239 protein-coding genes, 1 tRNA gene and 1 pseudogene (1 of these 241 only partly in view) are annotated in these 215256 nt (G+C 62.3%); 125 read left to right on the top strand and 116 right to left on the bottom strand.

The genetic code is table 11. The features are described 5' to 3' along the window. Both CWE17_RS01185 and CWE17_RS01180 read right to left on the bottom strand, forming a co-directional pair. Positions 1 to 740, bottom strand: the 5' portion of a protein-coding gene (locus tag CWE17_RS01185) for an orange carotenoid-binding protein (RefSeq protein ID WP_131454534.1). The gene continues 217 nt to the left of window position 1, outside the view; the window shows 740 of its 957 coding nt (coding positions 1–740); it begins with the start codon at positions 738 to 740; the stop codon falls past the left edge of the window. 131 nt (positions 741 to 871) lie between these two features. Continuing rightward, positions 872 to 2572 carry a protein adenylyltransferase SelO family protein gene (locus tag CWE17_RS01180; RefSeq protein WP_131454533.1) on the bottom strand — a complete coding sequence of 567 codons (1701 nt, stop codon included), beginning with the start codon at positions 2570 to 2572 and terminating at the stop codon, positions 872 to 874. 65 nt (positions 2573 to 2637) lie between these two features. On the opposite strand from CWE17_RS01180, the gene CWE17_RS01175 reads away from it, so the two are divergent. Next, on the top strand, positions 2638 to 2904 hold the full coding sequence (locus tag CWE17_RS01175) for a hypothetical protein (protein WP_130129669.1): 267 nt from the start codon (positions 2638 to 2640) through the stop codon (positions 2902 to 2904). Positions 2905 to 2911: 7 nt separating this feature from the next. On the opposite strand, the gene CWE17_RS01170 is transcribed toward CWE17_RS01175, so the two are convergent. Then, positions 2912 to 4672, bottom strand: a complete 1761-nt coding sequence (locus tag CWE17_RS01170; protein WP_131454532.1) for a carboxylesterase family protein — start codon at positions 4670 to 4672, stop codon at positions 2912 to 2914. A 400-nt stretch (positions 4673 to 5072) separates the two neighbouring features. On the opposite strand from CWE17_RS01170, the gene CWE17_RS01165 reads away from it, so the two are divergent. Genes CWE17_RS01165 through CWE17_RS01155 form a run of 4 tightly spaced genes read left to right on the top strand, consistent with a single transcriptional unit; the run spans position 5073 to position 8555 of the window. After that, positions 5073 to 5744 carry a L,D-transpeptidase gene (locus CWE17_RS01165; protein WP_131454531.1) on the top strand — a complete coding sequence of 224 codons (672 nt, stop codon included), beginning with the start codon at positions 5073 to 5075 and terminating at the stop codon, positions 5742 to 5744. Between the two features lie 59 nt (positions 5745 to 5803). Then, entirely contained in the window at positions 5804 to 5968 is a 165-nt protein-coding gene (locus tag CWE17_RS12165) for a hypothetical protein (protein ID WP_164498727.1), read from the top strand. After that, positions 5968 to 7590: an FAD-dependent oxidoreductase gene (locus CWE17_RS01160; protein ID WP_131454530.1), complete on the top strand. Its 1623-nt coding sequence runs from the start codon at positions 5968 to 5970 to the stop codon at positions 7588 to 7590. The genes CWE17_RS12165 and CWE17_RS01160 overlap by 1 nt, the downstream gene beginning before the upstream one ends. Then, positions 7587 to 8555, top strand: coding sequence for an SDR family NAD(P)-dependent oxidoreductase (locus tag CWE17_RS01155; RefSeq protein ID WP_131454529.1), 969 nt, complete (start codon positions 7587 to 7589; stop codon positions 8553 to 8555). Before CWE17_RS01160 ends, CWE17_RS01155 begins: the two co-directional genes overlap by 4 nt. 169 nt (positions 8556 to 8724) lie before the next feature. Here CWE17_RS01155 and CWE17_RS01150 read toward each other — a convergent pair whose 3' ends face one another. Further along, positions 8725 to 9315 carry a hypothetical protein gene (locus CWE17_RS01150; protein WP_131454528.1) on the bottom strand — a complete coding sequence of 197 codons (591 nt, stop codon included), beginning with the start codon at positions 9313 to 9315 and terminating at the stop codon, positions 8725 to 8727. Between the two features lie 101 nt (positions 9316 to 9416). Between CWE17_RS01150 and CWE17_RS01145 the strand changes: the two genes are divergently transcribed. The 4 genes from CWE17_RS01145 to CWE17_RS01130 all read left to right on the top strand — a co-directional run bounded on the left by CWE17_RS01145 (position 9417) and on the right by CWE17_RS01130 (position 11921). After that, on the top strand, positions 9417 to 9830 hold the full coding sequence (locus tag CWE17_RS01145) for a lysozyme inhibitor LprI family protein (RefSeq protein WP_161971402.1): 414 nt from the start codon (positions 9417 to 9419) through the stop codon (positions 9828 to 9830). A 25-nt stretch (positions 9831 to 9855) separates the two neighbouring features. Continuing rightward, positions 9856 to 10839 carry a DMT family transporter gene (locus CWE17_RS01140; RefSeq protein WP_131454526.1) on the top strand — a complete coding sequence of 328 codons (984 nt, stop codon included), beginning with the start codon at positions 9856 to 9858 and terminating at the stop codon, positions 10837 to 10839. Between the two features lie 116 nt (positions 10840 to 10955). Then, positions 10956 to 11363 (top strand): glycine zipper 2TM domain-containing protein, encoded by a 408-nt coding sequence (locus tag CWE17_RS01135; protein ID WP_131454525.1) that lies wholly within the window; start codon positions 10956 to 10958, stop codon positions 11361 to 11363. Positions 11364 to 11477: 114 nt separating this feature from the next. After that, positions 11478 to 11921: a hypothetical protein gene (locus CWE17_RS01130; RefSeq protein WP_131454524.1), complete on the top strand. Its 444-nt coding sequence runs from the start codon at positions 11478 to 11480 to the stop codon at positions 11919 to 11921. Positions 11922 to 11940: 19 nt separating this feature from the next. Here CWE17_RS01130 and CWE17_RS01125 read toward each other — a convergent pair whose 3' ends face one another. Further along, positions 11941 to 12297 (bottom strand): hypothetical protein, encoded by a 357-nt coding sequence (locus CWE17_RS01125; RefSeq protein ID WP_240789184.1) that lies wholly within the window; start codon positions 12295 to 12297, stop codon positions 11941 to 11943. Between the two features lie 55 nt (positions 12298 to 12352). Between CWE17_RS01125 and CWE17_RS01120 the strand changes: the two genes are divergently transcribed. Beyond that, entirely contained in the window at positions 12353 to 12724 is a 372-nt protein-coding gene (locus CWE17_RS01120) for a hypothetical protein (protein WP_131454523.1), read from the top strand. A gap of 6 nt (positions 12725 to 12730) precedes the next feature. Here the strand turns inward: CWE17_RS01120 and CWE17_RS01115 are convergent, their stop codons facing one another. Together CWE17_RS01115 and CWE17_RS01110 are read right to left on the bottom strand one after the other, a co-directional pair. Continuing rightward, positions 12731 to 12964, bottom strand: a complete 234-nt coding sequence (locus tag CWE17_RS01115; RefSeq protein WP_240789183.1) for a hypothetical protein — start codon at positions 12962 to 12964, stop codon at positions 12731 to 12733. Between the two features lie 13 nt (positions 12965 to 12977). Then, positions 12978 to 13301, bottom strand: coding sequence for a lysozyme inhibitor LprI family protein (locus CWE17_RS01110; protein WP_131454801.1), 324 nt, complete (start codon positions 13299 to 13301; stop codon positions 12978 to 12980). 123 nt (positions 13302 to 13424) lie between these two features. Between CWE17_RS01110 and CWE17_RS01105 the strand changes: the two genes are divergently transcribed. The 8 genes from CWE17_RS01105 (at position 13425) to CWE17_RS01075 (ending at position 15929) form a co-directional block, all read left to right on the top strand. Beyond that, positions 13425 to 13658, top strand: a complete 234-nt coding sequence (locus CWE17_RS01105; protein ID WP_131454521.1) for a hypothetical protein — start codon at positions 13425 to 13427, stop codon at positions 13656 to 13658. A 61-nt stretch (positions 13659 to 13719) separates the two neighbouring features. After that, a complete protein-coding gene (locus tag CWE17_RS01100; protein WP_131454520.1) occupies positions 13720 to 14127 on the top strand; it encodes a DoxX family protein in 408 nt (135 codons plus the stop codon). Positions 14128 to 14158: 31 nt separating this feature from the next. Further along, complete coding sequence (locus tag CWE17_RS01095; RefSeq protein WP_131454519.1) at positions 14159 to 14365, top strand: YqaE/Pmp3 family membrane protein; 207 nt, start codon at positions 14159 to 14161, stop codon at positions 14363 to 14365. A gap of 99 nt (positions 14366 to 14464) precedes the next feature. Further along, on the top strand, positions 14465 to 14779 hold the full coding sequence (locus CWE17_RS01090; RefSeq protein WP_131454518.1) for a DUF3303 domain-containing protein: 315 nt from the start codon (positions 14465 to 14467) through the stop codon (positions 14777 to 14779). Positions 14780 to 14844: 65 nt separating this feature from the next. Further along, positions 14845 to 15021, top strand: coding sequence for a hypothetical protein (locus tag CWE17_RS12160; RefSeq protein WP_164498726.1), 177 nt, complete (start codon positions 14845 to 14847; stop codon positions 15019 to 15021). 84 nt (positions 15022 to 15105) lie between these two features. After that, positions 15106 to 15330 carry a response regulator transcription factor gene (locus CWE17_RS01085; RefSeq protein ID WP_240789182.1) on the top strand — a complete coding sequence of 75 codons (225 nt, stop codon included), beginning with the start codon at positions 15106 to 15108 and terminating at the stop codon, positions 15328 to 15330. Between the two features lie 42 nt (positions 15331 to 15372). Continuing rightward, a complete protein-coding gene (locus CWE17_RS01080) occupies positions 15373 to 15588 on the top strand; it encodes a Nif11-like leader peptide family natural product precursor (protein WP_131454516.1) in 216 nt (71 codons plus the stop codon). 113 nt (positions 15589 to 15701) lie between these two features. Beyond that, the gene (locus tag CWE17_RS01075; RefSeq protein ID WP_131454515.1) at positions 15702 to 15929 is read left to right on the top strand and encodes a hypothetical protein; all 228 of its coding nucleotides are present in this window, start codon (positions 15702 to 15704) and stop codon (positions 15927 to 15929) included. Here CWE17_RS01075 and CWE17_RS01070 read toward each other — a convergent pair. The 4 genes from CWE17_RS01070 to CWE17_RS01055 form a co-directional block, all read right to left on the bottom strand. Beyond that, the gene (locus CWE17_RS01070) at positions 15919 to 16398 is read right to left on the bottom strand and encodes a thermonuclease family protein (RefSeq protein WP_131454514.1); all 480 of its coding nucleotides are present in this window, start codon (positions 16396 to 16398) and stop codon (positions 15919 to 15921) included. The genes CWE17_RS01075 and CWE17_RS01070 overlap by 11 nt on opposite strands. Further along, positions 16398 to 16643 (bottom strand): hypothetical protein, encoded by a 246-nt coding sequence (locus CWE17_RS01065; RefSeq protein WP_131454513.1) that lies wholly within the window; start codon positions 16641 to 16643, stop codon positions 16398 to 16400. Before CWE17_RS01065 ends, CWE17_RS01070 begins: the two co-directional genes overlap by 1 nt. A gap of 405 nt (positions 16644 to 17048) precedes the next feature. Then, positions 17049 to 17834 (bottom strand): sterol desaturase family protein, encoded by a 786-nt coding sequence (locus CWE17_RS01060; RefSeq protein WP_240789181.1) that lies wholly within the window; start codon positions 17832 to 17834, stop codon positions 17049 to 17051. A 421-nt stretch (positions 17835 to 18255) separates the two neighbouring features. Beyond that, on the bottom strand, positions 18256 to 18777 hold the full coding sequence (locus tag CWE17_RS01055; protein WP_206338337.1) for a GNAT family N-acetyltransferase: 522 nt from the start codon (positions 18775 to 18777) through the stop codon (positions 18256 to 18258). 100 nt (positions 18778 to 18877) lie between these two features. Here CWE17_RS01055 and CWE17_RS01050 point away from each other — a divergent pair, with 100 nt between their 5' ends. Beyond that, on the top strand, positions 18878 to 19162 hold the full coding sequence (locus CWE17_RS01050; protein WP_131454512.1) for a DUF427 domain-containing protein: 285 nt from the start codon (positions 18878 to 18880) through the stop codon (positions 19160 to 19162). A 21-nt stretch (positions 19163 to 19183) separates the two neighbouring features. Here CWE17_RS01050 and CWE17_RS01045 read toward each other — a convergent pair whose 3' ends face one another. From CWE17_RS01045 to CWE17_RS01030, 4 genes are all read right to left on the bottom strand, one after another. Continuing rightward, positions 19184 to 19372: a hypothetical protein gene (locus CWE17_RS01045; RefSeq protein WP_131454511.1), complete on the bottom strand. Its 189-nt coding sequence runs from the start codon at positions 19370 to 19372 to the stop codon at positions 19184 to 19186. A gap of 79 nt (positions 19373 to 19451) precedes the next feature. Next, positions 19452 to 19685 (bottom strand): hypothetical protein, encoded by a 234-nt coding sequence (locus CWE17_RS01040; protein ID WP_131454510.1) that lies wholly within the window; start codon positions 19683 to 19685, stop codon positions 19452 to 19454. A gap of 246 nt (positions 19686 to 19931) precedes the next feature. Continuing rightward, entirely contained in the window at positions 19932 to 20222 is a 291-nt protein-coding gene (locus CWE17_RS01035; RefSeq protein WP_131454509.1) for a hypothetical protein, read from the bottom strand. 129 nt (positions 20223 to 20351) lie between these two features. Further along, the gene (locus CWE17_RS01030; protein ID WP_131454508.1) at positions 20352 to 20603 is read right to left on the bottom strand and encodes a hypothetical protein; all 252 of its coding nucleotides are present in this window, start codon (positions 20601 to 20603) and stop codon (positions 20352 to 20354) included. A gap of 44 nt (positions 20604 to 20647) precedes the next feature. On the opposite strand from CWE17_RS01030, the gene CWE17_RS01025 reads away from it, so the two are divergent. Further along, positions 20648 to 20830, top strand: a complete 183-nt coding sequence (locus CWE17_RS01025) for a hypothetical protein (protein WP_131454507.1) — start codon at positions 20648 to 20650, stop codon at positions 20828 to 20830. A 65-nt stretch (positions 20831 to 20895) separates the two neighbouring features. Further along, positions 20896 to 21234, top strand: coding sequence for a phenylpyruvate tautomerase MIF-related protein (locus tag CWE17_RS01020; RefSeq protein WP_131454506.1), 339 nt, complete (start codon positions 20896 to 20898; stop codon positions 21232 to 21234). A gap of 29 nt (positions 21235 to 21263) precedes the next feature. On the opposite strand, the gene CWE17_RS01015 is transcribed toward CWE17_RS01020, so the two are convergent. Genes CWE17_RS01015 through CWE17_RS01005 form a run of 3 tightly spaced genes read right to left on the bottom strand, consistent with a single transcriptional unit; the run spans position 21264 to position 22536 of the window. Further along, on the bottom strand, positions 21264 to 21980 hold the full coding sequence (locus CWE17_RS01015) for a DUF924 family protein (RefSeq protein WP_131454505.1): 717 nt from the start codon (positions 21978 to 21980) through the stop codon (positions 21264 to 21266). Beyond that, entirely contained in the window at positions 21977 to 22303 is a 327-nt protein-coding gene (locus CWE17_RS01010) for a hypothetical protein (protein WP_131454504.1), read from the bottom strand. The genes CWE17_RS01015 and CWE17_RS01010 overlap by 4 nt, the downstream gene beginning before the upstream one ends. Then, the gene (locus CWE17_RS01005) at positions 22303 to 22536 is read right to left on the bottom strand and encodes a hypothetical protein (RefSeq protein ID WP_131454798.1); all 234 of its coding nucleotides are present in this window, start codon (positions 22534 to 22536) and stop codon (positions 22303 to 22305) included. Before CWE17_RS01005 ends, CWE17_RS01010 begins: the two co-directional genes overlap by 1 nt. 112 nt (positions 22537 to 22648) lie before the next feature. On the opposite strand from CWE17_RS01005, the gene CWE17_RS01000 reads away from it, so the two are divergent. Further along, positions 22649 to 22969, top strand: a complete 321-nt coding sequence (locus tag CWE17_RS01000; RefSeq protein WP_131454797.1) for a hypothetical protein — start codon at positions 22649 to 22651, stop codon at positions 22967 to 22969. A gap of 59 nt (positions 22970 to 23028) precedes the next feature. Next, a complete protein-coding gene (locus tag CWE17_RS00995; protein WP_131454503.1) occupies positions 23029 to 23286 on the top strand; it encodes a hypothetical protein in 258 nt (85 codons plus the stop codon). Here CWE17_RS00995 and CWE17_RS00990 read toward each other — a convergent pair whose 3' ends face one another. Beyond that, positions 23287 to 24522 (bottom strand): glycosyltransferase family 2 protein, encoded by a 1236-nt coding sequence (locus tag CWE17_RS00990; RefSeq protein WP_131454502.1) that lies wholly within the window; start codon positions 24520 to 24522, stop codon positions 23287 to 23289. Between the two features lie 156 nt (positions 24523 to 24678). Between CWE17_RS00990 and CWE17_RS00985 the strand changes: the two genes are divergently transcribed. Both CWE17_RS00985 and CWE17_RS00980 read left to right on the top strand, forming a co-directional pair. Next, positions 24679 to 24870, top strand: coding sequence for a hypothetical protein (locus tag CWE17_RS00985; protein WP_131454501.1), 192 nt, complete (start codon positions 24679 to 24681; stop codon positions 24868 to 24870). Positions 24871 to 25236: 366 nt separating this feature from the next. After that, positions 25237 to 25707, top strand: a complete 471-nt coding sequence (locus tag CWE17_RS00980; protein ID WP_131454500.1) for a hypothetical protein — start codon at positions 25237 to 25239, stop codon at positions 25705 to 25707. Positions 25708 to 25721: 14 nt separating this feature from the next. Here the strand turns inward: CWE17_RS00980 and CWE17_RS12155 are convergent, their stop codons facing one another. Further along, positions 25722 to 25877 carry a hypothetical protein gene (locus CWE17_RS12155; protein WP_164498725.1) on the bottom strand — a complete coding sequence of 52 codons (156 nt, stop codon included), beginning with the start codon at positions 25875 to 25877 and terminating at the stop codon, positions 25722 to 25724. Between the two features lie 88 nt (positions 25878 to 25965). Between CWE17_RS12155 and CWE17_RS00975 the strand changes: the two genes are divergently transcribed. Together CWE17_RS00975 and CWE17_RS00970 are read left to right on the top strand one after the other, a co-directional pair. Next, complete coding sequence (locus CWE17_RS00975; protein WP_131454499.1) at positions 25966 to 26553, top strand: inorganic diphosphatase; 588 nt, start codon at positions 25966 to 25968, stop codon at positions 26551 to 26553. Between the two features lie 124 nt (positions 26554 to 26677). Then, complete coding sequence (locus tag CWE17_RS00970; protein ID WP_131454498.1) at positions 26678 to 27217, top strand: L,D-transpeptidase; 540 nt, start codon at positions 26678 to 26680, stop codon at positions 27215 to 27217. 3 nt (positions 27218 to 27220) lie between these two features. Here the strand turns inward: CWE17_RS00970 and CWE17_RS00965 are convergent, their stop codons facing one another. Further along, positions 27221 to 27853 (bottom strand): MarC family protein, encoded by a 633-nt coding sequence (locus CWE17_RS00965; protein ID WP_131454497.1) that lies wholly within the window; start codon positions 27851 to 27853, stop codon positions 27221 to 27223. A gap of 4 nt (positions 27854 to 27857) precedes the next feature. Continuing rightward, on the bottom strand, positions 27858 to 28811 hold the full coding sequence (hemC, locus tag CWE17_RS00960; RefSeq protein ID WP_131454496.1) for a hydroxymethylbilane synthase: 954 nt from the start codon (positions 28809 to 28811) through the stop codon (positions 27858 to 27860). 123 nt (positions 28812 to 28934) lie between these two features. Here hemC and CWE17_RS00955 point away from each other — a divergent pair, with 123 nt between their 5' ends. Continuing rightward, positions 28935 to 29429 carry a DUF6561 domain-containing protein gene (locus CWE17_RS00955; RefSeq protein WP_131454495.1) on the top strand — a complete coding sequence of 165 codons (495 nt, stop codon included), beginning with the start codon at positions 28935 to 28937 and terminating at the stop codon, positions 29427 to 29429. Positions 29430 to 29461: 32 nt separating this feature from the next. On the opposite strand, the gene rpoD is transcribed toward CWE17_RS00955, so the two are convergent. Next, complete coding sequence (gene rpoD, locus CWE17_RS00950; protein ID WP_131454494.1) at positions 29462 to 30832, bottom strand: RNA polymerase sigma factor RpoD; 1371 nt, start codon at positions 30830 to 30832, stop codon at positions 29462 to 29464. A 356-nt stretch (positions 30833 to 31188) separates the two neighbouring features. Between rpoD and priA the strand changes: the two genes are divergently transcribed. After that, positions 31189 to 33411, top strand: a complete 2223-nt coding sequence (gene priA, locus CWE17_RS00945) for a primosomal protein N' (RefSeq protein WP_131454796.1) — start codon at positions 31189 to 31191, stop codon at positions 33409 to 33411. Between the two features lies 1 nt (position 33412). Here priA and CWE17_RS00940 read toward each other — a convergent pair whose 3' ends face one another. From CWE17_RS00940 to CWE17_RS00930, 3 genes are read right to left on the bottom strand one after another with little or no spacing between them, the layout of a single operon-like run. Then, the gene (locus CWE17_RS00940; RefSeq protein ID WP_131454493.1) at positions 33413 to 34510 is read right to left on the bottom strand and encodes a DUF3153 domain-containing protein; all 1098 of its coding nucleotides are present in this window, start codon (positions 34508 to 34510) and stop codon (positions 33413 to 33415) included. A 3-nt stretch (positions 34511 to 34513) separates the two neighbouring features. Further along, positions 34514 to 35377 carry an acetylglutamate kinase gene (gene argB / locus CWE17_RS00935; RefSeq protein WP_131454492.1) on the bottom strand — a complete coding sequence of 288 codons (864 nt, stop codon included), beginning with the start codon at positions 35375 to 35377 and terminating at the stop codon, positions 34514 to 34516. A gap of 9 nt (positions 35378 to 35386) precedes the next feature. Next, entirely contained in the window at positions 35387 to 35941 is a 555-nt protein-coding gene (locus tag CWE17_RS00930; protein WP_131454491.1) for a DUF2854 domain-containing protein, read from the bottom strand. A 91-nt stretch (positions 35942 to 36032) separates the two neighbouring features. Here CWE17_RS00930 and CWE17_RS00925 point away from each other — a divergent pair, with 91 nt between their 5' ends. Further along, the gene (locus CWE17_RS00925; protein WP_131454490.1) at positions 36033 to 36245 is read left to right on the top strand and encodes a hypothetical protein; all 213 of its coding nucleotides are present in this window, start codon (positions 36033 to 36035) and stop codon (positions 36243 to 36245) included. Positions 36246 to 36354: 109 nt separating this feature from the next. On the opposite strand, the gene CWE17_RS00920 is transcribed toward CWE17_RS00925, so the two are convergent. Then, on the bottom strand, positions 36355 to 36825 hold the full coding sequence (locus tag CWE17_RS00920) for a single-stranded DNA-binding protein (RefSeq protein ID WP_131454489.1): 471 nt from the start codon (positions 36823 to 36825) through the stop codon (positions 36355 to 36357). 34 nt (positions 36826 to 36859) lie between these two features. Between CWE17_RS00920 and CWE17_RS00915 the strand changes: the two genes are divergently transcribed. Then, positions 36860 to 37639 (top strand): precorrin-6A/cobalt-precorrin-6A reductase, encoded by a 780-nt coding sequence (locus tag CWE17_RS00915; RefSeq protein ID WP_131454488.1) that lies wholly within the window; start codon positions 36860 to 36862, stop codon positions 37637 to 37639. Next, positions 37633 to 37941 carry a divalent-cation tolerance protein CutA gene (gene cutA / locus CWE17_RS00910; RefSeq protein WP_131454487.1) on the top strand — a complete coding sequence of 103 codons (309 nt, stop codon included), beginning with the start codon at positions 37633 to 37635 and terminating at the stop codon, positions 37939 to 37941. Before CWE17_RS00915 ends, cutA begins: the two co-directional genes overlap by 7 nt. Here the strand turns inward: cutA and CWE17_RS00905 are convergent. The 4 genes from CWE17_RS00905 to CWE17_RS00890 all read right to left on the bottom strand — a co-directional run bounded on the left by CWE17_RS00905 (position 37934) and on the right by CWE17_RS00890 (position 42724). Beyond that, positions 37934 to 38947, bottom strand: coding sequence for an adenosine kinase (locus tag CWE17_RS00905; protein ID WP_131454486.1), 1014 nt, complete (start codon positions 38945 to 38947; stop codon positions 37934 to 37936). The genes cutA and CWE17_RS00905 overlap by 8 nt on opposite strands. 51 nt (positions 38948 to 38998) lie before the next feature. Continuing rightward, on the bottom strand, positions 38999 to 40318 hold the full coding sequence (locus tag CWE17_RS00900; protein WP_206338336.1) for an adenylosuccinate synthase: 1320 nt from the start codon (positions 40316 to 40318) through the stop codon (positions 38999 to 39001). A 135-nt stretch (positions 40319 to 40453) separates the two neighbouring features. Then, complete coding sequence (gene psb27 / locus CWE17_RS00895) at positions 40454 to 40891, bottom strand: photosystem II protein Psb27 (RefSeq protein ID WP_131454484.1); 438 nt, start codon at positions 40889 to 40891, stop codon at positions 40454 to 40456. A gap of 15 nt (positions 40892 to 40906) precedes the next feature. After that, the gene (locus CWE17_RS00890) at positions 40907 to 42724 is read right to left on the bottom strand and encodes a proline--tRNA ligase (protein WP_131454483.1); all 1818 of its coding nucleotides are present in this window, start codon (positions 42722 to 42724) and stop codon (positions 40907 to 40909) included. A 146-nt stretch (positions 42725 to 42870) separates the two neighbouring features. Here CWE17_RS00890 and CWE17_RS00885 point away from each other — a divergent pair, with 146 nt between their 5' ends. The 4 genes from CWE17_RS00885 to CWE17_RS00870 all read left to right on the top strand — a co-directional run bounded on the left by CWE17_RS00885 (position 42871) and on the right by CWE17_RS00870 (position 45020). Further along, the gene (locus CWE17_RS00885) at positions 42871 to 43335 is read left to right on the top strand and encodes a resolvase (protein ID WP_131454482.1); all 465 of its coding nucleotides are present in this window, start codon (positions 42871 to 42873) and stop codon (positions 43333 to 43335) included. A 336-nt stretch (positions 43336 to 43671) separates the two neighbouring features. After that, positions 43672 to 44184 carry an inorganic diphosphatase gene (locus CWE17_RS00880; protein WP_131454481.1) on the top strand — a complete coding sequence of 171 codons (513 nt, stop codon included), beginning with the start codon at positions 43672 to 43674 and terminating at the stop codon, positions 44182 to 44184. Positions 44185 to 44294: 110 nt separating this feature from the next. Then, positions 44295 to 44654, top strand: a complete 360-nt coding sequence (locus CWE17_RS00875) for a 2Fe-2S iron-sulfur cluster-binding protein (protein ID WP_131454480.1) — start codon at positions 44295 to 44297, stop codon at positions 44652 to 44654. Positions 44655 to 44660: 6 nt separating this feature from the next. Then, positions 44661 to 45020: an arsenate reductase family protein gene (locus tag CWE17_RS00870; RefSeq protein WP_131454479.1), complete on the top strand. Its 360-nt coding sequence runs from the start codon at positions 44661 to 44663 to the stop codon at positions 45018 to 45020. Here CWE17_RS00870 and CWE17_RS00865 read toward each other — a convergent pair. Next, positions 44983 to 46488 (bottom strand): hypothetical protein, encoded by a 1506-nt coding sequence (locus CWE17_RS00865; RefSeq protein WP_131454478.1) that lies wholly within the window; start codon positions 46486 to 46488, stop codon positions 44983 to 44985. The genes CWE17_RS00870 and CWE17_RS00865 overlap by 38 nt on opposite strands. Before the next feature lie 80 nt (positions 46489 to 46568). Here CWE17_RS00865 and lepB point away from each other — a divergent pair, with 80 nt between their 5' ends. Next, positions 46569 to 47282 (top strand): signal peptidase I, encoded by a 714-nt coding sequence (gene lepB / locus CWE17_RS00860; protein WP_240789211.1) that lies wholly within the window; start codon positions 46569 to 46571, stop codon positions 47280 to 47282. Here lepB and CWE17_RS00855 read toward each other — a convergent pair. Together CWE17_RS00855 and CWE17_RS00850 are read right to left on the bottom strand one after the other, a co-directional pair. Continuing rightward, a complete protein-coding gene (locus CWE17_RS00855) occupies positions 47254 to 48531 on the bottom strand; it encodes a dihydroorotase (protein WP_131454476.1) in 1278 nt (425 codons plus the stop codon). The two genes, lepB and CWE17_RS00855, sit on opposite strands and share 29 nt — an antisense overlap. Before the next feature lie 4 nt (positions 48532 to 48535). Next, on the bottom strand, positions 48536 to 49864 hold the full coding sequence (locus tag CWE17_RS00850; RefSeq protein ID WP_131454475.1) for a 2-carboxy-D-arabinitol-1-phosphatase: 1329 nt from the start codon (positions 49862 to 49864) through the stop codon (positions 48536 to 48538). 70 nt (positions 49865 to 49934) lie between these two features. On the opposite strand from CWE17_RS00850, the gene CWE17_RS00845 reads away from it, so the two are divergent. The 6 genes from CWE17_RS00845 to CWE17_RS00820 all read left to right on the top strand — a co-directional run bounded on the left by CWE17_RS00845 (position 49935) and on the right by CWE17_RS00820 (position 56831). Further along, complete coding sequence (locus tag CWE17_RS00845; protein WP_131454474.1) at positions 49935 to 51305, top strand: CPBP family intramembrane glutamic endopeptidase; 1371 nt, start codon at positions 49935 to 49937, stop codon at positions 51303 to 51305. A gap of 85 nt (positions 51306 to 51390) precedes the next feature. Next, complete coding sequence (locus CWE17_RS00840; protein WP_131454473.1) at positions 51391 to 51843, top strand: hypothetical protein; 453 nt, start codon at positions 51391 to 51393, stop codon at positions 51841 to 51843. 16 nt (positions 51844 to 51859) lie between these two features. Further along, positions 51860 to 53644, top strand: coding sequence for a penicillin-binding protein 2 (locus tag CWE17_RS00835; protein ID WP_240789180.1), 1785 nt, complete (start codon positions 51860 to 51862; stop codon positions 53642 to 53644). A gap of 64 nt (positions 53645 to 53708) precedes the next feature. Beyond that, positions 53709 to 54881: a transaldolase gene (locus CWE17_RS00830; protein WP_131454471.1), complete on the top strand. Its 1173-nt coding sequence runs from the start codon at positions 53709 to 53711 to the stop codon at positions 54879 to 54881. A 1-nt stretch (position 54882) separates the two neighbouring features. Next, positions 54883 to 55269, top strand: coding sequence for a Crp/Fnr family transcriptional regulator (locus CWE17_RS00825; protein ID WP_131454470.1), 387 nt, complete (start codon positions 54883 to 54885; stop codon positions 55267 to 55269). A gap of 62 nt (positions 55270 to 55331) precedes the next feature. Then, positions 55332 to 56831, top strand: a complete 1500-nt coding sequence (locus CWE17_RS00820; protein ID WP_131454469.1) for an FAD-binding domain-containing protein — start codon at positions 55332 to 55334, stop codon at positions 56829 to 56831. Here the strand turns inward: CWE17_RS00820 and CWE17_RS00815 are convergent. From CWE17_RS00815 to pyrH, 3 genes are read right to left on the bottom strand one after another with little or no spacing between them, the layout of a single operon-like run. Further along, a complete protein-coding gene (locus tag CWE17_RS00815; RefSeq protein ID WP_131454468.1) occupies positions 56828 to 57976 on the bottom strand; it encodes an NAD(P)/FAD-dependent oxidoreductase in 1149 nt (382 codons plus the stop codon). The two genes, CWE17_RS00820 and CWE17_RS00815, sit on opposite strands and share 4 nt — an antisense overlap. Positions 57977 to 57986: 10 nt before the next feature. After that, entirely contained in the window at positions 57987 to 58535 is a 549-nt protein-coding gene (gene frr, locus CWE17_RS00810; protein WP_131454467.1) for a ribosome recycling factor, read from the bottom strand. An 8-nt stretch (positions 58536 to 58543) separates the two neighbouring features. Next, a complete protein-coding gene (pyrH, locus tag CWE17_RS00805; protein WP_131454466.1) occupies positions 58544 to 59251 on the bottom strand; it encodes a UMP kinase in 708 nt (235 codons plus the stop codon). Between the two features lie 133 nt (positions 59252 to 59384). On the opposite strand from pyrH, the gene CWE17_RS00800 reads away from it, so the two are divergent. Beyond that, positions 59385 to 59570, top strand: a complete 186-nt coding sequence (locus CWE17_RS00800; protein WP_131454795.1) for a hypothetical protein — start codon at positions 59385 to 59387, stop codon at positions 59568 to 59570. Positions 59571 to 59578: 8 nt separating this feature from the next. On the opposite strand, the gene cobO is transcribed toward CWE17_RS00800, so the two are convergent. Genes cobO through CWE17_RS00785 form a run of 3 tightly spaced genes read right to left on the bottom strand, consistent with a single transcriptional unit; the run spans position 59579 to position 62151 of the window. Beyond that, positions 59579 to 60262: a cob(I)yrinic acid a,c-diamide adenosyltransferase gene (cobO, locus tag CWE17_RS00795; RefSeq protein ID WP_131454465.1), complete on the bottom strand. Its 684-nt coding sequence runs from the start codon at positions 60260 to 60262 to the stop codon at positions 59579 to 59581. Then, positions 60259 to 60927: a class I SAM-dependent methyltransferase gene (locus tag CWE17_RS00790; protein ID WP_131454464.1), complete on the bottom strand. Its 669-nt coding sequence runs from the start codon at positions 60925 to 60927 to the stop codon at positions 60259 to 60261. Before CWE17_RS00790 ends, cobO begins: the two co-directional genes overlap by 4 nt. Positions 60928 to 60936: 9 nt before the next feature. Continuing rightward, a complete protein-coding gene (locus CWE17_RS00785; protein WP_131454463.1) occupies positions 60937 to 62151 on the bottom strand; it encodes a site-specific integrase in 1215 nt (404 codons plus the stop codon). A gap of 93 nt (positions 62152 to 62244) precedes the next feature. On the opposite strand from CWE17_RS00785, the gene hemH reads away from it, so the two are divergent. Genes hemH through CWE17_RS00755 form a run of 6 tightly spaced genes read left to right on the top strand, consistent with a single transcriptional unit; the run spans position 62245 to position 68950 of the window. Then, the gene (hemH, locus tag CWE17_RS00780; protein ID WP_131454794.1) at positions 62245 to 63420 is read left to right on the top strand and encodes a ferrochelatase; all 1176 of its coding nucleotides are present in this window, start codon (positions 62245 to 62247) and stop codon (positions 63418 to 63420) included. Positions 63421 to 63475: 55 nt separating this feature from the next. After that, complete coding sequence (gene ilvB / locus CWE17_RS00775) at positions 63476 to 65329, top strand: biosynthetic-type acetolactate synthase large subunit (protein WP_131454462.1); 1854 nt, start codon at positions 63476 to 63478, stop codon at positions 65327 to 65329. Then, a complete protein-coding gene (locus CWE17_RS00770; RefSeq protein ID WP_131454461.1) occupies positions 65329 to 65718 on the top strand; it encodes a nuclease in 390 nt (129 codons plus the stop codon). Before ilvB ends, CWE17_RS00770 begins: the two co-directional genes overlap by 1 nt. Position 65719: 1 nt before the next feature. Next, complete coding sequence (locus tag CWE17_RS00765; protein WP_131454793.1) at positions 65720 to 65956, top strand: GIVxVP protein; 237 nt, start codon at positions 65720 to 65722, stop codon at positions 65954 to 65956. A gap of 32 nt (positions 65957 to 65988) precedes the next feature. Further along, a complete protein-coding gene (locus CWE17_RS00760; protein WP_240789179.1) occupies positions 65989 to 67248 on the top strand; it encodes an ABC transporter substrate-binding protein in 1260 nt (419 codons plus the stop codon). Between the two features lie 28 nt (positions 67249 to 67276). After that, positions 67277 to 68950 (top strand): NAD(P)/FAD-dependent oxidoreductase, encoded by a 1674-nt coding sequence (locus CWE17_RS00755; protein WP_131454460.1) that lies wholly within the window; start codon positions 67277 to 67279, stop codon positions 68948 to 68950. On the opposite strand, the gene pgeF is transcribed toward CWE17_RS00755, so the two are convergent. Genes pgeF through CWE17_RS00740 form a run of 3 tightly spaced genes read right to left on the bottom strand, consistent with a single transcriptional unit; the run spans position 68935 to position 71932 of the window. Continuing rightward, positions 68935 to 69726, bottom strand: a complete 792-nt coding sequence (gene pgeF, locus CWE17_RS00750; RefSeq protein ID WP_131454459.1) for a peptidoglycan editing factor PgeF — start codon at positions 69724 to 69726, stop codon at positions 68935 to 68937. The genes CWE17_RS00755 and pgeF overlap by 16 nt on opposite strands. Further along, on the bottom strand, positions 69723 to 70637 hold the full coding sequence (locus CWE17_RS00745) for a Tab2/Atab2 family RNA-binding protein (protein WP_131454458.1): 915 nt from the start codon (positions 70635 to 70637) through the stop codon (positions 69723 to 69725). Before CWE17_RS00745 ends, pgeF begins: the two co-directional genes overlap by 4 nt. Beyond that, positions 70634 to 71932, bottom strand: a complete 1299-nt coding sequence (locus tag CWE17_RS00740; protein WP_131454457.1) for a S1 RNA-binding domain-containing protein — start codon at positions 71930 to 71932, stop codon at positions 70634 to 70636. The genes CWE17_RS00745 and CWE17_RS00740 overlap by 4 nt, the downstream gene beginning before the upstream one ends. 69 nt (positions 71933 to 72001) lie before the next feature. On the opposite strand from CWE17_RS00740, the gene CWE17_RS00735 reads away from it, so the two are divergent. The 6 genes from CWE17_RS00735 (at position 72002) to folE (ending at position 77372) form a co-directional block, all read left to right on the top strand. After that, a complete protein-coding gene (locus CWE17_RS00735) occupies positions 72002 to 72823 on the top strand; it encodes a creatininase family protein (protein ID WP_131454456.1) in 822 nt (273 codons plus the stop codon). 74 nt (positions 72824 to 72897) lie between these two features. Then, positions 72898 to 73629, top strand: a complete 732-nt coding sequence (locus CWE17_RS00730) for an aldehyde oxygenase (deformylating) (protein WP_131454455.1) — start codon at positions 72898 to 72900, stop codon at positions 73627 to 73629. Positions 73630 to 73831: 202 nt separating this feature from the next. Next, positions 73832 to 74872 carry a long-chain acyl-[acyl-carrier-protein] reductase gene (locus tag CWE17_RS00725; protein WP_131454454.1) on the top strand — a complete coding sequence of 347 codons (1041 nt, stop codon included), beginning with the start codon at positions 73832 to 73834 and terminating at the stop codon, positions 74870 to 74872. 20 nt (positions 74873 to 74892) lie between these two features. Further along, a complete protein-coding gene (locus tag CWE17_RS00720) occupies positions 74893 to 75882 on the top strand; it encodes an acetyl-CoA carboxylase carboxyltransferase subunit alpha (RefSeq protein ID WP_131454453.1) in 990 nt (329 codons plus the stop codon). 24 nt (positions 75883 to 75906) lie between these two features. After that, the gene (locus CWE17_RS00715) at positions 75907 to 76614 is read left to right on the top strand and encodes an SDR family oxidoreductase (protein ID WP_131454452.1); all 708 of its coding nucleotides are present in this window, start codon (positions 75907 to 75909) and stop codon (positions 76612 to 76614) included. 11 nt (positions 76615 to 76625) lie between these two features. Then, positions 76626 to 77372, top strand: coding sequence for a GTP cyclohydrolase I (folE, locus tag CWE17_RS00710; protein ID WP_131454451.1), 747 nt, complete (start codon positions 76626 to 76628; stop codon positions 77370 to 77372). 12 nt (positions 77373 to 77384) lie between these two features. On the opposite strand, the gene CWE17_RS00705 is transcribed toward folE, so the two are convergent. Further along, complete coding sequence (locus tag CWE17_RS00705; protein ID WP_131454450.1) at positions 77385 to 77897, bottom strand: hypothetical protein; 513 nt, start codon at positions 77895 to 77897, stop codon at positions 77385 to 77387. Positions 77898 to 77923: 26 nt separating this feature from the next. Beyond that, the gene (locus CWE17_RS00700; protein WP_131454449.1) at positions 77924 to 78598 is read right to left on the bottom strand and encodes a phosphoribosylanthranilate isomerase; all 675 of its coding nucleotides are present in this window, start codon (positions 78596 to 78598) and stop codon (positions 77924 to 77926) included. Between the two features lie 79 nt (positions 78599 to 78677). On the opposite strand from CWE17_RS00700, the gene CWE17_RS00695 reads away from it, so the two are divergent. Beyond that, positions 78678 to 79967, top strand: a complete 1290-nt coding sequence (locus tag CWE17_RS00695; protein ID WP_131454791.1) for a site-2 protease family protein — start codon at positions 78678 to 78680, stop codon at positions 79965 to 79967. Here CWE17_RS00695 and CWE17_RS00690 read toward each other — a convergent pair. Then, a complete protein-coding gene (locus CWE17_RS00690; RefSeq protein ID WP_240789178.1) occupies positions 79952 to 80713 on the bottom strand; it encodes a lipoate--protein ligase family protein in 762 nt (253 codons plus the stop codon). The two genes, CWE17_RS00695 and CWE17_RS00690, sit on opposite strands and share 16 nt — an antisense overlap. 34 nt (positions 80714 to 80747) lie before the next feature. On the opposite strand from CWE17_RS00690, the gene CWE17_RS00685 reads away from it, so the two are divergent. Next, entirely contained in the window at positions 80748 to 81521 is a 774-nt protein-coding gene (locus tag CWE17_RS00685; RefSeq protein WP_131454447.1) for a sulfite exporter TauE/SafE family protein, read from the top strand. On the opposite strand, the gene CWE17_RS00680 is transcribed toward CWE17_RS00685, so the two are convergent. After that, complete coding sequence (locus CWE17_RS00680; protein ID WP_131454446.1) at positions 81512 to 81982, bottom strand: CRR6 family NdhI maturation factor; 471 nt, start codon at positions 81980 to 81982, stop codon at positions 81512 to 81514. The genes CWE17_RS00685 and CWE17_RS00680 overlap by 10 nt on opposite strands. A gap of 81 nt (positions 81983 to 82063) precedes the next feature. Between CWE17_RS00680 and psaM the strand changes: the two genes are divergently transcribed. The 3 genes from psaM (at position 82064) to CWE17_RS00665 (ending at position 83726) form a co-directional block, all read left to right on the top strand. Continuing rightward, complete coding sequence (gene psaM, locus CWE17_RS00675) at positions 82064 to 82168, top strand: photosystem I reaction center subunit XII (RefSeq protein ID WP_007101959.1); 105 nt, start codon at positions 82064 to 82066, stop codon at positions 82166 to 82168. 153 nt (positions 82169 to 82321) lie between these two features. After that, positions 82322 to 82624 (top strand): hypothetical protein, encoded by a 303-nt coding sequence (locus CWE17_RS00670; protein WP_131454790.1) that lies wholly within the window; start codon positions 82322 to 82324, stop codon positions 82622 to 82624. Between the two features lie 91 nt (positions 82625 to 82715). Beyond that, positions 82716 to 83726 (top strand): protochlorophyllide reductase, encoded by a 1011-nt coding sequence (locus CWE17_RS00665; RefSeq protein WP_131454445.1) that lies wholly within the window; start codon positions 82716 to 82718, stop codon positions 83724 to 83726. A 2-nt stretch (positions 83727 to 83728) separates the two neighbouring features. On the opposite strand, the gene bchL is transcribed toward CWE17_RS00665, so the two are convergent. The 3 genes from bchL to CWE17_RS00650 all read right to left on the bottom strand — a co-directional run bounded on the left by bchL (position 83729) and on the right by CWE17_RS00650 (position 87641). Beyond that, the gene (bchL, locus tag CWE17_RS00660) at positions 83729 to 84619 is read right to left on the bottom strand and encodes a ferredoxin:protochlorophyllide reductase (ATP-dependent) iron-sulfur ATP-binding protein (RefSeq protein ID WP_131454444.1); all 891 of its coding nucleotides are present in this window, start codon (positions 84617 to 84619) and stop codon (positions 83729 to 83731) included. A gap of 169 nt (positions 84620 to 84788) precedes the next feature. Next, on the bottom strand, positions 84789 to 86393 hold the full coding sequence (locus CWE17_RS00655) for a ferredoxin:protochlorophyllide reductase (ATP-dependent) subunit B (RefSeq protein WP_131454443.1): 1605 nt from the start codon (positions 86391 to 86393) through the stop codon (positions 84789 to 84791). Between the two features lie 3 nt (positions 86394 to 86396). After that, the gene (locus CWE17_RS00650; protein WP_131454442.1) at positions 86397 to 87641 is read right to left on the bottom strand and encodes a ferredoxin:protochlorophyllide reductase (ATP-dependent) subunit N; all 1245 of its coding nucleotides are present in this window, start codon (positions 87639 to 87641) and stop codon (positions 86397 to 86399) included. A gap of 141 nt (positions 87642 to 87782) precedes the next feature. Between CWE17_RS00650 and CWE17_RS00645 the strand changes: the two genes are divergently transcribed. Further along, positions 87783 to 88262: a hypothetical protein gene (locus CWE17_RS00645; RefSeq protein ID WP_131454441.1), complete on the top strand. Its 480-nt coding sequence runs from the start codon at positions 87783 to 87785 to the stop codon at positions 88260 to 88262. A 2-nt stretch (positions 88263 to 88264) separates the two neighbouring features. Here the strand turns inward: CWE17_RS00645 and CWE17_RS00640 are convergent, their stop codons facing one another. After that, a complete protein-coding gene (locus CWE17_RS00640) occupies positions 88265 to 88633 on the bottom strand; it encodes a hypothetical protein (protein ID WP_131454440.1) in 369 nt (122 codons plus the stop codon). Positions 88634 to 88730: 97 nt separating this feature from the next. On the opposite strand from CWE17_RS00640, the gene CWE17_RS00635 reads away from it, so the two are divergent. Next, the gene (locus CWE17_RS00635) at positions 88731 to 89516 is read left to right on the top strand and encodes a BMC domain-containing protein (RefSeq protein WP_131454439.1); all 786 of its coding nucleotides are present in this window, start codon (positions 88731 to 88733) and stop codon (positions 89514 to 89516) included. 3 nt (positions 89517 to 89519) lie between these two features. Here the strand turns inward: CWE17_RS00635 and CWE17_RS00630 are convergent, their stop codons facing one another. Beyond that, positions 89520 to 90107, bottom strand: coding sequence for a non-canonical purine NTP pyrophosphatase (locus CWE17_RS00630; protein WP_240789176.1), 588 nt, complete (start codon positions 90105 to 90107; stop codon positions 89520 to 89522). Between the two features lie 342 nt (positions 90108 to 90449). Here CWE17_RS00630 and CWE17_RS00625 point away from each other — a divergent pair, with 342 nt between their 5' ends. The 13 genes from CWE17_RS00625 to cbbX all read left to right on the top strand — a co-directional run bounded on the left by CWE17_RS00625 (position 90450) and on the right by cbbX (position 104077). Next, positions 90450 to 90761 (top strand): BMC domain-containing protein, encoded by a 312-nt coding sequence (locus CWE17_RS00625; RefSeq protein WP_006169870.1) that lies wholly within the window; start codon positions 90450 to 90452, stop codon positions 90759 to 90761. Between the two features lie 69 nt (positions 90762 to 90830). Continuing rightward, the gene (locus CWE17_RS00620; protein ID WP_131454437.1) at positions 90831 to 92246 is read left to right on the top strand and encodes a form I ribulose bisphosphate carboxylase large subunit; all 1416 of its coding nucleotides are present in this window, start codon (positions 90831 to 90833) and stop codon (positions 92244 to 92246) included. A 106-nt stretch (positions 92247 to 92352) separates the two neighbouring features. Continuing rightward, on the top strand, positions 92353 to 92694 hold the full coding sequence (locus CWE17_RS00615; protein WP_006043651.1) for a ribulose bisphosphate carboxylase small subunit: 342 nt from the start codon (positions 92353 to 92355) through the stop codon (positions 92692 to 92694). 115 nt (positions 92695 to 92809) lie between these two features. Continuing rightward, complete coding sequence (locus tag CWE17_RS00610; RefSeq protein ID WP_131454436.1) at positions 92810 to 95197, top strand: CsoS2 family carboxysome shell protein; 2388 nt, start codon at positions 92810 to 92812, stop codon at positions 95195 to 95197. A 7-nt stretch (positions 95198 to 95204) separates the two neighbouring features. After that, positions 95205 to 96995: a carboxysome shell carbonic anhydrase gene (locus CWE17_RS00605; protein ID WP_131454435.1), complete on the top strand. Its 1791-nt coding sequence runs from the start codon at positions 95205 to 95207 to the stop codon at positions 96993 to 96995. A 2-nt stretch (positions 96996 to 96997) separates the two neighbouring features. Further along, positions 96998 to 97324, top strand: coding sequence for a carboxysome peptide A (locus CWE17_RS00600; RefSeq protein WP_131454434.1), 327 nt, complete (start codon positions 96998 to 97000; stop codon positions 97322 to 97324). Then, positions 97324 to 97575 (top strand): carboxysome peptide B, encoded by a 252-nt coding sequence (locus CWE17_RS00595; protein WP_131454433.1) that lies wholly within the window; start codon positions 97324 to 97326, stop codon positions 97573 to 97575. Before CWE17_RS00600 ends, CWE17_RS00595 begins: the two co-directional genes overlap by 1 nt. A gap of 44 nt (positions 97576 to 97619) precedes the next feature. Continuing rightward, a complete protein-coding gene (locus CWE17_RS12460) occupies positions 97620 to 98303 on the top strand; it encodes a BMC domain-containing protein (protein ID WP_153188448.1) in 684 nt (227 codons plus the stop codon). An 83-nt stretch (positions 98304 to 98386) separates the two neighbouring features. Next, a complete protein-coding gene (locus tag CWE17_RS00585; RefSeq protein WP_131454432.1) occupies positions 98387 to 100231 on the top strand; it encodes an NAD(P)H-quinone oxidoreductase subunit F in 1845 nt (614 codons plus the stop codon). A 10-nt stretch (positions 100232 to 100241) separates the two neighbouring features. Continuing rightward, positions 100242 to 101747 (top strand): NADH-quinone oxidoreductase subunit M, encoded by a 1506-nt coding sequence (locus CWE17_RS00580; protein ID WP_131454431.1) that lies wholly within the window; start codon positions 100242 to 100244, stop codon positions 101745 to 101747. After that, a complete protein-coding gene (locus tag CWE17_RS00575) occupies positions 101747 to 102868 on the top strand; it encodes a CO2 hydration protein (RefSeq protein ID WP_131454430.1) in 1122 nt (373 codons plus the stop codon). The genes CWE17_RS00580 and CWE17_RS00575 overlap by 1 nt, the downstream gene beginning before the upstream one ends. A gap of 26 nt (positions 102869 to 102894) precedes the next feature. Further along, the gene (locus CWE17_RS00570) at positions 102895 to 103179 is read left to right on the top strand and encodes a 4a-hydroxytetrahydrobiopterin dehydratase (protein WP_131454429.1); all 285 of its coding nucleotides are present in this window, start codon (positions 102895 to 102897) and stop codon (positions 103177 to 103179) included. Further along, positions 103163 to 104077 carry a CbbX protein gene (gene cbbX, locus CWE17_RS00565; protein ID WP_131454428.1) on the top strand — a complete coding sequence of 305 codons (915 nt, stop codon included), beginning with the start codon at positions 103163 to 103165 and terminating at the stop codon, positions 104075 to 104077. Before CWE17_RS00570 ends, cbbX begins: the two co-directional genes overlap by 17 nt. Positions 104078 to 104087: 10 nt before the next feature. On the opposite strand, the gene CWE17_RS00560 is transcribed toward cbbX, so the two are convergent. Together CWE17_RS00560 and CWE17_RS00555 are read right to left on the bottom strand one after the other, a co-directional pair. Further along, positions 104088 to 104312 (bottom strand): DUF3136 domain-containing protein, encoded by a 225-nt coding sequence (locus CWE17_RS00560; protein ID WP_131454427.1) that lies wholly within the window; start codon positions 104310 to 104312, stop codon positions 104088 to 104090. Positions 104313 to 104394: 82 nt separating this feature from the next. Next, positions 104395 to 104796: a Rid family detoxifying hydrolase gene (locus CWE17_RS00555; protein WP_131454426.1), complete on the bottom strand. Its 402-nt coding sequence runs from the start codon at positions 104794 to 104796 to the stop codon at positions 104395 to 104397. A 43-nt stretch (positions 104797 to 104839) separates the two neighbouring features. Between CWE17_RS00555 and CWE17_RS00550 the strand changes: the two genes are divergently transcribed. Beyond that, complete coding sequence (locus CWE17_RS00550) at positions 104840 to 105928, top strand: ABC transporter ATP-binding protein (RefSeq protein WP_131454425.1); 1089 nt, start codon at positions 104840 to 104842, stop codon at positions 105926 to 105928. Between the two features lie 25 nt (positions 105929 to 105953). On the opposite strand, the gene gloB is transcribed toward CWE17_RS00550, so the two are convergent. Next, complete coding sequence (gene gloB, locus CWE17_RS00545) at positions 105954 to 106712, bottom strand: hydroxyacylglutathione hydrolase (protein WP_131454424.1); 759 nt, start codon at positions 106710 to 106712, stop codon at positions 105954 to 105956. A gap of 29 nt (positions 106713 to 106741) precedes the next feature. Here gloB and hisG point away from each other — a divergent pair, with 29 nt between their 5' ends. Both hisG and CWE17_RS00535 read left to right on the top strand, forming a co-directional pair. After that, on the top strand, positions 106742 to 107392 hold the full coding sequence (gene hisG / locus CWE17_RS00540; RefSeq protein WP_131454423.1) for an ATP phosphoribosyltransferase: 651 nt from the start codon (positions 106742 to 106744) through the stop codon (positions 107390 to 107392). Further along, positions 107392 to 109212 (top strand): ABC transporter ATP-binding protein, encoded by a 1821-nt coding sequence (locus CWE17_RS00535; protein WP_131454422.1) that lies wholly within the window; start codon positions 107392 to 107394, stop codon positions 109210 to 109212. Before hisG ends, CWE17_RS00535 begins: the two co-directional genes overlap by 1 nt. Here the strand turns inward: CWE17_RS00535 and CWE17_RS00530 are convergent. Then, positions 109164 to 109946: an alpha/beta fold hydrolase gene (locus tag CWE17_RS00530; protein ID WP_131454421.1), complete on the bottom strand. Its 783-nt coding sequence runs from the start codon at positions 109944 to 109946 to the stop codon at positions 109164 to 109166. The two genes, CWE17_RS00535 and CWE17_RS00530, sit on opposite strands and share 49 nt — an antisense overlap. A 59-nt stretch (positions 109947 to 110005) precedes the next feature. Between CWE17_RS00530 and CWE17_RS00525 the strand changes: the two genes are divergently transcribed. Next, positions 110006 to 110527, top strand: a complete 522-nt coding sequence (locus CWE17_RS00525) for a GNAT family N-acetyltransferase (protein WP_236629657.1) — start codon at positions 110006 to 110008, stop codon at positions 110525 to 110527. Here the strand turns inward: CWE17_RS00525 and CWE17_RS00520 are convergent. Genes CWE17_RS00520 through CWE17_RS00510 form a run of 3 tightly spaced genes read right to left on the bottom strand, consistent with a single transcriptional unit; the run spans position 110497 to position 113068 of the window. Beyond that, on the bottom strand, positions 110497 to 111282 hold the full coding sequence (locus tag CWE17_RS00520) for a TIGR04283 family arsenosugar biosynthesis glycosyltransferase (RefSeq protein WP_370318256.1): 786 nt from the start codon (positions 111280 to 111282) through the stop codon (positions 110497 to 110499). The two genes, CWE17_RS00525 and CWE17_RS00520, sit on opposite strands and share 31 nt — an antisense overlap. Further along, positions 111258 to 111917: a TIGR04282 family arsenosugar biosynthesis glycosyltransferase gene (locus tag CWE17_RS00515; protein WP_131454420.1), complete on the bottom strand. Its 660-nt coding sequence runs from the start codon at positions 111915 to 111917 to the stop codon at positions 111258 to 111260. The genes CWE17_RS00520 and CWE17_RS00515 overlap by 25 nt, the downstream gene beginning before the upstream one ends. Beyond that, positions 111914 to 113068: a trypsin-like peptidase domain-containing protein gene (locus CWE17_RS00510; RefSeq protein WP_131454419.1), complete on the bottom strand. Its 1155-nt coding sequence runs from the start codon at positions 113066 to 113068 to the stop codon at positions 111914 to 111916. The genes CWE17_RS00515 and CWE17_RS00510 overlap by 4 nt, the downstream gene beginning before the upstream one ends. Before the next feature lie 90 nt (positions 113069 to 113158). Between CWE17_RS00510 and dnaA the strand changes: the two genes are divergently transcribed. Next, positions 113159 to 114574 carry a chromosomal replication initiator protein DnaA gene (gene dnaA / locus CWE17_RS00505; RefSeq protein ID WP_131454418.1) on the top strand — a complete coding sequence of 472 codons (1416 nt, stop codon included), beginning with the start codon at positions 113159 to 113161 and terminating at the stop codon, positions 114572 to 114574. A gap of 5 nt (positions 114575 to 114579) precedes the next feature. Here dnaA and trxB read toward each other — a convergent pair whose 3' ends face one another. From trxB to CWE17_RS00490, 3 genes are all read right to left on the bottom strand, one after another. Then, a complete protein-coding gene (trxB, locus tag CWE17_RS00500; protein WP_131454417.1) occupies positions 114580 to 115971 on the bottom strand; it encodes a thioredoxin-disulfide reductase in 1392 nt (463 codons plus the stop codon). 117 nt (positions 115972 to 116088) lie between these two features. After that, a complete protein-coding gene (locus CWE17_RS00495; RefSeq protein ID WP_131454416.1) occupies positions 116089 to 116331 on the bottom strand; it encodes a hypothetical protein in 243 nt (80 codons plus the stop codon). A 96-nt stretch (positions 116332 to 116427) separates the two neighbouring features. Then, positions 116428 to 117936 carry a DEAD/DEAH box helicase gene (locus CWE17_RS00490; RefSeq protein ID WP_131454415.1) on the bottom strand — a complete coding sequence of 503 codons (1509 nt, stop codon included), beginning with the start codon at positions 117934 to 117936 and terminating at the stop codon, positions 116428 to 116430. 45 nt (positions 117937 to 117981) lie between these two features. On the opposite strand from CWE17_RS00490, the gene CWE17_RS12105 reads away from it, so the two are divergent. Then, positions 117982 to 118173, top strand: coding sequence for a hypothetical protein (locus CWE17_RS12105; protein ID WP_131454414.1), 192 nt, complete (start codon positions 117982 to 117984; stop codon positions 118171 to 118173). Between the two features lie 8 nt (positions 118174 to 118181). Here CWE17_RS12105 and CWE17_RS00480 read toward each other — a convergent pair whose 3' ends face one another. Next, a complete protein-coding gene (locus tag CWE17_RS00480; RefSeq protein WP_131454413.1) occupies positions 118182 to 118760 on the bottom strand; it encodes an EF-1 guanine nucleotide exchange domain-containing protein in 579 nt (192 codons plus the stop codon). 122 nt (positions 118761 to 118882) lie between these two features. On the opposite strand from CWE17_RS00480, the gene CWE17_RS00475 reads away from it, so the two are divergent. From CWE17_RS00475 to CWE17_RS00460, 4 genes are read left to right on the top strand one after another with little or no spacing between them, the layout of a single operon-like run. Next, entirely contained in the window at positions 118883 to 120022 is a 1140-nt protein-coding gene (locus CWE17_RS00475) for a Re/Si-specific NAD(P)(+) transhydrogenase subunit alpha (protein WP_131454412.1), read from the top strand. Further along, the gene (locus tag CWE17_RS00470) at positions 120022 to 120327 is read left to right on the top strand and encodes an NAD(P) transhydrogenase subunit alpha (RefSeq protein ID WP_131454411.1); all 306 of its coding nucleotides are present in this window, start codon (positions 120022 to 120024) and stop codon (positions 120325 to 120327) included. The genes CWE17_RS00475 and CWE17_RS00470 overlap by 1 nt, the downstream gene beginning before the upstream one ends. Then, on the top strand, positions 120327 to 121748 hold the full coding sequence (locus CWE17_RS00465) for an NAD(P)(+) transhydrogenase (Re/Si-specific) subunit beta (protein ID WP_131454410.1): 1422 nt from the start codon (positions 120327 to 120329) through the stop codon (positions 121746 to 121748). Before CWE17_RS00470 ends, CWE17_RS00465 begins: the two co-directional genes overlap by 1 nt. Continuing rightward, positions 121745 to 122824, top strand: a complete 1080-nt coding sequence (locus tag CWE17_RS00460; protein ID WP_131454409.1) for a YheT family hydrolase — start codon at positions 121745 to 121747, stop codon at positions 122822 to 122824. The genes CWE17_RS00465 and CWE17_RS00460 overlap by 4 nt, the downstream gene beginning before the upstream one ends. A 28-nt stretch (positions 122825 to 122852) precedes the next feature. Here CWE17_RS00460 and CWE17_RS00455 read toward each other — a convergent pair whose 3' ends face one another. Continuing rightward, the gene (locus CWE17_RS00455; protein WP_131454408.1) at positions 122853 to 123230 is read right to left on the bottom strand and encodes a ferredoxin; all 378 of its coding nucleotides are present in this window, start codon (positions 123228 to 123230) and stop codon (positions 122853 to 122855) included. Then, positions 123227 to 124480, bottom strand: coding sequence for a 1-deoxy-D-xylulose-5-phosphate reductoisomerase (locus CWE17_RS00450; RefSeq protein ID WP_131454407.1), 1254 nt, complete (start codon positions 124478 to 124480; stop codon positions 123227 to 123229). The genes CWE17_RS00455 and CWE17_RS00450 overlap by 4 nt, the downstream gene beginning before the upstream one ends. 77 nt (positions 124481 to 124557) lie before the next feature. Here CWE17_RS00450 and CWE17_RS00445 point away from each other — a divergent pair, with 77 nt between their 5' ends. Beyond that, the gene (locus CWE17_RS00445) at positions 124558 to 125898 is read left to right on the top strand and encodes a sodium-dependent transporter (protein ID WP_131454786.1); all 1341 of its coding nucleotides are present in this window, start codon (positions 124558 to 124560) and stop codon (positions 125896 to 125898) included. A gap of 3 nt (positions 125899 to 125901) precedes the next feature. Here CWE17_RS00445 and CWE17_RS00440 read toward each other — a convergent pair whose 3' ends face one another. Continuing rightward, on the bottom strand, positions 125902 to 126315 hold the full coding sequence (locus CWE17_RS00440; protein WP_131454785.1) for a DUF2721 domain-containing protein: 414 nt from the start codon (positions 126313 to 126315) through the stop codon (positions 125902 to 125904). A gap of 45 nt (positions 126316 to 126360) precedes the next feature. Here CWE17_RS00440 and CWE17_RS00435 point away from each other — a divergent pair, with 45 nt between their 5' ends. Then, positions 126361 to 126600: a hypothetical protein gene (locus CWE17_RS00435; protein WP_131454784.1), complete on the top strand. Its 240-nt coding sequence runs from the start codon at positions 126361 to 126363 to the stop codon at positions 126598 to 126600. Between the two features lie 6 nt (positions 126601 to 126606). Here the strand turns inward: CWE17_RS00435 and cysS are convergent, their stop codons facing one another. From cysS to CWE17_RS00420, 3 genes are read right to left on the bottom strand one after another with little or no spacing between them, the layout of a single operon-like run. Then, positions 126607 to 128118, bottom strand: coding sequence for a cysteine--tRNA ligase (cysS, locus tag CWE17_RS00430; RefSeq protein WP_131454406.1), 1512 nt, complete (start codon positions 128116 to 128118; stop codon positions 126607 to 126609). A 42-nt stretch (positions 128119 to 128160) separates the two neighbouring features. Further along, positions 128161 to 131187 (bottom strand): DNA polymerase I, encoded by a 3027-nt coding sequence (gene polA, locus CWE17_RS00425; protein WP_131454405.1) that lies wholly within the window; start codon positions 131185 to 131187, stop codon positions 128161 to 128163. A gap of 39 nt (positions 131188 to 131226) precedes the next feature. After that, positions 131227 to 132402 (bottom strand): efflux RND transporter periplasmic adaptor subunit, encoded by a 1176-nt coding sequence (locus CWE17_RS00420; protein WP_131454404.1) that lies wholly within the window; start codon positions 132400 to 132402, stop codon positions 131227 to 131229. Between the two features lie 128 nt (positions 132403 to 132530). Between CWE17_RS00420 and ychF the strand changes: the two genes are divergently transcribed. Continuing rightward, positions 132531 to 133622 carry a redox-regulated ATPase YchF gene (gene ychF, locus CWE17_RS00415; RefSeq protein ID WP_131454403.1) on the top strand — a complete coding sequence of 364 codons (1092 nt, stop codon included), beginning with the start codon at positions 132531 to 132533 and terminating at the stop codon, positions 133620 to 133622. 37 nt (positions 133623 to 133659) lie between these two features. Here the strand turns inward: ychF and CWE17_RS00410 are convergent, their stop codons facing one another. After that, positions 133660 to 134025 (bottom strand): hypothetical protein, encoded by a 366-nt coding sequence (locus CWE17_RS00410; RefSeq protein WP_206338335.1) that lies wholly within the window; start codon positions 134023 to 134025, stop codon positions 133660 to 133662. 62 nt (positions 134026 to 134087) lie between these two features. Between CWE17_RS00410 and CWE17_RS00405 the strand changes: the two genes are divergently transcribed. Then, positions 134088 to 134372 carry a SemiSWEET family sugar transporter gene (locus tag CWE17_RS00405; RefSeq protein WP_131454402.1) on the top strand — a complete coding sequence of 95 codons (285 nt, stop codon included), beginning with the start codon at positions 134088 to 134090 and terminating at the stop codon, positions 134370 to 134372. Here CWE17_RS00405 and CWE17_RS00400 read toward each other — a convergent pair. Together CWE17_RS00400 and CWE17_RS00395 are read right to left on the bottom strand one after the other, a co-directional pair. Then, the gene (locus CWE17_RS00400; protein ID WP_370318255.1) at positions 134366 to 135004 is read right to left on the bottom strand and encodes a Coq4 family protein; all 639 of its coding nucleotides are present in this window, start codon (positions 135002 to 135004) and stop codon (positions 134366 to 134368) included. The genes CWE17_RS00405 and CWE17_RS00400 overlap by 7 nt on opposite strands. Then, positions 134949 to 136208, bottom strand: coding sequence for an MFS transporter (locus tag CWE17_RS00395; protein ID WP_240789210.1), 1260 nt, complete (start codon positions 136206 to 136208; stop codon positions 134949 to 134951). Before CWE17_RS00395 ends, CWE17_RS00400 begins: the two co-directional genes overlap by 56 nt. A gap of 140 nt (positions 136209 to 136348) precedes the next feature. On the opposite strand from CWE17_RS00395, the gene CWE17_RS00390 reads away from it, so the two are divergent. Next, on the top strand, positions 136349 to 137950 hold the full coding sequence (locus CWE17_RS00390) for an alpha/beta hydrolase (RefSeq protein ID WP_255417756.1): 1602 nt from the start codon (positions 136349 to 136351) through the stop codon (positions 137948 to 137950). Here the strand turns inward: CWE17_RS00390 and CWE17_RS00385 are convergent. The 14 genes from CWE17_RS00385 to CWE17_RS00320 form a co-directional block, all read right to left on the bottom strand. Further along, positions 137944 to 138963, bottom strand: a complete 1020-nt coding sequence (locus CWE17_RS00385) for an ABC transporter permease (RefSeq protein ID WP_131454401.1) — start codon at positions 138961 to 138963, stop codon at positions 137944 to 137946. The genes CWE17_RS00390 and CWE17_RS00385 overlap by 7 nt on opposite strands. Further along, positions 138963 to 140534 (bottom strand): ABC transporter substrate-binding protein, encoded by a 1572-nt coding sequence (locus CWE17_RS00380; RefSeq protein ID WP_131454400.1) that lies wholly within the window; start codon positions 140532 to 140534, stop codon positions 138963 to 138965. Before CWE17_RS00380 ends, CWE17_RS00385 begins: the two co-directional genes overlap by 1 nt. A 63-nt stretch (positions 140535 to 140597) precedes the next feature. After that, a complete protein-coding gene (locus tag CWE17_RS00375; RefSeq protein WP_370318253.1) occupies positions 140598 to 140804 on the bottom strand; it encodes a hypothetical protein in 207 nt (68 codons plus the stop codon). A 176-nt stretch (positions 140805 to 140980) separates the two neighbouring features. Then, the gene (locus CWE17_RS00370) at positions 140981 to 142315 is read right to left on the bottom strand and encodes a homoserine dehydrogenase (protein ID WP_131454398.1); all 1335 of its coding nucleotides are present in this window, start codon (positions 142313 to 142315) and stop codon (positions 140981 to 140983) included. A 36-nt stretch (positions 142316 to 142351) separates the two neighbouring features. Continuing rightward, positions 142352 to 142813: a SufE family protein gene (locus tag CWE17_RS00365; protein ID WP_131454397.1), complete on the bottom strand. Its 462-nt coding sequence runs from the start codon at positions 142811 to 142813 to the stop codon at positions 142352 to 142354. 3 nt (positions 142814 to 142816) lie between these two features. Next, positions 142817 to 143293 (bottom strand): hypothetical protein, encoded by a 477-nt coding sequence (locus CWE17_RS00360; RefSeq protein ID WP_240789175.1) that lies wholly within the window; start codon positions 143291 to 143293, stop codon positions 142817 to 142819. Between the two features lie 59 nt (positions 143294 to 143352). After that, positions 143353 to 143559 carry a hypothetical protein gene (locus CWE17_RS00355; protein ID WP_131454396.1) on the bottom strand — a complete coding sequence of 69 codons (207 nt, stop codon included), beginning with the start codon at positions 143557 to 143559 and terminating at the stop codon, positions 143353 to 143355. A 68-nt stretch (positions 143560 to 143627) separates the two neighbouring features. Then, complete coding sequence (locus tag CWE17_RS00350; protein ID WP_131454395.1) at positions 143628 to 144221, bottom strand: 5-formyltetrahydrofolate cyclo-ligase; 594 nt, start codon at positions 144219 to 144221, stop codon at positions 143628 to 143630. Positions 144222 to 144285: 64 nt separating this feature from the next. Further along, on the bottom strand, positions 144286 to 144768 hold the full coding sequence (gene ruvC / locus CWE17_RS00345) for a crossover junction endodeoxyribonuclease RuvC (RefSeq protein WP_131454394.1): 483 nt from the start codon (positions 144766 to 144768) through the stop codon (positions 144286 to 144288). A gap of 20 nt (positions 144769 to 144788) precedes the next feature. Beyond that, on the bottom strand, positions 144789 to 145877 hold the full coding sequence (gene bchI / locus CWE17_RS00340; RefSeq protein ID WP_131454393.1) for a magnesium chelatase ATPase subunit I: 1089 nt from the start codon (positions 145875 to 145877) through the stop codon (positions 144789 to 144791). Continuing rightward, positions 145874 to 147304: a DUF3370 domain-containing protein gene (locus CWE17_RS00335; protein WP_240789174.1), complete on the bottom strand. Its 1431-nt coding sequence runs from the start codon at positions 147302 to 147304 to the stop codon at positions 145874 to 145876. Before CWE17_RS00335 ends, bchI begins: the two co-directional genes overlap by 4 nt. Before the next feature lie 14 nt (positions 147305 to 147318). Continuing rightward, on the bottom strand, positions 147319 to 148497 hold the full coding sequence (locus CWE17_RS00330) for a serine hydrolase (protein WP_206338333.1): 1179 nt from the start codon (positions 148495 to 148497) through the stop codon (positions 147319 to 147321). Positions 148498 to 148523: 26 nt separating this feature from the next. Then, positions 148524 to 149270: an RNA methyltransferase gene (locus tag CWE17_RS00325; protein ID WP_131454391.1), complete on the bottom strand. Its 747-nt coding sequence runs from the start codon at positions 149268 to 149270 to the stop codon at positions 148524 to 148526. Next, entirely contained in the window at positions 149267 to 149656 is a 390-nt protein-coding gene (locus CWE17_RS00320; RefSeq protein ID WP_131454390.1) for a cytochrome c, read from the bottom strand. The genes CWE17_RS00325 and CWE17_RS00320 overlap by 4 nt, the downstream gene beginning before the upstream one ends. Before the next feature lie 56 nt (positions 149657 to 149712). Between CWE17_RS00320 and petG the strand changes: the two genes are divergently transcribed. Beyond that, positions 149713 to 149826, top strand: coding sequence for a cytochrome b6-f complex subunit V (gene petG / locus CWE17_RS12320; RefSeq protein WP_015110794.1), 114 nt, complete (start codon positions 149713 to 149715; stop codon positions 149824 to 149826). Positions 149827 to 149839: 13 nt separating this feature from the next. On the opposite strand, the pseudogene rsmD reads toward petG, so the two are convergent. From rsmD to CWE17_RS00290, 5 genes and pseudogenes are all read right to left on the bottom strand, one after another. Next, positions 149840 to 150421: pseudogene (gene rsmD, locus CWE17_RS00310) on the bottom strand (16S rRNA (guanine(966)-N(2))-methyltransferase RsmD); the annotation flags it as partial. Then, entirely contained in the window at positions 150388 to 150996 is a 609-nt protein-coding gene (gene hisH / locus CWE17_RS00305) for an imidazole glycerol phosphate synthase subunit HisH (RefSeq protein ID WP_370318252.1), read from the bottom strand. The gene hisH and the pseudogene rsmD, both read right to left, overlap by 34 nt. Before the next feature lie 43 nt (positions 150997 to 151039). Continuing rightward, positions 151040 to 151363 carry a thioredoxin gene (gene trxA, locus CWE17_RS00300; protein WP_131454387.1) on the bottom strand — a complete coding sequence of 108 codons (324 nt, stop codon included), beginning with the start codon at positions 151361 to 151363 and terminating at the stop codon, positions 151040 to 151042. 237 nt (positions 151364 to 151600) lie between these two features. Next, entirely contained in the window at positions 151601 to 152764 is a 1164-nt protein-coding gene (locus CWE17_RS00295; protein WP_131454778.1) for a GuaB3 family IMP dehydrogenase-related protein, read from the bottom strand. A 49-nt stretch (positions 152765 to 152813) separates the two neighbouring features. Beyond that, positions 152814 to 153440, bottom strand: coding sequence for a CAAD domain-containing protein (locus CWE17_RS00290; protein ID WP_131454386.1), 627 nt, complete (start codon positions 153438 to 153440; stop codon positions 152814 to 152816). 142 nt (positions 153441 to 153582) lie between these two features. On the opposite strand from CWE17_RS00290, the gene gyrA reads away from it, so the two are divergent. After that, positions 153583 to 156213, top strand: a complete 2631-nt coding sequence (gyrA, locus tag CWE17_RS00285) for a DNA gyrase subunit A (protein WP_131454385.1) — start codon at positions 153583 to 153585, stop codon at positions 156211 to 156213. Between the two features lie 2 nt (positions 156214 to 156215). Next, the gene (crtL, locus tag CWE17_RS00280; RefSeq protein ID WP_131454384.1) at positions 156216 to 157469 is read left to right on the top strand and encodes a lycopene beta cyclase; all 1254 of its coding nucleotides are present in this window, start codon (positions 156216 to 156218) and stop codon (positions 157467 to 157469) included. Here crtL and CWE17_RS00275 read toward each other — a convergent pair. Next, positions 157436 to 159004, bottom strand: coding sequence for a glycoside hydrolase family 57 protein (locus CWE17_RS00275; protein WP_131454383.1), 1569 nt, complete (start codon positions 159002 to 159004; stop codon positions 157436 to 157438). The two genes, crtL and CWE17_RS00275, sit on opposite strands and share 34 nt — an antisense overlap. A gap of 125 nt (positions 159005 to 159129) precedes the next feature. Between CWE17_RS00275 and CWE17_RS00270 the strand changes: the two genes are divergently transcribed. Together CWE17_RS00270 and CWE17_RS00265 are read left to right on the top strand one after the other, a co-directional pair. Then, on the top strand, positions 159130 to 160752 hold the full coding sequence (locus CWE17_RS00270) for a 2-isopropylmalate synthase (RefSeq protein ID WP_131454382.1): 1623 nt from the start codon (positions 159130 to 159132) through the stop codon (positions 160750 to 160752). Positions 160753 to 160755: 3 nt separating this feature from the next. Continuing rightward, positions 160756 to 161592 carry a carbohydrate ABC transporter permease gene (locus CWE17_RS00265; protein ID WP_131454381.1) on the top strand — a complete coding sequence of 279 codons (837 nt, stop codon included), beginning with the start codon at positions 160756 to 160758 and terminating at the stop codon, positions 161590 to 161592. 10 nt (positions 161593 to 161602) lie between these two features. Here CWE17_RS00265 and CWE17_RS00260 read toward each other — a convergent pair whose 3' ends face one another. From CWE17_RS00260 to CWE17_RS00250, 3 genes are read right to left on the bottom strand one after another with little or no spacing between them, the layout of a single operon-like run. Further along, positions 161603 to 161983: a signal protein gene (locus CWE17_RS00260; protein ID WP_131454380.1), complete on the bottom strand. Its 381-nt coding sequence runs from the start codon at positions 161981 to 161983 to the stop codon at positions 161603 to 161605. Next, complete coding sequence (locus CWE17_RS00255) at positions 161980 to 163548, bottom strand: Na/Pi cotransporter family protein (protein WP_131454379.1); 1569 nt, start codon at positions 163546 to 163548, stop codon at positions 161980 to 161982. Before CWE17_RS00255 ends, CWE17_RS00260 begins: the two co-directional genes overlap by 4 nt. Positions 163549 to 163591: 43 nt before the next feature. Next, complete coding sequence (locus CWE17_RS00250; protein ID WP_131454777.1) at positions 163592 to 164032, bottom strand: hypothetical protein; 441 nt, start codon at positions 164030 to 164032, stop codon at positions 163592 to 163594. A gap of 120 nt (positions 164033 to 164152) precedes the next feature. Between CWE17_RS00250 and CWE17_RS00245 the strand changes: the two genes are divergently transcribed. The 3 genes from CWE17_RS00245 (at position 164153) to CWE17_RS00240 (ending at position 165035) form a co-directional block, all read left to right on the top strand. Beyond that, positions 164153 to 164398: a Nif11-like leader peptide family natural product precursor gene (locus tag CWE17_RS00245; protein ID WP_131454378.1), complete on the top strand. Its 246-nt coding sequence runs from the start codon at positions 164153 to 164155 to the stop codon at positions 164396 to 164398. Between the two features lie 116 nt (positions 164399 to 164514). Continuing rightward, the gene (locus tag CWE17_RS12050; protein ID WP_161971401.1) at positions 164515 to 164676 is read left to right on the top strand and encodes a hypothetical protein; all 162 of its coding nucleotides are present in this window, start codon (positions 164515 to 164517) and stop codon (positions 164674 to 164676) included. A 77-nt stretch (positions 164677 to 164753) separates the two neighbouring features. Then, positions 164754 to 165035 carry a 2Fe-2S iron-sulfur cluster-binding protein gene (locus CWE17_RS00240; protein ID WP_131454377.1) on the top strand — a complete coding sequence of 94 codons (282 nt, stop codon included), beginning with the start codon at positions 164754 to 164756 and terminating at the stop codon, positions 165033 to 165035. Between the two features lies 1 nt (position 165036). Here CWE17_RS00240 and CWE17_RS00235 read toward each other — a convergent pair whose 3' ends face one another. After that, positions 165037 to 165243: a hypothetical protein gene (locus CWE17_RS00235; protein WP_131454376.1), complete on the bottom strand. Its 207-nt coding sequence runs from the start codon at positions 165241 to 165243 to the stop codon at positions 165037 to 165039. 201 nt (positions 165244 to 165444) lie between these two features. Continuing rightward, positions 165445 to 165876 carry a hypothetical protein gene (locus CWE17_RS00230; protein ID WP_131454375.1) on the bottom strand — a complete coding sequence of 144 codons (432 nt, stop codon included), beginning with the start codon at positions 165874 to 165876 and terminating at the stop codon, positions 165445 to 165447. A 90-nt stretch (positions 165877 to 165966) separates the two neighbouring features. Here CWE17_RS00230 and CWE17_RS00225 point away from each other — a divergent pair, with 90 nt between their 5' ends. The 6 genes from CWE17_RS00225 (at position 165967) to CWE17_RS00200 (ending at position 168670) form a co-directional block, all read left to right on the top strand. Further along, complete coding sequence (locus tag CWE17_RS00225) at positions 165967 to 166209, top strand: hypothetical protein (RefSeq protein WP_131454374.1); 243 nt, start codon at positions 165967 to 165969, stop codon at positions 166207 to 166209. A 19-nt stretch (positions 166210 to 166228) separates the two neighbouring features. Then, a complete protein-coding gene (locus CWE17_RS00220) occupies positions 166229 to 166540 on the top strand; it encodes an MTH1187 family thiamine-binding protein (RefSeq protein WP_131454373.1) in 312 nt (103 codons plus the stop codon). Positions 166541 to 166619: 79 nt separating this feature from the next. Further along, positions 166620 to 167108, top strand: a complete 489-nt coding sequence (locus tag CWE17_RS00215) for a hypothetical protein (RefSeq protein WP_370318251.1) — start codon at positions 166620 to 166622, stop codon at positions 167106 to 167108. 31 nt (positions 167109 to 167139) lie between these two features. Beyond that, positions 167140 to 167538 (top strand): hypothetical protein, encoded by a 399-nt coding sequence (locus CWE17_RS00210; RefSeq protein ID WP_240789173.1) that lies wholly within the window; start codon positions 167140 to 167142, stop codon positions 167536 to 167538. A gap of 44 nt (positions 167539 to 167582) precedes the next feature. Next, positions 167583 to 168014 (top strand): hypothetical protein, encoded by a 432-nt coding sequence (locus CWE17_RS00205; protein WP_131454372.1) that lies wholly within the window; start codon positions 167583 to 167585, stop codon positions 168012 to 168014. A 44-nt stretch (positions 168015 to 168058) separates the two neighbouring features. Next, a complete protein-coding gene (locus CWE17_RS00200) occupies positions 168059 to 168670 on the top strand; it encodes an RluA family pseudouridine synthase (RefSeq protein WP_131454371.1) in 612 nt (203 codons plus the stop codon). Here CWE17_RS00200 and CWE17_RS00195 read toward each other — a convergent pair. Continuing rightward, the gene (locus CWE17_RS00195; RefSeq protein WP_206338332.1) at positions 168658 to 170775 is read right to left on the bottom strand and encodes an HDIG domain-containing metalloprotein; all 2118 of its coding nucleotides are present in this window, start codon (positions 170773 to 170775) and stop codon (positions 168658 to 168660) included. The two genes, CWE17_RS00200 and CWE17_RS00195, sit on opposite strands and share 13 nt — an antisense overlap. Before the next feature lie 57 nt (positions 170776 to 170832). On the opposite strand from CWE17_RS00195, the gene folD reads away from it, so the two are divergent. From folD to CWE17_RS00175, 4 genes are all read left to right on the top strand, one after another. Beyond that, entirely contained in the window at positions 170833 to 171741 is a 909-nt protein-coding gene (gene folD / locus CWE17_RS00190) for a bifunctional methylenetetrahydrofolate dehydrogenase/methenyltetrahydrofolate cyclohydrolase FolD (protein WP_131454370.1), read from the top strand. A gap of 107 nt (positions 171742 to 171848) precedes the next feature. Further along, positions 171849 to 172802 (top strand): geranylgeranyl diphosphate synthase CrtE, encoded by a 954-nt coding sequence (gene crtE, locus CWE17_RS00185; RefSeq protein WP_131454369.1) that lies wholly within the window; start codon positions 171849 to 171851, stop codon positions 172800 to 172802. Further along, positions 172799 to 173311, top strand: a complete 513-nt coding sequence (locus tag CWE17_RS00180) for a divergent PAP2 family protein (protein ID WP_131454368.1) — start codon at positions 172799 to 172801, stop codon at positions 173309 to 173311. Before crtE ends, CWE17_RS00180 begins: the two co-directional genes overlap by 4 nt. Continuing rightward, positions 173308 to 174798: an AAA family ATPase gene (locus CWE17_RS00175; protein WP_131454367.1), complete on the top strand. Its 1491-nt coding sequence runs from the start codon at positions 173308 to 173310 to the stop codon at positions 174796 to 174798. Before CWE17_RS00180 ends, CWE17_RS00175 begins: the two co-directional genes overlap by 4 nt. Here the strand turns inward: CWE17_RS00175 and CWE17_RS00170 are convergent. From CWE17_RS00170 to CWE17_RS00140, 7 genes are all read right to left on the bottom strand, one after another. Then, a complete protein-coding gene (locus CWE17_RS00170; protein WP_131454366.1) occupies positions 174785 to 175471 on the bottom strand; it encodes a GAP family protein in 687 nt (228 codons plus the stop codon). The two genes, CWE17_RS00175 and CWE17_RS00170, sit on opposite strands and share 14 nt — an antisense overlap. Continuing rightward, positions 175471 to 176064, bottom strand: a complete 594-nt coding sequence (locus tag CWE17_RS00165; RefSeq protein ID WP_131454365.1) for a histidine phosphatase family protein — start codon at positions 176062 to 176064, stop codon at positions 175471 to 175473. The genes CWE17_RS00170 and CWE17_RS00165 overlap by 1 nt, the downstream gene beginning before the upstream one ends. Next, positions 176061 to 176312 (bottom strand): acylphosphatase, encoded by a 252-nt coding sequence (locus CWE17_RS00160; protein WP_240789172.1) that lies wholly within the window; start codon positions 176310 to 176312, stop codon positions 176061 to 176063. The genes CWE17_RS00165 and CWE17_RS00160 overlap by 4 nt, the downstream gene beginning before the upstream one ends. A 47-nt stretch (positions 176313 to 176359) precedes the next feature. Continuing rightward, entirely contained in the window at positions 176360 to 177739 is a 1380-nt protein-coding gene (locus CWE17_RS00155) for a cobyrinate a,c-diamide synthase (RefSeq protein ID WP_131454363.1), read from the bottom strand. Between the two features lie 16 nt (positions 177740 to 177755). Further along, complete coding sequence (locus tag CWE17_RS00150) at positions 177756 to 179039, bottom strand: glucose-6-phosphate dehydrogenase assembly protein OpcA (protein WP_131454362.1); 1284 nt, start codon at positions 179037 to 179039, stop codon at positions 177756 to 177758. A gap of 39 nt (positions 179040 to 179078) precedes the next feature. After that, positions 179079 to 180602 (bottom strand): glucose-6-phosphate dehydrogenase, encoded by a 1524-nt coding sequence (gene zwf / locus CWE17_RS00145; RefSeq protein ID WP_131454361.1) that lies wholly within the window; start codon positions 180600 to 180602, stop codon positions 179079 to 179081. 111 nt (positions 180603 to 180713) lie between these two features. Continuing rightward, positions 180714 to 181874, bottom strand: coding sequence for a phycobilisome linker polypeptide (locus CWE17_RS00140; RefSeq protein WP_131454360.1), 1161 nt, complete (start codon positions 181872 to 181874; stop codon positions 180714 to 180716). A 217-nt stretch (positions 181875 to 182091) separates the two neighbouring features. On the opposite strand from CWE17_RS00140, the gene CWE17_RS00135 reads away from it, so the two are divergent. Then, on the top strand, positions 182092 to 182595 hold the full coding sequence (locus CWE17_RS00135) for an SRPBCC family protein (RefSeq protein WP_131454775.1): 504 nt from the start codon (positions 182092 to 182094) through the stop codon (positions 182593 to 182595). A gap of 161 nt (positions 182596 to 182756) precedes the next feature. Here CWE17_RS00135 and CWE17_RS00130 read toward each other — a convergent pair. Both CWE17_RS00130 and CWE17_RS00125 read right to left on the bottom strand, forming a co-directional pair. Then, positions 182757 to 182829, bottom strand: a tRNA-Glu gene (locus CWE17_RS00130). Between the two features lie 42 nt (positions 182830 to 182871). Further along, entirely contained in the window at positions 182872 to 184023 is a 1152-nt protein-coding gene (locus CWE17_RS00125) for a histidine kinase (protein WP_131454359.1), read from the bottom strand. A 106-nt stretch (positions 184024 to 184129) separates the two neighbouring features. Between CWE17_RS00125 and CWE17_RS00120 the strand changes: the two genes are divergently transcribed. From CWE17_RS00120 to pepN, 3 genes are all read left to right on the top strand, one after another. Next, positions 184130 to 184702, top strand: a complete 573-nt coding sequence (locus tag CWE17_RS00120; RefSeq protein ID WP_131454358.1) for a hypothetical protein — start codon at positions 184130 to 184132, stop codon at positions 184700 to 184702. A gap of 80 nt (positions 184703 to 184782) precedes the next feature. Then, positions 184783 to 185247 (top strand): cAMP phosphodiesterase, encoded by a 465-nt coding sequence (locus tag CWE17_RS00115; protein WP_131454357.1) that lies wholly within the window; start codon positions 184783 to 184785, stop codon positions 185245 to 185247. Positions 185248 to 185389: 142 nt separating this feature from the next. Continuing rightward, complete coding sequence (gene pepN / locus CWE17_RS00110) at positions 185390 to 188017, top strand: aminopeptidase N (RefSeq protein WP_131454356.1); 2628 nt, start codon at positions 185390 to 185392, stop codon at positions 188015 to 188017. A gap of 10 nt (positions 188018 to 188027) precedes the next feature. On the opposite strand, the gene CWE17_RS00105 is transcribed toward pepN, so the two are convergent. After that, the gene (locus CWE17_RS00105) at positions 188028 to 189122 is read right to left on the bottom strand and encodes a glycoside hydrolase family 10 protein (protein WP_240789207.1); all 1095 of its coding nucleotides are present in this window, start codon (positions 189120 to 189122) and stop codon (positions 188028 to 188030) included. Between the two features lie 214 nt (positions 189123 to 189336). Next, positions 189337 to 190332 (bottom strand): ribose-phosphate pyrophosphokinase, encoded by a 996-nt coding sequence (locus CWE17_RS00100; RefSeq protein WP_131454354.1) that lies wholly within the window; start codon positions 190330 to 190332, stop codon positions 189337 to 189339. Between the two features lie 95 nt (positions 190333 to 190427). Between CWE17_RS00100 and CWE17_RS00095 the strand changes: the two genes are divergently transcribed. Beyond that, positions 190428 to 190925: a hypothetical protein gene (locus CWE17_RS00095; RefSeq protein ID WP_131454353.1), complete on the top strand. Its 498-nt coding sequence runs from the start codon at positions 190428 to 190430 to the stop codon at positions 190923 to 190925. 2 nt (positions 190926 to 190927) lie between these two features. On the opposite strand, the gene CWE17_RS00090 is transcribed toward CWE17_RS00095, so the two are convergent. Beyond that, positions 190928 to 191893, bottom strand: a complete 966-nt coding sequence (locus CWE17_RS00090; protein WP_131454352.1) for an LCP family protein — start codon at positions 191891 to 191893, stop codon at positions 190928 to 190930. Positions 191894 to 192022: 129 nt separating this feature from the next. On the opposite strand from CWE17_RS00090, the gene CWE17_RS00085 reads away from it, so the two are divergent. Both CWE17_RS00085 and malQ read left to right on the top strand, forming a co-directional pair. After that, positions 192023 to 193183 carry a Coenzyme F420 hydrogenase/dehydrogenase, beta subunit C-terminal domain gene (locus CWE17_RS00085; RefSeq protein ID WP_206338342.1) on the top strand — a complete coding sequence of 387 codons (1161 nt, stop codon included), beginning with the start codon at positions 192023 to 192025 and terminating at the stop codon, positions 193181 to 193183. Between the two features lie 8 nt (positions 193184 to 193191). Continuing rightward, a complete protein-coding gene (gene malQ, locus CWE17_RS00080; protein WP_131454350.1) occupies positions 193192 to 194682 on the top strand; it encodes a 4-alpha-glucanotransferase in 1491 nt (496 codons plus the stop codon). On the opposite strand, the gene CWE17_RS00075 is transcribed toward malQ, so the two are convergent. From CWE17_RS00075 to CWE17_RS00060, 4 genes are read right to left on the bottom strand one after another with little or no spacing between them, the layout of a single operon-like run. Next, complete coding sequence (locus tag CWE17_RS00075; protein ID WP_131454349.1) at positions 194646 to 195530, bottom strand: helix-turn-helix domain-containing protein; 885 nt, start codon at positions 195528 to 195530, stop codon at positions 194646 to 194648. The genes malQ and CWE17_RS00075 overlap by 37 nt on opposite strands. Further along, positions 195530 to 196282 (bottom strand): pseudouridine synthase, encoded by a 753-nt coding sequence (locus tag CWE17_RS00070; RefSeq protein ID WP_131454348.1) that lies wholly within the window; start codon positions 196280 to 196282, stop codon positions 195530 to 195532. Before CWE17_RS00070 ends, CWE17_RS00075 begins: the two co-directional genes overlap by 1 nt. After that, positions 196279 to 197424 (bottom strand): cell wall metabolism sensor histidine kinase WalK, encoded by a 1146-nt coding sequence (locus CWE17_RS00065; RefSeq protein WP_131454347.1) that lies wholly within the window; start codon positions 197422 to 197424, stop codon positions 196279 to 196281. The genes CWE17_RS00070 and CWE17_RS00065 overlap by 4 nt, the downstream gene beginning before the upstream one ends. A 9-nt stretch (positions 197425 to 197433) precedes the next feature. Next, a complete protein-coding gene (locus tag CWE17_RS00060; RefSeq protein ID WP_131454346.1) occupies positions 197434 to 198159 on the bottom strand; it encodes a response regulator transcription factor in 726 nt (241 codons plus the stop codon). Between the two features lie 114 nt (positions 198160 to 198273). On the opposite strand from CWE17_RS00060, the gene CWE17_RS00055 reads away from it, so the two are divergent. From CWE17_RS00055 to CWE17_RS00015, 9 genes are all read left to right on the top strand, one after another. After that, entirely contained in the window at positions 198274 to 199239 is a 966-nt protein-coding gene (locus CWE17_RS00055; protein WP_131454345.1) for an RpoD/SigA family RNA polymerase sigma factor, read from the top strand. Between the two features lie 20 nt (positions 199240 to 199259). Next, entirely contained in the window at positions 199260 to 199958 is a 699-nt protein-coding gene (locus CWE17_RS00050; RefSeq protein ID WP_131454344.1) for a peptidylprolyl isomerase, read from the top strand. A 144-nt stretch (positions 199959 to 200102) separates the two neighbouring features. Continuing rightward, positions 200103 to 203039, top strand: coding sequence for a peptidase domain-containing ABC transporter (locus CWE17_RS00045; RefSeq protein WP_370318250.1), 2937 nt, complete (start codon positions 200103 to 200105; stop codon positions 203037 to 203039). Between the two features lie 3 nt (positions 203040 to 203042). Beyond that, complete coding sequence (locus CWE17_RS00040; protein WP_131454342.1) at positions 203043 to 204191, top strand: HlyD family efflux transporter periplasmic adaptor subunit; 1149 nt, start codon at positions 203043 to 203045, stop codon at positions 204189 to 204191. Between the two features lie 35 nt (positions 204192 to 204226). After that, a complete protein-coding gene (locus CWE17_RS00035; RefSeq protein WP_131454341.1) occupies positions 204227 to 204532 on the top strand; it encodes a hypothetical protein in 306 nt (101 codons plus the stop codon). Between the two features lie 43 nt (positions 204533 to 204575). Beyond that, positions 204576 to 205889, top strand: a complete 1314-nt coding sequence (locus tag CWE17_RS00030) for a MotA/TolQ/ExbB proton channel family protein (RefSeq protein ID WP_131454340.1) — start codon at positions 204576 to 204578, stop codon at positions 205887 to 205889. Then, positions 205865 to 206359 (top strand): hypothetical protein, encoded by a 495-nt coding sequence (locus CWE17_RS00025; protein WP_131454339.1) that lies wholly within the window; start codon positions 205865 to 205867, stop codon positions 206357 to 206359. Before CWE17_RS00030 ends, CWE17_RS00025 begins: the two co-directional genes overlap by 25 nt. Further along, on the top strand, positions 206356 to 207030 hold the full coding sequence (locus tag CWE17_RS00020; protein WP_131454338.1) for a hypothetical protein: 675 nt from the start codon (positions 206356 to 206358) through the stop codon (positions 207028 to 207030). The genes CWE17_RS00025 and CWE17_RS00020 overlap by 4 nt, the downstream gene beginning before the upstream one ends. Then, the gene (locus CWE17_RS00015; RefSeq protein WP_131454337.1) at positions 207027 to 207506 is read left to right on the top strand and encodes a hypothetical protein; all 480 of its coding nucleotides are present in this window, start codon (positions 207027 to 207029) and stop codon (positions 207504 to 207506) included. Before CWE17_RS00020 ends, CWE17_RS00015 begins: the two co-directional genes overlap by 4 nt. Here CWE17_RS00015 and CWE17_RS00010 read toward each other — a convergent pair. Together CWE17_RS00010 and CWE17_RS00005 are read right to left on the bottom strand one after the other, a co-directional pair. Beyond that, entirely contained in the window at positions 207476 to 211495 is a 4020-nt protein-coding gene (locus tag CWE17_RS00010) for a cadherin-like domain-containing protein (RefSeq protein ID WP_131454336.1), read from the bottom strand. The genes CWE17_RS00015 and CWE17_RS00010 overlap by 31 nt on opposite strands. An 18-nt stretch (positions 211496 to 211513) precedes the next feature. Continuing rightward, positions 211514 to 215256 (bottom strand): tandem-95 repeat protein (locus CWE17_RS00005; protein ID WP_131454335.1); only part of this gene is annotated, 3743 nt, incomplete at its 5' end.

Genomic DNA, 215256 nt, shown 5'->3' with positions numbered 1-215256 from the left:
TTCTGGCAATCACGCTTGAAGAAGCGAAGAATTGCTTCACGGCCAATAATCGGCTTTTGAAAGGGAGGTTGCAGGGCCGCGTCATCCAGAAAAAGATCGATCAGTTGATCGAAGTCATTAGCGTTCAGGAGCTGCATGTAGCTCAGGACGGTTTGGTTGAGCACTCCAGGAATCAGAATGCTCTCGCGTTGTTCAAGCGGGGTCGGGGCAACAATGGGTTCGGCGATCACGTTGTCGTCATCAATGTTTGGGTCGAATCCCATGTCAACAACGAAGTTGCGAAGCAGGGTGATCTGCTGACCTTGCTCAACGCTCTTAACGGCCTCAAGAACCGAGGATGCATTGGCTGAAAGCTTGTATCCGGTTGGGATCGGTGCAACTTTGCCCTGACGCATTAATTCACCCAGTTCATACCAGAATCCGAGTTTGACGTTCACAGACCAGTAGGCGTAGCGCGTTGAGATTGGTGCATGCACTTTCGCAGCCAGATCGCACATCACCTTGGTTTGCTCCTCATGACTCATGGCAAGGATTTCATTGAGGGTGGGCTTGGCTAACTCCATCCGTGCGGCGCCAGGTGCTGCCACGGTGATGGTTTGACCCATTTCCAGATAGGCAAACCAGATCAATGCCAGTTGGTCTTCAGGGCTGAGCAACCTGAAGCGTGCTGTGATCGCTGGAACGGCATCAGCCGTGCGGGTTTCTGGGAAAATCTGACGTGCTTTGTCGAGAGTGAACATCAGCCACAGACAGCTCATTTCAAGCTATGGCGATCCCTGCGTGGCTGTGCTTTTGACCGTTGACTCGCAGCTGAATTGCAGCGTGAGCCTTTGCCTTTCTTGAGCAATTGCTGTGATCGAAGGCTGTCTGATTACGACGAACAGCTGTAGTGGGAGAGGCCGCCGGTATTGAACAAGTCCCGGGGCCTGAGGCGGTCGTAGCGGGCAGCACGTTCTGCTGAGAGATCCTCGTAGGGAGTGCTGAACACCTCCTGCAGCTCCTGGATCAGGCTGTGGTCTCCCTGTTCCGCTTGCTCGTAGGCAGGGGCGATCAACCACTCGCGCCAGGTGACGGCGGGATTCACGCGACGCATCGCGGCCGACGTTGCCTCCAGGGTGCTGTTGGCATGGAGTTGTGTGCGCCACTGCTGCAGCCAGCTCTCCCACTGCTGATCGAGCTCACTGGAGCTCGGCACATAGAAGCTGGGGTGCAGATCGGAGGCCTGCTCAGGAATGGCAGACAGCAGCCGGAAACTGCGGGTGTAGTCAGCTCGGGAGGCCATCAGCAGCTGCAGCAGCTTGCTCACCAGCTCTTCGTCGTAGATGGCGAGACCGAGCTTGCGGGCCCACATCGCTTCGAGTTCCTGCTGCATCACGGCGGCGAAGCCTTCGTGGATCGCATCGAGCTCCGTCAGGGCTTCACGGTTGCCTTCGAGCAGCGGCCGCAGGGATCGCCAGAACATCCCGTAATTCACTTCGGCCGCCGCAGGTTGGTTGAAGAAGGAGAAGTGCTCACCCCCTCCGGTCCAGGGTTGGAAGCGCGGATCGAACAGTTCGCAGAAGCCGAAGGGGCCGTAGTCGAGGGTGTAGCCCCCGGCGGCGCAGTTGTCGCTGTTGAAGTTCCCTTGGCAGTAGCCGACGCGCATCCAGTCGGCGACCAGTCGCGTGAGCCTGGCCCGGAAGTGTCGGGCCAGCTCCAGCAGTTGCTCTGAGAACGGCAGCGCTGGATCGATCTCGGCCCGGTAGTTGCGCTCGATCAGGTGCTCCACGATCAACTGCAGTTCGGCCATGGCCTCGGGGTGGGCCTGGCTGCGGGCGCGGCGGGCGAACAGCTCGAGCTGCCCCACGCGCAGGAAGGACGGTGCCACCCGGGTGCTGATCGCTGCGGGGTTGTCGACCATCACATCCGGCTCGAAGGAGCGTGACTGGGGGCTGTACCAGGGCCGGCGCACGGTTTCGGCGCGCGACATGTAAAGGGTGAGCGAGCGGGAGCTGGGCACACCGAGGGCGTGCATGAACTCCTGGGCCAGGAACTCACGCACACTGGAGCGCAGCACCGCACGGCCGTCGGCGCCGCGGCAGTAGGGGGTGGGGCCGCCACCCTTGAGCTGCATCTCCCAGCGCCGGTCTACGTAGACGCCCTCCACGATCGACAGGGCCCTGCCATCGCCGTAGCCGTTGCCGGTGCCGAAAGGACACTGCTGGATGTATTCAGTGCCGTAGATCGAGAGGGCATAGCCCGTCGCCCAGCCCCAGGGACGCATCGCTCCTGTGGCCACTGAGGCATCCCCGGAAAACAGTCGGCGGAACCGAGCGTCGTGCGCCAAGGCATCGCTGAGTCCTAGCTCGGCGAAGAGCCCCTGGCTGTGGGCCACGTACTCGGGTTCAGGAAGGGGGGTGGGCGTGACCGGTACGTAATGGCCTGAACGTACCTGGCGAGGCCGGTGATCGTTGCCGTCGCTGGTGGCCTCGGGATCCGGACGTAGGGCCTCCAGCAGCGAGTAATCCACCCGCTCGGCGAATTGGCTGAAGTCGGTGATCACCTCGGCGCTGCTCTCGTCTCGCGTTGGCATGGGCCCGACTTCCGTGTTGGTCGATGCTATGGAGTGAGACTGAGACCAGTTGTTTCCTCTTGGCGATGTCAAAAGCACGCGACATGATCAATGCCCATCTGATGCCGGTGCTGGGGATCATCGCCACGGCCAGTGCGGTGTCGATTGCCGTGTCTCTGCGCCCGATTGCGGAACAGTCGGCTCGCTGGAACACCTGTTATCTCGACAGCATCCGTTGGTATCAGGCCAATAAGCCCGACTGGACCGTGCAGGACCAGGAGGTGTTTGCCTCCAACTTCTGCAACGGCGGAATCCCCGTCAAGCCTGGCCCTGGATTCCAGAAGGCGCCTTGAGGGCTGTTCAGGGAAGGAATGGTTCCCAGAAGGCGTAACGGGCTGGAGGCATCAGTGGCCCTTGCCCCACCGGGTCGTTCCAGATCACAACGTTTCCCGAAGGCTTGCCGTTGAACTGGGGATGCCCCCATCCCTGGAGGGGATCCTTGGCAAACCCGGCCCAGGCTGTGGTCATGGCATCGGCCAGCTTCCACTCCGCTGGGGTCGGGCCTGGGTCTTTGACCGGCACCGTGGCTCCGAGGGCGTTCTTCTCCACGAAGGTCGACCAAACGAAAGGAATCTCATCGGTATGGCAGACCATGTCTGAGTTCACGCTGCAGCGCAGCAGGCCGTTGAAGTCGAAGTTGGCCTGATACACGAAGTGGTATCCGTAGCTCGGCACACCAGCAGTCGCTTGCTGCTTGAAGGCCCGGCCTGCAGCTCTGAGGTTGGCGGCGGCCACGAAATAGTCGGTCTGCAGTCGGGCCAGGGCAATGCTGGCTGGGGTGAGTCCGCCACCGGGGCGGGGGGTGTAGTTGGAGGGGGAATAGAGGCGTTGGCCCTGTTCGCTGTAGCGGAGGATCTGCTCAGCCTGAGCAGGACTGAAGGCTTTGTTGAGGAGTTGCCGGTAGTCCTCTGGGGTCAGGGTATTGGGGCCAGCCAGGAAGAAGGCGCCCTCATCACGGTTCACCCCGAAGACGTAAGGCCTGGGGGTAACCCCTTGGCTGTAGCCGAGATCCGGTTGATCCAGCACCGGCTCCACCTGGACGATCGGCGTCCAGGCCACCATTCCGGTGCTCAGGACCTCGGTGACCAGGCCGGGCATACCTCCTGCGGGGAGCGTCAGCAGTTCTGCCTGGGCGATCGCTTCTGTGCTGAGACTGCGTAGCCAGGGCCCATCGGCGGCGCAGTTCTCATTGGCATAACTGCGGCAGAGCAACTCCACGAAGCGGCTGCCGGTGGTGGCGGCCGTCTGGGCGGAGTTGTACTGCATGCCCATGATGTTCGATTCCATCACTGCGGCCCTGAACAGCTCATTGCTGGAGGGAATGGAGAACAGATGCAGGCCCACCGACATGGCGCCGGCACTCTCTCCGAACAGGGTGATCTGCTCTGGGTTTCCGCCGAATGCGGCAATGTTCTGTTTCACCCAGCGCATGGCCAGCTGCTGGTCCTGGATGCCGAAGTTGCCTTGGATGCCGGCATCGTTCTCGGTGTAACGCAGGAAGCCGAGGGGGCCGAGGCGATAGTTGGTGGTCACCACAATCACGCCTTTGTTAGCCAGCGCGGTGCCATTGAGTTCCACTGGGCTCTGGGAGGCCAGAAAGCCGCCGCCCGGGATGTACACCATCACCGGCAGCGGCTCAGAGCTGGCATTGCTCGGTTTGTAGATGTTGAGCGTGAGGCAGTCTTCCGAGCCTGAAAAACCCTTGAGGGCAGCGGAGGGCTGGATACAAGCCTCACCGAAGCGGGTGGCCTGGAAGGTGCTGCCGCCCAGGTTTGCTTTGGCGACTGGCGCGGTCCAGCGCCGTTCGCCGGTCGGCGGTTCCGCAAAGGGAATCCCCAGGTAGGCATGGGCGCTCTGGCCCTGGGGATTGCTGATCAGGCGACCGCAGAGGCGACCGCGATCCGCGGGGAGCGTCACAGTGGCGACGGAGGGGTCGCAGACGTTGGAGGGGTTTGCGCTGTTCTGCGCCTTCGGGTCGGGCTGACCGGTGCAGGCCGCCAAAATGGTGGCCAACAGCCCCCCGCTCAGCAGTGTGTAGAGAGGACGAACTGCGGTTGGCATCGCGCCGGTTTGGACCACTCCAACATTGTGTGGTCGTTACGGCTGATGTGGGGGCTTCCCCAGAGGGACGGCTGGGATCTATGACTGTGGGTAGGAAAGCTCCTCACAGGGCTTTTCTCCTCACACCCTCCGAGAGGCTGCCGAAAGGGGCCTCTTTTTTGTGGGTCGCGGTTGACGCTGTGGGCAGATAAAACAAAACCCCGCCGAAGGCAGGGGTTCCGAAAACGCTTCAGGAGTGTGACCTTGTTTCCACCTTGAAGCGTTTTTTCTCCTCACGACGGAATACTACCCGGATGAACTGGCACAGTGCCAGTTGTCTTTGGACCAGAACGTCAGCTGCCACAGGGGGTGGTCGGGCTGAGCCTGGCCAGCATGGGTCCATTCAGGTTGTTGCTTCGGGATGGGTCGCCGTATTCCCTTTGCGCTGTTTGCTCTCGCTCTGCTGCTGGTGGGCTGCGGCGGGCGGGATGGTGCAAAGCCAGGCGGTGGCTCGGGCAGCGCTGAACGGCTGGACGGACCGATCCGGATTGCGATCGATCTGAACGATCCGGCCCAAAGCAAAGGCACGTTGGTGCGTGGCAAGCAGCCCACCAGTTTTCAAGTGGGCTACGGCCGTTATGGCGTCACCTGTGCCGGCACCCGATTCGAGGAGGGCTACACACCGCTGGGGCGCTTCAAGGTGAATGCGATTCTGAGCCAGGACCAGTTCGTGATGGCCCCGCAACTCATCAAGCAATCGGGCAAGAGCGAAGCCGAGCTCAAGACGATGCTGTTCAACAACATGAGCGCGATCGACTTCAGTGGCGATGGCGAAGTGGGGGAATACGGCATCGGTTACATCAGCCTGGAGCCGATCGACAGCGTGAAGCAGCCGTTTCGATTCAACGAGTACGACGGCAAATTCCGCTGGTACAGCTTTGCGATCCACGGCAGCAACAACGAGGCGCGTGTCGGCGAGAAGGTCACCGGCGGCTGCCTGAATGTGAAGGAGCCGATCCTCAAAACCCTGCTCCAAACCGTGAAGTTGGGGGATGAAGTGGTTGTGACGGCCAACGGCCCCTGCACACCCTGAGCACGCCGCCTTCGGGCCGCCGCACGGATCTGCCTAGCCTCAAGCACCGTCTGGTTCAGATGACCATTCCCTTCGGCGAGCCCGAACCGAGTGATCGGCTGCTCAACCGATCGGTGGCGTCCACCCGGCTGAAAGCCTGGCTGAACACGCGTTTGCGTCAGCTGGCCTCGGCGCAGCGCATTCAGGATGCGCGGGCTCTGCGCAGGGAGTTTTCGCTCGAGTGATGGCCATGACGGAACAATCCAGGCCTTCCCACGTGGTGGTAATCGGCGCAGGCTGGGCTGGCTGGGGAGCGGCCAAGGCCCTCGGCGAAGCCGGAGTGCGTGTGACCCTGCTGGATGGGATGGCGGATCCCACCGGCAGCACGCCGCTCACCACCGTCACCGGTAAGCCGTTTGAAGCCGGCAACCGTGGCTTCTGGAGGGACTACCCCAACATCAATGCCCTCACCGCCGAGCTCGGCCTCAGCGATGTGTTCACCGAATTCACCACCAGTGCCTTCTGGTCGCCCGATGGTCTGGAGGCCACGGCGCCGGTGTTCGGGGATGCGCCCCAGTGGCCGAGTCCTTTGGGACAGGTGGCAGCAACGCTCACCAACTTCAAGCGCCTGCCGATCGCCGATCGGTTGAGCATCGCCGGTCTGCTGATCGCCATGCTGGATCTGCAGCGCAGCGAGCAGGTGTTCCGGCGCTACGACGCGATCAGCGCCCAGGCCCTGTTCGAGAAGCTGGGCATCAGCGAGCGCATGATCCACGACTTCCTGCGGCCGATCCTGCTGGTGGGACTGTTCAAGCCGCCCGAAGAGCTCTCGGCGGCGGTGACGATGGAGCTGCTCTACTACTACGCCCTCGCGCATCAGGATTCATTTGATGTGCGTTGGATCAAGAGCAAGAGCATTGCCGAACAGTTGATGGCCCCCCTGGCCCGAAGGCTCGTAGAGCACCACGGCCTGAGGGTGCTGGGGGGCACGCTGGCCACGGGATTGAACCTCACGCCCGATGGATCGGCGGTTGCTTCGGTGGCAACCCGTGCGGTTGAAACGGGTGAGCAGGGGCTGATTGAAGCGGTGGATGCGGTGGTTCTGGCCGTGGGCGCCAAGGGGATGGGCGCGTTGATGACGGCCTCGCCGGCCTGTGCTGCTGCCGTTCCGGAGCTGGTCGAGGCCGGCAGGCTTGGTGCCATTGATGTGGTGTCGGTGCGTCTGTGGCTCGATGCCTATGTGGAGGTTGCCGATCCCGCCAATGTGTTCTCCCGTTTTGAGGCGTTGCGGGGAGCCGGTGGCACCTTCTTCATGCTCGATCAGCTGCAGAAGGGGGAGGAAGCAGCCCTGTGGGGCGGGGAGCAACCCCAGGGATCGGTGATTGCCAGCGACTTCTACAACGCTTCGGCCATCGCGGCCCTCAGCGATCAGGAGATCGTGGCGTTGTTGATGCGGGAGCTGTTGCCGGTGGCCAATCCCGCCTTTCACACCGCCACGGTGCTGGAGGCGGAGGTGCGGCGCTATCCGGCGTCGGTGTCGCTGTTTGCACCGGGGAGCTTCAAGCAGCGGCCGCCCCTGGAAACGGCGCTGCCATCGATCGTGTGCGCCGGCGACTGGGTGCGGATGGGCAGCCGCGAGCATGGCGCCAAGGGGCTGTGTCAGGAGCGGGCCTATGTGTGCGGTCTGGAAGCCGCCAATTCCCTGATTCGCCGTCGGGTCGTCACCACTCCCACCGCTTCGGCCAGGGAACACCCCGTGCGTCCGATCCGCGCTGATGAACCGCAGGTGCTGATCGGTCGCGCCTTGAATGCTCTGGTGATGAATCCGGCGGAAGCTCTGGGTCTGCGCTGGCCGTGGTTGCCATGAAACGACTTCTGATCACGGGCGGCAGTTCGGGCATCGGCCTGGAAGCGGCTCGGCGTCTTGCGCGCAGCGGCCATCAGCTCACTCTGTTCTGTCGCACGGCCGAGCGAGCCGAGCAGACGGAGCAGCAGCTGCTTGCTGCCGGAGCGACGTCCAGTCAGCTCGCCTGCATCGCCGTTGATCTGGCGGATCTGGCCAGGGTGGACAGGGCCTGTCGACAACTGCTGGATCAGGGCCAACCCCTGGATGGCCTGGTGCTGAATGCCGGCCAGCAACGCACAGGCGCGGCGGCACCGCTGTTCACACCCCAGGGGATTGAAATCACCTTCGCTGTGAATCAGCTGGCCCACCAGTTGATCGCCACTCGGCTGCTGCCGCTGTTGCAAGCGGGGACGCAGCCAAGGCTGGTGATCACGGCTTCGGAGGTGCACAACCCCGCCAGCGGCGGAGGGCGTGTGGGCCAACCGGCTGACCTGGGGGATCTGGCGGGGCTTCGGGCTGGTGCCGGCTTCGTGATGCTCGATGGCAGTGATCGCTTCGATGGCGACAAGGCCTACAAAGACAGCAAGCTCTGCAATGTGCTGCTGGGGCGTGAGCTCGATCGGCAATTGGAGGGCTCCATGCCGGTGATCAGCTGGAGCCCTGGGTTGGTGATTCCCCGCAGCAGCGAAGGCTTCTTCCGCTTCAACCGCCAGAACAACCCTCTGGGGATGGCGTTGTTTGCGCTGGTGGCACGGGATCTGCTGCGTCTCACCGAATCGGTGCCGACGGCCGGTCGGTTGCTGGCTGATCTGGCCACCGATGCTGCCTTTTCGAGCCCTGGCTTCAGCTACTGGAGCAACCAACTGGTGCGCCCTGGCATGCATCGCTTTGAGGCCACGGCCACGAGTGCGGCGGGCGCCGATCACGAGCTGGCGGCTGCCTTATGGCGCCTGTCAGAGGCTTTGATTCACAGTGCGCTCGCTTGATCCCCGCGGCCTGAATCAGCGAACGCCGATGCCATGGGATCGGGCCCAGGCGTAGCCGAGAAACGCCACCACGTTGAACCCGATCACAAAGGCCCAGAGGCGCCAGGGTTGTTGAGGCTTGTCCATCAGGGCGGAAGGAGTTGCTTGCTTGGAGTTTGAAGCAGGCGCCTCAGGGGGCGCTCACCTCGATCTTGTTGCCGTAGCCACCGATCTCCTCCAGCTGGAAGGAGTGATGGCCGCTCATCGCCCAGCGGGTGCCGGTGCTGTCGACCATCTCCTGCCGATCAGTTGTGGCAGGCCCCACCGGGGTGAGGGTGTAGATGGGTTGGTCGGCATGGGAGAACTCAAGGCGGAAGCCGCCCTTCGCCGTAGGTGTGGTCTTACAGGTGGAGGCGACTGTGTTGAGCCAGCACTGGAGGGGGTAGGCCTTGGAGACCTTGGGGGCTGTTTTCGGAGCCGGCTTGCCGCCCTGATAAATGCTGAGGGTGTAGTCCCCTTCCCTGGTCAACCGGATCCGCTCGATTGAATTGTCGCGCTGGAAGGTCTTGCCCTGCTCAGCTGCCGGGAACAGAAACGACCAGCGTGTGGAGGTGACCTGCACCGTCCCCTGGGATTGCCGGAACTCGCAGTCGAACTCTTCCGCCGGAATGGTGTGGTCGTGCCGGGAGAGAACGCAGAAGGATTTCACGATCTCGGCCTTGGCTGGAACCACCAGGGAGCCGGCGATCAGAGCTGATGTGAGACAAATGCTGCGGAGCATCGGGCCCAGTGCAGGGGGAGATGGCCCAGTCATAGGTGCCGCAGCTGCTATCAGGCAGAACTCAGCCAAGATGGTGGCCAGTTGGAACAAAGGGTTCGATCGTGCGCGCCTCACTGTCTCTGCTGCTCGCCTCTGCCGTCGTGCCCCTGCTGCCGCTGCCGGCTCCAGCGGCGGAGGTGTGCAGCTCATCTCAAAGCACGGTGGCTGAAACCGGTTGTGTGATCGCCGCGCTGAAAACGATGGACCAAACCCTGGAGAAGGCCCTCGCCCGGGTGGCCAAGGAAGCCAAAGAGGTGCCCAGTGAGGTGTTTCAGACGCTTTGGCGCGACAACCTGACCGGGTTCTACAAAACCAGTGCCGATCCAAAAGCACAGGCCTCTGCCTTCCGGGCTGAACGCCGCAAGATTTGCGCCTATGCCAAGTCGATGGCGTTCCAGGGCACGGGCTATGGCATTTTCACCACGCGCTGCGAGTTGGCGCTGACCCAGACCCTTCTGGATCAGCTGAAGCCTTGAGCACCAGCCGACCCGGCTTCCACTTGTGAGCGGAATTCAGGTGAAGGGGAAGGATCGCTTCCAGCAGCTTTCTGGCCCTCTGAGCCTTGGGCTGTTTGTTCTGTTGAGGGGAAGCGACAGCACCCTCCTCAAGTGGCTTCAGCTCCGCGGCGCCTCGATCGCCATGGACGAGGGCATCGAAGTGATCAGCTTCTGCAATGTGTTCTTCTTCTCCACCTTGGTGAGTGGCGTGGGTCTGGTGCTGCTGGATCGCCGCACCAGTTGTGAACGATTCAAGCTGCTCACTGTTCAGGAGAAGCAGCTGCTTGCCTGGCAGACAGTGCTCGGTTTTTTTCTTGCCCCTGTGGCGTACTACCTCGCGCTTGAGTCGCTGGGTGTAGTGCAGCAGACCCTGGTGTTCTCACTCACGGTGCCGGCGAGTGCACTTCTGGCCTCCTGGTCGTTGGGGGAACGCCTGCCGCGAACGTTTCCTCTCAGCGTGGGGCTGATCATGGTTGGTTTGCTGGTGGCTGCTGCAGCCGGTGGCTCAGCGACGTTCGAGGGTGGAGGGTTGTCTCTGTCTGGAGTCGCTTGGGCCTTGGTGGGTGTGGTGGCTTTCGCCTTCAGCGGGCTTTCGGCACGCAGGATTCAGCAGCACGGCTTACCTCCAGGGCTCTCGGTGGGCCTTTGCAGCCTGGTGGCCTCCATCGCGTTTGCTGTGATTGCTCTGGCGCTGTATGGACCCAGCCATTTCATGGATCTCAGCCGATGGTGGGTGCTGGGAGTGATCGGTGGTTATGCCTGCCTGATCACCCTGGGGAGTCAGTGGACGCTTGCGCGCGCTTACGGATCGCTGGGCGTGGTGACGGTCACGTTCTGGGCCACCCTCACGCTGGTGGTGTCTTTGATTGCCGCGCACTGGGTGTTGGCCGAACCACTCGGCTGGCCGCAAGGGCTGGCGGCAGCGCTGATCTTGATTGCTGTTTTGATTCAGCAGGTGTCTGGCCGTCGGCGGATCGGCGCTGGATAGATCCGGTCAGATTCTTCTTCAGGTTCAGTCACCCTTCCGCCGTCGGCTCGGAGTTGGCTGGTGGTAGGTCAACAGGCATCGCGTCTGTCTGACCGCCTCACACACACTCAAGCGTCATGACCTTTTTCGCGTTTCAGCACCGTTGGCTGCGGCCAGTGGCTGTCTGCTGCCTTGGCGTTTCCGCAACCATCAGCGCCCTGCTCCCCCCGATGGCCGAGGCGCGCCCCTGGTGGAGGAGCCATGCAGGCCAAAGCAACGGCCCTAGCTACAGCAATGGCTATGGCAATGGCTATGGAACACCAGTGAACAACGGTTATCAGGCCTACGGCACGCCATCACTCACACCGGAGCAACAGGTGCAGCGCTGCAATCTCGGTCGCCTGATCGGTGGGCTCGGTGGTGGTGCTGCGGCCTACGCCATGTCTCGGGATGACGGCCGCTCCTGGGCGATTCCCCTCGGGGCACTGCTCGGCTCCCAGGTGGGTTGCAACACTGCGGCAGGACGCGGGCCGCTGCCCTGGTGAGCTGGGGGCAGCCCATGCAGTTGCGGTTGCGCTGATGCACGAAGCGGAAGCCATCCTGTCCGCCCGGTTGGCTCCGCTCTCTGACAATGTGGTGTCGATTGCAAGGCTGTCTCAGTGTCGAATTGCATCACGCTTGGCGAAGTTTCTGCTCTCGCAAAGGATTGGTTTTGTGGAGTCGCATCCGATGAATGCGCAAGCAGTATCGCCAGGCTTTTCTTGTATCCCGATGCGCGAATTCATGCGCCTGATGGACAAGCTTTCTCTCTCGAGGAGCACCGTTTACTGCATCAACAATGGATCGACGAATCGCATCAGCTCGGTGATTTCGCTCTCACTACCCTGTGCGAGGACCCCTGCCGTATTCATGCATCGGGCACGGTGTATTGGCAGGCCCGCTATCGCGAAAGCCCTGCTTCTGGCTCGGGTGTGATTAAGGCTGTGGTTGGGGAGGATTGGGTGATTGAGAGGAGAGCGGATGGCACACTTTGTTTTGTCTTGTATTGGACGAAGTTTTTTCATCCATTACCTGACTCGGCGTCCATCCGTCTCGATCAGTGATCCTGCGCTCTTCAATCCCTCACTCCAGGACCCTGGCCGGCCCGGTGCACACCCAGGTGCGGCTGATGCCTTTCGCTGCGAGGAAGGGGGCGTCGTAAAAGCTGGGGCGACCTTGTGGGTTGTCGCTGTTCTGAATCCGCCACTGCTCGCGCTCGCAGCTCACGGTCACGGTGAGGCTGCCGCCCCCCTGCTTGTTGATCCGCAGCAAGCGCACCCCGTCGTAGAGGCCTAGGGGCTTGGCACCAAGCTGTTTGAGCAGGATTGCTAAGGCCTGCTGGGGCTCAGCGGCCATGGCCTTACCGGCACTGCTCGCCGTGATGGCGTTGACCCCGCCGACGAGGAGTGCTGAACCCATCACCAGTGCAATGCGGATCATGTAGTGCGTAACGCTGTGGCAGTCCATCATCATCCGTTGAGCCACTTCATCGCCCATGCGTTGTTCGTTTCTTTCTGGGCTCGCATCGATGCTGCTGCCGTTGCTGAGTGCAGCGGCTTCGGCAGCGCCGATCCCGGTGGTGCCGATTCAATTCGCAAGGGGATCCAGTTGCGGCACTTACGCGGGAGCAGCGCCGGTTGAGCTGACGCTGCAACTGGCTGGCGCGCAGGACTGGAGGATTGACCCACGCCTTGATCCACGGCCCGATGCGGTTCCTTTGCAGGTGATGGTGATCTATCCGGGCGAGGAGGCCGATGGCATGGCCGAACCCGCGGGCTATCGGCGGATCAGAACGCCCCGTGCCGGCCTGTACCGCTACAGGGTGCTCAACGGTGATGCTGTGGATGTGCGCTTTTGCGTGTTCTGAGTTGCTTCAACGCAGCAGCAGCCACATGGCCAGGGCTCCCAGACCCACCCCTTTGCCGAACTGCGCCCAGGTCAACCCGTAGGTATCCAGCCCGAAGGTGCGCATCATCCAATTGAGCACTTCCTTGTGCTTGCGAATCACGAATGCGCTATCGGCCGTATTCAGCTGTTGAACACGTTTGAGCTTCAGTTCTGCCAGCTTGGCCATGGGCGTGCTTTCTTTGCAGGTCTGCTGGATCAATGCCCGGGCTGTCTCACGGAGAAGCTCTACGTATGAACTCCTTGAGCAAGGCGCGATTGAGGCGGTCATCGCATCCGACAACCATCTGCGGATAGATCGTGCCGTCCTTGTAGGGGGCGTAGGCATAGCTGCAGAGCGCCTTGGTGGCCTCGTGCCACTGCTCCATCAATCGCTTGCCCACCTTCTGGCGCAACTGGGTGTCCGACTGCTCCCATGACTTTTCAGCGCAGTAGCGCATCTGCGGAGTGGTTGCGCCGGGGCACTGGATCCGCGCTGGTTGGGCGGCGGCTGGTTGGGGAACGAGTGCCAGGGCGCCAATGATCAACAGCTGTCTCATCTGTTCCGGTGCCTTCGCTCCTGTGGGCCAACTCTGGCTGCCCTGATCCTGCTCGGCATCCCCATCCCCCATTCGGGGGATGGCCCCCACGACCCTTGGCGGTCGTTGGTTAGAAGAGCGCCCATGACCCAGTTCGAGCGCAATCAGATCCGCGCCAAGCTCCACCGTCTGGAGCTGGATGAGCGCTTCATTGAGCGCTACCTCGCCAAGCTCGATCGCAACGGTGAGTGTTATGCGATCGCCTGCCGCACGATCGATCGCTGGGAGAAGCCGGATCCCTCCGCCACCGTGCTGCAGGCACTGATCTGTGGCTTGCTTGCCGCTGCCGCTGGCGCCTGGCTGGCCCTGGTGGCTTAAGCCGCCTCGGCCTTTAAGGTTTCATCCGATACAGATCCCGCCTGAGCGGCCTGCCTGCGCCATGAAAGCTTCCAAGGTTGTCGACTTCCTCGGCCGTGTGCTGATGGCCGCCGTGTTTGCAAATGCTCTACCCGGCAAGCTCACCGATTTCGCCGGCACCGCTGGCTTCATCGCCTCTAAGGGCATTCCTGCTCCCCTGGCTGCTTTCCTGCTGGTGTGCGCGATCGCTGTGCTGATTGTGGGGGCGATTCTGCTGGTGTTTGGTGAAACCACCGTGCTCGGTGCCTCCTTGCTGCTGGTGTTCTTGGTGCCCACCACGCTGATCTTTCACACCTTCCCCATCGATCAGGGCTTTGTCATGAACCTGGCTCTGATCGGCGGGTTGATCCTCGCGATCACCCGCGGCAACGCCGGCGCCGCCCCCAGCTTCAGCAATCTGCGCGCCAGATCGGAACAGTGGCGCGGTTGATGGCTATCAATGGGTTGCCTGCTGCAATCCCATGACTGTCGGCGACATTGTTCGCATCATCATTGCTTTCATCCTTCCGCCCCTGGCGGTGGCGACTCAGGTGGGGCTCACCGGTGCGTTCTGGCTCAATCTGATTTTCTGGTTGCTCAGTTTCGGGGGGCTGGGGCTTCCTCTGCTGGCGATCATGTGGCCTGTGGCTGTGATTCACGCGATCTACATCTGCGTGACCCGCAAGTGAGATCGGCGTCTCGCGCTGGGATCTGTGAGTCGTGTTCTGAGATACGTGTGAGGTTTGCGGTGCCGCCTAGGTTCCAGCGGCAGGTCCTTCCGTAGATCCATGCAGCTCTATTTCGTGATCGGCACGATCCCCGATATCGACAGCCAGCTCGATGTTTACAGGGAATTCATCAACTACTTCGAAGCAGGGTGCCTCAACGATTGTTTCGAGGGTTTTGAGCTGATTCAGCGGGCTCACCTCCCTGGCCAGGGCCAGGTGGTGGCTTTGATGAAGGCCCGTGGCACGGAGGAGCTCTTCCGCCATCTCGCCCCCTGGCGAGCCCAGTTCGGCGTCGAGATGGAAATCACTCCGGCGATCAGTGATGCCGAGGTGGTGGCCAGTCACAAAGTGCTGTTCGCATCGATGGACGACTGAATCAGTCTCCGGCTTGCAAGCCAGGGTTTCAATGGCCCTGGTGGCAACCCTGAGGTTCCAGGTCGATGGCGCTCCTTCCCCGCTGGCACTACATGACCGACCAGAGCAAGGCTCTGGTGAAGCGCACCGCCGTGAGCCTGCTCGTGTTGCTCATCGCGGCCACCCTGCTGCGGGGGCTGCTGCCCTGGGTGCTTCTGGCTGTGATCGTGTGGTTTGTGTGGAGCTGGCTGAGCCGTCGTTGAGCTTGCGTCTCGGCCTGTGTCGTGATGCTGTTGCCCAGATCTCACGAAGCAGGCAGGCTCAACTTGAGCACGCTGGTTCTCCGGATGGACCTGCCGCCCTTGGTGGAGGAGCTCAGCGCCAGGGAGCTGGAGGTGGCTGCTGCCGTGGCCCGCGGGCTCTCCAACAAAGAGATCGGTGATCTGTATGGCATCTCGCCGGAAACGGTGAAAACCCATGTGAGCAACGCCTCCGACAAGCTCGGCGCCAGCGATCGCACCCAGCTGGCGGTGCTGGCCCTCCTCTACGGCCTGATTGATCCGTTGGGGTGATGATGATCAGCTGCAGCCGCAGCTGACGCTGCCTTTTGTGCAATGGCTCTCGATCAGTTGAAGGCGTTCCTTGTGCGCATGCAAGACGATGCGCAGATCAAGCAGACCGTGCTGGCCGCCTCCACCGCTGACGATGTCGCCAAGATCGCTGCCGGGCTTGGTTATGAGTTCTCCGGTGATGAACTGCTGCGCTTCTCCGGCCAGAAGGTGGGCCGGGTCACCGTCTCCAAGCAGGAAACCCCCGGCGAATACAACTGAGTCCCCTGCGGAGGGTTGACGCTTCTGGAATCGTCACATCAGGGCGTGCTCTCTGATACAGCGCCGATCGTCGGCCGGGCCAAAGCTGATCGTCTCTCTTGGCGCCACCGCGCATGTCAGCTCCGCGCCGCTACAGGCTGATTGATGCCGCCCTGCAGCCCCATCCCCACTTCGATGATGAATATGCCTCGCTGCCGGAGGCCCTGGATGCAGCGATTCACTGGAGCCTGTTGCTCGCCTTTGATCCGATCCAGTCATCCATCGGCGTTGAGGTGAGCACCGATTCCGGCGGCTGGCGCACGCTTCAGCTGCCCTCCAGCGCCAAAGCTCTCACTCTCTAGTCCGGAAGATCCAGGGGCGGGTGATGCCCTGCTGGCTCCAGATCCCCAGTCGTTGGCGTTGGGCCTGCCGCTCTGCCTCCAGATAGGCCTTGCGATCACAACGCTTCAGGTAGCGGTGGAAAACAAATGCCTGGCCCTGTTGAACCATCGCCAGATTGATGTTGCGCCCTTCAGAGCTGAACAGTTCCGCCACGCTGCGGCCATAGCGATCCTTCGTTTGCACCCGGACGCTGAGCTCGCTGCCCACGGGGACGAGTCGCACCAGTGCTGCTTTGGATCGCGCGCCGTAGGGAGCCTGGGCCCGTTCCGGTGCATCGATGCACGCCAGGCGAAGGGTGAGTGTGCGGCCGGCTTCGCTCACGCGCAGCGTGTCTCCATCGCCGATCGACAGCACACGCGCCCTCTGGATCACGATCGGAGTGGTGGCCAGAACCACAGCCAGCACCTCAGTCAGCACTGGGGTTGCCATCACCCACTGATGCGTCTGGCATCAATGATCCGCGCCAGCTCGAGCATGTAGCCCGCTGTGCACCAGCGGCCATAGTTGCGAGCCCGGTTTTCCAGGTCGGAGCGGATCTCAGCGGTTTCCGCCATCAGCAGATCCAGCTCACCCTGCGGGAGCTCGTAGAGCTCCTGAAGTTCCACCTCCCGATCGAGTAGGTGACTCCGGAACCACTTCTGTGTTGTGTCCTGGGGTGGGGTGTCGCGTGGCATGCCTGCATTGCCTTGATGGGCAAAGGCCGCCCCCTCCGTTGGGAAGGGACGGCCTTGTTCGCGTTCTGTGCGAAGCGACTGGCTGTTGGCGCCTGGGGCCAGGGGATCCAGAGGTGGGGTTGATGAAGCTCCGGGGCACCTACTCCGTGGAACACGGTTGGGGCGGTGCAATGGAGTGTCGATCGACGTGGCGCACAGTCGTTGCCTGCCGAAGGACCAACCTCACGGATGGGTGGAAACTGTTGGAGCAGGGGCCGGAAAGTCAGGCTGCTTCTCGGTTTTGCTCCGGTGGAGTGTCGGCCGTCATGGGCTCCTCCGATCTCGATGCACACAGTGTTGGTGTTCCCGGCGACCAGGGCAATCGGTGTTAAGGCGCATTGCCTCCAGGGGCGGAAGCGCCGAAAGTCAGAACGGCGTGCCCATGGAGCGCCCAGCCATCGCCCGGATCTTGCTGCGGTAGCGCCGGTCCTGGGTGTTCATCAGGTGATCCCACAGCGTGAAGTAGAGGCCGTAATGCCTGTTCTGATGTTTGTGGTGGATCGAATGGTGCGCTGGTCCAATGATCCAGGCGCCCAGCCAGTGATGCGGAAACCGCCGCGGCAGCACCTCAGGGCTCAGGTGATTCACCATGGCCCAGGCGGTCATGGTGGTGAGCACGGCCAGAACAGTGGCGAGATGGAGCGGCACCAGCACCACCACGATCACCAGCAGCAGGGAATGCACGAGCGATTCGATCGGGTCCAGCGCAAAGGAGGTCCAGGGCGATGGCTGCTTGGAGCGATGGTGGCCTCGATGCGTCCACCCATACAGCGTCGGCTGATGAAAGAGTCGATGCACGAAATAGAACACCGTGTCCTGCACAAGCAGAACAATCAGATAGCTGATCGGGATGTAGAGCCAGCCATGCTCCCCTGGATCCAGATAAATCCTGGTCAGGCCCATGGCATGGAGTTTGATCGCACCTGCCAGGACAACAGCAAAAACGGCTGTGGAGAGAATGCCCAGCCTTGTATCTCCTTTGACATCAGTATTCAGCGGTGGACTCGGTTGGCGTAGAGGCCAGCGAAGCAGAGCTGCTGCAAGGAGAGTGCGAAGATTGATCGTTGCAAATAAGGCGGCGGTGTCGATCCACAAAGACTTGCCAAAGGCATCGCTCAACTGCAGAACAAAATTGACGCCGCCAGGCTGCATGATACTTCGCGATCAGTTGCCTGAAAGGTAGATATTGACTTGGTTTGATTGATGCTCAGCGGGCTTTTGCCCCGTCTTTGCGGCAGAGCAGCAGCGCCTCAGCGCTGCCCCAACAGTTCATCCCAGCTGATCAGTTGACCGTTGCTGATGCGCTGTTGGGTTTGCTGTCGTTTCTGACGGGGACCGCTTGATGGGCGGCTCGCGGATTCATGCGCAGGCAACGGCTTAGGGCCGCGCCTGGGAGCGGTGTGTTGTTTCATCGTGGTTCACCTGTTAGGCGGTATCTGGATCGCGCTGAATGGAATGAATATTCAGGCTCACTTGGCGTACGAGCGTCTTTAGGTGCTCGTTTCACATCTCCACCATCGCACAGATCCAATCGGCCCGGGTTCGGTCAGGTTGTTCGGTTGCACGCCAGCACTCACCAAAGCTCCGGATTGTTCAGGGCGCCTTCGATGCGTGAACCGCTCCGCACGCCCTTCAGCACACCAGGCGTCAGCGCACGGGCAAACCAGCAGTCACCATGCTCCGTGGGTTGGGGGGTGCTCACCTGGTGGGGTGTGGAAAAGCGCCGGGCGTAGTGCAGGGGATTGCCCAGCACGAACATCGCATCGGCTTCCAGGGCCTCTTCCGCTCGGTTCATCAATTCGCTCGCGAGCCCCTGGCGCTGCCAAGCGGGGAGCACGGCCAGCGGTGCCATCACAAACGTCTTGAGCTGGGGCGCTGCAATCAGTGTGAGCGGGGTGTAGCAGGCATGGGCCACCACGGCCCCGTCCCGTTCCAGTGTGAAGCTGGGGCGTCCTTCTTGGATCAACGTCTCCGCCAGGTCGGCAATGCTGCGCGCTTCGTCGGGGCCATAGAGCGGTTCCCGGGAGAACGCCTCAAGGTGAAGAGTGCGTATCTCCTCGATCAAAGCTCGATCCGACGATGACCGGGAGTCCAAGGGTCTGACGTCTTTCGACCTTGTCTAGCGATGGCTCCCGTGCGGCGGCCATCCGTGCTCCAGCCCTACGCTGCACCGGCTGCCATGGAGCGACTTTTTGATGAAGGCGATCTTCAACGGAACCGTGATCGCCGAGAGCGATGACATCGTCATGGTTGATGGGAACCCCTATTTCCCCCGCTCCTCCATGCGTGAGGAGTACTTCCGGGAATCCAGTCTCACAACGGTCTGTGGCTGGAAAGGAACCGCCCGCTACTGGGATGTGGTGGTCGGAGACCAATCGGTCGCCAATGTTGTTTGGGCCTACGACACCCCCAAGCCCGACGCCGAATCGATCCGTGAGCGGTTCGCGTTTTATCGCGGCAAAGGGGTGGAGGTCAGCTGACGCGACCGTTCCTGGAGGCCTTCACTTGCCCTCCGGTAACGGGCAGGGCATCAGAGGCAGGGTCTCGCCTTTGGGGTGGAGCCACTCCTCGAATTCCTGGTGAACCGCCTCAGCATCAGCCAGTCGATCGCGGCTGGTGAGCACCCTGCTGCGTTGTCGGCTGTAATCCACAGCGCCTTCGATCAGTTCGATCGCCTGTTCGGTGGTCATGGGGATAAGGCATTTGCCAGCCATGCTTGGTCCCTTGCACCAGTCCGGTCGTCGCGATGGCGACAGTGCGGCTCGTTTTTCAGCGTTCCAGCACCGCCGAGTGCAACTGGCTGAGCAGGCGGGCGGCCAGACCCCTTGAAATGCGGCGTGCCACCAACAATTGGCAGATCCAATCAAATAACGGAGGGTTGCTGGGGTTCTGCAGCAGGTGATCGCGAAGGTCCAGCAGTGCCTCCTGGTGCCGACACCCCCGCAGAGCATCGATCAGGGTGTCTTCCGGGGCCCTGGTGCTTGGCGCGGCGGTGATTGTCATGGAAGCGTTCAGACGCTGTTTCGTTCTGGCACCGATGAGCGGTCTGTTGCAACAACCGCTCGAGATCGCAGTCTTTCTGCTGCTGAACAGCCTTCCTGCTGCTGAACAGTCTTCCTCCCCAAGCATTGCCCTTCACATCTGCAGCACCAGCCAAGCCAGGCCGCAACCCACCACCAGGGAGATCACGCCAACGATGGCCTTCCAGAAGCGGGGATCACTGGGTTGGAAGACCATCGGTTGGGTGATTCAGCACAGCTCCAGTTTCAGATAAGCGTCGTCCAGTTCTCGCATCTCTTCGAGGTTTTCGTGGAACCAGCAGCCATACATCAGATGGATGATCCGGCCGGTGTCCATGTCGCGATCGGCGACTTCCTGCCAGAGCCGGTGGGCCAGCTCCTGATCCGCGAGCACAAACTGCGCTTCCACCAACCCCTGCACCATCTGGAAGTACGACTGACGGTCATTGCGAAGCCGGCATTCCTCGCTGCCAGTTGCTGCCGGCATCGAAGCCGGTGATTTCAGCTGGGTGCGCGTCATCGACAACCTCCTTGCTGCGATCAAGCTCATCAACACTGTTGATCGCGGCGCGATCCGCGGCAATCAGTATTCATGCGCACTCTTTGGTGCTGGCTGACTTGGCGCTGTCTGATTGGGAGCGGCCTGAACTCAGGGGATCAGGTTCATGCCAAGGAAACCGCGGCCCAGGCCGGAGCGTTTGTCCTGCAGAAAGGTGACCGCCAGTTCGAAATCCATCAGCCCGGCGGCTTCGATCGTCTCCAGGGGTAATTGCCCCTGGCTGCGCTGGGCGTAATTGCTGTAGATCTCCTCTTTACGAGCTGAGAGAAAACTCACCAGCTCGCGCAGGATGAAGTCTCTCCATTCGTCTTTGTCCTGCTGACGCACCTCAGGAGCAGTCATCGCGATGATTCAGGCCTGATCGGCACCCTAGAGACAACGCACCGATGCTCACCGCTCTCGATACGCCCACCATCAGTCTCCTGTTGTTTGGTGCTTGTTTCGCGGCCCTGCAGGTGTGGTGGATCGCCTCCCTGTTGCAGCGCAACCGTCGCCGCCGTGCGGGTGAGCCGATGAGCAGCCGTGAGTTCCGCGCTGAGTTGGAGCGCATCTTCCGGCGAGAGGCCTGAAGCTTCCAGCCTGAAGCTTCCAGCCTGAATCGTGGCAGCATCTCCCCCATCGCTGCTCCCCTGTCATGCCTTTGATCAACGTGCGCACTTCGTTGCCTGCCGTCAAAGACGGCTCGGCGCTGTTGCAGGAGCTGTCGACGGCGCTGGCCGAGCAGACCGGCAAGCCGGAGGCTTATGTGATGACCCTGCTGGAGACCGGCGTGCCCATGACCTTCGCCGGTAGCGCTGACCCCTGTGCCTATGTGGAGGTCAAGTCGATCGGTGCCCTGCGGCCGCCGGCGATGACCGCCGCATTTTGTGAGCTCATCCAGAGCCGCACGGGTATTCCCGCCAATCGCATCTACATCGGCTTTGACGATGTGCAAGCCAGCTGCTGGGGCTGGAATGGTTCAACCTTCGGTTGAATTCCGATGCCTGTGTTCAACGCCTGTCCTCAACGTTTGCGTTGACGGCGGTTGGCCTTGCGGGTGCCGCCGTAGCGGTAGCCGGGCTGTCGGCTGATTGGTTCCCAGCATTCAGGGCAGGTGAGTCGCCACTCAGGCCGTGCATCGCTGCGCACGCGGTAGTGGAGGGGGCCTGCCTTGCCGCAGCAGTCGCACTGGGGCAAGTGACGCGTCAGCAGATAGCTCTCCTCATCTGCCGTGGAGAGTCGCCCCAGGGCTGCATTGCGATGGGGGTACCGGCCGAAACGCAGGAGAAGCTCCCTGTTCTTTCGCGCCACGGCGGCAGTTGCAGGATCGCTGAAGCGCTCGAGCAACGGAATCCCCTCCTCCAGGTCAGCGAGGGTTTCGCTGTGCAGAAAGGGCATCAACCAGAACTGTCGTCGCGGGCGGGATGCTTCGTCTGACAACCAGCCGCAGGTCAGCGCCTGACGGCTCAAGGCCAGGGCCGCTGCATCGCCACTGAAGGCCTCGGGCTGATCCCGATACAGCTGTCGACTGAACTGATCCAACAGCAGCACCAAGGCAAGCCCGCTGTCCGGCTCCTCTCCCCATGCCGTCAGTTGGCCGGCAAGGGCCTCCATGGTCAGGGGGCCAAAGCGGCTGCGAACCTCCCCATCAAAGGCATCGCTTTGTTGGAACCACTGACGGGGCCGGCAGTCTTCAAACCAGAACCGAAGCACAGCGGCAGCGGCCTGCTGGTTGTTCACCCCTGGTTGCGACGCACCCGCTTCACGGCCAGCCCCGCTTCAGTCGCCGTGATCGCTGCGAGCAGCACCAGGCCGATCAGGCCCACAAGCTGGTTCTGAGCCTCAGCACTGGCCTCAGCGTTTTGGCCCAGAACGGCTCCGGCAATGAACCAAGTGCTGGCCAGGATCGAGGTGATCCAATAGGCCTTCCAGCGTCGTTGGTAGAGATAGCCGGCTCCAAGGCCAGGAATCACGTTGAGCAGAGCGGCCACCCAACCGGAGGAGGCGGCCAGGATCTGTTCGCGGCTTGGAGAGGCTGTTGCCTGGTTGGAGGAGTCGTTCATCACTTGCTGCGAGTTGCGGCGTAGGCCACGGCGCCACCGGCGATCAGGGTGAGCAGGCCCGTGCTCAGCAGAAATCCGGTGAGCATGAACAGGCCGAGCAGGGAGCCGAGCAGTGACATCTTCACGCGCAGCAGTTTCGACTTGATCAGAAGCACGAGCAGCAGCATCACCGTGGCCTTCAGGCCGGCGATCTTCGCTGCACTGATCGGACAAAACGGACTGAAGGGGAGCATTGCTGGAAAGGCCACACTGTCACTCTGTCGCGCCCTTGAGCACGCTGTGGATTGCTCCCTGCTGAATCGCTGCTGTTGCGCCGTGTTGACGCTTGCGCTCACCCTGCTACTGATGCTGGCGATTCCGAGCCCGGTGTCCGCCGACTGGATCTGCGAGGGCGATCGGCTCAGTGTTGAGACGATTGATCTGGGCCGGGAGGCCATGGGGGCTCTGGCCGACTCGATTCCCAACACGGCTGCGGGCACCTTGCCTGGTGATGGCGTTCTCATTCATTGGCGGGGCGTCACCCTGCAGCTACCCCGCACCAACAACGCCGGTGCCCCCAGTTACACCGATGGTCGCTGGTGGTGGAGGGCCGAGGACCCCGATCATCCTGAGTTCCGCCAGCGGCGTGGTGGGGTTGAGACCTACCGCTGCGAACCCTGGGCCTGAGCTCCGGTTCGGATCGACCAGAAGACCCGTTAGGCTCCGCCTGTCTCATGGTTGGACCCATGCTCCGCAGTCTGTTTGGCGTGCTGATGGCCGCGGTGCTTTGGGTGCAGGTGCCCCAGTGGAGCAACGACTGGTCCCATTGCGCTGTGGATGTGCCGGATGCCGATTGCCACTGGTATGTGGTCGCGCCTGACAACACGTTTGGTGAGGGGTTCGACTGGGCCACGGCGCCTTGGTTCGACGTCAACGGTCTCCATGACATCGCCCAGCTCCAGCACACCGTGGATGCGATCCAGGCTCAAGCGATCCAGCCCTGATCATGAGCTGAGGGATCGCCCCTTCCAGGTCCACCCCTGACCGGTGAGGCTGCGCCAGACCGATGTCGGTGCCAAGCCGGCCACGATCAGACCGCCGGCGCCCATCAGCCACCAATGCTTCAGCGGTAGGGCGAATCTCTTCAGGCTCCAGAGCCTCAACCCCAGCTGCAGGCCGATACCCACCAGGCCCACAACGGTGATGGCCTGCCAACAGGTCTGTAGAGGGCCAGCCGGCAGGAGTCGATCCATCACCAGGGCGCCCGGAACCACCAGCCAGGGCGTGCTGAACATCAGCAGAACCACACCGCCGGCACTGAGGGCTTTGAGGATGCTTCCATCGAGGCCAAGAAACCAGTTTTTGCTCCACCCCTCCCAGAGGGCGCTGAAGCTGGAATACATGTGCAGCTCCACGGCATCAAGCCCCAGGCGGTAACGCAGCCGATAGCCCCCATGCTTGATGCGGCGGGCGAGTGCCAGGTCTTCCACCACTTCTGCGGCAAGGGCACGGTGGCCTCCGATCGCCTCATAGGCCTCCCGTCGGAAGAGCATGAAGGGCCCGGCGGCAAAGGCCACGCTGGAGTCGGGTTCATTGGTTTCTTGAATCGGAAACCCCAGGCCCAGCAGGCTGGCCATGATGGGCTGGACCATCCACTCCGCCAGGCAGCTGCAGACCAGGCGGGGCGCAAGGCTGAACAAATCCGCCTCCTCTCTGATCGCCTGATGCAGGGCGCGGCGGATGGCGTCAGGGGCTAGGCGCACATCGGCATCGATGAACAGCACCCAGCCACTGGAGACCTCATGCATCGCCTGGCTGCAGGCCCAGTTCTTGCCCACCCAGCGCTCGCCTTCTGGCCGCGGGCCCGCTGCGATCACCTGGCCTTCAGGGTTTTCGCCCGAGCTCTTGCACTCGAGTTGGCTCATTTCTGCCCTGGCGATCGCCAGGGTTGCATCGCTCGACTCATCATCCACGACCAGAACCTTCCACTGTTGGCAGGGAGACGCGCTGGTCAGCACAGTTCTCAGGCAGGCTTCAATGTTGGCGGCTTCGTTGAAAGCCGGAATCACCACTGTGAGGCTGGTGTCGATCGGATCGCCGCCGTAATCCGTGGATTCGGCATCCAGTTCCGGTGCCGTTGCAAAAGTGCGCTGCAGGCCAATCAGTAACGTCACCAGCCCCAGTGCGGCGGCCGAGGCCGAGATCAAAAAGAATGCGGTGATCAGCCAGCTGGCGTCCATTGCTGAGGCGTCAAACCTCAAGAATCCTGCTGCATCGTCCTTTGCCTAGCTGCTTGCTTCTGATTTCCTAACCTTGGGTTAGCAGCAGTCCAAGACCAGGTGTTGGCGGTTGTGCTCATGATTGAGCAATGATGAAGTTGCACATGAGGCATGGCCATGCGTTGTCTTTCCACGCTCGACCCCTACACGGTTCGCTACAAAAACTTTGACGGCCATAAATTGGAAACCTGCTTTTATGCCAGTGATGCCTTTGAGGCTCGTTTGCTGGCGATTGAGTTCAACGCATATATCCGCAACCGTCCCCAATGCATTGATGCCGTGATCCGCGAAGTGCGGCGTTCTGCTTGATCATTGATGCGCTGCATGAATTCCTTGGTGCATGAGTGCATGTGCATCATTGTGCATTTCTTTGGGCCGTTATGGTGATGGTTTCAATCAGTCTGAATGCCTCGGCTCACGCTGACTCTTGATGATCGGCAGCACAAAGCCCTCAGGCTTTTAGCACTGCAGAGAGATCGAACAATGCTCTCCTTGATCAAGGATGCACTTGGGGAATATCTCGAGCGAGAGGGAGGCTTTGAATTGAGAATTCGCTCTTCTGCCGATGGTGGTGATTTGAACTCAGCACCAACTGATTCCGCCAGCGACTGATTCCGCCCCAGACGCCTGGAGATTCGCCAGCATGGTGCAGTCGACTGCGCGCTGCATCGCTCCATGCCTTGGCGTTCCCTGGTGGTGCTGTCCATCCTTTTGAGCGTGTCCTCGTTGCCGCCCGGTCCGGCAGCTGAAGCCAGCGGTTACACACTGGTGTTTCAACGCTCCAAGGGGGCTCTCCCCTCAGGGCATCGACGCTGGCTTCTGCAGGTGCGTCGGGCAGGTCAGACCCTGGCGAGTTGGACAGCGGTGAGTGGCACTCGCCAGGCTCAGACATCCGACCGGCGTTGGTCTCCCGGCAATGGAGCACCTCTCCCGGTGGGCACCTACAACGTGGGGCAGCCTGAGCGTTGGGAAGGCTCCTGGTGGATTGACCTCAACCCTCGCTTCTCCACGACCCGCAGCGCCCTTGGGATTCACACTTGCCTGCCGGGAAGTGGTTGTATCTGCCTGCCAAGTCGGGCCGATACAGAGGCTGTGGCTCGCTGGATCAACAAGACTGGGCTCAGCCGGCTGCAAGTGCTGAACTGAAATCCGAGTGGGGTTCAGACCAGGCGCACGCTGCCCGTTTCCACCAGGCGCAACAGGGTGGTCTTGAGCTTCTGCTCCTGTTCGTCAAGGTTCTGCTGCAGCAGAACGGCCCTGTATTCGTCTGTGCTGATCCTGTTGTGGAGTCGCGCGGCGAGATACATCTCGACCATGGAAGCAGCTTTGATCGCCCGACGACCCTAGGGGGAGGACGATGCGATCTGTGGTTCGTAGGATGCGCCGCGCCGATCCTCCCTGCCCATGGCCAACCTTGACCAGGCCCCGAGCCGCAGCATGCCCAACCTGCTGCATGTGCTGCCGGCCTTCGCCGATGAGGCGGAGCTCCGCCTGAACACGATCGTGGAGCTCAACTCCAACACGATCAACAAGTATGAGCTGATCACTGAGACCGGTCATCTGAAGCTGGACCGTGTCGGCTACTCCTCCCTGGCCTACCCCTTCGCCTACGGCTGCATTCCCCGTACCTGGGACGAGGACGGCGATCCCCTCGATATTGAGATCGTCAACGTGACCGAGCCTCTGATCCCTGGATCCGTGGTGGAAGCTCGCATCATCGGCATCATGACCTTTGATGATGGCGGTGAGGTGGACGACAAGGTGATCGCCGTGCTGGCCGATGACAAGCGCATGGATCACATCAAGAGCTTCGAGGATCTCGGCGAGCACTGGAAGAAGGAAACCACCTACTACTGGGAGCATTACAAGGATCTCAAGAAGCCTGGCACCTGCAGGGTTAATGGCTTTTTCGGTACCGAGAAGGCCGTGGAGATCATCAAGAGCTGCGAGGCTCGTTACATGGCCGAGATCGATCCCAAGTTGGTCGACTGAGCCTGAAGCGTTCCGTGGCGCTGTTGAGGGCGGGGGAGACCCCGCCTTTTTTATTGGCTTCGCGGAAGGGCTGCTTTTTCTCTGAGCGATGTTTACGTTGAGACCAAAGGGTCTCAACGATTCAATGTCTACCCGCTCTGTGCCTCTTCCTCGACCGGTCGTGCTCGGTGCCCTGCTGGGGCTGGCCCTTCCGGTGTGCTCGGCTGCTGCCGCGGTCGCAGCGCCCCAGCTCGGGCCTGGCCCCCTCGCCGTGTTGCCGGCAGCTCCCACCACCCGGATTGAGCTGGATCTGCGGACGCGGCGCATCAGCGTGATCCGCAACGGTGAGCGCCTCGGCCCCTGGCCCGTGGCGATTGGTGACCCGAAAACGCCAACGCCGGCTGGGGTCTTCCAGGTGGAAAACAAGCGGGTCAATCCCCAGTATCAGAGCACCAAGTCAGGCAAGGTGAATCCCGTCACTGGACCTGCCAGCCCCCTCGGCCACCGCTGGATCGGTTTTCTCCAACATGGCCCGAATCAGTTCGGAATCCATGGCACCCCCTGGCCCCATTGGGTGAAGATCCGCGCCGCGGTCTCCAATGGCTGCGTTCGCATGCTCAACGCTCACGTGCAGCAGCTCTATGACCTGGTCGATGTTGGAACGCCGGTGGTGATCACGCGCTGAGCATCAACTGCTCACGCCATGCTGAAGAAGCACCGGGAAGCCGGAGCTCAGGCCGCTGAACAGCATCTGCACGGCGATCGCCGTAAGCAGCAGACCCATGATCTTGGTGAGCACCTGCAGCGCTGAACTGCTGATCTTTGAAGACAGCATCTCGCCGGCGTCGAAGATCAAATACACCACCACGGTGAGCAGCAGCACCACCAGGCTTAGGCCCAGCTTGCCGCCCATGCTCGCGGCCGCAGGGTCAGCGATCACCACGGTGAGGGTGCCAGGGCCCGCCAGCAGAGGGATGCCCAAGGGCACGATTCCCTTGACGGCGGAGTCTTGGTCGCGTTCCACCGAGGCGGGGTCGTGGTGCACTTTGGATGGCTCGGACCGCAGCATTGAGAGGCCGATCAGCACAACGATCAGGCCGCCGGCTACCTGAAAGGCCGGTCTGCTGATTCCAAAAAAGCCCAGCAGGTCATTCCCCAGCCAGGTGGCCAGCAGTAGGGCGATCAGGAAGGTGACGGCACTGCTGCGTGCAATGGCCCGGTCTTTGCGCTTATTCCCATCCGTGAAGGACAGGTAGATCGGCAGGTTGCCGATCGGATTGGAGATGGTGAAAATTCCGACCGCTGTGTGCAGCAGAGACATCAAGTCAGGCTTCGGGACGCACCGAAGCAAAAATCTCTTTCAGGATCTCTCCTGCGCCGCGGGATTTCAAGTCGTCGGCAAGACCTTTGCCAATGTCCTCGGCGCTGCTCACCGCTCCGCGACGCTCATCACGGATCAGGCGTAGGCCATCAAGGCTGGCCACCATGCCGGTGAGGATCAGCTCGTCACCCTCGATGCAGGTGTTCACGCCAATCGGCACCTGACAGCCGCCTTCGAGTTCACGCAGAAAAGCTCGCTCCGCCAGACAGCGGGAGGCGGTTGGACCGTGTTCCAGCACCTTGATCAGCTCCAGCACCTCCGGCTTGCCTTCCACGCATTCGATCCCAAGGGCGCCTTGGCCAACGGCATGAAGGGAGATGGCGCTGGGGATGATCTGGTGAATGCGATCCCCGAAGCCGAGCCGGCTGAGGCCAGCTGCAGCAAGGATGAGGCAGTCGTAGTCGCCGGCATCCAGTTTTTCCAGACGGGTGATCACGTTGCCGCGCACATCCTTGAACTCAAGGTGCGGGTAGTGATGGCGCAGTTGAGCCAGGCGGCGAAGGGAGCTGGTGCCCACCACGGATCCCTCCGGCAAGGTCTCCAGCTTGTAGTCGGCATTTTTGGCGTTCACCACCAAGGCGTCGGCGGGATCCTCCCGTTCAGTGATGCAGCCCAGCATCAGGCCTTCCGGCAGGTTGGTGGGTAGATCCTTGAGTGAGTGCACGGCGATCTCGGCGCGCCCCACCAGCATCTGAGCTTCTAGCTCCTTCGTGAACAGACCCTTGTCGCCAATCTTGGCCAGGGCGACATCCAGGATCTTGTCGCCCTGGGTGGCCATGGCTTCCACGGAGATCGCCAGACCAGGGTGGGCTTTCTCAAGCTCCGCCTTCACCCAATTGGTCTGCACCATGGCCAGCTGGCTGCGGCGGGAGGCGATGCGCAGGTGCTCGAGGGCCATGGATAAAGGATTGCAGCCGCTAAGACTACGCAGTCGGCCCTCCATTTAGGCCGCTGTTTGACAACGCATGAAGCACCAGTGGCCAGCGGCAGCTTTACGATTCGAGACAGTTGATCCGCTGTAATGCCGGGACCCGTGGTCAACGGAGTGCGTCATGACGCTGGCTCCACCGAGCCTGGAGCTCCAGCAGCACGTTCCTCGGCAGTCCCATCAGGTGCCGGGGAAGCCCAGGCCTTCCTTCCGGTGCTGGCGGAGGGAACGATCCGATTGCTCCTGCTCACCAGTGGTCAGCTGGTGATGGCCCGCCTTCGCCAGACCAGCGACGGTGATGGTGAGAGGGCCTACCAGCTCCTGAGGCCCCTGCTGGTGGAGGCGAAGACCGCAGCCAATGGCACCCAGGCCGGTTGCGGTTGGGTTCTCGCACCGTTTCTCGATGGCCTCACGGCTCAGAAGAATCTGGTGTTGTTCAAGGGAGCGATCGCGTCGATTCTTGAGCCTGAGCCTCGTTTGATTCAGGCCTACACCATCCGCACCAACCAGGAGTGCCCTCCGGCCGAGACCCCAGTGGAGCGGCTCAAGCGTGCTTTTCAGGAATTCACAGAGAGCATCGAGGGCTGAAGCGTCGCCGCAGCCCCCGACGCGTTGCTCGCTTACTTGATGTATTCCTTGAGCACGCCGTTGCGGTTGGGGTGGCGCAGTTTGCGCAGGGCCTTGGCTTCGATCTGGCGGATGCGTTCCCGGGTGACATCGAAGATCTGTCCGATCTCCTCAAGGGTCTTCATGCGACCGTCATCGAGGCCATAGCGAAGACGCAGAACATCTCGCTCCCGTGGGCTGAGGGTGGCCAGCACACCCTCCAGGTCTTCCCGGAGCAGGTTCTTGGCCACATCCTGTTCGGGGTTCTCAATGTCGGCTTCGATGAAGTCGCCCAGACGGGAATCCTCCTCCTTGCCGATTGGGGTTTCCAGAGAGATCGGAAGCTGAGCACTCTTGGCGATGAAGCGCAGTTTCTCGATCGTCATCTCCATGGATTCAGCAATCTCTTCTTCGGTCGGCTTGCGACCGAATTCCTGGCTGAGCACCTTGGTGGTTTTCTTGATGCGTGAGATGGTCTCGTAGAGGTGCACCGGAAGCCGGATGGTGCGGCTCTGGTCGGCGATGGCGCGGGTGATCGCCTGACGAATCCACCAGGTGGCGTAGGTGGAGAACTTGTAGCCCTTCTCGTGATCGAATTTTTCAGCGGCCCGGATCAAACCCAGGCTTCCCTCCTGAATCAGGTCCTGGAAGCTGAGGCCCCGGTTCATGTATTTCTTGGCAATCGACACCACCAAGCGCAGGTTGGACTGCACCATCTTTTCTTTGGCCCGTCGGCCAAGCATCAGCCGGCGGCGGAACTTGATCAGCGGCATCTCCACCAGGGCTGCCCATTCCTTGGTGTCAGGCAGGCGACCGTTGTCACTCTCAAATTGAGCTGCCAGCTCCTCAAGCAGCAACAGGTCGGCAATTTTCCGGGCCAGCTCGATTTCCTCATCCGGACGGAGCAGGCGGATGCGGCCGATCTCCTGGAGGTAAACCCGGATTGAGTCTTCGGTGTAGACCCCTTTGGGGCCAATCTTGATGCTGGCCAAGGCCTTGGCCTTGGCATCTTTTGCGGCGGATGCCTCGGCTGCATCACTGCCGGCCTTGGCATCAGCCTTGGCTGAAGGGGCAGCGCCGGCCGCGGCCAGGAGTGCATCAGCAGCGGCATCGAGATTGTTGCCTGCGGCGGCAGCCGCAGATTTGCTGCTGCTGCTTTTCGCCTTGGTTGTGGACTTGGCCGCCGTGCTCTTCGCAGCAGTGCTCTTGGCCTTGGTCGCCGTGCTCTTCGCAGCAGTGCTCTTGGCCTTGGTTGTCGCCTTGGCCGCGGGTTTCACGTCCTTCGCCTTGCCGCTGGCGTTAGCCAGCATCACGATGGCGGGCTTCTTTTCGGCAGCGGCTTTTGCCGATTTGGCCGCAGCAGTTTTGGTCGCAGCAGGGCTCATGGCAGATGGGGAATCGAGGCGGACTACAGGAACGTCACAACATGAGTGTGGACGCGACACACTCACTGACAGCGATCTGTTTCAGTGCGCGCCGGTCTTTGCGTGACAGGTGCGAAGCTGAACAGAAATCGACAAGGTGATAACAGGATCGGGACCAAGGCAGGGCTGTCAGGGGCTTTCGCAGACCGGTCGGCCGTAGTGGAGGAGAACTCCTGGCTCGAGCTTCGTGTCTTCCCTCTGGACGGAACTCTGCACGGTTCCGACGACAGCTTATTGCTGTCCAACCTCCCTATCTTAAGAAAAACCTGTAGCCCCTGCAACCCCTACCCTGCAGGCCGCACCTGCTGGCCGTGCTGATGGTGGAGGTGGTGGATGTCTGGCTCGAGGCGGGGCGTGATGGTCGCTCGTTCACCTACGCCGACTCCCTTGGGCTAGGGGTTGCGCCTGGTGATCTGGTGCGTGTTCCCCTTCGCGGTCGCTCGATGCAGGGGCTGGTGATTGCCCGCCGTCTTGCAACCTCGACCGATGCCGATCTCGGCGAGTCCCTTCAGGCGGTGCAAGCGCTGCTTCAGCCCGCTGCCGTCGATCCCGCCTGGAGGGATTGGTTGGATGCGATGGCGATCCGTTGTCACACCAGCCCCTTCCGCATGCTGAAGGCGGCTCTGCCTCCGGGCTGGCTTGGCCAGCGGGTCCAGCCCTCCTCGGCGGGGCGTCGGATCTGGTGGGTGGAGGCGCTGCCCCTGTCTGACGTGGGCTTACCCCCTCGCCAGGCTGCACTGCATGCGTTGCTGCTCGAGAGGGGTGGCGAATGGCAGCGTCAGCTGCAGCAGGAAGGTTTTGGCTCCCAGCTCATGCAGGCCTTGGAGCGGCGCGGAGCTGCCCGTCGCGAGCTGCGCCTGGCTCCAGCTGTCACCGCTGCCGCGACACCGCCGGCTGCTCCATTGGATCCCGAGTTGCCCCAAGTTCTCACTGAGGAACAGCAGCGGGTGCTTGAAGCCTTTGCTCCGCAGCCCGCCGGTGGCGGCATGCTCCTGTGGGGGATCACCGGTTCCGGCAAGACCGAGGTGTATCTCCAGCTGGTGGCCCGCGAGCTCGCAGCTGGTCGCCATGCCCTGGTCCTCACGCCGGAGATCGGTCTGATTCCTCAACTGGTGGATCGCTGTCGCCGCCGTTTTGGCTCGTCGGTTCTGGAGTATCACAGCGGCTGCAGCGATCGGGAACGCGTCAGCGCCTGGCGTCGCACTCTCGACACCGCCACGCCTCTCGTGGTGGTGGGGACTCGTTCGGCCGTGTTCCTGCCCCTGGATCCTCTGGGCCTGATCGTGCTTGATGAGGAGCACGACAGCTCCTACAAGCAGGAGTCCCCCATGCCCTGCTATCACGCCCGTGACCTGGCCCTCGAGCGGGTGCGTCGACTGGGGGGACGGGTGTTGCTCGGTAGCGCCACCCCCTCCCTCGAAACCTGGATTCAGCTGGAACCCCGGGGACCGCTGGCCCTGGCCCGTCTCAGCCGGCGGATCTCCAGTCAGCCACTCCCGCCGGTGCATGTCATTGATATGCGTCAGGAACTGCAGGATGGCCATCGACGCCTCCTCAGCCGCCCACTGATGGATCGACTGGCGCTCTTGCCGGAGCGTGGAGAGCAGGCGGTGGTCTTGGTGCCTCGACGCGGCTACAGCAGTTTTCTCAGCTGCCGCAGCTGTGGTGAGGTGGTGCAATGTCCCCACTGTGATGTGGCGCTGACCGTCCATGGCCAGCGCCCAGGTCGCCAGTGGCTGCGCTGCCACTGGTGTGACCATCGCGCTGAGATCACCAGTGCCTGCGGTCACTGCGGCTCCCTGGCGTTTAAGCCTTTCGGGGCTGGAACCCAGAGGGTTCTTGAACGCCTCTCTGAGGAACTCGAGGGCTTGAGGCTGTTGCGTTTCGACCGTGACACCACCGGGGGGCGTGACGGTCATCGGCGCCTGTTGGAGCGTTTTGCAGCCGGCGAGGCGGATGTGCTGGTTGGCACGCAGATGCTTGCCAAGGGAATGGATCTGCCTCGCGTGACCCTGGCGGCCGTTCTGGCTGCCGATGGCTTGCTCCACCGGCCTGATCTGCGCGCCGGTGAGCAGGCGCTCCAGCTGCTCCTTCAGCTCGCCGGTCGGGCCGGGCGTGGGGAGCGACCCGGCCAGGTGTTGGTGCAGACCTACACGCCTGATCATCCCGTGATCCGACATCTCGTGGATGGACGCTATGAGCGTTTTCTTGAGGAAGAGGAAGTCGTACGCCGTGAGGCGGCCCTGGTGCCTTTCAGTCGGGCCTGTCTGCTGCGCCTCTCGGGTGTGTCGGCGTCGGCCACGGCCACGGCTGCCAGCGTGCTCGCCGAGCGGCTTCGACCCCTGTGTCAGGCCTCGGGTTGGCTGTTACTGGGACCAGCCCCAGCTCCCGTGGCCCGGGTGGCCGGACGCAGCCGCTGGCAGTTGCTCCTGCACGGTCCTTCCGGAACTGATCTGCCTCTGCCACCGGGATCGGCCCTTTGGGATGCCTTGCCTAGGGATGTGGCCCTTGCTGTTGATCCCGATCCCCTGCAGCTCTGAATCAGGACGGCAGCTCCGGGTAACCAAAGCCCAGATTCAGGCGCAGACGCTGGAGCAGCAGGGTCACCCCAAGCAGCACCACCACGACGAGGGCGCCGAGACCCAGCCGGCTCCAGCGCCAGATCCGCAGTGTCAGCCGGTTCACCTGACCTGCTTCAAGGGGCCAGAGCAGTGCGCCGTCGCCGATGGTGGGCTTCTGTGGGCTGCCCTGGCTGTGGCGGCCCGCTGCTGGTGGCGTCAGCCGTACGCGCAGTTCGGGCAGCGGCAGCCCCTTCAGCGCTTGTAGATCCAGGCTCAGTTCCAGCCGTTGCTGCACCCCGATCAACCAGTTGCGCTCCTTGAGCTCCAGCTGAGGCGCAGGCAGATCAAGGCCCGCCGCGGCGGCGGCGGCCGCCGCCGTGTTCTGCAGCAGCCGTTGCGCTTCGTCGCTGCGAAGCACGGGGGCCTGGAAGTGTTGTGAACCGCCCCGGGGCTGGGAGGCCGACCAGCGGGGGCTCAGTGCTTCCAGGCTTCGAGCGAAGCGGCCCTGCCAGGGAAGCGGCTGACTGCTGCCGCTGTCGATCGTCCATCCCAGCTGCACTCGGTCTGGACCGGGCAGACCGATGTCCGCCGTCAGGCGTCCGCATCCACTGAGCAGCACGGTCAGCCCGATGAACACCAGCAGCACCACGACAGCGAATCCAGGCGCGGCGGCTGTGGTGGGGCCGGTCGGCGGTGGCGGCGGCGGTGGTGGCCCCTGATTGCGGCGGCGACGGATGGGGCGGGGTCGTTCCCCCATCTGCGGCGCCATGTCGAGGGTTGGCAGTTGCATCGACCACCGCGCCGGCCGCTGCAGGCTTGGTGCCTCGAGCACCTCCAACAACTGTTTGGCACGGGTGCGCACCTCGTTGTCACGGCAGCGAGTCAGCAGGCGACAGGTGCTCAGTGCTTTCTCCTCCTGCCCCTGCCCCATCCAGGCCGTCACCATCAGCATCCGGATCTGGGCCCCGGCCGGATCCGTGATCGGGCAATCGGCCACCAGCGGCTCCAGCAGCTGCAGGCACAGGCCATAGTCCCCCCGTTCAAGGGCGGTTTCCGCCGGTGCTACGGGCGTGCTCATCGATCAACCGCGACCCAGCACCATCGTGCCGATTCCGGCATCGGTGAACACCTCCAGCAAGAGGGCATGGGGCACGCGTCCATCAAGGATGTGTGCTGCTGCAACCCCCTGGGCGAGGGCACGGATGCAGCACTCGGTTTTCGGTGTCATGCCTCCAGCCACGACGCCTTCGCTGATCAACTGTCTTGCCTCCGAGAGCCGCAGTTGGCGGATGAGGGAGTCGGGGTCGTCACGATCCCTGAGGATCCCTGGGGTGTCGGTGAGCAGGATCAGCTTCTCGGCTTCCAGTGCTGCGGCTAGCTCACCGGCGACAGTGTCGGCATTGATGTTGTGAGCACGGCCATCAGCGGTGGCGGCCACACTCGAGATCACCGGCACGTAGCCCTTCTCAAGCAGTGGTTCGAGCACATCGGGGTTGACCCGGGCCACATCTCCGACCAGTCCATGGCTGCCATTCCCCCAAGGGCGCGCTTCAACAAGCATTCCATCGCTGCCGCTGAGGCCAACGGCCCTGGCGCCAAGCCGGTTGAGGCCGTTGACGATCTGTTTGTTGACCCGTCCCACCAGCACCATCTCGACCACATCCATCGTGGCCGGATCCGTCACCCGCAGGCCGTCACGGAACTCAGCGGGAATCTCGAGACGTTTCAACCAGGTGTTGATCTCTGGCCCGCCGCCATGCACCACCACCGGCTGCACACCCACGCTGGTGAGCAGGGCGATATCCCGGAACACCGCTTCTTGCAATGCGGCATGGGCCATGGCAGCTCCGCCATACTTCACCACGATCCGCCGACCGGCGAAACGCTGGATGTAGGGAAGGGCTTCGCTGAGAACCGAAACCCTCAGGGCGTCGTCAGTGGCCATCGCGTCAGTTCACTGCTCTCCATGCTCGCCTGCCGCCGGCAGCAGGGTTAGGTCGATCCGATCACTCCCCAGAGGTGCGATCTTTGCTTGAAGGCCTTTGGCGAAAAAGCGTCCCAGACGTTCTTCCCGCTCCTGCCAGCGCTCCAGTGGCACGGCTCCAAGGGTGAAACGAAGTCTGAGGCCATAACCGCCATCACTGGCTAATTCCTCGATCTCCAGCAGCTGGGGCGGGGTGTCTTCATCCCAGAGTTTGAGGGCTTCCAGCGAAGATTCCAGATGGGCTTTCTGCCCGTAGCGCCAGCGGGTCACATCGCCGAGCAGCTTGCCCAGTTCCGGAGCGGCGGCTTCACGCTCTTGCCGAAAGGTGGTGGCTGGAATCACCCGGCGGGCTGGGGGCAGTTGGGATGACTTGAGTGCCAAGCCCCCCAGCAGGATCGGAATCCCGTAGAAGATTGTCGGCAGGCTGAGGTTGGCGTTCCCGCTGCCATAGGCGATGGCACCCACCACGGTGAGCACACCGCCAGCCACGGTGATCAGGTTGCCGGGAGAGATCAGGTTGGTCATCGGTGCACTCTGATGCAAAGGCCTGCCCTGGCGTGGCGCAGCCGGGCCCGGGGGCACGGAGAATGGGATGGTCATCGGCGGTTATGCCCCCATGGAGAGCTCCCCCCAACAGGACCCGGGCACGTCTGCTGATCTGGCCACCCTGATCGCCAAGCTCGACCAGGACAGGGCCTGGCTGCTCGAGCAGATCGATCGTGGACGCTGGGCCGAGCTGAGGCTTGATCTGGCGGCCTTGGAGCGGGAGCTGGGCCAGTTGCTGGTGAAGGCGGCGGAGCGTCTGGAGACGGATGGCGGCAGGTCCTGAGCGCTCACCTCACCGCCGGCTTCATGGCATTGGCTGTTCGGATAGGCCTCGCTGTTCCGGACAGACCGGCTGTTCAGAAAGATCGGGCTGTTCAGAAAGGTCTGGCTGTTTAGAAGGGAATGTCGTCGGTGTCAGGCACGAGCGGTGCGCTGTTCCAGGTGGCGGCTGCCTCCTGGGGTTGCGCTGGAGTTGGGGGTACCTGTTTGGGAGCAGGCGTCACAGGGCCGCTCGAGGCGGGGGCAGCCGAGCGGGGCGCTTGCTGCGCTGTGGTGGCTCCGGAGCCCACGGGATGGAGACGAGCAAGCGTGAATTCCGCACGCTTCTCCTTGGTGCCGTCCTGGCGGGCCACGGTGTTCATCCGCAGGCGCCCTTCAATCATCAGGCGCTGTCCTGGCTGAACTCGGTTCTGAAGGTCCTGGGCGAGGTTGCCCCAGCCCACCACCTTGATCTGGCCGGCCGGATCATCTGGACGCAGGCCGTCGAAACGCACCTCCATTTCCGCGATCGGGGTCTGGTTGTCCTGGGTGTAGCGAAGGGTGGGGGCCTCCAGCACCTCCACTTCGAGCACACAGTGGTTCATCGCCGTCCGACGCGTTGATGGAGTCGCCATCCTGATGCACGAACCGCGCAACCGCCAGGGCCATGTGTGGCTGCTTGCCGGCACCGGCGAAGGCCCTCTGATCGCCCGCACCCTGCTGGCCAAAGGCTGGCAGGTCAGCGTGAGTGTCGTCTCCTCCTCTGCTGCAACCGTTTACGACGGCCTGCCGCTGCGTCACCTCTGGATCGGTGCCCTGACCGGACCGCAGGCGATCCGGGGACTCTTCGAGCGCGAAGGGATTGATCGGGTTGTGGATGCCACCCATCCCTTTGCCACGCGGATTACGGCCCAGCTGCTGGAGGCCTGCGGCGGCGAGGGGCCAACGTTGTTTCGCTTCGAACGACCGATCGAGCCCCTTGCCGGTGCACGGCTGATCGAGGGCGTTGATGCACTCACAAGCTCCGCGGGAGGGCGTCGGATCCTTCTGGCTCTGGGTGCTCGGCACCTGCCGGCGGTCGTGGCAGCCCTCAAGCCCGGCGGGCATCACCTCCATGCCCGCGTGCTGCCCAGTCCTCTCGCCCTTCGCCAGGCCCTGGCGGCCGGACTTCATGCCCAGCGTCTGGCGGTGCACCGTCCGCAGCAGGAAGGGGATGGCGCCTCCCTGGAGGCAGCGCTCTGTCGCCACTGGGCGATCACGGATGTGCTCTGCCGACAGTCTGGGGGGATCACGGAGCGTGCCTGGCACCGGGTGACCCAGCAACAGGGGCTTCAGCTGTGGCTGCTGCGTCGCCCCCCTCTGCCGGAACAACTTGAAACCGTGCATAGCGTGGATCAGCTGCTCGATCGCCTGTGCTGAAGCTTGTTCTCACCACCGAAGCCGATGCCGCAAAAGCGGATGCGCTGGCCCAGGCCTTGGTGGAGCGGCGTCTGGCCGCTTGCGTCAGTCAGCATCCAATCCGCTCGTGCTACCGCTGGAACGGGGTGATCGAGCACAGCGAGGAAGTGCAGCTGCTGATCAAAACGACCGAGGCCGCTTGGCCGCAACTCCAGCCCGTGCTGTGTGAGCTGCACAGTTATGACACCCCCGAATTGCTCCACTGGACGGTGGAGGCCAGTGATGGGTATGGGGGGTGGGTGGTAGCGGAGCTGCTCAGCTGAGGTGCTGCCGCACGAGCTCGGGCAGGGATGCCTGGGAGCGGGGGCCGAGCTGGGTGACCACCTGACCGGCGCAAACAGACCCGATTCGGCCGCAGCTCTCAAGGTCGAGCCCCTGGGTGTAGCCGTGGAGGAATCCGCCGGCATAGAGGTCGCCTGCTCCAGTGGTGTCGACCAGGGTGCCCAGGCGATAAGCAGGAATGTCCCAACGCTGATCGCCGCTGAGCACGACGGAGCCCTGTTCACTGCGGGTCAGGGCCGCCACCTGGCAGCACCCCTTCACCTGTTCAAGGGCGCTCTCGAAACTGTCGGTGCCGTACAGCGAGGTGATTTCACTTTCGTTGGCGAACAGCACATCCACATGGCCATTCACGAGCTCAAGAAAGCTGTCGCGGTGACGATCCACGCAGAAGCCGTCGGAGAGGGAGAGGGCGACTTGTCCGCCGCTGTCCCGACAGGCTTCCGCTGCTGCGATGAAGGCGCGCTTGGCTGCTGGGCTGTCCCAGAGGTAGCCCTCCAGGTAGAGCACCTTGGCGTCACGGACCATGGAGAGATCCAGGTCTTCGGGTTCCAGTTGCACGGAAGCACCCAGGTAGGTGCACATCGTGCGCTGGGCATCGGGCGTCACCAGAATCAGACATCGGGCCGTGCTGGGGCCGTTGGTCGCTGCTGGGGTGTCAAAGCGGGTTCCGACAGCTCGGATGTCGTGGCTGAAGATTTCACCGAGCTGGTCATTGCGCACGCGACCGATGAATCCGGCCCGGCTTCCCAGTTGAGCGAGACCCGCCAGGGTGTTGGCGGCAGATCCACCGGAGGTCTCGAGGCCGGCGCCACTGGCCTGGTAGAGGATCTGAGCCTGCTCTTCATCCACGAGGGCCATCGCCCCCTTGGTGAGGCCATGGCTTTCCAGGAATGCATCGCCGGTCTGGACCAGCACATCCACAATCGCGTTGCCGATGCCCACCACATCCAGGGAAGCGGCGGAGTTGCTGAATCGGGATGAGGTCATTGGGTGATGGCGAACGCGTTACGCCGCAGTATCACCCTTCGCCGGATCGACTTAGGCGCTGAGCAGGGCCCGTTTGGGCCCATGGATTGGGTCTTCCACCACGATCGTCTGATCCCGACTGGCGCCGAGCGACACGATCGCGATCGGCACTTCCATCAGGTCGGCCAGGAAGCGCAAATAGGCCATCGCCTTCTCTGGCAGATCGTCCAGGCGCCGGCAGTCGGCGGTGGAACACTGCCAGCCCTGCAGGCTTTCAAAAATCGGCTTGCAACGGGAGAACTCCTCGGCGCAGCTAGGGAAGTAATCGATGCGCTCTCCATCCAGTTCGTAGGCCACACACACCTGGATCTCATCGAGCTCATCGAGCACGTCCAGCTTGGTGACGGCCAGACAGTCCAGACCGTTCACTTCAACGGCATAGCGGCCGATCACGCCGTCAAACCAGCCGCAGCGGCGACGACGGCCCGTGGTGGTGCCGAACTCGCCGCCACGCTCGGTCAGCTGGTCGTTGAGACTGCCACTCAGCTCTGTTGGGAATGGCCCTTCGCCAACACGGGTGGTGTAGGCCTTGGCCACGCCGATCACCCTGTCGATCAAGGTCGGGCCGACGCCGGCACCGATGCAGGCCCCGCCGGAGACCGGATTGGAGGAGGTGACGTAGGGGTAAGTGCCGTGGTCGAGATCCAGCAGTGTTCCCTGGGCCCCTTCGAACAGGATGTTTTTGCGGTTGCGGGCGGCGCTGTGAATCGCCCGGGTGCAGTCGACCACATGGGGAGCCAGACGCTGCCCATAGGCCAGGTATTCCTGGATCACTTCGTCGCCATCGACGGGGTCCATCCCGTAGATGGTTTCGAGCAGTTGGTTTTTCTCCCTGAGGGGCCCTTCGAGTCGGTCGCGGAGGCGCTGCTCGTCGAGCAGGTCAATCACCCGGATCCCGCTGCGTTGGGATTTGTCGGCGTAGGTGGGGCCGATGCCGCGTCCGGTGGTGCCAATCCTGCGATCACCACGCTGCTTCTCCATCGCCAGATCCAGCAGGCGGTGGTAGGGCATGGTCACGTGGGCGGTGGAGGCCAGCTGGAGGCCGGAGATGTCGATCCCGTTCTCGATGAGCATGTCGAGCTCCCCGAGCATCACCTTGGGGTCAACGACCGTTCCCGAACCGATCAAGCAGATGGTGTCGGGATAAAGGATTCCAGAAGGGATCAGGTGAAGCTTGAGCACCCGACCGTCCACGACGATCGTGTGGCCAGCGTTGACGCCGCCCTGATAACGGACGACAACATCGGCGGAGCGGCTCAGGAGATCGGTGATCTTTCCTTTTCCCTCGTCACCCCACTGAGCACCGATGACGACAACGTTGGCCAAAGACACTGCGGCCCGAAGCCGCCAATCTGCACAATCCGGCAGTTTCGCACTTCACCCTTCCTTACGTCAAAAATGCCCCTGAGTGCGTGACAGTTTCAGTTCGGATCAGCGCGATGTTGCATGCGGGCAGCTGAGCTTTCCTCAGCTGCCGCGCACAGCCGAACGCTCGGCCTTGGTCAGTTCTTTGCCGACCCGTTCCTTCAGGCTCTCGGGCAGTGGGCGGTTGGCGTAGGTGTTGTAGTGACCGGCCAGGGAATTCAGAGCGGTCTGCATCGTGGTGAAGGAGGCCAGGCCATTCACTTGGGGGCGTGGGCGGTACCGGGACATGTAGTCATTGATCAGACTCCGCGCTGCCAGTTCTGCATCAGGACGCTCGGCATCGTCCTGGCTCAGGGCGATCGTGGCCTGCAGGGTGTGTGCAACGGCCACCGTGTCCTCCACGTAATCCCCGGTCAGGCCGGACGCTGAAGCCCCGGAGCAGGCGGTCAGCAGCAGGGTGACGCTGAGGCAGGCCACCACGGTCCAGGCCATCGCCACCTTCAGCAGCTGTTGGGTGAGGCGATGCAGGGCGGAGAGCATGGAGGCGGATCCGATTCAGGCGACTGTACGAGTTGTGCCCCGAACCGTCAGCCCAGAGCGGATCGCGCTGATCACTTTCTCGAGGGCTTCTCCCTGGGGCAGCACCGCCGTGCTTCGGTTTTGGCGCTCCACGAGCTCAACCCGCCCATCGGCAGCATCGCGACCGACCACGAGGCGCCAGGGGATGCCGATCAGATCGGCATCCTTGAATTTCACCCCGGCCCGTTCGTTGCGGTCATCGAGCAGCGCATCGATGCCGGCCTCCAGGAGTTGGCTGTAGAGCTGCTCGCCGAGTTGGCGTTGCGTGTCGTCCTGCATGCTCGCCACCACCACGATCACTTGGAAGGGGGCGATGGCCAGGGGCCAGCAGATGCCCCCCTCGTCGTGGTGCTGCTCGACGGCGGCCTGCGCGAGGCGCGAGACGCCGATGCCGTAGCAGCCCATCCAGAAGGGTTCTTGCCCGCCATCCGCATTGGTGAAGGTGGCTTCCATGGCGGAGGAGTACTTGCGCCCCAACTGGAAGATGTGACCCACTTCGATGCCGCGCCGCTCGATCAGTTGCTGCGAAGGGTCCGAGAAACAGCGATCCCCTGCTCGGGCATTGCGCAGGTCCACTTGGATTGGTGCCGTCCCAAGATCGGCCCAGCTCCAGCCCCAGCGATGCCGGTCCGGCTCATTGGCGCCGCAGACGAAACGGTCCAGCTCAAGGGCTGTGGGGTCGGCGAAGCGAAGGAAGGAGTGAGCCCATGATTTGGCGCCCTGAAGGATCCCGTCCTCCAGATCCGGACCGAGAGCACCGAACGGCCAGGCCTGCAGCCCCTGGCTGCCGATCTGCTCCGGGCTCACGGGATTGAGATCCAGGACTCCTTCACCAAGGTGGGCCGCCAGGGCGTTGGTCAGCTTCACCTCATTGAGCTCCTGGTCACCACGAAGGCTGACCAGGAGCGGACGCATGGCCCCGGATTCCATCCGGGCAACCAGGGCAAGCACCTTGACCACCTGGCTCGGCTCAAGAGCCTGGTTTTGGCAGAGCGCCTCAATCGTGTGCTGGCCGGGTGTGTCGATCACACGACGCTCACCCGCTGGCAGGGCAACGGCATCGGGAGGAATCGAGACCGCCTTCTCAAGATTGGCGGCGTAGTTACCCGATTCGCTCATCAGGATCAGGTCTTCACCCGCTTCAGCCGTGACCATGAACTCCTGAGATGCGGCGCCGCCGATGGCGCCGCTGTCGGCATCCACGGCAACGGCTTGCAGGCCGCAGCGTTCGAAGATGCGCCGGTAGGCCCCATCCATGGCCTCGTAGCAGCTGCGCAGATCGGCTTCGTCTGCATGAAAGGAATAGGCATCTTTCATGATGAATTCACGCCCGCGCATCAAGCCGAAACGGGGTCGAATCTCATCCCTGAATTTGCTTTGAATTTGGTAAAGCGTGACTGGCAACTGCCGATAGGAGCGGAGCAGGTCTCCCGCGAGGGCGGTGACCACTTCTTCGTGGGTCGGCCCTAGGCCAAGACGGCGCCCCTGACGGTCCTCGAGGTTGAACATGATGCCCTCGCCGGCGGTGTAGCCCTGCCAGCGACCGCTGCGCTCCCAGAGCTCGGAGGGCTGGAGCTGCGGCAGCAGGGTCTCCAGTGCTCCGGTGGCGTCCATTTCCTCGCGCACGATGGAGCTGATCCTGCGCAGCACCCTCCACATCAGGGGCATGTAGGCATAGATGCCGGATCCGACCCGCCGGATGTAACCGCCTCGCAGGAGCAATTGATGCGAGGCGATCTCAGCGTCAGCGGGAACATCCCGCAGCGTCACCAGCATCAGGCAGGAGACGCGCATGGGAGGGGATGACGAGAAAGCGGGAAATTACCACCGCTTCAGTTAAGGGTCGATCGGCGAAGTGGCCCTGATCGAAGGAGGAATGGGTGACACTTGAGTCTCAACTGCTAACGTCCCTGAGACTTCAGTCGCCATCAGGCTTTCCCATGCTTTCTCGGTCGATCGACCCTGCTTCCGCTGCTGGCGGAGTCTCCGTCGAGACGACTGCAGATGTGGATGCGGTGATGGCCCGTTCCGACGCGCTCGTCGGTATCGAAGACGTTCAGAAATCCCTCAACAGATCCCGCGCGTCGGTGTATCGCTACACCAACACCGATCCCAGGAATCTCAACCCTCCGTTTAATCCCCGCAAGCTCAATCCCGAGTACCGCAGCGACCAAAAAGATCCCCTCCTCTTCCACCCCAACGAGGTGGCTCGCTTCGCTAAGGACGTCCTTCGCATCAAGGAGGTCACCGTTGAAGTGCTCAACTCGCCTTCAACCGCTACACAGCAATGTCTGGGGGCGATTCTCGAGGAGTTGCGTCTGATTCGTTCCCATCTCGAGGGCTTGCAGGACGCTCCTTCTGATCTTTCCGCTCGCCGTGAGCGTCAAGACCGCAGCGCCGCCTGATCGATCACCAGTCCTGCAGTCTGCTGGAGTCGATGCCATGATGAATTGGCTAGCCCTGCGTTGTTTGTGATGGAGGGCGGCTCTCCCGGATGAGAGATCGAGCCCCCCATGGTGCTCCTCCTCATTGGGATGTCCCCGATCACCCCTGCATGGACCCCGAACCTCCTCACGGTTCCCAACCCGACTCTTCCCCTCACGACGGCCTCGACCTTTCTGGACCGGTCCTCGTTCTTGCTGGTTTTGCCCTCGCAATCGTCAGTCTCGGTGTTCCGATGATTGCAGTGATTACGGACCGGCCCCTCAGAGGTGCTCTGCCCTCCACCGCTCAGGAGCGCAATGGATCTGCGATCCCTTCCCCCTTCTCCATCACCCGGGTTGGTGAACCTGGTGGTGGAGATTCCGGCGGGCAGCCGCAACAAATACGAGTATTTCGCTGACGCGGGAATCATGGCCCTGGATCGGGTGCTGCACTCCTCGGTGCGCTACCCGTTCGACTACGGATTCATTCCCAACACCCTGGCCGAAGACGGGTCTCCCCTCGATGCGATGGTGATCATGGAGGAGCCCACCTTTGCGGGTTGCCTGATCTGTGCCCGGCCGATCGGCGTGCTCGATATGCACGACACAGGCCATTACGACGGCAAGATCCTCTGCGTCCCCGTGGCTGACCCCCGTCAGCGAGGCATCACCAGCATCCGTCAGATCGCTGCGAACCAGTTGGAGGATGTGGCTGAATTTTTCCGGATTTACAAGAATCTCGAAGGCCGGGTGACCTCCATCGGTGGCTGGCGTGATGCCGATGCGGTCGCCCCGCTGCTGGAGACTTGTATCCGAGCCACCCAGGTCTGATCGGCGCGCGGTCCCTTCCTTGGTGACGTTCCGGGAACGTTCCGTTGCAGAGGCGCGGGTTGGTGCCGGGATGCTTGTAAGTTGGTGCGCGCCCAGCATGTGAACGACCCGTGCCCACCATCCGTTTCGAGCAGGAAGGCCAGCAGGTCGGTTGCATTGAAGGGGCCAATCTTCGAAAGGCCGCTCTCGACGCCGGCATCAACCCCTACAAGGGTTTGAACAACCTCAACAACTGCGGCGGTGTCGGCCAGTGCGGCACCTGTGTGGTGGAGGTTGTCGAGGGTGCCCAGAACCTCTCTCCCCGCTCTGATGTCGAGGAGGTCTATCTGGCCGACCGTCCAGCGAACTACCGCCTGAGCTGCCGCACCAGCGTCAACGGTGACGTCACCGTCCGTACCAGGCCCAGCGATGGGGTGGGTAAGGGTTCCAACAGCCTGCTCGGCGCCGTCAAGAACCTCCTCGGACGCTGATTCTCTGTGGCTGGCTTGCGGATCTGGAGCTACTCCAAATGTTCCACCTGTCGCAAAGCCCTGGCTTGGCTTGATCAGCGGGGTATTCCCTACGAGTGCGTCGACATCACCGTCAACCCACCCGAACGCGACAGGTTGGTCCGAGCTTTCCAGCACTTCGGTCGCCTTCAGCCGCTGTTTAACACCAGTGGTCAGAGCTACAGGGCCCTGGGAGCTGCCGCTGTTAAAGCCATGACGACTGAGCAGGCTCTTGATGCTCTGGCCGCAGACGGAAAGCTGATTAAGCGTCCCTTCCTTGAGAGCGAGGACGGCGCTTTCCTCGTTGGTTTCAACGAGGCCGTTTGGAACGAGACGTTTCAGGGTTGAAGCTGAGACCATCCAGTTCGGTGATCAGCTCATCAACGCCACCCTGGTCGCGGAGTTGCACAACACTGTTGCGCTTGAACTCTTCCAGGAACGAAGCCACCAGTTCCTGGCTGCGTTCCAGAACCGGACCTTGTTCCAGTGTGCGGGCCAGTTCCTCCCAGAAGCGATCGAGGGCCTTGATGGTTAGCTCCTCCATCTGTGCGTCTTTGCGGCCCAGGCGCTGACCGGTCTGCCGGGACAGATCCAGAAAGGCATCCACCATCCCTGCTGCGAGTTGGCGGCTGATCCCGCTCTCTGCTTGCTGTACGGCAGCCAGCTCACGCAGCGGAGAGGGCACCATCACATCATTCATGCTGCGCTGCAAGGCATGGCCGAATAGGGCGATCAGCTGTGGGCGCATGCCAGGTCCGACCTGGGTGAGCATCAGGGGGGCCCAGAGCCGCACCAGTTCCGCAAGCTCTCGTTCGCCGTTCTCTTCCACGGACTGGTGACTACAGAGTCCTCGGATCCGCTGAGGCAGCCGTGGTGATCGGATCAGTCCCTGGAGAGCATCGAGGATTCGCAGGGTGAGGACTTCAAACAGTTCCAGGGCCAGCACGGCGACCACCGCACGGCTCACCGCTGTCCGCAGGGGCTCCAGCTGGATGAGGCCGCTGCTCGAGAGCCTCTCGGTCACCGGAACAATCCGCAGCAGGCGCCAGAAGGGCAGAAGCAAAGGCAGGTCAATCCAGCGTCTTAGCAACGCATCTCTCCAGTGGATCGCTGGATAGCGCCGTTTGAGCCTCACCGCACGGATGAGGATGTCGAGCAGGAACAGCACCTGAAAAGGGGTGTCGATCCTCCAGGCGTGATCGATCGGCTGGCCGTTCTCGTCAATTCCCCGCCAATAATTGGTTGCGGCTAGGGGAAGGACGCGGGTGTTCCAGAAGGCACGCTCTTTCTCCCAGTCGCTCTGCTTGAGATAGGGATCGCTCAGCAGTCGTGCGGCGGCTTGTTTCGCTGAATCGAGGCCAGCGCGAGCCCTCAGATGGTTTTTCAGCTTCTCGAGCGTTCCTGCATTGCCCGATCCGATGAATGGGTTCTCATCGATCAGCTGGCTGTTGCGGACCACCATCTCAAGGCGCAGCTGTCGAGCCGCCGCGCTTTGGATCCCCTGCGACTCGGCAACCCGCTCCAACTGGCGGAACTGGGAGATGAAGGCCTGCGTGTCTCGGTGGGGTTCGATGCCCTTCACCCGGTCATAGGCCGGAGTGATGTCAGGCAGCCAGGGCAGGGGTAGGGCCAGGTTCACCGATGGCAGGGGGTACAGGGTCCGCTGTTGCCAGAAGGTGCGCAGTGGCACATAGGTCACGTCGAAGACCACCCAGGCCAAGTTGGCGGTGGCCACCAGTGCGATCAGTCGGTCCCAGCGCAGCCAGAAGCGGCCGGTGGCTGTGGGTTGCAACGCTTGCCAGCGGGGACGGACCATAGACCTGAATGCCTGAATTCAGCCTAGAAGCCGGCACCGGTCGCGCCTATCCTTCCGAATCAAACGAGACTTGCAGCGCCTTGGCTGACGAGCAGAGGGATCCAGAGCTTCAGGCGCAGCCCGATGCCCAGTCGGAGGCCAAGAAGAGCAACATTCATCCCTTCTGGGATTTCTGGGGGCCGGTGCTGTTCACCGTCGCTCTCTATCTAGGCATCAGGCACTACGTGGCCGAAGCCCGCTTCATTCCCTCGGGCTCCATGTTGCCAGGGCTCCAGATTCAGGATCGGCTCTTGGTGGAGAAGCTCACCTACCGCCGCCGATCCCCCCGTCGTGGCGAGATCGTCGTGTTCCACTCGCCCTATGCCTTCGACCCTGTCCTCAAGTCCAACGCCTCTCCATCCGGCCTGCGTTGCGCCCTGGCCAACCTGCCTCTCGTCGGCTTGATTCCCGGGGTCGGCGATGTGGCCTGTGACGCCTACATCAAGCGAGTGGTTGCCGTGGCAGGTGATCAGGTGGTGGTGAACCCCCGCGGGCAAGTGAGCGTCAATGGTGAAGCGGTACCAGAGCCCTATGTGAGCAATGACTGCCCGCTGGACGAGCAGGGAATGAGCCGTTGCCGCACCCTCAATGTGACCGTGCCGAAGGGGCATGTGCTTGTGCTTGGGGATAACCGCCGCAACAGCTGGGATGGCCGCTATTGGCCCGGTGGCCCTTTTCTGCCTGAAAAGGAGATCCTCGGGCGAGCGGTCTGGAGGTTCTGGCCCCTCAATCGCACCGGTTCCCTGGGCTCCTGAGGCCTGAGCTGGTCACCCGACCCTGAAGCATCAAACCCTGCCAGGGCTGATTGGCAGCTCGGGGTTGATCAGGGTCTCGGCGATCCATGCGCCAGCTGTGCTCCGGATCAAACAGGAGCCAGCGTCTGCTGCCAGCTTCCAGGCGCTCCTCCGGCTGGCCAAGAAGGCGTGAGGGGCCAAAACTCAGCACCTCCCAGAGCTGACGGATCGTCCAGCCCCGCTCCAGCACCAGGGTTTGCCAGAGCGCAGGCAGCACCAGCTGATGACCGGCCAGGCCTCGTTTTCGCTGGTCCGGTGGGAGCAGGCAGTCCTCCTCGTCGATCGGCACCGCATGCACCGCCACGGCCTGAATGACGCCGGCCCCTAGGGCTTGGATCAGGGCCTCCCGGTCCTCCGGGGCACCGAGGGATGGGGTCACGCTCCAGCCCATCTCCGTGGGGCTCAGCCGGCTGTGGTCGCTGACCAGATGCCACCAGCAAACACTCGCTTGCGGGCGGACGCTCGCAGCTGCAAGCTGGCTGACGCCCGCGGCGGTGGAGAGATTCATGAGCCGAAGCCGCCGCTGTGGAAACTGGCGCTGAAGGTCCAGCAGCTGTCCGAGCGGCAGCGTTTCGCTGGCGACAGGGTCGGGCGTCCATCCGGCTCGCAGGGTGGCGACCCCCTCTCGCACCAGGCCATCACCCTGGATGCCGGGATCGCGGGGTGCCAACAGGACTGGCGCCTCACCCATTTCACCAAGCACGAGTGCCCGCTGCAGCAGTGCGATCGGCGGGCAGGCATCGTCTTCGGCCAGGCCGCATGCACCCTGATCCAGCAGGTCGCCGTGGGCTGAGAGCTGCTCTCCACGGCCCTCGATGCTGAAGCCACCCCACAGGTGCACTCGCACATCGCTGTCCTCCTCGGCAAATCCATGCAGGCGCTCCACCCGGTCGCGCCACGAGTTGGCTCTGGGCAGCAGCGCCACCTGGCCGTAGCCCGCTCGCGCGGTGGCATGGAGCAGGCTAAGGAGCGTCTCGGCCGGTCCTGAGAAGGGGCGATCCAGCACCGAATGGGGGTCCACAAGGCAGGGGGCCAGGATCTGTCTCGGCCTTGGATCGGGCGCCACCCCGAGCGTGGAAGCCTGTTCCCGAGCCTCGTCATCGAAGGCCACGAGAACGCCGTCCTGGATCAGTGCGGCGCCACCATCATTGGGCTCCCGGTCACAACTGATCAGGAGCCGGACGGGATCCAGCAACAGGGTCTGGCGCATCAGCTCAGAGGGCTCCGGCGGCGGTGCGATCGAGAACGCCTCCCAGGTGGGAGGTGAGATTGAGGCAGGTCACCACTGCAGGCTGGCCCGGATCGACCGGCATGTCGACCACGGTCACACCACCGTTGCCCTGTTTCACCGCCCAAATGTCCCCGGGGCTGAGGCCGAGCAGCTGGCAGAGAATGGTCTTATTGACCGCGTCATGGGCAACCACAAGGGCGGTCTCCTCAGGCTCGAGGCTGTCGGCGATGGTGGACCAGGTTTTGACAGAGCGATCCCAAACGTCTTGGATTGTTTCCCCCTCCGGCATCTGAACCGTTTCCGGTGTGCGCTTCCACTCCTCGAGAAGGGCACCCCACTCCGCCTGGATTTCGGCTTCCAGCTTGCCCTCCCAGAGACCATGGCCGATCTCCACCAGGCCGCGGGTCACGGTGAGGGGTACACCTGGGTGGGAGCGCAGGATGCCCTCTGCGGTCTGACGGGGTCTGGACATGGAACTGCTGTAGGCCCGCTGCAGAGAGACGTCAGCAAGGAAGGCCCTGGCGGCCTCCGCCTGGGCGTGACCGTTCTGGTTGAGGGGGATGTCGATCTGTCCCTGGAAGCGACCTTCACGGTTCCAATTGGTTTCTCCGTGGCGAACCAGGACGAGGCGGGCGCCCTTGCCCTTCGCCGGCAGGGCCTGGCCGAGGTGGGAGGTGTTGTTCAGGCATTCGATCTGCACCTGATGGCCATCGGCCTTTGGCGTGAGGTTGAACACCGACAGGGAGGCATTGTCGATCTGAAGGCGTCGGAATCCCCGCTCCGGTTCCCCCAGGAGCACCAGGATCAGGCAGCGCAGGATGGCGTTGTGCCCCACCACGAGAACGGTTTCGTTCCCATCCACCGGGTGCTTCTCGAGCAGTCGGGTCAGGAAGTGGCGGGCCTGCTCCATTAATTCGGGCACAGGCCGGTAGCGACTGCCGTCCTTGCGGGTGAGTTCCAGTGTTTCTGGGTGCAGGCGCCACGCGCTGTAGGCCTCTGGATCTCTGGCAGCCCGCTCATCGGCCGTGAGACCACTCCAGGGCTCCAGGTCCACCTCCAGCAATCCCTCATCCAGCACAGGTTGGAGATCACCGCCCTTCGCGGCGAGCAGGCCTGCGGTGGTGGCTGCCGCTCGTTGGAGCGGGGAGCTGTAGACCGCATCGATCGGCACCTCCTTGAGGGCTTCGCCGGTCCGCCTCGCCTGCGCTTCTCCCTCGTTGGTGAGCTTGGACAGATCATCCCGTCCCTGGATCCGGCGTTCCACGTTGAAGCTGCTCAGGCCATGGCGAACGAGGAGAAGTCGCAGAGACACCGGATCAGGGGCGAAGGCGCGGCCATCGTATGGGCGGCCGGTGAGAATCAGTGCTAGTCGCCGCCGGCCGTTGACCACGCCCCCGCTCGGACGCACCACTCCCGTCAAGGGATTTCTGGCCGTTCTCTCTCTGCTTTTGGCAGTGACCGTGTGGGTGGTGGGCCTGTTGGATAGTCTCGGCCGCCCCTCAGTGGCGCCGGCCCTGTCCCTCCAGCAGCAGGAGATGGCTTTGCTGGCCGGATCCGCCTTGCCGGATCCCCTGCGCTCCCTCTTGGTCGGCACCGATCCGGCGGCCACCCTTCGGGATGCTCTACGTGAGATCCCTCTCGATCGACTGGACGATCGGCAGCGTCTTTTGCTGGCTTCCCTTGAGGGTGACTCAGACAAACGGCGACTTGTGCTGGCACCACCGCTCGGCAGTCCTGACCTGCAACCACTGCAGCGAGCTCTGGTGGATGACACCCAGTCCGCACAGTTGTCGGTGTCGGAGCGAGAACTGCTTGCGGACCCCAAGGCCGATCCACTCCTGCGGGAGTTGAGTTGTCTGGCGCTTGGTGGCACCACCGTTGATTGCCGGCAGCAGGCCATCGCCAGGGCCGTCGCCCGTCGTCTGGTCCTAGCGGAATTGCTGCCCTTGCTCGCTCTGGTGCTTGGTGCCGGCCTGCTGCTGCGTCATCTGTGGCTGCTCTGGCGGGGGGGGCTCAACCCTTGGCCAGCGCTCACGGCTCCGCCCCTGACGCTCGTTGACATGGTGCTCCTGGTGGCGGGTGGTTTCGTCGTGCTCGGGGAGGTGCTTCTGCCCCTGGTGGTGAGTCCGGTGACGGCGGCGCTGTCCCGGGGGTTGGCTCCTCCCCTCAGCCAGGCGGTGTCGGTGCTGTTTGGTTATGCCGCCCTGGCCCTGCCTCCTTTGTTGATCATCCGCCAGCAGCTCAAGGGTGTGGACCCGGCCACGAGGCCTGAGGGTGGTTGGCTGCAGTGGCGGCTTCGTCCTGCGGGGACGTCCCTGATCCAGGGGGGACGGGCCTGGCTCATGGTGATGCCACCGGTGGTGTTCACGGGTTGGCTGATGGGGCGTCTTCTCGGCGATCAGGGGGGCAGCAATCCCCTGCTCGAACTTGTGCTGCGCAGCCAGGATCCCCTTGCACTGATCTTGCTGGCCACCACGGCCATCGTGCTGGCTCCGCTGTTTGAGGAGACCGTCTTCCGGGGGGTGCTGCTGCCGGTGCTTGTGCGTTATCTCGGCCGCGGCTGGGGTGTGTTTCTCAGCGGTCTTGTTTTTGCAGTTGCGCATCTGAGCATCGGGGAGTTGCCCCCATTGCTCGTGCTTGGTCTGGGGTTGGCGTTGCTGCGTCTCAGCAGCGGTCGTCTGTTGCCCTGTGTGGTCATGCACGCCTTCTGGAACGGCGCCACTTTCCTCAATCTGATCCTGTTGGGTGGCTAGCCCAAATGCCCTGTGATGATCCGGTGTCTGCCGCTTGCAGCAGCCTGTCTCAGGTGTTTCACTGGCGCATTGGTTGGCAGCTGCCGTGACCGCCGTTCCCCAGCCCAGAGACATTGCCCATGAGCGCAGTCGCGCTAACGCGGCTTTTGAGCTGATTCAGGGCTCTATGTCAGCCCAGAGGGTGGCCCGGCGTTCCCCCTTGCTAGCCAGTTGTCATCGTGCAGCCGACGGGGGCTTGCTGGGCGTGTTCCTGGCTGTGGTCGTGCTGAGTGGCCTCACCCTTCATTGGCAGCACCGCTGGACCATGGCGTTCCGCCAGCTGGAGGTCACCCGCTCCCTGTCCCATCGCCTCACGGAATCCACGGCGATGCTCGAGCGACATCTCCTCGAAAAGGCGCGACTTCCCCGCACCTTGGTTCCCACCAAGGCATCGGATCTTGTCTATCTAGAGCGGCCCGCTGCTGCGAGTCAGCCACCGCTGAATCATCTGGCGATGATCGGTGCCTGGATGGACAGGCCCATCCATCAGGGGTACTGAGCTGATGCCGAGGGCGATGGCTGAGAGGACGCGCAGGCCGGCGCGTCCCCGCCAGCGGGTGATTCACCTTGAACCGGTTCCCGCAGGTCGGATGCGCATTGTCTATGCGTTGCTCTGCCTGGGATTGATCGGTCTGGCCGGGCGGATGGCCTGGTTGCAGGTGGTGCAGTCACGGGACCTTGAGGCTCGGGCGCGTTCCTTGCAGACCCAGCGCACCGATCCGCTCGGAACCCGGCGCCCAATCGTCGATCGTTCCGGTCGTCTTGTCGCTCTTGATGAGGAGCGCTTTCGCCTTTGGGCTCATCCCCGCTATTTCAATTTCCCCGGTGATGCCCCCCAGCGGGTGCGCCCGCCCCTTGAGGTGGCCCGTCGCCTCTCCGGCCTTCTGGCGGTGCCGATGGCTGAACTCGTGAAGCGAATCGGTGATCGTCCCTCGGGGATTCGTCTCGCCGAGGGCATTGATCCTGAAACCGCATCCGAGATCCGGCGGCTTGGCATTAGTGGCCTTGATCTTGAGGCCTACCCCTATCGCGTTTATCCGCAGGGTGACCTTTTCGCCAATGTGGTGGGCTTTCTCAATCTGGAGCGGGTTCCACAGGCTGGTCTGGAGCAGAGCCGGGATGAAGACCTGCGCCGTCATGAGCAGTCCCGAAGCCTGAGGCGCGGTGCTGACGGCACGCCCCTGCCCGACAGCCTCAGCCCCGGGGTCTTCTTTGGAGATGATCTGCGCTTGCAGCTCACCCTCGATGCTCGACTGCAGGAGCTGGCTGCCAAGGCACTGACGGCTCAGATCAAGAAATGGAAGGCCCGCAAGGGTGTTGCGATCGTGATGGATGTGCGCAACGGCGAGCTGCTTGCCCTTGCCTCCACCCCCACCTACAACCCCAACCGCTACTGGTCCTTCCCTGCGGCACGGTTCCGGGAATGGTCTGTGCAGGATCTCTACGAACCTGGTTCCACTTTCAAGCCCATCAATCTTGCGATCGCCCTTCAGGAGGGGGTGATCCAAGCCAACGGTCGAGTGAATGACACCGGTCAGCTTCAGATCGGTGGGTGGCCGATCTTCAACCATGACCGCCAGGGCAATGGCGTGATTGATTTCCCCACCGTGCTTCAGGTGTCGAGCAATGTCGGCATGGTGGAGGCCATGCGCAATCTCAAACCGTCCGTTTATTGGGATTGGCTTTACCGACTCGGCATCGAGAACCGTCCGGATACGGATCTCCCTGGTGCCCAGGCTGGCCAGTTGAAAGCGAAGGAGCTCTTCACAACCCAGCCGATTGAGCCTGCTACAGCCGCATTCGGCCAAGGATTCGCTCTCACGCCGTTGAAGCTCACTCAGCTCCATGCCCTGCTCGCCAATGGTGGTCGGCTGGTCAGTCCCCACATCACGCGTGGTCTTCGCGCCGGTGATGCCCTCGCCAGCTCGGGGCGTTCGTCTGGTCAGCAGTTGCTCCGACCGGAGGTCACCCGCACCGTGATGGCCTGGATGGAGTCGGTGGTGGATAAGGGCAGCGGCAAGGGAGCCAAAACCCCCGGCTACCGGATCGGAGGCAAAACCGGGACGGCTCAAAAAGCCCACAACGGTGTGTATATCCCTGGGGCTCGGATCTGCAGCTTCGTGGCCACCCTTCCCGTCAACGATCCCCGCTTCGTGGTGGTGGTGGTGGTGGATGAACCTCAGGGAGACAACGCCTATGGATCCACCGTTGCCGTGCCTGTGGCCAAGCAGATCATTGATGGCTTGCTGGTGTTGGAACAGATTCCGCCCCAGGTCGCGGTCAACGCAGCACCCGGGTAGCGCAGAGGGCTGTCAGTTCGAAAACCGCCGCTACGTTACGGGCATTGAGCCTGTTCTTTGCCCCATGGCTTCACTTCTCGAGCAGCTGTCCGCCATGACCGTTGTCGTGGCCGACACCGGTGATCTCGAGGCGATCCGTCGCTTCACCCCTCGGGATGCCACCACCAATCCGTCCCTGATCCTGGCAGCGGCGCAGATTCCCGCTTACCAGAGCCTCATTGATGAGGCCTTGCGCTGCTCACGCAAGCTGATTGGCGAGAACGCACCCGTGGAGGACGTGGTGCATGAGGCCCTCGATGAGATCAGCGTGATCTTCGGTAAGGAGATCCTCAAGATCGTGCCCGGCCGGGTGTCGACTGAGGTTGATGCTCGCCTCAGCTTCGATACTGAGGCCACCATTGCCAAGGGTCGCAAGCTGATTCGGCTCTACAACGATGCTGGGATCAGCAATGATCGCGTCCTGATCAAAATCGCCTCCACCTGGGAGGGGATTAAGGCCGCAGAAGTGCTGGAAAAAGAGGGCATTCATTGCAATCTCACCCTGCTGTTCGGTTTCGGTCAGGCCGTGGCCTGTGCCGAGGCAGGTGTCACCCTGATCTCCCCCTTTGTCGGGCGCATTCTCGACTGGTACAAGGCCGATACCGGTCGCGACTTCTATCCCGGTCCTGAGGATCCGGGCGTGCTGTCGGTGACGCGAATTTTTAACTACTTCAAGACCTACGGCTACAAAACCGAAGTCATGGGTGCGAGCTTCCGCAACATCGATGAGATTGTCGAATTGGCTGGTTGCGATCTGCTCACCATCTCACCCAAGCTTCTTGATCAGCTGCGTGAGAGTGATGCCTTACTCACCCGCAAGCTTGATGGCTCCAATCCGGTGAGCAGCGAAGAGCAGATCCATGTGGATCGTGATCGCTTTGATGAACTGATGCGTGCCGATCGCATGGCGACTGACAAGCTCGGTGAGGGCATCAAGGGCTTCAGCAAGGCCATCGAGACCCTCGAGCAGCAGCTGGCTCATCGTCTGGCCGAGCTGGAGGGGGGAGCGGCATTCCGTCATGCCGTTCAGGAGATCTTCATGCTCAATGACATGAATGGCGACGGTTCGATCACTCGTGACGAGTGGCTCGGTAGTGATGCTGTTTTCGATGCCCTCGATCAGGACCATGACGGTCGCCTCACTCCCGAGGACGTGCGTCAGGGCTTCGGGGCCGCACTCACCCTGGCCACGGCCTGAGATGAACGCTCTCGATACGATGCGAGCCCTTGCCGCCAAGGGTGAATCTCGCAGCTGCAACGCCGGGGATGTGATCTTTGCGGCCGGTGATTCGGGCACATCAATGTTTGGTGTGCTCGAGGGATCGGTCCGGCTGAATTGGCACACCGATGCCGGCAAGGAGGGCTACGAGCTGATCGAAGTGGGCCATGTGTTCGGTGCTGGTGCTCTCGTGATGAGCGACCATCGACGGCTCGGCACCGCCATCGCCGTGACGCCCTGTCGGCTTCTTGAGATGAATCGGGAGAAGTTCCTGTTCGCTGTGCAAGAGGCTCCGATGTTTGCGATCGAGTTGCTCGCTTCCGTCGATGAACGGCTGCGTGATCTCAAGCTCAAGGGCCAGGCCTGAGGGTGGGAAGCCGCTGAACAGAGCGCTCTGTTCCTAGGGTCATTTCCGGTGCTTTAAGGCTGATGCCGGATCACGACCGGCCCCTCCAGCTGGTCTGGTTCAAGCGTGATCTCCGCACGGTTGATCACTGGCCCCTGTTTGAGGCTTTGCAGCAGGGGCCAGTGCTTCCCCTCTACATCGTTGAGCCTGAGTTTTGGCGTCAGCCCGATGCTTCCGCCAGGCAGTGGGCCTTTTGCGCTGAAGCGCTTGCAGATCTGCGCCAGAGACTCGAGCAGCTCGGGCAACCGCTTGTGGTGCGTGTGGGGGATGCGATCTCTGTGCTTGAGCGGGCTCGGCAGCGCTTGGGTATTGCGGCTCTCTGGAGCCATGAGGAAACAGGCCATGCGCTGAGCTACGCCCGCGATCGGCGGGTGGCGGCCTGGGCTCGGGAGCATGGCATCCCCTGGAGGGAGATTCCCCAGTTCGGGGTGATCAGGGGGTTGCGACGGCGGCAGGGGTGGGCACAGCACTGGGAGACACGGATGAGGGCCGAGCTCGCTCCTGAGCCGCAGTCTCTGCTCCGGCTCGATGGCCTGGCTCCTGGAGCGATCCCCACATCCGCCGATCTGCAGCTGCGCTCCGATCCCTGTCCCCATCGTCAGATCGGCGGGCGTCGTGAAGGACAACAGACCCTGGACACCTTCCTGCGTCGTCGTGTGAACCGCTACGCCGGTGGCATCTCCAGCCCGCTCACCGCGTTCGAGGTCTGTTCCAGGCTTTCGCCCTATCTCACCTGGGGCTGTCTGTCCCTGCGGGAAGTGGTCCAGGCCAGTGCGCCGATTCAGGGACGCGGTGGAAGTCAGTTCCGCTCCCGCCTGCACTGGCATTGTCATTTCATCCAGAAGCTCGAAAGCGAGCCTGCGATCGAATTCCAAGACTTCCACCCCTTCATGCGCGGCATCCGTCCGTCGCACCCCGAGCGCTTGCAGGCCTGGGCGGAGGGGCGCACCGGTCTGCCGTTCGTGGATGCCTGCATGCGTGCGCTGATCGCCCATGGCTGGCTCAACTTCCGGATGCGGGCGATGTTGATGTCAGTGGCGAGTTACCACCTCTGGCTTCCGTGGCGAGAGAGCGGTCTGCACCTGGCCCGGTTGTTCGTGGACTACGAGCCTGGGATCCATTGGAGTCAGTGCCAGATGCAGTCGGGCAGCACCTCAATCAACACGATTCGCATCTACAACCCGATCAAGCAGGGGCTCGACCATGACCCGCACGGGGTCTTCATCCGTCGCTGGTGTCCAGAGCTGGCAGCAGTTCCTGATGTGGTGCTGCACGAACCCTGGCGGGGTAACCCTGACCATCCACGGCCGATCGTCGATCCAATGGTTGCGGCCCGGGAAGCGCGCGATCGCATCTGGGAGATTCGGCGCGCCTCCGGTTTCGATCAGCTTGCTGATGCAATCCAGGAGCGCCATGGATCGCGGCGTGCGGGGCTTCGGCCCTTGGGCAAACGTCGATCACGCCGGACCCTGGAGGGGGCAGGCGCTCAGCAGCTGACCCTGGATCTGGGGGCAGAGATTTAACCGCGCTGCAGCATCAGACGGCGGATCACCCGTTGGGCAATGTCGCCGTAGCCCATCTCCCCGGAGAGAATCTGGGCGATGCGCTGGGGAGCGGTTGGCCGCTTGATTCCCAGCTGGTAGCCCACCTTCGGGAAGCGGTAGAAGACCTGAGCAATCCGGCGACCCCAGGCCATGGAGTCTCCCCAGCGTCGCCGCATGCCGGCGCTGTAGCCGCTGAGATCGCGGTTCTCGCCTCGGAGCCAACCATCCAGATGGGTCGCCGCTTCACACCCGCTCATCAGCGCGGGCCGCAACCCCTCCGCCAGGAAGGGATCACAGAGAGAGGCCGCATCACCTACCGCCAGGATGGCCTCGCCGTGGAGGCGCTGATGGCCATTCCAGACCCGCAAGGAAGCCTGTTGGCGTAGCCCCGCATCCGCAGCGAAACCCAGATCCGGAAGCAGTTGCTTCAGGATCGCCTCGCTGTCGGTGTCCTGACGACCGATGAAGGTGCCGACCCCCACATTGACCCCATCACCGATCGGAAAAGCCCAGGCGAAGCCGTGGTGCACCAGGCCGAATTCGAACCGGGCCGAACCGGGTTGCAGCGCTCCGCGACCCTGAAGGCGCACAGAGGTGGTGCGTGCTGTGTGAAGGCTGGAGGGGCCCAGGCCGAAACGCGCCGGCCAGGGGGAGTTCGAACCATCGGCAATCACCACGGCTCGGCCGACACATTCCTGGCCGTCGTCACTGCGGACCAGCCAACGCTCATTCTTCCGCTCCAGCTCCTTCACTGACCAGCCCTGCAGAAGTTCAGCCCCCTGCGCTTGGGCCTGCTCCAGGAGAAGCTGATCGAGTCGTTCGCGGCGCACAATCCAGAACGGTGCCGAGCCAGGAAGGTTCGCTACCACAGGATCCTCCAGGCACCAACTGAAATCGACCCTGTTGATCACCTCCTCCACCGCCGGGGTGAGTGGGAAGGGGAACCATTGCTGCACGGACGCCGCCATGCCCCCGCCACAGGGTTTGACCCTGGGCGAGGGATCCCGTTCAAGAACGACCACCCGGTGTCCCGCGCTTGCCAGGTGGAAGGCCGCAGCACCGCCGGCTGCACCACCCCCCACGATCAGCACATCGGCATCGCTACGCCATGCAGAACCGGTCACAGGTGTCTGCTCACACCTTCAGGATGTCGGCTTCCTTCGTGGCGAGGTGCTTCTCGATCTCGGAGATGTAGCGGTCGGTGAGCTTCTGGATACCGTCCTGCTCGTCACGGCTCTGATCCTCCGAGAACTCACCCTCCTTTTCCAGCTTCTTCACCTTGTCGATGCCATCGCGGCGGATGTTGCGAAGGGCCACCTTCCCCTCCTCCGCATATTTGGAGGCCAGCTTGCAGAACTCCTTGCGCCGTTCTTCGGTGAGGGGCGGCACGTTGATGCGGATGATCTTGCCGTCGTTGTTGGGGGTGAAGCCCAGTTCGCTCATGGCGATCGCCTTCTCAATCGCGCCAAGGGCACCGATGTCGAAGGGTTGGATCTGGATTGTCTGGGAGTCGGGGGTGGAGAGGGTTGCCAGCGACTTCAGGGGGGTGTCGGCGCCGTAGTACTCGACGCTGATGCGGTCGAGCAGGGAGGGGTTGGCCCGCCCGGTGCGGATCGTGTTGAACATGCGCTGGGTGGATTCCACCGACTTCTGCATGCTGGCTTCGATCTCGTTCTGAGTCATGACGTTCTCTAGTTGCTGATGCGGGATCCGATCGGTTCACCGGCTACGGCCCTGCCGATGTTGCCGGGTTCAAACAGATTGAAGACCACAATCGGAATGTTGTTGTCTTTGCACAGGGCGATGGCGGTGCTGTCCATCACAGCCAGTTCCCCACTAAGGACCTGTTGAAAGGTGAGACTGTCGTAGCGCACGGCATCGCTGTGCTTCTCCGGATCCTTGTCGTAGACCCCGTCCACTTTGGTGGCCTTGAAGACAACGTCGGCGCTGATCTCTGCAGCCCGCAGGGCAGCGGTGGTGTCCGTGGTGAAAAAGGGGTTGCCGCAGCCGGCGCCGAACACCACGACGCGACCTTTCTCCAGATGCCGGATCGCCTTGCGGCGGATGTAAGGCTCGGCGACTTCCTGCATGCCGATAGCGGTTTGCACTCGGGTCGGAACACCGGCGCGTTCCAGGCCGTCCTGGAGTGTGATCGCGTTCATCACCGTGGCCAACATGCCGACGTAATCGGCAGTGGCTCGATCCATCCCAGCAGCTGAACCCTTGAGACCCCGAAAGATGTTGCCTCCGCCGACAACGATCGCCAGCTGGGTGCCACTGGCAACGACCCGTGCCACGTCCTCGGCGATCGATTGAACGATGGCGGGATCAATTCCATACCCCTGATCACCCATCAGCGCTTCGCCGCTGAGCTTGAGAAGGGCACGCGCGTAGGCCATGCATCCACCAGATCTTGCTGACAGTAGCAACAGCCACTCAACGTTTCTTTCCGTGGGGACTTCGCAACTGAAGTGGCCAGGGGCTGGTGCATCGCCCCTGGAATCGCTTCCATGGAGCAGTGTTGAGCAGTGCATGGCGGCGGAGCAGGAACCTCGCAGCGGTGTGATGGCCCGTCTCACCCTTTCCGCGCTCGATCGGGCCAGTCGCGATCCGGCCTGCTGGCGAGACCCAATCGTCCATCGGGCCTTGCTCGTGAGTGGTTTGTCTGTGCTCACCACCGCCTCCAGCCTTCTGGAGGCCGACCTCAACCGCTCCTGAACCTGGCGTCAGTATTCGATCCCTGCCTGGGCCTTGACGCCTTGTTCGCGGAATGGATGGCGCACCAGAGTCATTTCCGTTACGAGATCAGCCCTTTCAATGAGTCCTTGGGGTGCACCTCGGCCCGTCAGAGCTACATGGGTGAGGGTCGGTCTGGCATCCACGCCGGCCAGCACGTCCTCAAGGTCTAGGTAACCCAGTTTCAGGGCCACATTCACCTCATCGAGAATCACCAGCTGGTGCTCTTCGCTGCGCAGGTAGTCGAGTGACTGTCGCCAGGCTCCCTGCACCAGCTGCCGATCCCGTTCACGATCCTGGGTTTCCCAGGTGAATCCCTCCCCGAGGGCGTGCCAATTCAGGGCATCACCAAAGGTCTGTAGGGCTCGTGCTTCCCCAGGCTCCCAGCCACCCTTGATGAACTGCACAATGGCGACCCGATGGCCATGGCCGAGGGTGCGCAGAGCCAGGCCAAGGGCGGCTGTGGTCTTGCCTTTGCCATGACCTGTGAACACCATGACCAGACCCTTTTCAAGGGAGCGTTCCTGCACGCGTTGCTGTTGCACTTCCTGCCGTCGACGCATGCGCGCCTGGTAGGCCTCCGCATCGCGTTCAGGGGCGAGATCGCCCCCCATGCCGAGCTCTTCTGCGGATTGATCGAGCGTGTTGCCCTCGTTGGTGGCTCCAGAAGTCATGCCATCGCGTCCTGGTCTGTGAGCAGCATGGCTGCAGGATCGCGTTGCGCCACGATCCGTTGCAGCGCGTCGCCTGCGAGCGACTGCCAATCCACGCTTCGATAGCCGATTGTTGTCAGTTGGCGGGGTAAATCGTCCTCCAGGAGCGCCAGGGCCGTTTCGGTTTCAAACAGGGCGCAGAACAGCCTCTGGGGCAAGCGCAGCCATGGACCTGCCGCATGCAGGTCAACGATCACGATCCAGCCCCCCGGCTTCAGCAGCCGAAGGCTGCTGCGCAGGACCCTCTCCCGTTCCTGGCGACTGAATTCATGCAGCGCCAGGCTGATTTGGATGGCGTCGAAACTGGCCTCCGGCAGTGGCGGGTCTTCGGCAAGGCCTTCGACCCGCTTTAAGGCTGGGTGTCGCTGGGCCGCCAGTGCTAAGGCCCTGGGTGAAACGTCGAGCCCCGTCACCTGAAAGCCGGAGGCCAGCCAGGGGGAGGCCGCTTCACCACTCCCGCAGCAGAGGTCCAGCACGGTGGCCTCCTGGGGCAACCGCGGCTGCAGTGCTTCCAACCCAAGGGCACGCAGCCGAGGAACGCCTCCCGTCGCCAGCGCTGAAATCGCGGTAACACTGTCGTAGATCCAGCGGTGGCGGTAGGCGAGCTGACGTAGGGGTGAGGCCATGGATTCCAATCAGGCTCTGTGGCGCGCCAGGGCTGCATCCACCGCCTGCTGCTGGTCACGGCGGGTGATCCAGTGGTGGTAGGTGCGGGTGTGAATCGCCACGGAGTGGCCCATCATTCTTGCGGCGACTGTGTCGGGTAGGCCGATGTGAATGGTCCGAACCGCCCAGGCATGGCGCAGGTCATAGGGGGTGAAGGGCAGTTCGTAGCGCCGGAACTGTTCCGCCACTCGGCGTCCTACCTGTTGAAGGGTGGTGCGGCGTAGATCGGTGCAGACAGCTGGCAGTAGAGAGTCATCGCTGCCGAGGGGCTCCAGCCCGAAGCGCTCGACCCACTCAGGATGGAAGGGCCAGGCCTGATGTTCTCCCGTTTTGCTGGTGGGCAGCACGCGGATCACACGATCACCTCCTGGGGCGAGGGCTGAGAGATCGCAGAAAAACACCTCGTGATTGCGCAGGCCATAGGTGGCCATCAAGCCGAACACCAGTCGCCATCGGGGGTTGGGAATCTGCAGGCAGGTTTCGAGAATCTCCCCGTCAGTCGGCAGGCTGCGGAAGCGGGCCCGGTGCAGTCCGTAGCCACCGGCCTCTTCGCGCCAGTTCTGGGGGAGTGTGATGGCGCAGTGACGCGCTAGGGCGGCGAGGGCCGTGGCGCATTGCTGTCTGCTGCGGCTGCCCTCCTCGTAGCTCTCAAGGGTGGCCTTCAGCAATTCGGCACCCAGCGGTAACGGCCTGCTCTCCGCCAGCATCTGGAGCCGGCGCAGGTATGGGCGGTAGGCGGCCGTCCAGGTGCTGCGGCTGCCGGCAGCTGCCCGTCGTCGGATCGGATCGCGGAAAAAGGCGTCCTTAAAGCTGTTCAGTTGTCTGTTGAGTGATTGGCTGTTCAGCGATTGGCTGTCGAGCGATTGGCTGTTCAGCGAGTTCTGGTCTGAGCGTGCGTCGGGAGTTGCGGATTGGCGGGCAGGGCTTTGCCACTGGTCCCAGCGGAACTGGCTACGCCTCAGCTGCAGATCCACCATCTGCAGCAATCGTTCAGCCTCCTGCAGGTTCTCCTCAGCCGCGGAAAGTCCAAGGCTCAGCCGTTGCACCCGCAGCGTTGCTGAGTCCTTGCGGCAGGGCAGGGGACCGCGGAGATTCAGGCGTTGCCCCCGCTGTTCGATCCGCAGGCGGATGCCATGCGCCGCCAGGTCAGCGTTGATTGTTGTCAGTGCGCTGCTCAGATCCATCCGGTCCGGGTGACGCCTCCAGGCTTGGCTTTGATGCCACGTTGGCGTTGATGGGGGTTACGCTCAAGCCCCTTCTTGCCCCGCACATCCTCCATGGCCCGGGTCGGTGTCCTTCTTCTCAACCTCGGGGGACCCGAACGAATTCAGGATGTCGGTCCCTTCCTTTACAACCTGTTCGCCGATCCGGAGATCATCCGCTTGCCGATCCCGGCATTGCAGAAGCCTCTGGCCTGGTTGATCAGCACCCTCCGCAGCGGCAAGTCCCAGGAGGCCTATCGCTCGATTGGTGGCGGCTCTCCCCTGAGACGGATCACCGAGCAGCAGGCCCGTGAACTCCAGAGCGTGCTGCGTCAGCGGGGGATCGAAGCCACCACCTACGTAGCCATGCGCTACTGGCATCCGTTTACGGAATCCGCTGTGGCCGACCTCAAGGCCGATGGCATTGAGCAAGTGGTGGTGCTTCCCCTCTACCCCCATTTTTCGATCAGCACCAGCGGCTCCAGCTTCAGGGAGTTGCAACGGCTGCGTCAGCAGGATCCAGCCTTTCAGACCTTGCCGATCCGTTGCATTCGCAGTTGGTACGACCATCCCGGCTACGTGCGTGCGATGGCGGAATTGATCGCTGGTCAGGTGCGCGCCTCTGATTGTCCCGAGGCCGCCCATGTGTTCTTCAGCGCCCATGGTGTGCCGAAGAGCTACGTGGAGGAAGCGGGCGATCCCTATCAACGGGAGATCGAGGCCTGCACGGATTTGATCATGGCCGAGCTTGGCGCGATCCTCGGCTGGTCCAATCCCCATACCCTCGCCTACCAGAGCCGGGTTGGCCCCGTTGAGTGGCTCAAGCCCTACACCGAGGAGGCCCTTGAAGAGCTCGGCCATGCCGGTACCAGGGATCTGGTGGTGGTGCCCATCAGTTTCGTCAGTGAACACATCGAAACCCTCGAGGAGATCGATATCGAATACAGAGAGCTGGCGACGGAGGCCGGGGTGGTGAATTTCCGCCGTGTGCCTGCGCTCGATACCTACGCGCCTTTCATCGATGGATTGGCCGATCTGGTCTCCACCAGCCTTGAAGGGCCCGAGATCAACCTCGATCAGGCGGCAGAGCTGCCTACCAAGGTCAAGCTCTATCCGCAGGAGAAGTGGGAGTGGGGTTGGAACAACAGTTCAGAGGTCTGGAACGGCCGTCTCGCAATGATCGGTTTCTCGGCTTTCTTGCTGGAGTTGATCACCGGTCAAGGCCCTTTGCATGCCCTCGGCCTGCTCTGAAGCAGCCTTTCGCCCGGGCCCTTAATCTTGAGGGCTAGACCCGTGTGATGACGCAGTGACCCTGACCTCCGCTCCCTCGGTCTCCAGTGCGTCCGATGCAGCCGGCAGTCGCCGGGTCACCGGGGCAGAGGCCCTGATGGATGCCCTGCATCGCCATGGCGTTGACACAATTTTCGGTTACCCCGGCGGAGCGATCCTGCCGATTTACGACGCCTTGCATGTGGCGGAAAGCCAAGGCTGGGTGAAGCACATCCTTGTGCGTCATGAGCAGGCGGGCACCCATGCCGCCGATGCCTATGCCCGTGCCACCGGCAAGGTCGGGGTGTGTTTCGGAACCTCTGGGCCTGGCGCTACCAACCTGGTGACCGGCATTGCTACCGCCCAGATGGACTCGGTGCCGATGGTGGTGATCACTGGTCAGGTGCCCCGCGCGGCGATCGGCACAGACGCCTTCCAGGAAACAGATATTTTCGGGATCACCCTTCCGATCGTGAAGCACTCCTGGGTGGTGCGTGATCCCGCGGATCTCGGTTCGATCGTTGCTCAAGCGTTTCTGATCGCTGCCAGCGGCAGGCCCGGTCCCGTGTTGATTGACATCCCTAAGGACGTCGGCCAGGAGGAGTTTGATTACGTGCCCGTTGAGCCTGGCAGTGTGATTCCTGCCGGTTTCCGTCAGCCCGCTCCTCCTGAAGAGGCAGCGGTGGAAGCGGCGCTTGCCCTGATCGAGGAGGCCCGTCGGCCCCTTCTCTACGTCGGAGGTGGTGCGATCTCAGCCGGAGCTCACGCCAGTCTGCGGATGCTTGCCGAACGTTTTCAGCTGCCTGTCACCACCACGTTGATGGGCAAAGGGGCCTTTGACGAGAACCATCCCCTCTCGGTGGGCATGCTGGGCATGCACGGCACGGCCTATGCCAATTTCGCTGTGACGGAATGCGATCTGTTGATTGCCGTAGGCGCCCGGTTTGATGACCGTGTCACGGGCAAACTCGACACCTTCGCGCCCCGGGCGCGAGTTGTGCATTTCGAGATTGATCCTGCTGAGGTGGGCAAGAACCGCCCCGCCGATGTGGCCGTGCTCGGTGACCTTGGCCTGAGCCTCTCGCGTTTGGTGGATCTGAGCCTTCAGCGTCATGAGGAGCCGCGAACCGCTGCTTGGCTCGAGCGCATCGAGGCTTGGAAGCAGCGTTATCCGCTCACGGTTCCCCAGCCGGAAGGTCCGATCTATCCCCAGGAAGTGCTGTTGGCTGTGCGTGATCTTTCCAACGACGCCATCGTCACCACGGACGTGGGCCAGCATCAGATGTGGGCGGCCCAGTATCTGCGCAATGGGCCCCGCGGCTGGATCAGTAGTGCTGGTCTTGGCACCATGGGTTTTGGCATGCCTGCTGCGATCGGCGCTCAGATGGCCTGTCCCGAGCGTCAGGTGATCTGCATCGCTGGCGACGCCAGCATCCTGATGAACATTCAGGAGTTGGGAACGCTTGCGGCCTATGGCCTGCCAGTGAAGGTGGTGATCGTCAACAACCATTGGCAGGGAATGGTGCGCCAGTGGCAGGAGAGTTTTTACGAGGAGCGCTATTCGGCCTCCGACATGCTCAATGGCATGCCTGACTTCATTGCGCTGGCTTCCGCCTTCGGAGTGGGTGGCGTCAAGATCACCGAACGCACCCGCTTGCATGCAGACCTGGGCGAGGCCCTGCGTGCTCCTGGCCCGATGCTGATCGACGTGCATGTGCGCCGTGGCGAGAACTGCTATCCGATGGTTCCCCCTGGCAAGAGCAATGCTCAGATGGTCGGCTTGCCGGCCCATCCCGAGCTGGCCATGGATACAACCCGCAGCTGTGGCAACTGTGGTGCCACAACGGCCCATGAACATCGCTTCTGTCCATCCTGTGGGGCTTCGCTCTGATGGGGAGGGATTGGAAAGCCCGACTCCTCCATCTGGTCTGCGTGGTGGTGTTGCTCCTGACTCTGCCGTTGGCTGCTGCTGCCGCAGAAGTCCTGCAGGTGCGCAGCCCCTCGCTGCTGCAAATCGGTGACCGCAACCGCAATTACACCGTGCGTCTCGCTTGCCTGGAGGTGGATGCAGCTCAGGAGGCGGAGGCCATCGATTGGCTGCGTCAGGCCCTGCCTAGGCGCCGTCGTGTCAATCTTCGTCCCGTGGGTACTGAAGACGGAACCTTGCTCGCCCGTGTGACTCCGCTTGGTGCAGAACAGGATCTGTCGATGGCGATGGATCAGGCCGGTGTCGGGCATTTCACTTGCCCCTCTGAACCTCCCACTGTTGCCAGCCTCTGAGATGGAGCGCAATCGTGTTGCGGCAGGCGTGGTGATGGTGCCCTGTGTGCTGCTTGGGGCCGCGTTCTTGAGTACGGCGGTGTGGACAGAAGCGGCCGGGGAGAACCGACCTCTGGCAGCGGTGATCGGTGTTCTTCTGATGCTGGCAGGTCTGGCGTCCTTGCGTCTGCCAGCTGTGGCCGACGCGGATCTGCCCGATCCTGTGACAAAGCCGGACGGGGTTGAAGACTCTCCCTAGCTTGAAGTCTTCAGAACGCACCCCTCCCTGCCATGGCCGCCTCGCCGGAGGCTCCCGTTCAAGATTCTGCTGTTTCAGGGCCCCTCGGCCCTGATCGGGAGGAGCGGGTTCTTGGGACGTTCGGGTGGCGTCAGGGTCGCCGCTTGAGGCAGGGGGCCATCGTTTTGGCGACTCTGCTCGGTTGTCAGGCCATGGCAGCGGCGCAGATGCCGAGGGCCTCTGTGGCCGTGCTTCTGCCCACTGGGCCCGATCGGGCGAGGGTGTCTTTCCTCGATGGCTTTCAACTCGGACAGGATGCCGTGCGCTCCTGCGGTCTTAAGCCCCTCATCCCCGACTGGCGACCGTTTGCCTGGGATGGAGATCCGCTCGCCTTGTTCCCATCTGGGACGGTGCCATCGCTAGTGGTTGCTCCCTATGCGGCTGATCTGCGTGCCTTCAGCAAGCTGGCGGAGATCAGTGATGCTCGCGTCTTGCTGCCCCTGCAGAGAGGTGCCTCCCTTCAGAGATTGAAGGGCCTGGATGCCGGCGGTCGGCTCTGGCCGCTCGTACCTTCGCGGGAGGAGGATTACCGCGCCCTGGCCACCGATGCCTTGAAACGAGGCTGGAAGCGGCTTGTGGTGGTGCGTGACCCCACAACCCTGCAGGGCGAGGCTGCCGCCGCCTTTGTGGAGCTGTTCCAGGGCGATGGGGGGCAGGTGCTCTCGTACAACGAGACCCTGCTGCAGGATGTGGATCCTTCCCGTCCTGAACAGCTGTCGCAGTTGGCGCAGGATTTGGCCTGGCTGGCTCCTGATGCCATGGTGCTGGCGGCTCCTCCGGATGGTGCGCTTGCTCAGGCCCTGCGCCAAGCCCAGCGGCAGGGCGAGCTCGTCCCGGCACATCCCACCTGGATCTGGCTTTTGCCTGCGGATCAGGCGGCCAGGCTGCCATCTCAGGACTGGCCCCAGCTGGCTCTGAAGCGCCCGGCGGTGGGGCCTGCCTGGGCTGCCTTCGCCAATCGCTTTCAGCAGCGCTTTGGTCAGGAACCTGATCAGTTGGCCGCGGCTGGTTATGAGACAGCGCGTGTTCTTGCCCTCTCCACGCTGGCACCATCACCCGTCTCCAGCGAGGGAACCCGTGATCCCCTCGGCTGGATCGATCCGGATGCCGAGGTCAGCCCCCTGTGTGAAGCGATGGCGCGTCGTCGTGATGGACAAAGGGTGCGACTGGAGGGAGTGGCCAGCCGCTTTGATCTGCGTGCCGGTCAGGCCCCCTCAGGCCGTGCCATCACCCGCCTGATTGCGGCTCAGTAGGTTTGAAAAGGTTCGGCGGGCGACGCGCGTGTTGCGCTTGAGCGAAGTGCGGTTACCCCTCGACCATGGGGTTGAGGATCTCGAGGTTGCGATCCTGCGTCGGCTGCGGCTGCCGGCCGACCAGCTTCTTAGCCATCGGCTTGTCAAGCGCAGCATCGATGCCCGTCGTCGCGAGCGGATTCAGATCATCTACAGCGTCGATGTTGAGGTGCAGGATGAGCGTGCGCTGCTCCGGCGCCATCGCGGCGAAGCCCGTCTACGTCCTGCACCTGAGACTGATTACCGCGCCGTGGGCCTGGCGCCAGAGGGGTTCCCCAGCGCACAGGAGCAACGTCCGGTGGTGGTGGGGGCTGGTCCCTGCGGCTATTTCGCAGCATTGCTGCTGGCACAGATGGGCTTCAGGCCCTTGCTTCTCGAACGTGGTCAGCCCGTGCGGCAGCGCACCGCTGACACCTTCGGCTTCTGGCGCGGTGCCCTGCCTCTGAACCCTGAGTCGAACGTGCAGTTCGGCGAGGGGGGCGCTGGCACCTTCTCCGATGGAAAGCTCTACAGCCAGGTCAGTGATCCTGAGCATTACGGCCGCAAAGTGCTGGAGGAGCTAGTGGCCAGCGGTGCTAACCCAGAGATCCTCACCGTGCATCGCCCTCATATCGGCACCTTCAAGCTCGCCACGGTTGTGCGCGGGCTCCGATCCAGAATCGAGGCCCTGGGCGGGGAGGTGCGCTTCGGAGCCCTGGTTGAGGAGTTGCTTGTCGAACCGCTCCAGGCCGAGGCGGAGGGGCAGACCCAACGCCTGGTGGGGGTTCGATTGGCTGATGGCTCGGTTTTGGCTTGCCGGCATCTTGTTCTGGCACCTGGGCATTCCGCCCGCGATACCTTCGCGATGCTGGAGCGGGTGGGTGTGGCGATGGAGGCCAAACCGTTCGCGGTTGGTTTGCGCATCGAACATCCGCAGCCACTGATCGATCGCGCCCGCTGGGGGCAGCAGGCGGGGCATGCGCGCCTTGGTGCCGCGGAGTACAAGCTCGTGCATCACGCCAGCAATGGACGCTGTGTTTACAGCTTCTGCATGTGCCCCGGAGGCCTTGTGGTGGGTGCCACCAGCGAACCAGGCCGAGTGGTGACCAACGGGATGAGTCAGCACTCTCGGAATGAACGCAATGCCAACAGCGGTTTAGTGGTTCCTGTTCAGCCTGAGGATCTAGAGCCGTTTGAACGCTATTCAGGAGATCCACTGGCAGGCGTGGCCTTTCAGCGCGCACTCGAAGAACGGGCTTTCACCCTGGGTGGAGAGGACTACAGCGCTCCTGTGCAGCGTTTGGAGGACTTTCTCTCCGGCAGCCCATCCACAGCCCTAGGCCTGATCCAACCCTCGTATCAACCAGGAGTTCGCCCTGCCGATCTTCGTGATGCTCTTCCTGCGCCCATGATTGAGGCATTGCAGGAAGCGCTGCCTCGTTTCGCGACACGCCTTGAGGGCTATGACCATCCAGACGCCATTCTCACTGGAGTGGAAACCCGCACCTCCTCACCGGTGCGCTTGACCAGGGATCAGCGGGGAGAGTCAATCAACACCCAGGGGCTCATGCCGGCGGGAGAGGGCGCCGGTTATGCCGGTGGGATCCTTTCAGCGGCGATCGATGGAATCCGTGCAGCAGAAGCAGTGGCTCTTCGTTTGCTTGAGGTTCAGAGCGGCGCCTGAGCAACGATGCCGCTCCACTGCACAGCCTTCACCTGATCCCGTCGCCAGGAATGGAAGAGATCCGGCTCGCTAACCGTGCAGAGAGGGCAGACGCTGATTCGCTCAGGTCGTAGGCCATGGCCAATGAGTTGGGCGCGGGCCGCCTGACGGATGTCGAGCCGACAGCGACCCGGTTCTGGATCATCGCTGGCGATGCCCTCCTGAAGGTTGGGATCAACGGAGGCGATGACCTGATCCGCTACGGAATCCTCTACCTGATAACAAGCTCCACTCACTGCAGGACCAAGGGCCACTACCAGGTCGCTTTGACTGGCGCCGCGTTGCTCGAGGAGGGCCACTGCTTCGCCCAGGATTCCGCTCGCCACACCACGCCAGCCGGCATGGCAAGCCGCCGCATGGCCGGTGCCTGGATCTGCGAGCAGTACTGGGGTGCAGTCAGCACCACAAACCCAGAGGCTTTGCCCTCCCCTGTCGCTGACCAGTCCATCGGCCTCCGGCCAGGGAGGACCGCTGGCCGCCGAGGCTTCCAGCACCCGTGAGCCGTGCACCTGCTGGGGACGGTGCACGCTGACGCCGGCCGAGAGATAGGCCGCCAACACATCCGGGGCTCGGCCCTGCCAGCGCCTGGTGAAGAATCCATGCTCAAAGCCCTGGTCCTGCAGCAGGTCTGCGCTCAAGTAGTAGCCCCCGTAGCAGCCAACCCAGGTCCATCCGTTCAGGGTGTTGAAGCGGGTATCGGGCTGGGCGAGCGGATCGCGCTCCTGGCCTGCGCTCATGGCTCCGGCTGGTCCCGAAGCATCCAGAAGCCCTCAAACCGAGGGGTGTCAGGCGTGGCTTGCACGGCAATGAATTGCAGACCCTTGACCTGTTCACGGGCTGAAGCCAGCAGCTCGACCGTCTCAGCTGCCGCATCGGCACTGAGGTCGGTCACCAGCCAGGTGTCGTCTTGACCGGCATCCAACACCAGCTGTTGACCGTCGACTCGAAGGCGCACTGGTTCAAGCCCACCGAGCCATCCGGCCAGGGCGAGGGCACGGGAACGGCTGAACAGCCGCAGTCCCGGCACCGAAAGCTCTGGATCAAGGCTGTCGGAAATCGGCAGCAGGTCGCTGAATCCCAAAGGCCAGTCGGCGGCCTCCCTGAGGCTGCCCAGAGGCAGGCTGGCCCAGCTGAGTGCATCACCTCGAACCGCTTCAGGGAGAGGGACGGCCGGGGTGCTGACGGGCGCTGGTGGTGGAGCGAGGGGACCGCTCATGTAGCCCTCCTCGAGCGGATACACCTCTTGATCGCGCTGGGCCAGCCAGTCGATCAGTGCATAGGTGCGGCGGCTGGAGATCACATCCAGTTCCAGTTCGGCAGCGGCTCGCAGCACCATCGTGCGCATGGCACTGCGCCATGAACGCAGGCGCCGCGGTGGTGCCCATCCCTCCCTGCTGGCCTGTTCAAGCGCATCCCGCAGAGCGGCGGCCAGCCAGGTGGAGTTGACGTCTCCAGCGGGGCAGCGCCGTTCGAATCGAAAGGGCTCAGCTCCTGAGAGATCTGGTGTTCCGGTGATCAGGAGTTCCCAGCGTTTCTTCCCGTCGGGTTCGAGAATCGGCCTGGAATAGAAATCAAGCTCCCAATCGGCCTGACGGGCTGACTGAGAGCTCGCGGTCGCGTCGCTCGACGGGGGGTCGGCCGTGATCATCCGGCGGATTGTTCCTGCTGCCTGAGGACGTTACGAGCCCTGTTGGCCCTGTCGGCGGCTTCTGCCATCACTTTGTCTTTTTCGATGAGCAGCTCACCGGGCTGCCCTTCCAGCATGGCGGTGTTCAAGGCGATCCGCCCCCGTCCAGGGTCGAGTTCAGTAATCAGGGCCTTGACCGTGTCGCCCTGATCGAACACCTCGCGCAGGGAGCGCATGCTGCCTCCGGTCACCATCGACTGGTGCAACAGGCCACTGATACCCCCGAGATCCACGAAGAAGCCGTAGGGCTTGACCGCCACCACCGTGCCTTCCACCAGCTGACCGACCTCGAGTTCCGCAAAGCGGGCGGCGGTGGCTGCCCGCTTTTCAGAAAGCACCAGTTTCCTGGTTTCGGAATTGACTTCCAGGAAGGCGACGCCAAGGGTCTTGCCCACTAAGGCCTCGTGGTTTTCACCGTCCTGCAGCTGGGAGCGGGGAATAAAGCCGCGCAGACCCTCCAGGTCGCAGGTCACGCCGCCGCGGTTGAAACCGCTGACCTTCACCTGAACAACCTTCCCTTCCTTTTCGAGCTGCTTCACCTTGTCCCAGCTCTTGCGCAGGGCCAGCGCACGGCAGCTGATCGTGACCATGCCATCCGCATTCTGTTCGCGGGTGACCAGCACCTCCACTTCTAGTCCCTTGGGGAAGCGCTCCTTCAGGTTGGTGATCACCCCGAGCCCGCATTCACTCTTGGGCATAAATCCGGGTGCTTTACCTCCGATGTCCACGTAGACACCGTCGCTTTCCATCCCGATCACGATCCCGGTGACCACTTCTCCGGTGGTACCGACTGGTTCGTTCTCATCGAGTGCCGCGAGGAAGGCATCCTCATCGAAATCGAAATCATCCACGCTGCGGCTGGCGGCACGAGCAGCCGGCTGCTGCTGGCCGGCACCACCGCCTCGGCTCTGGTCTGCGGGGCCCAGAAGGTCTGCCATGGTCAGCCCCTCAAGTTCGGAGCTGTCGAAGCGGCTGTCGTCCTCAGAATCCCCAGCGACGGATCGCTGCGGCGGAGCTGGCCGGCTGGGGGCCTTGGGGTCCATTGGGCTGCCGGCGGCTGCGGCAGCTTGCTCGAGGGCTCTGGCACGCTCTTCGGCTGCCGCAGCCGCAGCCCTGGCTTCCTCGGCTTCCTTGAGCAGCCGCTCCTGCTCCTCCTTTTTGCTGATGTGCATCACCAGCTGGGGTTTGCGTGGTGCTTCCGCCGATGGCACTGCAGGTTTCGGCTGCTTGGGCTGCGGACTGCCGGATCCGGCCATGGGCCCTGGGGGGTGTCGATCGGACAGTCTGACAGGCAGGGTGGAGATTGAGCGCCGTCTTCAGTCGTGATGCTTTCTCCACTGAATCGTCTGGATGCGTTGAGCTGGCCTCAGGTGAAGGCCGCCCTGAATCGAGAAGGTTCCACGGTGGTTTGGCCCTTCGGCGCCTGTGAACAACACGGTCCTCAACTGCCTTTGACCACCGATGCGCTGTTCGCTGAACGAATCCTTCAGGTGGTCCTGGAGCAACTGCCTTCTGAGCTGCCCATCTGGGCTTTGCCTGTGCAGGCCATCGGGTTTTCTCCTGAGCACGCTGGCTTCCCAGGCACGCTCAGCCTTTCGGCCGATCTCCTGATCCGTCTGCTCGAGGAGGTGGGATCTCAGCTGGCCGATGCGGGAGCGCAGAGGTTGGTGTTGTTCAACGCCCATGGTGGGCAAATCGGTTTGCTTCAGGCGGCGGCTCGCAGCCTGCGGGCCCTTCGGCCTTCCCTGGCGGTGCTGCCCTGTTTCCTTTGGAGTGGCGTGGCGGGTCTGGAGGCCTTGCTTCCCGAGCAGGAGGCTCGGGAGGGGCTCCATGCCGGTTTGGCGGAGACAAGCCTGATGCTGGCGCTCGCTCCCCATCTGGTCGGCTCCGAACGGCCCGTTGATGGCCTCCATCACGATCCGTCGCTGCCGGCCACACCCCCTCCAGGTTGGAGTCTGGAGGGGCATGCCCCCTGTGCCTGGTTCACCAGGGAGCTCAGTGCAACCGGCGTCATCGGGGATAGCCGTCAGGCATCAGAGGCGCTGGGGAAGGCACTCGAGGAAGCCCTGGTTCGCCATTGGCTGGATCGCTTCCAGGCCTTGCTTGCCAGTGACTGGCCTCCGAGAGCGCAGGTCATCAGGTTGTGATCTCAGAACGCGGAAGCAGTCCAACTGCGGATGTGCTGGTTACAGTCGGTCCCATTGCTCATCACGAGAGACCCATGCCGACCCTCGAGACGTCTGAGGTCGCCGTCCTTGAAGACCAGTCAGGGTCCGCATCCCAGCTGCCCGACTTCACCAGCGCGGCCTACAAAGACGCCTACAGCCGCATCAACGCGATCGTCATCGAGGGCGAGCAGGAAGCGCACGACAACTACATCGCCCTTGGCACGCTCATCCCCGAGCAGCAGGAGGAGCTGGCCCGTCTTGCACGCATGGAGATGAAGCACATGAAGGGCTTCATGTCCTGCGGACGCAATCTCGGAGTTGAGGCCGATATGCCCTTCGCCCGAGAGTTCTTTGCTCCCCTGCACGGCAACTTTCAGGCGGCTCTCAAGGAGGGCAAGGTGGTTACTTGCCTGCTGATCCAGGCACTCCTGATTGAGGCGTTCGCCATTTCGGCCTATCACATCTATATCCCTGTGGCCGATCCCTTCGCTCGCAAGATCACTGAGGGTGTGGTGAAGGATGAATACACCCATCTCAATTACGGCCAGGAGTGGCTCAAGGCAAACTTCGAAGGCAGCCGAGACGAGCTGATGGAGGCCAACAAGGTCAACCTCCCCCTGATCCGCTCCATGCTCGAGCAAGTGGCTGCCGACGCCTCTGCCTTGCAGATGGAGAAAGAAGACCTGATCGAGGATTTCCTGATCGCTTACCAGGAAGCGCTCAGCGAGATCGGCTTCAGTTCCCGCGATATCGCCCGTATGGCCGCGGCTGCTCTCGCCATTTGAGCCCACTGTTGAGGGCAATCATTTGATCTGAGGGCAATCTTCCGGATCTCAGGCCTTGGTTTCCCCGGCCTGGGATCCGACGCTCCGGTTCTGCTTCGTGCACACTCACGTAGCTTCGGATACATGCTTTCGTGGGAGCATGGCGGGCCAGGCCGCTTTCCCTTGTGCCCCTGGCTTTAAATCTGTTGAACGTCGGCGGGACATGTTTGGTCTGATCGGACACTCCACAAGCTTTGAGGCTGCCCGGCGTAAAGCCTCGGAGCTTGGATTCGATCACATTGCCGAAGGGGATTTGGACGTGTGGTGCAGCGCACCCCCTCAGCTGGTCGAGACCTTTGAAGTCACCAGCCCCACCGGCACCACCATTACCGGTGCCTATATCGACTCCTGCTTCGTGCCGGAGATGCTGAGTCGGTTCAAGACCGCTCGTCGCAAGGTTCTCAATGCGATGGAGCTTGCTCAGAAGAAGGGCATCAGCATCACAGCCCTCGGCGGCTTCACCTCGATCATTTTCGAGAACTTCAATCTGCTTCAGCATCAGCATGTGCGCAGCACAACCCTGGAGTGGGAACGCTTCACCACGGGAAATACCCACACCGCATGGGTGATCAGCCGTCAGGTCGAAGTGAACGCGCCCCTGCTAGGGATTGACCTCTCCAAGGCCAGGGTGGCTGTGGTGGGAGCCACTGGAGACATCGGCAGCGCTGTTTGCCGTTGGCTTTCGCAGCGCACCGGAGTGGCTGAATTGCTGTTGGTGGCCCGTCAGCAGCAGCCCCTGCTTGATCTGCAGCAAGAGCTTGGTGGTGGACGCATTCTCACCCTTGAGGAGGCTCTTCCTGAGGCGGATGTGGTGGTTTGGGTCGCAAGCATGCCCCGCACACTTGAAATCGACGCCAGCACATTGCGTCAACCCTGCCTGATGATTGATGGCGGTTATCCAAAGAATCTCGACGCTCGTATCGCCGGCTCAGGCGTTCATGTGCTCAAAGGTGGCATTGTCGAGTTCAGCACCGACATCGGCTGGACCATGATGGAGATCGCTGAGATGGAAAAGCCGCAACGACAGATGTTTGCCTGTTTCGCTGAAGCAATGCTTCTGGAATTTGAGGGCTGTCATACGAATTTCAGCTGGGGTCGCAACAACATCACGCTCGAGAAGATGGACTTCATTGGTGCAGCATCCCAGCGCCACGGTTTCTCCACGCTCAACCTGCCCACCTCTGTTCAGGCCGCTGCAGCCTGAACTCTTCCCCCATCTCTGTCATGGCCCGTCGTCCCCTGCTCGATTTTGAGAAGCCCCTGGTGGAGCTGGAGCAGCAGATCGAGCAGATTCGACAGCTGGCACGCGACTCAGAGGTCGATGTGAGCCAGCAGCTTCTGCAGCTGGAGACCCTGGCCGCCCGGCGTCGTGAAGAGATCTTCTCCAACCTGACGCCCGCGCAGAAGATTCAGGTCGCTCGTCATCCCCATCGTCCGAGCACCCTGGATTTCATTCAGATGTTCTGTGACGACTGGGTTGAGCTCCATGGTGATCGCCGCGGGAGCGATGATCAGGCCCTTGTGGGAGGTCTGGGCAGAATCGGATCGCGTTCCGTGCTTCTGCTTGGTCATCAGAAGGGGCGGGACACTAAGGAAAACGTGGCCCGCAATTTTGGGATGGCCACTCCTGGGGGCTATCGCAAGGCCTTGCGTCTGATGGATCACGCCGATCGTTTTGGTCTGCCGATCTTGAGCTTCATCGACACACCAGGGGCCTACGCCGGTCTGCTGGCCGAGGAGCAGGGACAGGGTGAAGCGATCGCGGTCAACCTGCGTGAAATGTTCCGATTGCGCGTGCCGATCATCGCAACGGTCATTGGCGAGGGCGGTTCAGGTGGTGCTTTGGGAATTGGTGTGGCCGATCGCCTGTTGATGTTCGAGCACAGCGTCTACACCGTGGCAAGTCCGGAGGCTTGTGCGTCCATTCTTTGGCGCGATGCAGGGAAGGCCCCTGAGGCGGCAGCGGCCCTGCGCATCACCGGCCCTGACCTCCAAAGCCTCGGAGTGGTGGATGAAGTGCTCCCTGAGCCGGCTGGAGGCAACAATTGGGCTCCTCTTCAGGCCGGTGAAGTGCTCAAGGAAGCGATTGAGCGCCATCTGAGCGAACTCGAGCTGCTGTCTCCTAATGATCTGCGGGAGCAGCGGTACCGCAAATTCCGCGCGATGGGTCGGGTCCTGTCGTCGGGGACTCCGGAAATCGATCCGGCTGTCTAGGGTGTCTCGGCTTGCAAGGCCGATTTGCCTTCTGTTCTGATCACCGGTGCTTCACGAGGCATCGGTCATGCGACAGCACGACGCTTCGCCGATGCCGGATGGGATCTCCTTTTGGTGTCCCGCAGTGAGGCGGCTCTTCAGTCTCTTGCCTCGGAGTTGTCCAGCACCGGTCGCAAAGTGCACTACCGGGCCATTGACCTGAGTGCCCCCGAAGCCATCGCTACCGGCGTGGAGGAACTCCTCAGCTTGGGGCTGCGTCCTTCCGTGCTCATCAACAACGCAGGCGCTGCCTGGACCGGTGAGCTCCTGGACATGCCCCTTGACCGCTGGCAGTGGTTGCTCCAGCTCAATCTCACCAGCGTCTTTCAGATCTGTGCAGCAGTGGTGCCGGTGATGCGCCCCTCCGGAGGTCTCGTCATCAATGTGAGCAGCCATGCTGCTCGCAACGCCTTCCCAGGCTGGGGGGCGTACTGCACCACCAAGGCTGCTCTGGCTAGCTTCACCCGATGTTTGGCAGAGGAGGAGCGAAAGCATGGAGTGCGTGCTTGCACGCTCACGCTCGGTGCAGTGGATTCCCCTCTCTGGGATTCCCCCACGGTGCAGAGCGACTTCGACCGCCGTGCCATGCTTCCTGTCGAACAGGCAGCGGCAGCCCTCCTCCATCTCGCTCAGCAACCTGCTACGCAGGTGATTGAGGATCTCACTCTGATGCCAGCAACTGGCGCTTTTTGAACCCGGCATTCATGACTTCTACGCTTTCTGCCTCAGCCAACGGTCTCAGCCGTGAAAAAGCCCCGGTGCTGCCTCAGAGCATCTCTGCCAGGATTCGGGCGCGCCTGAAAGCAGCTGACGCCAGCTTCCTGGCGAACGACAATATTGCTGATTACATCCTCGAGGGTGAACTTGAGGGGTTGGAAAGTGAGGTTGCGGATCGCGTTCGTGATCTTCTTCGCGCTCTTGTGATTGACATTGAGAACGATCACAACACTGAGGAGACAGCCGAGCGTGTTGCGCGCATGTATCTCCAGGAGGTGTTCAAGGGTCGCTACCACCAGCAGCCCAAGGTCGCCAGTTTCCCCAACGTCAAAAATCTCGATGAGATTTACACCGTGGGACCAATCACGGTGCGCTCCGCCTGTTCGCACCATCTGGTGCCGATCATGGGCAACTGCTGGATCGGGATCAAGCCTGGTAGCCGGGTGATCGGTCTTTCCAAGTTCACCCGTGTGGCCGACTGGGTCTTTTCAAGGCCTCACATCCAGGAGGAAGCCGTGATGATCCTGGCGGACGAAATTGAGCGACTCTGTGAACCCCAGGGTCTTGGCATCATTGTTAAAGCCCAGCACTACTGCATGAAGTGGCGTGGTGTTCGTGAGCCGCAGACCAGCATGGTGAACTCGGTCGTGAGGGGAGATTTCCGTCACGACCCAAGCCTGAAGCAGGAATTTTTTGAATTGGTGCGTCAGCAGGAAGCCCTTCTGAGCACCTGACCGCCCACAGCGTCAGTTCACAGGCACAGGTCCGATTGTGTTGCTGTTCACGCGGCTCACCTTTCCGTTCTGGTCGGTGACAGTCAAAACAGCCATCACTGAACTGCCTGCATCGTCAGGCCCGATGGTGTAGGTGCTCTCGCTCACGTCCTGCACCAAGATCCAGGCCCCGTTGCCTTGGCGCCGGTACCAGTGGATATGAACGGCTGAAATGGATCCGCCATTCAGCATCAGCTCTGCCTTCAGCAGCTGCCCCTGTCGGGCCTCACCCACCAGAACAAAACGCTGAAGATCGCTGATGGTCTGTTGGATCCGTCCTTCAGCCTGGAGACCACTGCTGATCTCCCCGTCCAGCACCTGGATCTGCTGCTGAGGATCCGCCGTCATACCTGGCACGCACTGAAGGCTTCCGTTCTCGAGCCGGCATCCCGCCAGCATTCCCTGACTGCGCACGCCAGGGGTTCCAAGGAATGCAAGCACGCTGGCGAGTCCTAGGGGGGCCAGGCGGATCAGTGCGGATCCCATCAGTCAAAAGAGGTTGGGCGCTAACGCTATCCCTGGTTGCTCCCGATGGCGTCCACCAGAGCCTGCACTTTTTGAAGGTCTTTCAAGCCCGGGGAAATTTCCAGGCGACTGGAGGCATCCAGTCCATCGGGCTGAACGCGTTCCAGCAGGTCTGGGATCCACTCCGCACTGATCCCCCCGGCCAGCCACCAGGGCAGGCTGGACGGACGCAGGCTTTGTAGGGTCTGGAGCCAGTCGAGATTCAGGCGATGCCCGGTACCACCGAGCTGCTCAGGGCTCCAGGCATCGAGCAGTAGGGCATCAACGCAGTCCTCGTAGGAGGCGAGTTGCTCCAGATCCGCTGGCTCCCGGATCCGCATGGCTTTCCACCAGCGCACCTCAGGGTGACGCTGCCGCAAGCTGCGGCAGCGTTCAGCCGATTCGCCTCCATGCAGCTGCACCACGCTCGGTGCGCCGTCACCGCAGAGAGCCGCTGCTATCGCGGCATCGTCGAGGTTGGCGACCACCCAGACCCGCTCCAGGTCTGGGAACGACGTCTGAAGGCCAGCGAACAATTCACGGCGTTCCGTTGCATTCAGGTGTCTCGGGGATTCCGGTACTCCAATCACACCGATCGCCTCCACACCCATGGCTGCGACTGCGTGGGCCTGCTGTGGGTCCTTCAGGCCACAGATCTTCAGGTTCGGGCGTCGCTTGGGCATGACAGGCACAGTTTCTAGGATTGAATCAACTCGGGATTTTGAACAGCCCGGGATCTTGAACTGCCCGGTGGAGGGTTTCGTGGGTGAAGGCTGGCAGTTGATGAGGATTCGGGGCATCCCCTTACGGGTCCACCCCAGTTGGTTTCTCATCTTGATGCTGGCCACCCTGGCGTTTCAGAACCAGGTGGCCACTCAGCCTGCTGCGCAGACAGCTGGAGCTTGGCTCAGCTGGTTGCTTGGCCTTGTGACGGCGCTGCTTCTGTTCGTTTCGGTGCTGCTCCACGAACTCGGCCACTCCCTTGTCGCTCTGCAGGAGGGGGTCAAGGTGCGCAGCATCACGCTCTTCCTGTTGGGCGGTGTCGCCAGTGTCGAACGCGAGTGCTCGACCCCCATGGGCACCCTGCGGGTCGCTGCTGCCGGCCCCTTGGTCAGCCTCGGCCTTGCGGCCCTGCTGTTGTTATCCATTCACCCGGCCGGACACCTCAATCCTTTGCTCGGCAATCTGGTCGGTCAGCTCGGTGCCCTCAATTTGGTGCTGGCGCTGTTCAATCTGCTGCCAGGACTCCCCCTTGATGGTGGGTTGATTCTCAAGGCCCTCGTGTGGCAGTGGACCGGCAGTCAGCGCAAGGGCATCCAGGTGGCCAGTGCCACGGGGCGAACCCTCTCCTTGTTTGCGATGGTGATGGGAGCCTGGCTGTTTTTGCGGGGCGGCGGTCTTGGGGCACTCTGGTTGGTGATGCTGGGCTGGTTTGGTCTCGGGGCATCCCGCAGCCAGGGTCAGGTTCTCGCTCTTCAGCAGGTGCTGCGTCGCATCACCGTCGCTGATGCCAGCAGCCGCCGCTTCCGGGTGCTTGAGTTTGACCAGACCCTCAGACGCCTCAGTCAGCTGCGTCTGGCTTCCTCCGGCGCGAATGACGGGACCGACTCTGTGGGTGACTGGGTGCTGATTACCCGATCCGGGCGCTGGGTTGGCTATGTCACCGATGCCCCCCTCAGGGATCTGCCCGTGCAGCAGTGGGATCGACAGCGGCTGGGGGATCATCTGCGCCCGCTGGAGGAGCTTCCCTCGATCGCTGACACCGCTCCTCTCTGGAGGGCGGTTCTGGCCTTGGAGAGCAGTGCGGAGGGCCGCCTGCTCGTGATGAATCGGGCAGGACTGCCCGGGGGCACGATCGATCGCTGTGATGTGGGGGAAGCGGTGCTCAAAGCCCTGTCTCTGCGCCTGCCGCCCTCGCTGCTTGAGGCCGCCAGGCGCCAGAACATTTATCCCTTTGGACTTCCGCTTGTGCAGGCCGTGGAGACCATGCGGGCCTCGGGACTCCTGGAGGACGACCCTGAAGTTCCGGCGGATGCTCAGGCCAGGCGGTAGTTCTCGCTAGCCGACTTCACCTGTTGCCAGGCATCATCCCCAAGGGTTTGCCCATGCCAATGGACCTCCGGCCAACGGTTCTGCAGTGTTTGGGTGAGGGCGGTAATCAGCTCCTGTTGGGTTAACGCTTCCAGCGGGGCGGGGGGAGTGCTGTCGAACAGCGTCTCCCAGAGATCAGCTGGGGGCTGAAGCACGATCTCACCGTGCTGGAGCAGGTGTCCATGCAGCCAGTACTGAGCACTACCGATCCGTTTGTGAGCTTCACTGTTGTGAGCTCCACTGTTGTGAGGTTCACGGTCCACCAGGTCCGCTGCACTGGCGCCAGCAAAGCAGTTCTGCAGCCTTGCAGTGGCCGCAGATCGGCCGGGCTCAAGCGTGTGACCCAGGCTCTGGAAGCTGTCGATTAGCCAGGTCGATGTCTGCCGGTAAGCCTCGCGCCGCTGGCGGGGGGCACCCGGCCAGATCAGTGCGTAGGTCAGCCCTCCGGAGTGGAGCACGGCGCCGCCGCCACTGGGCCGTCGCACGAGCTTGATGACACCTGCATCCGCCAGGGCCTGCCAGTGGGGCGGCGTCGCGACCTGGTGGCGACCCAGGGAAAGCCAGGGGCCCTTCCAACCGTAAAAGCGAAGCACCGGGCTTTTTGTTCCGGAGGTCACGCTCTGCTCGAGCAGCCACCGGTCCAGAGCCATCTGACTGGGCCCGTCCAGCTCCAGAAACGGAAGCGTCCAGCCCTGTCCCGCGGGCATGGGTCGGCAGGATGCGGTGGTTGAAAGGATCGGCATGGAGCTCGGGGATCTGCTGCTGGTGCTGCCCCTCGGGCTGCTCGCTGGCCTGCTGGCCGGTCTGCTGGGAATTGGTGGTGGGTTGATCTTCGCGCCTCTGCTCCTCTGGATGGGGCTGAGTCCCCATCAAGCGTTAGCCACCAGCACCTTCGCAATTGTGCCCACGGCTCTCGGGGGCACGCTCACCCACCTTCGCGCCAGGGGGCTCCCAGGCCGAGCCGGGTTCGTCTTGGGTCTGGCCGCCTTCGTGGCGGCACTCCTGTTCAGTCGCCTCGGTCGCTTTGCGGCCGGCTGGCACCTCCTGGCACTACAGGCTCTTCTGTATCTGCTGTTGGCACTCACGATCCAGGCAGATCATGCCGGTCCTGAGACGCGCTCTGATGCACGAGAACCCCTGGTCGGGATGGCAGCCATCGGCGGCGTGGCCGGCCTGGCTGGTGGATTGTTGGGACTCGGGGGTGGACTTGTGATGGTGCCCTTGATGGTGCGGGGACTCTCTGTGCCGATTCATCTGGCGATTCGTTTCAGCACCCTCGCGGTGGCCTGTTCAGCCAGTGCCGCCTCCCTGCAGTTTCTGGAGATGGGGCGGGGGGTCCCCCTGCTTGGTCTGGTGCTGGGGGGAGTGGCGGCTCTGGCGGCTCAGTGGAGTGCCTCCCGGCTCGATCGGGTCGGCGGGGCCAGGCTCGCCTGGATGCTCCGAGCCCTTTCCTTACTGCTGGCTTTCGATAGCGGTCGCAGGGCGCTGATGCTTGCGCTCCTGGATCACGCTTGATCCAGCAGGGCCCAGAAGGCGGGTTCCAGCTCGTAGCCAAGGCTTTGGGCCATCTGGGTGAGATTGCCGCGCTGGCTCTCGCCCCTTTGCTTGGTGAGGTCATCCAGCAGCATTAAGCGTTGGGTGATCCAGAGCTCCAGGGCCTGGGGATCGAAGCGAAGACCTTCGCTGCGGCTGAAGTGATGGGGAACGAGCATCGCCACGTGCTGAGCGAGGGAGCCGCTGTTCCGGTCGAGGAGCAGCGGTAGCCAGGGGCAGCGGCCATCAGCACGAAGCGCCCAAAGCCTTGGCTCTGGGCATTCGCTCAGCTCCCGGGGATCCTCCGACTCTCGTGGCCAGACGTACTCCAGCGTTAAAACAGCACCGGCTTCGAGTCGATCCTTCAGAGGTAACGCCAGCCATTCGGAGAGGGGAGCAAGATCCAGGCGGCGGATCGCCTCCTCCGAGATCAGCACAGACATGGATGGTGTGACAGGCCTTTGCGAATGATGGCGTCCTGTGCGGCCATGCAGGAAGAATGGAAAGGCTTTTCCCCGAAAATCATGGCCAGCTCCCTCACCCAGGCTGAAGTGCTGATCGCTCTTGTGGTGGCGGCTCACGCCGGTGTGCTGGCCGTGCGTCTGTGCGTCAGCCTCTATCGCGCCTGAATGCATCTGGGGAGGCCTAGTCAACTGATGTTTGCTGCGTTACAAGCGGGCATCTGAACTCAAGCGGTGGCCTCCTCCCTGGCTCAATCAAGCCGATCGCTTCGCGGTCGTCCATCGGTCACCACTAAAGGCGGTCCTGCTGATGCTGCAAGCATTGCCTCTGACCTCCAGCTCGAGGCTGAGCGCAGGGAGATGGTCTGGAGTGCCCTCGCTCTGGCTGTGAAAGTTGGTTTGATTGCCCTTGGGACGGTCAGCCTTGTGAAGCTCTCCTTGGCTTATCAACAACGGCTCGATCGTCATGGTGAGCTGGCTGCAGTTGTTGAGGTGGAGACCAGCAAGCTCCACGGACTGCAGCAACGCTTTGATCGTCTCTTCAGCCTTGGCGGTGACCGCCGATTCATGGATGAGCAGGATCAGTGGATCGAGCCCAATCGGTTGAGGGTGATCTGGCGCTGAGCCGCCAACTGTTGCACTCCCTCTTTGCTGGGGGCTTGGGGGGGGCTCCCCCCGCTTAGCTTGACTCCCCTGAGTCGCAAGAATCGCTCTGATGGCTGCCCCATCAATTCCTTCCGGTGTCCAGGCCGGTACACCTGGAACCGTGTTGATCACTGGCACCACGTCCGGGGTCGGACTCAATGCCGCCAAGGCGATGGTGGATCGGGGTTGGCGGGTTGTGACTGCCAACCGTGACCCTGTTCGAGCTGCCGAGGCTGCTGACGCTCTCGGCATTGATTCCCGACAGCTGAATCACCTGCGCATCGACTTTGGCGATCTGGAGAGTGTGCGTGCGGGTGTTGAGACTCTCGTGGGTTCCCTGTCCGGTGAGTTGGACGCCGTCGTCTGCAATGCGGCGGTTTACAAGCCTCGCCTCAAGCAGCCCGAGCGCTCACCCCAGGGGTACGAAATTTCCATGGCCACGAACCACCTTGGCCATTTCCTCCTGATTCAGATGCTCATGGAGTCCCTCAAGGCCTCCAGTCATCCGTCCCGTCGGGTGGTGATCCTCGGCACCGTCACCGCCAATTCCAAAGAACTTGGAGGCAAGATTCCAATTCCTGCACCCGCTGATCTTGGTGATCTCTCAGGGTTCGAGCAAGGTTTTCAGGCCCCGATCAGCATGGCCAGCGGCAAAGCTTTCAAGCCTGGAAAAGCCTATAAAGACAGCAAGCTCTGCAACATGATCACGACCCAGGAGCTGCATCGTCGGCTTCATGAGCGGACAGGAATCGTGTTCAGTTCGCTCTACCCAGGCTGCGTGGCGGATACCCCTTTGTTCCGCAACACGCCGAAGGCGTTCCAAACCATTTTTCCCTGGTTTCAGAAAAACATCACCGGCGGCTATGTCAGTCAGGCCTTGGCTGGTGAGCGGGTGGCCCAGGTGGTCGCTGATCCGGAGTTTGCTGTTTCCGGGGTGCATTGGAGCTGGGGCAATCGCCAGAAAAAAGATGGTCGTCAGTTCAGCCAAGAGCTCTCGGACAAGGCCACGGACCCCTCAACCGCTGCACGGGTCTGGGATCTGTCGATGAAGCTTGTGGGCCGCTCCGAGGTGGAAAGCTGAGCTCAGTCGAAGCCGAGCAGATCGAAGATCTCCCGATCCTTGAGAGGCTCGGCCTCCAAGGGTTCCACCTTGTCGAGCATCGCCTGGGCGAGGTTGAGGTATTCGTTCTGGACCTCCTTCACGGCTGGGTCGCTGTCGTCCATTTCGAAGATCGTGCATTTCTTCAGGCGTGAGCGCCTGATCGCATCCACGTCGCGGAAGTGGGCCATGGTGCGAAGGCCAGTGCGCGCATTGAATTTGTCGATCTGGTCGGTGTCAGCTGAGCGGTTGGCAACCACTCCACCGAGGCGCACCTTGTAGTTCTTTGCCTTGGCTTGAATCGCAGCCACGATTCGGTTCATCGCGAAGATCGAATCAAAATCGTTGGCGGTGACAATCAGGCAGTAGTTGGCATGTTGCAAGGGGGCTGCAAAGCCACCACACACCACGTCTCCCAGCACATCAAAGATCACCACATCGGTGTCTTCAAGAAGGTGGTGCTCCTTCAGCAGCTTCACGGTCTGACCGGTCACGTAACCACCACAGCCCGTACCGGCAGGAGGCCCCCCGCTTTCCACGCATTGCACGCCATTGAATCCCGTGAAGACAAAATCTTCCGGTCGTAGTTCTTCGCTGTGAAAGTCAACCTCCTCAAGGATGTCGATCACCGTTGGCACCATGCGGTGGGTGAGGGTGAAGGTGCTGTCATGTTTGGGGTCGCACCCGATCTGAAGCACCCGTTTGCCCAGCTTGGAAAAGGCAGCGGAGAGATTGGAGGATGTGGTCGATTTGCCGATTCCCCCTTTGCCGTAAACGGCAATGACCAGAGCCCCCTCCTGGATGCTCACCGAGGCATCCTGGTGGACCTGCACGCTGCCTTCACCATCGGCAGGCCTGCTCAGGGTTGTTGTCATTGGAAAGAACCACTTGTTTTCATTGAACTGCAGCAGGGGTGGATTGCAGGTAATCGATCTGGAAATGACATAACAGGTTGAGGAGTGTGCATTTGCCGACAGTAATCACAGATTCTCTGGTGGTTTCTACCTAGGTATTTCTTGCATGAATCGCTGCGCATCCTCGTGCTCATGCACTGAAGTGGGCCTTGGCGTCATACAAGGTTTCACTGTTGATCTCCTTTCGCCCGCTTTCCCGGGCATAGGCCTCAGTGTTACGACGAACCTTGCCGCGCACGAAGAAGGGGATCTTCTTGAGTTCCGCTTCTCCGTCGGCAGTCCATTGCAGGGTTAGTGAGTGCGCTGCAGTCGATTGTTCCTCGCTGTCAGCGCTGATTTCGGCCGTCATTTGGCCTGCCTGCAACCCGCCAAGATGACCGAGATGGCTTTGGTGGCCATCCACAAACTCAAAGTCATGGCGGAACATGCCGATCAGGTGCTCCTCCAGGCCCATCATCAACGGATGCACCCAGGTGTCAAAGATCACATTGGCTCCTTCCCAGCCCATCTGTGGGCTGTAGCGGGCTGGAACGTCCTGCACATGCATCGGTGTGCTGATTACGGCGCAGGGAATCCCCAGTCGCTTGGCGCTATGACGTTCCATCTGGGTGCCGAGCACCAGTTCAGGGGCCGCCTCCGCCATCGCGGCCTCCACCGCTAGGTAGTCATCACTGATCAAGGCTTCCAGGCCCAGCTCCTTCGCCAGAGTCCGGACCGGTCGCGCCATCTCTCGGCTGTAGGTGCCTAGGCCCACCACCTGGAAGCCCAGTTCCTGTCGGGCGATCCGGGCCGCTGCCAGCACATGGCTGCCGTCGCCGAAAATGAACACCCGCTTCCCGGTGAGGTAAGTGGAGTCGACGGAGTCCGAATACCAGGGCAAGCGTGAGCGCTGCCTTCCCTCCTCCGGATCCGGCGGCTCCATGCCGAGCAGTGCGTGCAGTTCCTGCAAGAACTGTGTTGTTGCCCCGATTCCGATCGGCACAGTGCGTGTGAAAGGGATGCCGTAGTTGCGCTCTAGCCAGCTGCAGCAGGGCTCAGCGATTTCCGGGTAGAGGCAGATGTTCGCGTCCGCGTCGGGCAGTCGCATCACATCAGCCACGGAGGCTCCCATCGGCAGCACGACCTGAACATCAATGCCGTGGTCCTCCAGCAGTCCTCGGATCTCATGCACGTCATCCCGGCAGCGAAAGCCCAGGAGGGATGGGCCCATCAGGTTCACCCTGGGGCGTCGTTGCTGCTCTTTCCAGGCCTGGGGGCCAGGGTTGGCAGCCCCAGGAGATTGGGCAGCGGCGTTGTGGAGGAGTAACCCGCGCACCAGCTGATACAGGGTTTCCGCTGCACCCCAGTTCTCCTTCTTGCTGTAGGCGGGAAGTTCCAGGCTCACGATTGGTAAGTCCAGTCCCATGCCGGCGGCGAGGGCCCCTGGCTGGTCCTGGATCAGTTCGGCAGTGCAGCTCTCCCCCACCAGCAGGGCATCGGGCCTGAAGCGTTCGACGGCTTCGCGCACATGCCGCTTCACCAGCTCGGCGGTGTCGCCGCCGAGGTCGCGGGCCTGGAACGTGGTGTAGGTGACGGGTGGGCGCCGGCCGCGCCGCTCGATCATGGTGAAGAGCAGATCGGCATAGGTGTCGCCCTGAGGGGCGTGAAGCACGTAGTGCACACCCTCCATCGAGGCAGCGATGCGCATGGCCCCCACATGGGGCGGCCCTTCATAGGTCCAGAGAGTGAGGTCCATCGGTTAGGGGGCTGTGGGGTGAAGCAGCTGGTGGCGCTGAAGGGGTCTGGAAAAGAGCTCTGCCAGCTCTCCGGCCTGGTCGATGCCGTGGATGGGGCTGAAGACCAGTTCGATCGACCATTTGGTGGCGATGCCTTCGGCTTCCAAGGGGTTGGCCAGACCCATGCCGCAGACGACGAGATCGGGTCGGCTGTCTCGCACCCGATCCAGTTGTTGTTCCACGTGCTGTCCCTCCATCACCCGAGTGCCGTCGGGCAGCAGGTCCAGCTCCGCCTGCATCAGCTCCCGATTCAGATAGGGCGTGCCCACTTCCACCAGCTCCATGCCGCATTCCCTGTGCAGAAAGCGAGCTAGGGGGATCTCCAGCTGGGATTCGGGCAAGAGAAAGATTCTCTGTCCTGCCAATCTGCGCCGGTGGGGCTCCAGGGCTTGCTTGGCTCTTTGCATCAAGGGATCAAGGATGTCGCTCACGGTTGTTGGATCGACGCCCCAGGCCTGAGCGGCCGCTTCCATCCAGAGACGACTTCCCTCCGCACCTAAGGGGTAAGGAGCCGCGAGGATGGTGGCCCCCCGATCACGGAGCCGGCGCGCGGTATCGCCAAGAAAGGGTTGGCAGAGCAGGACGCGTGTGCCCTCGCCCACGGGAGGTAGCTCGGTGGACTGCCTGGGGGGGAGGCTGCGCACCGTCGCGATTCCCATGCGCTGAAACAGTGTGATCAAGCGATCTTCCACTGCATTGGCGAGTGTCCCCACCAGCAGCAATTGCTTCTCATCACTGGTCGGAAGCATGGGTACCAGGGCTGCGAGGGCGCCGTCCTCTCCCTGGGTGAAGGTCGTCTCGATGCCGCTCCCGGAGTAGTTCACCACTTGCACCCGACCGCCGAGTTCCTCGTTGAGTCGTTCCGCGGCCCTGGCCAGATCGAGTTTGATCACTTCGCTGGGGCAAGACCCCACAAGAAACAGGGTGCGGATTTCGGGGCGGCGTTGCAGAAGCTCTCTGGCAACTCGATCCAGCTCCTCTTGGGCATCGGCCAGGCCGGCCAGATCTCGCTCGCTCAGAATGGCGGTGCCGAAGCGCGGTTCCGCGAAGATCATTACGCCGGCAGCGCTTTGAATCAGGTGGGCACAGGTGCGTGAACCCACCACGAGAAAAAAAGCATCCGGCATGCGTCGATGCAGCCAGACGATGGAGGTGAGACCGCAGAACACCTCACGGGGCCCCGACTCCTTCAACAGGTTGGCGCTCATTCCGCCCAGGGCAAAGGTGGATTCCTTCAGGGTGGCGCCGGAACTGCTTGGAGCCTCCGGGCACAGGAACTCTTTGGGATCAGAGCGCGTTCGATCGGTTGTTTGTGCCTACTGTTCGATCGCAATCCATTGCGTCTTTCCATGTCTCCCCTGCGCGTTCTGCCCGCGGTTCTCGCTCTGACTGTGGCGTTGGCTGCCTGTCAATCCCCGGCAAAAAAGGCGGTGAATGATGAAGTGAAAGTGGCCAAAGGCGTCGAGGCCGTTTGCGCGGCACGTCTCGACGTGGATGCCGCTGTGGCAAGCGTGAATTCCCTGACCGCTCAGTCGACCATCGGTGATGCCGAGAAGGCCGGTGAGTCCCTCAAGGCAGCGCTTAGCAAGCTTGAAGGGGCGGAGGAACAGCTCAATAAGGCTGAGGTCAAGGAGTACCGCGATCAGGTGCAGCTCTTCCAGAAGGCGGTTCAATCTGTCACTAAAGACAAAAACCTGACCCTCGAACAGGCTGCTGAGCAGCTCAAGGACAAGGCCGCTCCAGTGGTCGCGGCCCGCGAACAGCTGGCTGCGACCACGGTGTGCGTCGAGATCGAGGAGCCTGCCGCTCAAGACAAAGCCAAGCCCTGATCTCAGAGACGGCGGCGGAAACGATCATCGTTGAAGCCGCCCGACTTGCTGTCGCTGCTCTCGATTCGGGTCAATCGCCAGACGTTGCGGCTGACCCGACGGGCACGGAGGCCGCCTCGTTCCACTGTTTCAGCACCGGGTCTGGCGCCGAGCAGCAGGCTCACCTCTGCGGTTGAAAGGGGCGCACCTGTTTCCACAGCGAGGGCTGTGAGTTCAAGGCGCTGGCGCAGCTGGCGAATTGAATCGGCCGTTTCGTCAGCCGGGGCGTCCAGCCAGGGAAGGTCCACTTGCCCTTCATGGGCCAAGCGCTGCATCAGGGTGTAGCTCACCAGGCCGAGAGCCTGTTCGGCATTGAGCTCCGGGGTCGCCATGGTTCGAAACAACGGATGGCCGGACGGTATCGGTTGCCTGTCGGTGTGCAAGCGCTAGCAGCTCCTTTATTCATGACCTTCCGGTAAGATCCCGGCTATGACTCGTTTCGCCGGCTTCGATCCCCGGGAGCGGCGGCGTGGGGGCAGCGCTCTCGTCACCGGCACGGAGGTTCACCCCTCCGCTGGGGGACCGAGCTGTGTGGTGACCACCGATAGCGAATCTCCCCGTCTGAATCGACAGAACAGCCATGTTCAGTCGATTGAACTGCGGACCCATGTCTTTATCGATTCCCTCCAGCCCCAGTTGGCGGCTTACATGGGTTCGGTCAGTCAGGGGTTTCTTCCGATTCCTGGCGATGCCTGCCTGTGGATGGAGGTGTCCCCTGGCATGGCCGTGCATCGAGTCACCGACATAGCCCTGAAGGCCAGCAACGTGCGCCTCGGTCAGATGGTCGTGGAGCGTGCCTTCGGTTCGATGGCGCTCTATCACCGCGACCAGAGCACCGTGCTCCATTCCGGTGATGTGGTCCTCGAGGCCATCGGTAGCTCGATCGAGCAGCGCAGTCCGGCTGATGTCAGCTGGACGGAGGTGATCCGTGCGATCACTCCCGACCATGCAGTGCTGATCAACCGCCAGAACCGCCGGGGCTCGATGATCGAGGCCGGGATGAGCATGTTCATTCTTGAGACCGAACCCGCCGGCTACGTATTGATCGCTGCCAATGAGGCGGAGAAAGCCTCCAACATCACCCTTGTGGATGTGAAAGCTGTCGGTGCGTTCGGGCGGCTCACTCTGGCCGGACGTGAGGGCGATGTGGAGGAGGCCGCTGCTGCAGCGATGCGGGCGATCGAGCTCATTAACCGCCGCTCTTCACTGCGTTGATGATCACCGGTTGAGTCCGAGACGTTCCCGCAGGCGTGGCGCCAGCGCTCTTGCTGCCTTCCCTCGGCTACCAAGGCGAGCCAGCTGGGATGGATTCAGTTCGCCGTAGCTGCAGTTGGCCTCGCGCACCCAGAACAGGGATTCAATGCCGCCGCCGCTGAAGGCCGGTGCTTTGAGGAGTTCCCCCCAGCAGACTCCCTCCGCTTCTTCCAGGCACTGCCCTTCTGGTGAACAGAGAACCATCGCACTACGAAAGCAGGCGCTGCGGTACGGGTCGCCTTCCAGAGCTTCAAGCAACCTTTGGATCTTTTCGGAATCGGTTGGTGCCAGCCGTGCAGTGAAAAGACCAGGGGCTCCTCCAAGCGCATCAACCTCCAAGCCGGAGTCGTCTGCGAGTGACCAGCATCCGGTACGGCGTGCTGCCGCAACTGCTTTCAGACGGGCGTTTTCGAGGTAAGTCGCTCCCGTTTCTTCCACATCAAGATCGTCAGGTTGACGCCTCACTTCGAGAGCGAGAGGGCCAAGCATCGAGACGATCTCAGCAACCTTGTTGGGGTTGCCACTGGCAATGGTCAAAACAGGGCGAACCAATCCTGAACAGGTCGGAAGGCATCCATTGTGTGGCTTAGCGGTATGAATCTCTCCACGTCGCGAGGTTGGAGCCAGAACGGGTTGAACATTCCACCCCCGCAGGCGCGGGGCACTGTCTCCAAATGTGAAGCTAGGTGTGGCGCGCGCTCTTGCCATCGGCCTGTCCGGGGGTGCTCACATGAACCCCAACAGCGTCAGCGAACAGTTGGAGCCTTGGTGATTAGCCCTGCTTATAGCGTTCACTATGGACTGTGATGCTCAAAAAGCCTCCTATCGCTTGACGTTTGGTGCTTCGGCAGAGCAATGTCAGCGGCGAACATTCCACCCCTTTCCCGGTAGGCAATGGCTAACGAAACCATGGGCATCGCTCTCGGCATGATCGAGACCCGCGGCCTGGTCCCCGCGATCGAAGCTGCTGACGCCATGACCAAGGCTGCTGAAGTGCGCCTGATCGGTCGTGAGTTCGTCGGCGGCGGCTACGTCACCGTTCTGGTGCGTGGCGAAACCGGCGCTGTGAACGCCGCTGTGCGCGCTGGTGCTGATGCTTGCGAGCGCGTCGGCGACGGCCTCGTTGCTGCTCACATCATTGCCCGCCCCCACCGCGAAGTGGAGCCTGCTCTGGGCAACGGCAACTTCCTGGGTCAGAAGGACTGAGATCTGCCGCTGAGTTCTTGACGAACTCGCGCCTCTCAAATCCCTTCACCGACCTAACGGAGTTTTCCCATGAGCAAGAAGTACGACGCTGGGGTCAAGGAGTACAGAGACACTTACTGGACTCCTGATTACGTTCCCCTCGACACCGACCTGCTGGCCTGCTTCAAGTGCACCGGCCAGGAAGGTGTGCCCAAGGAAGAAGTCGCCGCTGCTGTGGCTGCTGAATCCTCAACCGGCACCTGGTCCACTGTGTGGTCCGAGCTCCTCACCGACCTCGACTTCTACAAAGGCCGTTGCTATCGCATCGAAGACGTCCCTGGTGACAAGGAGTCCTTCTACGCGTTCATTGCCTACCCCCTCGATCTGTTCGAAGAGGGTTCCATCACCAACGTGCTGACCTCCTTGGTCGGCAACGTGTTCGGCTTCAAAGCCCTGCGTCACCTCCGTCTGGAAGACATCCGCTTCCCGATTGCCTTCATCAAGAGCTGCTACGGCCCGCCGAACGGCATTCAGGTCGAGCGCGATCGGATGAACAAGTACGGCCGTCCTCTGCTGGGCTGCACCATCAAGCCGAAGCTCGGCCTGAGCGGTAAGAACTACGGTCGCGTGGTCTATGAGTGCCTGCGTGGCGGTCTGGACTTCACCAAGGACGACGAGAACATCAATTCCCAGCCTTTCCAGCGCTGGCAGAACCGCTTCGAGTTCGTTGCGGAAGCCATCAAGCTGGCTGAGCAGGAAACCGGTGAGCGTAAGGGTCACTACCTCAACGTGACCGCCAACACTCCCGAGGAGATGTATGAGCGCGCTGAGTTCGCTAAGGAACTCAAGATGCCGATCATCATGCACGACTTCATCACCGGTGGCTTCACTGCCAATACCGGTCTCTCGAAGTGGTGCCGTAAGAACGGCATGCTGCTCCACATCCACCGCGCCATGCACGCGGTGATCGACCGTCATCCCAAGCACGGCATCCACTTCCGCGTTCTCGCCAAGTGTCTGCGTCTGTCCGGTGGTGACCAGCTCCACACCGGCACCGTGGTCGGCAAGCTGGAAGGTGATCGTCAGACCACCCTCGGCTACATCGACCAGCTGCGTGAGTCCTTCGTTCCCGAAGATCGCAGCCGCGGCAACTTCTTCGATCAGGACTGGGGTTCCATGCCTGGCGTGTTCGCCGTCGCCTCCGGCGGTATCCACGTGTGGCACATGCCCGCCCTGGTCACCATCTTCGGTGACGACTCCGTTCTGCAGTTCGGTGGTGGTACCCATGGTCACCCCTGGGGTTCCGCTGCAGGTGCTGCTGCTAACCGTGTGGCCCTCGAAGCCTGCGTCAAGGCACGCAACGCCGGCCGTCATCTCGAGAAGGAGAGCCGCGACATCCTCACGGAAGCCGCGAAGCACAGCCCCGAGCTTGCCATCGCCCTCGAGACCTGGAAGGAGATCAAGTTCGAGTTCGACACCGTCGACAAGCTCGACGTTCAGAACTGATCGGCAGGGAGAGCACCTCAATCGGTGTTCTCCCACCGTTCTTCGTCATGACTCCGGCCGGATAACAACAGATCCGGTCCAACCAATTCCGTAACCCAGGATCCCCATGCCTTTCCAGAGCACCGTGGGTGACTACCAAACAGTCGCCACCCTGGAGACCTTCGGCTTTCTTCCGCCGATGACCCAGGACGAGATCTACGACCAGATCGCCTACATCATTGCCCAGGGTTGGAGCCCGCTCGTCGAGCATGTCCACCCCAGCAACTCCATGGCCACGTATTGGTCCTATTGGAAGCTGCCCTTCTTCGGTGAGAAGGACCTCAATGTTGTGGTCAGCGAGCTCGAGGCTTGCCATCGCGCTTATCCCGACCACCACGTGCGCATCGTTGGTTACGACGCCTACACCCAAAGCCAGGGTGCTTGCTTCGTGGTCTTCGAAGGTCGCTGATCCTCGATCTAGCTGATCTTCGATCCAATGGTTCCGAGCCCTGACCTTCATCAGGGCTCAACTCTTTTCCGGGAGGGCTCCACCCTTCCATTCACGACGACAACCTCGGGCGGACATGGCAAGACTTTCCAGTCGCGAACTCGCACTTGAGCGCCGTAAGGCGCTGACCACCGCCGGGAAGAAGGCATCGGTTGCCGCAGGCGGTAAGGCGAATCGTGTGCGCACGGCTTCGGATGCACGTCCGACCCGCACGGATGCTTCTGCTGAGATCACAGCCACCACGCCTGTTTCTTCGCAATCTGCAGTCGCTTCTGTCTCTGCCCCTGCTGCCGTGACTCTGCAGCGCGCTCCAGTCGCCCGCTTCTCCCAGGTGAAGCCCCAGAGCAATCCCAGTCGTGAGCTGGTGCTCGCCCGTCGTGAAGCACTCTCCCGTCGAGGCAAAACCGCTGATACCAGTCGCGACCGCAATCGCACTGATGCGGCTCGGCAAACGGTTGTCGCTCCCCCATCTGAACCGGCCAAGAAAGAGTGCGGATGCGGTGGACAGCGTGCAGCTGAGAAAGGATTGTCGACACGTCCTGCGGTCTCCGTTGAGCTGAGCAATCGCTCCGGCGACCGTCGCGCCGCTGCTGAGCGACGTAGTGCGTCACCCAAGCGCCGGTCCATTGAAAATCCCAGCCGCGCTTTGGTGCTGGCTCGCCGCGATGCCATGTCGAAGCACGGCAAGACTGCTGGCAAGCAGCCCACCAGCGCAGCCGCTGTTGCTCGTCAGGCAAATCCCGATCTCACCAGCCGTGAGTTGGCTCAGCAGGTGCGCGAATTGCGTGCCAAGGCTGGTGCCCGTAATAAGCAGAGTGCGGGTGTGACCCGCCCCTCTGGTCCCAATCGTCATGGTTCCAAGCAGGCAGCCGCTGCGGATGCCCATTGGAAAGTGGGTGAGTCCCAGACCACAGGTGGTCAGACCGTCACCGGTACCCAGGCCAACCGCTCGGTGAAGACCACCGGCAATGAGGCCAGCACCTGCCGCTCCATCACTGGCACTGAGTACTTGGGTGCCGAAGTCTTCCAGACCTTCTGTCAAAGCGCTCCTGCCGTCACCACCCCTGCCAAGGTTCGCGTGACCGCTACCAGCCACGGCAATCGAGTGACCGGCAACGAAGTCGGACGCTCCGAGAAAGTGACTGGTGACGAGCCCGGCACCTGCAAATCCGTCACCGGTACTGAATACATCTCTGCGAACCAGTCCGCGGCTTATTGCGGTGGTTCCACCCCCTCCCCACGCAAAGTCGGACACAGCCTGACCCAGCAAGGACGTCCAGTGAGTGGCGTGATGGTGGGCCGTTCTTCCAGTGTCACTGGTGATGAAGCCGGAGCTGGTCGTGCCCTCACTGGAGATCAGTACCTCGGATCCGACCCCCTCCCTGAGGGACGTCCTGCCGCCAAGGTCGGACGTTCCGCCACCCTTTCCGGTACCGGTGTGACTGGAACGATGGTGGGTCGCTCTGCGCAGGTGACCGGCGATGAGTTCGGCTCCTGCCATCGCGTCACTGGTGATCAATACATCAGTGCTGAGCAAGTCAATGCTTTTTGCGGGTCTAAGGCAGAGCCTGAAGCCGCCAAGGTGGGTTTCAGCATCACCAACCGCAATCAGGTCGTCAGCGGTACCCGCACCGGTCGGTCCGACAAGGTCACTGGGGACGAGCCCGGTAGCTGCAAGGCTGTGACCGGTACTCCCTATGCAGGTCTTGAGCAGGCTGGTCAATACTGCGGTACTCCTGCTGTGCAGGCCATCCGTGAGCGCACTCCAGTGCGCGTCGGCACTCCTTCAGCCCCGATGACCGGTCTTCAGCCCGGGGTCGGTGGGGTGATGACCGGTGATGAGCGTGGAGCCTGCGAAGCGATTACCGGAACTCCCTATCTGGGTGCTGATCAACTCGCTGCGGCCTGCGGTTCTGATGCCCCCGCTGGCACTGAAACCCATGGTGTGTCACCGGAAGGTGCCCCTTGGACACGTTTCAGTGTGATGTCCCCCGCCCGTGCCGCTCAACAGGATCGTGAGCTTCGTTCCGGGGTCACTGGCACCGCTTATGAGCAGGGGAGCCGCATCACCGGCCCTTTTGATATGGCCGGCGGAAAAGTCACGGGTACCGAGCAGTTTCGCTTCGATAACCGCGAATTCCAGAACCGGCAACAGCGACAGTTCCAGCCCACCGTGGCTGTGGTGAGTGAGCCTCCCACCAAGCCTGTCTCTCGGGTCACCGGAGAGGGTTCATCCACCAAGGTCACCGGCGATGACTGGGACCGTGGTGAGCACGTCACGGGTACGGAAGGGGCTTCAGCCCGCCGTCGCAATCCTTCCCGTCCTGGCCCGATGAGCGCCATGTCGTCCTTCGAACGCAAGCGCAACCAGGAAACGGAGTGGCCCGTCAGCCGTGTGACCGGCTCCTCTGGCAACACCGACAAAGGATCGCTGATCACCGTCTCCGGCGGCGCTCGGGGCTGATCGAAGAATGGTTCGCTCCCAACCATCGGCACGGAGCGGGCGCCCACTGGCTCCCACGGCTCCCACACGTCGTCAGCTGCAGTTGGCTCAGGCCCTCTCCAGCTCAACTGAGATGGGACCCAACCAGGATCAACCCGGATCGGATCCAGTTGCCACCACCCGCAGCGCCGCCCTTGAACGGCGTAAGGCGCTGACCACTGCGGGCAAAGCGGCAGTGGTGAATGATGCTCGTTTGTCCAGTGGACGGATTCGTTCAAGTCAGGACACCCGACGACCTGTCGTGCAGCGCCCCTCCTGGATTCGCCGGGATCAATCGGCTGAACTTCAGCCTCAGGCATGCTCTTCTTCCGCTCGATTTCAAGCGGCGACAGTGTCTCGCAGAGGTGTGTTGGCTGCCCATCCCCTCACCCAGCTCTCCGAGAACACCAGGCTCCAGGCCTATGAACTGGAGGTCAAGGGACGTTTTGATCGCATCGTTCCCGTTCTCCAGAGGGTTTCAGCCTTTCAACACGACGCTGATTTCATTACCCAGGCTCAACGCTTAGCTCGGGCCGAGCTCGGATTTGATCTACCCGATCACATCCTTGAGAAAGCATGGGTGCGTCCCCTCGACATGCGCGCCCTGTTTGCCTGGTGTGTGTTCCAGGCCCATCAATCCCTGAGCGAGCGTTTCTTTCTCGATGACCCTCTCGGCGGTGCGTCCGGGAGTCAGCGCGCTGAGCAGTTCAACACTTTCTTACTCGACTGCGGTTTCCATCTGCTTGATGTCACTCCCTGCGCGGATGGTCGTTTAGCCCATTCCATTGCCTACGCCCTACGCATTCCCTTCAGTGCCGTGCGGCGTCGCTCCCATGCCGGAGCCATGTTCGACGTGGAAAACACGGTCAATCGTTGGGTCAAAACCGAGCATCGCCGTTTTCGCGAACTTGTTCCCAACGAGCCCCATGCCCCTACGCGTTATTTGAAAGTGGTTACGTACCACTTCAGTTCTTTAGATCCATCCCACCAAGGCTGTGCCGCCCACGGCAGCAACGACTCTCTGGCGGCCTCTGCAGGTTTGCAACGCCTCAAGGATTTCCGTGAAGCCGTTGAGAACAGCTTCTGCTGTGGTGCTTCGGTGGATCTTTTATTGATCGGTCTCGACACTGACACCGATGCGATCCGGGTTCATGTTCCGGATCGTGATGGTGCGATCAAGCTTGATCAATGGTTGTGTGCTGCAACTCTTTATGAGAGCACCGCCTGTCTGCACGCTGATCAGGCTCGTGAGGCGGTCTTCGCTGCGGTGGAAACCCACTCCACGACGGCTCCTGATCCGGGCATGGTGCGCTTCATTGCCGAATTACTGATCAACAATTTCTCCCAACAGGATTACGTCCGTGCCCTGCATCACGGGCCCTATCCCGATGCAGGCCATGCGGAACGCTTTATCGGTGTCGGCATCGGGTTCAAGGAGGTGCATTTACGCAACCTCACCTACTTCGCCCATCTCGACACTGTTGAGGAAGGTGCTCCGGATCTCGATGTCGGCGTCAAGATCTTCAAGGGACTCAATGTTTCAAGGGATTTGCCAATCCCTGTCGTTGTCCGCTTCGATTACTCAGGCAAGGTTCCTGGTGCCAGAGAGCGGGCTGTCGCTGATTGCCATCGCGTCAACCAAGCGATCGCCGCCCGCTACACGGAGCTTGTTGACGCCGGCCTGCTCCACACCATGCTCACGGTCCGAGATCGTGACAACCCTTCCCCTGCCGAAACGGTAGGGTCCTCCCTCGATCCTGTCCGTCAGGAGGCTCACTGATCATGCTCATCGTCAAGGTCATCAAGCCACTCGTCTCAACCAATCGGATCCCCGATTTTGAGCACAAGCATCTACAGGTCGTCCTCGATGGCAGCACCAAAAAAGTGGCTGTTGATGCCGTCGGTGCCAAGCCCGGAGACTGGGTCATCTGCGTTTCCAGCTCTGCTGCCCGTGAGGCTGCCGGTAGCAAGTCTTATCCCAGTGACCTCACCATCGTTGGGATCATTGACCACTGGGAGCCCGATCCCCCGAAACCTCCCTCCACACCATCCGCACCTGCAGCGTCCCCTGCAGCTCCCCCAACCCCACCCCAGGGGGCTGCAGGCTGATGGAAATCATGCAGGTGCGGGGAACACTGATTTGCACGTATCGGGTCGCCGGACTTGATCACATGCACCTGCGCATTCTGGAAAACAACAAAGGCAAGAAACTTGTGGCTGTTGATCCCGTTGGTGCTCGAGAAGGGAACTGGGTTTTTACTGCCAGCGGCTCTGCGGCCCGTCATGCCTGTCCTGATAACACGGTCCTCACTGATCTCACCATCGGCGGGATCATCGATCACTGGACGCCGGATGGATAACTGATCGCCCCGTCCCGCTTCGTTCCATCCACTCCCTCCTCACCATGGCCACTCCAACGCCCCGCCGTCGCTCTTCCGCTGGTTCCAGCCCGTCGGCTGCTTCCTCAGGTGCTTCTGTTTCCTCCACGTCCAGCGGAGCAGTGACCCCTGCGGCCGCGACGCCAGCGGCAAGCACCTCCGCAGCGGCTGATAAGACAACGCCTGCTGTCAAAAACACACCGGCTGCCAAGGCAACTGTCGATGTGACCGCCGTTGCCGCAGCCACAAGCACACGCCGCAGTGCTAGTTCCAGCACCACAAGCAGCCGTCGCAGCACAAGCGCGAGCCGATCGGGTACGAGTCGCTCGACCAGCACACGATCCAGCAGCGCTTCCGGTGGTGCCGCTCGCCGTGCCTCCTCGAGTGTCTCTGCGGCTGCAACGCCGGCACCGATCAAGGGCATTGCCCTTGGCATGATCGAAACCCGTGGGATGGTGCCTGCAATTGAAGCGGCCGATGCGATGACCAAAGCTGCCGAGGTGCAGCTGATCAGTCGCGAGTACGTCGGCGGTGGCTACGTGACCGTCATGGTGCGCGGTGAGACCGGTGCGGTGAACGCCGCTGTTCGCGCAGGCGCTGATGCCTGTGAGCGAGTAGGCGATGGCCTGGTGGCCGCCCATATCATTGCGCGTCCCCATCAGGAGGTTGAGCCTGCCTTGGTGGCGACCGGCGCCCGTCGCCGCCTCTGAGTGGAATGGCGTTCCCGGACTCCCAATTCCGCTTAGATTCTCCGGCCAACGCGCCTTCGGCCGGAAACGTCTGAGTTCTTTTTTTGAGCACGTTTTCCACCCTGACCATTGAGACCGCCTGGCTGATCCCCCTCTATGGATTGGCAGGAACCCTCGTGGCCCTTCCATGGGCCGCTGGCTGGTTTCGCAGGGATGCGCATCGCCCCCCCGCTTACCTCAACATCCTTCTCACCCTGATTGCCTTTGTGCATGGGAGTTTGGTGTTGCGTGAGGTGATGCTCAATGGGCCTGTGTCTCTTGAGTTTCCCTGGCTGGCTTTTGCAGACCTGCAGCTCAACATCAGCTTCAGCCTGTCGCTGACCAACCTGGCGGCTCTTGAACTGATCACTGGTCTCAGCCTTCTGGCTCAGTTCTATTCACTCGGTTATCTCGATAAGGAGTGGGCCCTTGCCCGTTTCTTCGCTCTCCTCGGCTTTTTCGAGGGTGCGATGTCTGGAGTCGTGCTCAGTGACTCCCTGTTTCAGAGCTATTTCCTGCTGGAGATGCTCACCCTGTCCACCTACCTGCTGGTGGGGTTCTGGTACGCCCAGCCGCTGGTGATCACCGCTGCCAGGGATGCCTTTCTCACCAAGCGCGTCGGCGATGTCCTCCTGCTGATGGGGGTGGTGTCTCTGGCTGCCTGGTCTGGAGTCATGGGCTTTCAGGATCTTTACGCCTGGTCAGCAACGCAACCCATGACCCCCATTGCCGCGACCCTGCTGGGTTTAGGTCTGATTGCTGGTCCGGTCGGAAAGTGCGCCCAGTTCCCCATGCACCTCTGGCTGGATGAAGCGATGGAGGGTCCGAACCCAGCTTCGATTTTGCGCAATTCCGTCGTTGTCACCTGCGGTGCCATCGTTCTCCTCAAGGTGATGCCCCTGCTGCAGCAGGCTCCCGTCACCCTGGTGATCCTTCAGGTGATTGGAATCATCAGTGCCCTTGGCGGCTCGCTGGTTTCGATTGCCCAGGTGGATATCAAACGGAATCTCTCCTATTCCACAACGGCGTATCTGGGCCTCGTCTTTATCGCCATTGCGTTGCAGGTGCCCGTACTTGCACTCCTGCTGCTCTTTGCCCACGCCGTTTCCAAAGCTCTGCTGTCCATGAGCGTGGGTGGCGTGATCGCAGCCACCAATTGCCAGGACATCACCGAACTCGGGGGGCTCGGTTCCCGTATGCCGGCAACCTCCGGATCCTTTCTGATCGGTTCGCTGGGTCTTGTTGGTTTTCTCCCGTTTGGGGGCTTCCTCTGCTTGGCCCAGTCCGTGGAGTTGATTGGCGCTCGTGAACCTGCCCTGGTTGTCGTGTTTCTCGTGACCAATGCGCTGACGGCCCTCAACCTCACCCGCGTCTACCGCCAGGTGTTCCTGGGGCAGTCCCTGGCCAAGACCAGGAGAGCCGCAGAGATCAATTGGCAAATGGCCCTGCCGATGGTGGCGCTGTCTGTGATCGTTCTGATCACCCCGTTGTTGCTGATTCGCCTGGAGTCTCTGGATGGGCTGCTCGCTTTCCCCGTCTGGGCGGCCGCGCTTGTGGTTGGCAGTGGCCTGGTGGGACTTCTCATCGGAGCCTTGATCCCTCTGAATAAAGCCTGGTCCCGTTCCCTGAATCCCATTCTTCGCTGGTTCCAGGATCTCCTCGCTTTTGATTTCTATACCGAGCGCTTCTACCGCCTCACGATCGTGAATGTGGTAGCTGCCTTTTCAAAACTGGCTGATCGCTTTGATCGCACGGTGGTCGATGGTGTGCTCCATTTCCTGGCTCGTTTCTCCCTCCAAAGCGCCGATGGTCTCAAATTGAGCATCAGCGGTCAGAGCCAGAGCTACGTGCTCACGGTGGTTGCGGCGATTGTGCTGCTGCTGTTCAGCCTCAGCTGGCTTCTGAACTGAGGTGAACTCCATGCTCTTGACCGTTCTTCTGCTGATCCCCTTTGGCGGGGCCCTCCTGATCTCTTGCCTGCCTGCCGGTACCCAGTCCGGTGGCATCAGGCGCGTGTCTCTGATTGTGTTGGCGATTCAGTGCCTGGCAGGGCTTCCGTTGCTCTGGGCCTTCGATTCCGCTCAGCAAGGTTTTCAGCTGGTTGAACGTATGCCATGGCTGCCCAGTCTTGGGCTCGACTACTCCCTCGCCGTCGATGGCCTTTCACTGCCGTTAGTGCTGATGAACGGAGTGCTCTGCCTGGTGGCAGCGTTTGCGTCCCGCAGCATTGAGAATCGGCCGCGCATCTACTTCTCTCTCCTGCTGATCATCAGCGGTGCGGTGAATGGTGCCTTCCTGGCTCAGAACCTGTTGCTCTTCTTCCTGTTCTACGAATTGGAGCTCATTCCCCTCTGGCTGCTGATTGCGGTCTGGGGTGGCGCCAATCGCGCCTATGCCTCCACGAAATTTCTGATCGTCACCGCCGTTTCAGGGGTTTTGATTCTGGCGGCATTCCTGGGAATGGCTGTCTTGACCGGCAGCGTTGATTTCGGCCTCCATCCTGTACTCAGCTCCCAGATGGGGATTGTTAGCCAGTTGGTGCTGATGGGTGCTCTGCTGATCGGCTTCGGAATCAAGATTCCGCTTTTCCCTTTCCATACTTGGCTGCCGGATGCTCACACCGAAGCCTCGACGCCGGTGTCCGTTCTTTTGGCAGGGGTCCTGCTCAAGCTGGGCACCTATGGTCTGCTGCGTTTCTGTCTTGGTCTCTTCCCTGAGGCCTGGGCTGTCGCCGCTCCCTGGCTAGCCACCTGGGCGGCGGTGTCTGTGCTTTATGGATCCTTGGCCGCAATTGCCCAGACCGATATGAAGCGAATGGTGGCCTACAGCTCAGTGGGGCATATGGGCTATGTGCTGCTGGCGGCGGCAGCAGCCACCCCTGTTGCCCTGGAGGGCGCCCTTTTCCAGATGGTCAGCCATGGTTTGATTTCGGCGATTCTTTTCCTTGTCGTGGGTGTGGTTTATTCGCGCACTGGCACCAGGGATCTGAATGTGTTGCGGGGCCTTCTCAACCCTCAGCGTGGCCTTCCATTGAGTGGCTCTTTGATGATCATCGGCGTCATGGCTAGTGCCGGCATTCCGGGAATGGCCGGCTTCATTGCCGAATTCCTGATTTTCCGAGGCAGCCTTGAGAGCTTCACCACAGCCACCCTGCTCAGCATGGTGGGCTCGGGTCTCACAGCGGTCTACTTCCTGCTGCTTGTCAATCGTGCCTTTTTTGGACGCTTGGCAATCACCGCCGGTGACGATGTCAACCCCCGGGTGCTTGAACCGGTTCCTTTTCAGGATCAAATGCCGGCCATCCTTCTCAGTTTTGGGGTCCTGATTCTCGGTTTGGCCCCTGATCTTCTGGTCGGTCTGAGCGAGGCGGCGACGACCGGCCTCAGTCAGCTCGCTCTCACCACCCTGTCCGGAGGCCTCTCCTGATGCCCCACACCACGCCCCCGCTGCCCGAACACGAGGAGCTGGTCTCTCGCCTGCTCGCGGACGTTCCCTTGCTCGCTGACACTCCTGACCATCTTCTCCAGGTCGTGAATGTGCTCGAGAGTTACGGCCTCGTGCTGGATGCTTACAGCCGCAACCTGGTGTATCAGGGACAGACCCAGCTGCTTAATCCCTTCCCGACCCTTCGTTTTTTCCACGAGGGTTTCAGTCTCCAGCGCCTCTGGACCCATTGGATGGGTGATCGGATCAACTTCGAATACGCCGAGTACTGCCAGAAGGCGATGTTTTGGCATGGCACCGGAGGGCTGGATGCCTACCTCGACAGTGATCCCTTCCAGAAGGTTTGTGATCAGATCATTCGCCTCAAAGCCCGTCGCGATCCGCTGTTGGCGCTGGTGAATGGACTGTTTCCGGGTTTCGCACCCGAGGCGATTCGCTCACTCACCACCATCTATGCCCTTGGGCTGTTCTGGCGTGTGATGAGCGATGTGTTTGTTGACCTTGCCCGTCGCTATCGCATCGGTGAGGTGGCTTGCGTCAACGATGTGGTCCATCACATCCGTGATGGTCTGGTGGCTGCCGCCGCCAATCCGATCACCTACGAGGTGCAGGTCGGTGGTGAGACCCTCTGGATCCTCCCGCCTGAAGCTGGCCTCACCTTCCTGGTGGATGTGGCTGTCCCTTATGTGGAGGCGGTGTTCTTCCGCGGGATGCCTTTCCTGGGAACCGTGTCGTACAACGCCCAGGCTCAGCAGATCTCTCCAGATCAAAGCAGCTTCCGCTACGGAGCGCTCTATGCCGACCCGCTTCCAAGCATGGGGGCGGGGATCCCTCCGAGCCTTTGCATGCAAGACATGTATCGCCACCTTCCCGATGAGCTCAGCCGCTGGTACGACAGCCATGGCCGAGGGCAGGCTGATGTTCATGTGCAGATCTGTATCAGCTTCCAGAAGTCGATGTTCTGTGTCACCAACGCGGCGATTGCTGGCACCATGCCCCATCCTCTCAATGTCCAGGATCCCGAGGCACAGGCGGCCAACCATGCCTATGCGTCTGCCTGGGCTGAGCGATTGATGGGGACCCGCCGGGATGCTCTGCTCTAAGTTCAGCGAAGCGTGTGCGTGTCGTTGTGCAGGATCAATCAGGGCAGCATCAATCTGGGCAGCATCAGTGGGAAGAGCGCAATCGTCCGGTCCGGCTTGAGCGCCGAGTTGAATTCGAGACCTACGGCGCCACCCGTGATTTTTTAGATCGTCTTGGCGCTTTCAGTGAAGAACAGCAACGCTTTCCGGATATCAGTTTTGGCCGTACTTACGTGAATCTCACCTTGCGGCCTCTCGATCTCGAGGAGGGAGCTCCTTTGCAGGCTGAGGATCATGCCTTTGCGGCAGCGGTCGATGGACTCATCGATTGACCTTGCGGCCAGCTTCGCCGATTCAGGCGTTGCTGAGGTGTTAGAGCAGCTTGATCGCGATCTTGTTGGCTTGCGTCCTGTTAAGACGCGCATTCGTGAGATTGCAGCATTGCTTTTAGTGGATCGTGCTCGGGAGACCTTGGATCTGCCCAGCTCTGCACCCTCCCTGCACATGTCCTTCACGGGCCGTCCGGGAACTGGGAAAACGACAGTTGCGATCCGGATCTCCCAAATCCTTCATCGTCTCGGCTATTTGCGCAAAGGTCATGTGGTCACTGTGACCCGTGATGATCTTGTTGGTCAATATGTAGGCCACACCGCACCTAAAACCCGTGAAATGATCAAGCGTGCCCAGGGCGGTGTTCTGTTTATTGATGAGGCTTACTATCTTTATAAGCCAGGTAATGAGAGGGATTACGGGGCTGAAGCGATCGAAATTCTTCTTCAGGATATGGAGAAGCAGCGCTCAGAGTTTGTTGTGATTTTTGCCGGTTATAAAGATCGCATGCAGGAGTTCTATCAGTCCAACCCCGGTCTCTCCTCCCGAGTCGCTCATCACATTGATTTTCCCGACTACAGCGATTCGGAGCTGATGGAGATTGCTCTTCTATTGCTGCATCAGCAGAACTACTGCTTCACTGATTCGGCTCAGCAAGCCTTTGCCGACTACATCGCACGCCGCCGGCTTTTGCCCTTCTTTGCTAATGCACGCTCAATACGTAATGCTCTTGATCGTTTGCGACTCCGGCAGGCGAATCGGCTGTTTTCAAGAATGGCCGAACCGCTCAATCGTGAGGATCTGATTACGATTGAAGCCAGCGATGTATTGGCGAGCAGGGTGTTTCAGGGGGAAGTCGAAGGAGATGATCCTGCCCGTCCGCTCACTCCCGGCCCCTGAGTCGTCGGCCTCAGTGCTTCGGTTGCTCAAGATCGCGGCGGATCAGGGCCAGTAAGTAAGACGGTGCCTTGTAGCGGGTGGGAAGGCAGCGGTTGAGGGTTTCCAGATGGCCCCAGCAAACGGTTTTCTGGATGTCTTGGGTGCTGCGGCCCTCCTTCAGAAGTCTGCGTAACGCCTTGCAATAGAGGGGGTAGCCCGCCTCCAGTTCTCCGATGGTCAGCTTGGCCTGGGCCATGGGATCGCGCAGCGCAACCCTCAACCTATGAAACCGCCGGTCCCGCCCCCGACCAGCGGCCTCATCAGCGGTGGGGTGTCTCTCACCCCATCCAGGCCACGCAATCGATTTCCACCCGGGCACCCTTGGGAAGTGCTGCCACCTGCACGCAGGCCCTGGCTGGACTGACTCCGGCACCGAAGACCTCCGCGTAGAGGGCATTCACTTTTTGGAAATCGTTCAGATCCACAAGGAACACCGTGGTCCGCACCACCCGGGAGGCATCGGCTCCTGCGGCCTTGAGGACTGCAAGCAGGTTGCTGAGCACTTGGCGGGTTTCCGCCTCCACATCGCCCGCTCCCACCATGGCGCCTGTGGCCGGATCGAGGGGGATCTGGCCGGAGCAGTAGAGCCATCCCCCCGCAAGGACAGCCTGGTTGTAGGGACCGACTGGAGCCGGTGCGGCGTCCGTGGTGATCGCCTCAGGATTGATGGGGGAGGTCATGGCGGAGTCGCACAATGGACAGGCATCATCACCCTCGAGGGTTATGGCGGGTCGCGAATCAGAGGTCGCGCCGGTTGCGGTGTCGGGCCTCTGGCACCGCTACCCGGGGCGAGAGCGGGACTGGACGCTTCAGGGGATCGATCTGCATCTGCAGCCAGGTGAGCTCGTGGGATTGCTGGGTCCGTCCGGCTGTGGCAAGACCACGCTGTTGCGCCTGATTGCCGGTTTCGAGCAGCCCTCGCGTGGTGAGGTGCACCTGCAGGGTGAGCTGGCGGCAGATTGCCAACGATCACTGCCCCCCGAGCGTCGCGGGGTGGGCATGGTGTTTCAGGACTACGCCCTGTTCCCTCATCTCAATGCTTGGGAGAACACCTGCTTTGGACTGCGCCGGGGACAGGACACCAGTCGGGCTTCGTGGTTGCTTGAGTTGCTTGGGCTGGAGCGGCTGACCGGCCGCTATCCCCATGAATTATCTGGAGGCCAGCGCCAGCGCTTGGCCCTGGCGAGGGCTCTGGCCCCGGCTCCTGCGGTGGTGTTGCTGGATGAACCCTTCTCCAACCTCGATGTGGAGGTAAGGCTTCGCTTGCGCAGTGAACTGCCAGCGGTGCTCAGTCGCTGTGGCACCTCGGGCATTCTGGTCACCCATGACCCCGGCGAAGCGCTAGCGATTTGCGACCGGGTTGCCGTGATGCAGGACGGTCTGCTGCATCAATGCGCGTCTCCTCGCACTCTGGTGGAGTCGCCGGCCACCCCGTTTGTCGGTCGTTTTGTTTTGCAGGGCAATCTTCTGCCTGTACAAACCGATGGCAGCGGCCATCTGAACTGTTCGCTCGGCCGATTCCGGATGCCTTCCGGCCTTGGGGAGCGGGATCTAGCAGAGGCCTCCGTGTTGGTGGATCCCGCGGCAATCACCCTGGTCCCAGATCCCACCGCTGAGGCCTGCGTCATGGGTCGAGAGTTCCTAGGTCGTGAATGGCTTTACAGGGTCGAAGCGGGAGCCCGTCAGTTGCGCCTACGCCTGCCGCTCCAGAGCGATTACCAGCGGGGGACCCGTTGTCGACTCGCCCTGCGCCCCGGAGAAACCGTGCTGCTCTATCCGCAGCGTTTAGTTCTAGAAGCGCTCGGTCAATAACTGAGCTGCGCCCTGAGCCGGGCCCTCAGCCACGCCACTGATCCTTGTGCCGGCGCAGTGCCCCCAGCTCCTCCGCATCGTTGGCGCGCATCATCAGGTTGGTTTCCCGTTCGATTCCGATCGTGCTCGGCAGGCTGCAACTGCCCCTGGCCCTGAGGGCCCCGACCTCCTGCAAGCGCTTGTGGATTGCCGGCGCATCCGGCCGCAGGGCTGCCGCCCAGCGCAGATTCGCTTCGGTGTATTCATGGGCGCAATGGACGCCCGTCTGCTGTGGGAGCTGGCTGAAGCGTTGCAACGCCTCGTGCATCTGCGCCGCAGTGCCTTCGAACAGGCGACCACACCCCCCGCTGAAGAGCGTGTCTCCGCAGAACAGGGCCGGAGGCCTCGCACCCTGAGCCGAGAGCAGAAAAGCCACATGGGCCCTGGTATGGGCCGGAACCTCCAGCACCTCCAGTTCCCCATCCAGCAGGGTGAGCCGGTCCCCCTCCCGCACCGAGACGGTTTGAAAGGGGATGCGTTCTAGGTCGGCCAGAGCGGCGATCACCGCCGCATCGGGCCAGCGGAGCAGGAGTTCGGGGGTGCCGCCGATGTGATCCGCATGGTGATGGGTCTGCAGCACGGCTTCGAGCCGCAGTTCGCGCTCTTCAAGCCAGTCGATCACCGGTGAGGCCACCGCCGGGTCGACCACGACCGCAGCATCTCCCGCCACCCAGATCCACACGATGTTGTCCTGCAGGACGGGCAGGGGGTGAATGCCGTCATGGGTCGTGCCGGAAGGTGGCATCGTTAAAGTCCAGGTCGACGCATCACTCCATGATCACCGTCGCCCTGGCAAAGGGAGCACTGCTGAAAGATTCGGTGGCTCGTTTTGCTGCAGCCGGTCTCGATTTTCAGGCGGTTCTCGATCCTGATAACCGCCAGTTGATGGTTCCTTCCGCCTGTGGTCGGGCCAGGGCTTTGCTGGTGCGCAACGGTGATGTGCCGGTCTACGTGGCCTATGGACAGGCCCAGCTGGGTGTGGTCGGTTACGACGTGCTGCGCGAGCACCAGATGCCAGTGGCCCAGTTGGTGGATCTCGGTTTCGGTGGCTGTCGGATGTCCGTGGCTGTGAAGGCCAGCAGCGGCTACCAGCGCGCGGCGGATCTTCCCCCCCACTGCCGGGTGGCGAGCAAGTTCACCCAGTGCGCCCGCACCTATTTCGACGCTCTCGATCTGCCTGTCGAACTTGTGCATCTCACCGGTTCGGTCGAGCTCGGACCAATTACCGGAATCGCAGAGGCGATTGTGGATCTCGTCGCCACCGGCCGCACCCTGCGGGACAACGGACTTGTGGCGATCGAGGACCTTTTCTTTTCCACGGCCCGTCTCGTGGGGCATCCCCTTTCACTCCGCCTGGATCGTGGAGATCTGCGCGGAATTGTTGATGCCATGCGCGCCTGCACACCCCAGCCGGCGGCCAGTTGATGGCCACATCGGACTTTCAGCGGGTCAGGCGCCTGGGGCGCTATCTCGGTCGCGACCGGCGACGGTTGCTGCTCACTCTGGTTCTGCTGGTGCCCGTCGCTCTTGCCGGTGCGATCCAGCCGTTGCTGGTCGGCCAGGCGATTGCTGTGCTTCGGCGTGTCGGGGGTGCCTCCAGGGAGTCGGTGCTGCCCCTGCTTCAGGCCATGGAGACCCCGGCGGCGATGCGCTTACTGGTGGGCACGCTGCTGGTGTCGGTGTTGCTGCGCCTTGGTCTGCAGGGGCTGCAGTCCTTCAACATCCAGGCCGTTGGGCAGCGGCTCACGTCCCGGATTCGCGAGGATCTGTTCTCCCATGCCATGCAGCTGTCGCTTCGCTTCCATGACCGGATGCCGGTCGGCAAGTTGCTGACGCGTCTCACCAGCGATGTGGATGCCCTCGCTGAAGTGTTCGGCAGCGGGGCTGTCGGTGTTCTTGGTGATTTGGTCAGCCTGCTGGTGATCGCGATCACGATGTTGCTGGTGGAGTGGCGCCTGGGCTTGCTCCTGCTGGTGGCTCAGGTCCCGGTGACGCTGATGATCCTCTGGCTGCAACGTCGCTATCGAAAGGCGAACTACCGCGTGCGTGAAGAGCTCTCCCAGCTCAACGCCGATTTCCAGGAAAACCTCCAGGGATTGGAGGTGGTGCAGATGTTTCGTCGCGAAGCGGTGAATGCAGCTCGCTTCGAACGCACCGGCCACGCTTACCGGCGGGCTGTCAACGGCACGATCTTTTACGACAGCAGCATCTCCGCCTTTATCGAGTGGGTGGCCCTCGGAGCCGTTGCCGTTGTGCTGGCCCTGGGCGGCTGGATGGTGAGCGGTGGGGCCATGGGCCTTGGAACCCTCACCACATTCATCCTCTATTCCCAGCGATTGTTTGACCCCCTGCGCCAGCTGGCTGAGCGTTTCACCCAGATCCAGGGGGGACTCACCGCTGTCGAGCGGATCGGCGAGTTGCTCGAGGAGCCTCTGGAGATCGTTGACCGCAGCAGCGAGATGAAGCCCAGGCCCGTCGGCCCCTCGCTTGTGGTCGTTCCAGCCAACAGGGGCGAGGTGGTGTTCGAGAACGTGTCGTTTGCCTATCGACCCGATGAGCCGATTCTGCACAACCTGAGCTTCCGCATCGCCCCTGGTGAACATGTGGCCCTGGTGGGTCCAACCGGTTCGGGTAAGAGCACCGTCATCCGTCTCCTCTGCCGTCTTTATGAGCCCCAAGAGGGGCGGATCCTTCTCGACGGAGAGGACATCCGCGATCTGCCTGTGCCTGAGTTGCGTCGTCAGCTGGGGGTCGTGCTTCAGGACACATTCCTGTTCAGCGGCAGCGTGGCGGACAATTTGCGTCTCGATGTTCCGCTCGATGATCGGCGTCTCGGCGAAATCTGCCGGGATCTCGGTCTCGCCCCTTTGCTTGAGCGTCTGCCTGAGGGGCTGGCTTCGGAGCTTCGAGAGCGTGGTGGCAACCTCTCCTCTGGAGAACGTCAGTTGCTCGCTGTGGCGAGGGTGGCGATTCGCAATCCCACGGTGTTGGTGATGGATGAGGCGACAGCCTTCATGGATCCCTCCACGGAAGCAACACTGCAAAGGGATCTCGATCGCCTTCTGGAACGACGCACTGCCGTGGTGATTGCCCATCGCCTGGCAACGGTGGAGGCGGCGGATCGCATTCTTGTGTTGCGACGGGGGCAGTTGATCGAGCAGGGCACCCACCGCGAGTTGCGGGCCCTTGGAGGCCTCTACGCCGAACTGGCTGAATTGCAGGAGCGTGGTCTGGCCAGGCTTTGAAGCCATCCCCTGAGTGCTGAGGCCAGGGCCTCAGGGTGGCTTTGCATCGGCAGATGGCCGCAGTCGGGGAGGTTGACCAAGGCGTGCTGAGGGCTATAGCCAGCCAGATGACGCACATAACCGGGCTCCATCACCCGGTCCTGGCTGCCGCTGATCCAGAGGTTCTCCACCTCAAGTCTGGACACCAGCTCCGGTATGGCCCTGATCGATCCGCGGCAGGTGCTGTTCACCAGCAAGCCGAGCGCTGCCCGCCGCTCTGCCTGGAACGGTCCGAGGGGAATGGGCAAGGCTGGGCGCATCAGGACCACCAGCCGCCCCCCCTGCCTCAGGCGCTGAAACGGCCTCGGTTGGTAGATGCCGCCTCCGGCCGCGATCAGCACTAGGGCCTTAAGGCTGTCAGGTGCCTGCTGCTGAAGATGGTCTGCCGCATGGAGAACCACGCTGGCCCCAAGCGAATGGCCCATCAACACCAGAGGTCGGCCATCTGCCCGTCGTAAGGCCTGCTCGGCGAGCCAGCGGCCATAGGCGGGAAGGGTTGGCGCCAGATCCCTGGGACGCTTGAGGTCTCCGAAACCTGGCAGGTCCGGGCACCACAGGGGGATCGATGCAGGAGCAACGCTGCCCCCCTGATCTGCATTCCCCTCCCCAGCGGCCCAGGCCTTCTGGAAGGGCTCCCAGACCCGGCTGCTCAGCAGCCAGCCATGGATGCCGATGAGAAGGGGAGCGGAGGTCATCAGACGGCGCAACGGCCTCCATGCTGACCGCAGACAGGGGCGGTGCGTCAGGATCATGCATGAATCGCACCGCCTGGGTGATCAGCACCCCTTTGCTCTCTCCTCAGTCGATGGTGGAGGCCTATGGAGAAGGCGCGCGACTCTGCAGCTCGCCCAATCCCCAGGTGAGCCTGGTCTTCAGTTGTTCCAGACCCCTTGATCTGGTGGAACTCGAGCGTTTACTGGAGGCTGTGGGGTGGAGCCGCCGCCCGGTGCGGCGAGTGCGCCGGGCTCTCGAGCACAGCCTGATCACGGTCGGACTCTGGCGGCATGACCCGAGGGTGCCGCGCCTGGTGGGTTTCGCGCGTTGCACAGGAGACGGGGTCTTGGAGGCCACGATCTGGGATGTGGCCATCCATCCGCTTTATCAGGGGGCGGGGCTCGGCCGGCAACTGATGGATTACCTGATCGATCTGCTGAGGGAGATGGGCACTGAGCGGGTCACCCTCTTTGCCGACCCCGGGGTGCTGCCCTTCTACGAACGCCTCGGTTGGGAGCTTGAGCCCAATGGTCATCGCTGCGGTTTTTGGTACGCCAGCTGAAGGAGAGGAGATGGGCTCCCGTCATAGGCCGCGGCCAGGCTCTGGGCTGATTCCCCCTGTCGCCACCGTTGGCGCAGCCGGGCGTTTCTCCAGCTTCGCCCGAGCACTCCATCCCGCTCCCATCGACGTCCATCGGTCTGGATGCAGCAGCTGAGAGGTCGTAACGCCGCTCGCTGGCCGACCCGCTGTACCAGATCAAGATCCTCCATCAGAGGAAGGTCTTCAAAACCTCCGCTCGCGTCATAGAGGTGGCGATGGATTAGCAATCCTTGGTCTCCATAGGGGGTTTGAACCACTCGGCTGCGCAGGTTCACCAAGCGCTCCAGTACTCGGCGAGCGGCTGTCGAGGGCTCGATGGTCAAGGGGAAGTACCAGGCATTGGTGGCGGCATCGGCGGCCCGCATCGCGTCTGCGACCGCCTCTGGCCATTGCCGGGGCAGCCGGCTGTCGGCATGGAGAAACAGAAGCCAGCTGTTGCTGGCCTGCCTCGCTCCGGTCGCCAGTTGGCGCCCCCTGCAGGCCGGAACGCTAGGCAGCACCCTCGCCCCAGCCAGTTCTGCCACCTCCGCGCTGCGATCACCGCTGCCTCCATCCACCACCAGCAGCTCTGGGATGGGCGTGTAGCGCTGTAGATCGGCCAGGAGCAGCGGCAGGCGCGCGGCTTCGTTGAGGCATGGAATCACCACACTCAGCGCAGGCAGGGTGGCCTCCCGGTTGTTCCGCTCCGCCCTCATGCCAATGGTCCTGCCAGCCAAGGCCTCAGGTCCTGGAGGCGATCGAGGTCGTTGTGGCACTGCAGACAATGGGGACGGAGGCCCTGAGCCTCCGCACGCTGCAGCGTGTGGCTGAGCACCTGATCGCTGCCCCAGCTGATCCCAGTGAAGGGCCAGGTGACCGTGGGGCGGAGCAAGCATGACTGGAGTCCCATCAGCCAGTAGCCCCCATCAGCAGCCGGGCCCAGCACGAGCGGATGTTGCCTGAGAGCCGCGATCGCGGCACGTAGATCCTGGCCTGTCAGCTCAGGAAGATCGGTACCGATCAGCAGCACCGGGGCGCCTGGATGGCGTTGGCTGGCCTTGAGGACCTGCCGTCGCATGCGTTCCCCCAATCCTCCTTGGCCCTGCAGGCTGAACTCCCCTGGGCGATGGCCTAGCCAGCGACGGGCGGCACCCGGCCCGCAGCCGGAAAGGGCAATGCGCAGATGCAGGTGTCCGCTGGCTCTCAGCCCCTCCACCACCGCAAGGGTGTGGCGGGTGAGGCCGCGCTGTACCAGGGCTGCCCTTTCGGACCCGAGGCTGACGGCCAGACGCCGCTTGCAGCGTCCGGCAGCCGGCCATCGCGTCATCATCACCAACACTGGCAGGGGGGATTGCCCTGCTGCTGCCTTCATTCCCCCCTGGGCAGTTCCGCCGGACGCACCGAGAGCTCCAGCTTTTTGCCGTCTCGCTCCACGATCAGGGGCATTGCTTGTCCGACGCGGCCGCGATCGACGGCAAGCTGCACCTGAGAGGGATCCTTCACCTGGGTGCCGTTCACGCGGCGGATCAGATCGCAGGGGCGAATGCCACCGCGGGCGGCGGGGCTGCCTTCCACGACCTCGATCACCAGAACGGCATTGACCTCAGGCACTTTGCAGGTCTTGCTGGTGGCGTTGATTTCGCGAGCCAGCTGGGGCGTGAGACTTTGCAGCCTCACGCCGATGAACGGGTGCGAGGCCTGGCCGGTGCTGATGATCTGCTGGGCGATCCGCTTGGCGAGATTGATCGGAATCGCAAAGCTGAGGCCAGCGCCGGGCGCTTGGCGGATCGCGGTGTTGATGCCGATCACCTGACCGGAGGCGTTGATCAGAGGCCCGCCGCTGTTGCCTGGATTCACGGCGGCATCGGTCTGGATGTAAGGCACCCGCTGGCCGGCACCCACGGCGTTCGTCCGCTCCACCGCGCTGATGATCCCAGCTGTGACGGTGTTATTGAGTCCGAGCGGATTGCCGATCGCGATCGCCCATTCGCCTGGCTTCAGGTCGTCGGAATTGCCTAGGGGGGCTACGGGCAGTTTCTCCGCTACCACCTTCACCACGGCTACATCGGTGAGGGGATCACCTCCCAGCACCTTGCCGCTGTAGCTGCGGCCATCGGGAAGTGTCACCGACACCTGGTCCGCTCCCTCCACCACATGGGCGTTGGTGAAGATCAGACCATCGGACCGGGTGATGAAGCCTGACCCCTGACCAGCCTGCTGCTGGATGGATGGTCCAGCCCCGAACAGATTGCCGAGGGGGTTGCTGACCCGCTTCAGGGTGTCGATTCGCACCACGGCCGGGCCCACCCGCTCGACGGCGGAGACGATCACATTGCGACCTGGTTGAAGGGGCGCGGAGCTGGGGCCGTCACTCACGGATGGAGCGGGGCCTTCGGCAGGCTTGGGCTCTAGGCCGAGCCGCTGGCGCCAGGAGGGATTGCAGCTAGCAAGACCGACTCCAAGCATGCTGATGCCAAGCCAGAGGAGAAGGCGCTGCCTGGAGGTGGGCGCGGCGCTGGCCATGGGATTGCGTATGAGTTGGTCAGGGTCTCATTAAAGACGGACTGGCCGGCAGAAGGTGCGTAGATTCGGCACCGATGGGATCGGATACGCGTGGTGCTGACCGGCAGCGAGCTGTGGAACAAGGTGCAGCACGCGCTCCAGAGCAACCTGAGCAAGCCCACCTTCGAAACCTGGATCCGACCAGCCCTCTGCACGGGCTTCGCCAATGGGGAGCTCACCCTGCAGGCCCCGAACAGCTTCGCCAGCAATTGGCTCCGTAAGAACTACGTCGCCACGATCGAGGAGGTTGCGACAGGCCTCCATGGGGCCAAGGTGACCGTGAGGGTTCTGGCCCGCGAGGACGAGCCTGCCGCCACCACGCTGTCAGCTGCCTCGTCTGGCTTCAGCGCCGGGAATGCCCAGTCATCGTCGGGATCGGCACCAGCGACACCCCCGACTGAAGGGGCGACTAGCCGCTCATCGCAACCACGACGTTTGCCGGGGTTGAACATGCGTTACGTGTTCAACAGGTTTGTGGTCGGCCCCAACAGCCGCATGGCCCATGCGGCGGCGCTGGCGGTCGCTGAGTCGCCAGGACGGGAGTTCAATCCGTTGTTCATCTGCGGTGGTGTGGGTTTGGGGAAAACCCACCTGATGCAGGCGATCGGTCACTACCGCCTGGAGATTGATCCTGAAGCGCGGGTCTCCTATGTCTCGACGGAAACCTTTACGAACGATCTGATTCAGGCGATCCGTAAGGACGGCATGCAGGCCTTTCGCGATCGCTATCGAGCTGCTGACTTGATTCTGGTCGATGACATTCAGTTCATCGAAGGGAAGGAATACACCCAGGAGGAGTTTTTCCACACCTTCAATGCGCTCCATGAGGCTGGGCGGCAGATTGTGATCGCCAGTGATCGCCCCCCCAGTCAGATCCCTCGTCTTCAGGAGCGCCTGATCTCCCGATTCTCGATGGGGCTGATCGCTGATATCCAAGCTCCAGACCTGGAGACGCGCATGGCGATTCTTCAGAAGAAGGCGGAGCAGGAGCGGGTTTCACTGCCAAGGGATCTCATCCAATACATCTCAGGCCGTTTCACGTCCAACATCCGTGAGCTGGAGGGGGCCCTGACCCGCGCCGTGGCCTTCGCTTCGATCACGGGTCTACCGATGACGGTGGAGTCGGTTGCGCCGATGCTCGACCCGAGTGGTCAGGGTGTTGAGGTCACACCCCAGCAGGTGATCGACAAGGTGTCGGAAGTGTTTGATGTGTCAGCCGAGGACATGTGCAGCAGCAGCCGACGCCGCGCAGTCAGTCAGGCCCGTCAGGTGGGCATGTTTCTGATGCGTCAGGGCACCGCCCTCAGCCTTCCACGTATTGGTGAGACCTTCGGGGGGAAGGACCACACCACGGTGATGTATGCGATCGAGCAGGTGGAAAAGAAGCTGGCCTCAGACCCCCAGCTCGCCAGCCAGGTGCAGAAGGTCAGGGACCTGCTGCAGATCGATTCCAGGCGCCGCCGCTGAATCGCTCAGACTGGTGAACCGAGGAGGGCATCAATGGCGCCTCGGAACTCGCTGCGCTGCTTCACGCCACGCCACTGCTGCTTGAGCTCCTTGCCATAGAACAGTTGCACCGTGGGGGTGCCATTCACTCCGGCCTGCTCGGCAATCGATTGATCAGCCTCGATGTCGATCTCCACCCCCTGGGCACGGCCCCCCAACTCATCGAGCACACGCTTGAGTTGTGGCTTGAGCACGTGGCAGGGGCCGCAGCTGGGGGAGGTGTACACCACCAGCAGGGGCTTGTCGCTGTCGTGATAGAGCTTGCGCAATGCATAGCTGCCCTTCTGCCAGAGGGCTTTGGGGTCATAGGTGGCTTCTGTGGCCGTTTCGCTGACTTGGGGTGTTGAGGCCTGGGCTGGCTCAACGCTGTCGCGCGACACGAGGGTGGCCAAATTGTTGTGGCTCAGCCAGCGCTCGGCTGCCAAAGCGGCCTGACAGCCGCTACCGGCGGCAGTGATGCCCTGGCGCCATTCCGCATCAGCCACATCGCCAGCGGCATAAACGCCGTCCACCGAGGTCTCAGGCCTGCCTGGTGCGGTTAAGAGGTATCCCTTGTCATCGCAGTTCAGCTGTCCCTGCACCAGCTCGGTGTTGGGGGTGTGGCCGATGGCATAGAAGAGTCCGCGCACGGGGAGCTCCCGCTCTGCGCCGCTTTCCCGATTGCGAAGTCGCAGGGACGTCAGCCAGTCGTCGCCTTCTGCATCGGCCACCTCGGTGTTCCAGTGGACGCTGATCTGGGGGTTGGCCTGCACCCGGTCGGCCATCGCCGCGCTGGCACGTAACTGTCCAGAGCGCACGAGCAGGTGCACGTGGCTGCCGTATTTGGTGAGGTACACCGCTTCTTCGCATGCGGAATCACCACCGCCCACCACAGCGAGCTCTTCGTTGCGGAACTGGGGGGTGGCGCCATCGCAAATGGCACAGGCGCTGATGCCTTTGCTCCAGAAGCGCTCCTCCTGCGGCAGTCCCAGGCGATTGGCGCTAGCGCCAGTGGCCAGAATTAGCGCCTGGGTCTGGATGCTGCGGCCGTCGGCTTCGATGCGAAAGGGACGGCTGCTGAGGTCGATGGCATCGGCATCAGCTTCGAGAAGGCGCGTTCCCCAACGCTCTGCCTGGGCCTTCATGAGATCCATCAGGTCAGGGCCGAGCACCCCATCGGGGAACCCTGGGAAGTTCTCCACGTGGGTGGTGGTCATCAGTTGTCCGCCAGGGATGCCGCCCCGTTGGAAGCCAGTGATGAGAAGTGGGCTGAGGTTGGCTCGGGCGGCGTAGATCGCAGCTGTGTAGCCCGCAGGTCCGGAGCCAACGATGACCAGGTTTTCTGTGGCCAGGTGGTCAGCACCAATCTCTGCAGCCATGGCTTAAGCGGATCGATTATGAGTTGACTCTAAATGAGCCTTCCCCCTGTCGTGATCGGAGGGGCGCGGACTGCATGAACGCCGACCCAAAATCATTGGCGTTTTTTAATAATTTCTTCAGATTTCGAGGGGGTCTTCCCAGCCTTCGTTGAACTGCGGGCGTTTGCTTGGTGCCCTTGAAACGCTCAGCACCGAGTCCTCCAGAAGCTCCGGGTGTTCACCCATGCAGGTAATCCACTCTCTGAATTCCTGCGTCAATGCGTAGCTGTCTTCATAGCGCTCTGCGCTGTCCAGCACAGCGATCCTGGTGGTTGCCCAGCATGTGGCGACGCTGACGCGACGTTGCATGGCTGCTTCCATGATCGGCTCCCAGATGGTTACCAGGCTGCTTGTTGATGGGGACCCATCAGGCCTGAATTCGCAGAACGTCGCATTTTTCTCTGCAGAAATGTGTCGTCAACGCTGCAAAAAGCTGGGCAATTCCGGAGTGCGCATCTGGATCACGGCGCCGGCTCCATCACCGACCGCCTCAAGGGGCAGGCTGGGTCCACGCCAGTTGCCTCCGGTTTCCGTTGCATCGTCCTCAGTCGTGGACAGGCTGCGGATGCGGTACGGCTCCGACCAGGACCAGGTGCGCGCGTAGCTCATCAGTAGAGGATCGGCCGGGGCAAAGACGAAGGAGGGCTCCCTCGGTACCGCTTCCAAGCTTGCGCGATCCCCGCTCATGCGGACCGCCCGTGTAATGCCCTGCAGGAAGCGGCTGCGGGTGACCACGGTGGTGAGGTAAGCCACGACGCGCAACCTGGGGGCGTCGAATCCCTCTGCACACATGTCGATGCTGACGAGCCAGTCGGCATGGCCCTTTTGAAAGGCGCCCAGGCGGCGACTCGCGTCCGGATCCTGGGAGTGCACAAGATCCACCCGATCGCCCTCCTCCTCCAGAAGTCGCGTGATGCTGCGCGCATGGTCGATGTCACGAGCAATCACGAGGCCCGCTGCCTCCCGATGGCGCTCGCGCACTTTCTCGAGTTGTTTTCTGGCTCGCAGCAGCAGCTGCAGGGCAATGCTGCTGGAGTCGGACAGACGGATCGCCCTGCGCAGATTGCGGGCCCTCCAGCTCTCTCGCTGCTCTGCAGACAGTGGCGACACATCACGGTCCGGTAGTCCCTCGCGGCTGTGCTCCACCCATCCATCCTGAAATCGGAACTCCAGTGGCCGAACATCGCCGGCGGCGATCAGTTCCCTTGGCTCTACACAGAGATCCGGACTGATCTGTTCCACAAGCTCCCCCTCACTCTCCACTCGCACCTTTCTTGCGGCGCAAAAGGCGAGGTTGTCGGCCCTGAAGGGGGTTCCTGTCAGACCCAGTCGCAGTCGACTTCCTTCGCTGAGTTCGAGGAAGGTGCGTCCCCAGATCGGCCCCTCTGGTTCCTCCGGATCCACGCCCAGATGATGGGCTTCGTCGGCAATGGCCAACAGGCGTTCAGGACACCAAAGACGGAGAGCTTCCCCCAGTCCCTCCAGTTGGCGGCCCGCTCCCTGGTAGGTCACCAGCCAGCCGTCTGCGTCGCCCAGCCCCTGTCCTGTCCATCGATCCCCCGACTCCAGCTCAGGGGATGGAGACCATTCCGCCAGTGTCAGTCCCAGGCGCTGAGCTGCCAGCTGCCACTGCTTCAGGATTGAAGTGCGATGGCAGAACACAAGAAAGCGATCGAGTCGCTGTTCTGAACGCATGCTGCGGAAGGCCAGCAAGGCGCCCAGGGTTTTGCCTGCTCCGGGGCCAGCATGGACAAGCACATCCCTGCCGCTGGTGTCTGGCTGAGACAGCCTGCGGCGCAATAGCTGAATCAGCTGCTGCTGCCAGACCCTGGGGCGGATCGTCTCGTCCCGGTTGGGCTCGCAGAGTTCAAAGGACGGGGGGACGATCGGCCTGCTCTGAAAGTTAGGTCTTTCTAACCATTCCATTCGTCCTGAGCATCCCTACCTTCCGGCCATCAGCCCTCTTGGGTTTTGCCCGCGCTGCCCATGGCCAATCGTCGCTCCTCCTCGCGCCCCAACAGGAACCCGCAGCTGCGGTTGGAGCAGTGTTGGCTGCACGAGTGCGACATCGATCCATTGATCCTTAGGGCGCGCCTACTCCGCCACCAGGGCCGTCGTGCGATGGCCCTGGCAGTGGAGCAGGAAGTGCAGCCGATGTTCTGAGCCTTCGCTCAGAGCGCTTCGGTGTGATTGGCCAGGAGCAGCTCCACCTCTTTGAGGCCTGCGCTGGCCGCATTCCTGGCCAGATCAAAGTCCCCCTGGGCCTCATCCATGAGCCGGCCCGCCAGACGGTCGAGCAGATCATCTTTCTGTTCTTCGAGCAGCGTCAGCAGTTCGGTTTCAATCAACTGGCGCACAGCGGAGCGGTGCAGGTGTCGATCACTGGCCTCGTCAAAGGTGCCCTGCACGAGCTCCTGAATGAAGAGTCGATGCACCTCGCTGCTGCGCAGAAAGCTCTCGGTGGCATTGATGATGCCGTCCACCAGGGTGCGGTCCGGTTCGGACTCCTGGTCGGCAAGCTTGAACTCCCAGTCGAGATGGCGACGCTGCCAGCCAGCCGCGTGCAGGCTGGGCATCACGGTTTGGGAGAAGGTGTCAACCGACATCTCGTAGATGCGCTCCGCCAGTCGCTCACACCATTCGCGGCCATGCCCCTGAAGAACCGCCTGCATCGCCTGGCGCTCCACCGCATGGCCACCGTGATGGCTGTGGCAGACGCCGTCTGGACATTCGATCGCCGTGAGGCCCATGGGTTTGCGGAATGGGCCCTCTCCTTAGCCAGAGCAATCGATCAGGACGTCGATCTTCAGAAAAGCTCCCGGAATCGTGAACGCGACCCCGTAATCTCGGCTGGGTCGACGGCGTCACGATCTTGCCCAGACTTTTAATACCTGTTGAAACCGCTGACGGGGAAACCCGTGTAGCGGCTTCTCCTGAGACCGTCAGGAAGTTCATTGGCCTGGGCTGCACCGTTTCAGTGGAACGGGGTGCTGGTGCCAGGGCCGGTTTCGTGGATACGGCCTATGCCGATGCCGGAGCTGAGCTCGTAGCGGCAGCTGATGCGTCGTCCTGGAGCCAGGCCGACCTGCTGCTCTGCGTGCAGCCTCCCTCAGCGTCTGCGCTAGCAACCCTCCGCCGCGGTGCGCTGCTGGTCGGCTTGCTCTCTCCTTACAGCAACGCTGAGCTGGCGAGTGCTCTCCAGGGCGCAGGCCTCTCGGCCATGGCCCTGGAGTTGTTGCCCAGGATCAGTCGCGCCCAGTCGGCCGATGCCCTCTCCTCCCAGGCCAACATCGCCGGATACAAATCCGTGCTGCTCGGAGCCGGCGCCCTCGACCGTTATTTCCCGATGCTGATGACCGCAGCGGGCACCGTTCAACCCGCTCGGGTGGTGGTACTCGGTGCCGGTGTTGCCGGATTGCAAGCGGTGGCCACCGCCCGCCGTCTCGGCGCAGTCGTTTATGTCAGCGATATCCGGCCCGCCGTGAAGGAGCAGGTGGAATCGCTCGGTGCCCGGTTCATCGATCCCCCGGAGATGGAGGACAAGCCTGCTGAGTCGGGCGGTTATGCCAAACAGGCCTCGGAGGCGTTCCTGGCCGCCCAGCGCCAACAGTTGTCCGATCAGCTGGCCGAAGCTGATGTGGCGATCTGTACAGCTCAGGTGCCCGGTCGCCGTGCCCCCCGCCTGATCAGTGAAGACATGCTGGATCGGATGCGTCCCGGTGCGGTGGTAGTGGATCTTGCCGTGGCCCAGGGTGGAAACTGCGCTGACACCCAGCCCTCCCAGACCGTTGATCGCAAGGGCGTGAAGCTCATCGGCGCCAACGATCTGCCCTGCACAGTTCCCAATCACGCCAGTGCGCTCTATGCCCGCAATTTGCTGGCACTACTGGAGCCCACCCTCAAGGATGGACAGCTCATCCTCGACACCGAGGACGAACTGATCGCTGGTTGTCTGATCGCCCAGGACGGCAGCATCCGCCGCGGCGACGTTCTCACCCCCGGAGCCAACTGATGGATTCAAGTTTTGTGAATGCCCTCTGGGTTTTGCTGCTCGGCAGCCTCCTGGGCCTGGAACTGATCGGCAAGGTGCCTCCCACCCTGCATACGCCTCTGATGAGCGGCGCTAACGCCATCTCCGGCATCACCGTGCTGGCGGCCCTGACGGCGATCATCAAATCGAACGGGAGCATCCCTCTGCTGGTGCTTGGTTCTGTGTCTTTGGGCTTTGCCCTTTTCAACGTGATCGGGGGCTTCCTGGTGACCGATCGCATGCTCGCCATGTTCAGCCGCAAGCCCGCCCGCAAGGAGAACCGCTGATGGACATTCTTCAGTACGTCATTGACCTGGTCGCCATCCTGTTGCTGGCCCTAGGCATCAAAGGTCTTTCGAAGGTGCGCTCTGCCCGGGGCGCCAATCAACTGGCAGCCGTTGCCATGGCGCTTGCCGTGCTCGGTCTGCTGATTCACTACCTGGGCACCAGTGGCATCAGCGTGGCTGCTTGGAGCTGGATCATCGGAGGCACCGTTGTGGGTGGTGTGCTGGGTGCCATCACGGCCCAGCGGGTCCCGATGACGTCCATGCCCGAAACCGTCGCTCTCTTCAACGGTTGCGGGGGCATGTCGTCGCTGTTGGTGGCACTGGCTGCGGCCTTCTACCCAAGCGAGCTCGATGCCACTGGCATGGTCGCTGTGGTCTCGATCGTGATCTCGGTGTTCGTCGGTGCGATCACCTTCACTGGCTCGATCGTGGCCATGGCCAAGCTGCAGGGTTGGTTGTCGACGCCGGCCTGGATGCAGAGCAAGGCCCGCCATTTCGTCAACATTGCCCTGGCGGTCGCTTGCCTAGTGGCAGCGGTTGACCTGATTGCCAAAGGTGGTGTGAGTGCTCAGGGCCTCTGGCTTTTGGTGATCGCTTCCAGCCTGCTGGGCATCGGCGTGACCCTGCCCATCGGTGGGGCTGACATGCCTGTGGTGATCTCTCTGCTCAACAGCTACTCCGGTGTGGCAGCAGCAGCCGCCGGCTTTGTGGTCGGTAGCCAGTTGCTCATCGTGGCGGGGGCCATGGTCGGTGCAGCCGGCTTGATCCTCACCCAGGTCATGTGCAATGGCATGAACCGCTCCCTGGTGTCCGTGCTCTTCGGAGGGGCCCTGGGAGCATCCGCAGCGGCCTCCGGTGGTGGTGGTGAATACACCAACATCACCAGCTGCAGCGTTGAGGAATGTGCCCTGACCCTCGAGGCTGCCGAACGGGTCGTGATCGTTCCTGGTTACGGCCTTGCCGTTGCTCAGGCTCAGCACACCCTGCGGGAAGTCACCCGCTCTCTGGAAGCAGCTGGCATCCAGGTCGATTACGCCATTCACCCAGTGGCTGGTCGCATGCCTGGTCACATGAATGTGCTCCTCGCCGAGGCCGATGTGCCCTACGAGCAGCTCAAAGAGATGGATGTGATCAACCCCGAGTTCCCTGCCACGGATGTGGTGCTGGTGCTGGGTGCCAATGATGTGGTCAACCCTCAGGCCAAGAATGATCCGAACTCGCCGCTTTACGGCATGCCTGTGCTGGATGTGCAGCAGGCCCGCACGGTGTTTGTGGTGAAGCGGGGCATGAGTGCTGGTTACTCAGGCATCAAGAACGATCTGTTCGAACTGGCTAACACTTCGATGGTGTTTGGTGATGCCAAGAAGGTGCTGGGTGACCTGCTCGGGGAGCTCAAGGAGCTGGGCGTCGGGAAGAAATGACCCAGCTGCTTCAGCAGCTGGGTGTTGCCGCCTATCGGCAACGTCTTCCCTGGTTAGGCGGAGACCTGCAAACCCTGCGGGACACCCTTCGCCCGATGCGGCTGCCTCCTGATCAGGGGCAGCCGCTTCAGATTCCAGTTCCAGCCCTGCACAGTGGAGCCGCCCCTGCCGGGCAATTGCTTGCTGTGCTCGACCAACCCGTTTCCGGTCCTGCTCAGGCGCTGGTGGTGCTTCTCCATGGCCTGGGGGGCTCCAGTCGACGGGAAGGCATGCGTCGTCTTGGCTTATCCCTGCAGTCTTCGGGATTTGCTGTGTTGCGGCTCAACCTGCGCGGGGCTGACCCAGGCCGTCATCTCGCCGCAGGCACCTATGCCGCTTGCTGCAACAGCGATCTTCTTCCCGTCCTCATGCGCGCTCGGGAGCTGGCCTCGGAGCTGGCTCAGGCCTCCGGCCGTCTTCAACCGCTTCCCCTTCTTGGTGCTGGCATGTCCTTGGGTGGCACCATGCTGCTGAATGCGGCGCTGGAGTCGGCCGGCGTTCTCGATGGGTTGTTCTGTGCCAGTAGCCCTCTCGATCTGGCTGCCTGTAGTGCTTCGATTGAGCGCTCCCGCAATCGCATTTATCAGCGTTGGTTGTTGCAACGGCTCGTGCGCCAGACCTTGGCAGATCCCTTCGGTGTCACCGCCACAGAGGAGCAGCTCCTGAGGAAGACCCCACCTCGAAGCATCCGCGCGTTTGATGCAGCCATCACGGCACCGCGTTGGGGCTACGACTCTGTGGAGGAGTACTACCGCCGCGCCTCGCCCCTGGTCCGTTTGCTTGATCCCAAGGCCCGTAGGCGTCTGCCTCCCACCTTGCTGCTTCAGGCGTTGGATGATCCCTGGGTGCCAGCCCGAGCGGCCCAGGAGTTGCAGCGTTCGATTGGGGCTCTGAACCAGTCCGATGCGGCTGAACCCCTGTCGATCCTGCTCACTGCACGGGGAGGCCACAACGGATTCCATGCATCTGGCGACAGCCTGACTGCAGGCTCCTGGTCGGATCGGTTGGCCAACGCCTGGTACCACCAGCTGCTGTGACAGCAATCAGCGCCGTTGAGGGCAGCGATCAGGACGTCTGAGGATCGTTCGAAACAGATTGTGCTTCGGAGGGCTGCTGGAATGGTGTCCGGCGGATGACCCACTCGTTGCACGGTCGCCCACCCACCACATGCTCTTCGAGGATCTGCTGCACCCGCTCCGGTGTCACATTCCCGTACCAGATGCCTTCAGGCCAGATCAGGAGCACGGGGCCTTGTTCACAGACTCGTAGGCAGTCAGCCTTGCTGCGCAGCACGATGCCCTGGGCCCGCTCAGGGTTCTCAAGATCCAGCTGGCGCACTCCCTGCTTGAGAGCCTCCCAGCTGGCGGCACCGATGCTGGGGTCACAGCACTTCGCCTTGGCCGGCGTGGCACAGAGCAGCAGGTGATGGCTGACCTGGATCACGCGGCCATGGCTGCCATGGGGATGCGTCGGGTGCCGCGCTGTACCTGTTCACGCACCACATCTCGAGCCCACTGATCCACGGCCAGCACGTCGTCGAGTTGGGGATGATCCATGCGATCGGACTTGTGACGCTCGCAGGTGGCGTCGATGAGATCGGGAATGTCGAGGAAGTGAATGCGCTCCTGCAGGAACTGGGCGACCGCTTCCTCATTCGCTGCATTGAGCACGGCTGGCATCGTGCCACCGGCGCGGCCAGCTGCGTAGGCCAGCTCCATGCAGGGATATTTGGCGGGGTCAGGGCTCCGGAAGCTGAGCTGCCCCACCTCCGTGAGGTTGAGGCGACGCCATGGTGTTTCAAGCCGTTCCGGCCAGCTCAGGCAGTAGAGGATTGGCAATTTCATATCCGGCCAGCCCAGCTGGGCCAGCACCGAGGAATCGGCCAGCTCGACCATCGAGTGGATGATGCTTTGCGGGTGGATCACGATCTCGATGTGGTCGTAGTCGAGACCGAACAGGTAATGGGCCTCGATCACCTCCAGACCTTTGTTCATGAGGGAGGCGGAATCCACCGTGATCTTGCGGCCCATGCTCCAGTTGGGATGGGAGGTGGCATCAGCCACGGTGGCTTTCTCCAGATCGGCGGCCTCCCAGTCACGGAATGCACCACCGGAGGCGGTGAGCTGAATGCGGCGCAGGCCTGGGGTGGGAACACCGGTGGAGAGGCTGGCATTTTCAGCCCAGGGGGTTCCTTGCAGGCACTGGAAGATCGCGGAGTGTTCCGAGTCGGCTGGCAGCAGGCGGCTGCCACTCTTCTTCAGTTCCGGTAAGACCACCGGCCCAGCGGCGATCAGTGTTTCCTTATTGGCGAGGGCCAGATCCTTTCCGGCGCGCACGGCCGCCAGGGTGGGCAGCAGACCGGCGCAGCCAACGATGCCTGTCACCACAAGATCGGCCGTGTCCCAAGCGGCTGCGACGTTGAGTCCGTTGGCGCCACCCACCAGTTGCGGCAGGGTGTCGGGTTGTCGATCGGTGGGCAGGGCTTTGAGACGGTCCTGGAGTTCGGGCAGCAGGCTGTCGTCTGCCAAGGCCACCACTTCAGGGCTGTGCTGGCTGATCTGCTCCACCAGTAGTGGAAGGTTGCGCCCGGCGCTGAGGGCCACCACCCGGAAGCGCTCTGGGAATTCCTGGGCGATCTCCAGGGTTTGGGTGCCGATCGAGCCCGTGGAGCCCAGCACGCTGATGGCTTTCACGTCGATCCGGCAAGTGTCAACAGTTTCCCATGCCGAACCCTGGCAAACTGCCGCTCAGGCGAGGAGATCTGGCGGCGATGGCGGTGAAGGAGCACTGGAGGTCAGGTCTTGGTTTTGTTCTGGCCGCGGCGGGTAGTGCGGTTGGGCTGGGCAACCTCTGGGGATTCGCCTATCGCGCCTCCCAGGGGGGCGGTGGCGCGTTTCTGCTCCTCTATGTGCTGATTGTGTTGGTGGTGTGTCTGCCGGTACTCGTGGCGGAGATGGTGCTGGGTCGCAGCACAGGCCACAGCCCCCTGATCGCACCAGTGACCGCGGCTGGTCGCCGCTGGCAACCGATGGGCTGGCTGTTTATCGCGGCCGCGAGCGGCATCCTGGCCTTCTACGCCGTTTTGATGGGATGGACCGGTCACACCCTGCTCCATGCCCTACTGGTGGGACTGCCATCAGACCTGGCGGCAGCCGAGAGCTTCTTTGGGGTGATTAGCGGCGGCAACAGTGCCGTGCTGGGACAGTTGTTCAGTCTTGTGCTCACCGCATTGGTGGTGGCTGCAGGAGTGCAAGCCGGTATCGAACGGCTGTCTCGATGGGCGCTGCCTCTGCTGTTTGTGTTGCTGATCGGACTGGCGCTTTGGGCCTCCGGTTTGGAGGGAGCAGCCGAGGGGCGTCACACCTTTCTGCTCAACTTCGATCCCCGGGAGCTGACTGACTTCACCACCATTCGCAATGCCTTCACCCAGGCGTTCTTTTCGATTGGGGCAGGCATCGGCTGCATCCTTGCCTATGCGGCCTATCTCGACCGCCGCAATCATCTGCCGAGGGAAGCGATTGCCGTGGTGGGGATGGACACCGCCGTCGGATTGCTCGCCGGACTTGTCACCTTCCCGGTGGTGATGAGTTTTGGTCTGAAGGATGTGGTGAGTGGCTCCACCGTGGGCACCCTGTTTATCGCTCTGCCTACCGGCCTCGCTTCTCTGGGGCTCACGGGACGGGTGGTGGCGGTGCTGTTTTTCTTCCTTGCCTACATCGCCGCGATCACCTCATCGGTGTCGCTCCTGGAAGTGCCGGTGGCTTCACTGATGGATCGGCTCGGTTGGAGTCGGCGGCGGGCGGTGTGGATCAGTGCGGCGTTGATTTTTGTGGCCGGTCTCCCTGCGGCCACGTCGATCCCGGTGTTGGAGGTGATGGATTCGATCTTCGGGGGGGTGATGCTGATCCTTGGTGGGCTGTTGATCGCAGTGCTGATTGGTTGGGTGGTTCCTGCCCGTTTCGACGACGATCTCAAGGGCAGTGCTACTCCGGCTGGCTTACGCCGTTGGTTGCTGTTTGTGCTGCGTTGGATTTCCCCGCCCGTGATCGCCGTGGGCCTGGTGATCAGCCTGGTGGATCTGCTCAGGGGGTGGGGCTGGTTGGCGAGTTGATGATCAAATCAACTGATGCAGGCGGCGAGACGCTAATTGCACCTCCCGAAGGAAGCAGAGCGACGCCAGCATCAGCAGGGCCATTGCCGAGATGAATAGGGGTGCCACGACCACCGTGAGATTCAGTCTGGAGATCACGCTGAAGAACATCACAGCCACCACGGCGGCAATGAGCAGGGTGGAACCTGTCAGCAGTTCAATCGCCCGGATCGTCAGTTGCATGCGCCGGCGATAGCAACGCCGCTCCTGCTCATCGATTGGGTTCCCAGCCAGAACACCCTCCTTGGCGCGCTTGACGGCATCCACAATCCGTGCCAATCGGGTGGAGATCACGTTCAGTAGAGCGCCGATGCCGGCAAGAAGGAACACCGGAGCCACCGAAAGCTGAATCGCCTTGGAAAGCGTTTCCGGTTGCATCACCATCAGATCCTCTAGACCTGCACCATCTTCACTATGGCCACCATGCTCTGGCTCAAACGCTGGAATTTCATTGAGCGCGCCAAGTTGGAGCGTGAGCTTTGGGAGGCTTTTGAGGCTCGCGAGAACCTTGAGGCCAAGATTGAGGAACTGCAGGCCTGGATCGGTGCTGCGGAACCGTCGGAGCCCACCCTAGCGGATCAGCGCTTCCGTCTGGAGGTCTGGACCACCACGTTGGCGCGGATCCGCAAGATCGAAGCGATGATGGCTGGGAAACGGCGCTGAGTCTCCTCAGCAGCGTCGCCATTCAGTAACGCCACCCGGCTTATCGATGAGCTCGATCCCTTGGCCCGTCAGTTCGGCGCGGATCCGATCGGCTTCGGCGAAATCCTTGGCCTGTTTCGCTGCCTGACGAGCGGCAATCGCCGCTTCGATGGCGCTGGGGTCGCAGGATTCGGCACCTTCAGGCTCCAGCCCCGATGCTTCCGAGCGCAATCCGAGCACCCCGGCAAGCTCCCGTAACAACAACCAGCGCTGCTCCAAAAGGGGCTGCTCGTCATCGGTTTGCTCAGGAATGTCACCGCGATCAAGGCGATTGGCAAGCCCGCGCAGGGGTCTGGCAAGGTCGAACAGCACTGCCAGAGCGCCTGAACTGTTGAGGTCATCGTCCATGGCGTCGATGAAGCGTTGGCGTGCGCCCAGCAACGGCTCATCTAAGAACGTCATCTGACCGGGGATCTGCTCGATCGTGATCGCTCCCTCCGGCAGGGGCGCGGGCTCCCGCCATCCCAAGCTGGAAGCATGGTGTTCGCCCAGCCCGAGGGCAGCGTTGAGACCCTTCCAACCTGTGGTGGCCGCCTCCAGTGCTTCCGCTGTGAAGTCGAGCGGTTTGCGGTAGTGGGCCTGCAAGACGAACAGACGCAGGGTCATGGCGGAGATTCCGCTCTCCAGTAGGGCCCTGATGGTCGTGAAGTTACCCAGCGACTTGCTCATCTTTTCGCCCCCCACGTTCACCATGCCGTTGTGCAGCCACACCTGGGCTAGCTCCTTGCCGGTGGCAGCCTCCGATTGCGCGATCTCGTTCTCGTGGTGGGGGAAGACCAGGTCGGCGCCACCCAGGTGAATGTCGATCGTCTCCCCCAATTCCTCCCGCACCATCGCTGAACACTCGATGTGCCAGCCCGGTCGCCCCTCGCCCCAGGGTGAGGGGAAGCTGGGTTCGTCGGTTTTGGCGCCCTTCCAGAGGGCGAAATCGAAGGGGTGTTGCTTACGGGCTTCTTCGGCATCGGCGACGCGGCCGTCGGCATTGGTCTGTTGTTCACTGAGATCGCGGCCGCTGAGCTTGCCGTATCCGGCGTGTTTCATCACAGCGAAATACACATCACCATCAGCGGAATAAGCGGCTCCTTTGGCCTCAAGCTCACTGATTAAGGCGCGGATGCCATCGAGGCAGCGGGTGGCCCGGGGCATGCGGTCGGGCCGCAGAATCCCGAGGGCATCCATATCGGTATGGAAAGCCGCGATGTTGCGCTCGCTCACCGCATCCATCGAGCTGTTTTCTTCGGCTGCGCGTTTGAGAATCTTGTCGTCGATGTCGGTGAAGTTCTGCACGAAGGTCACCGCATACCCACGCCAGATCAGATAGCGACGCAGGACGTCCCAGTTGATGTAGCTGCGGGCATGGCCCAAATGGCAGAGGTCGTAGACCGTCACACCGCAGCAGTAAATGCTCACCTGGTCCTCCCTCAGCGGCTGGAAGGTTTCCGTGCGGCGGGTGAGGGTGTTGGTGAACCGCAGGGGCACAGGGCAAGCGCAGTGGGCTGGGGGGAGGCTACGGCGTGGGCCTTACTTCGCCTCCATCCAATTCGCGCCCACGCCGGTTTCCACCAGGAGTGGCACGCTCAGCTGCAGGGCGTTTTCCATGGTCTGCACGACGAGGGTGCGCACGCTGTCCAGGGCCGAGGGATCCACCTCCAGCACCAGTTCGTCGTGCACCTGTAGCAGCAGGCGTGCCGGTAACCCTTGTTGGTCTAAAGCGGTCTGCAGCTGAATCATGGCCAGTTTGATGATGTCGGCGCTGGATCCTTGAATCGGTGCGTTGGCGGCGGCGCGCAGCTGCTGCGCCTCCATGCCTCCCCGCCGTGCCACATCGAGATCGATGTCCAGTGGATCCTTGCCAAGCAGTCGGCCGAGCCCATTGCGATCGAAGTGGAAGGGCCGGCGCCGGCCCAGGATTGTCTCGACGTAGCCGCGACTCAGCGCCAGACGCTCCTGGAGTTCTAGGAAGGCAAACACCTTCGGATAACGGTGCCGGTATTTGCTGAGGAACTCCTTGGCTTCCGCCTGGTTCACGCCGGTTTCCCGCGCGAACCGTTGGGCACCCATGCCGTAGATCACCCCGAAATTGATGGTCTTTCCCAGGCGGCGCTCATCGCTGCTCACCTCGGGTTTGTCGAGCAGCAGTCTGGCCGTGAGTGCATGCACGTCATCACCATCTCGGTAGGCCTGCTGCAGCACCTCCTCACCGGAGAGATGGGTAAGGATGCGGAGCTCGATTTGGGAGTAATCAGCACTCAGCAGCTTCCAGCCTTCTTGGGGCAGGAACGCCTTGCGGATTCGGCGGGAGAACTCCGTCCGCACGGGGATGTTTTGCAGGTTGGGATTGCTGCTGCTCAGTCGACCTGTGGCGGTGACCGCCTGGTTGAAATCGGTGTGAACGCGGGCGGTTTCCGCTTCAACCAGCTGGGGCAGGGCATCCACGTAGGTGCTCTTGAGCTTGCTGAGCATCCGATGCTCCAGCACTAGGGGGACCACCGGATGGTCGGCTTCCAGTTTCTCCAGTACGGCTGCATCGGTGCTGAAGCCCGTTTTCGTGCGGCGCGATTTCTTGCGGTCGAGGCCAAGGGTCTCGAAGAGCAATTCGCCGAGCTGCTTTGGAGAGGCGAGGTTGAAGTCAACTCCCGCAGCTTGCTTCGCCTCCGCTTCCAGTCGTTCCAGGGTCTGGCCCATCTCGGAGGAGAGCTCCGCCAGATAGGGGGTGTCGATGCGGATCCCCGTGGCCTCCATCAGCGCCAGCACTGGCTCAAGGGGGAGTTCCACCCGCTCGAGCAGCTCGGTCAGCTGGGGACCCATCACCTCCAGGCTGTGGCGCAGATCGATGGCCAGGCGTCGCGTGAGGTGCACGTCCATGCCGCAGTAAAGGGCGGCCTGATCGACGGGGACGTCCGCGAAGCAGCTGGCCTTCCCCTCCTTTGCCTTGCCCACCAGATCGCTGAATAGCGTGGGGCGGAAGCCGTAGTCGCGCTCGGCCATCGCATCAAGGCCGTGCTTAGCCGCTGCATCACGTAGATAGTCCGCCAGCAGGGTGTCCATCACCACGCCGCCAAGGGGGAGGCCATGGCGCAACAGGATCAGACGGTCATATTTGGCGTTCTGGAGGGCCTTGGGATGCTCGGGGCTGGCCAGCCACGGTGCCAGTTGCTCGAGCACCGTTTCAAGCGGCAGCTGTTGGAGGCTTTTGGAACTCTCGGGGCTGTTGGCAATGTCGAGGCCGGGTTCTGTAGGCGGGGTGTGTCCCACCGGGATGTAGGCCAGGTCGCTGAGTTCAGCTCCCCAGCAGACCCCGATCCCGACCAATTGGGCTTTAAACGGGTTCAGGTCACTGGTCTCGGTGTCGAGGGCCACCGGGGCTTCGGGGGTGCGGCAGGCCATCAGTCGCTCGATCAGGGCGCTGAGTTGTGCCGGGCTGGTGATTAGCTGGGGGGCTAGGGCCGGGAGGCTGGCTCCGTCGACAGCCGCAGCCGTGTTGCTGTCGGGCACTGTGTCGACTGGGGGGCTGGAGTTGACGGAGGGTTTTGAGGAATGCTCCGTTGTCTCCAGCAGATGGCCATTCGCCGTCAGGCCGCCGCTTGAGAAGGTCGCCACGAAAGTGGGCACCTGGCGGACCAGGCTGTTGAGCTCAAGCTCTTTCAGGCGGGTGGTGAGAGTTTCGGCATCCACCGTGCCCAGATCGAGCTCAGGATCCTCTGGCAGGGGAATGTCCACAAGGATCTCCGCCAGTTTGCGCGAGAGGTAAGCGTTGTCGCGATCGGCGCTGAGCTTGCCCTTCAGGGCACCCTTGATGGCACCTCGGCTGGCTTTCGCCCCTTCGGCCTCCACTTCCTCCAGCACCCGGTAGACGCCATCGAGGTCGCCGTTTTCCTTGAGCAGATTGATGGCTGTCTTGGGGCCGACGCCCTTCACTCCGGGGATGTTGTCGGAGCTATCGCCTGTGAGGGCCTTCAGGTCCACCACGGAGGTAGGATGCACGCCCAGCTTCGCCTCCACGCCGGCTTCGTCGATCAACGTGGGGCCGCTGTTTTTGGCATAGGGGCCACCGCCCATGTAGAGCACTGCGATGTCGCGCTGGTCATCCACCAGCTGGAACAGGTCTCGGTCGCCGCTGAGGATTCGCACGCGCCAGCCATCGCCTGCGGCGCGATTCGCCAGGGTGCCGAGCACGTCATCGGCCTCGTAGCCCGGGGCCAGGCAAAGGGGCAGACGCAACTGTTCGCGCAGGATCACCTGCAGCTGCTCCAGATCCTGGAAGAACACGTCGGGGGCCACATCCCGGTGCGCCTTGTAGTTGGCGTCTGCCACATGGCGAAACGTGGGTTCAGCCGTGTCGAAGGCAATCGCCACGCCCGTGGGTTTTAACCCCTTGCAGTTGTCCAGGAGGGCTTTGAGGAAGCCGTAGGTGACGCTGGTGGGCAGTCCATCTTTGGTGGCAAGACCACCCTCACCACCCTTGGTGAAGGCGTAGAAGCTTCGGAAGGCCAGGGAATGGCCGTCCACCAGAAGCAGCAGCGGTCGATCCTTTCCCTCAGATGTCACGGTGTGCTCGGGCAGGGGCAAGAAGGGGCATTGTCGCCGTCAGTCGCGCTTTTTGGCCCAGGGGGGCAGATCGATGAACACCTTGGATCCCGGTTGAACGCCATTGAGAATGGCCGTTTGGCTGCCGCTGCTCGCACCGAGCTCTACCGCTTGAAATTGGGGCTGATCGTTTTTGCCGACGAGCAACACACCCGGCTTGCCGTTCTCGGTCACGATGGCCACCGTGGGCACCAGGGTGCTGATCGCCGTGCGGCCAGTCTGGAAGTCCACATCTGCTGTCATCCCGATCCGCAGTCGGGGAGGTGGGTTGAGGAGATCGAGCTCCACTTCGAAGGAGATGACGTTGTCGAGTTTTTCGGCGCGAGGTGCAATGTCGCGCACCCGTGCGTTGAACCGCTGATCGGGGAATGCATCCACACGCACGATGGCGTCCTGGCCGATCCGGATGCGACCGATATCGCTTTCTGGCACCTTCGCGGCCACTTCGAGCCCCTGGGAGAGCTCAACGATTGAGGAGCTGGTCGCGCCGGCGGTTGCGGAGGCGGTTGTGGTGGGGGTGACGAAGGCGCCGGGCTCGGCATAACGCTGGGTGATTACGCCGCTGAAAGGGGCGCGGATCAGGAGCTCTCCACCCTCCACCTGGCGTTGTTGGATTCGCTCTCGTGCAGCAGCCAGGGCCGCCTTGCTGGAGAGGTAAGCCGCTCGGATGTCGTCCACGTCCGCACGGCTGATGGCACCGCTGGCAAAAAGCGATTGCTGGCGCGCATAATCCGCGGCTTTGGCGTCGTAATCAGCCTTGGCCTGGCGTTCGAGGGCCATTAACTCGTCGAGCCGGTCGCGGTAGTCGCCGCTGTCCATGCGGGCGAGTACTTGGCCTTGTTTGACCGAGTCGCCTTCTTCCACGAAAAGCGCTTCCAGGCGCCCTTGCTGCTTGGGGCTCACATTCACGCGACGTACCGCCTCCAGTTCGCCACTGGCGGTGACCACCCCGGGTAACGAGCCTCGTTCGGCACTCACCGTGTAAGGCGTGAGGTTTCGGGTTCGGTTGCGGCCGGGACCCAGGGTCCAGATGCTGGCGCCACCGGCAATCAGCACCACCCCTGCGATCACGGCAACGGTGCGGCGTCGATGGCGTTGAAGGCCACTGAGTGGGCTGAGAAGAGGCAAACCCAGCTCCTGAGGTGAAGTGCGGGGCGGGCGGTTGGTGGTGGCCATGCCCCACAGACGCAATTGCGACCAGTCTCGCTGGCTGGCGGTCTTGCTGTGGTCTGCGCGCGTGTTGTTGGGGTGACTGTTCTCTGAACAGCAGTGGTCCGCTGTGGGCCGCAGGTAGATTCCCGCCCATGCTTAAAGCCGGAATCGTCGGGCTGCCCAATGTCGGCAAGTCCACCCTGTTCAACGCGTTGGTCGCCAATGCGCAGGCGCAGGCTGCCAATTTTCCCTTCTGCACGATCGAACCCAACGTGGGCACTGTTGCGGTGCCTGATCCACGCTTGCAGCAACTGTCAGATCTGAGCAGCAGCAAGGAGTTGATTCCCACCCGGATGGAGTTCGTCGACATCGCCGGTTTGGTGAAGGGAGCCAGCCAGGGTGAGGGCCTGGGCAACAAGTTCCTCGCCAACATCCGCGAAGTGGACGCGATTGTGCATGTGGTCCGCTGCTTCGAGGATGACGATGTCATTCATGTATCGGGTTCCGTGGGGCCGGCCAGGGATGCGGAGGTGATCAACCTGGAGTTGGGGCTGGCTGATCTGTCCCAGATCGAGAAGCGCCGCGAACGGCTCAAGAAGCAGATGCGCACCAGTCCAGAGGCGCAGGTGGAAGACGCCGCTCTGGAACGGATCCAAGAGGTGCTCGAGCAGGGGGGAGCCGCACGCAGCGTGCCGCTGAGCGATGAGGAGGCCGCCATGATCAAGCCCCTGGGTCTGCTCACCGCTAAGCCGATTATTTATGCCACCAATGTGAGTGAAGACGACCTTTCCGCGGGGAACAGTTTCTGCGAGGAGGTGGTGGCGTTGGCCCAGCAGGAGGGTGCAGAAACCGTACGCATCTCTGCCCAGGTGGAAGCCGAGCTGATTGAGCTCGGGGATGAGGAGCGCAGCGATTACCTCGAGGGGCTCGGAGTGAGCGAAGGCGGGTTGCAGAGCCTGATCCGGGCCACCTACCGATTGCTGGGTCTGCGCACCTACTTCACGACGGGTGAGAAGGAGACCCGTGCCTGGACCTTCCGTGCGGGCATGACCGCTCCCCAGGCCGCCGGGGTGATCCATACCGATTTCGAGCGGGGCTTCATTCGGGCGCAGACGATTGGCTGGGAGAAGCTGCTGGAGGCCGGTTCGCTGGCTGAAGCCCGCAACAAGGGCTGGCTACGGAGTGAAGGGAAGGACTATGTGGTGGCGGAAGGGGATGTGATGGAGTTTCTCTTTAATGTCTGAACCCCTAGCGCTTCACCGGGTCTCCCTGCCGATTGCCTCATAGGGCGTCGATCGCCTGCATCGCCGGCACGAAATCTTTGCTGTTCTGATCAAAGTCATCGCAGCTTTTGTTCATGGCGTCGGTGGTGATGGCCACCACGCGCAGAGCCTGAGGGGAGCGGAGCCAGTCGGCCTGTGACTGCCAACCGTTGTTGGCGATGCCGCTGCTGATGATGCGCTGGGCGCGTTCGGCGCTGTAGCCGGCATGGCGCTCCTTGCAACCCGCATAGGCGGCCAGACCTACCAGGGCTTTCCGGATCTCCTGGGGACTCTCGCCAGCAAAGACTGCGGACGGAAGTGGGACGGCCAGCGTCAGGCTGAGGCCTGCGGCGCTGAGCAGCCCCTGGCAGCGTCGAATGGCCATGACGTGCGTCCTCATTGAGACAAGACTGGCGGAACTGTATGGAGCCCTGTGGCTCATTTGGCATGTCTGTTGACGCGATCGGTTATCTGGCGGCGCTGCTCACCACCTTCAGTTTTTTTCCGCAGGCGCTCAAAACCTTGCGCAGTAATGACACTCGCTCGATCTCTCTGTCGATGTACGGCCTGTTCACCCTTGGGCTGGCCACCTGGGCGCTCTTCGGGCTGCTGACGGGCAATGGGCCGGTGATCGCTGCCAATTTGGTCACCCTGGTGCCAGCGGTCTTTGTGCTGCAAGCCAAGTTGCGCCATCGCCTTCAGCGTGGCTCGTCGCCCTCGGTGATTCAGTAGACGGCGCTGAAGGGCTCTCCCTCAGCAATTCGGAGGCCTAAGTCTTCACGCCATTGCTGAAGAGGTTTGTCCCAGCCTTCCTCCCATTTCTGGGTCACCAGAGGGGCTGCCTCGAGGCCGATGCGGCTGCCATGGGCGATCGCACCGCTGATGCTTTCCAGCTCTTTGGGCTGGAGGCGGAAGGCTCGGAAGCCCGAAAGCAGGTTGAGAAGCACGAAGGCCGGGAAGCCGATCTGGGTGGCGGTGATCGCCAGAACCCCGGATTCGCCTGCAGCTTCAGTGTTGAAACCTGCCACCACGTGATGCAGATCGTGGGTGGTCGCGATCCGCTGGGTCAGCCAGAGCGCTTCTGTGCTCGTGTCCCGCGGTCGGAAGAACTCCGGGTCGTAGTTGAGCCGCCGGATCATGCCGGCATAGGCGCGACCAAGACTGCCTTCCGGCAACCGCTCCAGGGCGTCCAAGTCCGGCTGAAAGGGTGGGTAGCGCTGTTCGAGGAGTTCGCGACCGCCCGGCAGGGCCCTGAAGCGTTCGATGCAGAGCTCCATCGCTTGGCTGTCGATGAAGTTGTCGACCAGATCAGCGACGCTGTCCAGCCCCCCATCCGTCCGGGCCAGCTCCCGAAGGATGGTCATGTTGCGCACGGAGCGCAGCAGTTCCCGGGCTTTGCTCATCGGTCTCCAGGGGCAGAGGAATCGCCGCCAGACCCGCTGTATAGCGCGGCCTGACGCTCTTGAGCAGCGGGGTGCTGCAGACGCAGATCAGGGCCATGAGGAGCCAGAGCACCAGGCCGTGCCCTTGGGAGTCGAGCAGGGTGCCGGCGATGAGAGGGGCACCGGTGGCGCTGATCGCGAAGCACTGGGAGAAGAGGGCCATCGCCAGGCCGCGATGCTGCAATGGCGTTTCTTCAACCATTGCTTCGGCCGCTGTCGGCAGAAAGGCTGCTTCACCGAAGGCGACGGGAAGCACCGCCAGGGGGATCAGGCTGACGCCACCGCTCCATAGCGCGGAGCCAGCCAGCAGTAAGCAGCCCACCGCAAAGCTCACGAGGCCAAGGCCCAGCCCGAAACGGAGGCTGCGGCGCGCCACCCAGTTGCCGACCGGCCACTGCAGCACCACCAGCAGGCTCAGCTGAAGGGCAATCAATCCGCCGCTCCAGGCTTCGCTCAGGGCGGGGCGCTCCAGACCACCGCGCACCAGGTCGAGGGGCAGAGCGCTTTGCATCAGGGCGATCATGCCTGTGGCCACGATGCTCAAGGCGAGCACCGGCAGCAGGGGCAGAAGCCAGCGTCCACCGGCGCTGGCGGCCGGCTCCTTGAGGAGAGGCTTCTCAGTGCCCTGGGGATGCAGCAGGGCATCACGACCATCGGGGAGAGGTCTCCAGGCCAGCAGGGTCAGCATCGCCAGCACCGCGGCCGCTTCCACCAGAAACACACCTCGGATCAGGCCCAGGCCGGCAAGCACTGCTCCCGTCAGGGCACCCATCGCCACCCCAAGGGCGTCAGCACTGCGGGCCAGGGCGTAGCCCCGGCTGGAGGGGAAGGAGCCTGTGCTGAGTGGGACGGCCAGTTCGATCGCTGGGAAGTAGAACCCCGCGGCAACGCCGATTAACAGCTGGCCACTCACGTAGCCCTCAAATCCGTGGGCCTGCAGCAGTACCAGATCGGCGATCAGGGCCAGCACTGCTGCGGCCCTCACCGGCCAGGAGCAGCTCAGCCCGCGGTCGAGCATGAGTCCGCTGAGGAGTCTGGCCACGGTTCCGATCAGGGCGGAAGCCGCAAGCCCCTGTCCCACCTGGCTGGCCGAGAGGTCCACCTGGTGAAAAATGATCGGTGTCATGTAAATCACGCCACCAGCCCCGAGCGAGGCGATCCAGCGAATCACTGCCAGTTCCTGCAGTGCTGCGGGAAACTGGTGCCACCAGTTCAAGGGCCTTGGCCTTGCGACGACGCTCAACAGGACGATTTCCTCAACAGTGGTTGGGCGTTGGACTGCTGGCCAGTCTGCTGCTTTCCCCGACGTTCCTGCGTCCGCTACGCGCCGCGGAGCAGCTGCAAGTGCAGCTCGACGGTATGTCGATACCCTTTCAGATCACTGATCTGGTGGCCTGGGTGCGGGCTAACGGGCGCAGTACGAGTGAACTGGCGATCTGGCTGAACCTGCTGGAACCTGAGAGCCGTGAAGGCGTTCTGGCCCTGCTGAAGGCCCCCTTGATCAATGACCGGAGCATGGCCCGTCAGATGCTCGGCAGTTGGGCCGGCCGTCGCCTGCTCGATGAAGTGGCCGACATCGTCCGTGTTGATGAAGACAGCCAGGGCATCACTGTCCTGACGACTCTGGAGATGCTCCTGGAGCGTCAGGAGCAGGTCAGCAGTCTTGATCTGCTTGAGGCGCTGCCCGCCGAGCGGGTGCAGCTTGACCTCGATGCTCTGCTGCAGGTGGCCAGCCAGTGGCGTCAGCAGCTGGAGCGTCAGCAGCAGCTCGTCCGACGTCTCTCCAGCGAGTCTGTGGAGCAGGCCGAAGAGCGAGTTAGCGACGTCGGAACCATTGACGGGGGCAGTGCCCTGGCGGCTGGCCAGGCTCCCGATCCCGAACTCCAGCTGCTCACGGTGCCCCACCGCTCCCGTCCGCTCAGGTTGCAGATCTGGCCTGCCAGTCCTGGTGCGCCCCAACGACAGTCCTGGTTGGTGTGGATGCCGGGGTTGGGTGGCAGCCCTGACCATTTCCGTTGGCTCGGCCGTGATCTCAGTGCCCGTGGCTGGCCGGTGCTGGTGCTGGAGCATCCCGGCAGCGACGCCGACGCCGTGCAGGCGCTGCTCGATGGCCGTCGTTCTCCACCGGGCGCTGAGGTGTTGCCGGATCGGCTCCGGGACCTCGAGGCCGTGCTCATGGCACGCCGGGAGGGGAGCCTTCAGTTGCCCGGTCAGCAGTTGGTCCTAGGTGGTCACTCCCTTGGTGCCCTCACCGCCCTGCTGGCTGCCGGGGCGCAACCCCAGCCAGGGTTGCAGCGTCGTTGTGCCGTGGCCCTGGATGGTTTGCCCCTTGGCAATCTTTCCCGTTTGCTCCAGTGCCAAGTGGAGGATGTGCGTCTCCCCCAGCTGACCCCTCCCAGGGAGCTGGTGGGGGTGATCGGTATGAACAGTTTCGGGAGTCTGCTCTGGCCCCGGGATCGCCCCATTGATGTGGCGGTGCCTGTGCTGTTTACCGGGGGCACCCTCGATCTGATTACCCCTCCCCAGAGCGAGCAGCTGGGGTTGATGCTCGCCGTGTCTCCCCACCCCGCCAGTCGCGCTGTGCTCGTGCAGGGAGCGAGCCACTTCTCACCGGTGCGGGTGGAGGGTCAGGCTGGAGGTGGCCGGGGTGAGGATCTGTTCCAGCTCGGGGAAGAGCTGGTGGGGGTGCAGCCGCTTCAGGTGCAGGCCCTTCTGGAAGCGGAGATCATCAGCTTTCTCGATCAGCTGGAGGGACCAGCGTTGCCCTCAGCGCCGCCAGCAGAGTCCAGGGTCCTGCATCGCCGGATTGGTGAGCTGCATCTGCATCGACTCGATCGCGGTGGTGCAGCCCGTTTGCTCGCTCAGTAGCGAACCCTCGGATCCAGCAGCGCCACCAGAAGATCCACCAGCACGCTCACCATCACCACCAGGGCAGCCACGACCACCACAATCCCTTGCACCACCGGGTAATCGCGCTGGTTGATGCTTTCCTGCAAACGCAGGGCGATCCCCGGCCAAGAGAAGGTCACTTCGATCAGTAGGGCGCCACCGATCAGCGAGGCCACAGTGATTCCGGCGATGGTGAGGACGGGCAAGAGGGCATTGGGCAGGGCGTGCCGCAGCACCACCTGTGCTTCGCTCAGCCCGCGACTGCGGGCCGCTTCCACGTAATCGGAGCGAAGGGCACGGCGCAGGTTCAGGCGCAGGGCGTTGGTGAACACGCCACTGAGCAACAACCCCAGGGTGCAGGCGGGTAACACCAGGTGGCGCAGGGCGCCTTGCAGCGCTGCCCAATTGCCACTGCTGAGACTGTCGAGGATCAGAAAACCGCTGCCGCTCGGTGGCACAAGGCTTGGGGGGAAGCGGCCGCCCACCGGCAGCCATCCCAAGATCACGGCAAATAGCAGCTGCACCAGCATCGCCACCCAGAAGGGTGGAAGTGCATAGGTGCCGATCCCGTAAAAGCGTCCGGCGAGATCGAGCTTCCCCTCGGGGCGGGCAATGCCGCTGAAGCCAACGGCCAGGCCGCTCACGGCCGCGATCAGTAGGGCGGTGAGACTGAGTTCCAGGCTGGCGGGCAGCGCCTTGGCAATGATCTGCCCCACTGGTTCCTGGTTGATCAGCGCCTGGCCCAGGTCGCCGTGGAGGAGACCTTGAAGAAAGTCGAGGTATTGATGGCTGAGGGGTAGGTCGAGCCCCAAGCGTTGGCGGAGCAAGGCCTTGGCTGCCGCTGGGGCTCGACTGCCGAGCACAGCATCGACAGGATCGCCAGGGGCAACTCGCAGCAGCAGAAACACCAGACTGGCGATCAGCCAGAGCATGAGAGGCGCCAGGGCGAGGCGTGTGGCGCAGTAGCGCAGTAGCTCACGACCCCGTGCCATCAGAGTCCCCTCGCCTGAGCGGAGCGCTTCTTGAGTTGGGAGAGCTGTAGCAATCCGCTTCCATCGAACCGGGGTCTGTCTAGATCGGTCTGGGCCCAGGCCTTTGGCGTCACCAGCCAAACAGGTAGGTAGGCCGCTCCCTGAGCAGCCATGGCATCCACCCGTGCCAGTTGTTGCAGACGCTGCTGGCCCAGGAGACTGTCGCTACGACGCAGGGCTAGCTCGAGGCCAGGGCGGGTCCAGAAGCTGCCGCTGCTCACGGCCTCGCCTGCTTCGCAAAGCGAGCCCTGCGACTTGTTGCAGCTGAGCAGGGGCACCAGGAACGCCTCCGGGTCGGGGTAGGTGCCTCCCCAGTCGAGCATCACCGCTTTGAACGCCCCTTCACCGAGCTGACGGTAGACCGTGGTCGACTCCACGCCCTCCAGGTTGAGCTTGATGCAGTCCTGCAGATCCCGCCTCAGCTGGGCCTGCCAGGTGAGGGCCATCAGCCGGTCGGAAGGCACATTCGAGCGGTAGGTGAAGGGCACGTTGAGGGGCTTGCCCTGGCAGTAGCCAGCCTGTTGCAGCAACCGGCGTGCTGTCGCCGGGGCATAGGTGGGCCAGGGTTCGCTTGCGCCCCCTCGAAGGGCCGGAGGAATCAGAGAGCGGAGGGGCTGGCGTTGTCCGTGGCTCACCCTGCGACTGATCAGGTCCCGGTCGAGGCTGTGGGCGAGAGCCCTGCGTACCAGCTGGTTATGCAGCGGTGGGGCATTGCTGAGCAGAGTGACGTAGCCGATGGTCAGAGCGGGGCCGCTGCTCTCCAGCAGCAGTCCCTGTTTGGCGCGCCGATCGAGGGCCAAACGCTGGTCTTCATCGATGGAATCGGAAAGCAGCACATCCACTTCGCCACTGCGCAGGGCCCCGAACAGAGCCGTGGAATTGCTGAGGTTGACCAGGTCAAGTCCGCCATTGCTAGGTGCCTCGCCCCAATACTCAGGAAAGGGCGTGAGGCGCTGCTGAGTGGCGTTGAAGCGCGTGAGTTTGTAGGGGCCCGTGCCGATGAAGCGGTCATTGAGAAAGCGATCGCGATGGTCGGCGTACGCCTTCGGGGAGACCGGCGTCAGGTATGGGGAGGTGAGCAGGCTTTCTAGTGAGCTCGAGGGACGGCTCAGCCGCAATCTGAGCAGAAAGGGGGTTGGCGTTTCGATGCTCTCGATCCGATCCCCCACCACATAACTCTGGGTGCCGATGCGCAGAAAACGACGCAGGCTGAAGGCCATGGCATCGGCATCGAAGCGGCTGCCGTCGTGGAACAACACATCCCGGCGGAGCGGGATCTCCACCGTGCGCCCCCCATCGCTGAGCTGGGGTTGGGCTGCAGCCAGCTGGGGGGTCAGCGTCCCGTTCTCTGAGCGGCGGTAGAGAGTGTCACCGAGGGCGCTGAGCAGTTGGAGGGTGCCCGTGGTGCTTGCCTGGGCTGGGTCGAGGGACACGATGCGTCCAGCGCTCGCCACCGTCAGTCGATCACTGCTGCGTTGCTGCTGGCAGGCCAGCTGGCTGCAGCCAAGGACGAGCAGCAGGGACGCAGCCATCCAGCCGGAGCGGGAAGGGCGGCACGGCTGCTGCACGGCGATTGATCTTCAGCTGCCAGCCATTCAAGGGCGCCGAGCCTGGCTGTGGGGCAGAGCCGGCTCGGGACGGGTGATCTGTTGCAGGGAAATTTCGAAGACGCCAGAGCCACCCTTGGGCTGGAGGGGCCAGCGGCGGACCCAGCAGCGGTTGTGGTCTCCGTCGATGCTGATGACCTGGAAGAGATCGTTGGTGTTGTCGATCCGAATGCAGTCACCCTGCTGAAGATCCATGGTGGAGTGCGACGCGTTCGCGATGCAGCGTTGCCCCGGGGCGTGGATCGAATCGTTCGGCATGAACCGGATAGAGCACAGATCGGCAAATGCAGATCTGTCCTGTGATGGTTCTTACGACTCTGCCCCATGCAGGGGGGTGGCTGCCAGTGTCGGCGGCAACGGTCAGGAATCGCTCAGAGACAGCCCAGGCGGGCGGCGATCCCCCGGATCTCCGGTCGTGCCGTGATCGCGGCAAGGGCCTTGTCGAGGTTGCCGTTGCTCACTTCGTGCGTAATTACAACGATCTCGGCGCCTGCATCGCTGGCATCGAATTGCACGATCGATTGAATCGAAACACCGTGATCGCCGAAGCTTGTGCCGATTTGGCCAATCACCCCGGGGGTGTCGTCGGTGTGGAAACGCAGATAATTGCGTTGCCGGATCGCGCTGCTCTCCACCAGGTGGCAAGCACGCCAGCTGCTGGCAGCCAGTAGAGGATCGAGCTGGCCATCGGTGTCGTTGAGCTGTTGGATGCCGGCGATGTTGAGGATGTCGGCCACCACGGCGGAGGCGGTGGGGCCGGCGCCTGCTCCGGGGCCGTAGAACATCACGCGCCCGATTGGATCCCCCTCCACGAGGATGGCGTTGTTGACACCGTGCACCCCGGCCAGGGGGTGATCCAGGGGGACCAGGGTTGGCTGCACCCGAACGGCTAGCGGGAGAGAGGGGCCTCCATCACGGTCTGCGTTTTCAGTGTCTGTGTTGTCAGCGCGCTCGGCAACGGCCAGGAGTTTGACGCCGTAGTCGAGCTGGGTGGCGTAGTCCACGTCACGACTCTGCAGGCTGCTGATGCCATCGGTGGGGATTCCGGCACGGGGGATCGGACCGCCGAAGGCCAGGCCAGCCAGGATTGCGATCTTGTCGGCGGCATCCAGGCCATCCACGTCGGCAGCCGGGTCGGCTTCGGCGTAGCCCAGCTCCTGGGCATCGCGAAGCACGGCGTCGTAGTCGGCCCCCTCCTGGGCCATGCGGCTAAGGATGTAATTGGTGGTGCCATTGATGATGCCGCTCACCCTCTGAATGCGGTTGCCGCCGAGGGATTGCTTGAGCGGTTCGATGATCGGAATGCCACCGCCCACGGCTGCTTCGATCAGCACGTAGACCCCTGCAGAGGCTGCTGCTGCTGCGATCTCCTCGCCGTGACGTGCGATCACGGCCTTGTTGGCGGTGACCACCGACTTGCCGGCAGCGATCGCTCGCATGATCAGGGTGCGGGCCGGTTCAATCCCACCCATGACCTCCACCACCACATGGACATTGGGGTCATCGACCACCGCCTCGGGGTTGGTGGTCAGGCAATCGGCTGGTAGCTCCACGGGGCGTGGGCGATTGAGGTCGCGCACGGCCACGCGCACCAGGTCAAGATCAGCGACCAGTGGATGGCGACCATCAGGGGTCTGCAGGATCTCGGCTACGCCGCCACCCACGGTGCCCAGGCCCAACAGGCCAATGCCGATCCTTGTCGCCATGGGGATGTGTCCGATCCGTTTATCGATCCAACGACTCTATGAAGTGGAGGGGGCGCTCCCTGTCTCGAGCTGTCGTGCTTGGGCCTGCATCATGCGCAGGATGTTGAGGAAGCCGTTGGCCCTGGATGGGGTGAGGCTGGCCTGGAGTCCCGTGGCGGCGATGAAGGCTGGATCGACCGCCTGCACCTGCTGCGGGGTGAGGCCGCTGAGTCCTTGAATCAGGAGGGCGAGCAATCCCTTGGTGATCAGGGCATCGGAAGCCCCCTGCCAGAGGACGCGTCCGTCATCAAGCTGGGCATCGATGAACACCTGGGAGACGCAGCCCTGCACCTTGCGGTCGTCGGTTTGCAGCTCCGGGGGCATGTCTGGCAGCTTTTTGGCGAGCCATAGCACGTATTCGTAACGCTTGCGTGGGTCTGGCGTGCCACTTAGCCGTTCTGCCAGTTTGTCCAGGCTTGCGCTGCCGTATCGGCTTTCGCTGCTCTCCTTCCCGTTCATGCCTTATGAGCTGCGGCGTGAGCGACGCACACTAACGACCAGGCCGGCGCTACCCAGTAGGGCCGTGATGCCAGCCCACTGGAACAGTCCCTGGTGCCTATGGGGCTGTTCGCTCACCTGATCCAGCTGCACCTGGCCATTGCGGACCGGCAGTTCCAGGTAGTCGCGGTGGCCAGGGCCGCCATCCACCTGCAGATCCACCCGGCCGTTCCGCAGATCGGGGGGGAGGGTCAACGCCAGGCGTCCGTCCTCCCCCATCCGGCCCAGCTCCTGACCAGGGCTGCCATCAGCCTTCAGCAGCCGCACGACGGCATCCTTGGCAGGCTCACCGCTCGAAAAACTGCTGCTCAGTTCGAGCGATCCGTTCAGATAGTGCAGGCTGCTTTCAATCGCGTGGGCCGCGGCCTGGCGAGGCACGGCCATATTCACAGCGGCCAGTCCGAGAGCCAGAAGCGGGCTGATGCGCAGCAGGGAGGCCATGAATCGCGGCTAAGGAGGCCCCCATCCTGTGGGATCCAACAGCCCTTGGCTAGCCGTGCCTAGCGACCGGAGGACCAACGCCTGGCCACGTTGGCCTTTGGTGTCTGAACCATCGAACCCATTGCCTGCAGCATCATCTCCAGCGCCTGACTCCCTTCGCGACGGCCGGCCAACTCACGGGCAATCACCTGCTGCGCGAGGGTCGGTGCCTCCTGACCATGCTGCTGCAGTCTCTGGGCAGGGCTGATTGGGCTGGCCTGAGACACAACGGATGCATGCACTGCGCACATCCTGTCAAACAGGATCGGCACTGACCGAATCAGGGTGCCTCTGCTCAACAGCTTGTAAGGAGCCTGCAGCCGCTTTCGCAGACCCAGCCATCAAAGGGCTGATCCCAGGCCTCTCGTGGCAGTGGCTGTTCGTGGACGCAGGCCTCAGGGAGCACCACCAAGGCAGGAATCGCTCCCCAGTCGGCTTGGGCGCGCAGTCGGTCGTAGTACCCGCCGCCATAGCCCAAGCGGGTGCCCGCTTCATCGATCGCCAGGGCGGGAACGAGCAGCAGGCTCAGCTGCTGCGCCTTTAGCGCAGTCGTTCCGACCGGGGCAGGGATGCCGCAACCGTCGCGTGCCAGGGGGCCGCTCTCCCAGCGGCGATACTCCAGGCGTCCTTGGCCATCGGCGTGGGGCAGCGCGGCCGCGCGACTCACACAGAACCGCAGCGGCCGTAGGTCCACCTCCCCCTCCAGGGGCCAGAAGAGCCCCACCGCTCCCGGAAGGAGTCCCAGGTGCTCGCGGCGTTCGATCTCCCGTTGCACCTGTTGGCGGATCCGCTCCTCAAGATCGCCCTGCTGGGTCAGGGCAGCGCGCCGCAGTCCCCGCAGTTGCTGGCGTAGCGCTGCTTTGTCTTCAGCCGCAGTTCTCCCGTTCATGGCAGCAGCTCCAGCGACCGATCAGGGGCCGATGCCTCGATCCCGCCTTGGTCAGGGTTGTTGCTCATTGCTGGAACCAACCGGTGAGCGCCACCGCCAGGGCATCGGCGGCATCGTCGGGCCGCGGCGGCTCGCTCAGATCGAGTTCGCGCATCACCGCCTCGAGCACTTCATCCTTGTCGGCATGGCCATGACCGGTGAGGGCCTGCTTGATCTGCATCGGCGGAAACTCCACAGCAGGAATCCGGAAGCGGGCCAGAGTCATCATCAAGACACCGCGGGCTTGCACCACCGAAATCGTGGTGCTGGAGCGGTAGAAAAAAAACTTCTCCACGGCTGCCAGATCCGGTTTCCAGCTGCGGATCAGCAGGCGCAAGTCATGGGCGATCTCCACCATGCGCTCGCCTTCGGAGCGACCTGGATCGGTGCGGATCATGCCGCAGTCGAGCATGCGCTGCTGACCCGGCACCTGGCCTGAGCGGGCCGTGACCTCGATCAGGCCGTAACCCACTCGGGCGAGGCCAGGATCAAGACCGAGGATCCGCATCGGTCGGACGACGGTTCCGTTCAGGCTGCCAGGGCCAGCTCGAAGGCGCCGCGATCGCTGCCTTCACCGCGCTCAAACACCTTGCAGAACACCTTCACCACCCTGTCGCCGGAATCCACTTGCTCGAGCGGGTCCTTGCGCAGGCGGTGACGCAGGCAGCAGGAGGCCACTCGGGCCACGTCGTCTTCACTGACTTCCGTACGGCCTTCGAATGCCGCAAGGGCCCTCGCCGCCCGGTTCGTGACGATGTCACCCCGCAGGCCATCGACATCCAGCTCACCGCAGATGGCCGAGATGCGCAGGCGCAGGTCGTCGTCGATCTGCACCTGGGGTAAGCGATTCTGCGCTTCAACAACCCTTTGCTGCAAAGCGTTCTGGTTAGTTTCCACCGCGGAGCTAAAGCCCTCGGGGTCGCTGTCGAAGGCCGTGCGCTGATCGACCACCTGCACGCGCAGCTCTGGGTCGCGCACCGTGCGCACCTCCACGCTCATGCCAAAGCGGTCGAGCAGCTGCGGGCGTAGTTCACCCTCCTCAGGGTTGCCAGAACCGATCAACACGAAGCGGGCTGGGTGGCGGACCGACACCCCTTCCCGTTCCACCGTGTTCCAGCCGGAGGCAGCTGAATCGAGCAGAACGTCCACTAGGTGATCGTCGAGAAGGTTCACCTCATCGACGTAGAGCAGGCCGCGATTGGCTTTGGCCAGCAGTCCAGGCTCGAAGGCGCGCACACCCTCGCTGAGTGCCTTTTCGATATCGATGGTGCCGCAAAGGCGGTCTTCGGTGGCCCCGAGGGGCAGGTCCACCATGGGCACCTGGCGAGTTTCGGTGGTCAGGCTTTCGCCATGCTCCAGGCGCTGGCGCACCTCGCTGCTCTGGAGGTCAGGGTCGGTGGCCGAGCTGTTGTAGGGATCGCCGGCTACCACCTCGATGCCAGGTAGTAGATCCGCCAAGGCACGGATGGTGGTGGATTTCCCCGTGCCGCGGTCACCCATGATCATCACGCCGCCGATGCGGGGATCGATCACGTTGAGCAGCAGGGCCAGTTTCATCTCCTCCTGGCCGATCACGGCGGTGAAGGGGAAAACCCTGCGCTTCCGGGTTGAACTCACGGGCTGACGCGCTGCACAGAGGTGGATTGTTTCACAGGCAGGACGGTGAGCACCTGCGGTGGGGTGGCATCAGCCGGATACACCAGCCTGACCCGCACCTTGCGGCTCTGGCCCGGGGCCAGGGTGACTTGGCCGAGGACAGGCCCTTCCTGCCCCTGTCGCAGCACCAGATGCAGGCGCCGTCGGCCGAGGGGCCGTCCGTTGGCCCCATCCAAGCCGCTCACTTCCACCGGTCCTCTGAACATCACAGGACCGCTGGCCGGGGTCTTGAAGCGCAGGCTGCTGCTGGTGCTGCCGGTCTTGAAGGGGGATTCCAGCGCGATCGCGACCCTGCGGCTTCCGGGCCCGGGATTGTGTAGCGGCAGGGTGAGGTCGTATTCGACGCCGTAGTTGCCGTGGGCGGCCCAGGCGGTGCCTTCAGAGAACACCTTGAGCTCTGCGGTTTGCACCTGCCCGGTGCCGAGATCGCCACGTTCAAGGCTGCTGATCGGCCAGGAGATCGCTTTGTCCTGGACGATCAGGCTGTTGGAGCCGGGATCACTGAGGGTGGCCCGCCAGAGGCTGCCGATCTGGACGCCGCTGACCCTGGAATAGATGATCTTTCCCTTGCTTCCCCGCGGAGTGGGCTGGTGCTCTTTAGGGCTGAGCGTGCCAGCGTCTAGCAATGACTGCCAGTGGGATACCGGCGGCGCTGAGGCTCCTTCGCCGTAGGCCGCCAGGGTGGCGACGTAGACCGGGGCTGAGCTGCGAAGGCGCAGCTGCAGGTTGCGGCCATTGAGCAGAGGGTCGAGGCCTGCCACCGGAATTGGCAGCACCACCAGAGGGCTGGCTTCTCCGGGACTGATCTCCCAGCGGCTCGTTAGCTCTTGAGCCTGGTTGCCTCGGAGCAGATCCCCGGCCACGCGGCTGCCAGGCCCTGCCGCGATCGGACTGCTGGTTTCCGCCATCAGCGATGGCAGCGGCAGGAAGGGGGCGGCTGTTTGCCCCTTGCGGGTGGCCTGGGAGAGGGAGGTGCTCCCCCCGAGCAGCTCCAGGGTCACAGGCTCATCCCCTGCCGGCTCCGCTACCAGTGCCAGCCAGAGGGTGGAATCGAGCGACTCCGGTTTGCCCGCATACACGTGGTGGCTGAACAGGTCAAAGCGACCGCTCAAAGGCAGATTGAGGCCTGGGGCGTCCGGGAAGGTTGAAAGCAGGATCCCTTCACCGGTGATCAGTTCGGGGTTGTTGTCGTTGACCATCAACACCCCATCCAGTTGTCCAGGCAGGGGGCGAACGCTCTGCTGGCGCTGGATGATCTCAGCGGTCTTCGGCTTGGCGTCTTCGCCCGCCAGCGCGGGGCCGACTGCTAAGCCGGCTGCTATGCCGACTGCCGCGCCAGCTGCTACGCCAGCTGTGGCGAGCGTGCGGCTGAGGGCGGCGAAGGACATCAGCGGTTGGGCCGTCATGGCGTGGTGCTGGCGGTCGCTCCTGTTTTAGGCGGCTTGCGCACCACCGGTGGTTTGGGCTTCAGCACCGGTGCCATGGCTGCGGCCATCTCGCGGATTAGTTCGGTGGAGCGGGGGTCGTTGAAAGGCCCTTTCACCACAAATGCAGCAACGGCTCTGCTGCCATCGGGGAGCTCGATCAGTCCCGCGTCGGCATAGGCGATGCCGATGTCCCCGGTTTTGTTCAATACCCGATAGCCCTTGATCATCAGGCTGTCGTCAGGGTCTCCCTGTTCGCCCCCCAGGCCTTTCAGCAGGCCTCCAGGCAGCAGTCGGTTGGTCCGTGAGGTGCCCATTACCTCTCGGAACAGATCACGGCTCCTGGGGCCCAGGGTTTCGCCGGTGTCCACCAGCGCGATGGAGCGGGCCAGGTCACGGGCGCTGGTGGTGTTGGTGCCCTCCAGATCCGGAAGCCAGTTGTTCACCGCTGTGGCGCTCAGGCCGAGGGCGTTGAAGCGTGCATTGAGCTCTTCCTTGCCACCGACCCTTTCGATCAGCAGGTTGGTGGCGCTGTTGTCACTCACCCGGATCATTTCTGTGGCCACCTCATGGGTGGGGAAACGGGTGCCGATCGGTTTGGAGGCCATCCATCCAGCGCCGCCGCCAACGGTGGTTTTCGTGAGGGTGAGGGGTTCGTTCCAACTGAGGGTGCCAGCATCCAGCAACTCCAGGGCCACCAGCAGGATCGGGGTTTTAATCGAGCTCGCCGCAGGCAGCGCGGTGTCGGGATTCAGCTGGGCGTAGCGGCCGTCATCGAGCAGCAGCAGGAAGGCGCTGACTTGTAAATCCTTCTGGGAGGCAGCCAGTTCCTGCCAGCGTTGGCTGAGGGCTGTGAGTTCGGTTTTGGTTTCGAAACGACCGAGGCTGGAGGCGAAGCCGCTGAGGCGTGTGGTGCTTGGAAGGGCCTGGGGTCCTGTGCTGATCGCCCCCTGGAGGAGCTTGGGGTTCAGCCAGTCGGGTAAGGGCATCCCGCTAGCCCCTGCGCCAGTGCCTCCCTGGGACACATGGGGGGCGAGCATCTTCAGGGCAGAGCCACTGATCACGCCAAGGCCGATGCCCATGAGCATCAGGCGCACCAGCAGCATGAGGGGGCGGCGCCAGCCAGCTTCTGGGCGACGGGATCGGCTGCTGCTCACCGTTGGGCTGCAAGGGTCTGCCGAGGTTAAGAGCGGTCCCGGTGAATCGCCCAGCGCAGCTGACGCACCATGCCGCGGACGAGAGCAACCTCCTCGCTCCTGACCATGGCTCGCTGCAACAGGCCACGCAGCTTGGCCATGCGTGCATGGGCGGTGTGCTCCAGGAGAAAGCCAACCTCCAGAAGCAGTGCTTCCGCATCCTTCAGGCAGGGCTCTAGCTCGCTGGGACCAGCTGGTGAGGGCTGGCTGTCATTGGGGGCGCTGCCACGGCGTAGGCGTTCCAGTTCGTGGAGCACCACCGCAACGGCATGGGAGAGGTTGAGGGAGGGGTAGCTGGCGTGGCTGTGCAACTGAATCACCCGCTGGCTGAGCAGTAGCTCATCGTTGCTGAGGCCCCGATCCTCCCGCCCGAACACCAGCGCCGCCCGAGGGCTGTCGCCGTCCCCTGCTTCCGGAGCGTTCAGCAGCCAGGGCAGCACCTGTTCAGGCGGATGCAAGGGAATCTCGCCATGGTCGAGCCGTCCGCAGGTGGCCACGACCCGCCGGCAGTCCGCCAGGGCACTGATCAGGTCGGGGTAACAGCGAGCCTGCTCGAGCACCGCCAGACCGTGCACGGCCATGCGCTGAGCCTCGGGGTCAGCGCTGGAGCAGCGAGGTGCCACCAGGCGTAGGTCTTGGATTCCGAAATTGGCGCAGAGCCTGGCGACGCTCCCCACGTTGAGCGGTCCTGAGGGTTCGACCAGCACCACGCAGAGTTGTTGGGTGGGGCTCATTCGAGGGATTTGAGATGGGCGAGCAGATCGGCCATCGTTTGAGGTTCGACTTCGAAGCGGGGCATGGGTGGCGTCGCGCCACTCACCACCTGGTGAATCAGTGAGGGGTCGCTGCGGCGGTCGGCGATGCCATGCAGATTCGGGCCCACCAGCCCTTGGCCTGCCAGGCCATGGCAGCCGGCGCAATTGATTCGGAAGATCTGGCCGCCATGGTCGGCATCACCACTGAGTTGGAGGGTGGCCCGCACGTAGGGATCCCGTCCTGCGCTGCCCATCACCCAGAGGGTCAGCACGATGCAGGTCATGGCTGCAACACTCACCAGCGCGGCGATCAGGCCCCGCTTCTCCCCCACGGGCCCTACAGCAGTTGATGACGGAGCTGTCACGGTCGCGGCCTGGCCATGAAACAATTGTGCTCAATCTTTTCATCGGTCGCGACGACATGATCGAACCTCTGCTCTGCGGCATCGTTCTGGGTCTGATCCCCGTCACCCTGGTGGGTCTGTTTGTTGCTGCCTGGAACCAGTACCGCCGGGGCAGTGCCCTGGGGGGCTGATCAGCAGCAGTCCGCTGTTGCCATAGCGCCGCTGGTCCCTGAGTTGCCAACCCTGAGGCAGCTCGGGGATTGCTTGTATGGCGTGTTCGCAGATCACCAGCGCTCCATCGCGGAGCCATTGACCTCTGAGCAGTAAGTCCAGACCTGGCGCATACAACCCCGCGGCGTAGGGGGGATCGAAATACACCAGGTCAAATCCAGGGTCAGATTCAGGTCGCCCTGTGCCAAGCCAGCGTCTGAGGTCGGCACAAATCACGCTGTGGCTTGGTGAGGGCGATAAGCCAGTGGCGGTGGCCGCCATGTTCTCGCGGCAGATTGCTGCAGTGCCTGGATTCTTCTCAATAGCGAGCACCCTCATCGCCCCCCTGAGCATCGCTTCGCAACCCATCACGCCACTGCCGCTGCAGAGGTCAAGCCAATGGCAGCCGTGGAGCTCTGGGGCCAGCATGTTCATCACCGCCTGCCGCACAAGGCCTGTGGTGGGACGGGTGCCGTCACCTTTCGGGCTTTTGAGGCGGCGGCCTCCACTCAGTCGCAGCTCACCCTTGGCAGTGCTTCCTTTCACGCCTGGCAAGGGCTGCTGCGCTCGAGCCATTGCAGCCAGCGTTGAAGCAATCGCTGCCCTGCGTCACCTGATTTTTCAGGATGAAACTGGCAAGCCCCCAGTCGCCCGCTCCAGACCATGGCCGTCGCCTGACCTCGGCCGAAGGGCGCGCTGGCAGCGAGCACCTCAGGCTGCTCTGGAGCGGCGGCATAGGAATGAACGAAATACATCCATTCCTCTGGGTCATCGTGTCCGAGAAGCGGGCAGGGATGCGACACCTGGAGAGGTGCCCAGCCCATGTGGGGGATGCGTTCTCCGGCATCATCCGGAAGCCGCCTCACATGGCCCTTCAGCAGGCCAAGCCCGGGGCGTCTGCCTTCCTCGCTGCGTTCAAATAAGAGTTGAAGACCTAGGCAGATTCCCAGCAGCGGTTTCGCTTCGGCGTGCCACTGCTGCAGGTGGGGGATGAGGCCTGTCTGCTCAAGCTGAGTCATTGCTGGGTCGAAGGCTCCGACACCAGGAAGGATCAACGCATCGCAGGACGCCAGATTGTCTGGGTCATGGACCATCCCTAGCGGCTGATCGAGACGTGCGAATGAGGTCTGCACCGAGTGCAGGTTCCCCATCCCGTAATCAATCAGCCCAATCCTCAAGGTGATGGGGAAGTGATCAGAGGTACTTGGAGATCGTGCCGGAGAGGGTCGCCTTGGGAACGGCGCCGACCACGGTGTCTACCTTCTGACCGCCCTTGAACACCATCAGCGTGGGGATGCTGCGAATGCCGTATTGGCTGGCGACGTTTGGATTTTCGTCGGTGTTCAGCTTGAACACTTTGATTTTGCCTTCGAATTCCTTGGCGATTTCGTCGACGATCGGAGCCACCATGCGGCAGGGGCCGCACCAGGGGGCCCAGAAGTCGACCAGCACAGGCACGTCGCTCTGGAGCACGTCCTGCTCGAAGGAGGCGTCGGTGACGGCAGCAGCGCTGGACATTCGATCTGACCTGGATTTTCACTGAAACTTAGCAACCATCAGCGGATTTATTCAGTGCCGAGATGGTGACTGAGGCGAACTGTGATGCTCGCCGGGGGAAGACAAAAAGCCCGAGCGCGTCGGGCCGGGGGGTGTGAGGAGTGTGTGGGCCGGAGCCCCCACAAGGGCAAGGTTAACGCTTGTCTTGATGGTGTCGCACGGGTCTTATTTTGCGACTTTCTTGGTTTTGGAGTTGGCTTATTTGCCCATGCCCAGCTGCTGGGCTTTCTGATAAACCTTGCCTTCGGTGAGCAGGGAGGGGGCAACGACGACCTCCACCTGTTGCATGTCGCGGATGGTTTGAGCCCCGAGGGTTCCCATCGAGGTTTTGAGGCATCCCAACAGGTTGTGGGTGCCATCATCCAGTTTCGCGGGACCCCGCAGGATGCGCTCCAGGCTGCCGGTGCTGCCGACGTTGATGCGAGTACCCCGGGGCAGGACTGGGCTCGGGGTGGCCATGCCCCAGTGGAAGCCACGGCCGGGGGCTTCCTCGGCACGAGCGATCGGTGAGCCGATCATCACGGCATCGGCTCCACAGGCGATGCACTTGCAGATGTCACCACCGGTGACGATGCCGCCATCGGCAATGATCGGAACGTATCGGCCGCTTTCACGCTGGTAGTCCTCCCGGGCGGCGGCGCAGTCAGCCACGGCAGTCGCCTGGGGGATGCCCACACCAAGGACTCCCCTGGATGTGCAGGCGGCTCCGGGGCCGATGCCCACCATCACGCCGGCGGCGCCAGCGCGCATCAGCTGAAGGGCCACGTCGTAGGTGACGCAGTTGCCGATCACGACGGGGACTCCCATGTCCCGGCAGAGGGCTTCCAGGTCGAGGGTGTCTTGCCCTTCTGGACCGATGTGGTTGGTGGAGACCACGGTGGCCTGCACGAAGAAAAGGTCGGCACCGGCCTCAGCGATTGCTTTGCCGAATCGCATGGCAGCCACGGGGGTGCCGCTCACCGCAGCGATGCCACCTTTGGCTTTGATGTCTTGGATGCGCTTGCGGATCAAGCTCTCCTGAACAGGCTGGCTGTAGATCTCCTGCATCAGGGGGACGAATGCGTCCTTGCCTACCGCTGCAATGCGGTCGAGAACGGCGTTCGGGTCTTCGTAGCGGGTCTGAACACCCTCAAGGTTGAGCACACCCAGGGCCCCCAGTTGAGAGAGCTGAACGGCCATGTCCACATCCACCACACCATCCATGGCGCTGGCGATGATCGGAATCTCCCGTTCGATGCCCCCCAGGCTCCAGCGGGTGTCTGTGACCTCGGGATCAACGGTTCGACCGCCGGGCACAAGGGCGATCTCGTCGATGCCATAGGCCCGGCGGACAACCTTGGAGCGACCGAGCTGAATGTTCACCGCAAGCCAATGAAGATCCAGACAAGCTACCAAGCGGTGTTGAAGGGGCTCAGCCCTTGCCGCCGCCCCGGAACTCTTGCAAGCGGCCACTGACGGCGGTGAACACCTTGCGCCGCTCATCACTCCGAACAAGACGAGTGACAGAGAACCAGGCCAACCAGCTCACTCCCGCCAGTTCGAACAGGCGTGGGGCCAGAGGAACCGTGGCGATTGCCGCAAGGATGCCGCTGTAGATCCGCATGACCAGGATCAAGCCAACCAGGCCTACCCCCAGCAGCAGAGGCTGACGCAGGCGCTGCCATTGATGATCAAGATCCTGTTCCTGCCACCAGCTGCGTAGCTTTTCGCTGAGCAGATCCCATTCCCCGCCTTCACCGTTCTCGAGATCGGCCTGGCCAGGGTCGGGGCTCATGGCTGCTGGCACGGTGACGCGGCTGGCAATGGCCGGATCGAGAGGTATCGGTGTGACAGCTGCTTCGATGCTGGCGGCTGGCTCAGTGGCAGTTGCCGACTCTTGGCCCAGGATCGTGGGGTTCGTGTCTTCAGCGCTCGCGCTGGCAGTGCTTGTCTCGGGGGTGCTTGAAGGAGCTGGCTCGCTCGGCACGGCGGCTGTGTCCTGCAACGGCTGCTCGATGCCCGCCCCTGGGGTGCTGCTGCTGGAGGGGTCGGTCGTCATGGAAGCCGCGTTGGTTCACGGGCAGGGAGCTTAAAGGCGTCTGCCCGCAGTGGCGACTCTTGCGGCTGATTCCGTAGCGATCCCTCACGCAAGACGTCTGAACCGTTCGCGATAAACTGATCGCAGGCAAATCAGGTCTTTTATGGCGGATCCAGTGGGGCCCGGCAGCGGCGGTCCCGGAGAATCCGACGGTCGGATCATTCAGACGGATCTGCGCAACGAGATGTCGCGCTCCTATCTGGAGTACGCGATGAGCGTGATCGTCGGGCGCGCCCTGCCTGACGCACGCGACGGACTCAAGCCAGTGCATCGACGCATCCTCTATGCGATGTACGAGCTGGGGCTGACGAGCGATCGGCCCTACAGGAAATGCGCCCGTGTGGTGGGTGAGGTGCTTGGTAAGTACCACCCCCACGGCGACACGGCGGTGTACGACGCTCTAGTGCGTATGGCCCAGAACTTCTCGATGTCGATGCCCCTCATTGATGGGCACGGCAACTTCGGTTCGGTCGATAACGACCCGCCGGCGGCCATGCGTTACACCGAATCGCGGCTCCAGGCGCTCACCACCGACAGCCTGCTGGAGGACATCGAGGCGGAAACGGTTGATTTCGCCGACAACTTCGACGGCTCCCAGCAGGAGCCCACCGTGCTGCCAGCCCGGATCCCCCAGCTGTTGCTCAACGGGTCAGCCGGCATCGCCGTGGGAATGGCGACCAACATCCCGCCCCACAACCTCGTTGAGCTCATCAACGGACTCTTGGCGCTGATCGAGAACCCGGAGCTCGATGACAACGCGCTGATGCAGATCATTCCGGGCCCCGATTTCCCCACCGGTGGTCAGATCCTGGGCCGCTCCGGCATCCGCGAGACCTATCTCAGTGGCCGTGGTTCGGTGACGATGCGCGGGGTCGCGGCGATCGAAACACTGGAGGTGCCTGGCCGGCCCGATCGAGACGCGGTGATCATCACCGAGTTGCCTTACCAAACCAACAAGGCGGCGCTGATTGAGCGCATCGCCGAGATGGTGAATGACAAGAAATTGGAGGGCATCTCCGATATCCGCGATGAAAGCGATCGCGATGGCATGCGCATCGTGGTGGAGCTGCGCCGTGATGCCTACCCGCAGGTGGTGCTGAATAACCTGTTCAAGCTCACTCCACTGCAAAGCAATTTCAGCGCTCACATGCTGGCGCTGGTGAATGGGGAGCCGATCCTGCTCACCTTGCGCAAGATGCTGCAGGTGTTCCTCGACTTCCGGGTCGAGACGATTGAGCGGCGCACCCGCTACCTGCTGCGTAAAGCCGAAGAGCGCGACCACATCCTTCTGGGCTTGCTGCTGGCCCTTGATCAGCTCGACCCGATCATTGCCCTGATCCGGGCTGCTCCCGATACGGCCACGGCTCGTCAGCAGCTGCAGGACCGCCATGGCCTCAGCGAGATCCAGGCTGACGCCATCCTTCAGATGCAGCTGCGCAGGCTTACGGCCCTGGAAGCGGACAAGATCCGTCTTGAGCACGAGGATCTGGTCACCAAAATTGCCGACTACAAGGACATCCTCGGCCGTCGCGAGCGAGTGTTCGGAATCATTCAGGACGAGCTCACGCAGCTGCGTGAGCGCTACCCGATTCAGCGCCGCACGGAGATTCTCGATCTCGCTGGTGGGCTGGAAGATATCGACCTGATCGCCAATGAGCGCTCGGTGGTGCTGCTCACCGAAACCGGCTACCTCAAGCGCATGCCGGTGAGCGAGTTTGAAGCCACCAGTCGCGGCACCCGCGGCAAGGCCGGCACCCGTAGCCAGGGGGAGGAGGCCGTGAAGCTGTTTATCGGCTGCAACGATCACGACACCCTGCTGCTGTTCAGTGACCGGGGGGTCTCCTATGCCCTGCCGGCGTATCGGGTGCCTCAGTGCAGCCGCACCGCCAAGGGCACGCCGGTGGTGCAGTTGCTGCCAATCCCGCGCGAGGAATTAATCACCTCGCTGCTGGCGGTCTCGGAGTTCAACGACGACACCGATCTGTTGATGCTCACCCAGGGCGGCTTCATTAAGCGCACACGCCTGTCTGCCTTCAGCAACATCCGCTCCAACGGTTTGATCGCGATCGGTCTTGAAGAGGGAGATGCACTCACCTGGGTGCGCCTGGCTGTGCCGGGCGACAGCGTCTTGATTGGCTCCAAAGCTGGCATGACCATCCATTTCCGCCTCAGCGATGAGGAGCTGCGGCCTCTTGGACGCACAGCACGGGGTGTGCGTTCGATGAATCTGCGCGATGGTGATGCCCTGGTGAGCATGGACGTGTTGCCCGTGGAGCTGGCCGATCGGGTGGCCCAGAGCAGCGACGACGACTCCGAGGATGATGAGGCCGGCGCGGCCAGCGATGGCCCATGGGTGCTGGTGGCTTCGGCCTCCGGATTGGGTAAGCGGGTGCCGGTCACCCAATTCCGCCTTCAGAAGCGTGCGGGCATGGGCCTGCGGGCGATGAAGTTCCGCACCGAAGCCGATGCCTTGGTGGGTCTGCGCGTGCTTGGTGCCGGCGAAGAGGTGTTGCTGGTGAGCGAGAAGGGCGTGATTGTGCGCACCAGCGCCGATTCCATTCCCCAGCAGTCACGGGCGGCCACGGGGGTGCGGCTGCAGCGGCTTGATAAGGGCGATCGTCTCTCAGAGGTCGTGTTGGTGCCGCCGGAAGCCGAGTCTGATGAGGCGACCGACGCTGAAACTGAAGACGAAGCTGCTGAGGCTGCCGCCAGCACTGAGCCCCAGGACAGCTGACCTTGGCTGAACCGGTGGATGTGTTGGTGCTCGGGGGCGGCCCTGCCGCCCTCTGCATCGCCTCGGAACTGAACCAACGCGGTGTGGCTGTTGCGGGCATTGCCCCCGATCCGGTGGATGCCCCCTGGCCGAACACCTACGGCATCTGGGCCAATGAACTCAAAGCAGTAGGTCTCGAGCACTTGCTGGTGCACCGCTGGAGCGACACCGTCAGTTATTTCGGCGCAGGCGGCTCAACGGCTCAGGATCAGAGCCATGCCCACGGGATCGACTACGGCCTGTTCGATCGGGCCGCCTTGCAGCGCTATTGGCTGGAGCGGGCTGATGGGGTGGTGTGGCACCAAGACAAGGCCGAACGGGTCGACGCAACCGGTGCCACCACCAGCGTCAGCTGTGCATCGGGCACCACCTTGCAGGCGCGCTTGGTGATTGATGCCTCCGGCTCGCGCACGCCCCACATTCGCCGCCCGGATCAGGGGCCGGTGGCGGGCCAGGCGGCCTACGGCGTGGTGGGGCGCTTCTCTAAGCCTCCAATCCAGGCGGGTCGGTTTGTGTTGATGGACTACCGCTGTGATCACCTCAGTGAGCAGCAGCGCAGCGAGCCACCCACGTTCCTCTATGCGATGGATCTGGGCGATGGGGTGTTCTTCGTGGAGGAGACATCACTCGCGTTGGCACCGGGGGTGCCCTACGACGTGCTCAAGCAACGGCTGCAGCAGCGCTTGGATCTGCGCGGTGTGGAAATCACCGAGGTGATCCATGAGGAGTTTTGTCTTTTCCCGATGAACCTGCCGCTGCCAGACCGGAGCCAGCCGCTGCTGGCCTTTGGTGGTGCGGCGAGCATGGTGCATCCAGCCTCGGGTTACATGGTGGGATCGCTGCTGCGGCGGGGGCCTGATCTGGCCCAGGCCTTGGCGGAAGCCATCGTCAATCCAAGCCTGGCCTCAGCGGCCTTGGCGCAACGGGGTTGGCAGGCGCTGTGGCCAATCGAGTTGGTGCTGCGCCATCAGCTTTTTCAGTTCGGCCTGGGCCGCTTGATGGGTTTTAACGAAGCCTTGTTGCGCACCCACTTCGCCACGTTCTTTTCACTGCCAAGCGAGGAGTGGTTTGGCTTCCTCACCAATACGTTGCCTTTGCCCAGGTTGATGGCGGTGATGCTGCGTTTGTTTGCGCTGTCGCCCTGGGAGTTGCGGCGGGGGTTGGTGTTGGGGGCTGGGACGCATCAACGTCCCACGTTCCTCCAATCGGCCGGTTGAATCAGGGGGAAAAGGGCATCCTCCGCTTCTACTTCCTCCAGCCATTGCTCGGGCAGGTCTTCACGCCCATCAATCGCTGCCATCAGCCGCCAGAAGCGCTCAAGGTGGCGCTCGATCCTCTCCTTGGCGAGTTCGGTGGTGGTGCCGGCCCGCAGGATGAAGCTCCAGTCGGATGACTGGGCCAGCAGCAGCTCTCGGCCCGCCTGGTGGAGCAGCCGCAGATCGGCCTCACTGCCAACGCCACGGCTGCAGCGCTCCACCATCGCCCTCCCGGCCCGACTCCACTCCGGCACGATCCAGGCGTTGCTCTGATTGAGCCAGTAGTCGTGGAAGCCCCCCTGGCCCCAGCTCGATGGACAGGGGTCGCACAGTTGGAGATTGGGCTGGCTGCTGAGCACGCCTCGCAGCGTGCTGAAGCTCACGCCCTCGCTCGGAGCCTGACGAAATAGTTCACCCAGAAAGCGAGGGCCTTCAAACCACCAATGGCCGAACAACTCCGCGTCAAATGGCGCCACGAGCAAGGGCGGAATCGCCATGCCGGCTCGCAGGTTCTCCAGCTGCGCGCGCCGTCCTTGTAAGTAATGCTTGGCATGGATGGCGCAACGACCTTCAGCCTCCAGCGGTTGGTAGGGCTGCTTCTGATCCAGGGGGGCTTGCAGGTCGCTGACGCGATGGAGTTTCAGCCCCAAGGGCCGTTCGGTCGGCAGCCCGAGGGTTGTGAGGTCCTCCTTGGGCAGATCCCAGCCGAGATCTCGATGAAATTCCCTGTAGGCCGGATCGCCTGGATAGCCATCCCGTGCTGACCACACCGGCAGGGTGGCGTCGCTGTCGCGCCCGAAGAAGGCCACCCCCTGCCGGCTCACGATTGGTGCATACACCCCGTAACGGGGGCGAGGCTTGGCATGCAGGAGACCATGGCCGTCCAGCACCGCGTAACGCAGCCCCGCGTCACGCATCCATTGATCCAGTCCCTCGTAGTAGGCGCACTCCGGTAGCCAGATGCCTACCGCCCGCTCCCCGATCAGTCTTTGGTGTTCGCGAACCGCAGTGCGCAGCTGGGCCCGCACCGCCTCAGGGTGTTCCCGCAGGAGCGGCAGATAGCCATGGGTGGCTCCGCAGGTGAGTAGGTCGAGAACGCCCTGCCGTTGCAGGGTGGCGAAGCGGGGAATCAGATCGCCGTCGCAGGCTGTCCAGCGTTTGAGATGGCGGCTGAAGCAGGCGCTCAGATGCTCAGCAGCCTCGCGCTGGTCGGCAGGAGCTTGTTCAAGCAGCTGCTGGCGTGTGCCGATCCAGGCGGGGAAGCGCTGCCGCAGGGTGGGATCGGCTAGCAGCGAAAGCAGGGTGGGAGAGAGCCCCATGGTGAGCCGGGGCTGCTGCAGCGGATCGGCTGCGGCCGCTTCCAGCACCTCCAGCAGGGGGAGGTAGCACTCGATCAGCGCCTGAAAGAACCAGTCCTCCTCCAGGGAGTCGGGCTCGTTGGCGCGCACGTAGGGCAGATGGGCGTGGAGAACCAGGGCCAGTGCGCCTTCGGCCACGTTCCATCCATCCAGAGCCATTGAATGTACTGTCAACTCGCGACTTCAGTCGTAGGGCCGGGAGCAGTCGCTTAGAGTGGACTAACTCATAGTCACTCCGACTAACAACTGTCGAGGCTGCTGCCATGGCCAAGGATCCCGGCCGCGTACTGATCTTCGACACCACCCTCCGGGATGGTGAGCAGTCTCCAGGCGCCAGCCTGAACCTTGAAGAGAAGCTGGCTATCGCTCAGCAGCTGGCCCGCTTGGGTGTGGATGTGATCGAGGCCGGCTTCCCCTTCGCCAGTCCTGGTGATTTTGCTGCTGTGCAACGAATCGCCCAGCAGGTGGGTGGTGATCAGGGCCCGATCATCTGCGGCCTCGCCCGTGCGTCCCGCGGCGACATCAAAGCCTGCGCCGATGCGGTGGCCCCGGCTCCGCGCCGTCGTATCCACACCTTCATTGCAACGAGCGACATCCACCTCGAGCACAAGCTGCGCAAGAGCCGCAAAGAGGTGCTGGCGATCGTTCCCGAGATGGTTGCTTACGCCCGCTCCCTCGTTGATGACGTGGAGTTCTCCTGCGAGGACGCTGGCCGCAGCGATCCGGAATTCCTGTATGAGGTGATTGAAGCCGCCATTGCTGCAGGGGCCAGCACCATCAACATCCCGGACACCGTTGGCTACACCACCCCCTCAGAATTCGGGACGCTGATCGCTGGCATCGATCAGCACGTGCCCAACATCAATGAGGCGGTCTTGTCGGTGCATGGTCACAACGACTTAGGCCTTGCTGTGGCCAACTTCCTGGAGGCAGTGAAAAACGGTGCCCGGCAGCTGGAGTGCACCATCAATGGCATCGGTGAGCGGGCGGGTAATGCGGCCCTGGAAGAGCTTGTGATGGCCTTGCATGTGCGCCGCCGCTACTACAACCCATTCTTCGGTCGCCCTGAGGATTCCCCAACGCCGCTGACGGCCGTTCGCACCGAGGAGATCACCAAAACCTCGCGCCTGGTCTCGAATCTCACCGGCATGGTGGTGCAGCCAAATAAGGCGATCGTGGGTGCCAATGCCTTTGCTCATGAGTCGGGCATTCATCAGGACGGCGTGCTCAAGAACCGGCTCACCTACGAGATCGTCGATGCGCGCACCGTCGGTCTGAGCGATAACCGCATCTCCCTCGGCAAGCTCAGCGGTCGCAGTGCCGTCCGGGCCCGTCTGGAGGAGCTCGGTTATGACCTCAGCCGTGAGGATCTCGATGAGGCCTTTGCACGCTTCAAGGATCTGGCGGATCGCAAGCGGGAGATCACCGATCGCGACCTGGAAGCGATCGTGAGCGAGCAGGTGCAGCAGCCTGAGGCCCGCTACCAGCTCAAGCTGGTGCAGGTGAGCTGCGGCAGCAGCCTTCAGCCAACGGCCACCGTCACCCTGGCTGATGAGGAAGGCCGCGAGCAGACCACGGCAGCGATCGGCACTGGACCTGTGGATGCCGTGTGCCGCGCCCTCAATGCCCTAGCGGAGGTCCCCAATGAGCTCATGGAGTTCTCGGTGAAATCGGTCACCGAAGGCATCGATGCCATGGGAGAGGTGACGATTCGACTGCGCCGCGATGGCGAGCTTTATTCGGGGCACTCCGCTGATACCGATGTGGTGGTGGCGGCGGCCCAGGCCTTTGTGAATGCGCTCAATCGCTTGGTGGCCGGAACCAGCCGTTCCGCCATTCATCCCCAGCGGGACACCGCGGACGCCGAACTCCGGGCCAGCCTCTGATCCATGGCTTCAAGCGTGCGCTCCCGCTTCGCTCCGCTGCTTCAGCTTCTGCTGTTGATTCTGTTGGCTCTGGTTGTGCTGGTGCCCCTGCTCTGGCTGGTCAGCACCTCGCTCAAGGGGCCTGCTGAAGACATTTTCTCCAGCCCCCCAGCCCTGCTTCCTGCGCAGCCCAGCCTGGAGGCCTACCGCCGACTCTTTCAGGACAATCCCCTGGGGCTCTATCTGCTGAACAGCACGATCGTGAGCGTGCTGGCGGTGGTGGCCAATTTGCTGTTCTGCTCCCTGGCCGCTTACCCCCTGGCGCGCATGCGCTTTGCAGGTCGTGGCCTGGTGCTGGCTCTGGTGGTCGCCACCATCCTGATTCCGTTTCAAGTGGTGATGATTCCCCTCTATCTCCTGATGGTGCAGCTGGGGCTACGCAACACCTTGATGGCCCTGGTGATTCCCCAAGCGGCCACTGCGTTTGGGCTCTATCTCCTGCGTCAGAGCTTTTTGGCCGTACCCGTGGAGCTGGAGGAAGCGGCTCGCATTGATGGTTGCAGCAAGCTCGGCGAGTGGTGGAACGTGATGATTCCTGCAGCCCGGGCCGATCTGATCACCTTGGCGATGTTTGTGTTCATCGGCACCTGGAGTGATTTCCTCTGGCCGCTGGTCATTCTCGATGATCCTCAGCTCTACACGCTTCCGCTTGGGCTGCAGCAATTGGCGAGCAGCTTCTCCCTTGATTGGCGCATCGTGGCGGCCGGATCTGTGGTTTCGATCCTGCCTGTGCTTGTGCTGTTCGTGTTGCTTCAGCGCTACATCCTGCCCAGCGCCAGCAGCGATGCGGTGAAGGGTTAAGGGGGATTGCTTACTCCTGAGGAGCCGGCAGGGGCAGTTCCAGACGGGGAAGTGGAGGGAGAAACGGGCGACCGTTTGCTTCTGGTTGTTGCTCCGCTTTCTGGCGTTCCCGCGCCTGCTTCTCGTCCTGCTCCCGTTGTTGCTTGACGGCTTTGAGCAGATCGCTGAACTGCCTCTCGAGGCTCTGTTGACGGAGCCGCAAGGTGCCCATCTGTTCCTCCAGCAGCCTGCGGTTGTTCACTTCCTCCCGCTGTTCGATCGCCTCCACTTGCTCCTGAAGGCTCTTCAGAACCGACGTTTGCTGAGCCAGGGCTTGCCAGAGCACCAGAAACAGAACGGTGAGCAGCGACACCAGGGCTGCGGGAAGCAACTTCCAAGCGGATCCGTTCATGCGTTTCTCCCCCCGTTGAGGCCCAGTCCGAGCGTTGCCGTTCCCAGGTGGTCGCTGAGGCGATCCAGATGGTGACCCACGCGCTGAGCCCAACGCAGAGCATCGAGCTGGAGGCCTCTGTCTTCAAGGCTGAGTTGCCCATCAGCTGATCGGGCGATCAGCCCATGCCGTTCCTGGTCCAGTTGTCGATCCAGCAGGGATGCCACCATGCTGCAGCGCTTCTGAAGTGCCAGCCAGCGTCTCTGGTCCAGATCGCCTGGGATTCGCAGGAGCAACGTCAGCAGCATGCGCCGGGTCGCTGCCAATGTCTCTGCGCTTTGCAGGCACTGGGTCCGTTCCTGTTCCGCCAGCCGACCCTGCAGCCGTTGGAGGTGATCGAGGGCATGCAGCAGATGCAGCAGAGCCTCCACCTGTTGGCGATTCAGGTTCACCAGATGGAGTTGATCAAGGAAGTGCTCCGCTTGGCCCAGGGACCGCGCCAAATCCTCCAAGTGCAGTTGCACCGGTTCTGGCGGCTGTCCGCCCAGGGTGTCGATCAAGAGCAGGATCTGTTGCCTCCAGAGCGCCCCCTGAGCCGCCAAGGCCAGGTTGATCGCTACGGAGAGATCGGCGGGGGGGTGTTGCCCTAGCTGCCAGGGACCTGGGCCGCGGTGCTCTGGCACCAAGGAGCGAATCAACGCGGCGAACGGACTGGTCAGCGGCAGGGCGATCACCACCCCCAGCAAGTTGAAGCCGGTGTGAAAGGCCGTCAGCGCAAAGGGGACATCCAGACCCATGCCCCCAGGCCAGGCGAGATCCAGACCTTTCAGATACAGCGGCAGCAGGACGAGCGCCATCAGCGCTGTGGCCAGGTTGAACACCACGTGCGCCAGGCCAGTGCGCCTGGCGCTCAGGCTGCCCCCAAGGCTGGCGATCAGCGCCGTGACTGTGGTGCCCACATCCATCCCGATCACCAGAGCGCAGGCCTGCGGAAGAGTCAGGGCTCCGGCGGCAAGACCGGTGAGCGTGGTCGCCACGCCGGCGCCGGAGGACTGGGTGATCAACGTGGCCAGCAGGCCAAGGAGCACCAGTTGCAAGCGACTGATCAGGTCGAGGCCGTCCAGCGCTGTGGTCGTCAGCAGGGGCCCATGGCCGGCCATGGCCTGCTGCAGCTGGCTGACTCCAAGAATCACCAACCCAAATCCGGCCAGGGCTGAGCCGATGGCTGGTGTGCGTTGCCGACCGATCAAGCGCAGAACGGCACCCACCAGAATGGCTGGGGTGAACAGGCTGGTGATGTTGAGCTTCAGGCCGATCACGGCCACGAGCCAGCCAAGACCGGTGCTGCCGATGTTGGCGCCGAAGATGATCCCCAGGGACGACTCGAAGCGGATTAACCCGGCGCTGACAAAGCCAACGGTCGCCACAGTCGTTGCGCTCGAGGATTGGAGAAGCGCAGTGCCCGCCGCCCCTGCGATCGCTCCGGATAGGGGGGTGCGAGTGAAGCGGAGCAGCGTCGCTCGCAGGCGACGGCCGGCGAGGGCCCGCAGGCCCTCGGTCATCACGGTCATACCGAGGAGGAACAAGCCGAGGCCGACCGCGACCTGAATCAGGATCGTGCTGGTGATCTCAGTTGCAGCCCTGAACGGAGATCCGGTAGCTGAAGCCGGTGGAATCCGGATCGCTTCCCGTTCCGATTTTGAAGTTGATCTGGCTCACCTTTTTCCCATCAGGGGCGCTGAAGGGGCCAAACATGCGGCCGGTTCCGATCGGCGGTGTCATCGACTCCTGCACCACCCGCAAGTTGCTTCCGTCGGTGAATTTCAGATAGGCCTCCACCGGATAGGTGCCACTGGCCGTGGAATCGGCCGTGAAAAAGAGCTTGTAGCTGCGGTAAACGCCGTTCACGGCAAAGTCGGTGTTCCAGTTGGTGCGGCCAAGAAGTTTGGGTTTGCCCACGCGCTTTTTGACGATGTCGCTGCTTCCGTCGCCCCCTACGGGAGGCAGAAAGGAGCAGGCGGCCTTCACGCTGCTCCCGATCAGGGTTGTGGTCAGGCCAATGGCGAGCATTCCAACGAGCGGAGCCTGCTGGCGGATCAACATCACGTCATCCATGGTCTAAAAACGTCTTAGCAGCGGTTCGCTCGATCAGCAGATGCGATAGACCGGGCGGGTTGAACGTCGCTGCTGATGTCCCTCGAAGATCTGGATCGTCTGTTGGCCTTGCGGGTTGAGGACGCCCAGCTCGCTGCTCAGCTTGCTCAGCCCTTGGGGGTGCAGGAGCTCTGTGAACTGGCCGCAGCTCGAGGTTTGGAGGTTGGTGAGGCGGATGTTCTCGCCGCCCAGCAGCGGGAGGAGTCGCGCTTGTCTCAGCAACAGTTGCAGGAGCGGGTTGCCCAGGAGGCTCGTCGCTTGCGCCACTTCATTCAGGGGTGATAGTCCTGGCCCTGCTGATGGCTTGGGTTCCCTCCATACCTTGATTCAGTGTTGCCGGACACGGCAGCCTCGGCCTCTTTGGCCTGAAGCTGTCCTCAGGTTGAAGTTGAAGTGGAATGACGTTCTGGCAGGAGTGGGCTCCCACCGAAGTTGCGAACACGGGCTGGGATCGTTTCTTCGACAAGGAGTCGTTGCCCCTTCTCCGTCAAGACGAAGTGGCTGAGGTGATGTCTGCTGAGGCTTATCTGTCTTGGGACGATCTCGTGGGTCAGCGCTGACCCTGTCAGCAGATGCTCACCAGGCAAGGCACGTGCAGATCCTCTCTCTAAGAAGGTTCTGACCTCCCTGGTTTGTCATGGCTTCGTTCACCATCGCGATTGAAGGTGGTTCCAGCTTCAGCTGTGCTGATGACCAGTACATCCTTGATGCCGCTGAAGAGCAGGGCATCGATCTGCCCTATTCCTGTCGTGCCGGTGCCTGCAGCACCTGCGCCGGCAAGATCATGAGCGGCAGTGTCGATCAATCGGATCAGAGCTTTCTCGATGACGATCAGATCGCCAAGGGGTATGCCCTGTTGTGTGTGAGCTATCCCCTCAGTGATTGCACGGTCAAGACTGACGTCGAAGACGAGCTCTGATTCAGCGGATCATCACCACGTCGGGGGTCTCACCCAGCACCTGACCCATGAGCAGGGCATGGGTGACGGCTCCTTCGTGGCTGTGAAAGGTCCAGGCGGATTCGGGTGTCGCGACACGCTCGATCCCCTGATCGACCTCGTTCACTCTGAAGTAGGTGCCGGCTTTGGGGCTGCGCAGCACGAAGCGTTCGATACGGGGGAGCAACATGGCTGTTCTCGTTGAGACTCATCTCCTGGCTAGCGCTGCTCAGCATCAGCTCAGTGCGCTCTTTCGTTTTCCTGCGCTTTTTCCCTTCGGGAAAGTTTGAACATCCGCCCGCTACAAACAACACGGTGCGATCCGGCTCGGGTGATGGGCTGCGGGACAACCTGCTGCGAGGGAACGCTGCAGCCCCCAAGGTGCCTGATCTCAAGTGACCGGGAGTGACGAGCGGCGCTCCCAGATCAAGCCCTCCGGAGCGGTGAACAGGCTCTGATGCCCTCCTTCGCGGAACCATGCCTCCGCCTGGGGCTCTAAGGCGGGTGCGTCCAGTTGCCAGCGGCTTCTGAAGTAGTCCTCCACGGCTGCATCGCTGGCGGGCTCTGCTTTGAGCCAGTGCACCAGCGCCAGCTTGAGGGGGCGGATCGTCAGCACTGCAATGCGATGCGTGGCGTTGTCGCTGACCGTCTCGATCTGTTCCTCCACCTGCTCATTCGCCACATAGAGGCGCAGCGTGCTGGTGCTGTCCCGCCCGTCGAGGGGGAACTTATTGAGGTAGAGGCGGCGTGCCTTTGGGAACAGGGCTGAAGGGGCCGACTGCATCAGCTGTGTGAAGGCCTGCTGCAGGCTGGAGCTGGGCATCGGGCTGGGAGGGGGCGACGCCTGCCCAGCATCACCCCTGGCAGCCCTGCGCCAACAGTGCGACGATGGGGACAGTTTTTGATCTGGACCGTGCCGGAGTCGGGGCGCTGCTTGTATCGATTGGTCGCCCTCGATGGCAGCCCTCATCCCGTTTTGGACACTCCCTATGACTCCAGAGAGGCGGCGGAGTCGGCGGCCCAGAGCTGGTGCACTGGTCAGGGGATGGCCTTTGGCGTCGGCCAGAGGGGAATCGCTCTAGAGGTGCAGACCCGCTCCGGGGCCTGGCGCACCGTCGGTTATCCGCTCAGTTGTCTTCGAGGCGCTAGACCTTGATCGGTTTCGCCGATCGATCATGTGGGTCAGTGTTGATCTGTGTGTGGTGCCGCTGGGTGTCGGTGTCTCGCTCGCGCCCTATGTGGCTGCCTGTCAGCAGGTGATCGAGGCGACGGGGCTTGACTTTGAGCTCGGGCCGAACGGTACGGCGATTGAGGGGGAGTGGGAGGCTGTCTTCGCCTGCGTGCAGGCCTGTCATGAAGCCGTGCATCACCTCGGTGCCCCGCGGATTTACACCACGCTCAAGGTCAATACCCGAGTTGATCGTCAGCAGTCATTTCGCGACAAGGTCGACAGCGTGATCGCCAGCCGTTCAGCCCGACCGGCCTGAATCCGTAGAACTTCGGTGCAAGAGAGGCACCCTGGAGTCGCTATGGGTCCAATAGGACTAGGACTGCGACTGATGGGTGATGGGGCGGTTGGCGTGGCTTGTGCTGTTCATGGGGGTGTCGGCGGCTGCTCCCCCGCAGGGCAGGGCTGAAAGTTGGGATCGGATTGGACGCTTTGCCGGGCTTCTGCGACAAGCGGGCACCCAGACATTGGTGGCGAAGGACTGCCCGCCGGCGCTGCTCGGAGCCTTTCATGCCGGCCGTAATGCCGTGCTGCTCTGTGCCAACAACCTCGCCAATGATCCGGCTCAGATCTGGACAGTGCTCGCCCATGAATCGGCCCATGTCATGCAGCATTGCCGTCAGGGCCCTCTGCTGCCGGACGATCAGATCACTGCCGCGATCGCCCAGGTGCGTCGGCAGGCTCCGGAGGCGTTGCAGGAACTGCGCCTCTACCACCACAGCCAGCATCGTGATGAGGTGGAAGCACGACTGGTGCAGGGTCTTCCTGCCGATGAGGTGGAGCATCTCTTCCGTCGCTTCTGTGCCGAACGGCTGATCCGGAGCTAATCCAGGAGTGAGGTGTCCCGGGAGAGGGCGGATGGAGGACCAAGACGATCCCGTTACGCCGCTGACCGGTCCCACCCTCGATGCTGAGGGGCATCTCACCTACGTCGGAGAGGACGGTCGGCGCTATGTGGTCGTCGATGGGGTGGAGCTGGATGCAGAGGGCTCTGCTCAGGTGATGGAGGCCCTTCAAGCCGCCGGCCCGTTGTTTCAGGAGATCGAGGCCCTTTGTCATGGCTGGCTCGATCTGGTGGCGGATTCCCCGCTTCTGCGAGAGGAGGCGATGGCTCTGCTGCTCGCCACCCTTGAAACCGTTCTTGAGGCCTCAGCAGACGACTCTGTCGATGACGACACCCCAGAGGGGAACGGCAATGACCAGAACGGAGCTGACCAGAACAACAACGATGAGAACACTCCCCAGCAGGACGGCTGAACGTCATTGCCTACGGTGATGACTCGTTTGTGCTGCGGTCTCCGATGGATTCCAGCCTTCGTGGCTACTGGCTGATGACCTGGCTCGGACTCGCCGGCAATGTGTTGGCCCTTCCCCTGATCGGGTGGATTGCCTTCACCTCTCCTGACTTGCGTGCGGCCAATCTCAGCGTGGCCTTTGGCCTGGCCTGGCCGGCTGCTGTTGTGGGCATCGTTGCCTGTGCCGGTCTGATCGCCCGCCGCCGCTGGGGGGTGATCGTGGCCATCGTTGCCCTTTCGATGGCCTTGGCTGCATCGCTGCCTTACGGCATTGTGCGCCTCGCGCTGATCTCCCTCGGCGCTGATGCGGTTCGCCTAGGAGCGCTTTCCCTGGTGCTCGCTCTTCTCAACTTGCTGGCTCTGCTCTATTGGTGCAGGCCTGAACATCGTCGTCAGAGCCTGCGCGCTGGCTTACGCGGGAGCGGAAGCCTGCTCTGAAGTCGATTCACGCGATCCCGGTCCTCTTCTCCGACATCCACCTGATGGTGGTGGTCAAACCAGCCGGGCTTCTCAGCCAGCCAGGGCTCGGGCCGGCGCAGGCAGACTCCCTGAGCAGCCGTTTACAAGTGGCTGAACCTTCGCTTCAGCTCGTGCATCGTTTGGATCGGGACACCTCCGGTCTGCTGGTGTTGGCCCGCTCTCCGGAAGCCCTGCGCCGGCTCAGTGCGCTTTTCGCCCAGAGGGCTGTTCAGAAGCTTTACGTCGCCGATGTCTGCGGTGCGCCGGCAACGCTGAGCGGTCGCATCGATCAGCCCCTGGCTCGTCTTGAGCGGCTACCGCCCCGTTATGGCAACCACCCCGGCGGTCGCCCGTCCCTGACCTGCTGGCGCTGGGCCGCTCCGGGTGATCGCTGCAGCAGGCTCTGGCTGCGGCCTCTGACCGGTCGCTCCCATCAGCTGCGGGCCCATCTCGCAGGGCTTGGTTTGCCGATCCTCGGCGATCCGATTTATGGATCCGGTGCTCAGCCCTCTGGGCTTGCCGTCACCCGCCTGCATCTGCACGCACTGGCCCTGGCCTTTCGGCATCCGTTCAGCGGCAGGCGACTGAGGGTTCATTCGCCGGTGCCCTTCGCGCTCCCAGCTCAGGCTGGATAGCCCTTGTAAGCCGGAATCGGATAGGGAATGCGGCGATGGCGCATCCGCCTCCAGACCTGCACGAACGCTCGCACCAGCAGCTCGACTTCCGCGCGCGTGAGGCTGCTGGACCGCAGCTGACCATCGCGGAGGCGTGATTCAACAATGCGCCGCACGGTCTCCCTTGCCTGCAGATCGCTGGTGTCCGGAGGAAGGGAGCGCAAAGCTGCTTCGCAGCCATCGGCCAACATCAAAATTCCTGTTTCCCGCGAGCGCGGTGTGGGGCCTCGATAGCGGAAACGTCCCTCGGGCACCTTGGGGTCGAGCTCCCGTGCTTTGTGAAGGAAATAGCCCATCTTGAGGGTTCCCTGATGCTCAGGGATGAAGTCGGCCACTGGGCGAGGTAAGCGATAGCGGCGGGCCAGCTTCAGCCCCTCGTCGACATGGGCCTGGAGTACTCCGGCACTAGCGAGGGGGTCATTGAGTCGGTCGTGGGGGTTTTCGCCGACCTGTGTCTGGTTTTCGATGAACCAGTCAGGGGCATGCAACTTGCCGACATCGTGATACAAGGCGCCGGTGCGAATGAGATCGACATCGGCTCCGATCGCACGGGCTCCTCCCTCCGCCAGGCTGCAGATCATCAGCGTGTGCTCGAAGGTGCCTGGAGCCTCAGAGGAAAGGCGTCGCAGGAGGGGACGCTCCTGATCGGCCAACTCCATCAGACGGGCACGAGTGAGCAGTCCAAAGGAGCTTTCCAGTAGTGGAATCAGCAGGATCGCCCCCATGAGCAGCAGTCCCATCAGCAGGGCTTCAGAAGCCAGCTCTCCGGCATTGGGGGCGAGGCGCGTCCAGGCGCTCATGCCCGCATTGATCTGACTGCGCAATAACAGCCATTCGACCAGCAGAGCAGTCAGCGGTAGAAGCACCGCCAGCTGCAGCAACTGGGCGCGGCTGCGAAGGCGTCCGGCCTGAAGTGCCGCCACGGCGGCGATGGCGGCGGCGATCATCAGTCGCCCCTCACCGAGACCATTCACCGGCAGGGGCCACAGCAGGCTGGCGATCGCCATCCAGGCCAGGCCACAGCTGGTTCCTAACCCCTGGGCAAGCAGCAGGGTTGGCGGCACGATCACCGCTAGAGGGCTGACGGCAGCGCCGAACCAAAGCTTCGCCGCTTGCACGATGAGAAGCAGCCCGAGGGCCAGAAGGGCATGGGAGGCCTCCAGGCAGGGACGCTCCCGGCGCATGATCAGCACCATTACTCCACAACCGGCCAAGGCCTCTGTGAACCGCGACATCCAGACGCCAAGACGGGGGCTGCGATTCACCAGGCCGAAGTAATCGAGCACGTCATAGGCCTGGGGACTGATGGGTTCTCCCTTGCGGGTGATCAGATCCCCCCGGGTGACCTCGATGGTGGGAATCCCCTGATTGGTGATCAGCTTCTCGATTAAGCGCTGACTGCGCACTGGATCCGTGCGCAGGTTGCTCGAGCCCTGGAAGGTGGTTGCTAGCAGCTTGCTGCCGAGTGTTTTCCTTGGATCCTTTGCGTCTCCAAGGGTCGTGAGCTGCAGGGAGGCCGCTTTGCGCAGCTGTTCTACTGCCAGGGTGTTCACCAATCCCTGGCTGAGCATGCGGTCAGCTGCCCGCCTGAGGGCCATATCCCATTGGCGACGTTCCCCTTGGCTACGGCCTGTGAGCCAGGCCTGTTCAGGATTGCTCAGGTTGACGGGTCCGATGCGTTCGGCGTCATCACTGCGTGCCACCCGTTCCAATTCGGCCAGCTGCCGCTCCAGTCGTTCCCGAAGCCTCTTGGTTTCCTCAAGGTCGATCACCTGCACGAATGTGCGTGGCACTAGGCTGGAACGGCGCTGTTCCAGGGCTTCGCTATCCACGACCCGAGCACTTTTGGGGGCGACGGCATCGAAGGGGGCTGGCAGACCGGGACGCAGGTTTGGCTCCACGAGCCACGGCCAGCTGGAGACCAGCGCCACGAGGAGGCAGACAAGAAGAAGCCCTGCTTTTTGATGGTTGCGCCAGCGCAGCACGGGGCGAGTGGGCGACTCGCTGCGCAACCAGCTCTGCCAGAGCTGACCTAGGCGATGGAGGCGAATCACAGCCGAGGGCATCCGTTTGCACGCTAGCTCTATCGGGCGGGCATGCTGGGGTGAGGTGCTGACCCGGTGATGGCCCTGAAGCTGGATGGCAGGCAGCTTGCTGCAGAAATCGAAGAGAGGTTGCAGGCTGCTGTTGAACGCTGCAGCAAGTCGGCTGGGCGTCCACCCGGTCTCGCTGTGCTGCGGGTCGGTGATGACCCCGCCAGTGGTGTCTACGTCGCCAACAAGGAAAAAGCCTGTAGCCGCATCGGCATCGCCAGCTATGGGGCGCATCTACCCGCCAGCTCAACCCAGGAGCAGGTTTTAAACACGATCAACTCCCTCAATGCTGACGAGCGGGTGGATGGGATCCTTCTCCAGCTCCCCCTGCCTGCTCACCTCGACGAGGGGCCTCTCATTGCCGCCATCGATCCTGATAAGGACGCCGATGGCTTGCACACCTTCAATCTGGGGCGACTGCTCAAGGGAGAACCCGGACCCCGCAGCTGCACACCCGCTGGGGTGATGGCCCTGCTTCGGCGTCATGCGTTGCCGCTCGAGGGCCGTCGGGCCGTTGTGGTGGGGCGCAGCATCCTGGTCGGTCAGCCCATGGCGTTGATGCTTCAGGCGGCCAATGCCACCGTCACCGTCGCCCATTCCCGGACTCGCGAGTTAGAGAGCGTCACCCGGGAGGCGGAGGTGTTGGTGGTGGCCGCAGGCCGTCCCCGCATGATCGGAGCGGAGCATGTCTCCCCTGGAGCGGTTGTCGTTGATGTGGGAATTCATCGCCTGCCGCTGCCGCCCGATGCTCCCGAGGGCGCCAAAGCGAAACTCTGCGGTGATGTGAGGGCTGAGGAGATCGAGGAGCTCGTGTCAGCCCTCTCCCCGGTGCCTGGAGGTGTCGGACCGATGACGGTCGCGATGCTTTTGGTCAACACAGTGGTGGCCTGGTGCCATCGCCATGGGCTCGACCACGACCTGGACGATCTGGTGGTCTGAAGCCCGATCCTTCAATGGCCTGTTGTCTAACCAGCCTGCTGTTCTGTGTCGCCACGGGAGGGCTTGGCCCTCCGGCCTGAGAGAATCCGGCCAACGATTGATGTTCCATGACCGCCGCGGCGACCAGTTCCGATAACGCCCGGCCGGCGGGAGCACCCGAGGACTTTGATTTCAATTCCTATCTCGCGGCTCGCAAGTCCGAGGTGGAAGCTGCTCTAGACGCGGCTCTGGGCCCTGAACGACCGGAGTCGCTCCGTGAGGCGATGCGCTACTCGCTGCTGGCCGGTGGTAAGCGCTTGCGGCCGATTCTCTGCTTGGCGGCCTGTGAACTCGCTGGTGGTGATCCGGCGCTGGCCATGCCGACGGCTGTGGCCCTGGAGATGATCCACACCATGTCGCTGATCCATGACGATCTCCCCGCCATGGATAACGATGATTTGCGGCGGGGTCGCCCCACGAACCACAAGGTCTATGGCGAAGCGGTGGCGATCCTCGCGGGCGATGCCCTGCTCACCCGTGCCTTTGAGATGGTCGCTCTGCGCAGTCCTGGAGTGCCAGCGGAACGCCTGATCAAGGTGGTGGCCGAACTCTCTCTTGTGGCAGGAGCCCCTGGACTGGTGGGGGGCCAGGTGGTGGACCTGGAGAGTGAGGGGAAGGACGTGGATCTCGAGACCCTCGAATACATCCATCTCCATAAGACGGGCGCCCTGCTCAAGGCCTGCGTGATCACCGGTGCCTTGATTGCCGGAGCCGATGCCACCCGCATCGCTTCCCTCGGTACCTATGCCCGTGGGATCGGCCTGGCCTTCCAGATCGTTGATGACATCCTTGATGTGACCGCCAGCAGTGATGTGCTCGGAAAAACGGCTGGCAAGGATCTGATCGCCGACAAGACGACCTACCCAAAGCTGCTGGGTCTCGAGGAGTCCAGGGCCAGGGCCAGAGCGCTGGTGGAGGAAGCCAAGGCGTCTCTGTCTCTCTTCAAGGGAGACGGTGGAGGGCTGGCCAAGGCAGCACCTCTACTGGCTCTGGCTGATTACGTGATCGGACGCGACCGATGATCCTGGCTGATGTCACGGCTCCAGCAAGCCTTTCGCTTCTCGACAATGCTGTATTGGCCTGGGGACTCGCGGCCTGTGGCCTCGCTCAGTTCTCCAAGTTGTTCATTGAGCTACTCCTGCATCGTCGTTGGCGACCGGCCGTTCTGATCGAGACGGGGGGCATGCCCTCCAGTCATTCCGCGCTGGTGACCGGTACCGCCGCTGGTGTGGGTTGGCAGCTTGGGTTCGCTGATCCTGTGTTCGCGCTCGCCGCGACCGTCGCCTTTGTGGTGATGTACGACGCCAGTGGGATCCGGCGGGCCGCAGGCTTCACGGCTGCACGGGTGAATGCGCTTCCCGCATCCAATTGGTCGCCCCCCCCCGAGAAACCTCTGAAGGAGACCCTGGGGCATTCCAGGCTTGAGGTATTCGTTGGCAGCGTGCTCGGTCCGGCGATCGCTCTTCCAGGTCTCGCTTTGTTCGGCTCCCCCTGGCATCTGGCCCAGGGGCTTCTTCAGGCCCTGGGGTGAATCGCTTGCCAGCATCCAGTCCTGATCTCACTGGCGATCAGCGGCAAGCGGCAGAGGCCTTCAGCCGTTGGCTTGCAGGCTCCGAGTCCGGGGTCCCCTTCGTGCTTAGCGGCTATGCGGGTAGCGGCAAGACGTTTCTCTCGATGCGCTTGCTCAGGCAGGTTGATGCCGCGGGACTCTGCTGGACCGTGGTCGCCCCCACCCATAAGGCGGTTGGCGTCCTGCGCCAGGCGCTCAACCTCGAGGGGCTTCAGCCCACCTGGTATCCCTCCACCATCCACCGTCTGTTACGGCTCAAGCTCCGTCGCCAGGGTGATCGCGAGCTCTGTGAGCCGACCGAGCAGACGGCGATGGCCCTGGAGCATCTGGGTCTGGTCTTGATCGATGAGGCCTCGATGGTCGACAGCTCGCTGTTGTCCATCGCCTTGCAGTGCGCCCATCCATTCAAAACGCGGTTGGTGTTTGTCGGTGATCCGGCCCAGTTGCCCCCTGTCGGTGAAATGGAAAGTCCTGTGTTCGCCATGGGCCGTGCTTGCACCACAAGTCTCACGGAGGTGGTGCGCCACCAAGGTCCGGTGCTTCAGCTGGCGAGTTGCCTTCGCGATGGCCGGATTGCCTGTGATCGCCCGCCGTTGCTGCCACCTTTGCGCTCTCCCCAGGGGACTGTGGCGGCGTTGGATCGCAGCCAGTGGCTGGCCCGGGCCCAGGAAGCGTTGCGGCAGGCCTCGATCACGGACAATCCTGATGCAGCAAGGATTCTCTGCTGGACCAACCGCAGCCTGGAGCAGCTGGTTCCCCATGCCCGCCGAGCGATTCATGGAGATCTGGCTGATCAGATGCCGGTGTTGCCCGGAGAGGTATTGATCACCCGCACCGCTGTGATGGCGCCCGCCTCGAGGGATGGGGCGGAGACGGGCGAAGAGCCTGATCTCGTGCTGGGCTCCAATCGCGAACTGGTGGTGGAGGATGTGACCCCAGAGCGCTGCGATCTCGCTGAGTTTGGGCTCAGCGATGCGGATCTTCGGGGCGATGGGCAGCTGGCCCTTGCCGGGCTTGGGGTTCCTGTGATCGACACCCTGATGGCACGGGTGCGCTGTGGTGAGCTTGAGCTCAGCCTGAGGCTGTTGCCACCGGTGGGTTCGGAAGCGCGCCAATTGCTCGATCGCCTGTTGCAGCGCCTGCGCGTGCAGGCCAGGGATGCCGGCAAGCGGGATGGCCGAGCGCTTTGGCGGCGTTTCTTTCTCATCCGCGATGCCTTCGCTTCCCTCGGACCTGCGGCCGTTCTGACGGTCCATCGCAGTCAGGGCAGCAGCTTCGGGGAGGTTTTTGTGGCCGATGACGTCTTCTGGTCCAACGACCTGTCCCTGCGACGTCAGTTGGTGTACGTGGCCGTTAGCAGGGCCCGCCATGGGGTCTGGATGGTTGGACGGTCCAGCGCCAGTCGAGAGTCGCAGCTGCGTTGGCAGGAGGCGCTCAGATCAGCCTGAGACCACTCACCCCCTGCCAGCCCAGGTAGATCCCCAGGCCAAGGCTGACGCCACCGACCACCAGACCACTGCGGGCGAAAAGGATCTGTTTCCCTTGTTCCAGCAAGGGCACGACCTTCTCTCGGCCAATCATCACGGCCACCAGGGGGGCGAGCAGCAGCAGGCTTGCACCGAGGGTGAAAGCCAGCAGCGCGACCAATTCCTGCCAGGTCGGTGCTTGGGCTGCGAGAACAACACCTGCTGACTTGGCGAAGAGCACGAGGTCGTCGGGACTGATCACCTCCCCCGCTGCGCCAAGGAGCAGGAGCAGTGGCAACGGCATGGCCACTAAGCGGTCGATGCTGGTGGTCCAACTGGGCGGTTCTGCTCCCTCTGAAAGGGAGTGCAGGAGCTCTCGACCGCCAATGGCGATCAGTGCTCCGCCCGCCACCAGATCAAGGCCCGTGCGGTGGTGGGATCCATGGCTCATATCAAGCACAAGGGTGTGACCCACGGTCACCAGCAGGGTTGCGGTGAGCATTGTGGTGACCACCCAGCCCGCCACAAACCAGCCGCCGCGGCGCAGGGGCTGGGGCCCCAGCAACAGGAGCAGCAGAACGGCAATGTGAATGGGCGAGAGACCGATGCCCGTGCCGTAGGCCAGCAGTTCCGCCCAGAGAGTGGTGTCGCTCATCAGAACCGGCCGTCGGCCGGAGCATTCCAACGAACGATCGCACGGTTTTCGCGCTCGAATCCCAGCACGCAGATGCTTCCTGTACCGAGCTTCAACAAGCTGCCACCCACAGCACCCAGACCCAGCCAGGTTCCCGCCAGCGCCCGCAGCAGGTGTCCGTGAGCGAATAGAGCCACATCCCCTGGTTCGGAGACCTCCAGGGCGCGTTGGATGGCGATTTCGCAGCGCTTCTGCACGGCCTCGGCATCCTCCCCGTTGGGGCAACCATGGCTCCAGACCGTCCAACCCGGCACCGTCTTGCGGATCTCCGGCGTGGTGATGCCCTCGTAGTCGCCGTAGTCCCACTCCAGGAGTTCCTCCATCACCTGGGCTTGCTCCCCGAGGCCGCCCAGTTCACAGGTGCGACGGGCGCGTTGCAAGGGTGATGTGAAGACTGCTGCGAAGGGCTGTGCCTTTAGCACCGGTGCCAGCCGACGTGCTTCCTCCTCGCCCTCAGGAAGCAGCGGAAGGTCGGTGCTGCCGGTGTGGCGTCCGTTTTTGGCCCATTCCGTGGCGCCATGGCGCAGCAACCAGATTTGGCGGTCTGCCGTCATGGCCTCACCTCAAACCAGTCGTCACCCGTGATGGGTAGGTGACTCAGCCGCACCGTGCGCACATTGGCGGCGCTAGGGCCTCGTTCACACCAGAGGCGCAGTTCATTGAGGGTCATGGGGTTCCCCTCGGCCTGCACCTCCACTCGGCCATTGCTGAGGTTTCGCACCCATCCACTCAGCCCCAGTTCCGTGGCTCGCCTGCAGCAGCTGCTGCGGAAGCCGACGCCCTGCACGTCTCCATCCACCATCAGTCGCCAGCGTTCCTGCAGGGGGGAGGAGCGTGGCGGTTGCCGTTTTAGGAAGCGCCTGCTCTCGCCGTTGCCCCGGCTTCGAGCGCGGCGCGCCATCGGCATGAGATCGTCGAGCAGCCGCCCCAATGGAGGTGGACCCAACTGGCGTGAACGTTGTTCAGATTCCATCCCTCCTCCCGGCGCTGCGATCTCCAGCCTTCAACCTGCCACAGGCTTTCTTCCTTGCCCACAGTCTCCAGTGACCAGCGGTGAAACTCGTGGCCTACATAGCGTTCTCCCTTCCGTAGAAGCAGACTGTCTGCAGTGGCGGTCAGCTGTCGGTAACCCACCTGCAGGTTGCCGCGGCGCGCTCCGAAGGGCAGAACTCCGGCCATGGGATGTGCCCTGCCTTCCAGGTCGGTGAGCGTTTGCCCGAGCAGCAACATCCCACCGCATTCCGCATAGAGCGGTCGTTGTCTGAACCAGTGGCGCAGGGCGGTCAGACTTTGTTTGCATTCGCTTAGGGCTGCGGCGTGCTGCTCCGGGAAGCCACCGGGAAGAATCAGGCCTGTCGCTTCCTCCGGAATCGCTTCGTCAGCCAGTGGGCTCCAGGACAGCACTGGCATCCCTAGGGCCTCAAGGCTTTCCTGCATCTCCGGATAGCGGAAATGGAAAGCGGCGTCCTGGGCCACAGCCACTGGAAGCAGCGAGCGGCTGGTGCCGTTGGGCGGCTCTGCATTGAGCGATTCGAGTGGAGGAACACGGCTCGAGGGGGGCTGCAGCAGCGGCAGAAGGGCCCCTAGGTCGAGATGTTCCTGGGCCAGGGATGCCCAGGCCTCTAGGCGACCTTCAAGTCGTTCCAATTCGTGGGCTGGTGCGAGTCCGAGATGCCGACTGGGCAGTTCCAGGCTCAGATTGCGGGGCAGGCTCCCCAGTAGGGGCACATCAATGCCATTGAGTACCGCATCGAGCAGTTCTCGATGGCGGGGACTACTGACTCGGTTGAGCACGACCCCAGCCAGTCGCAGAGAGGGGTCGTGTTGTTGAAATCCGCGCACCAGGGCAGCGAGTGATTGGGCTTGTCCGCTGGCATCCACAACGAGGACCACCGGGAGCTGGAGAGCGGCTGCAACAGCTGCACTGCTGCCATCACTGCTTGGACCGATGCCATCGAAGAGGCCCATGACCCCTTCCACCACCGCCAGATCAGCCGTGCTGCCATGACGGAGGAAGCTGCCTCGTACCCAGTCCTCACCGCAGAGGCTCAGATCCAGGTTGCGACAGGGGCGCCCCGATGCAGCTGTCAGCAGCTGTGGGTCCAGATAGTCAGGCCCCACCTTGAACGGTTGAATGCTCTTCCCCTGCTGGCGGGCCCAGGCGATCAGGCTGAGCGTGAGCAGGGTCTTGCCACTGCCGCTGGATGGCGCGGCGATTAGACAGGCCATGCAGCGGCAATGCGGCTCAGCTCAGCAGCTTGGCAGCTAGAGGAGCGGCGGCGGCGAGCAAGGGGTTTGTGGTGTCGTGTCCGCCCTCGAGCAGGCGGGCCACATCGGCTTCAACCGGATTGTTCTGTACTGGCACCACTTCCTCCAGCAGTTCCATGCTGGCCATGCCCCCAGCCTCGAGGCGCATGCAGCCTCCTGATTCAGCGCAGAGAATCACGCAGACTGCCGGCCGGGTCTCGGGCTTGCAGATCAGCCGCAACCCAACGATCTGTCCGGGGTGGATGCTTGGTTGCCCCATGGGTACAGGCGCGATCCGCATCTGCACGCTGATGCCATCCGGCCGCTGGAATTCGGCACTGATGCCGTGGTCTTCCGTGCGCTGGGACCCTTTGAGGAGCCAGCCCAGGCGATCGGCCACCCAGGAGGCGAGCAGTAAACCCTGAACGGGATGCTCGCCCTCTACATCGAGATCAATTTGCACCACGTGGCTGAGAGCGTCGCGACGCTGGGGCGGATCGAAGACCATGGCCAGGGTTTCGCGCCAGCTTCTTAGTCGCAGCCAGTTGAGATCGTTCACCGCTTGTCGGGCTTCGATTCGGCTGGAGAGCAGCTCGAGGCAGTGCTGGGGGGAGCCCAAGGCGGAGTCGATGATCAGGCGCCGGGGGCCGATCGCCAGTTGCTGGAGCAGCTCGGGTGCCTCATCAAGGTTGCCGTTCCACCACACCCATGAGGGCAGTTCTTCAGGCAGAAGCGGTTGCAGAATGCCCAGGCCGCGGCTGAGGGCGTCATGGCCGCCGCGTAGCACCACAACATCGCCACAGGCGGCGGTGCCACCGCCTTCCTCAGGCAGCGGGCAGTAGGCCGCCACCAGTGTTTCGAGCTCGCGTCCTCCATCAAGGCTTGGGGCGAGGGTGATGAGGCGACGGGGCCGTAGGGCACTGACCGCCGGATCCACGTGCTGTCCACGCAAATCCTCGCTGTTGCTCTGACCTTCGAGTCGGGCCAGAGAGTCCGCAACGGTTGGTGTGAGCGGGGGAGTGCTCAGGGCGAGATCTCCATCCACCACCGCTTGCCGTGCGGCAGCGATCAGCTCGTCACGCTGCACGCCGGTGACAGGGCCGGGGAGTCGGCCGGTGCGTACCAGCTGCTGTTCCACCCAGGCGGGTTGCCAGATCAACAGACAAAAGGTGTGAGCACCGGTGCTGCCGGGCTGGTCTTTCGACCAGAGTTGCTCCAGGTAGGAGGGAACCTCGGAGGGGGGGAGTTCGAGCGGGGTCTGCAGGGTGAGCTGGGGAGACATGACGGGCCTTTGGATAACGGATGGAGAAAGGGATCGACGTCAGGGGCGGCGCCAGAGGAGGCCGTCACGGGCCAGTAGGGCATCGGCAGCGGCGGGTCCCCAGGTTCTGGATTCATAGGGGTGGATCGGCAGCCGCCAGGGGCTGTCTTCAATCAGTTCAAGCAACGGCGTGTAAAGCCGCCAGGCCGCTTCCACCTCATCGCTGCGGGTGAAGAGCGTGGGGTCGCTCAGCATGGCGTCGGCCAGCAGCCGCACGTAGCCCTCGTCTGAGGGCTCGCCGAAGGATTCGTCGTAGGAGAACTCCATTTCGACCGGCCGACTGCGCATGCCGGATCCGGGCGATTTCACCTCAAAACGGAATTCCGCACCCTCATCGGGTTGAATCCGCAGGATCAGCTGGTTGGCAGTCGGGCTTCCACCTGCCGCATCGAAGAGATGCACTGGCGCCTCACGAAACGTCAGCACCACCTCGCTGAGGCGCTTGGCCAGCCGCTTGCCGGTGCGTACATAGAAGGGAACCCCCTGCCAGCGCCAGTTGTCGATGAACAGCTTTATCGCCACATAGGTCTCCGTGGTGCTGTTCGGATCCACACCTGGTTCCTGTCGGTAACCGGCCAAGGGTGATGTGGCTGTGCCACCTGGGCCGTATTGGCCGCGGATGCAGCAATTCCAGGGCTCGAGTTCGTCAGCCAGGCGGGCAGCCTGCAGCACTTTTGCTTTTTCGCTGCGGATCGCTTCTGGATCGAAGCGCCCGGGGGTCTCCATGGCGGTGATCGCGAGCATCTGGGTCAGATGGTTCTGCACCATGTCGCGCAGGGCTCCCGAGGTTTCGTAGTAACCGGCTCGCTCTTCCACACCGACAGTTTCGGCAGCGGTGATCTGCACGCTTGAGATGTAGTTCCGATTCCAGATCGGCTCGAAAATCGTGTTCGCGAAACGCAGAACCATGATGTTCTGCACCGTTTCCTTGCCCAGGTAGTGGTCAATGCGGAAGATCTGGTTTTCCTGTCCGCAGGCCTGCACCACCTTGTTGAGCGCTTGGGCGCTGCTGTAGTCGCGGCCAAAGGGTTTCTCGATCACGACCCGGCTCCTTGCCGGATCTTTCAGCAGACCGGCATCGGCAAGGGCGCGGCAGCCACTGCCGTAAAACTTCGGTGAGACCGAAAGGTAGAAGGTCCGATTGCTACGGGTCGCGCGAAGACGGTCGATCTCCTCGAGGCGGCGCCCGAGCTTCACCAGGTCTTCAGGTTGCTGAAGATCCACTGGCTCGTAAAACATTCCGGCCGAGAACTGCTCCCAGGCCAGGCGGTTTTCACGGACTGTTTCGCCCATGGCCTCGGCCATCTTCTGGCGAAACTCCTCATCGCTCCAGGGGCGGCGCGCGCAGCCGAGCAGGGCGAATTCACTCGGCAGGCGACGCTGCTGGAACAGTTCGAACAGAGCCGGAACCAGTTTGCGATGGGTCAGATCCCCACTGGCACCAAAGATGACCAGACACTGCGGGGCGATGACCCGTTCCTGCCGCAGGCCGACCCGCAGTGGATTCGTGATCGTTGCGCTCATGGCACGGAGAGTTCTGCCAGAGGTTTAACCAGGAATTGCAGTCCTGGCAGTGCTCCAGAACATCCCGCCATGGTTTTGAAAAAAAGCCCGCCGGGAGGCGGGCTGAGCGGATCAATAGGTTTCGACGTGCCAACGATCAGCTTTCTTGAGCTGGGGACGCAATTCCGACCAGTCGAGCCCTTTGGCGGCAGCCGCGGCACTCATCGCTTCGTCAATGCCGGGCTCCATGCCCCGAAGTCCGCACATGTACACGTGGGTCTTGGGATTTTCAATCATCGCGAAGATCTCTTCGGCGTGTTCGAGCACCCGATCCTGGATGTACATGCGGCCACCCTTGCTGTTCTGCTGCTCGCGGCTGATGGCCTTGGTGTAGCGGAAGTTCTCGGGGAACTGGCTCTGATAGTGCTCGAAATCAGCGTCGTAGAGAAGGTTCGGGGTTTTGGGAGCACCCATGAACAGCCAGGCCTTGCCACGGAAGTGCCAGTTGTTGAGCTCGCGCTCCTTGGGCTCAAACATGCGGCGCAGGTAGGTGCGCATCGGAGCGATACCGGTGCCAGTGGCCAGCATGATCACGTTGGCCTCCTCGTCTTCGGGGAGAAGCATTTCCTTGCCAACGGGGCCGGTGATCTTCACCTTGGCGCCGGGCTCGATGTCACAGAGGAAGGTCGAGCAGACGCCGTTGATGGTCTCTCCGTCCTTCTCGTATTGCAGTTGGCGAACGCAGAGCGAAACGGTGTTGTCGTGATAGTCGTCGCCATGGCGGGTGCTGGCGATCGAATAGAGACGGAGCTTATGGGGCTTGCCGTTGGCGTCTTCACCATCGGGAATGATGCCGATGCTTTGGCCTTCGACGTAATTCAGATGGGGGTCGCCGCCACTCAGGTCGAAGGTGATGTGCTGCACGCGTCCGATCGCACCCTCATCCAGCAGGCTGTAGTTCTCGGTAACAGTGCCGATGAAGGGAGTTTTCGGTTTGTAGAGGTTGACCGGAACGGCTGCATGGGCAGGCTTGGGAGCGGAAGCAGTCACAGGGGCAGAAGAAGAGGGCGTCTGAGAGGCGGTACTGGCGGGCGTCGATCCGGAATCGGCAGGGATCACGGCTGTGATTTTGCCGCCTGACGAAGTAATGCGCTGAACAGTGGCCTGGAGCTGGCTAAATCCCACAGTGAAGCGCCGTTCCGCACGGCGCTGACGACCGGACTGAAGGCCGAGCACCACCACGGTGAACATGCGTTCTTTGGAGTCGCCTGAACCAGCCGTGCTGACGCGCATGGACTTTGCCTTCTCATGAAACGGCGCGATCATAGGCGTGCTCAGCAGATCTCTGGTTACATTTGCCGACTGCTTCACGGTGTTTGGCGCTGCTGCTGAGTGTTTTTCTTAAGATCGTTCGATTGACTCTTTCAGATTTCTCAGCGGGGACTCGTCGTTGACGTTCACGGATTTGTCACGGCTGCAGCGCAACGGGGCCCGCGGTGTTGAGGATTCCATGCTGCGCCGTCAAACCATTGAGCAGACCATGGAGCGCCTCCCCCAGGGTGTGCGAAGGCTGGCTGTGCAGCTGCGCACACCAATTGGTGTCGATCTCCTCTGGTCCGTTCTCACGGATTACGACCGTTTGAGCAGCTTCATCCCCAATCTCAGCAGCTCCACCCTTGAAGCAAGGCAAGGCAATCGCGTTGAGCTCGCTCAGGTGGGCAGTCAGCAGTTGCTGGGTTTGCGATTTTCTGCAGCTGTTCAGCTCGAACTGGTCGAACATCGCCCCGAGGGGCTGCTGCAATTTCGGATGCTCAAGGGCGATTTCCGTCGTTTTGAAGGCTCCTGGCGTCTTCAGTCCTTGCCCGACGGCACCTCACTTCTTTATGACCTCACGGTTCAAGGATGTCTTGGTATGCCTGTGGCCCTGATTGAGCAACGGCTGCGGAGCGATCTTTCGGCCAATCTTCTTGCCGTGGAACGGGAAGCCCAGCGACGGATTCAGTTCGACAACTGAAGTGATTGGATTGGTCAAAAGCCCCGCCTAAACCGTTGGTCGATGGTCAGGTGAAGGTGAAGCCAAGAATGATCAATGATCCACACGCATGAACCGTGTGAAGATCACAGACATCAAAGAAAAATCAGCGATCGGAGCAAGAACTACTCCGAAACTTGCAGTACCCCCAAGGGGATTCGAACCCCTGTCGCCTCCGTGAAAGGGAGGTGTCCTAGGCCTCTAGACGATGGGGGCGAGGCCGTGATCGTTGGATGTGCTCCCGATCACCAGATGAAACTAGGGGTCCGACTGACCCTCCGTCAAGACAGCGGCAGAGCCGTTCTGATCTTGCCCTTGCCAGACGGGAACAGTGAAGAAGAAGCAGGCTCCTTCCCCTGGTTCGGAGACCACCCAGATCTTGCCGCCGTGCACTTCAACGATGCGCCGACAGACTGAAAGGCCAACACCGAATCCAGAGGTGCCCCCGGATGTTTGGGGGAGTCGAACACGATCCTGGAAAATCCGTTGCTGTTCCTCTTCGGGTATTCCTGGACCGCTATCGCAGACGCTGATCTGCAACCACTGACTGGTGCGATGCAACATCGTCAGTGAGATGCGACCGCCGTCCTGGGTGTATTTGAGGGCGTTTTCCAGCAGGTTCAGGAGCACCTGGCGCATCCGGCGTTGGTCGGCAAACACCTTGGGCAGGTCGGAGGGGATGTCGGTGTGGATCGCCACATCTCGACCAAGCCAGAGCTTCTCGAGCTCAAGGATCGCTTCGGCGGCGACGCTGGCAAGGTCGAGTCGCTGGGGGTTGAACAAGGCCTCCCAGCGGGTGCTGCCCACTTCCAGCAGGTCTTTCGAGAGCAGCGCGATCTCTTCCAGTCGTCGTTTGAGTACGTCCTGAAACCGCGCCAAGTCGATCTGACCGAGTTGCTGGCTCTGCAAGGCCAGCGTGGCAGCGGTCAGGGGGGTGCGTAGCTCATGGGCGACCATGCGCAGCAGCCGTTCTTGGGCGCTGAGGCGATCGATCAGGGTTTCATTCTCCTGACGCAGTACAAGCAGCTGGTCTTCCAGCTGGAGCTCCCGCTGGGTGCGGCTGCCATCCAGCTCCGCGGGCTGGAGGCTCAGCCCCAATCCGCTTACGACCTCATCCTGTTGCCAGCGGGGAAGCCAACCCCGCAGCTGCTGGAAGATGCTGCTGCCGGCAAACACCTGCTTGGGAGCCGGTAAGAGCTTCACCAAAGCAGGAGTCACGACCAGACGATGCAGCTCAAGCAATTCCGGCTGCTGTGAGGGGTCCGACATCTGCAGCGTGACGTCGAAGCCGTTGTCTTCATGCTCGAGGAAGTGGATCAGCGAGCGCAGATCACCACTCGAAAGATGGTGTCGACCGGCCACCAGCAGGAGCTTGAGCTGCTGTCGCGGATTGGGATTGTTCCCATCCACAGGGCTGTCGTCAGAAAGATGATGCTCACCTTATGGGTTTTTGCAAGCTCTGGCAGAACCGCTATGACGAAGCTGTACAGACTGTTGTCTCACCGGACGGTTCTTCATGCCGCTGCTGCCGCTTGAGCGACGGGGAGTCTCCGAGCCCCCCGGAGATCCGCCGGTTAACCAACGGTTGCCGCTGGACAGTCACCTGCGCCGCTGGTTTGCGCGCAACCTTGGCCTCTGGCGTTCTCAGCGGCAGTACCTCTTCCCCACGGATGAGGTTCTCTATCTCGACATGATGATCCGCGTTGAGATCTTTGCGGAATCCCAGGTGGGGCAGCCGCGCTATCGCTTCACCTGGTGGCCGGAGCGGGAGACTGACTTCTTCGAGCGGCAGCCGCGCTATCGCCGAGAAGGGGTCATGGAGGCGACCCTGATGGGGCATCAACTCCAGAGGGAGCGTGCCTACCTCGAGGACATGCCTGTGCGGACCAGCATCCGTCAGGTGGATGAGCACGAGGTTGTCTTTGAATCCCATTACGCCGATTGGCATGTGCTGGAACACACCCGTCTGATTGATCAAGATCGCTACCGCTCGAGGGCGATCTACAGCTGGGAGAGAGGGGAGCTGGCGATTGTTGAGCATCACCATGAAACACGGATGGAGGACGCTTCCGCCCCCATTCCTGCCTGATCGTTCGTCACTGATTCGCCAAGGTTTCAGCTGAGGCGAATCAGATTCGGTCATGCCTGCACTGGTCCATCCGCCGCAGAATGGGGCAGCATGGCGCTGTCTTCCGATTCGGACTGTTGCGCTTCCCCACTCGCCGTCTTCGGCTTGCATTAGCGGCTCCTCTGCTGCTTTCTCCTCTGGTTCTGCTCGGTCCGTCCGCTTTGGCTCAGAACGCTGGTCAGTCAGCTGTCAAGCCCGCCACTAACGATGATGTCTTTCTCTATCGGGGGATGGGCTCGTCTTACGTGTGCAATGCCCGTGCCGCTGGGGTCGAGTTCCCCAAGGCCGTCGGTATCGCTGCTGCCACCTATGTGCAGATTCTCAACGGTCGCCATGGCGGCCAGGTGGCCTCAGCCGGCAATAAGAAGCTCACCAATGAGCAGCTCTTTGCTGGCGCCGAATTCCAGATCATCACTGGTGCTCTTCAGTTCTGTCCCAAGGAAGTGCCCGCCGATGTGAAGGCCAAGGTGGAAGAAGCCCTCAAGAAACAGAAGGGCGCCAAGTAAGCCGTTCCTGTCACAGCGCAAGCCCCAGGCCCACCAGGTGCATCCTGATGCATCTGGTGGGCCGCTTGGCAGCAGGCTCAGTCCTTTGGTGAGCACCGCCTGAGCGAAGAGCGCGCCAGGATCGGTCAAGAGAGAGCTGCGCATGACTCACACCGCTTCCCTGGATTCCGTCGTTCGCCTTGCTGACTACAAGCCATACCCCTTCTCGATCCCCAGCATCAGACTGGATTTCCGCATCGAGGAACGCCTGGTGCAAGTCACCAGCAGTCTGCAAGTGGAACCCCTGGCGGATTCTCAGCCGCTGATCCTGCGCGGTGTGGATCTTGAGCTGCTGTCGATCCAACTCGATGGAAAGGTTCTGGATGCGGCTGATTTCGTTCTCGATGGCTCGCTGCTTCGAATCCCAGCTCCTCCTCTTCAGCCGTTCACTCTCACGACGGTTTGTCGCATCGATCCCCATGCCAATACCTCCCTGGAGGGGCTGTATGCCAGTGGTGGCATGCTCACCACCCAGTGCGAAGCGGAGGGCTTCCGGAGGATCACATTTCATCCCGATCGCCCCGACGTGCTCAGTCGTTATCGGGTGCGCATCGAAGCCGATCGACAGCGTTTTCCGGTGCTTTTGTCCAACGGCAATGCGCTGAGTCAAGGCCCCCTGAGTGGAGACCCCAGCCGCCATGAGGCGATCTGGGATGACCCGTACCTGAAGCCCTCCTATTTGTTTGCCCTGGTGGCTGGTGATCTGCGTGAGCTGCGGGATCACTTTGTGACCCGCTCCGGTCGCGAGGTGGCGTTACGTCTTCATGTGGAGCCCGGTGATGAGCCCTACACCTCCCATGCCATGGACTCCCTCAAGCGCTCGATGGCATGGGATGAGCAGGTCTATGGCCTCGAATACGACCTTGATGAGTTCAACACGGTTGCCGTGCGCCACTTCAACATGGGCGCGATGGAGAACAAGAGTCTGAATATCTTCAACTCCAAGCTGGTTTTGGCTGATGCCGAAACCGCAACTGACGGCGAACTGGAGCGGATCGAAAGTGTCGTCGCCCATGAGTATTTTCATAATTGGTCGGGCAACCGGATCACCTGTCGCGACTGGTTTCAGCTCTCTCTTAAGGAGGGGCTCACCGTGTTTCGCGATCAGTGCTTCACGGCTGATCTGCATTCCGCTGGCCTGAAGCGCATCGAGGATGCCTCGATGCTTCGCAATACCCAATTTCGGGAGGATGCCGGTCCCACGGCCCATCCGGTCAAGCCGGACGCCTACCAAGCCATCGACAATTTCTACACAACGACGATTTACGAGAAGGGCGCTGAGCTGATTCGCATGCTGCGCACCTTGCTTGGGGAGGAGCGCTTCATGGCTGGCATGCGGCTGTACTTCCAGCGGCATGACGGCGAGGCGGCCACCACGGATGATTTCGTGGCCGCCATTCTTGATGGAGCCAGCGCCGATCGTGACGAACTGGGCTTCGATCCTGAGCAGTTCAAGCGCTGGTATCACCAAGCGGGCACGCCCACAGTGCAGATTCACCGTGCATGGAATGCTTCGACCGGGGAGCTGACCCTGCGCTTCCGTCAGAGCACGCCGCCCACCCCAGGCCAGCCAGAGAAGCAGCCGCTGGTGATTCCTCTTCTCTGGGCTCTTCTCGGGCCCAACGGTGAACCTGGAAAGGAGCGCCTGTTGGTGCTCGATCAGGAGGAAGAGACTCTCGTTTTGGAGGGACTCTCGCCATCAGCGCGTCCGCCTGCACTCTCCCTGTTTCGTCGGTTTTCGGCCCCGGTGCATTGGCAGGCCGTTCAGGACGTGGATGAGTTGTTCCTGTTGTTCGCTCACGACGACGACCCCTTCGCGCGCTGGGATGCGGGCCAGCAGCTCTGGCGCACTCTGTTGCTGGCCCGGGCTTCCGGGACCAGGGATTCGGATCTTGAACAACGGATGCTCGAGGCCTTGCGTGGCCTGCTCGCGATTGAGGGCGAGTCCGACCCAGCGGTGTTGGCGACCCTGCTTGCTTTCCCCGGTGGAGCAGAACTGGAGGCTCTCCAGAAGGAAGCAGATCCTCCGGCTCTCTTTCAAGCCGCCTGTGGTTTGCGTGAATGCCTTGGCCGGGTCCTGGCACCGTTGCTGCACCAGCGGCTGGAGGCCCTGGCCCCGCAGCTTTCCCAGGCCTGGCCCCTGGGGCAGGGTGAGCGGCAACTCACCGCGGTGATCTGGAGCTGGCTGGCGGCAGCGGGTGATGGCGCCGTATGGGCCCAGGCGCTAGCTGCGGTCAATGGACCTTCCATGACCCTTGCCCGAGCTGCCCTTCGGGCCCTGTTGCCGATTGACTGCAGCGAACGGGAGATGGCCCTGCAGTGTTTTTATGACCGTTGGCAGGAGCGGCCGGTCATCCTTGATGGTTGGTTTGCTCTCGAGGCATCGACCCCGCGAACAGATGGTCTGGCGCGGGTGGAAGCGCTTCTCGCTCACCCACGGTTCGATCCGATGGCGCCCAATGCGGTCCGCGCCGTCCTTGGTGGGCTGGCGGGGAATCCGCTCGTGTTTCATGCGGCTAATGGAAGCGGTTACCGCTTCATGGCAGCTCAGATCATTCAGGTGGATCAGCGCAATGCGATCACGGCGTCGCGAATGGCCAAGGTGTTCAGTCGCTGGCGCAGCTACGCGCCGGATCGTCAGGCCTTGGTCAAGCAAGCCCTGGATCAGCTTGCAGCGGCAGAGCTCTCGACGAATACCCGCGAGGTTGTGGCCCTGATGCAGCAGGGCTGACGCTGAACCGTTAGGGGGGTGTCGCACCCAGTGACTCGAAGGCGGCCTGGCGAATCGCAGGCCCCTCCTCCCCTGCGTACGCTCCCCACAAGCCCTCCCAATAGAAGAAGATCACGCCGTGCCCCCGTTCACGGGACAGCCGCACCTTCTCCCGCAGCACTGGCATCGGAGTGGTGCGTTTGCCGAATCCGGCCAGCACTCCGATCTGCACCGGCATGCCCCATTCTCGGGCCTTGCGTAGGGCCGGTTGGTCGAGATCTTTGGCAAATCCCTTCAGGGAGTAGGCATAGTTCTGCACAACCAGATCATCGATCAGCTCACCAACGGCCCAGAGTTCCCAGTCCTGGAGCCAGTGGTTGTAAGCAAACCGGAAGGGCCCAGGGGAGAGGCTGATCCGTTGGGGCAGCGCCTCCTCTTTCAGGCGACTACGGAGCTCCCTCAGGAGACCTGTGAGTTGTCGGCGGCGCCAGGTCATCCATTGGCGATTCGTGTGATCCTTCGGTGGAAGCGAGCCGGTGTCTTGCCTGTAAAGCTCAGATGTGTAGGGGTCATAACCCAGTTCCACGGGCCAGGCGAAGTGGTCATCCAACTGCAGGCCATCCAGCCGGCAGCGTTTCATGACCTCCACCACGAGCCCGATGAAGCGCTCGCGTACCTGGGGGTGGGCGGGATTGAGCCAGACCATCTCCTTGCCGTGCAGCACGGTGATCGGACTTCCATTGGCCTTCTGCAGCACCCAATCCGGCTGATCCCTGACCACAGCCGATCCCGCCGGCTCCATCAGTCCATATTCGAACCAGGGAATCACCTTCATGTCTCTGGCATGGGCTTCCCTGCTCAGAGTGCAGATTGGATCGAGGTTCACCCCTGCTGCCGCAAGGGCGGGCTCCAAGGGCGCGAATTGGCTTTGGTGAAAGGTTGTACCCCGACTCCAGACATTCGGATACAGGGTGGTGAATCCCGCGGCCTTGAGTTCCTTCACCGCCTGTTGCAGTCGATTCCTGTCGTAGTACAGGGGGCTTGGGCTGTTGGTGAGCCAGACCCCGAGGGGTTGGCTGCTAGTGACCGACGCGAGGCGTTCACTCAGGCTGCTGGCGCGTTGAATCGGGGGAGTGGGCTCGGCTGGTGGCGGGGGCGTCCTCGGGACAGTCACTCGCGAGGGCAGTGGGACGCTCTGACCCGCCGGGCTCGCCAGGCAGAACACAAGGCTCAGCAAGGAAAGACCACCCACCGCTCGATGACGAGTGGAGGGTTCACGTGGGGTGCAAGCACGCTTCAGCGCTCTAATCCTTGTCGCCGTGGCTGTGCCCCAGCTCACGTCAGCGGAACATCGAGCTGACAGAACTTTCCTCGTGAATCCGCCAAATCGCTTCTCCGAGCATGTTTGCAACCGAAAGCACCTGCAGCTGAGGGAAGGTGCGATCAGCCGCGATCGGAATGCTGTTGGTGACCACCACCTGCTCAAAGAGCCCATCGACAGATAGACGCTCGCAGGCCGGTGGCGAGAAAACGGCGTGGGTGGCACAGGCGATCACCCGATCGGCACCCTGCTGACGCAGGAGGCGAGCTCCGGCGCAGATGGTGCCACCCGTGTCGATCATGTCGTCGATCAGGATCGCCGTACGGCCGGCGACATCACCAATCACCGTGAGGCTTTCCGCCATGTTGTGGCCAGTCCGGCGCTTGTCGATGATCGCCAGCGGCGCATCGTTCATTTGTTTGGCGAAGGCGCGGGCACGGGCCACCCCGCCCACATCCGGCGAAACCACCACAACATCCCCAAGATCCTGTGCGGCCAGATAGTCGACCAGCACGGGCGATCCATAGATGTGATCGCAGGGGATATCGAAATAACCCTGGATCTGGGCTGAGTGCAGGTCCATCGCCAGCACGCGGTCGACCCCGGATTTCACCAGGAGGTTGGCGGTGAGTTTGGCCGTGATTGATTCCCGCCCTGCGGTTTTTCGGTCTGCTCTTGCGTAGCCGTAGTAGGGCACCACAGCCGTGACTTGCCGGGCTGAGGCCCGACGGCAGGCATCCACCATGATCAGCAGCTCCATCAGGTGGTCATTGACCGGAGCACAGGTGGGTTGGATCAGGAAGACATCGCAGCCCCGGATCGACTCCTGGATCTGCACGTAAAGCTCGCCGTCGGCAAAGCGCTTGACCACCCGAGGACCATCGGGGACGCCCAGGTAGGCCGCAATTTCCCTAGACAGAGCAGGGTTGGAGGTTCCGCTGAACAAGCGGAGCCTACGGGTGTCCTGCTGAATTTTCTCCTGTTCGGCACGGGCTGCAGTCAGGAAACTGGTCACGGGCCCGCGGACGAGGACAGTTGTGTTCCGATCGTAGTGCCGTGGGAGGCAACGCCAAGTCCTTCCTTGATCTCCAGTCCCGTTAAGGTCCCCCCATGGCTGATCCAAAGCTGGTTCTGATCGGTGCCGGGAGCTTGCCCGAACAGCGGATGCGCCTGGCCTGTGAGGCCCTTGCTGAGCATTGGCCAGCGCCCCTTCGCCACCACGCCTGTGGGGAGGATCCCGATCTGGTTTTGTCGGCCCCGTCTGGGACCGAGTTCTCCCTGTTGCGACTCGCTGGCGATGCGGGTTTGGACCTCGAGCATCGGCGCTCCTGGATTGAGGCGCTTGGCGACTGGAGGATGCCCACGCTGCTGATGGCTGCTCCCGGCGAGGACGGCGCGATGCCCGGTTGCGTGCCCGCCTATGCGGCCCTCTGCACGGCATTGCGGGTTCCCCTGGTCGGCCTGGTGCAGATCGGAGGCCCCTGGTTGCCGGACCGTCGCCGACGGGATGGCCTTCCCTGGTGTGGTGAGGTCGTTCGCTCGGATCCCGACCAGAATGCATTCCTGGTTCGGCGGTTGCGTCAACGCTTGCAGCGATTGGTCCCCTGAGTTCAGGGGGCTGGTTGGCCGTTCACGGGTTCCCAAAGCGGCCGAGGGGCTGAAGGGTTGAGCTGGCGAAGGATCTGCTTTCCGGCACGAGGGGCAAGGGGGAGGCTGCTGATGCGAGGGGGTTGGTTGCTGCTCAAGGTGGCTGCCGTCAGGCTTAGCCATTCCGTGCTGCTGAGATCGCTGCTGACATCGGCGGATATCTCACCCAGTAGGCCTGGGAGCAGGGTGATGGCGTTGGGCTGGCGCAGCTGTTCGGCAAGACCCATCACCAGCCACTGCTGGCGGATCCGTCGGGCTTGCTCGTCGAGAGGATCCTGGCGTAGGCGCACCAACTGTTCGGCTTGGGCCCCGTTCAGGGTCTGACGACCGGCCTGGAGGTTCACGCGGTAGTCCTGGCTTTTGTCGGTGTGGCTGAAGGACTGGCTGAGGTTCACCTCAACTTGGCCGAGTCCATCCACCAGGCTGCGCAGAGCTTTGCGCGGCACCACCACAAAGCGTTCCGGCTCTCCCTCCGGCAGGCCCACCAGCTCCCGGATGATGTCAGCCGTCAGGGCAACCCCTCCATCTCGATAGCTCGCACTGAGGGGCACCATTCCCTTGCGGCCTGGCAGGTGCACGGCCAACTCCACAGGGATCTGCAGAATTTGTAGGGGTTCACCCGCCTGGACGCGCACCAGCATCAGGGAGTCGGCATTGGCCGGTCCTTTGGGTGCTGCCCGATTCACCGGATCCCGCAGTCCATCACTATCCACCCCCACCACGAGCACAGTGACCGGACGGCTCGGGAAGGCAGCAAGGCTTGTGGGGTCTTCGGCTGAGGGCCGATCAGGGGCCACCCGGTCGGCCTCAGGCCAGACCAGGCCAAGCGTGGCTCCCACGACACCAATCCCCACCACGGCGGCACCAAGGCGCAGCAGAGTGCGCGCCGGGTACTGCCCCAGCCAGCGCCGCTGAGAGGGAAGAGCCATGAACTGGGCTGAATCCACTGCGAACAAGTCTCGCTCAACTTCCGCTCATTAGCTTTGGAGGCTTGAAGGCCCGGCCTCTCCGTGACACAGCAGTATTCAGCTCCAGCTCCCCATGACCGGGCCAGGCCGATGGCGCGGGGGACGGTTCGCCCGGCAAAAGACCTCTGCAGTGACTGTGGCCTCTGTGATTCCCGCTGGGTGGCCTATGTGAGGCAGTCCTGTGCGTTTCTCCATCAGGATTTCGAGGGGATGGAGCGTCGCCATCACGGACGTTCCCGTGATCTGGATCAAGAGGATGAGCTTTATTTCGGCGTCCAGCAGCGGATGCTCACCGCGCGTTTAAAGGCTCCGATTCAGGGAGCCCAGTGGACTGGAATCGTGAGCCACCTCGGTATCAAGGCTTTGAAGAGCGGCCTGGTGGATGCCGTGCTCTGCGTGCAGCAGAGCCCGGACGATCGCTTTACGCCGGTGCCGGTGCTTGCCCGTACCCCCGAGGAGGTGCTGGCCGCCCGGGTGAACAAACCAACCCTGTCGAACAACCTCTCGGTGCTCGAGCAACTACCGGGTAGTGGAATTCGTCGTCTGCTTGCGATTGGCGTCGGCTGTCAGATCCAAGCGCTGCGTGCGGTGCAGGACACCCTCCCCCTCGAGCAGCTCTATGTCCTCGGACTTCCTTGTGTTGACAACGTCTCTCGCGAAGGCTTGCAGACGTTTCTCAACAGTGCGAGCGAGTCGCCCGAGACCGTTGTGCACTACGAGTTCATGCAGGATTTCAGGATTCATTTCCGGCACCAGGATGGACGCCAGGAGACGGTCCCTTTCTTCGGTCTCGATACCCCGAAGCTCAAGGATGTGTTCGCACCGAGCTGTCTGAGCTGCTTCGACTATGTGAATGCCGGTGCCGATCTCGTGGTGGGTTACATGGGAGCTGAGTTCGGTCGCCAGTGGCTCGTGGTGCGCAATGACCGCGGGGCAGAGTTGCTGCGGCTGATTGAGGCCGACCTCGACATCGCCCCCGTGACCAGCCGGGGCGATCGCCGCTCCGCTGTCCAGCAGGGCATCGATGCCTACGACAAAGCGTTTCGTCTCCCGATGTGGCTTGCTGAATTGGTGGGCTGGGTGGTGCAGCGCATTGGCCCTAAGGGACTGGAATATGGCCGTTTCTCGATCGATTCCCATTTCACCCGCAACGCCCTCTGGTTGCGGCGCCATCATCCAGGGATGGTGGAGCGGCACCTGCCTGCTTTTGCCCGTCGAATCGTGGAGCGTTACCGGCTCCCATCAACCTGAGCCCTCCCATGCGTGAACTCGGTGTGCTGATGCACCCCACGGCCCTTCCCGGCTCTCCGGTCTGCGGTGGCTTTGGTGCCGCTGCCAGCCGTTGGCTGAGGTCCTTGGCCCAGCACGGAGTCAAGGTGTGGCAGGTGCTGCCCCTTGCGCCAGTCGATGGCACAGGCTCGCCCTACAGCTCCCCCTCCAGCTTTGCGCTCAATCCCTGTTGCCTTGATGCCGAGGAACTTGCGGAGGAGGGCTTCATCCGAGACGCGGACCTGGCCGAATTACCTGATGCCCCAGGGACTGACAGGGTCGATTTGCAACTGGCGGAGCAACGGGCCGAGCGGATTGGCCAGGCCCTTAGTGCTTCTTGGTCAGAGCAGTCGTCTGAGCGCCATCAGGCCTTTGCCCGGTGGTGTCAGCTCCAGGCCTTTTGGCTTGAGGATCATGCCTGTTTCATGGAGCTGCGCCGTCAGCATCAGGGGCAACCTTGGTGGACCTGGCCGTCAGCTCTGGCCAACCGTCAGGGGCGGGCCTTCCGACGCTGGAAAGCCGACAACGAAGCTGCGCTCCTCCACCATCGGCTGCTCCAGTGGCATCTCGATCGCCAGTGGCAGCGGATCCGATCGCTGGCCCGTGAGCTCAATGTGCGCATTTTTGGTGATTTGCCTTTTTATGTGGCCCGCGACAGTGCTGATGTCTGGAGTCATCGCCAGCTCTTTTCACTGACGAGTGAAGGGGAGCTCCTCGTACAGAGTGGTGTGCCGCCGGATTATTTCTCCGCCACCGGCCAGCTCTGGGGAACACCCGTCTTCCGCTGGTGGCGCCACCGTCTCAGTCGTTTCCGCTGGTGGCGGCAGCGCTTTCGGCGCCAGTGGCAACTGGCCGACCTACTGAGACTTGACCATTTCCGCGCCCTGTCGGCCTACTGGGCTGTGCCGGGCGGCGATAACACGGCCATGAATGGTGCCTGGAAGCCGTCCCCAGGGGCTTCTCTGCTGCGGAAACTGCGTCGAGATGCTGGTGGAGAGCTTCCTCTGGTGGCAGAGGATCTCGGCGTTGTCACCCCCGATGTGGAAGCGCTGCGCGATCGGTTTCGGTTACCCGGGATGAAGATCCTGCAATTCGCCTTTGACGGCAATCCCGACAATCCATACCTGCCCGCCAACATCCAAGGTGAGCGCTGGGTGGTTTACACCGGCACCCACGACAACCCAACCACGATCGGTTGGTGGAAGACCCTCGATGAGCCCGCCCGTCAGAGGGTTGAGCAGCTGTTGGGATGCCCGGTTGAAGCGCCTGGCTGGCAGCTCCTCGAGCTAGGGCTCGCCTCGAGTGCCTGGCTGGTGGTGACCCCGCTTCAGGATCTTCTTCACCTTGATGATTCCGCCCGCTTCAACACCCCCGGAACCGTCGGTGGCAACTGGACCTGGCGTCTCACTGCCCTGGATGAGCAACTGGAGGGCGCCTTGCAAGGCTATGGAGTGCGCGGTGAGGTCTGGGGGAGGCGATAGCTGCCGTCCTGGCCTGTAATTGAGGTCACCTTGACTCCGTTCCAGAGCACCTGATCAGCCTCGGCCGGTGCCGGCTGGATGCTCAGTGTGACGGGGGCGCGCAATTGCAGCGTGAGGCGTCCCTGACTGCCGGTGAGTTCGCTGCGGTCTCCACCCGCGCTCGACAGCCGGATGCTGCTCGGTCGGCTGAGCTGAAGTTCAAGAACACCGGTTGGGTTGCTTGTTGGCGATGGGGCCGGGCTGTTCGCGTCCTGCTCCTTAGGCACGAGGCTGCTCAGAGAGCGACGCTGGGCTTCTTCCACCGGTCTTAGCCCAGCCAGGGAAGGGTCGCTGGCCATGGAGGCGGTGCTGGGAATCATCGGTTCCAGCGCCAGGCTGCCCTGCTGCGCCAGATAGCGCTGTTGATGGTTCAGGGCCAGGATGCTTGCCACCATCAGGGCGCCATAGACAACACTGCCCTGCCAGGTGGTGAAGATGTCGATGCTTCCGATCGTGAACCTTCGACTGCCTCGATCCCCACGTGCCAGCCGTGAGCGCTGGGGTGGGGGCAGGGCACCGTTGAGGCTTCCTGGTTCCAATTCGAGGTGTTGTTCCAGTCGATGGAGCATCGAGCCCAGGTAGGCGGCCTCTGGCAGGCGGTCACGCCATCCACGCTCGAGAGCCTCTAGCACTGGGGTTGTGATCCTGATCTCCCTGGAGAGATCCCTCAGGCTGAGGTTGCGCTCCTCTCGTCGCTCCCGCAGCCTGCGGCCTGCCGCCTCGAGAGGGTCGATCGGGCTCTGGGGAGAGCCATCGGCAGTCGCTGGTGGGGCAACCTTGCGTCGCCTCCAGAAGCTCGTGAGTCGCATCAGCGTGTCTGTGGAGGCTCTGTCGTGGACAGTCCCATCGCGGGCATCAGGTCACGCCATTCTCTCTTGTTCAGGGCACGCCACTGCCCTTCAGGGAGGGAACCGAGAGGAAGATCAGCGATCGCTGTTCGCTGCAGGTCCAGCACAGGATGCCCGAGCAGATCTGCCGTTCGCCGAATCTGTCGATTTCGCCCTTCGCGGAGAATGACCTCCAGCTGGCTACGCCCTGCCGCTCGACGTAGGCAGATCACTTCTGCTGGCTGGGTTGGCAGGCCATCCAGACGCACGCCATCGCGCCATCGCTGCAGGATTTGGGGCGCCGGGTGGCCTTCCACCCAGACCCGGTAAGTCTTGCGATGGGCGTAGCGCGGATGGGTCAGCTCCAAGGTGATGGCTCCCTGGTTCGTCAGCAGCAGGGCGCCACGGCTGTCGGCATCCAGACGCCCAACGGGATGGAGGCCCCGGCGCAATTCGGCGGGGATCAGGTCCAGCACGGTCGGTCGTCCCTGGGGATCGTGACAACTGCTGATCACCCCCTGTGGTTTGTTCAGTAGCAGCACCCGAGCAGGATCCCGGCGGCGGAGGGGGCGTCCATCCACACAGATCTGATCCTGCTCTGGATCGGCGCGGTCTCCGAGGGTGGCGATTCGACCGTTCACCTCAACCCGCGCGTCCAGCAGCAGTTGCTCTGCCTTCCGTCTGGAACAGAGTCCAGCAGCAGCGATCAATTTCTGTAGGCGTTCAGCCGTCAAAGTGCCTGTCCACCGCGGGGGAGCAGCAGTTCCACGTTGGTGCCGCCTCCTGCGTGATTGCGGGCTTGGATCCGCCCCCCATGGTTCACTGCAATTTGTTGAACGATGGCCAGCCCGAGACCGCTACCGCTGCGATTCGAGCGAGCCCTCGAGGGATCGCCGCGGTAGAAGCGCTGGAACATGTTGTTCAAATCCATGTCACTCAGGCCGGGGCCATGGTCACGGATCGACAGCATCCACCAGCCACCACTCGGAAGGATCTCCACTTCCACGTGGCTGTTGTCCGGGGAGTAGCGGAGCGCATTGTCGAGCAGATTCAGGATCGCCCGATGGAGACGTCGCTGATCTCCGAGAAGCGGTCCGGGTTCATCACTATTGATTGCAAGGTGAACGCCCCGGGCTTCGGCAATGGGACGGATGCTGGTCCAGGCACTATCGACCAGGTTTTCAAGGGTGAGCGCGCTGTAGGAGCTGTTGTCTCGCGGCAGGCTGTTCTCAAGCCTGGAGAGCTCCAGTAGGTCTTCCACCATCAGTTGCAGGCGACGAAGCTCTTTCTGCAGGCGCTCCACCAGCACACTGTCCTGGCCCTGAACAGCGCCTTCGAGACGGTCGCTCACCAGCATGAGAGCGGTCAGGGGCGTCTTGAGTTCGTGGGCCACATCGCTCACCCAGCGTTCTTGTTGCTGTTGTTGCGCTTCAAGGGAGCGGCGACTCTGCAGCAGCACCAACAGCCATTCATCCGATCCCGGCAGCACGATCGCTTCTAAAGGATCCCCCTGCCATTCCCATTCACTGCGTTGCGGCCGTTGCTGATGGCGGACGCGCACAATCGCTTCCTCCAATTCTGGGATCGACAGCACCTCTTCCAGGGGCTGCCCACGCACGAGCAAATTGTGGGAGATCTGCAGGAGTCGCTCAGCCTTTTCGTTGATGTAGGCGATATGCAGATCCGGGGTGAGGATCAGCCAGCCCTGGGTGCCGGCATCAATCCAAGCGAGCAGTTGTGGTGTGGTGAGGGTCTTGCCGTGCAGAACCGCACCATTGGGGGTCGCGGCGCGTGACCTTTGCCTGAGTCGAGTCCAGGTGAGTCCTGTGCCGATCGCCACACCCAGGGCAAGCCCCAGCCCGAGTTGCTCCGCCATCCCTTTCTTTTACCCGAAGCGGTAGCCGAAGCCCCGCACGGTACGGATGTGGCAAGGCGAGGACGGTTCATCCTCAATCTTTTCCCTTAGCCAGCGAATGTGCACATCAACGGTTTTGGTATCTCCGACGAAATCGATGCCCCAGATTCGCTCCAAAAGCTGGTCACGGCTCCACACCCGCTTGGGATTCTTGATGAACAGCTCAAGAATTTTGTATTCCTTCGGCGAGAGATTGAGATCCTTGTCGTCGCGGGTGACCCGGCATTCCTGGGCGTAGAGGCAGAGATTGTCGTGCCTGAACACCAGTGGACTCGGCTCATCGCCAACGGGTTGCTGGGAACGGCGCAGCAGCGCCCGGCAGCGGGCTACGAGTTCCCGCAGCCCGAAGGGTTTCACCAGGTAGTCATCGGCTCCGACCTCGAGGCCCAGCACGCGGTCGGTTTCGCTATCGCGGGCACTGATGACCAGGATCGGGGTGTTGTCTTCGCTCTTGCGCAGTTGCCTGCAGAGGTCCAAGCCGCCAAGGCCCGGGAGCATCAGGTCGAGCACCACCAGGTCGACTGGTTCTGCTGTGGACTGCGTGAGGGTGGCGAGGGCTTCGGCGCCATCTCCACAGGCGAGAACCTCAAAACCCTCTGCTTTCAGAGCTTCTCGTACCGTTTCACGGATTGATTCATCGTCTTCAACGAGCAGAAGCCTGGCTGTGCTGACGGCACTGGCGGGTGGGCTGATCACCGGAACCTCTGTTCTGACTCCATTCTGCCCAAGGGCCTGAATTCCGCCGATTCGGTCAGGAAAACCCTGTAAACGATGGTAAATTACGAAACAGTTCAGTTTCGTAATCGACCTGTGGCCCCCCTGTCCGTGCTCCCCGACGTGGATCTGGTGCGTTCGTACCTGCGGGACATCGGTCGTGTGCCGCTGTTGAGCCATCAGCAGGAGATCACGCTGGGTCGTCAGGTGCAGGAGCTGATGGAGCTTGAGGCGCTGGAGTCTGAGCTGAGTGAACAGCGTGGTGGCGAGGTGGTTGCATCCGAGGAGTTAGCGAAGGCAGCTGGCCTGAGCGGTGTGCAGCTGAAGCGGAAACAGCAGGCGGGCCGTCGTGCGAAGGAGCGGATGGTGGCGGCCAATTTGCGTTTGGTGGTGAGCGTCGCGAAGAAATACACGAAGCGGAATATGGAGCTTCTGGATCTGATCCAGGAGGGAACGATCGGCTTGGTGCGTGGTGTGGAGAAGTTCGATCCAACGCGTGGCTACAAGTTCAGTACGTATGCGTACTGGTGGATCCGTCAGGGGATCACGCGTGCGATTGCGGAGAAGAGCCGGACGATCCGTCTTCCGATCCACATCACGGAGATGCTGAACAAGCTGAAGAAAGGTCAGCGTGAGTTGAGCCAGGAGCTGGGTCGAACGCCAACGGTGACGGAGCTGGCGGAGTTTGTGGAACTGCCGGAAGAGGAGGTGAAGGAGCTGATGTGCCGTGCACGTCAGCCAGTGAGCCTGGAGATGAAGGTGGGTGATGGCGATGACACGGAGCTGCTGGAGCTTCTGGCGGGGGATGGAGAGCTACCGAGCGAGCAGGTGGAGGGCGAATGTCTGAAGGGAGATCTGCGAGATCTGCTGGAGCAGCTGCCAGATCTGCAGCGTCGAGTGCTGCGGATGCGTTATGGGATGGACGGGGAGGAGCCGATGAGCCTCACCGGCATTGCCAAGTCGTTGCGGATGAGCCGTGATCGAACCCGCCGTCTTGAGCGGGAGGGTTTGGAAATGCTGCGAGGGCTGGATGGGCAGCTCGAGGCTTACGTGGCAGCCTGACGGCAATGGCGTCTTGATAGGTGGATAAATCCCTAGACCCCCAAATGGGCCTCACCGTGGAAGTGCTTCAAAGGCTTGGTTTGGCAGGGCGTATTCAGCTCGAGTTAAAACGGGAGCGCTGGATCGCAGCCTCGCCCGAACTCGGCCCACCCTCCAGCGAAGCTTTGCTGGACCAGGAGATTCAGGATTACCTAGCAGACTTAGGTCTGAAGGGAGCAGCGGCTATTCAGCAGTGGATGGCTTACGAAGGGCTCAGCCGGGCTGAGCTTGTGATCCGCGCCCGTCGCCATCACATCTGGCTCCAATTGTGCGAGCAGCGTTGCGGCAAACAGCTTCTCAGTCATTTTTTAAAACGCAAGAGCGAGCTCGACGAGGTGATCTACACCGTGTTGCCGGTCGCCGATCAGGACCTGTGCTCCGAGCTCTACATGCAGGTCAAAGAGGGTGAGATAAGCCTTGAAGCTCTAATGGAGCAGCTGCCGCCGGCACCCGAGCTGGGCCCGCGAGGTCGGCATGGGCCGTTTCCGCTCGCGGAACTTCCTGAAGGCCTGGCCCAGCTGCTGCGGGTTATCCAGCCCGGTCAGTTGTTGCCGCCCAAGCCTTACCAAAAGGGCTGGCTGCTGGTAAGGCTTGAGCAGAGCAGGCCGGCCGTTCTCGATCAACGCTTGCGTCGCCTCCTGCTGCTGGAGTTGGGTCAGAAACTGCTCAACAATAACTAAATAAGTTCATTCAGCTAAAAATCCAGCTAACTTCAAGCCTTAAATCTCAGCGCTGGTGTGCCACCCCTCCAACTCGCACTGGCTCTGAGGGTTCTTCGGACGTGGGACCCCTTTTCCCAGCTGCCTGAAACGACCCAGGTCCAGTTGGCAGATGTGCTGCAAGCACTGAAGTTGCGACCTGGCCAAAAGCTCTACGACTACACCTCCCTACCTCCGGGAGTGGCGCTCGTTGCCCAGGGACAGCTTCGCCTCCTAAGCCTCGATGAGCGCACCGAACCGTTCACCCTGCAGCGCCTAGGCCCCGGCGAAATGGTTGGCCAGGTTGGGCTGCTGCGCGGCGTCACCGGCCAGGCGGTGGCTGCAGCCCTTCCCAGTCAGCTGTGGCTCATCCCGCAGCAAGCATTTCTCGAAGCGGTGGCGGCCGACGAAAGCCTGCAACGCGCCTTCGCTAAGCCCAACCTAGAGGAACTTTACGCTGTAGCCGCCGCTAGCCCTTCGCCGCGCACCCCGGAGCGTCTTGTGCTGCGCGACTGGGCGAGCAATCAGCTCATTGAGGCATCCGAACGCCAGCAGGTGCTGCTGGTGCCGCCGGGGGAGCACAGCTTCGATGCCACCTGGGGCCCCTGGCTCCTGAGCAGCAGCAATGTGGCGGGATTTAACCCCGGCGACGACGTGCTGGGCCCCCTCAACTTGAAGGTGCGCGGCAAGTTGCCCGCCCGGCTGATCGCCAAACAGGCCGCCACACCCCCGGCCATCCGGCCTGCGGCACTGGTGGTGGCCCCGGAGGACGGCGGCCAGGACGCGCAACCGGCTGAGGCCGAGCTGCTTGAGCCTGACTGGCAGGAAAGCTCCACGGCGATTGTGGCGATCGAGCAGCAGCAGCAGGCACTCGAAGACTGGTACGGGAGGCTGGGCGATGACGGCAGATTTCCGCACCTCAGCGGCGAGGGGCCGATCGAGGTGCCGCTGGCCTGCCTGCGCATGCTGGCGCGCCAGTTTGACCTGCCCTTCAGACGCGATGTGCTGCGCCGCATTCTTGAGGACCAGCTCGCCCGCGACAGCGAAGGCAACGGCATCGGACTGCTGCAGCTGGCGGCGATCGCCGATCTGATGGGGCTGCGGGTCTCACCCATGCAGGTCAACGAAGCCCAGCTCAGACGCTTGCCGCTGCCGGCGTTGGCCATGGGCAGCGGCGGCCCCGTTGTGATTTGGGCGATTGATCAGGGCGGCCAGCTGCTGCTGGGCGATCCGCTGGCAGTGCAAGGGCTGGCGGCGGCCCGCTCTCTGCCGGGCTGGAGCGACGACGGTGCACTCGAGGTGCTGTGCGTCGAACGCAGCGCCCGCACACCTAAGAAGCGCTTTGGCCTGGCCTGGTTTTTGCCGGCGCTGCAGCAGCACAAGGCGGTGCTGGTGCAGGTGCTGGTGGCCAGCTTCTTTGTGCAGCTGTTTGCGCTGCTCAATCCGCTGCTGATCCAGCAGATTATCGATGCGGTGATCAGCCAAGGCAACATCAGCACCCTCAACGTGCTGGGCACGCTCCTGGTGGGCATGGCCCTGGCCCAGGGGGTGTTGGCCTCGCTGCGCACCTACCTGTTTTCTGATACCACCAATCGGATCGACATCACCTTGGGCGCGACGATCATCGATCACCTGCTGCGCCTGCCGCTCGGTTACTTCGCCGACCGGCCCGTGGGTGAGGTGAGCAGCCGCATCAACGAACTCGAAAAGATCCGCCGCTTTTTAACGGGCACAGCGCTCACGGTGATTCTCGATGCGGTGTTTGCGGTGATCTACATCGCCGTGATGCTGCTGTATTCGGTCCAGCTCACCTTCTGGGCGCTGGCAGTTGTGCCGTTTTTTGTGGGGGTGACCCTGCTCAGTGCGCCGTTGATTCGCAAGCAGCTGCGCGACCAGGCCGAAGCCAATGCGCGGGTGCAGAGCCACCTGGTCGAGACCCTCGCCGGTATGGAAACCGTGAAGGGCCAGAGCATGGAGCTGCACAGCCGCTGGCGATGGCAGCAGCTCTATGGCAGCCAGATCCAATCGGGCTTCCGCAATGTGATCACCAGCACCGCAGCGGGCTCAGCTAGCCAGTTTCTCGAGCAGCTCTCGGGCCTGTTGGTGCTGTGGGTGGGCGCGTCGCTGGTGCTCAAGGGCGACATGACGCTGGGCCAGCTGATTGCGTTCCGGATCCTGGCCAGCTACGTCACCAACCCGCTGCTGCGGCTCGCCAATCTCTGGCAAAACTTCCAGGAAACGGCCCTTTCCCTCGAGCGACTGGCCGACATCGTCGACCACCCCGAAGAGCTCGAGATCATGGGCGAGCAGAAGCCGCCGATCCCGCCGATCGTCGGCGAGGTCGAATACGGCGGTGTGAGCTTCCGCTTCGGCAGCCAAGGCGGCTTGCAACTCAGCAACATCAACTTCAAGATGCCAGCCGGTTCGTTTGTGGGGGTGGTTGGCAGCAGCGGCTCGGGCAAGAGCACCCTGCTGAAGTTGATCACCCGGCTCTACGAGCCACTGGAGGGGGTGATCCGCATCGATGGCAACGACATCAGCAAGGTCGACCTCTACTCACTTCGCGCCCAGATCGGCGTGGTGCCCCAGGACAGCCTGCTGTTCGACGGTTCGATCCTCTCGAACATCGCCCTTTCTCGGCCCGACGCCAGCTTTGAAGAGGTGTGCCAGGCCGCCCAGATCGCCTGCGCCCATGAGTTCATTCAGTCGATGCCGGGGGGCTACACCAGCTCGGTGGGTGAGCGGGGTGCGGGCCTCAGTGGCGGCCAGCGGCAACGGCTGGCGATCGCGCGCATGATCCTGCGTAAACCACGGCTGCTCGTGCTCGATGAAGCCACCAGTGCACTCGACGTGGATACCGAACGCCGGCTCACCGCCAACCTGATTGAGGCCTACCGCGGGCAGACCGTGTTTTTCATCACGCACCGGCTGGCGTCGTTGCGCCATGCCGACACGATCCTGGTGATGGATCAGGGTGCTCTGGTCGAGAGCGGCAACCACAGCGAGCTGATGGATCTTGATGGTCGCTACGCAACGCTGTATCACCAGCAGGAAGTGGGCTGAGCCATGGACAAGACACCCAACACTTCTGCGCTCGCCGTGCGCGGCGTCAACCCCCAGGAGGTGCGGCTCAAACCCACACCGATCTGGAGCCAGGCGCTGATCTGGACGATCATCGGTACCGCAATCCTGGCCTTTGTGTACGCGATTTTCGCCAAGATCGACGAGGTTGTGCTGGCCCCGGGCGAACTGCAACCGCTGGGCGCCGAACGCCCGATTAAGTCTCCCTTTGCCGGTGTGGTCGAGGAGATCCTGGTCAAGGAAGGGCAGGAGGTGATGGCCAATCAGCCGTTGCTGCGCCTCGATGCCGATGTTTCGGCGAAGCGGGTCGAAACGCTGAAGGCCCAGATCAAGCTCGAGCGCACCCGCTTCGAGGAGGAAAGCCGCTCGATCGAAGCCCGAGCCCAGAGCCTCAAGGAGCGTACTGATGGCCTCACGAGTTCTTTGAGTACTGAAAAACTGATCTACAGCCAGATCGCGCCGCTTGCCTCCCAGGGCGGTATCCAGAAAGTGCAGCTTCTGCAACAACGCAACCGGGTTGAGCAGCTGCAGTCGGAGATCGCCCAGTCGCGGGCCAACCTGCAGGAAGTGCAGGCCCAGCTGCTCAAAATGAAGCAGGAATCCCTGCGGGAGCTCGCCGATCTCGACCGCCAGCTGGCAGAGGTGCGCAACACCCAAGACAAAGAGGAGCTGCGCGCACCTGTCTCGGGCGTGGTGTTCAACCTGGTGCCCTCGAGCCCTGGCTATGCCGCCAGTGCCGGTGAAACCCTAGTCAAGGTGGTGCCCGGTGGGGTGCTGGAGGCAAAGGTGTATCTCGGCAACCGTGATGTGGGCTTCGTGAAACCGGGCATGCCTGCCCAGATCCGCGTCGATACATTCCCCTTTACTCAGTTTGGCTCGATACCGGGTTCGCTCAAAGCGATCGGCAGTCTGCCGCTGCCGCCCGATGAGCAGAACCCCCAGCCGCGATTTCCTGCCTACGTGCGCCTGGATCGCGATTACCTGAGCCGCGGCTCCCAACGTTTCCTAGTGAGTTCGGGCCAGAGCGTGCAGGTGAATCTAATTTTGCGGGAGAAGCGCGTGATCACTCTGCTGACCGACGCGTCTTCCAAGATGTTCGATTCCCTGCGCCGCATCCGCTCCAATGCGGAGTGATCAGTGCCTTTGTTACTAATCCCGCCATCGCGATCATGCCCCCAACAGCCGGCGACACCATCACAAGCGACCCTCAGCAGCAGCTGGAGCGGTTCATCAGCTGGTTCCGCCAGCTTGAGAGCCCCGACCAGCAGGAGCTGATGCGGCTTGTGACCAACGAATACAAGGTGCGCGAGGTGGTGCGCACCTTTTCGGGCATGCCCCAGGAGCAGCGTCAGGCCGTGTTCCAACGGCTCGGTTTGCCCAACGAGATTTTAAGCCGCATTTCGCCGCCGACCGCGACACCCATCGGTGATGTCGAGGTGGAGTGGAAGGAATGGGACACCAGCCAAGTCAGCTGAGTTGAGCTGAACTGACCCGATCGTTGTTCGCTGAACCCCCGCCGTGATCGCCAACTTCCCCCTCCTGATCGACAACGCACAACCCATGGCCAGCGGTCCGCAGGCCACAAACCTGGGTTCAGGGCATGACCTGGATCCGCCTATCAGCCGCTGGGGAGTGATCGGCGGGATCGCTGGTTTTCTGATCTGGGCGGCCACAACCCCCAGAGCAGCTCCGTTCCATGCTTTTCTGCATCAGCGCGGACCCACCCAGGTGGTGTGCCTGGTGGCCGCCGGCATGGCCACGGCCTTTCTGATCGGCAAGTGGAGACTACTGAGCGCCCAACAGCGCAAGCTCAGGCAGCTCGAGCCAGGCATCATCGGCCAGCTTGAGGCCGGGGATCTGGATGCGGCTGCCCTACGGGCTGAACAATCGGCCTCGTTGGTGGGCAAGCGGCTGCTGCGGCTGTTGTCGGTGTGGCGCGCCAGCCGCTCGTCGTTTCAGTTAGAGCGTGCCGCCGATGCCGACAGCGATCTCTATCTGCTGGCGATGCAGAACAGCTACAGCCTGGTGAAGGTGCTGCTGTGGGCGATTCCGATTCTTGGCTTCATTGGCACGGTGATCGGCATGTCGCAGGCGGTCGGCTCGTTTGAGGCGGTGTTGGGCAACGCCGACAACGTCGATGGTCTCAAGGCCGGTCTCACCAAGGTCACCAGCGGCCTTGGCACGGCGTTTGACACCACCTATCTGTCGTTGGTGATTGCGGTGTTGCTAGCGATTCCGATCAACGGCATCGAACGCCAAGAAGAGCAACTACTCAGCGCCATCGATACGCGTGTGCGTGATGCCGTGCTTGTGCTAAGCCCCACGGGCGTCGTTTCTGGAGGTGGAGGTGATCCGTTGCTCGCACCAACGCAATCACACGAGCTTGGTGCGTTGATCAACGAAGCCTTCGAGCAACACCTGCCAGATCCTTCGGTGCTGGTGGAGCCGGCGCAGCAGTACGCCGAACAGCTCACCGCAGCCGCCATCGACAAACTCAATCCACTCACGACGCTCGTGCGCGATTCGGTAGAAGGTGTCGCTGAGGCACGCCTGAGCCTGCAGGAGCAGGCGCAGATCATTCGGGGCAGCATGGATGGCGCAGCTCAGCAGCTCAACAGCTCGTTGCAGCAGCTCCAACCGCTGCTTGCCGAGCTCAAGAGCGCCAGCAGCCTTGCCGCGGTGCTGGGCGAGGAGCTCAGTACCCTCAAGGCCAGCGTTGAGCTACGCCGCTCGATCGAGCAGCTCAGTACCCAGCTCTTGCAGCTGGAGCAGTTGCAACGCCACCAGCTCCAGCTCCAGCGCCCGAAATGGCCCTGGCCCTGGCACCGATGACCCGTCGCCGCGCCATGCCAAAGGCCGTGGGCGTCGATCTGTTCGCCTTCATGGCGATCATGACGGCGTTGATCGGCGTACAGACCCTGCTGATCGGCATCATTGCCCTGGAAATTAGACCCGGCGGCCAGAACGTGCAGTTCGTGCCCAGCGGCAGCGGTGGGACCAACCATGGGAAGGTGGCGAATTATGTGTTGCTGCAGGGCCAAGGCCGGCTCGAGTTGCTGGCCTATGGTCAACGTCAACTGGCCGCCCTCGGCAGCCCCCAGGTCGAGGCTTTCCTCAATCGCATCGCCACAGCACGCGTTCCACAGTTTCTCGTGATCGGTGTGAGGCCCGGTACCTACGGAGACTTCAACCAGCTGCGGGCCCAGGCCGAAGCCAAAAACATCGCCCTGGGCTACGAACCGCTCGATCCCCAATGGACGATTGAGCCACCCCCTGCTGCAGCCGGGGCCGTGCAGCCATGAGAGATGCATTATTGCTGCTGCTGAGGCGCCGCCGCCGCCATCAGGGGCTGGGGTCCCGGAGCGACGACACCAGCCTCCTCGACATTCTCTCCAATGTGCTTGGGGTGCTGGTGTTAATCACGGCTCTTACGAGCATCTTTGCAGCCGCCGGTAGCCTGAACATTCAGGCCCCGATGACTCGTAAATCTCAGCAGGGCTTCCACCTGCTTCAGGCCAGTGGCGCCGGGATCTGGGATCTGGATCCAGCCCTGCAACGAATGCTCATTCTGGATCGGCAGCGGGTGAATGCCGTGGAACGTTGCAACCAGCAAACGGGCTACTCGCAGCAGCAGTGCAGGAGCAGCCTCGATCGCTGGAACCGAGACCAACAGATCGGATCAGTGAACTTGCGTTTAGATCACCGCGAAGGAAGCCTGCAGCGGGTCGGTCCACCCACCGTGAGCACAACCGATCTTCAGCTCAGCCCAGACTGGCTCGATCAATTGATGGCCAGCCTTGCCAGACAACGACGCTCCGTTTTTGTTGTTCTTGAAAGCGATGGCTTCAGCACCTACCGCAGCATCAAGGTTGCCGCACAGCGCCATGGTGTGCGACTCGGTTGGGAACCCTGGCAAAGCGATCAACCGATCTACTTCTGGAGCAACAGCGGTCGCACGCTGACGGTGCAATGATCACTTCTGCCTTGCCATGGGTGCTGGGCGCGGCCGTCATGGTGGCCGGTTCGGGCAGGCAGCCTTTTTTCCCCGCTGAGCTGAAGCCGCTGCTTGCTGCACTCCAACGCGCTGGCTACGTGGTGACACTCGAGGCACCATCGGCTCGCGGTGCCTACGGCCTCACCGACACGAGGCAACGGCGAATCTGGATTGCCCCGCTCAGCATCGACATGGGCATTGTTCGTGCCACCTTGATCCATGAAGCCGTGCATGCCGCCCAAAGCTGCCCCGACGGACGCCCAAAGACCATTGGTTGGGTCTGGCAGCAGCAGCCAATGGTGGAGAAGGAGATCAACGGTTTGCTGTATCGCGGTTACCCGCGTGACAGGTTCGCCATCGAACGAGAGGCCTTTCGCATGCAATCGCACCCCCGTGCGATTGAACTCGTGACGGCAGCGCTTGATCAGCGCTGCCGATCAAAGCCGAAACGCTGAACCTCAGATCTCCACGTTAAGGCCTGGCTGAGCTCGACCATGGCTGTGAGCATGGCCTGTTCAGGGGTCAGATGCTCGAGCAGGGCATCCCGTCGATTCAGCAGCGCCTGATGAATCGGCGATGTCTGCGGTGGTGCAGCAGATGGTTGGTTGAGCCAGGCCTGAACTGTGCCGAGCTCTGCAGGGTTGGCGGCACCTACCGCTGCAACTAGTGCTGCTGAACCCAAGGAAAGTCGACGTATGCCGAGCCTCTGCAGCATGGATCCGGCGGCGGCATTGCCAAGGCTTTCCAGCTGGTTGTCGAGCATGAGTAAGTCGTATGGCTCGGGGCGTTCTGGCAGGGAATGCAGCAGGGAAGCGAGAGCGGACTGCAAAGTCGATGTAGGGGATTGCTGATTTGGAAGACGATGTTGCCCCAGAATTTTGATTTGATTCCCATCTAATGTGAGGGCCATCAGTGTTGGCTCTCCGCTGGGCTTACGGCTCAGCAACAACATCAAGACAGACAAAGCAGCTCGGTTGGCGTGATTGCGCCGAAACCAAGCTCCGCCACCCAACCATTTTGGTAAAGCATTCCGCGCCTGCCCAACGGCCTTCGGGCCGTAAAGCACATAGAGAAGGCCGGCGCCGAGTGCGAGGGCGTCGAGAAGATTTGCTCCTAGGAGATTGGTTTCACTGAGCTGGAGCATGAATGAGTCGGACTCTGAGGCGATCGCTAGGGACGTCTGCGGATCCAGTCGGAAGCCACGCTGGCCTGGGGTTCGGGTGGATCCGTCTTGGCTATTTCGTGTTGCTGGAGTCTTCTGGCCCTCACCATCTGACCCGCCGCTTGTTGCATCCATGTCCCAATTATTTGTGCCCCTCAGTGCATCGCCATCGCGTGAAGCTAATCCACCAGGACGACTAAAGGCATGGGGATAATCTATTGTTGGATCAGGTCTGCTCAATAAAATATTGATCGATTCGGTATTGATCGATTCGGTATTGGAATCGATTAGTGCAACTGTCTGGTTAAATTGTTTCGTGAATTCGAGTTTTGAATCTGAAGGCAAATCGCTCGTGTAGAGAGTTGTCACAACGCCGAGCTCGCGTAGAAAGGTGATTGGTGCGCCAGGATCGCGAATATTGTCCAAGTCTGGGTCGTTGTCGCCGAACATGTTGTTCTTTAAGAAGAAGCGCATGCCAACGATGTACTCAACTTCTTTGCCGCGTTCAAGAATGGTTTCGTAAATAAATTCAACGCCATCACCGTCGCCATTTCGCCTAGTGAAATCGTAATAACCTGGTTTTGTGATTGGCGTTCCATCTAGTAAACGCAGCGGTTGGCCATCTGCAGTGCGAATGGCGCTAGGAGTATCCCAGGCAAAGATTTTTTCACCCTTCTCATCGCGCTCACCCGTATCAAGTGCCCCGTAACTAGTGAGTGTGAACTCAGATACATATTTGAAATAGCGGTCCCGCTCTAGACCTTCAGGGTTAGCGGCAATCCAGTCACCCCGGCTGGTGGTCATCGCTCCTTCGCCATCAACCATGCTCACTACTACTGTATTTTCGGTGCGAGTCAGCGCGAGGCTAAAGGAACCAAGCTGACCATCACGGCGGTAGTTGATCGTGAGGTTACGGGTAGCACCCACCGCGGTGAGATCGGCATAGTCAGCGCGCAACGCGCCGGTATCGGGATCAAAGGGATCAAAGCTCCATGCACCATTGGCCTGAAACGTGAAGCCTTGGGGCGCTGTTGTCTCTAGGCTGTAAGTTTCGTCACTGGACAGGCTGCGCAGCTGGCCTGAGAGGGTCGATCGGTAGTAAAGGGTGTGTGTGGGCTCGAGGCCTCCGAAGGCCCAGCTGGCAGGATCGAGCGATGCCATCTGCAGGTCAAACACAAATGGAACTGCTGATGGTGTGTAGTTGACCTCACGGCCATCGACAATGGTCGTCCCACCGATCTCAGCCAGGTACAGCGGATTGTCGCGGTTGAGCTGCCTGTAGAGCAATGGATTCAGGCCTTTGATCGCTGTGTCATTGATCCCCTGACCGGCGCGAAACCCGGGTTCAGGGTTGCTCGGATCCAGTGCCAGAACAGCACGGATGGCGTCGTCATCATTGGTGAGGCCGGCAACGCGAATCCCGGCTCGGCCAGCAGCAGCATTGGTGTCGACCAGGATCGGCAAGGTAATCAGTCGTGCACTCTGGGGGCCATCGATGGGGTTGCCCTCATCGATGGCCTCAAAACGCAAATAACCGAGTCGCTGATCAGCAGAACGCTGCTCGATGCCGGCTGTCGGCCGGAATTCAAGCGTTCTGAGCTGCTCGATGGTGTACGTGCCGCCCACTGCAACGGCTTCCTCGACATCGCCTACCAGTGGCAACAGCGCAACACCTAGTTCCGCATCAGGAATCTCAACCACCCGGTAGCGCAGGGTCTGCAGATCGCGCTCCTGCTGATCTCCGCCCGGGTTGAGCTGCAGATCAGCAAGCCCCAGCGAAACGCGGCGGTAGAGGCCGTTGGATTCGAGAATCAGGGCCGTGTTGTCCACAACCGGTGGCGTGATCCCAATGGCTTGGTCGACCGGTGCATCGTTGACAGCCAGCACATTGATGCTGAAGGTGTCGGTCGTGGTTTCACCACCCGCATCACTGGCCGCATAGCTGAAGGTTCCGGTCCCGTTGGCATCAGCTGCCGGGAAGAATTGCAACGCCTGAAGCTGCGCAAGTGTGAGCTCCTGGTTGAGCTGCAGCGGGACTAGGGTGTTACCTGTAGCCAGCAGACCCACCAGCCCCAGCGCCGCTGGCGGCAGGGCCGTGACCGTGAAGGTCAGGGTTTGATCCACTTCATTGGTCGGGCCGCTTTCCCAGCTGAGACCATCCAGCCCCAGAGGCGTGATCGGCGAGTCTTCAATCAGGTAAAGCGCTCTGGGGCCATCGTCGCTGCGGCGCGGTGGGTCATTGAGCGCTGTGATCTCAAACGCGGTATTGGTGCTGATGACCCCACCCAGGCCATCGATCACGTCGTAGGCCAGTGTCACCACACCAGTGGCATCGGGCGTGGGTGTGAAGGTCAACGCGCCGGTGCCGTCGTTGACCAGGGTGCCGTTGTTGGACGTGACCCGCAGGTTCTGGATCTGCAAAATGTTGCCCGCGTCCGGATCGGTAAATCCGCTCAGCAGGTCGGCTGTCGTGAAGCTGAGAGGGGTGTCCTCCTGGGTGTCGGGCAAGCCGACAGGAGAACCCGTGAGGCTTGGAGCCTTGTTGAGCTCAGCGGCCACGAGCTGTCCATCAATCAATAACAGCGCTGCATCGCTCTCATCGACAGTGCTGCCCCGACTGTCGAGGGTGCCATCGCGCAGCAACGCGGCAAACACCGCGCCTTCATCGCCCGTTGTGTCGAGCTGGCCAGTGCGCTGATCATCGAGCCAGTGACCCAACTCCTCGAGCACAACGGACTGCAACCGGTCCTGGGGAGCGCTGCGCAGGGATTCACTAATCAACATTGTGTTGCGACCTGCCAGGTAGGCGCCGCCCACATCGGCATTGGCAAACCGTGCCCACTGGATGAGCGGTTGGCGCTCACCGGTAAGAAACCCTTGAATGGCATCGCTCAGCCCTTGCTGATCGGCACCGCTAAAGGCCTTCATCACAACCGTGTCGAGCTGACCATTGTCTTGAAGCGCCTGCAGAGACTGGCGCGCCCCGCCCAGCAGTTCATCGGCAGGGGCCTGCAGCGTTGTGCTGATCGGTGCTTCCGCCGGGCCGACTGGGAGAGGCGCACGCCATTCGAGTGCAGCAGCGTTGGCGTTGGCCTGCAGCCAGGCAATCTGCTGATTGACCTGCTCGAGTGAACGGTCAAGGTCGGCGGCCGAGCCTGTCTGGAACCAGGGCTGCTCGGCAGGTGCGGCTACAAGAGCACTGTTCAGATCAGCCTGATCACCGGCTGTCTGCCGATCTTGGGCCCAGGCTTCGTTGTTCTGACGTGGCTGGAGTGAGGTCATGGCTGCTGGGTCCTCAGGTCAAACGACTGTGGTGGTCGGCGCCTGCGACGTCGCCATCAAGGCCAGGCTGAGTTCAACCAGCAGAGCCATGGTGGCCTGCTGCTGAGGCATCAATCTGGCGTAGCTGGCCGTGCGCTGCTCAATGAGTGCAACCAGGGGGTTGCTCGTGGGGAGCGCCGCATTGGGCTGCTGCACCCAGGCCTGCAGTTGCTGGCGCTGCGCGTCTGAAAGGCGAGCGATGCCCTCGCTGAGACCACGAATCACCAGCAGTTCCACGGGATGGTCACCGCCGCGCAGTAGGGAAGACTGAGCCTGCAAGCGGGGATCGACAAGCGCCAGATCGGTGGCATCGAGACCACTGCCACGTGAGCGCTCAAGCAGCTGTTTGGTGCAGTAGTCGATCTGTGCCTGAGCGCCAGGCTTGTCGACGTTGACGCCTGCCGGCAGATCCTGTTGGGCAAGGATCGTGAGCCCCGAACTGGTCAAACGCGCGATCACCAGGCGTTGGGTGTCGGCACTGGCTTGAACCACAAACAGGGCGAGCACTCGCTGTTCCCGGCCGGCCGCATCGCCGCCAAGGCCCATGCGCGACTGGAGCCTTGACGCGAGCCGCCTTAGACCGCCGGCCCCGACCAATGCAGCCTTCGGCCCATAGAACCCGTAGGCCACGCCAGCACCGAGGGCTAGAGCATCGAGGAGATGGTTGCCTAGCAATGAGCCGTCCTGAAGGCGGCCATAAACAAACGAGCGTGTGTCCGGATTACCTGAGAGGCTCGCCGGGTGATCGTTGAGGGGCTGGAGTAGTGACTCGCGCTTTCGCGGCTTTGAGGGTGCTTCATCCGGTAGATGTTCACCGAGTCGAACTCCAGTGACGTTTTGTTTTGCACTCGATGATGGACCTGCCCGATTGATCGTCATTTTCGGCAACCAATTATCCGCAAGACCATCAAAACCGCCACCGCCGATTGACATCGCCAATCGGAAACTGGTCGAACCTGGCTGATACCAAGGGTTAATCTTCGGTGCCAACTTTGCAGAACCAGAAGCATTCCCGCGGCTGCCGCCATCGATCAGCGTTGTCTGCAAGGCCATAAGTGTGGGATTTCCTTTCGAGGAAGTGGAAAGGGTGGGAGTTGACTGTGTAACAGTGGAGTTTCCTAGTACAGGGAGAAGCGAAACAGGAACACCAGGGTCAAGAATGAGCTCCGATTCTGGATTGTTGTCACCAAATAGGTTGTCGGTCAGATAAATCGTTGCCGAGGAGATGTAGTCAATTCCGTCAATGGTGGTGTATTCAAGCTCGGCGCCATCGCCCCGGCCATCGCGTCGGGTGAAGTCGTAATAACCAGCGGCGGTGATGATCTCACCGTCAAGGGTGGTGAGCGGTTGGCCGTCGACGGTGAGGATTGGCGAGGATTCCCAGCTGTAGAGAACTTCACCTTCGTCGTTGTATTGCAGATTGCCCTGTGCATCGAGATCCACACGGGCCCCGTAGCTCCACAGGGTGTGTTCTGAGATAAACTTGAAGTAGCGATCGAAGCTGCGGCCTAACTCACTGGATCGCACAAGCTCGCGGATCTCAGTGCCGTTCACCTCATCGGTCGTGGTATCTGTGCTGTAGCGAATCTCATAAGCAATCTGCGTTCCCAGGCGTGATCCATCGGCATCGCTGGATGCGGGGGCATCAACCGTGAAGTTGAGAGGCATCGCATTGGCGAGGAAATTGACCTCTTTGCCGGCGAGGGTCGAGGTACCACTGGCGCGTTTGACAAACAGTGGATTGGAAGAATCCAGGCTTCCATAGACCAGTGGGTCAAGCAGATCGATCTCACTGGCACTGACCAGCGATTCGGCTGCCTGTTCGAGGTCGTCGAGGTAACCGCTTAGCTGCTCTTCGCTCAGATCCATCGCGGTTAACACCTCGAGGGCCTTGGCGGCACGGGCATTACCAGCTACATAAATGGGCAGCACTTCCTGCACAAACTGCGGCAGGCCACTGCGGTCAGCTTGGGTTTCACTGATGCTGAAGCGCAACCCTGTCAAGCGTTGATCAGCCGGCAATGCCAGGGCATCGGCATCGGTTAGCAACTGCATGCCGCGCAGCTCGGAGAATGTGTAGGTCTGCCCTTGCTGAATGGGCGTGCCATCGGTCAACACCACCGTGCCAATGGCGGGTAGGGGCAGGGCATCGATCGTGACATGCAGATTCTGGCTGTTCTGTTCGGCCAGATCCCCACCAGCATGATAATTAAGTGCTTCAAGGCCAAGTGGTATCGGCAGGTACGCATCACTGCGGAATTCGAGATCGCTGTGCTCAATCACCAAGGGTTCAATGGATGATGATGTTCGCACCGGCGCGTCGTTGACAGGCAGCACCGTAATAACAAAACTGTCGGTTGTGCTTAAACCACCTGCATTGAGGTCACCATCGCTGGCTGTGTAGGTGAAAGTACCTGTTCCATTTGTATTCTCCGTTGGGCTGAATTGCAAAGCCTGGAGCTGCAGCAGCGTGAGCTGCTGATTGAGCACCAACGGAACCAGCGTGTTGTTGGCTCCCGGCAGGCCGAGCTCGCCCAGTGTGACCGGCGGCAGAGCTGTGATCGTGAAGGTCAGCGTTTGACCGGCTTCGTTGGCCGGTCCACTCACCCAGCTCAAGGCGTCCAATCCCAGCGGCGTGATCGGCGAATCTTCGATCAAATACAGGGATCGAGGGCCGTCATCGGTGCGCCGTGGCGGGTCGTTGACTGGGGTGATGTCGAACTTGTTGGTTGCAGTGACTACGCCGCCGTGAGCGTCATAAACTTGATATCTGAGCGTCACCTCTCCATAGGCGTCTTCGACTGGCGTAAAGGTCAAACCGCCTTCTCCATCGTCTTCAAGGTAACCATTGCGACTGCTTACATGAAGGTCGCGTAAGCGCAGCTTGTCACTGGTGTCACGATCGCCAGCTCCCTGTAGCAGATCGGCAATGTTGAAGCTGACCGCCTTATCTTCCAGTGTGTCGGGAAGGTCAGCCCTCGTTGTGATATCAAACGTGGGAGCGTCATTGGTTCCAGTGATGGTGATGGAGACGCTTTCGCTGTCAGCGAGGGGAGTGCCGTCGTCATCGGTGGCGGTGACGGTGTAGGTAAGGACGAGAGTTTCGCCATTGGCGAGGAAGTCGAAGGCCTCTGATCCGCTGTCAAAGGTCCAGTTGAGTCTCTCTCTCTGTTTTGTACCGTCGAGGATGGTTGTTGGAGAGACGCTGAGGAAGCCCTTGAGGGTGGCGTTGACGAGGCTGGCGGGCACGCTGGCGGAGCCTGTTCCGCTGACAGTGACACTGTCGACCGCTGCGGAGACCTGATCGGTCAGATCCAGATCGGCCACGGTGAGAGTGCCGGTGGTGGTCAGTCCGGCGTTGCCCTCAGTGAGCTGACCGATGTCGCTGTCGCCATTGTCAACACTGATGTCCGGTGTGTCGTTGGTGCCGGTGATGGTGATAACAACGGTTGAGGTATCGGTTGTGATTTCACCAGTTGTGGCACCTGAGCTATCGGTGGTTTTTACGGTGTAGGTGAGCTCGAGGGTTTCGCCAGCGGCGAGGAACTCAAAGGCGTTGTCACCGCCACCTGTTGCGGGACCGGATGTGAATGTCCAGGTGAAGTTTGACCCGTTCGGTTCGTTGGCGTCGATTGCAGAGGTGGAACCAGAGCTGACGGAGAGAGCCAGCATGGCTTTGAGCTGGTCGTTGGTGAGCGGAACCGATCCAGAGTTGAAGGAAC

Origin of the sequence: Synechococcus sp. BS56D (genome assembly GCF_004332405.1) — a bacterium.
Classification (GTDB): domain Bacteria; phylum Cyanobacteriota; class Cyanobacteriia; order PCC-6307; family Cyanobiaceae; genus Synechococcus_C.
The sequence above is the reverse complement of the archived record's forward strand: the minus strand, read 5'-3'. Positions and strand labels throughout refer to the sequence as shown.

Coding starts and splice junctions, on each gene's coding strand:
- CWE17_RS01180 (WP_131454533.1), bottom strand. CDS start 2,572: ATGCCAACGCGAGACGAGAGCAGCGCCGAGGTGATCACCGACTTCAGC.
- CWE17_RS01175 (WP_130129669.1), top strand. CDS start 2,638: ATGTCAAAAGCACGCGACATGATCAATGCCCATCTGATGCCGGTGCTG.
- CWE17_RS01170 (WP_131454532.1), bottom strand. CDS start 4,672: ATGCCAACCGCAGTTCGTCCTCTCTACACACTGCTGAGCGGGGGGCTG.
- CWE17_RS01165 (WP_131454531.1), top strand. CDS start 5,073: ATGGGTCGCCGTATTCCCTTTGCGCTGTTTGCTCTCGCTCTGCTGCTG.
- CWE17_RS12165 (WP_164498727.1), top strand. CDS start 5,804: ATGACCATTCCCTTCGGCGAGCCCGAACCGAGTGATCGGCTGCTCAAC.
- CWE17_RS01160 (WP_131454530.1), top strand. CDS start 5,968: ATGGCCATGACGGAACAATCCAGGCCTTCCCACGTGGTGGTAATCGGC.
- CWE17_RS01155 (WP_131454529.1), top strand. CDS start 7,587: ATGAAACGACTTCTGATCACGGGCGGCAGTTCGGGCATCGGCCTGGAA.
- CWE17_RS01150 (WP_131454528.1), bottom strand. CDS start 9,315: ATGCTCCGCAGCATTTGTCTCACATCAGCTCTGATCGCCGGCTCCCTG.
- CWE17_RS01135 (WP_131454525.1), top strand. CDS start 10,956: ATGACCTTTTTCGCGTTTCAGCACCGTTGGCTGCGGCCAGTGGCTGTC.
- CWE17_RS01125 (WP_240789184.1), bottom strand. CDS start 12,297: ATGATCCGCATTGCACTGGTGATGGGTTCAGCACTCCTCGTCGGCGGG.
- CWE17_RS01120 (WP_131454523.1), top strand. CDS start 12,353: ATGCGTTGTTCGTTTCTTTCTGGGCTCGCATCGATGCTGCTGCCGTTG.
- CWE17_RS01110 (WP_131454801.1), bottom strand. CDS start 13,301: ATGAGACAGCTGTTGATCATTGGCGCCCTGGCACTCGTTCCCCAACCA.
- CWE17_RS01105 (WP_131454521.1), top strand. CDS start 13,425: ATGACCCAGTTCGAGCGCAATCAGATCCGCGCCAAGCTCCACCGTCTG.
- CWE17_RS01100 (WP_131454520.1), top strand. CDS start 13,720: ATGAAAGCTTCCAAGGTTGTCGACTTCCTCGGCCGTGTGCTGATGGCC.
- CWE17_RS01095 (WP_131454519.1), top strand. CDS start 14,159: ATGACTGTCGGCGACATTGTTCGCATCATCATTGCTTTCATCCTTCCG.
- CWE17_RS01090 (WP_131454518.1), top strand. CDS start 14,465: ATGCAGCTCTATTTCGTGATCGGCACGATCCCCGATATCGACAGCCAG.
- CWE17_RS12160 (WP_164498726.1), top strand. CDS start 14,845: ATGGCGCTCCTTCCCCGCTGGCACTACATGACCGACCAGAGCAAGGCT.
- CWE17_RS01085 (WP_240789182.1), top strand. CDS start 15,106: ATGGACCTGCCGCCCTTGGTGGAGGAGCTCAGCGCCAGGGAGCTGGAG.
- CWE17_RS01080 (WP_131454516.1), top strand. CDS start 15,373: ATGGCTCTCGATCAGTTGAAGGCGTTCCTTGTGCGCATGCAAGACGAT.
- CWE17_RS01075 (WP_131454515.1), top strand. CDS start 15,702: ATGTCAGCTCCGCGCCGCTACAGGCTGATTGATGCCGCCCTGCAGCCC.
- CWE17_RS01070 (WP_131454514.1), bottom strand. CDS start 16,398: ATGGCAACCCCAGTGCTGACTGAGGTGCTGGCTGTGGTTCTGGCCACC.
- CWE17_RS01065 (WP_131454513.1), bottom strand. CDS start 16,643: ATGCCACGCGACACCCCACCCCAGGACACAACACAGAAGTGGTTCCGG.
- CWE17_RS01060 (WP_240789181.1), bottom strand. CDS start 17,834: ATGCAGCCTGGCGGCGTCAATTTTGTTCTGCAGTTGAGCGATGCCTTT.
- CWE17_RS01050 (WP_131454512.1), top strand. CDS start 18,878: ATGAAGGCGATCTTCAACGGAACCGTGATCGCCGAGAGCGATGACATC.
- CWE17_RS01045 (WP_131454511.1), bottom strand. CDS start 19,372: ATGACCACCGAACAGGCGATCGAACTGATCGAAGGCGCTGTGGATTAC.
- CWE17_RS01040 (WP_131454510.1), bottom strand. CDS start 19,685: ATGACAATCACCGCCGCGCCAAGCACCAGGGCCCCGGAAGACACCCTG.
- CWE17_RS01035 (WP_131454509.1), bottom strand. CDS start 20,222: ATGACGCGCACCCAGCTGAAATCACCGGCTTCGATGCCGGCAGCAACT.
- CWE17_RS01030 (WP_131454508.1), bottom strand. CDS start 20,603: ATGACTGCTCCTGAGGTGCGTCAGCAGGACAAAGACGAATGGAGAGAC.
- CWE17_RS01025 (WP_131454507.1), top strand. CDS start 20,648: ATGCTCACCGCTCTCGATACGCCCACCATCAGTCTCCTGTTGTTTGGT.
- CWE17_RS01020 (WP_131454506.1), top strand. CDS start 20,896: ATGCCTTTGATCAACGTGCGCACTTCGTTGCCTGCCGTCAAAGACGGC.
- CWE17_RS01010 (WP_131454504.1), bottom strand. CDS start 22,303: ATGAACGACTCCTCCAACCAGGCAACAGCCTCTCCAAGCCGCGAACAG.
- CWE17_RS01005 (WP_131454798.1), bottom strand. CDS start 22,536: ATGCTCCCCTTCAGTCCGTTTTGTCCGATCAGTGCAGCGAAGATCGCC.
- CWE17_RS01000 (WP_131454797.1), top strand. CDS start 22,649: ATGCTGGCGATTCCGAGCCCGGTGTCCGCCGACTGGATCTGCGAGGGC.
- CWE17_RS00995 (WP_131454503.1), top strand. CDS start 23,029: ATGCTCCGCAGTCTGTTTGGCGTGCTGATGGCCGCGGTGCTTTGGGTG.
- CWE17_RS00990 (WP_131454502.1), bottom strand. CDS start 24,522: ATGGACGCCAGCTGGCTGATCACCGCATTCTTTTTGATCTCGGCCTCG.
- CWE17_RS00985 (WP_131454501.1), top strand. CDS start 24,679: ATGCGTTGTCTTTCCACGCTCGACCCCTACACGGTTCGCTACAAAAAC.
- CWE17_RS00980 (WP_131454500.1), top strand. CDS start 25,237: ATGCCTTGGCGTTCCCTGGTGGTGCTGTCCATCCTTTTGAGCGTGTCC.
- CWE17_RS12155 (WP_164498725.1), bottom strand. CDS start 25,877: ATGGTCGAGATGTATCTCGCCGCGCGACTCCACAACAGGATCAGCACA.
- CWE17_RS00975 (WP_131454499.1), top strand. CDS start 25,966: ATGGCCAACCTTGACCAGGCCCCGAGCCGCAGCATGCCCAACCTGCTG.
- CWE17_RS00970 (WP_131454498.1), top strand. CDS start 26,678: ATGTCTACCCGCTCTGTGCCTCTTCCTCGACCGGTCGTGCTCGGTGCC.
- CWE17_RS00965 (WP_131454497.1), bottom strand. CDS start 27,853: ATGTCTCTGCTGCACACAGCGGTCGGAATTTTCACCATCTCCAATCCG.
- hemC (WP_131454496.1), bottom strand. CDS start 28,811: ATGGCCCTCGAGCACCTGCGCATCGCCTCCCGCCGCAGCCAGCTGGCC.
- CWE17_RS00955 (WP_131454495.1), top strand. CDS start 28,935: ATGCCGGGACCCGTGGTCAACGGAGTGCGTCATGACGCTGGCTCCACC.
- rpoD (WP_131454494.1), bottom strand. CDS start 30,832: ATGAGCCCTGCTGCGACCAAAACTGCTGCGGCCAAATCGGCAAAAGCC.
- priA (WP_131454796.1), top strand. CDS start 31,189: ATGGTGGAGGTGGTGGATGTCTGGCTCGAGGCGGGGCGTGATGGTCGC.
- CWE17_RS00940 (WP_131454493.1), bottom strand. CDS start 34,510: ATGAGCACGCCCGTAGCACCGGCGGAAACCGCCCTTGAACGGGGGGAC.
- argB (WP_131454492.1), bottom strand. CDS start 35,377: ATGGCCACTGACGACGCCCTGAGGGTTTCGGTTCTCAGCGAAGCCCTT.
- CWE17_RS00930 (WP_131454491.1), bottom strand. CDS start 35,941: ATGACCAACCTGATCTCTCCCGGCAACCTGATCACCGTGGCTGGCGGT.
- CWE17_RS00925 (WP_131454490.1), top strand. CDS start 36,033: ATGGAGAGCTCCCCCCAACAGGACCCGGGCACGTCTGCTGATCTGGCC.
- CWE17_RS00920 (WP_131454489.1), bottom strand. CDS start 36,825: ATGAACCACTGTGTGCTCGAAGTGGAGGTGCTGGAGGCCCCCACCCTT.
- CWE17_RS00915 (WP_131454488.1), top strand. CDS start 36,860: ATGCACGAACCGCGCAACCGCCAGGGCCATGTGTGGCTGCTTGCCGGC.
- CWE17_RS00905 (WP_131454486.1), bottom strand. CDS start 38,947: ATGACCTCATCCCGATTCAGCAACTCCGCCGCTTCCCTGGATGTGGTG.
- psb27 (WP_131454484.1), bottom strand. CDS start 40,891: ATGCTCTCCGCCCTGCATCGCCTCACCCAACAGCTGCTGAAGGTGGCG.
- CWE17_RS00890 (WP_131454483.1), bottom strand. CDS start 42,724: ATGCGCGTCTCCTGCCTGATGCTGGTGACGCTGCGGGATGTTCCCGCT.
- CWE17_RS00885 (WP_131454482.1), top strand. CDS start 42,871: ATGCTTTCTCGGTCGATCGACCCTGCTTCCGCTGCTGGCGGAGTCTCC.
- CWE17_RS00880 (WP_131454481.1), top strand. CDS start 43,672: ATGGATCTGCGATCCCTTCCCCCTTCTCCATCACCCGGGTTGGTGAAC.
- CWE17_RS00865 (WP_131454478.1), bottom strand. CDS start 46,488: ATGGTCCGTCCCCGCTGGCAAGCGTTGCAACCCACAGCCACCGGCCGC.
- CWE17_RS00855 (WP_131454476.1), bottom strand. CDS start 48,531: ATGCGCCAGACCCTGTTGCTGGATCCCGTCCGGCTCCTGATCAGTTGT.
- CWE17_RS00835 (WP_240789180.1), top strand. CDS start 51,860: ATGGCTGAGAGGACGCGCAGGCCGGCGCGTCCCCGCCAGCGGGTGATT.
- CWE17_RS00830 (WP_131454471.1), top strand. CDS start 53,709: ATGGCTTCACTTCTCGAGCAGCTGTCCGCCATGACCGTTGTCGTGGCC.
- CWE17_RS00825 (WP_131454470.1), top strand. CDS start 54,883: ATGAACGCTCTCGATACGATGCGAGCCCTTGCCGCCAAGGGTGAATCT.
- CWE17_RS00820 (WP_131454469.1), top strand. CDS start 55,332: ATGCCGGATCACGACCGGCCCCTCCAGCTGGTCTGGTTCAAGCGTGAT.
- frr (WP_131454467.1), bottom strand. CDS start 58,535: ATGACTCAGAACGAGATCGAAGCCAGCATGCAGAAGTCGGTGGAATCC.
- pyrH (WP_131454466.1), bottom strand. CDS start 59,251: ATGGCCTACGCGCGTGCCCTTCTCAAGCTCAGCGGCGAAGCGCTGATG.
- CWE17_RS00800 (WP_131454795.1), top strand. CDS start 59,385: ATGGCGGCGGAGCAGGAACCTCGCAGCGGTGTGATGGCCCGTCTCACC.
- cobO (WP_131454465.1), bottom strand. CDS start 60,262: ATGACTTCTGGAGCCACCAACGAGGGCAACACGCTCGATCAATCCGCA.
- CWE17_RS00790 (WP_131454464.1), bottom strand. CDS start 60,927: ATGGCCTCACCCCTACGTCAGCTCGCCTACCGCCACCGCTGGATCTAC.
- CWE17_RS00785 (WP_131454463.1), bottom strand. CDS start 62,151: ATGGATCTGAGCAGCGCACTGACAACAATCAACGCTGACCTGGCGGCG.
- hemH (WP_131454794.1), top strand. CDS start 62,245: ATGGCCCGGGTCGGTGTCCTTCTTCTCAACCTCGGGGGACCCGAACGA.
- CWE17_RS00770 (WP_131454461.1), top strand. CDS start 65,329: ATGGGGAGGGATTGGAAAGCCCGACTCCTCCATCTGGTCTGCGTGGTG.
- CWE17_RS00765 (WP_131454793.1), top strand. CDS start 65,720: ATGGAGCGCAATCGTGTTGCGGCAGGCGTGGTGATGGTGCCCTGTGTG.
- CWE17_RS00760 (WP_240789179.1), top strand. CDS start 65,989: ATGGCCGCCTCGCCGGAGGCTCCCGTTCAAGATTCTGCTGTTTCAGGG.
- pgeF (WP_131454459.1), bottom strand. CDS start 69,726: ATGAGCGCAGGCCAGGAGCGCGATCCGCTCGCCCAGCCCGATACCCGC.
- CWE17_RS00745 (WP_131454458.1), bottom strand. CDS start 70,637: ATGATCACGGCCGACCCCCCGTCGAGCGACGCGACCGCGAGCTCTCAG.
- CWE17_RS00740 (WP_131454457.1), bottom strand. CDS start 71,932: ATGGCCGGATCCGGCAGTCCGCAGCCCAAGCAGCCGAAACCTGCAGTG.
- CWE17_RS00735 (WP_131454456.1), top strand. CDS start 72,002: ATGCTTTCTCCACTGAATCGTCTGGATGCGTTGAGCTGGCCTCAGGTG.
- CWE17_RS00730 (WP_131454455.1), top strand. CDS start 72,898: ATGCCGACCCTCGAGACGTCTGAGGTCGCCGTCCTTGAAGACCAGTCA.
- CWE17_RS00725 (WP_131454454.1), top strand. CDS start 73,832: ATGTTTGGTCTGATCGGACACTCCACAAGCTTTGAGGCTGCCCGGCGT.
- CWE17_RS00720 (WP_131454453.1), top strand. CDS start 74,893: ATGGCCCGTCGTCCCCTGCTCGATTTTGAGAAGCCCCTGGTGGAGCTG.
- folE (WP_131454451.1), top strand. CDS start 76,626: ATGACTTCTACGCTTTCTGCCTCAGCCAACGGTCTCAGCCGTGAAAAA.
- CWE17_RS00705 (WP_131454450.1), bottom strand. CDS start 77,897: ATGGGATCCGCACTGATCCGCCTGGCCCCCCTAGGACTCGCCAGCGTG.
- CWE17_RS00700 (WP_131454449.1), bottom strand. CDS start 78,598: ATGCCCAAGCGACGCCCGAACCTGAAGATCTGTGGCCTGAAGGACCCA.
- CWE17_RS00690 (WP_240789178.1), bottom strand. CDS start 80,713: ATGCCCGCGGGACAGGGCTGGACGCTTCCGTTTCTGGAGCTGGACGGG.
- CWE17_RS00685 (WP_131454447.1), top strand. CDS start 80,748: ATGGAGCTCGGGGATCTGCTGCTGGTGCTGCCCCTCGGGCTGCTCGCT.
- CWE17_RS00680 (WP_131454446.1), bottom strand. CDS start 81,982: ATGTCTGTGCTGATCTCGGAGGAGGCGATCCGCCGCCTGGATCTTGCT.
- psaM (WP_007101959.1), top strand. CDS start 82,064: ATGGCCAGCTCCCTCACCCAGGCTGAAGTGCTGATCGCTCTTGTGGTG.
- CWE17_RS00665 (WP_131454445.1), top strand. CDS start 82,716: ATGGCTGCCCCATCAATTCCTTCCGGTGTCCAGGCCGGTACACCTGGA.
- bchL (WP_131454444.1), bottom strand. CDS start 84,619: ATGACAACAACCCTGAGCAGGCCTGCCGATGGTGAAGGCAGCGTGCAG.
- CWE17_RS00655 (WP_131454443.1), bottom strand. CDS start 86,393: ATGGACCTCACTCTCTGGACCTATGAAGGGCCGCCCCATGTGGGGGCC.
- CWE17_RS00650 (WP_131454442.1), bottom strand. CDS start 87,641: ATGAGCGCCAACCTGTTGAAGGAGTCGGGGCCCCGTGAGGTGTTCTGC.
- CWE17_RS00645 (WP_131454441.1), top strand. CDS start 87,783: ATGTCTCCCCTGCGCGTTCTGCCCGCGGTTCTCGCTCTGACTGTGGCG.
- CWE17_RS00640 (WP_131454440.1), bottom strand. CDS start 88,633: ATGGCGACCCCGGAGCTCAATGCCGAACAGGCTCTCGGCCTGGTGAGC.
- CWE17_RS00635 (WP_131454439.1), top strand. CDS start 88,731: ATGACTCGTTTCGCCGGCTTCGATCCCCGGGAGCGGCGGCGTGGGGGC.
- CWE17_RS00625 (WP_006169870.1), top strand. CDS start 90,450: ATGGCTAACGAAACCATGGGCATCGCTCTCGGCATGATCGAGACCCGC.
- CWE17_RS00620 (WP_131454437.1), top strand. CDS start 90,831: ATGAGCAAGAAGTACGACGCTGGGGTCAAGGAGTACAGAGACACTTAC.
- CWE17_RS00615 (WP_006043651.1), top strand. CDS start 92,353: ATGCCTTTCCAGAGCACCGTGGGTGACTACCAAACAGTCGCCACCCTG.
- CWE17_RS00610 (WP_131454436.1), top strand. CDS start 92,810: ATGGCAAGACTTTCCAGTCGCGAACTCGCACTTGAGCGCCGTAAGGCG.
- CWE17_RS00605 (WP_131454435.1), top strand. CDS start 95,205: ATGGTTCGCTCCCAACCATCGGCACGGAGCGGGCGCCCACTGGCTCCC.
- CWE17_RS00600 (WP_131454434.1), top strand. CDS start 96,998: ATGCTCATCGTCAAGGTCATCAAGCCACTCGTCTCAACCAATCGGATC.
- CWE17_RS00595 (WP_131454433.1), top strand. CDS start 97,324: ATGGAAATCATGCAGGTGCGGGGAACACTGATTTGCACGTATCGGGTC.
- CWE17_RS12460 (WP_153188448.1), top strand. CDS start 97,620: ATGGCCACTCCAACGCCCCGCCGTCGCTCTTCCGCTGGTTCCAGCCCG.
- CWE17_RS00580 (WP_131454431.1), top strand. CDS start 100,242: ATGCTCTTGACCGTTCTTCTGCTGATCCCCTTTGGCGGGGCCCTCCTG.
- CWE17_RS00575 (WP_131454430.1), top strand. CDS start 101,747: ATGCCCCACACCACGCCCCCGCTGCCCGAACACGAGGAGCTGGTCTCT.
- cbbX (WP_131454428.1), top strand. CDS start 103,163: ATGGACTCATCGATTGACCTTGCGGCCAGCTTCGCCGATTCAGGCGTT.
- CWE17_RS00560 (WP_131454427.1), bottom strand. CDS start 104,312: ATGGCCCAGGCCAAGCTGACCATCGGAGAACTGGAGGCGGGCTACCCC.
- CWE17_RS00555 (WP_131454426.1), bottom strand. CDS start 104,796: ATGACCTCCCCCATCAATCCTGAGGCGATCACCACGGACGCCGCACCG.
- CWE17_RS00550 (WP_131454425.1), top strand. CDS start 104,840: ATGGCGGGTCGCGAATCAGAGGTCGCGCCGGTTGCGGTGTCGGGCCTC.
- gloB (WP_131454424.1), bottom strand. CDS start 106,712: ATGCCACCTTCCGGCACGACCCATGACGGCATTCACCCCCTGCCCGTC.
- hisG (WP_131454423.1), top strand. CDS start 106,742: ATGATCACCGTCGCCCTGGCAAAGGGAGCACTGCTGAAAGATTCGGTG.
- CWE17_RS00535 (WP_131454422.1), top strand. CDS start 107,392: ATGGCCACATCGGACTTTCAGCGGGTCAGGCGCCTGGGGCGCTATCTC.
- CWE17_RS00530 (WP_131454421.1), bottom strand. CDS start 109,946: ATGACCTCCGCTCCCCTTCTCATCGGCATCCATGGCTGGCTGCTGAGC.
- CWE17_RS00525 (WP_236629657.1), top strand. CDS start 110,006: ATGAATCGCACCGCCTGGGTGATCAGCACCCCTTTGCTCTCTCCTCAG.
- CWE17_RS00515 (WP_131454420.1), bottom strand. CDS start 111,917: ATGAAGGCAGCAGCAGGGCAATCCCCCCTGCCAGTGTTGGTGATGATG.
- CWE17_RS00510 (WP_131454419.1), bottom strand. CDS start 113,068: ATGGCCAGCGCCGCGCCCACCTCCAGGCAGCGCCTTCTCCTCTGGCTT.
- trxB (WP_131454417.1), bottom strand. CDS start 115,971: ATGGCTGCAGAGATTGGTGCTGACCACCTGGCCACAGAAAACCTGGTC.
- CWE17_RS00495 (WP_131454416.1), bottom strand. CDS start 116,331: ATGGAAGCAGCCATGCAACGTCGCGTCAGCGTCGCCACATGCTGGGCA.
- CWE17_RS00490 (WP_131454415.1), bottom strand. CDS start 117,936: ATGGAATGGTTAGAAAGACCTAACTTTCAGAGCAGGCCGATCGTCCCC.
- CWE17_RS00480 (WP_131454413.1), bottom strand. CDS start 118,760: ATGGGCCTCACGGCGATCGAATGTCCAGACGGCGTCTGCCACAGCCAT.
- CWE17_RS00470 (WP_131454411.1), top strand. CDS start 120,022: ATGGATTCAAGTTTTGTGAATGCCCTCTGGGTTTTGCTGCTCGGCAGC.
- CWE17_RS00465 (WP_131454410.1), top strand. CDS start 120,327: ATGGACATTCTTCAGTACGTCATTGACCTGGTCGCCATCCTGTTGCTG.
- CWE17_RS00460 (WP_131454409.1), top strand. CDS start 121,745: ATGACCCAGCTGCTTCAGCAGCTGGGTGTTGCCGCCTATCGGCAACGT.
- CWE17_RS00445 (WP_131454786.1), top strand. CDS start 124,558: ATGGCGGTGAAGGAGCACTGGAGGTCAGGTCTTGGTTTTGTTCTGGCC.
- CWE17_RS00440 (WP_131454785.1), bottom strand. CDS start 126,315: ATGCAACCGGAAACGCTTTCCAAGGCGATTCAGCTTTCGGTGGCTCCG.
- CWE17_RS00435 (WP_131454784.1), top strand. CDS start 126,361: ATGCTCTGGCTCAAACGCTGGAATTTCATTGAGCGCGCCAAGTTGGAG.
- CWE17_RS00420 (WP_131454404.1), bottom strand. CDS start 132,402: ATGGCCACCACCAACCGCCCGCCCCGCACTTCACCTCAGGAGCTGGGT.
- ychF (WP_131454403.1), top strand. CDS start 132,531: ATGCTTAAAGCCGGAATCGTCGGGCTGCCCAATGTCGGCAAGTCCACC.
- CWE17_RS00410 (WP_206338335.1), bottom strand. CDS start 134,025: ATGGCCATTCGACGCTGCCAGGGGCTGCTCAGCGCCGCAGGCCTCAGC.
- CWE17_RS00405 (WP_131454402.1), top strand. CDS start 134,088: ATGTCTGTTGACGCGATCGGTTATCTGGCGGCGCTGCTCACCACCTTC.
- CWE17_RS00400 (WP_370318255.1), bottom strand. CDS start 135,004: ATGACCATCCTTCGGGAGCTGGCCCGGACGGATGGGGGGCTGGACAGC.
- CWE17_RS00395 (WP_240789210.1), bottom strand. CDS start 136,208: ATGACACCGATCATTTTTCACCAGGTGGACCTCTCGGCCAGCCAGGTG.
- CWE17_RS00385 (WP_131454401.1), bottom strand. CDS start 138,963: ATGGCACGGGGTCGTGAGCTACTGCGCTACTGCGCCACACGCCTCGCC.
- CWE17_RS00380 (WP_131454400.1), bottom strand. CDS start 140,534: ATGGCTGCGTCCCTGCTGCTCGTCCTTGGCTGCAGCCAGCTGGCCTGC.
- CWE17_RS00375 (WP_370318253.1), bottom strand. CDS start 140,804: ATGGATCTTCAGCAGGGTGACTGCATTCGGATCGACAACACCAACGAT.
- CWE17_RS00370 (WP_131454398.1), bottom strand. CDS start 142,315: ATGGCGACAAGGATCGGCATTGGCCTGTTGGGCCTGGGCACCGTGGGT.
- CWE17_RS00365 (WP_131454397.1), bottom strand. CDS start 142,813: ATGAACGGGAAGGAGAGCAGCGAAAGCCGATACGGCAGCGCAAGCCTG.
- CWE17_RS00360 (WP_240789175.1), bottom strand. CDS start 143,293: ATGGCCTCCCTGCTGCGCATCAGCCCGCTTCTGGCTCTCGGACTGGCC.
- CWE17_RS00350 (WP_131454395.1), bottom strand. CDS start 144,221: ATGAACGGGAGAACTGCGGCTGAAGACAAAGCAGCGCTACGCCAGCAA.
- ruvC (WP_131454394.1), bottom strand. CDS start 144,768: ATGCGGATCCTCGGTCTTGATCCTGGCCTCGCCCGAGTGGGTTACGGC.
- CWE17_RS00335 (WP_240789174.1), bottom strand. CDS start 147,304: ATGTCCTTCGCCGCCCTCAGCCGCACGCTCGCCACAGCTGGCGTAGCA.
- CWE17_RS00325 (WP_131454391.1), bottom strand. CDS start 149,270: ATGAGCCCCACCCAACAACTCTGCGTGGTGCTGGTCGAACCCTCAGGA.
- petG (WP_015110794.1), top strand. CDS start 149,713: ATGATCGAACCTCTGCTCTGCGGCATCGTTCTGGGTCTGATCCCCGTC.
- hisH (WP_370318252.1), bottom strand. CDS start 150,996: ATGGGGAACCTGCACTCGGTGCAGACCTCATTCGCACGTCTCGATCAG.
- trxA (WP_131454387.1), bottom strand. CDS start 151,363: ATGTCCAGCGCTGCTGCCGTCACCGACGCCTCCTTCGAGCAGGACGTG.
- CWE17_RS00290 (WP_131454386.1), bottom strand. CDS start 153,440: ATGACGACCGACCCCTCCAGCAGCAGCACCCCAGGGGCGGGCATCGAG.
- gyrA (WP_131454385.1), top strand. CDS start 153,583: ATGGCGGATCCAGTGGGGCCCGGCAGCGGCGGTCCCGGAGAATCCGAC.
- CWE17_RS00270 (WP_131454382.1), top strand. CDS start 159,130: ATGGCCAAGGATCCCGGCCGCGTACTGATCTTCGACACCACCCTCCGG.
- CWE17_RS00265 (WP_131454381.1), top strand. CDS start 160,756: ATGGCTTCAAGCGTGCGCTCCCGCTTCGCTCCGCTGCTTCAGCTTCTG.
- CWE17_RS00260 (WP_131454380.1), bottom strand. CDS start 161,983: ATGAACGGATCCGCTTGGAAGTTGCTTCCCGCAGCCCTGGTGTCGCTG.
- CWE17_RS00250 (WP_131454777.1), bottom strand. CDS start 164,032: ATGCTCGCCATTGGCCTGACCACAACCCTGATCGGGAGCAGCGTGAAG.
- CWE17_RS00245 (WP_131454378.1), top strand. CDS start 164,153: ATGTCCCTCGAAGATCTGGATCGTCTGTTGGCCTTGCGGGTTGAGGAC.
- CWE17_RS12050 (WP_161971401.1), top strand. CDS start 164,515: ATGACGTTCTGGCAGGAGTGGGCTCCCACCGAAGTTGCGAACACGGGC.
- CWE17_RS00240 (WP_131454377.1), top strand. CDS start 164,754: ATGGCTTCGTTCACCATCGCGATTGAAGGTGGTTCCAGCTTCAGCTGT.
- CWE17_RS00235 (WP_131454376.1), bottom strand. CDS start 165,243: ATGTTGCTCCCCCGTATCGAACGCTTCGTGCTGCGCAGCCCCAAAGCC.
- CWE17_RS00230 (WP_131454375.1), bottom strand. CDS start 165,876: ATGCCCAGCTCCAGCCTGCAGCAGGCCTTCACACAGCTGATGCAGTCG.
- CWE17_RS00220 (WP_131454373.1), top strand. CDS start 166,229: ATGTGGGTCAGTGTTGATCTGTGTGTGGTGCCGCTGGGTGTCGGTGTC.
- CWE17_RS00215 (WP_370318251.1), top strand. CDS start 166,620: ATGGGGCGGTTGGCGTGGCTTGTGCTGTTCATGGGGGTGTCGGCGGCT.
- CWE17_RS00210 (WP_240789173.1), top strand. CDS start 167,140: ATGGAGGACCAAGACGATCCCGTTACGCCGCTGACCGGTCCCACCCTC.
- CWE17_RS00205 (WP_131454372.1), top strand. CDS start 167,583: ATGGATTCCAGCCTTCGTGGCTACTGGCTGATGACCTGGCTCGGACTC.
- CWE17_RS00200 (WP_131454371.1), top strand. CDS start 168,059: ATGGTGGTGGTCAAACCAGCCGGGCTTCTCAGCCAGCCAGGGCTCGGG.
- CWE17_RS00195 (WP_206338332.1), bottom strand. CDS start 170,775: ATGCCCTCGGCTGTGATTCGCCTCCATCGCCTAGGTCAGCTCTGGCAG.
- folD (WP_131454370.1), top strand. CDS start 170,833: ATGGCCCTGAAGCTGGATGGCAGGCAGCTTGCTGCAGAAATCGAAGAG.
- crtE (WP_131454369.1), top strand. CDS start 171,849: ATGACCGCCGCGGCGACCAGTTCCGATAACGCCCGGCCGGCGGGAGCA.
- CWE17_RS00180 (WP_131454368.1), top strand. CDS start 172,799: ATGATCCTGGCTGATGTCACGGCTCCAGCAAGCCTTTCGCTTCTCGAC.
- CWE17_RS00170 (WP_131454366.1), bottom strand. CDS start 175,471: ATGAGCGACACCACTCTCTGGGCGGAACTGCTGGCCTACGGCACGGGC.
- CWE17_RS00165 (WP_131454365.1), bottom strand. CDS start 176,064: ATGACGGCAGACCGCCAAATCTGGTTGCTGCGCCATGGCGCCACGGAA.
- CWE17_RS00160 (WP_240789172.1), bottom strand. CDS start 176,312: ATGGTGGATGGAGACGTGCAGGGCGTCGGCTTCCGCAGCAGCTGCTGC.
- CWE17_RS00155 (WP_131454363.1), bottom strand. CDS start 177,739: ATGGCCTGTCTAATCGCCGCGCCATCCAGCGGCAGTGGCAAGACCCTG.
- CWE17_RS00150 (WP_131454362.1), bottom strand. CDS start 179,039: ATGTCTCCCCAGCTCACCCTGCAGACCCCGCTCGAACTCCCCCCCTCC.
- zwf (WP_131454361.1), bottom strand. CDS start 180,602: ATGAGCGCAACGATCACGAATCCACTGCGGGTCGGCCTGCGGCAGGAA.
- CWE17_RS00140 (WP_131454360.1), bottom strand. CDS start 181,874: ATGCGCGTCAGCACGGCTGGTTCAGGCGACTCCAAAGAACGCATGTTC.
- CWE17_RS00135 (WP_131454775.1), top strand. CDS start 182,092: ATGCTGCGCCGTCAAACCATTGAGCAGACCATGGAGCGCCTCCCCCAG.
- CWE17_RS00120 (WP_131454358.1), top strand. CDS start 184,130: ATGCCGCTGCTGCCGCTTGAGCGACGGGGAGTCTCCGAGCCCCCCGGA.
- CWE17_RS00115 (WP_131454357.1), top strand. CDS start 184,783: ATGGGGCAGCATGGCGCTGTCTTCCGATTCGGACTGTTGCGCTTCCCC.
- pepN (WP_131454356.1), top strand. CDS start 185,390: ATGACTCACACCGCTTCCCTGGATTCCGTCGTTCGCCTTGCTGACTAC.
- CWE17_RS00095 (WP_131454353.1), top strand. CDS start 190,428: ATGGCTGATCCAAAGCTGGTTCTGATCGGTGCCGGGAGCTTGCCCGAA.
- CWE17_RS00090 (WP_131454352.1), bottom strand. CDS start 191,893: ATGGCTCTTCCCTCTCAGCGGCGCTGGCTGGGGCAGTACCCGGCGCGC.
- CWE17_RS00085 (WP_206338342.1), top strand. CDS start 192,023: ATGGCGCGGGGGACGGTTCGCCCGGCAAAAGACCTCTGCAGTGACTGT.
- malQ (WP_131454350.1), top strand. CDS start 193,192: ATGCGTGAACTCGGTGTGCTGATGCACCCCACGGCCCTTCCCGGCTCT.
- CWE17_RS00075 (WP_131454349.1), bottom strand. CDS start 195,530: ATGCGACTCACGAGCTTCTGGAGGCGACGCAAGGTTGCCCCACCAGCG.
- CWE17_RS00065 (WP_131454347.1), bottom strand. CDS start 197,424: ATGGCGGAGCAACTCGGGCTGGGGCTTGCCCTGGGTGTGGCGATCGGC.
- CWE17_RS00040 (WP_131454342.1), top strand. CDS start 203,043: ATGGACAAGACACCCAACACTTCTGCGCTCGCCGTGCGCGGCGTCAAC.
- CWE17_RS00035 (WP_131454341.1), top strand. CDS start 204,227: ATGCCCCCAACAGCCGGCGACACCATCACAAGCGACCCTCAGCAGCAG.
- CWE17_RS00025 (WP_131454339.1), top strand. CDS start 205,865: ATGGCCCTGGCCCTGGCACCGATGACCCGTCGCCGCGCCATGCCAAAG.
- CWE17_RS00020 (WP_131454338.1), top strand. CDS start 206,356: ATGAGAGATGCATTATTGCTGCTGCTGAGGCGCCGCCGCCGCCATCAG.
- CWE17_RS00015 (WP_131454337.1), top strand. CDS start 207,027: ATGATCACTTCTGCCTTGCCATGGGTGCTGGGCGCGGCCGTCATGGTG.
- CWE17_RS00010 (WP_131454336.1), bottom strand. CDS start 211,495: ATGACCTCACTCCAGCCACGTCAGAACAACGAAGCCTGGGCCCAAGAT.